Annotated in this window: 177 protein-coding genes and 4 pseudogenes (1 of these 181 only partly in view); 83 read left to right on the top strand and 98 right to left on the bottom strand. The window is 70.6% G+C overall.

Features of this window, described 5'->3' with window-relative positions:
- Positions 1-1,465, bottom strand: the beginning of a protein-coding gene (locus WMF19_RS43335) for a neuraminidase-like domain-containing protein (RefSeq protein WP_437895726.1). It extends 7,535 nt beyond the left edge of the window; the window shows 1,465 of its 9,000 coding nt (coding positions 1-1,465); the start codon lies at positions 1,463-1,465; the stop codon falls past the left edge of the window.
- A gap of 594 nt (positions 1,466-2,059) precedes the next feature.
- On the opposite strand from WMF19_RS43335, the gene WMF19_RS43330 reads away from it, so the two are divergent.
- Together WMF19_RS43330 and WMF19_RS43325 are read left to right on the top strand one after the other, a co-directional pair.
- The gene (locus WMF19_RS43330; RefSeq protein ID WP_437895725.1) at positions 2,060-2,668 is read left to right on the top strand and encodes a hypothetical protein; all 609 of its coding nucleotides are present in this window, start codon (positions 2,060-2,062) and stop codon (positions 2,666-2,668) included.
- On the top strand, positions 2,665-4,359 hold the full coding sequence (locus tag WMF19_RS43325; RefSeq protein ID WP_437895724.1) for a M23 family metallopeptidase: 1,695 nt from the start codon (positions 2,665-2,667) through the stop codon (positions 4,357-4,359). The genes WMF19_RS43330 and WMF19_RS43325 overlap by 4 nt, the downstream gene beginning before the upstream one ends.
- Here the strand turns inward: WMF19_RS43325 and WMF19_RS43320 are convergent.
- The 3 genes from WMF19_RS43320 to WMF19_RS43310 all read right to left on the bottom strand — a co-directional run bounded on the left by WMF19_RS43320 (position 4,340) and on the right by WMF19_RS43310 (position 6,385).
- Positions 4,340-5,125, bottom strand: coding sequence for a leucine-rich repeat domain-containing protein (locus WMF19_RS43320; protein ID WP_437895723.1), 786 nt, complete (start codon positions 5,123-5,125; stop codon positions 4,340-4,342). The genes WMF19_RS43325 and WMF19_RS43320 overlap by 20 nt on opposite strands.
- 60 nt (positions 5,126-5,185) lie before the next feature.
- Entirely contained in the window at positions 5,186-5,656 is a 471-nt protein-coding gene (locus WMF19_RS43315) for a ferritin-like domain-containing protein (protein ID WP_272095484.1), read from the bottom strand.
- Between the two features lie 510 nt (positions 5,657-6,166).
- Positions 6,167-6,385: a hypothetical protein gene (locus WMF19_RS43310; protein WP_272095485.1), complete on the bottom strand. Its 219-nt coding sequence runs from the start codon at positions 6,383-6,385 to the stop codon at positions 6,167-6,169.
- 409 nt (positions 6,386-6,794) lie between these two features.
- Here WMF19_RS43310 and WMF19_RS43305 point away from each other — a divergent pair, with 409 nt between their 5' ends.
- Entirely contained in the window at positions 6,795-8,138 is a 1,344-nt protein-coding gene (locus tag WMF19_RS43305) for a DUF1552 domain-containing protein (protein ID WP_437895722.1), read from the top strand.
- Between the two features lie 66 nt (positions 8,139-8,204).
- Here the strand turns inward: WMF19_RS43305 and prs are convergent, their stop codons facing one another.
- From prs to WMF19_RS43290, 3 genes are read right to left on the bottom strand one after another with little or no spacing between them, the layout of a single operon-like run.
- Positions 8,205-9,128: a ribose-phosphate diphosphokinase gene (prs, locus tag WMF19_RS43300; RefSeq protein ID WP_437895721.1), complete on the bottom strand. Its 924-nt coding sequence runs from the start codon at positions 9,126-9,128 to the stop codon at positions 8,205-8,207.
- Positions 9,125-11,248, bottom strand: a complete 2,124-nt coding sequence (locus WMF19_RS43295; RefSeq protein ID WP_437895720.1) for a class I SAM-dependent methyltransferase — start codon at positions 11,246-11,248, stop codon at positions 9,125-9,127. Before WMF19_RS43295 ends, prs begins: the two co-directional genes overlap by 4 nt.
- Positions 11,248-12,288 (bottom strand): LolA family protein, encoded by a 1,041-nt coding sequence (locus WMF19_RS43290; protein WP_437895719.1) that lies wholly within the window; start codon positions 12,286-12,288, stop codon positions 11,248-11,250. Before WMF19_RS43290 ends, WMF19_RS43295 begins: the two co-directional genes overlap by 1 nt.
- 438 nt (positions 12,289-12,726) lie before the next feature.
- Between WMF19_RS43290 and WMF19_RS43285 the strand changes: the two genes are divergently transcribed.
- The 3 genes from WMF19_RS43285 (at position 12,727) to WMF19_RS43275 (ending at position 14,914) form a co-directional block, all read left to right on the top strand.
- Complete coding sequence (locus WMF19_RS43285) at positions 12,727-14,001, top strand: SpoIIE family protein phosphatase (protein WP_437895718.1); 1,275 nt, start codon at positions 12,727-12,729, stop codon at positions 13,999-14,001.
- 107 nt (positions 14,002-14,108) lie between these two features.
- The gene (locus WMF19_RS43280) at positions 14,109-14,303 is read left to right on the top strand and encodes a hypothetical protein (protein ID WP_437895717.1); all 195 of its coding nucleotides are present in this window, start codon (positions 14,109-14,111) and stop codon (positions 14,301-14,303) included.
- 92 nt (positions 14,304-14,395) lie between these two features.
- On the top strand, positions 14,396-14,914 hold the full coding sequence (locus WMF19_RS43275; protein ID WP_437895716.1) for a nuclear transport factor 2 family protein: 519 nt from the start codon (positions 14,396-14,398) through the stop codon (positions 14,912-14,914).
- Positions 14,915-16,343: 1,429 nt separating this feature from the next.
- Here the strand turns inward: WMF19_RS43275 and WMF19_RS43270 are convergent.
- Together WMF19_RS43270 and WMF19_RS43265 are read right to left on the bottom strand one after the other, a co-directional pair.
- The gene (locus WMF19_RS43270) at positions 16,344-17,459 is read right to left on the bottom strand and encodes an aminopeptidase (protein WP_272095494.1); all 1,116 of its coding nucleotides are present in this window, start codon (positions 17,457-17,459) and stop codon (positions 16,344-16,346) included.
- Between the two features lie 102 nt (positions 17,460-17,561).
- Positions 17,562-18,908: a class I SAM-dependent methyltransferase gene (locus WMF19_RS43265; protein WP_437895715.1), complete on the bottom strand. Its 1,347-nt coding sequence runs from the start codon at positions 18,906-18,908 to the stop codon at positions 17,562-17,564.
- Positions 18,909-19,433: 525 nt separating this feature from the next.
- Here WMF19_RS43265 and WMF19_RS43260 point away from each other — a divergent pair.
- The 13 genes and pseudogenes from WMF19_RS43260 to WMF19_RS43200 all read left to right on the top strand — a co-directional run bounded on the left by WMF19_RS43260 (position 19,434) and on the right by WMF19_RS43200 (position 34,513).
- Positions 19,434-20,297, top strand: a complete 864-nt coding sequence (locus WMF19_RS43260) for an urease accessory protein UreD (protein WP_437895714.1) — start codon at positions 19,434-19,436, stop codon at positions 20,295-20,297.
- Positions 20,298-20,351: 54 nt separating this feature from the next.
- Positions 20,352-21,056 carry an urease subunit gamma gene (ureA, locus tag WMF19_RS43255; RefSeq protein WP_272095497.1) on the top strand — a complete coding sequence of 235 codons (705 nt, stop codon included), beginning with the start codon at positions 20,352-20,354 and terminating at the stop codon, positions 21,054-21,056.
- Positions 21,053-22,768 carry an urease subunit alpha gene (ureC, locus tag WMF19_RS43250; protein ID WP_437895713.1) on the top strand — a complete coding sequence of 572 codons (1,716 nt, stop codon included), beginning with the start codon at positions 21,053-21,055 and terminating at the stop codon, positions 22,766-22,768. The genes ureA and ureC overlap by 4 nt, the downstream gene beginning before the upstream one ends.
- Before the next feature lie 113 nt (positions 22,769-22,881).
- The gene (locus WMF19_RS43245; RefSeq protein ID WP_437324405.1) at positions 22,882-23,544 is read left to right on the top strand and encodes an urease accessory protein UreF; all 663 of its coding nucleotides are present in this window, start codon (positions 22,882-22,884) and stop codon (positions 23,542-23,544) included.
- A gap of 225 nt (positions 23,545-23,769) precedes the next feature.
- Positions 23,770-24,492: pseudogene (gene ureG, locus WMF19_RS43240) on the top strand (urease accessory protein UreG); the annotation flags it as partial.
- A 318-nt stretch (positions 24,493-24,810) separates the two neighbouring features.
- Entirely contained in the window at positions 24,811-25,671 is an 861-nt protein-coding gene (locus tag WMF19_RS43235) for a response regulator (protein WP_437895712.1), read from the top strand.
- Between the two features lie 138 nt (positions 25,672-25,809).
- Entirely contained in the window at positions 25,810-26,505 is a 696-nt protein-coding gene (locus WMF19_RS43230; protein WP_437895711.1) for a succinate dehydrogenase cytochrome b subunit, read from the top strand.
- Between the two features lie 19 nt (positions 26,506-26,524).
- Entirely contained in the window at positions 26,525-28,438 is a 1,914-nt protein-coding gene (locus tag WMF19_RS43225) for a fumarate reductase/succinate dehydrogenase flavoprotein subunit (protein ID WP_272095502.1), read from the top strand.
- On the top strand, positions 28,438-29,211 hold the full coding sequence (locus WMF19_RS43220; RefSeq protein WP_437324409.1) for a succinate dehydrogenase/fumarate reductase iron-sulfur subunit: 774 nt from the start codon (positions 28,438-28,440) through the stop codon (positions 29,209-29,211). Before WMF19_RS43225 ends, WMF19_RS43220 begins: the two co-directional genes overlap by 1 nt.
- Positions 29,212-30,376: 1,165 nt before the next feature.
- Positions 30,377-31,159 carry a DUF5995 family protein gene (locus tag WMF19_RS43215; RefSeq protein WP_437895710.1) on the top strand — a complete coding sequence of 261 codons (783 nt, stop codon included), beginning with the start codon at positions 30,377-30,379 and terminating at the stop codon, positions 31,157-31,159.
- A gap of 47 nt (positions 31,160-31,206) precedes the next feature.
- A complete protein-coding gene (msrP, locus tag WMF19_RS43210) occupies positions 31,207-32,238 on the top strand; it encodes a protein-methionine-sulfoxide reductase catalytic subunit MsrP (RefSeq protein ID WP_437895709.1) in 1,032 nt (343 codons plus the stop codon).
- A 2-nt stretch (positions 32,239-32,240) separates the two neighbouring features.
- Positions 32,241-32,900, top strand: a complete 660-nt coding sequence (locus WMF19_RS43205; protein ID WP_437901742.1) for a sulfite oxidase heme-binding subunit YedZ — start codon at positions 32,241-32,243, stop codon at positions 32,898-32,900.
- Between the two features lie 107 nt (positions 32,901-33,007).
- Entirely contained in the window at positions 33,008-34,513 is a 1,506-nt protein-coding gene (locus tag WMF19_RS43200) for a hypothetical protein (protein ID WP_437895708.1), read from the top strand.
- 41 nt (positions 34,514-34,554) lie between these two features.
- Here the strand turns inward: WMF19_RS43200 and WMF19_RS43195 are convergent, their stop codons facing one another.
- Both WMF19_RS43195 and gor read right to left on the bottom strand, forming a co-directional pair.
- Positions 34,555-35,145 (bottom strand): DUF420 domain-containing protein, encoded by a 591-nt coding sequence (locus WMF19_RS43195; RefSeq protein ID WP_272095510.1) that lies wholly within the window; start codon positions 35,143-35,145, stop codon positions 34,555-34,557.
- 168 nt (positions 35,146-35,313) lie between these two features.
- A complete protein-coding gene (gor, locus tag WMF19_RS43190; RefSeq protein WP_437895707.1) occupies positions 35,314-36,738 on the bottom strand; it encodes a glutathione-disulfide reductase in 1,425 nt (474 codons plus the stop codon).
- Between the two features lie 125 nt (positions 36,739-36,863).
- On the opposite strand from gor, the gene WMF19_RS43185 reads away from it, so the two are divergent.
- The 8 genes from WMF19_RS43185 to WMF19_RS43150 all read left to right on the top strand — a co-directional run bounded on the left by WMF19_RS43185 (position 36,864) and on the right by WMF19_RS43150 (position 44,114).
- The gene (locus tag WMF19_RS43185; protein WP_437895706.1) at positions 36,864-37,910 is read left to right on the top strand and encodes a lysylphosphatidylglycerol synthase domain-containing protein; all 1,047 of its coding nucleotides are present in this window, start codon (positions 36,864-36,866) and stop codon (positions 37,908-37,910) included.
- Positions 37,911-38,196: 286 nt separating this feature from the next.
- Positions 38,197-38,985 (top strand): acyltransferase, encoded by a 789-nt coding sequence (locus WMF19_RS43180; RefSeq protein WP_437895705.1) that lies wholly within the window; start codon positions 38,197-38,199, stop codon positions 38,983-38,985.
- A 14-nt stretch (positions 38,986-38,999) separates the two neighbouring features.
- Entirely contained in the window at positions 39,000-39,227 is a 228-nt protein-coding gene (locus WMF19_RS43175; protein ID WP_272095515.1) for an acyl carrier protein, read from the top strand.
- Positions 39,227-40,402, top strand: coding sequence for a hypothetical protein (locus tag WMF19_RS43170; RefSeq protein WP_437895704.1), 1,176 nt, complete (start codon positions 39,227-39,229; stop codon positions 40,400-40,402). Before WMF19_RS43175 ends, WMF19_RS43170 begins: the two co-directional genes overlap by 1 nt.
- Before the next feature lie 15 nt (positions 40,403-40,417).
- Entirely contained in the window at positions 40,418-41,377 is a 960-nt protein-coding gene (locus WMF19_RS43165) for a GNAT family N-acetyltransferase (RefSeq protein WP_437895703.1), read from the top strand.
- Positions 41,378-41,495: 118 nt separating this feature from the next.
- Positions 41,496-42,209, top strand: a complete 714-nt coding sequence (locus WMF19_RS43160; protein WP_437901741.1) for a pirin family protein — start codon at positions 41,496-41,498, stop codon at positions 42,207-42,209.
- Between the two features lie 321 nt (positions 42,210-42,530).
- Positions 42,531-43,010, top strand: coding sequence for a hemerythrin domain-containing protein (locus WMF19_RS43155; protein WP_437895702.1), 480 nt, complete (start codon positions 42,531-42,533; stop codon positions 43,008-43,010).
- 456 nt (positions 43,011-43,466) lie between these two features.
- The gene (locus tag WMF19_RS43150) at positions 43,467-44,114 is read left to right on the top strand and encodes a hypothetical protein (RefSeq protein ID WP_272095519.1); all 648 of its coding nucleotides are present in this window, start codon (positions 43,467-43,469) and stop codon (positions 44,112-44,114) included.
- A 131-nt stretch (positions 44,115-44,245) separates the two neighbouring features.
- Here the strand turns inward: WMF19_RS43150 and WMF19_RS43145 are convergent, their stop codons facing one another.
- Positions 44,246-44,836, bottom strand: a complete 591-nt coding sequence (locus WMF19_RS43145) for a hypothetical protein (RefSeq protein ID WP_437895701.1) — start codon at positions 44,834-44,836, stop codon at positions 44,246-44,248.
- A gap of 312 nt (positions 44,837-45,148) precedes the next feature.
- Between WMF19_RS43145 and WMF19_RS43140 the strand changes: the two genes are divergently transcribed.
- A complete protein-coding gene (locus WMF19_RS43140; RefSeq protein ID WP_437895700.1) occupies positions 45,149-46,741 on the top strand; it encodes a S8 family peptidase in 1,593 nt (530 codons plus the stop codon).
- A 2-nt stretch (positions 46,742-46,743) separates the two neighbouring features.
- Here the strand turns inward: WMF19_RS43140 and WMF19_RS43135 are convergent, their stop codons facing one another.
- The 7 genes from WMF19_RS43135 to WMF19_RS43105 all read right to left on the bottom strand — a co-directional run bounded on the left by WMF19_RS43135 (position 46,744) and on the right by WMF19_RS43105 (position 53,213).
- Positions 46,744-47,169, bottom strand: coding sequence for an STAS/SEC14 domain-containing protein (locus tag WMF19_RS43135; protein ID WP_437895699.1), 426 nt, complete (start codon positions 47,167-47,169; stop codon positions 46,744-46,746).
- Entirely contained in the window at positions 47,166-47,588 is a 423-nt protein-coding gene (locus tag WMF19_RS43130; RefSeq protein WP_437324424.1) for an STAS/SEC14 domain-containing protein, read from the bottom strand. The genes WMF19_RS43135 and WMF19_RS43130 overlap by 4 nt, the downstream gene beginning before the upstream one ends.
- 280 nt (positions 47,589-47,868) lie before the next feature.
- Positions 47,869-48,294, bottom strand: a complete 426-nt coding sequence (locus WMF19_RS43125; RefSeq protein WP_437895698.1) for an STAS/SEC14 domain-containing protein — start codon at positions 48,292-48,294, stop codon at positions 47,869-47,871.
- Between the two features lie 84 nt (positions 48,295-48,378).
- Positions 48,379-48,804 carry an STAS/SEC14 domain-containing protein gene (locus WMF19_RS43120; RefSeq protein ID WP_437895697.1) on the bottom strand — a complete coding sequence of 142 codons (426 nt, stop codon included), beginning with the start codon at positions 48,802-48,804 and terminating at the stop codon, positions 48,379-48,381.
- A 159-nt stretch (positions 48,805-48,963) separates the two neighbouring features.
- A complete protein-coding gene (locus WMF19_RS43115) occupies positions 48,964-50,601 on the bottom strand; it encodes an MXAN_6640 family putative metalloprotease (RefSeq protein WP_437895696.1) in 1,638 nt (545 codons plus the stop codon).
- Complete coding sequence (locus WMF19_RS43110) at positions 50,598-51,383, bottom strand: HmuY family protein (RefSeq protein ID WP_437895695.1); 786 nt, start codon at positions 51,381-51,383, stop codon at positions 50,598-50,600. The genes WMF19_RS43115 and WMF19_RS43110 overlap by 4 nt, the downstream gene beginning before the upstream one ends.
- Before the next feature lie 39 nt (positions 51,384-51,422).
- Positions 51,423-53,213: a hypothetical protein gene (locus tag WMF19_RS43105; protein WP_437895694.1), complete on the bottom strand. Its 1,791-nt coding sequence runs from the start codon at positions 53,211-53,213 to the stop codon at positions 51,423-51,425.
- A 413-nt stretch (positions 53,214-53,626) separates the two neighbouring features.
- On the opposite strand from WMF19_RS43105, the gene WMF19_RS43100 reads away from it, so the two are divergent.
- Positions 53,627-55,207, top strand: coding sequence for an ATP-binding protein (locus WMF19_RS43100; RefSeq protein ID WP_437895693.1), 1,581 nt, complete (start codon positions 53,627-53,629; stop codon positions 55,205-55,207).
- 22 nt (positions 55,208-55,229) lie between these two features.
- Here the strand turns inward: WMF19_RS43100 and WMF19_RS43095 are convergent, their stop codons facing one another.
- The gene (locus WMF19_RS43095; protein WP_437324431.1) at positions 55,230-55,991 is read right to left on the bottom strand and encodes a Uma2 family endonuclease; all 762 of its coding nucleotides are present in this window, start codon (positions 55,989-55,991) and stop codon (positions 55,230-55,232) included.
- 119 nt (positions 55,992-56,110) lie between these two features.
- Between WMF19_RS43095 and WMF19_RS43090 the strand changes: the two genes are divergently transcribed.
- From WMF19_RS43090 to WMF19_RS43080, 3 genes are all read left to right on the top strand, one after another.
- Positions 56,111-58,522 carry an ArnT family glycosyltransferase gene (locus tag WMF19_RS43090; protein WP_437895692.1) on the top strand — a complete coding sequence of 804 codons (2,412 nt, stop codon included), beginning with the start codon at positions 56,111-56,113 and terminating at the stop codon, positions 58,520-58,522.
- Positions 58,523-58,581: 59 nt separating this feature from the next.
- Positions 58,582-59,202, top strand: a complete 621-nt coding sequence (locus WMF19_RS43085) for a TonB family protein (RefSeq protein WP_437895691.1) — start codon at positions 58,582-58,584, stop codon at positions 59,200-59,202.
- A 360-nt stretch (positions 59,203-59,562) separates the two neighbouring features.
- Complete coding sequence (locus WMF19_RS43080) at positions 59,563-60,609, top strand: hypothetical protein (protein ID WP_437895690.1); 1,047 nt, start codon at positions 59,563-59,565, stop codon at positions 60,607-60,609.
- A gap of 24 nt (positions 60,610-60,633) precedes the next feature.
- Here the strand turns inward: WMF19_RS43080 and WMF19_RS43075 are convergent, their stop codons facing one another.
- Positions 60,634-61,680, bottom strand: coding sequence for a glycosyltransferase family 4 protein (locus tag WMF19_RS43075; protein ID WP_437895689.1), 1,047 nt, complete (start codon positions 61,678-61,680; stop codon positions 60,634-60,636).
- A 382-nt stretch (positions 61,681-62,062) separates the two neighbouring features.
- Between WMF19_RS43075 and WMF19_RS43070 the strand changes: the two genes are divergently transcribed.
- Complete coding sequence (locus tag WMF19_RS43070; protein ID WP_437895688.1) at positions 62,063-63,712, top strand: hypothetical protein; 1,650 nt, start codon at positions 62,063-62,065, stop codon at positions 63,710-63,712.
- Positions 63,713-63,769: 57 nt separating this feature from the next.
- Here the strand turns inward: WMF19_RS43070 and WMF19_RS43065 are convergent, their stop codons facing one another.
- Complete coding sequence (locus tag WMF19_RS43065) at positions 63,770-65,578, bottom strand: glycosyltransferase family 39 protein (protein WP_437895687.1); 1,809 nt, start codon at positions 65,576-65,578, stop codon at positions 63,770-63,772.
- Between the two features lie 362 nt (positions 65,579-65,940).
- On the opposite strand from WMF19_RS43065, the gene WMF19_RS43060 reads away from it, so the two are divergent.
- Both WMF19_RS43060 and glyA read left to right on the top strand, forming a co-directional pair.
- The gene (locus tag WMF19_RS43060) at positions 65,941-67,257 is read left to right on the top strand and encodes a dihydrolipoamide acetyltransferase family protein (protein WP_437324438.1); all 1,317 of its coding nucleotides are present in this window, start codon (positions 65,941-65,943) and stop codon (positions 67,255-67,257) included.
- Entirely contained in the window at positions 67,254-68,525 is a 1,272-nt protein-coding gene (gene glyA, locus WMF19_RS43055) for a serine hydroxymethyltransferase (protein ID WP_437324439.1), read from the top strand. Before WMF19_RS43060 ends, glyA begins: the two co-directional genes overlap by 4 nt.
- Positions 68,526-68,667: 142 nt before the next feature.
- On the opposite strand, the gene WMF19_RS43050 is transcribed toward glyA, so the two are convergent.
- Positions 68,668-69,474: a hypothetical protein gene (locus WMF19_RS43050; protein ID WP_437895686.1), complete on the bottom strand. Its 807-nt coding sequence runs from the start codon at positions 69,472-69,474 to the stop codon at positions 68,668-68,670.
- Positions 69,475-69,746: 272 nt separating this feature from the next.
- Between WMF19_RS43050 and WMF19_RS43045 the strand changes: the two genes are divergently transcribed.
- Together WMF19_RS43045 and WMF19_RS43040 are read left to right on the top strand one after the other, a co-directional pair.
- The gene (locus WMF19_RS43045; protein WP_272095542.1) at positions 69,747-70,028 is read left to right on the top strand and encodes a hypothetical protein; all 282 of its coding nucleotides are present in this window, start codon (positions 69,747-69,749) and stop codon (positions 70,026-70,028) included.
- Between the two features lie 220 nt (positions 70,029-70,248).
- On the top strand, positions 70,249-70,851 hold the full coding sequence (locus WMF19_RS43040) for a hypothetical protein (RefSeq protein WP_272095543.1): 603 nt from the start codon (positions 70,249-70,251) through the stop codon (positions 70,849-70,851).
- Between the two features lie 205 nt (positions 70,852-71,056).
- Here WMF19_RS43040 and WMF19_RS43035 read toward each other — a convergent pair whose 3' ends face one another.
- From WMF19_RS43035 to WMF19_RS43020, 4 genes are all read right to left on the bottom strand, one after another.
- Positions 71,057-71,395, bottom strand: coding sequence for an HU family DNA-binding protein (locus tag WMF19_RS43035; RefSeq protein ID WP_012239209.1), 339 nt, complete (start codon positions 71,393-71,395; stop codon positions 71,057-71,059).
- A 350-nt stretch (positions 71,396-71,745) separates the two neighbouring features.
- Positions 71,746-83,889: a tetratricopeptide repeat protein gene (locus WMF19_RS43030; protein WP_437895685.1), complete on the bottom strand. Its 12,144-nt coding sequence runs from the start codon at positions 83,887-83,889 to the stop codon at positions 71,746-71,748.
- Positions 83,890-84,376: 487 nt separating this feature from the next.
- Entirely contained in the window at positions 84,377-84,928 is a 552-nt protein-coding gene (locus WMF19_RS43025; RefSeq protein ID WP_437895684.1) for a hypothetical protein, read from the bottom strand.
- A gap of 546 nt (positions 84,929-85,474) precedes the next feature.
- Positions 85,475-87,181, bottom strand: a complete 1,707-nt coding sequence (locus WMF19_RS43020; RefSeq protein ID WP_437895683.1) for a leucine-rich repeat domain-containing protein — start codon at positions 87,179-87,181, stop codon at positions 85,475-85,477.
- A gap of 673 nt (positions 87,182-87,854) precedes the next feature.
- Between WMF19_RS43020 and WMF19_RS43015 the strand changes: the two genes are divergently transcribed.
- On the top strand, positions 87,855-88,583 hold the full coding sequence (locus WMF19_RS43015; RefSeq protein ID WP_437895682.1) for an enoyl-CoA hydratase/isomerase family protein: 729 nt from the start codon (positions 87,855-87,857) through the stop codon (positions 88,581-88,583).
- Positions 88,584-88,654: 71 nt separating this feature from the next.
- Here WMF19_RS43015 and WMF19_RS43010 read toward each other — a convergent pair whose 3' ends face one another.
- Complete coding sequence (locus WMF19_RS43010) at positions 88,655-89,611, bottom strand: LysR family transcriptional regulator (RefSeq protein WP_437895681.1); 957 nt, start codon at positions 89,609-89,611, stop codon at positions 88,655-88,657.
- A gap of 84 nt (positions 89,612-89,695) precedes the next feature.
- Between WMF19_RS43010 and WMF19_RS43005 the strand changes: the two genes are divergently transcribed.
- Positions 89,696-90,889, top strand: a complete 1,194-nt coding sequence (locus WMF19_RS43005) for an FAD-dependent monooxygenase (RefSeq protein WP_437895680.1) — start codon at positions 89,696-89,698, stop codon at positions 90,887-90,889.
- A gap of 159 nt (positions 90,890-91,048) precedes the next feature.
- Here the strand turns inward: WMF19_RS43005 and WMF19_RS43000 are convergent, their stop codons facing one another.
- Entirely contained in the window at positions 91,049-91,726 is a 678-nt protein-coding gene (locus tag WMF19_RS43000) for a DNA alkylation repair protein (RefSeq protein ID WP_437895679.1), read from the bottom strand.
- 983 nt (positions 91,727-92,709) lie between these two features.
- On the opposite strand from WMF19_RS43000, the gene WMF19_RS42995 reads away from it, so the two are divergent.
- Positions 92,710-93,873, top strand: a complete 1,164-nt coding sequence (locus WMF19_RS42995; protein WP_437895678.1) for an SBBP repeat-containing protein — start codon at positions 92,710-92,712, stop codon at positions 93,871-93,873.
- Between the two features lie 56 nt (positions 93,874-93,929).
- Here WMF19_RS42995 and WMF19_RS42990 read toward each other — a convergent pair whose 3' ends face one another.
- From WMF19_RS42990 to WMF19_RS42975, 4 genes are read right to left on the bottom strand one after another with little or no spacing between them, the layout of a single operon-like run.
- Positions 93,930-95,519: a caspase family protein gene (locus tag WMF19_RS42990; protein WP_437895677.1), complete on the bottom strand. Its 1,590-nt coding sequence runs from the start codon at positions 95,517-95,519 to the stop codon at positions 93,930-93,932.
- Complete coding sequence (locus tag WMF19_RS42985; protein ID WP_437895676.1) at positions 95,516-96,283, bottom strand: DUF4384 domain-containing protein; 768 nt, start codon at positions 96,281-96,283, stop codon at positions 95,516-95,518. The genes WMF19_RS42990 and WMF19_RS42985 overlap by 4 nt, the downstream gene beginning before the upstream one ends.
- Positions 96,280-96,789, bottom strand: coding sequence for an RNA polymerase sigma factor (locus WMF19_RS42980; protein ID WP_437895675.1), 510 nt, complete (start codon positions 96,787-96,789; stop codon positions 96,280-96,282). Before WMF19_RS42980 ends, WMF19_RS42985 begins: the two co-directional genes overlap by 4 nt.
- Before the next feature lie 19 nt (positions 96,790-96,808).
- A complete protein-coding gene (locus WMF19_RS42975; protein WP_437895673.1) occupies positions 96,809-97,504 on the bottom strand; it encodes a hypothetical protein in 696 nt (231 codons plus the stop codon).
- A 536-nt stretch (positions 97,505-98,040) separates the two neighbouring features.
- On the opposite strand from WMF19_RS42975, the gene WMF19_RS42970 reads away from it, so the two are divergent.
- The gene (locus WMF19_RS42970; RefSeq protein WP_437895672.1) at positions 98,041-98,724 is read left to right on the top strand and encodes a hypothetical protein; all 684 of its coding nucleotides are present in this window, start codon (positions 98,041-98,043) and stop codon (positions 98,722-98,724) included.
- A 487-nt stretch (positions 98,725-99,211) separates the two neighbouring features.
- The gene (locus tag WMF19_RS42965; RefSeq protein WP_437324458.1) at positions 99,212-99,742 is read left to right on the top strand and encodes a hypothetical protein; all 531 of its coding nucleotides are present in this window, start codon (positions 99,212-99,214) and stop codon (positions 99,740-99,742) included.
- A 65-nt stretch (positions 99,743-99,807) separates the two neighbouring features.
- Here WMF19_RS42965 and WMF19_RS42960 read toward each other — a convergent pair whose 3' ends face one another.
- The 5 genes from WMF19_RS42960 to WMF19_RS42940 all read right to left on the bottom strand — a co-directional run bounded on the left by WMF19_RS42960 (position 99,808) and on the right by WMF19_RS42940 (position 104,421).
- Positions 99,808-100,875: a hypothetical protein gene (locus WMF19_RS42960; RefSeq protein ID WP_437895671.1), complete on the bottom strand. Its 1,068-nt coding sequence runs from the start codon at positions 100,873-100,875 to the stop codon at positions 99,808-99,810.
- A 201-nt stretch (positions 100,876-101,076) separates the two neighbouring features.
- On the bottom strand, positions 101,077-102,507 hold the full coding sequence (locus WMF19_RS42955; protein ID WP_437895670.1) for a M56 family metallopeptidase: 1,431 nt from the start codon (positions 102,505-102,507) through the stop codon (positions 101,077-101,079).
- Positions 102,504-102,878 carry a BlaI/MecI/CopY family transcriptional regulator gene (locus WMF19_RS42950; RefSeq protein WP_437793471.1) on the bottom strand — a complete coding sequence of 125 codons (375 nt, stop codon included), beginning with the start codon at positions 102,876-102,878 and terminating at the stop codon, positions 102,504-102,506. The genes WMF19_RS42955 and WMF19_RS42950 overlap by 4 nt, the downstream gene beginning before the upstream one ends.
- 105 nt (positions 102,879-102,983) lie before the next feature.
- Entirely contained in the window at positions 102,984-103,379 is a 396-nt protein-coding gene (locus tag WMF19_RS42945) for a GFA family protein (protein ID WP_437895669.1), read from the bottom strand.
- A gap of 133 nt (positions 103,380-103,512) precedes the next feature.
- A complete protein-coding gene (locus WMF19_RS42940) occupies positions 103,513-104,421 on the bottom strand; it encodes a pirin family protein (protein ID WP_437895668.1) in 909 nt (302 codons plus the stop codon).
- Between the two features lie 699 nt (positions 104,422-105,120).
- Between WMF19_RS42940 and WMF19_RS42935 the strand changes: the two genes are divergently transcribed.
- The 3 genes and pseudogenes from WMF19_RS42935 to WMF19_RS42925 form a co-directional block, all read left to right on the top strand.
- Positions 105,121-105,375: a hypothetical protein gene (locus WMF19_RS42935; RefSeq protein WP_437895667.1), complete on the top strand. Its 255-nt coding sequence runs from the start codon at positions 105,121-105,123 to the stop codon at positions 105,373-105,375.
- 54 nt (positions 105,376-105,429) lie between these two features.
- Positions 105,430-106,152, top strand: coding sequence for a hypothetical protein (locus tag WMF19_RS42930; RefSeq protein ID WP_437895666.1), 723 nt, complete (start codon positions 105,430-105,432; stop codon positions 106,150-106,152).
- 30 nt (positions 106,153-106,182) lie between these two features.
- Positions 106,183-106,503 (top strand): annotated as a pseudogene (locus tag WMF19_RS42925) (hypothetical protein); the annotation flags it as partial.
- Between the two features lie 44 nt (positions 106,504-106,547).
- On the opposite strand, the gene WMF19_RS42920 reads toward WMF19_RS42925, so the two are convergent.
- From WMF19_RS42920 to WMF19_RS42905, 4 genes are all read right to left on the bottom strand, one after another.
- Positions 106,548-107,654, bottom strand: coding sequence for a hypothetical protein (locus WMF19_RS42920; RefSeq protein ID WP_437895665.1), 1,107 nt, complete (start codon positions 107,652-107,654; stop codon positions 106,548-106,550).
- Between the two features lie 223 nt (positions 107,655-107,877).
- Positions 107,878-108,351: a hypothetical protein gene (locus WMF19_RS42915; protein ID WP_437895664.1), complete on the bottom strand. Its 474-nt coding sequence runs from the start codon at positions 108,349-108,351 to the stop codon at positions 107,878-107,880.
- Entirely contained in the window at positions 108,348-108,758 is a 411-nt protein-coding gene (locus WMF19_RS42910; protein WP_437895663.1) for a hypothetical protein, read from the bottom strand. Before WMF19_RS42910 ends, WMF19_RS42915 begins: the two co-directional genes overlap by 4 nt.
- A gap of 812 nt (positions 108,759-109,570) precedes the next feature.
- Positions 109,571-110,776: a hypothetical protein gene (locus WMF19_RS42905; protein ID WP_437895662.1), complete on the bottom strand. Its 1,206-nt coding sequence runs from the start codon at positions 110,774-110,776 to the stop codon at positions 109,571-109,573.
- Between the two features lie 1,214 nt (positions 110,777-111,990).
- Here WMF19_RS42905 and WMF19_RS42900 point away from each other — a divergent pair.
- The 3 genes from WMF19_RS42900 to WMF19_RS42890 all read left to right on the top strand — a co-directional run bounded on the left by WMF19_RS42900 (position 111,991) and on the right by WMF19_RS42890 (position 115,437).
- The gene (locus WMF19_RS42900; protein ID WP_437895661.1) at positions 111,991-113,412 is read left to right on the top strand and encodes an RICIN domain-containing protein; all 1,422 of its coding nucleotides are present in this window, start codon (positions 111,991-111,993) and stop codon (positions 113,410-113,412) included.
- A gap of 210 nt (positions 113,413-113,622) precedes the next feature.
- The gene (locus tag WMF19_RS42895; protein ID WP_437901740.1) at positions 113,623-114,588 is read left to right on the top strand and encodes an NADP-dependent oxidoreductase; all 966 of its coding nucleotides are present in this window, start codon (positions 113,623-113,625) and stop codon (positions 114,586-114,588) included.
- Between the two features lie 321 nt (positions 114,589-114,909).
- Positions 114,910-115,437 carry a hypothetical protein gene (locus WMF19_RS42890; protein WP_437895660.1) on the top strand — a complete coding sequence of 176 codons (528 nt, stop codon included), beginning with the start codon at positions 114,910-114,912 and terminating at the stop codon, positions 115,435-115,437.
- Positions 115,438-116,711: 1,274 nt separating this feature from the next.
- Here the strand turns inward: WMF19_RS42890 and WMF19_RS42885 are convergent.
- The 6 genes from WMF19_RS42885 to WMF19_RS42860 all read right to left on the bottom strand — a co-directional run bounded on the left by WMF19_RS42885 (position 116,712) and on the right by WMF19_RS42860 (position 122,168).
- Positions 116,712-117,209, bottom strand: a complete 498-nt coding sequence (locus tag WMF19_RS42885; RefSeq protein ID WP_437895659.1) for a patatin-like phospholipase family protein — start codon at positions 117,207-117,209, stop codon at positions 116,712-116,714.
- A gap of 228 nt (positions 117,210-117,437) precedes the next feature.
- Positions 117,438-118,448: a cupin-like domain-containing protein gene (locus tag WMF19_RS42880; RefSeq protein ID WP_437895658.1), complete on the bottom strand. Its 1,011-nt coding sequence runs from the start codon at positions 118,446-118,448 to the stop codon at positions 117,438-117,440.
- Positions 118,449-118,497: 49 nt separating this feature from the next.
- The gene (locus WMF19_RS42875; protein ID WP_437895657.1) at positions 118,498-119,058 is read right to left on the bottom strand and encodes a hypothetical protein; all 561 of its coding nucleotides are present in this window, start codon (positions 119,056-119,058) and stop codon (positions 118,498-118,500) included.
- Positions 119,059-119,225: 167 nt separating this feature from the next.
- Positions 119,226-120,479 carry a hypothetical protein gene (locus WMF19_RS42870; RefSeq protein ID WP_437895656.1) on the bottom strand — a complete coding sequence of 418 codons (1,254 nt, stop codon included), beginning with the start codon at positions 120,477-120,479 and terminating at the stop codon, positions 119,226-119,228.
- Between the two features lie 97 nt (positions 120,480-120,576).
- Positions 120,577-121,584 carry an RNA polymerase sigma factor gene (locus WMF19_RS42865; protein WP_437895655.1) on the bottom strand — a complete coding sequence of 336 codons (1,008 nt, stop codon included), beginning with the start codon at positions 121,582-121,584 and terminating at the stop codon, positions 120,577-120,579.
- Positions 121,581-122,168, bottom strand: coding sequence for a dihydrofolate reductase family protein (locus WMF19_RS42860; RefSeq protein WP_437895654.1), 588 nt, complete (start codon positions 122,166-122,168; stop codon positions 121,581-121,583). Before WMF19_RS42860 ends, WMF19_RS42865 begins: the two co-directional genes overlap by 4 nt.
- Positions 122,169-122,552: 384 nt before the next feature.
- Between WMF19_RS42860 and WMF19_RS42855 the strand changes: the two genes are divergently transcribed.
- The 5 genes from WMF19_RS42855 (at position 122,553) to WMF19_RS42835 (ending at position 127,792) form a co-directional block, all read left to right on the top strand.
- Positions 122,553-122,792, top strand: a complete 240-nt coding sequence (locus WMF19_RS42855) for a hypothetical protein (RefSeq protein ID WP_437895653.1) — start codon at positions 122,553-122,555, stop codon at positions 122,790-122,792.
- A gap of 91 nt (positions 122,793-122,883) precedes the next feature.
- Positions 122,884-124,845 carry a putative Ig domain-containing protein gene (locus WMF19_RS42850; protein ID WP_437895652.1) on the top strand — a complete coding sequence of 654 codons (1,962 nt, stop codon included), beginning with the start codon at positions 122,884-122,886 and terminating at the stop codon, positions 124,843-124,845.
- A gap of 103 nt (positions 124,846-124,948) precedes the next feature.
- Positions 124,949-125,683, top strand: a complete 735-nt coding sequence (locus tag WMF19_RS42845) for an iron-containing redox enzyme family protein (protein WP_437895651.1) — start codon at positions 124,949-124,951, stop codon at positions 125,681-125,683.
- A 111-nt stretch (positions 125,684-125,794) separates the two neighbouring features.
- Positions 125,795-126,769 carry a hypothetical protein gene (locus WMF19_RS42840; protein ID WP_437895650.1) on the top strand — a complete coding sequence of 325 codons (975 nt, stop codon included), beginning with the start codon at positions 125,795-125,797 and terminating at the stop codon, positions 126,767-126,769.
- Between the two features lie 60 nt (positions 126,770-126,829).
- The gene (locus WMF19_RS42835) at positions 126,830-127,792 is read left to right on the top strand and encodes an NAD(P)-dependent alcohol dehydrogenase (RefSeq protein ID WP_437895649.1); all 963 of its coding nucleotides are present in this window, start codon (positions 126,830-126,832) and stop codon (positions 127,790-127,792) included.
- Positions 127,793-127,822: 30 nt separating this feature from the next.
- Here the strand turns inward: WMF19_RS42835 and WMF19_RS42830 are convergent, their stop codons facing one another.
- Positions 127,823-129,118, bottom strand: a complete 1,296-nt coding sequence (locus WMF19_RS42830; protein WP_437895648.1) for a serine hydrolase domain-containing protein — start codon at positions 129,116-129,118, stop codon at positions 127,823-127,825.
- A gap of 333 nt (positions 129,119-129,451) precedes the next feature.
- On the opposite strand from WMF19_RS42830, the gene WMF19_RS42825 reads away from it, so the two are divergent.
- On the top strand, positions 129,452-131,080 hold the full coding sequence (locus tag WMF19_RS42825; RefSeq protein ID WP_437895647.1) for a sigma 54-interacting transcriptional regulator: 1,629 nt from the start codon (positions 129,452-129,454) through the stop codon (positions 131,078-131,080).
- Positions 131,081-131,288: 208 nt separating this feature from the next.
- On the opposite strand, the gene WMF19_RS42820 is transcribed toward WMF19_RS42825, so the two are convergent.
- Positions 131,289-133,175: a DUF4215 domain-containing protein gene (locus tag WMF19_RS42820; RefSeq protein WP_437895646.1), complete on the bottom strand. Its 1,887-nt coding sequence runs from the start codon at positions 133,173-133,175 to the stop codon at positions 131,289-131,291.
- Positions 133,176-133,843: 668 nt separating this feature from the next.
- Between WMF19_RS42820 and WMF19_RS42815 the strand changes: the two genes are divergently transcribed.
- Entirely contained in the window at positions 133,844-135,130 is a 1,287-nt protein-coding gene (locus WMF19_RS42815) for an ABC transporter substrate-binding protein (RefSeq protein WP_437895642.1), read from the top strand.
- Positions 135,131-135,325: 195 nt separating this feature from the next.
- On the opposite strand, the gene WMF19_RS42810 is transcribed toward WMF19_RS42815, so the two are convergent.
- A complete protein-coding gene (locus WMF19_RS42810; RefSeq protein WP_437895645.1) occupies positions 135,326-135,487 on the bottom strand; it encodes a hypothetical protein in 162 nt (53 codons plus the stop codon).
- Positions 135,488-135,536: 49 nt separating this feature from the next.
- Complete coding sequence (locus tag WMF19_RS42805; protein ID WP_437895644.1) at positions 135,537-136,319, bottom strand: SDR family oxidoreductase; 783 nt, start codon at positions 136,317-136,319, stop codon at positions 135,537-135,539.
- 69 nt (positions 136,320-136,388) lie between these two features.
- On the opposite strand from WMF19_RS42805, the gene WMF19_RS42800 reads away from it, so the two are divergent.
- The 6 genes from WMF19_RS42800 (at position 136,389) to WMF19_RS42775 (ending at position 146,035) form a co-directional block, all read left to right on the top strand.
- Positions 136,389-136,679 carry a hypothetical protein gene (locus tag WMF19_RS42800; protein ID WP_437895643.1) on the top strand — a complete coding sequence of 97 codons (291 nt, stop codon included), beginning with the start codon at positions 136,389-136,391 and terminating at the stop codon, positions 136,677-136,679.
- 954 nt (positions 136,680-137,633) lie between these two features.
- A complete protein-coding gene (locus WMF19_RS42795) occupies positions 137,634-138,920 on the top strand; it encodes an ABC transporter substrate-binding protein (RefSeq protein ID WP_437895642.1) in 1,287 nt (428 codons plus the stop codon).
- Positions 138,917-139,828 (top strand): carbohydrate ABC transporter permease, encoded by a 912-nt coding sequence (locus tag WMF19_RS42790; protein ID WP_437895641.1) that lies wholly within the window; start codon positions 138,917-138,919, stop codon positions 139,826-139,828. Before WMF19_RS42795 ends, WMF19_RS42790 begins: the two co-directional genes overlap by 4 nt.
- A 116-nt stretch (positions 139,829-139,944) precedes the next feature.
- The gene (locus WMF19_RS42785; protein WP_437901739.1) at positions 139,945-140,712 is read left to right on the top strand and encodes a carbohydrate ABC transporter permease; all 768 of its coding nucleotides are present in this window, start codon (positions 139,945-139,947) and stop codon (positions 140,710-140,712) included.
- Positions 140,709-143,063, top strand: coding sequence for an alpha-xylosidase (yicI, locus tag WMF19_RS42780; protein ID WP_437895640.1), 2,355 nt, complete (start codon positions 140,709-140,711; stop codon positions 143,061-143,063). The genes WMF19_RS42785 and yicI overlap by 4 nt, the downstream gene beginning before the upstream one ends.
- A complete protein-coding gene (locus WMF19_RS42775) occupies positions 143,060-146,035 on the top strand; it encodes a glycoside hydrolase family 3 C-terminal domain-containing protein (protein ID WP_437895639.1) in 2,976 nt (991 codons plus the stop codon). Before yicI ends, WMF19_RS42775 begins: the two co-directional genes overlap by 4 nt.
- Positions 146,036-146,203: 168 nt before the next feature.
- Here the strand turns inward: WMF19_RS42775 and WMF19_RS42770 are convergent, their stop codons facing one another.
- Positions 146,204-147,793 carry a hypothetical protein gene (locus WMF19_RS42770; RefSeq protein ID WP_437895638.1) on the bottom strand — a complete coding sequence of 530 codons (1,590 nt, stop codon included), beginning with the start codon at positions 147,791-147,793 and terminating at the stop codon, positions 146,204-146,206.
- Between the two features lie 388 nt (positions 147,794-148,181).
- Positions 148,182-149,186: a hypothetical protein gene (locus WMF19_RS42765; protein ID WP_437895637.1), complete on the bottom strand. Its 1,005-nt coding sequence runs from the start codon at positions 149,184-149,186 to the stop codon at positions 148,182-148,184.
- Between the two features lie 30 nt (positions 149,187-149,216).
- Between WMF19_RS42765 and WMF19_RS42760 the strand changes: the two genes are divergently transcribed.
- On the top strand, positions 149,217-149,666 hold the full coding sequence (locus tag WMF19_RS42760; protein ID WP_437895636.1) for a LysR substrate-binding domain-containing protein: 450 nt from the start codon (positions 149,217-149,219) through the stop codon (positions 149,664-149,666).
- Positions 149,667-149,801: 135 nt separating this feature from the next.
- Here WMF19_RS42760 and WMF19_RS42755 read toward each other — a convergent pair whose 3' ends face one another.
- Entirely contained in the window at positions 149,802-150,269 is a 468-nt protein-coding gene (locus WMF19_RS42755; RefSeq protein WP_437895635.1) for a hypothetical protein, read from the bottom strand.
- A 209-nt stretch (positions 150,270-150,478) separates the two neighbouring features.
- Between WMF19_RS42755 and WMF19_RS42750 the strand changes: the two genes are divergently transcribed.
- Positions 150,479-150,895, top strand: a complete 417-nt coding sequence (locus tag WMF19_RS42750; RefSeq protein ID WP_437895634.1) for a peptidase inhibitor family I36 protein — start codon at positions 150,479-150,481, stop codon at positions 150,893-150,895.
- A gap of 374 nt (positions 150,896-151,269) precedes the next feature.
- On the opposite strand, the gene WMF19_RS42745 is transcribed toward WMF19_RS42750, so the two are convergent.
- The 3 genes from WMF19_RS42745 to WMF19_RS42735 all read right to left on the bottom strand — a co-directional run bounded on the left by WMF19_RS42745 (position 151,270) and on the right by WMF19_RS42735 (position 154,709).
- On the bottom strand, positions 151,270-153,624 hold the full coding sequence (locus WMF19_RS42745) for a family 43 glycosylhydrolase (RefSeq protein WP_437895633.1): 2,355 nt from the start codon (positions 153,622-153,624) through the stop codon (positions 151,270-151,272).
- Between the two features lie 293 nt (positions 153,625-153,917).
- Positions 153,918-154,250, bottom strand: coding sequence for a DUF2871 family protein (locus WMF19_RS42740; RefSeq protein WP_437901738.1), 333 nt, complete (start codon positions 154,248-154,250; stop codon positions 153,918-153,920).
- Between the two features lie 42 nt (positions 154,251-154,292).
- Positions 154,293-154,709, bottom strand: coding sequence for a DUF4267 domain-containing protein (locus WMF19_RS42735; protein WP_437793521.1), 417 nt, complete (start codon positions 154,707-154,709; stop codon positions 154,293-154,295).
- 108 nt (positions 154,710-154,817) lie between these two features.
- Between WMF19_RS42735 and WMF19_RS42730 the strand changes: the two genes are divergently transcribed.
- On the top strand, positions 154,818-155,753 hold the full coding sequence (locus tag WMF19_RS42730; protein WP_437895632.1) for a cupin domain-containing protein: 936 nt from the start codon (positions 154,818-154,820) through the stop codon (positions 155,751-155,753).
- Between the two features lie 399 nt (positions 155,754-156,152).
- Here the strand turns inward: WMF19_RS42730 and WMF19_RS42725 are convergent, their stop codons facing one another.
- The 4 genes from WMF19_RS42725 to WMF19_RS42710 all read right to left on the bottom strand — a co-directional run bounded on the left by WMF19_RS42725 (position 156,153) and on the right by WMF19_RS42710 (position 159,837).
- Positions 156,153-157,493: an IS4 family transposase gene (locus WMF19_RS42725; protein WP_437893055.1), complete on the bottom strand. Its 1,341-nt coding sequence runs from the start codon at positions 157,491-157,493 to the stop codon at positions 156,153-156,155.
- A 76-nt stretch (positions 157,494-157,569) separates the two neighbouring features.
- A complete protein-coding gene (locus WMF19_RS42720; RefSeq protein WP_437895631.1) occupies positions 157,570-158,313 on the bottom strand; it encodes a transposase in 744 nt (247 codons plus the stop codon).
- Positions 158,310-158,753: a helix-turn-helix domain-containing protein gene (locus WMF19_RS42715; protein WP_437895630.1), complete on the bottom strand. Its 444-nt coding sequence runs from the start codon at positions 158,751-158,753 to the stop codon at positions 158,310-158,312. The genes WMF19_RS42720 and WMF19_RS42715 overlap by 4 nt, the downstream gene beginning before the upstream one ends.
- 79 nt (positions 158,754-158,832) lie before the next feature.
- On the bottom strand, positions 158,833-159,837 hold the full coding sequence (locus WMF19_RS42710) for a hypothetical protein (RefSeq protein ID WP_437895629.1): 1,005 nt from the start codon (positions 159,835-159,837) through the stop codon (positions 158,833-158,835).
- 63 nt (positions 159,838-159,900) lie between these two features.
- Between WMF19_RS42710 and WMF19_RS42705 the strand changes: the two genes are divergently transcribed.
- Positions 159,901-160,893 (top strand): LysR family transcriptional regulator, encoded by a 993-nt coding sequence (locus WMF19_RS42705; protein WP_437895628.1) that lies wholly within the window; start codon positions 159,901-159,903, stop codon positions 160,891-160,893.
- Here WMF19_RS42705 and WMF19_RS42700 read toward each other — a convergent pair.
- From WMF19_RS42700 to WMF19_RS42685, 4 genes are all read right to left on the bottom strand, one after another.
- Entirely contained in the window at positions 160,887-162,380 is a 1,494-nt protein-coding gene (locus tag WMF19_RS42700) for an FG-GAP repeat protein (protein WP_437895627.1), read from the bottom strand. The two genes, WMF19_RS42705 and WMF19_RS42700, sit on opposite strands and share 7 nt — an antisense overlap.
- Positions 162,381-162,879: 499 nt before the next feature.
- The gene (locus WMF19_RS42695; RefSeq protein WP_437895626.1) at positions 162,880-165,714 is read right to left on the bottom strand and encodes a serine/threonine-protein kinase; all 2,835 of its coding nucleotides are present in this window, start codon (positions 165,712-165,714) and stop codon (positions 162,880-162,882) included.
- Between the two features lie 105 nt (positions 165,715-165,819).
- Positions 165,820-166,884 carry a DUF6268 family outer membrane beta-barrel protein gene (locus WMF19_RS42690; protein WP_437895625.1) on the bottom strand — a complete coding sequence of 355 codons (1,065 nt, stop codon included), beginning with the start codon at positions 166,882-166,884 and terminating at the stop codon, positions 165,820-165,822.
- On the bottom strand, positions 166,881-168,233 hold the full coding sequence (locus WMF19_RS42685) for an alpha/beta hydrolase family protein (RefSeq protein WP_437895624.1): 1,353 nt from the start codon (positions 168,231-168,233) through the stop codon (positions 166,881-166,883). Before WMF19_RS42685 ends, WMF19_RS42690 begins: the two co-directional genes overlap by 4 nt.
- 100 nt (positions 168,234-168,333) lie before the next feature.
- Here WMF19_RS42685 and WMF19_RS42680 point away from each other — a divergent pair, with 100 nt between their 5' ends.
- Positions 168,334-168,999: a TetR/AcrR family transcriptional regulator gene (locus tag WMF19_RS42680; protein ID WP_272095628.1), complete on the top strand. Its 666-nt coding sequence runs from the start codon at positions 168,334-168,336 to the stop codon at positions 168,997-168,999.
- 113 nt (positions 169,000-169,112) lie between these two features.
- Here WMF19_RS42680 and WMF19_RS42675 read toward each other — a convergent pair whose 3' ends face one another.
- From WMF19_RS42675 to WMF19_RS42660, 4 genes are read right to left on the bottom strand one after another with little or no spacing between them, the layout of a single operon-like run.
- Positions 169,113-169,535, bottom strand: coding sequence for a hypothetical protein (locus WMF19_RS42675; RefSeq protein ID WP_437895623.1), 423 nt, complete (start codon positions 169,533-169,535; stop codon positions 169,113-169,115).
- An 8-nt stretch (positions 169,536-169,543) separates the two neighbouring features.
- Positions 169,544-170,368: a hypothetical protein gene (locus WMF19_RS42670; RefSeq protein WP_437895622.1), complete on the bottom strand. Its 825-nt coding sequence runs from the start codon at positions 170,366-170,368 to the stop codon at positions 169,544-169,546.
- The gene (locus WMF19_RS42665) at positions 170,359-172,410 is read right to left on the bottom strand and encodes a hypothetical protein (RefSeq protein ID WP_437895621.1); all 2,052 of its coding nucleotides are present in this window, start codon (positions 172,408-172,410) and stop codon (positions 170,359-170,361) included. The genes WMF19_RS42670 and WMF19_RS42665 overlap by 10 nt, the downstream gene beginning before the upstream one ends.
- Positions 172,411-172,423: 13 nt before the next feature.
- Positions 172,424-173,077: a peptidoglycan-binding protein gene (locus WMF19_RS42660; RefSeq protein ID WP_437895620.1), complete on the bottom strand. Its 654-nt coding sequence runs from the start codon at positions 173,075-173,077 to the stop codon at positions 172,424-172,426.
- 246 nt (positions 173,078-173,323) lie between these two features.
- Between WMF19_RS42660 and WMF19_RS42655 the strand changes: the two genes are divergently transcribed.
- Positions 173,324-173,893, top strand: a complete 570-nt coding sequence (locus WMF19_RS42655) for a hypothetical protein (protein WP_437895619.1) — start codon at positions 173,324-173,326, stop codon at positions 173,891-173,893.
- A gap of 52 nt (positions 173,894-173,945) precedes the next feature.
- On the opposite strand, the gene WMF19_RS42650 is transcribed toward WMF19_RS42655, so the two are convergent.
- The 4 genes from WMF19_RS42650 to WMF19_RS42635 form a co-directional block, all read right to left on the bottom strand.
- Positions 173,946-174,677 (bottom strand): ferritin-like domain-containing protein, encoded by a 732-nt coding sequence (locus tag WMF19_RS42650; RefSeq protein WP_437895618.1) that lies wholly within the window; start codon positions 174,675-174,677, stop codon positions 173,946-173,948.
- On the bottom strand, positions 174,674-175,399 hold the full coding sequence (locus tag WMF19_RS42645) for a hypothetical protein (RefSeq protein WP_437895617.1): 726 nt from the start codon (positions 175,397-175,399) through the stop codon (positions 174,674-174,676). The genes WMF19_RS42650 and WMF19_RS42645 overlap by 4 nt, the downstream gene beginning before the upstream one ends.
- 192 nt (positions 175,400-175,591) lie before the next feature.
- Complete coding sequence (locus WMF19_RS42640; protein ID WP_437895616.1) at positions 175,592-178,354, bottom strand: protein kinase domain-containing protein; 2,763 nt, start codon at positions 178,352-178,354, stop codon at positions 175,592-175,594.
- 381 nt (positions 178,355-178,735) lie between these two features.
- On the bottom strand, positions 178,736-179,671 hold the full coding sequence (locus tag WMF19_RS42635; RefSeq protein WP_437895615.1) for an AraC family transcriptional regulator: 936 nt from the start codon (positions 179,669-179,671) through the stop codon (positions 178,736-178,738).
- A 92-nt stretch (positions 179,672-179,763) separates the two neighbouring features.
- Here WMF19_RS42635 and WMF19_RS42630 point away from each other — a divergent pair, with 92 nt between their 5' ends.
- Positions 179,764-180,645 (top strand): NAD-dependent epimerase/dehydratase family protein, encoded by an 882-nt coding sequence (locus WMF19_RS42630; protein ID WP_437895614.1) that lies wholly within the window; start codon positions 179,764-179,766, stop codon positions 180,643-180,645.
- A gap of 233 nt (positions 180,646-180,878) precedes the next feature.
- Here the strand turns inward: WMF19_RS42630 and WMF19_RS42625 are convergent, their stop codons facing one another.
- Genes WMF19_RS42625 through WMF19_RS42615 form a run of 3 tightly spaced genes read right to left on the bottom strand, consistent with a single transcriptional unit; the run spans position 180,879 to position 185,250 of the window.
- A complete protein-coding gene (locus tag WMF19_RS42625; RefSeq protein WP_437895613.1) occupies positions 180,879-182,987 on the bottom strand; it encodes a caspase family protein in 2,109 nt (702 codons plus the stop codon).
- Positions 182,987-183,967, bottom strand: a complete 981-nt coding sequence (locus WMF19_RS42620) for a trypsin-like serine peptidase (protein ID WP_437895612.1) — start codon at positions 183,965-183,967, stop codon at positions 182,987-182,989. Before WMF19_RS42620 ends, WMF19_RS42625 begins: the two co-directional genes overlap by 1 nt.
- Positions 183,964-185,250 carry a metallophosphoesterase family protein gene (locus tag WMF19_RS42615; protein ID WP_437895611.1) on the bottom strand — a complete coding sequence of 429 codons (1,287 nt, stop codon included), beginning with the start codon at positions 185,248-185,250 and terminating at the stop codon, positions 183,964-183,966. Before WMF19_RS42615 ends, WMF19_RS42620 begins: the two co-directional genes overlap by 4 nt.
- A gap of 207 nt (positions 185,251-185,457) precedes the next feature.
- Here WMF19_RS42615 and WMF19_RS42610 point away from each other — a divergent pair, with 207 nt between their 5' ends.
- Positions 185,458-186,381: an AAA family ATPase gene (locus WMF19_RS42610; RefSeq protein WP_437895610.1), complete on the top strand. Its 924-nt coding sequence runs from the start codon at positions 185,458-185,460 to the stop codon at positions 186,379-186,381.
- Positions 186,382-186,396: 15 nt separating this feature from the next.
- Positions 186,397-190,302, top strand: a complete 3,906-nt coding sequence (locus WMF19_RS42605; protein ID WP_437895609.1) for a hypothetical protein — start codon at positions 186,397-186,399, stop codon at positions 190,300-190,302.
- 98 nt (positions 190,303-190,400) lie between these two features.
- Here WMF19_RS42605 and WMF19_RS42600 read toward each other — a convergent pair whose 3' ends face one another.
- Complete coding sequence (locus tag WMF19_RS42600; RefSeq protein ID WP_437895608.1) at positions 190,401-190,964, bottom strand: hypothetical protein; 564 nt, start codon at positions 190,962-190,964, stop codon at positions 190,401-190,403.
- A 116-nt stretch (positions 190,965-191,080) separates the two neighbouring features.
- On the opposite strand from WMF19_RS42600, the gene WMF19_RS42595 reads away from it, so the two are divergent.
- Complete coding sequence (locus WMF19_RS42595) at positions 191,081-193,012, top strand: hypothetical protein (protein ID WP_437895607.1); 1,932 nt, start codon at positions 191,081-191,083, stop codon at positions 193,010-193,012.
- Between the two features lie 38 nt (positions 193,013-193,050).
- Here WMF19_RS42595 and WMF19_RS42590 read toward each other — a convergent pair whose 3' ends face one another.
- The 6 genes from WMF19_RS42590 to WMF19_RS42565 are packed head-to-tail and all read right to left on the bottom strand — an operon-like array spanning position 193,051 to position 198,740.
- Positions 193,051-194,319, bottom strand: coding sequence for an MFS transporter (locus WMF19_RS42590; RefSeq protein ID WP_437895606.1), 1,269 nt, complete (start codon positions 194,317-194,319; stop codon positions 193,051-193,053).
- The gene (locus WMF19_RS42585; protein ID WP_437895605.1) at positions 194,316-194,732 is read right to left on the bottom strand and encodes a hypothetical protein; all 417 of its coding nucleotides are present in this window, start codon (positions 194,730-194,732) and stop codon (positions 194,316-194,318) included. The genes WMF19_RS42590 and WMF19_RS42585 overlap by 4 nt, the downstream gene beginning before the upstream one ends.
- 2 nt (positions 194,733-194,734) lie before the next feature.
- Positions 194,735-195,361 (bottom strand): YdcF family protein, encoded by a 627-nt coding sequence (locus tag WMF19_RS42580; RefSeq protein WP_437895604.1) that lies wholly within the window; start codon positions 195,359-195,361, stop codon positions 194,735-194,737.
- 24 nt (positions 195,362-195,385) lie between these two features.
- A complete protein-coding gene (locus WMF19_RS42575) occupies positions 195,386-196,552 on the bottom strand; it encodes a DegT/DnrJ/EryC1/StrS family aminotransferase (RefSeq protein WP_437895603.1) in 1,167 nt (388 codons plus the stop codon).
- Positions 196,549-197,328 carry a WecB/TagA/CpsF family glycosyltransferase gene (locus WMF19_RS42570; protein ID WP_437895602.1) on the bottom strand — a complete coding sequence of 260 codons (780 nt, stop codon included), beginning with the start codon at positions 197,326-197,328 and terminating at the stop codon, positions 196,549-196,551. The genes WMF19_RS42575 and WMF19_RS42570 overlap by 4 nt, the downstream gene beginning before the upstream one ends.
- A complete protein-coding gene (locus tag WMF19_RS42565; protein WP_437895601.1) occupies positions 197,325-198,740 on the bottom strand; it encodes a radical SAM protein in 1,416 nt (471 codons plus the stop codon). The genes WMF19_RS42570 and WMF19_RS42565 overlap by 4 nt, the downstream gene beginning before the upstream one ends.
- Before the next feature lie 154 nt (positions 198,741-198,894).
- Here WMF19_RS42565 and WMF19_RS42560 point away from each other — a divergent pair, with 154 nt between their 5' ends.
- Entirely contained in the window at positions 198,895-200,160 is a 1,266-nt protein-coding gene (locus WMF19_RS42560) for an oligosaccharide flippase family protein (protein WP_437895600.1), read from the top strand.
- Positions 200,161-200,212: 52 nt separating this feature from the next.
- Here WMF19_RS42560 and WMF19_RS42555 read toward each other — a convergent pair whose 3' ends face one another.
- The 3 genes from WMF19_RS42555 to WMF19_RS42545 all read right to left on the bottom strand — a co-directional run bounded on the left by WMF19_RS42555 (position 200,213) and on the right by WMF19_RS42545 (position 203,004).
- A complete protein-coding gene (locus WMF19_RS42555) occupies positions 200,213-201,100 on the bottom strand; it encodes a sugar transferase (protein ID WP_437324548.1) in 888 nt (295 codons plus the stop codon).
- Positions 201,101-201,161: 61 nt separating this feature from the next.
- The gene (locus WMF19_RS42550) at positions 201,162-201,959 is read right to left on the bottom strand and encodes an SDR family NAD(P)-dependent oxidoreductase (protein WP_437895599.1); all 798 of its coding nucleotides are present in this window, start codon (positions 201,957-201,959) and stop codon (positions 201,162-201,164) included.
- Complete coding sequence (locus tag WMF19_RS42545; RefSeq protein WP_437895598.1) at positions 201,952-203,004, bottom strand: radical SAM protein; 1,053 nt, start codon at positions 203,002-203,004, stop codon at positions 201,952-201,954. Before WMF19_RS42545 ends, WMF19_RS42550 begins: the two co-directional genes overlap by 8 nt.
- A 140-nt stretch (positions 203,005-203,144) precedes the next feature.
- Here WMF19_RS42545 and WMF19_RS42540 point away from each other — a divergent pair, with 140 nt between their 5' ends.
- Complete coding sequence (locus WMF19_RS42540) at positions 203,145-204,083, top strand: UDP-glucuronic acid decarboxylase family protein (RefSeq protein WP_437895597.1); 939 nt, start codon at positions 203,145-203,147, stop codon at positions 204,081-204,083.
- Positions 204,084-204,313: 230 nt separating this feature from the next.
- Here WMF19_RS42540 and WMF19_RS42535 read toward each other — a convergent pair whose 3' ends face one another.
- Positions 204,314-205,261 carry a glycosyltransferase family 2 protein gene (locus tag WMF19_RS42535; RefSeq protein ID WP_437895596.1) on the bottom strand — a complete coding sequence of 316 codons (948 nt, stop codon included), beginning with the start codon at positions 205,259-205,261 and terminating at the stop codon, positions 204,314-204,316.
- Positions 205,262-205,574: 313 nt separating this feature from the next.
- Here WMF19_RS42535 and WMF19_RS42530 point away from each other — a divergent pair, with 313 nt between their 5' ends.
- Together WMF19_RS42530 and WMF19_RS42525 are read left to right on the top strand one after the other, a co-directional pair.
- Positions 205,575-207,212: a hypothetical protein gene (locus tag WMF19_RS42530; protein ID WP_437895595.1), complete on the top strand. Its 1,638-nt coding sequence runs from the start codon at positions 205,575-205,577 to the stop codon at positions 207,210-207,212.
- A 142-nt stretch (positions 207,213-207,354) separates the two neighbouring features.
- Positions 207,355-208,671 (top strand): winged helix DNA-binding domain-containing protein, encoded by a 1,317-nt coding sequence (locus WMF19_RS42525; protein WP_437895594.1) that lies wholly within the window; start codon positions 207,355-207,357, stop codon positions 208,669-208,671.
- Between the two features lie 66 nt (positions 208,672-208,737).
- Here WMF19_RS42525 and WMF19_RS42520 read toward each other — a convergent pair whose 3' ends face one another.
- Entirely contained in the window at positions 208,738-211,809 is a 3,072-nt protein-coding gene (locus tag WMF19_RS42520) for a kelch repeat-containing protein (RefSeq protein ID WP_437895593.1), read from the bottom strand.
- Positions 211,810-212,220: 411 nt separating this feature from the next.
- Here WMF19_RS42520 and WMF19_RS42515 point away from each other — a divergent pair, with 411 nt between their 5' ends.
- The gene (locus WMF19_RS42515) at positions 212,221-212,673 is read left to right on the top strand and encodes a hypothetical protein (protein ID WP_437895592.1); all 453 of its coding nucleotides are present in this window, start codon (positions 212,221-212,223) and stop codon (positions 212,671-212,673) included.
- On the top strand, positions 212,670-214,478 hold the full coding sequence (locus WMF19_RS42510) for an FAD-dependent monooxygenase (protein WP_437895591.1): 1,809 nt from the start codon (positions 212,670-212,672) through the stop codon (positions 214,476-214,478). Before WMF19_RS42515 ends, WMF19_RS42510 begins: the two co-directional genes overlap by 4 nt.
- Before the next feature lie 134 nt (positions 214,479-214,612).
- Here the strand turns inward: WMF19_RS42510 and WMF19_RS42505 are convergent, their stop codons facing one another.
- Positions 214,613-216,007: a hypothetical protein gene (locus tag WMF19_RS42505; RefSeq protein ID WP_437895590.1), complete on the bottom strand. Its 1,395-nt coding sequence runs from the start codon at positions 216,005-216,007 to the stop codon at positions 214,613-214,615.
- Positions 216,008-216,132: 125 nt separating this feature from the next.
- On the opposite strand from WMF19_RS42505, the gene WMF19_RS42500 reads away from it, so the two are divergent.
- From WMF19_RS42500 to WMF19_RS42490, 3 genes are all read left to right on the top strand, one after another.
- Positions 216,133-217,065 (top strand): TetR/AcrR family transcriptional regulator, encoded by a 933-nt coding sequence (locus WMF19_RS42500; RefSeq protein ID WP_437895589.1) that lies wholly within the window; start codon positions 216,133-216,135, stop codon positions 217,063-217,065.
- 412 nt (positions 217,066-217,477) lie between these two features.
- Positions 217,478-218,401 carry a transposase zinc-binding domain-containing protein gene (locus WMF19_RS42495; protein WP_437895588.1) on the top strand — a complete coding sequence of 308 codons (924 nt, stop codon included), beginning with the start codon at positions 217,478-217,480 and terminating at the stop codon, positions 218,399-218,401.
- 33 nt (positions 218,402-218,434) lie between these two features.
- The gene (locus tag WMF19_RS42490) at positions 218,435-218,569 is read left to right on the top strand and encodes a hypothetical protein (RefSeq protein WP_437895587.1); all 135 of its coding nucleotides are present in this window, start codon (positions 218,435-218,437) and stop codon (positions 218,567-218,569) included.
- A gap of 30 nt (positions 218,570-218,599) precedes the next feature.
- On the opposite strand, the gene WMF19_RS42485 is transcribed toward WMF19_RS42490, so the two are convergent.
- From WMF19_RS42485 to WMF19_RS42460, 6 genes are all read right to left on the bottom strand, one after another.
- On the bottom strand, positions 218,600-219,175 hold the full coding sequence (locus tag WMF19_RS42485) for a hypothetical protein (RefSeq protein ID WP_437895586.1): 576 nt from the start codon (positions 219,173-219,175) through the stop codon (positions 218,600-218,602).
- 1,750 nt (positions 219,176-220,925) lie between these two features.
- Positions 220,926-221,813, bottom strand: coding sequence for a putative glycoside hydrolase (locus tag WMF19_RS42480; protein WP_437895585.1), 888 nt, complete (start codon positions 221,811-221,813; stop codon positions 220,926-220,928).
- Between the two features lie 148 nt (positions 221,814-221,961).
- Positions 221,962-223,128, bottom strand: coding sequence for an ABC transporter permease (locus tag WMF19_RS42475; protein ID WP_437793594.1), 1,167 nt, complete (start codon positions 223,126-223,128; stop codon positions 221,962-221,964).
- A gap of 50 nt (positions 223,129-223,178) precedes the next feature.
- Entirely contained in the window at positions 223,179-224,345 is a 1,167-nt protein-coding gene (locus tag WMF19_RS42470) for an ABC transporter permease (protein WP_437895584.1), read from the bottom strand.
- On the bottom strand, positions 224,342-225,040 hold the full coding sequence (locus WMF19_RS42465) for an ABC transporter ATP-binding protein (protein ID WP_437710339.1): 699 nt from the start codon (positions 225,038-225,040) through the stop codon (positions 224,342-224,344). Before WMF19_RS42465 ends, WMF19_RS42470 begins: the two co-directional genes overlap by 4 nt.
- Positions 225,037-226,266, bottom strand: coding sequence for an efflux RND transporter periplasmic adaptor subunit (locus WMF19_RS42460; RefSeq protein WP_437895583.1), 1,230 nt, complete (start codon positions 226,264-226,266; stop codon positions 225,037-225,039). The genes WMF19_RS42465 and WMF19_RS42460 overlap by 4 nt, the downstream gene beginning before the upstream one ends.
- 658 nt (positions 226,267-226,924) lie before the next feature.
- On the opposite strand from WMF19_RS42460, the gene WMF19_RS42455 reads away from it, so the two are divergent.
- Positions 226,925-227,752, top strand: coding sequence for a hypothetical protein (locus WMF19_RS42455; protein WP_437895582.1), 828 nt, complete (start codon positions 226,925-226,927; stop codon positions 227,750-227,752).
- Positions 227,753-227,998: 246 nt separating this feature from the next.
- Here the strand turns inward: WMF19_RS42455 and WMF19_RS42450 are convergent.
- Positions 227,999-228,490, bottom strand: a pseudogene (locus tag WMF19_RS42450) (substrate binding domain-containing protein); the annotation flags it as partial.
- On the opposite strand from WMF19_RS42450, the pseudogene WMF19_RS42445 reads away from it, so the two are divergent.
- Positions 228,449-229,375, top strand: a pseudogene (locus WMF19_RS42445) (aldo/keto reductase); the annotation flags it as partial. The pseudogenes WMF19_RS42450 and WMF19_RS42445 overlap by 42 nt on opposite strands.
- Before the next feature lie 57 nt (positions 229,376-229,432).
- Here the strand turns inward: WMF19_RS42445 and WMF19_RS42440 are convergent.
- Positions 229,433-230,059: an SGNH/GDSL hydrolase family protein gene (locus WMF19_RS42440; protein ID WP_437901737.1), complete on the bottom strand. Its 627-nt coding sequence runs from the start codon at positions 230,057-230,059 to the stop codon at positions 229,433-229,435.
- Positions 230,060-230,180: 121 nt separating this feature from the next.
- Between WMF19_RS42440 and WMF19_RS42435 the strand changes: the two genes are divergently transcribed.
- The gene (locus tag WMF19_RS42435) at positions 230,181-230,477 is read left to right on the top strand and encodes a hypothetical protein (RefSeq protein ID WP_437895581.1); all 297 of its coding nucleotides are present in this window, start codon (positions 230,181-230,183) and stop codon (positions 230,475-230,477) included.
- Positions 230,478-230,686 lie beyond the last annotated feature (209 nt).

Genomic DNA, 230,686 nt, shown 5'->3' with positions numbered 1-230,686 from the left:
CGACCGCCTTCGACGGGAACGCCTCCTCCAGGGCCCGCCGGAGGACCTTCGCGTAGGTCGCGCGCCTCTCGGCCACCGTCGCTCCGGGCGTGTCGGCCGGGTAGTTGATGGGCGAGCCGTTGCGCTGGATGGTGAGGACCGCGATCCAGTCGGCCTCGCTGTAGGCCGCGAGGTCCTTGAGCTCGGCGAACTGGGCGTCCTGCCAGCGCTCCCACAGCTCTTCGACGAGCGGGAAGTGATAGCGCGTGAGCGCGCCCAGCTGCAGCACGAGCTGGAGCCGCGGGATGTTGAGCGAGCCCTCGCTCTGGTACTCGGGCAAGGACGCGAGGTGGGCCCAGAAGGCCTCCGGCGTGCCATCGAACGCCAGGTACTCGGCGAGGAACTGTTCCGCGTAGCCCTCCTCGGACAGCACGAGCTCGACGAGCTGACCGAGGCTGCAGGTCGCTCCCGCGGGCGGCGCCCCCATGGCGAGATCGACGGCGGCCTGGGTGAGGAGATCGACGAAGCTATCGCTGACTTCGCCGCCCACGATCTTCGCTTCCTTTGCCTCGTCGAGCGCGCGGCGCAGCGCGGGTTTGGGGTACGACAGGAGCCCGCGCCGGGTGGCCGGCAAGCCCATGCGGACGAAGGGGTAAAAAGAATCGGCGGACCCGCCGACGCCGACGGACGTCAGGAGGGAGTCGGCCGCGACGAGCGCCTCGACCTTCCCGCGATCCACCTCGGTCCCCATCGCGACGAACTCGACCTGCTCGGCCTGAAGGGTTCCGAGGACCACCCCCTGCGTATGGGCCGCGGTGCGGGACTTGAGCTGCTGCAGCTCCGAGGGGCCGCGATCTTCCTGGTTCTGGCTGGTGACCAGGTCGACGACGGCGGTCGATGGGGCGCGGACGATCAGCGCGGAGCGGCCCAGCTCCTGATTCGACCCGTTGTAGACGATCACCCGGAGATCCGGCTGTTGCTTGCCGGATGCCAGCAGGGGCGAGTACGAGATCTTGTAATGACCCGTCGAATCGGTCGTCGACGAGCCGATCTCTATCTCTGACGTCAGCCTCACGTCGTAGGCGCGCACCGTCGCGTTCGCGACCGTCGCGCCTTGATCGTTCCGCACGATGCCGCGTACGACCGATTGGGCTGGAGCGCGCCTGGTCGAGGTCAACGCGAGGTCCACCTCGATCCGCACGGTCGCAGGCGTCGGCGACACCTTCCATTGCGTGTAGCGCGTGACGTACTCCTCGGCCCCGGGCGAGAACACGCGGAGCGCGATCAGCGGCTTCCGCCCCTGGAAATGGCGATCCACGGCGGCCTGGTCGAGCGATATCTCGAAATCGCCGGTCTGGTTGGTCACGGCGACGGCGACGAGATCCGTGGTGACCTCCGCGCTGTCCCACGCCTCGACACGCACACTCCCGACGCCCCTTTCGGTCTTGGCTCGGACGACCCGACCGGAGAGTTTATACTTTTTCATGCGAGCTCCCTTCGATTCCATGGTCAAAAACCATCAGTTGGCGCAGTGTTCGGCCGCCGCGGCCGGTGCGCCTCGTCGCCGACGGTCGACAGCGGAGGAGATGACGAGGAGAGCCACCGCGGAACGATCGGCGCGACGATTCGCGCGCCGATCGCTCCGCACGAGGACGCTCTCGCGGTTCCGCGAGACATCAGTTGTTTGCTGTCGATCCCCTCTTCGACTCTACGTGCGTCAGCGGGCCACCGCGGACGCCCCTGCAGGACGTAATTTGAACTACCACGGCGCGTCTCGTTGGAAAGCTCGAAACACGTCCCCGCCATTCGACGATCTCGGGGTATGTCCACGGCTCACGCGCGGTCGATGGACGTCTGTCTCTTGCTGTCGCCGGCCGTTCGCGACCGCACGGCCACCGCCATGAGCTCACGCAGGCATGGCAAAGGCTGGTGTCCTTTGACGCGCTGCTCACGCAGCCTTCGCGCGGAACGTCACGTCGTCCCGGTCACACCCTGGCGACATCTTGCGCGTCCCCCACCGCCTCTTGGCCAGGCCTGCCGATTTTCGACTAGAATAGAGGGTCCCCTTCCGCGAGGCCTCATGCGCGGCGCGCCCACTGCTGTTGTTATCCTCCTCTCTGTTGCGGTCGCCGCGTGCGACCAGGCCGCGCCTCCCGCCGAGACGCCGCCCGATCCAGCGGCCACCCAGCCGCTGTCCGCGGCGGCAACCCCTGTGATCGCCGCCGTCACTTGGCCGCCGGCCGCCTCGGTCGACCGGACCGCGCTCGCGGCGCTCCCCAAGCCGGCGGCCCACGCCGCCAGGACCTCGCGGGTCCCGGTGCTCGTGCCGTCGCGGCGCGAGCTCCTCGCGGCGCCGGTCCTCGTCGCCAGGGAGCACTGGACCTCGTTCTGGGCAAAGACGGACGCGATCACCGTCTCGCTCACAATGACCCGCTTTTCTCGCAGATATCCGAACATTCCACCGTTCAGGGGGGCCCGCGCCGTGCGCGGGGCGCCGGCGTTCGTCACGATGAACGAGGGTATCTGGAGCGCGTCGTGGATCGAGAACGGCGTCTCGTACGCGCTCGACGTCGAGTGCGCCTCCCCGGAGGCGCCGGCCTGCGCCTCGGACGCGCTCGTCCTCGAGCTCGCCTCGGAGCTCGTCTATGTGGGCGGCGACGAGCCCAGGGCCGCCGGAGACATGCCATGATCGCGCCGCTCCGCCCGCTGCGCTCCCGCTCCGCCGCGCTGGCCTCGCTGGTCGCGACAGCCGCGCTCGCGCTCCCGACGCGCGCAGTCGCGGCCGATCCGTTCTCGTACCGCCCGGCCGGCGAGCTCCTCCCAGGCTCGGGAGAGGGGCGCGTCGACGACATGGTGTATGCCCCCTCCATGCGCTTTCCGCTCGAGGAGGGCCCGGCGTTCGCCAACTCCCAGGTCTACAGCAAAGGCGGGAGCGCGGGCCCTGCCGGTGGACAGTGCGACGCGGACAACTACGCCTATCCGTGGCGCGACAACTACTGCGAGCTGCGCTCGTGGGATATGCCTCTCTGCCCCTCCGGCACAGGGCACCAGGGGCAGGACGTGCGGCCGGCGACGTGCGAGGCGGGGAGACACTGGGTCGTCGCGGTGGTGGATGGCACCATCACGAGCGTCGGCAGCTACTCCGTCTACCTGACCGGCGAGGACGGGACCCGCTACGACTACCTGCACATGTCTGATGTCCAGGTCTCGCCCGGCCAGGACGTGTCGCGCGGAGAGCGCATCGGGCGGGTGTCCAACGTCTTCGGGGGCACGCCGACGACGATTCACCTGCACTTCAACGTGCGGCAGTCCGTGAGCGGCGTCGGCGTGGTCTTCGTGCCGCCCTACACATCGCTCGTGGCCTCGTACGAGGCGCTGCTCAACAAGCCCCCCGAGGGCGCCCTCGAGACCGCCGGATGCAGCGGTATCGCGGGGTGGGCCCGCGACCCGGACGCGGAGAGCGCGCCGGGCGACGCGCGGCTCTACTTCGACGTCCCCGCGACCGAGGCGGGCGCGGAGGGCTACAGCTTCCCCGCGGACCTGCGCCGCGACGACCTGTGCGAGCCGCTCGGCTCGTGCACGCACGGCTTCGAGGCGCCGATGCCGCTCAGCCTGATCGGGGGCGAGCACGCGGTCCACGCCTACGGGGTCGACGCGCTGAGCGGCGAGGAGGTGGAGCTCGAGGGGAGCCCGAGGGCGCTCGAGTGCCCGCTCGATCTGCCCTCCGGCGTGAGGCGACCGCTCGGCGGCGACGGCGCGCTGGGCGCCTGGGGGTTCTCGCGGTTCTGGGACGTCGCCAGCGCGCCGGACGCGGCGCTCCAGGCGCTGCCGGAGGGCGACGCGTTCCCGTCGTCGCCGCTGCTCGTGCGCGGCGACGACGGCGCGGCCTCCCTCTGGCTGATCGACGGCGCCGAGCGGCGGGCCGTGCCGGACGCCGAGGTGACCGGCGCGTGGAATCTCGAGCCGGACGGGGCCGTCGTGTGGCCGGCAGCGAGGCTCGCCGCGCTGCCGCTCGGGCCTGCGCTGCGGCCGCGCCCGTTCCTTGTGCAGGGCTCCGGACCGGCGCTCTACGTCATCGACGCGCCGCCGCTGCCGGGCGAAGCCGGCGGCGCGGGCGCCGGTGGGGCTGGCGAGGCCGGCTCCGGGGGCGCTCCGGCTGGAGACGTGGAGGAGGACGCACACGGCACGAACGTCGGCGTTCACGGGCAGCTGCGCTGCGAGTGCGGCGCAGCCGGCGCAGGCGCCGCGGGCTCTGCCGGAGCGGGCTGGCAGATCGGGCTCTTCGCGGCGGCGCTCGGCGCGGCCCGCACGCGGCGGCGCTCGGCGCGACGCGCGAGCGACCGCGTGAGGGCAGGCCGGCTCAGCCTTCGTGGATCTTGATCCCGGGGATCGACCGGAGCGGGCTCGCGTCCTCGACCCGCGAGCCCTCGAGGTAGACGTTCTTCAGGCTCTTGAGCTCCCGGAGCGGCGACACGTCGCTCACCCGCGTCCGCTTCATCTGGAGCATCTCGAGCTTCTTCAGGCCGGCGAGCGGGCTCACGTCGGTCACCTCGGTCTCATCGAACTGGAGCTCGGTGAGGCTGGTGAGGCCGGCGAGCGGCGAGAGGTCGGCGACGGGCGTGCGGCCGATGTCGAGCCGGTCGAGCTTGACAAGGCCGGAGAGCGGCGAGAGGTCCTTGACCAGGGTCGCCGAGATGCGCAGCGACTCCAGCCGCAGCAGGCCCTTGATCGGGCGGAGGTCGTCGATCTTGCCCGGCGGCAGGTAGAGCCCTTTGAGGCCCGTGAGCTCGGGGAAAATGCACGGATCGAGCTCGTCGAGCCCCTGGGCCTCGGACAGGTTCATGGTCTTGATGTTCTTGAGCTCGGCGCGCTTGATCGGCCCCTCGGGCTTCTGGAGCTGCTGCCGCACCCTGGCCTCGAGCGCCGGATGAGAGAAGGTCACCGGATCGCTCTTGGTGCACACCACGTCTTGCTTCTTCGGCGGCGCGCTGGCCGCGGCCGCGGGGCTCGCGGCAGGAGGCGCGTCGGCGGGCTTCACCGCGGAAGGCGCGGCCGAAGCCGCCCCCGCAACGGGCTTCTGGGGCTCGTCGCAGCCGAGGAGGAGAAGGGCGATGCCAAGGGATGCAAGGACGAGAGGGCGAATCATCGCCGCGATGATACACGAGACGACGCAGGAAAGCCGCGTCTTCCAAAGGGCGCTCGCGCGCTACAGCGGCAACAGCAAAAGCCCTTGTCGCGAGTCGAGCTGCTCGGAGAACCAGTCCCGGTGGCGCCGCTCCACCGCGAGCGAGTGCCGGAGGACGTCGCGCGCGCGCTCGGAGAGGCCTTCACGGGACGATATCATCCGCTCGTAAGCAGCGCAGCTGTCCTCCTCGTAATGCCTCATCGCCTCGAGGATCGCGCGATCTCCGACCATCCCGTTCGTCAGCGCCTTGCTCTTCAGCTTGGGTCGGACGGCGCTCTCCACCGGCGGCTCGCCGAGCTCGTGGGCCAGGGCGGCGAGCACCTCGAGGTGACGCTCGTGATCGTGAAGGAAGCTCGCGAGCCGGCTCTTGTCGCCTGGTCGGCTCATCCGCGAGAGCGCTGCTGCGAGCGCGTCCACCGTGGACCAATTGAGCTCGATCAGTTCGGTCAAGGACCCGATGAACGCGGCTTCGCCGCCGATCACGGACGCCATGGAATATCGCTCCTCTCTCGCGGAAGCGGACCGCCCGCGTGAAGAGGGAGGTGGGCGGGTGCTTCTCCAGGCCTTCGATGCTCGCAAGCCCGGTGCCGGGGCCCGCCTGTGCAGCCGCTATCCATCACTGCGCGTGCGTCGTCCAGGAAACCCGCGGTTCTCCACGCTTGTCGCCCGCCGCCGCGCCCGAGACGGCCCTCTCCAGGGCCTGCGCTCGAGGCGATGCGAAGACTCAGCCCAGATCGAGGCCGCGGTCTCGCGACGCCGGGTCGAGAGCGCGCCGGACCAGGACGGAGCCGTGGCGTGCCGGGGCGCAATCGGCGCGTGCTCGCGCCGCACCAGGCAACGAAGCGCGAGCACGTCCTGGACATGAGCATACCTCCGCATGAAGCGCGGAGGCGGCGTCGTCCAGGTCAGGCTCAGGAGGCGGCGTTGTCCAGGTCAGGATCAGGAGAGGAGAGGTGGACTTCGGTCGAGAGCGCCCCGGCCCCGCGCTCGACGGAGATGCCGCTACTTCTTGCCAAAAAGGCCGCCGAGCGAGCCTGCGAGGCTGCCGACGTCGAGGTTGGCGATGGCGGGGGCCGCCGCGCCGAGCGCGGTGTCGACATGGGCGGCGAGCGGCGCGGGGAGCTTCTCTTTGAGGAAATTGACCACCGTCTCCACGGCCACCCGGGCCTTGTCTTCCGAGATGCCAACCTTCTCTGCGACCTGTCGTACCAGCTCGTCCATGGCCTCGACGCTCATCCTTTCTGCGCGAGCCGCGCATCCGGGGCGAGCATCCACGCGCCGATCGGCGCCGGCAAGGGAATTCGGCGCCGCGCGCTGCGCGCTCGACGACGTGGCCCCTCGCACGCCCCTCGCACCAGCGCGGCGGCATGTGCTCTCGTGGTGAGCCGCATCGTGGTGGGCCCCGCGCGACAATCCCCCTGGCCATTTCGTAAAGGGTATTGTTGAATCACGGGACGTCAGCTCGCCCGGCGCGGGCGAGGGGCGAGGGGCGAGGGGCGAGAACGATGTCCGGGTCCGCAAGTCACGAACCTGCGCTCCTCGTCGAGCTCACCCGGACGGACGGTTTCCTCTGCATGGCTGCATGAAAGGGGCGAGGGGTATGTCGAGATTCCGCCTGAGCCGACGAGCCATGCTGCGAGGCGCCGGCGCCATCGCCATCGCGCTCCCGTGGCTGGAGATCATGGGAACCGATCGCCCGGCGCGCGCGCAGCCCGCCCCCGCCCGGCGCTTCCTCGCCGTCTACACGCCCGGCGGGACCGTGATCGACCGCTGGCGTCCGACCGGCACCGAGACGAGCTTCACCCTGGGCCCCATCCTGGCGCCGCTCGCGCCGGTGCAGGACCGGCTGCTCGTCGTCGACGGCCTCGACATGAAGAGCGCGGTCGGAGAGCAGCACCAGAGCGGGATCATCGCCTGGCTCACGGGCACGGCTCAGATGGTCACCTCGACCGGCTACGCGAAGGGGCCGTCCATCGATCAGGTGATCGCCTCCCGGATCTCCGCCGGTCAGAGGGCGAAGGCGAGCGTCCAGCTCGCGGTGCGCTGGGCGACGGGCAAGTCCCACGGCCTGATGTCGCCGATGAACATCGCCAACTTCGAGGACACCGCGCCGTACAGCCCCATCCCGCCGCGCATCGATCCGGTGGAGATCTTCACCGAGCTCTTCGGCACGCTGGACCCCGGCGCCAGCAACGACGCCGCCCTCCGCCTCGCGCGGAAGCGATCGATCCTCGACTACCTCGACCGGCGCTACGACGCCCTCTCCGCGCGGCTCGGCGCGGCCGACAAGCAGAAGATCGACCAGCACCTGACGAAGATCCGCGAGATCGAGCAGAGCCTCGGCAGCACGCCGGCCACGACGAGCGCTTGCCGGGCCCCGATGATGGTCGACACGTCCGACTACGACCCGAGCGCGGGGCTCAACTCGGACGACGCCGGCGTCATCGTGGACAGCGCGACCGACGCGGCGATCCCCAAGGTGGGCAAGCTGATGACGGACATGCTGGTGATGGCGCTCGCCTGCGACATCACCGCGGTCGGCACCCTGCAGTGGAGCGACACCGAGGCGAAGTACACGTTGCCGTGGCTGAACCTGACCGAGCACCACCATTTCTACCAGGAAATGGGCGGCTTCAGGCCGGCCGAGTGCGAGCTCATCTACACCTGGTACTCGGAGCAGCACCTCTATCTCTTGCAGGAGATGGAGAAGGTCGACATGGGCGGGCACTCGCTGCTCGACGAGAGCGTCGTCTTCTTCGGCTCCGAGATCTCGGATCCGGCGTCCCACATGAAGACGAACATGCCGTTCCTGCTGGCCGGCGGCGGCGGGGGCCTGCGCACCGGGCGCTGGGTCCGGTACCCGAGCCTCCCGCACAACAACCTGCTCGTCTCGATCTTGAACCTGTTCGGCGACCCCCGGACCACGTTCGGCTTGCGGCAGTACTGCACCGGGCCGCTCACGAACCTCACGTAGGCGTCTCCCGCGATGCCTGGCTGAAGGCCAGGTTCGCCGCCTGAAGCGCCTCTCGCCGGAGGTGCCTTATATCTCCCGCTCGAGGGCGCGCACGAGGAGCGGCGCCACCGAGCGCAGGGCGCCGGGCGCATCGACGAGCTGCTGGCTGCCAGGGTGCGAGTCGGTCCCGAGCAGCGTCGTGAACACGGAAGCCTTCCTGATCTTCTCGAGCGAGTCGCCCGGCAAGACGAGGTGGCTCGCGACGGCGTGGACCTTGGATGCGCCGGCGGCGAGGTAGGCGCGCCCCGCCTGGACGAGCGATGAGCCGGTGCGGACCATGTCATCGTAGATGACGACCTCGCGGCCGGAGACATCGGCGTTGATGCCGGTCACGCCGACGCCGTCGCCTCTCCGCTCCTTGTACACGAACGCCGGCTCGACGCCGAGGCCGCGGGCGAGGCTCTGCACCCACTTGGCCCGACCGGCGTCCGTCGCCGCCAGCACGTACGGGCGATCGCCCATCAGCTCGCGGACCGCCTGCGTGATGAGCGGAGCGCCGTAGAGGTGGCGCGTCACGTGCGAGTCGCTGAAGTAGAACTCGATGCCGTCGGTGTGCAGATCGAAGAGGAAGATACGCGTGCCCGCGTCGCACGAGGGGATCGCCGAGATGAGCCGCGCCCGCGTCTTCGCGGTCACCACCTCGCCCGGCTTCACGGCCCGCTCCATCGTCGCGTAGCCGAAATAAGGCATCACGATGGAGAGCGACCGCGCGCCTGCGCGCGAGATGGCGCAGCCGAGATCGTAGATCTCCAGCCAGTCGAGGTCCCGGGGGGCGCCGCCGAGCAGGACCACGTCGCGCCCCCAGCAGTCGACCGCGACGCGCAGGTAGCGCTCGCCGTCGGGGAAGCTCTTGCGCTCGACGAGGCCGCGCTCGAAGTCGCCCGCGGCGAGGAAGGCAGGCTCGAGGTAGCTGTACGAGCTGATCGTGATGAGCAGGCGCCGCTGGCTCATCGCGCACCTCGGCGGGTCGTCCGGGCCGGAGCGGCGGGCCCTCGGCGCGCGCCCCGGGCAGCAGTGGCCTTCGCCGCCCTCGCGAACGGCACAGGCTTCCCTGTCTTCGCGGACGGCGCAGCCTTCTCTGCCCTCGCGAACGGCGCGGCCTTCCCTGCCTTCGCGGACGGCGCGGCCTTCCCTGCATTCGCGGACGGCGCAGCCTTCCCTGCCTTCGCGGACGGCGCAGCCTTCCCTGCATTCGCGGACGGCGCAGCCTTCCCTGCCTTCGCGGACGGCGCAGCCTTCCCTGCATTCGCGGACGGCGCGCCCACGCTGGCAAGGACGCTCTTCAGGTGGGACTCCGCGCCTGGTTCACTGGGAAAATCGACGGGATCGGGGAGATCTTTCATCTGCACGACGTCGCATCCTGCTTCACGCGCGGCCTCGTGCAAATGACGCCGGAACCTGGCGCGCGCGATGCCGCGGTGGTTGGTGCAGGCGAGCAGCCTGCCGCCCGGGGCGAGCACGCGGAAGGCGAGCGCTGCGAGCGCGCCGAAATCGCTCGCCGCGCTGAAGCGGCTCTTCTTCGTGGTCGCGAAGCTCGGCGGATCGAGCACGACCAGGTCGAAGCGCCGGCCCGACTGGGCGGCGGCCTTCAGCCACGGGAACACGTCGGCCTCGACCACGACGTGCGCCGCCGGGTCCGCGCCGATCGCGGCGAGGTTGTCGCGCGCCCAGGCGACCACGCCCCGGGACACGTCGACCGTCACGCTCTCGCGCGCGCCGCCCGCCACGGCCGCAACGGTGAACGCCCCCGTGTAGGCGAACAGGTTCAGCACCCGGGCCCCCCGGGCCAGCTCCCGCACCCGCCGCCGGTTCTCGCGCTGGTCGAGGAAGATGCCGGTGGAGAGCCCGTCGCCGAGCCGCACCTTGAACGGCAAGCCGTGCTCGAGGACGGTGAACTCCTCCGGGGCGTCCTCCCCCCGGCTGGCGTGCCGCGGCGCGAACTCCTCGCGCCGCGCGTCGACGATGACGCTCGCGTGCTTCGGGCGCGCCTTGAGGTAGACGCCCTTCGCCCCGAGCCGGTGGGCCGCGTCGAGCACGAGGTCCCGCGGCGGCGCGCCCGGCTCGCCCTCGCCCGCGCCGAACAGCGACACGACGAGGTGCTCGCCGTACAGGTCGACGGAGACGGAGGGGAGGCCGTCGCCCGCGCCGTGGACGAGCCGGAGCGCCGTTGTGTCGCCGGCGCGCGCGATCCCGTACCGCCGCTCGGCGGCCTCGCGCATGGCGCGCTCGACGGCCGCGACGCCGCCTGCGTACGGATCCGCCGGCGCGGCCGCGAGCCACGCCTCGAAGGCCGCGGGCACCTGCGAGCGGAAGCTCACGGCCGCGCCCGTAACCGGGTGATCGAGGCGGAGCTCGGCGGCGTGCAGGAGCAGCCGCGGGGCCTCGGGGCCGCCGTAGAGCGGATCGCCGGCGATCGGGAGGCCGATCGCCGCGAGCTGCACCCGGAGCTGATGGGTGCGGCCGGTCTCGGGCTGGAGCTCGAGCAGGGCGCGGTCGCCGCGGCGCTCGAGGAGGCGGTAGCGGGTGATCGCCAGCACGCCGCTCGCGGCCCGATCCTCCCGCCCCGCGGCCCGATCCTCCCGCTTCGCGGTCCGATCCTCCCGCCCCGCGGCCCGATCCTCCCGCCTCGCGGCCCGATCCTCTCGCGCCCCGCCGGTCTCGGCGAGCGCGCGCATCGCACCTCCCGGCGCCGGGACGAGGCGGTGCCGGAGGGTGCCGCGCGGCGGGCGATCGCCGAAGCCGAAGACCGCGGCGACGTACGTCTTCTGCACCGTGCGCCCCTCGAACTGGCGCGCGATGGCCGCGTTCGCCTCGCGCCGCCGCGTGAACAGGAGGACGCCCGACGTGTCGCGATCGAGCCGCTGGTGGATCCCGAGGTACGCCTCCGCGTCGCCCCGGTCGCGGAGGAAGGCGCGGAGGCGCGTCACCATGTCGTCGATCCGCTCCGCCTCCGGCGCGTGCGTCGACAGGCCAGCCGGCTTGTCGACCACGATGAGATCGCCGTCCTCGGCGAGGATCCACTCCGGATGGATGTCGGGAAAGAGCTCCGAGAGCGAGAGGCGCGGGGTCATCAGTTCTGCTTGACGTCGGTGCCGGGCGGCGCCGTGAACTGGAACTCCGCCGGATCGATCGACGCGGGCTGCGACGCGTTCTCGAAGTCGAACCGGTTCCGGTTGCCCTGCGCGTCGACGATGAGGACGCGGCGCACGACGCCCGGGTCCTTCTTCGCGAGGAGCGCCTTGTCGATATAGAACATCACGAATTCATAGTGGGGAGTCGGCGCCCGCGGCTTGCCGACGAGCACGGGGCCGCCCTCGAACTTCGCCTTCTCGTTGAAGGTGAACGTGAACGACGGCCGGAGCCCGTGGCCCATGAGGAACGAGAGGGCGCCCGGATACTCCGAGTTCTGCACCGGCGTGACGAACATCTGCCGGTCCTCGGCGACGTAGATCTTGAGCGACACGCCGTCGGACACGATGCGGTTCTGGTTCGGCGGATCGTAGCGAAACGAGATCCTGTCCGGCTTCTGGACCGACAGCGTGCCGCTCTGCTTCTTGACGGCCCCCGAGACCTTCTGCGTGTGCTCCTGCTTGAAGCGGGCAGAGTACGTCTTCTTGCCCACGAAGATCGCGTCGACCTCGGCCGCCACGGCGTCCGCGGATCCCGCCGCGGCGGGCGGCACCGAGGGCGGCTCCGACGCGCCGGGCGCGGGCGCGGAGGTCGCCGCCGTCGCCTCGGCGCGCCCGCCGCCCGCGTCGCGCTCTGCCGCGTCGCCGGCGAGCGGCCCCGCGTCGCGGGCGGCGGGCGCGGCGCCCGCGTCCTCGCGCTTCCGGCCCGCGTCCTCCGCCGGTGCGCCCGCGTCGGCCGACGCACGACCGCCCGCCGCGTCCGTCGTCGCCGGAGCGCCCGCGCCGTCAGCCGCCGTGGGGGCGCTCGCCTGAGGCGGCGCGTCGGCCGGCTGCGGCGGCGCGTCGGCCGACTGCGGCAGGGCCGGCGCGGCGGCGGAGGGCGAGGCGTCGGGCGCCGCGCCGACGGGAGCGGGCGGCGCGTCGCAGGCCGCCACGACCAGGGCAGCGGCCGGGACGAGGGCGACGAGGCGGAGGCGGTTCATCGAAGAGCTCGCTTTCAAGGAGAGTGCGTCGCGTGTTCTAGGACAGGTAGGGCCGAGGTGGTAGCGCCGACCTCCACCGCCCCGGGCCCCGGGCCGACCGCATCGACCGCGCTCTCGCATCGTCGCGGGGGGCGGCTCGCGGCCGTCGTCGCTTGAAAAATGAGCCACGCCGAGGGCAGGGACGCCGACGTTCGCCGCAGCGCGCCGAGGGACGCCGGAGATCCCCAGGGCGGCGGAACGACGGCGCGACGGCGATGGGCGCGATGGGCGCGATGGGCGCGATGGGTCAGCGGAGCGGCGGAACCCTGCCGGAACGGCGGAACGGCGGAACGGCGGAACGGCGGGGTGGACACGCGCTGGCGACGAGGTCGTCATGAGCACCCGGGGCGAGACCATGTCTTGACCCCTATTTCCACGTAGCCCAAACTCTCCGGCCGCATGCGCGCCGGCACTCCCTCCCTGATCGATGCGTCGTCGCTCATCCTGATCCTGGACGTCTCGCGCAAGCTCGCGGCGCCGTGCGATCTCACCGAGCTGCTCGAGCTCATCATCAAGACGGGGCGGGAGGTGATAGGCGCCGACCGCGGGAGCGTCTTCCTCTACGACGAGGAGGCCAAGGAGCTTTACTCCCGTGTCGCCACGGGCGAGGCCCAGATCCGCGTCAGCATCGACAAGGGCATCGCCGGGGAGTGCGCGCGCAAGCGCCAGACGATCCTCGTCGACGACTGCTATTCCGACCCGCGGTTCAATCAGGAGATCGACCGCCGGACGGGGTATCACACGAAATCCCTCATCACGGTGCCGCTCATCGGGCTCGACGACAAGCTCGTCGGCGTGCTCCAGATGCTGAATTCGAAGGCGGACCACTTCGGCCCCGACGAGCGCGACGTCGCCGAGCTGCTCGCGGCGCAGGCGGCCGTCGCCGTGCAGCGCACGCTCCTGCTCGAGGAGCGCATGATCAAGCTGAAGCTCGAGCACGACCTCACCATCGCGCGCGACATCCAGCAGAACATCCTCCTGCGGCGGCTGCCGCGCTGCCCCGGATACTCGCTGTCGGCGTTCAGCAAGCCGGCGGACGACACCGGCGGCGACATCTACGATGTCATCCGGCTCGAGGAGCGCGCGGACATGTCGCCGATTCTCCTGCTGCTCGCCGACGCGGCCGGCCACGGCATCGGCCCCGCCCTCAGCGTGACCCAGTTCCGCGCGATGCTCCGCATCGGCCTGCGCCTCTCGGCCGACATGGACGCGCTCATGCACCATGTGAACCAGCAGCTCATCGAGGACTTGCCGAACGACCGCTTCATCACGGCGTTCCTCGGGATCCTCGACCCGACGACGCACCAGCTCCGCTTCCACGCGGCCGGGCAGGGGCCGCTGCTCCACTACCGGGCGGCCGAGGGCCAGGTCGTGTGGCGCGATCCATCGACCGTCCCGCTCGGCATGTTCAAGGATCTCGACCTGCCCCCGACGCCGCCCCTCGTGATGGCGCCGGGCGATCTCCTCGTGCTGCTGACCGACGGCTTCTACGAGTACCAGGACGCCGCCGGGCAGGTGTTCGGCAAGGAGCGCGTCGGCGACCTCATCCACCGCCTGCACGCGCGCCCCACGTCCGACATCCTCGGCGCGCTCCTCGCCGAGGTGCGCCGCTTCGCCGGCTCGGCCAAGCAGATCGACGACCTGACAGCGCTGCTCGTCAAGCGGGACGCCTAGAGCTCGGCTCGGGTCTGGCCGCGTCGTCCGCGCCGGACGCGCCGGACGGCGTCGCGCGCGAGCCGCTCGCCGAGGCGCTGTTCGGCGAGGCGCCGAGCCGGATCATCGTGAGCGTCCGGCCCGAGGACGCGGCCGAGGTCGCGCGGCAGGCCAAGGCGGCGGGCGTGCCCTGCACCGAGCTCGGCACGACCGGCGGCGACCGGCTCACCATCGACGCGGGCGGCGGCGAAGGGTTCGACGTCGAGCTCCGCGCCCTGCGCGAGGCGCGTGATCGGTGCCTCGAGCCGATCGTGGGGCGATAGCTCACCGGAAGCGCCGGCGGGCGTTCGGTTCCGCGGTTCCGTGGTTCCGTGGTTCCGCGCGCCCGCGCGGCGCCTTCGCCTATACTTGGAGCATGAAGCGCTGGCTCGCGCTCGGGCTCATCGCCGCCGGCGCCGTCCTCGGCGCGGCGGCGCTGCTGCTGTCGCCCTCCGAGGAAGAGCGGATCCGCGAGCGGCTCGCCCAGCTCGAGGACGCGGTGCGCATCGACGAGGGCGAGCGGAATCCGCTGGTGCGCCACGGCCGCATTCGCGGTGAGTTCGCCGAGATCTTCGCGAAGGAGGCGAGCGCCCGCATCGCGGAGATCGGCGACAGCCTCCGCGGCCGCGACGAGCTCGCGAACGCGGCGACCCAGGCAGCGGTCGTCTATCAGACCGCGGATGTGAGCCTGGGTGGCACGGAGATCCAGATCGACCCGGCCGGCATGACGGCGGAGGTGACCGCCACCGCGACGGTCACGGGCGCCCGGCATGGGCAAGAGGTCCGGCGCGACGAGCTGCCCGTAGCGTTACGGCTCGAGAAGATCGACGGCGAGTGGAAGATCGTCTCTGCCACCGTCCACCCCAGGCAAGCCCCTGGCGACGAGGGCCGCTGATAACCGCGCTCGGACTCGAGACGCGACGGGCCACGAACTTCGCGGCCTCTGGCTAAGGCATCTCCTTAGATTCTTCGGAGAGTTCACACGGCGACGGGGAGACGGGGAGGAGATCTTCGAATACTCCCTATCTCCTCGCCTCTCTGTTCAATTTTCCGTTGAAAATGGCTGTAGCCAAGGGAGCTCCTTAGGGCGTCGAGGGCACGCCAGGAGAGCGCTCGTGCGCACCAAAAAAGAAAGGCCGGTCGGGAAGACCCCGCCGGCCTGAGGCCCGTTTTCGCGGCCCCACCGGGACCGCACAGGAGCGCCGGTGGAGGGAAATCCACCGGAGTCCTGGGAAGGCCCACGATCAGAAGAAACAAGTCAGGAAAGCAATACGAAGCGCAATCAAGTAAAGAGCGAAGACAAAGCGAAGACGGGCGGGAGGCTAAGACAAATCAAGAAACCAGTCAAACCGAAAGAAGAAGCTGAAGCAAAGAACGAAGCGCAATCTGGAATCGAACGGGCAAGATCAAGCGAAGCAGGGGAGAAGCTGAAGCGAAGCGCGAAGCAGCGTCAACATCGAGAGCGGCACAACAGATAAGAAAAGCTCCAACCGAAATCTGACAAGCTGATCAGGATGAGCCAACGCAACGGGCGACGCGGGTCGCGCGTACTTCGGCCATCCCTCCTCAATCGCCTCGTAAGGCGTCTGTCGTCACGTGAACCGAAGCTCTCCGCCGGCACCGGCGACAAGTCAATCAAGGAGCCCGATACCGCAAGGGCCATGGCATTCGGGTGACGGCGGGGTCGCGATCGCTCGGCTTGCGCCGCCGCTCTCCTCGCTCGGCGTCCCCCCGAAGACTGAGGCTTGTACTGCGAAGGTCATGCCAGGGGTCATCCCCTTCGAGTCCGCATGAAACAGGACGACGAGCAGGGGCGACATCTGGTGGATACATAGAGCAACCGGCGGGCCAACGGCGGAGGCGCCGCGGTCCTGGCGCCCAGCAGCCAAAATTGCCGCTGAAACCCACCCTCCGATGCGCGCGCGCGGGCTCGGAGGCCAGCACCGGTCATACATTTCCGCAGGGACTGGTCCGATCCAGGGATGGGTTCAGATCCAGAACGCAGATATTACCTGGACGTGAATATGTTCATCCTCGAGCAGCTGGACGCCTTGCGCTGCACTGTGGAAGTGTAGAAGTGCAACAGGGCAGGACGACTCCGATCGACGCTTTGCGTCGTATCTCGACGACGTGCTCCCCGCCAAAGGCGCAGCGCGCTACGCAGCGCAGCCCGCGATACGCAGCGCGGCGCGCAGCTCACCGCACATGGGGCGCAGCGCACGGCACACGGCGCAGCTCGCTGCACATCCGGCAGAGCTCGCGGCATACAGCGCAGCTCGCTGCACATCCGGCAGAGCTCGCGGCGCACAGCGCAGCTCGCAGGGCTACTTGCAGCCGGCCTGAATCAACGGCTCGACCACCCCGGCGATGTTCTCTTGGGGCGCGGAGAACCTGTGGCGCTCGAGCTTCCGCAATGCGCCCAGGAACCTCGGCCAGCTGCCACCGCAGGTCGCGAGCAGCGCCCGGAGCTCCGGAGTCCCCGAGTTGTAGACACGGAACTGCACGAGCGACGCGTTGTTGATCGGACGGCGCGCGCCGATGTCGGCCTTGAGCCGCGCCAGCACCGCGTCCTTCTCCGCCCGCTTCTCGGCGTCGGGCGCAGCGGACGCATACAGCCGATTGAGGTGGACGTAGGCCGCGTGCAGCGCGCGCGTCCGCACCTCGCTCCTCTCCAGCTCCCTCATGTAGGCCGTCTTCTCCGCGGAGAAGGGGCCCACCCGCTCGTCCAGGTAGAGCTTGGTGAGCTCGTCCCCGACGAAGCTCGCAAGGCTCTCGTTCAACCTCGTCTGCCCCTTCACGTACAGCGTCGCGTGCAGCGACTCGTGGAGCACCACGTTGGCGAGGTCGCCGAGCGCCTCGTCCCCGTCCGAGATCATCGTGGACAGGACCGGATCCTCGAGCCAGCCGAGCGTCGAGTAGGCGCCCGCCGGACGCACGTCGACGTCCCAGCCGGCCGCCTTGAGCGGCGCCGCGAACGCCTTGGCATCCTGGAGATGGAACCACCCCATGTAGGGGACGGTACCCACGATAGGAAAACTCCATGTCTTCGAGCGGAACCGGAGCGGCTCACACGCGCTCACCACCCAGACCGCGGCTGGGCGATCGAGCTCGACATACGTCCTGTAATTGCCGGTCGGGGTCAGCCCGTGGCGCTCACCGAAGCGCTTGATGTGCGGGACCTCGCGCAGCAGCGCGCGCGTCCGCCACGGCTTGCGGGCGTCGAAGGCGGCGTCCTCGAGCGACTCGGCGCGCCAGGCCATCGAGAGCTGGCCGGCGCCCGCCTGCGCGATGTAGCGGGCCTGTGTACACGATGCGAGCAGGAGACAGAGCGCGACGAGCCCCGCGGCGGCGCAGACCATGCGCGCCGCGGAGCGAGGGCGCGACACGGACCACGAGGGCGCGGCGCCGCGACGGGCGCTGGCCGCAAGCCTTTCGCTCATCCTCTAGCTGATAGCTGGCCGCGCGTGCTTAACAAGCTCTTCCGCGCAGAGGACGCGCGTCCCGCGCGTGCCGGTGGGGCGCGCGGGGGCGCGCCCGACCGATCAGGACGGCAGCGCCGCCCCCCACGAACTGAGCTGCACGGCCGGGACGATCGGCGCGCGTTCCCGCAGAGAGGGCTCCTCCGTGGCATAGAGGGGCTCGCGTGCGAGCGGGTAGTCGCGCGGCGCCCCGTTCGACAGCACCATCTGGATGGCGCCCAGGTGCCCGCTGCGGAACGCGGCGGCCGCGCACGCGAGATAGAACTCCCACGTCCTCATGAAGGCGCCGTCGAAGCCGGTGATCCGCTCGATCTTCTCCCTGTTCTCCAGGAAGTTACGGCGCCAGCAGCGCGCCGTGAGCGCGGAGTGGCGCCGCAGGTTCTCCGCGTCGAGCACGTCGAGGCCGCGCGTCGAGGCGCGCGTCGCCATCCCGTGGAGCGAAGGAGGCCAGTACCCCGGGAAGATGTGCTTTTGCAGGAATGGGTCAGTCCGCGACGACTCCTGCTCTCTCGTGACGCTCTCGAGCACGCACACGCCGCCCGGGGCGAGCAGCGCCTTCACCCTGTCATAGAACACCTCGATACGTCGCTCGCCGGCATGGCACATCGAGCCCAGGGAGACGAGCCGGTCCCACCGCGGCTCGTCCTCGAGCTCGTCGCAGCTCATCACGCGGACCTCGACAGGGAGCCGCCGCGCCGCCGCCTGCTCGCGGATGTACCTCGCCTGGTTCTCGCAAAGGGTGATGCCGAGGCACTGCACCCCGTACGCCTCCGCTGCGTGGAACATGAGGTGCCCCCACCCGCAGCCGAGATCCACGAGCCGGTGCCCGCGCCGGAGCGCGAGCTTCCGCGCGACGAGGGAGATCTTGTGCGCCTGCGCGTCGTCGAGCGTCTCGCCCGGAGAGCTGAAGTAACCGCACGACGTCTGGAGGCGCCTGTCCAGGTAAAGAGGGTAAAAGTCGTTGCCTAGCCCATAGTGACGCTCGACGGCCAGCCTCTCGCGCTTCGCCGCCCCGGAGAGCAGCCCGAGCCGGAGCGCGTCGAGCACGCCCGAGAGGCCGCGGTCGAACGACGACGACGCGGGCACGAGGCGCGGCAGGCGCGCCTCCACTGACCGAGCGAGCTGGAACAGGCCGGCGAGCGAGTCCTCGAGATCTCCCTCGAACGTGACCTCGCGCCGGACATACGCCTCACCGAGGCCGAGCGTGCCCCGGAACGCCGTCTCGCAGAGCGACCGACGCGTCCTGAACGTCACGGCGAACTCGGGCGAGCCCGCGCCGAAGCGCAGCCGCTCGCCGCCCCAGAAGCGCAGCTCGAACGGGGTCCCGCCGTGGCGCTCCAGCAGGCGCGACGCCGCTTCCTTGAACAGACGAGACCACGGCGGCATTTCGCCCTTCCTGACGATGAACATCGGACCCCCTCCGCGGCCCCCCGGCCGCCCGACGAGCTGACCCGAGCTGCGCTTTCCCGTCAAGCGACATGTCATCCATGCAAAAGCCATCACAACGAGTCACAGAACGCCCACAGCGGCCGGCGGACACCCCGGACACGCGGTGTCGTCAGGGACAGGAGGAACGCAGTGGCTGGCTCGCTCTTAGCACCGTAGTGCTGTTCGGGAGAGTCCCGACAACATGCTCGCGTGTCCGGGATGTTTCATGTTCCAGACGAAGGAGGGAAATCGGGAAGATGATTCGAATTTCTCCCTACCTTCCTGGTCGTGTTCCTGGTCGCGTGACGTACCCATCCGCTGTGCGCGCTGCACCCCCTCGCGCCCGGTGCGCGCCTGTGCTCCATCCCACCCGGGGAGCGCTCCGCTCCGTCGCGGCCGGGCGCGCAGCACGGCCTCGCGCCGCTCGCGCCGCTCGCGCCGCTCGCGCCGGATGCGCGCTGCGCTCCCTCGCGGCCGGGGCGCGGTCCGTGGTACGCAGGCCGGCCCGTGAACACGCCCAGCGATCCTCCCGCCGCCCCGCGAGACCCGCCGCCGCCCGCGCGGCGCGCAGGGAAGGCCGGCAGCGGTGAGCTCGTGTTCGCGCGAGTCGGAGCGCGCACCGTGCTCGAGAAGGCGCTCGCCAGGAGCCCGCTCAGGCTGCTCGCTCCGAAGAACCACGGGCAGGCAGCGTGGGTGTTCGTCGCGAGCTTCGGCGGCGGGCTCGTCGGCGGCGACGAGCTCCACCTCCACGCGCGCGTCGGGCACGGGGCCGCCGCGCTGCTCAGCACGCAGGCCTCGACCAAGGTCTACCGCTCGCCCCTCGGCAGCCGCCAGCGCTTCGAGGCCGAGGTCCAGGGAGGCGGGCTCCTCGTCGCGATCCCCGATCCGGTCGTCTGCTTCGCGGGCTCGCGGTACGAACAGGACATCGACGTCGCGCTCGCCGACGACGCGTCGCTCGTGCTCGTCGACGCGCTGTCCTCGGGCCGGAGCGCGCGGGGCGAGCGCTGGGCGTTCGACAGGTACGCGTCGCGCATCCGGGTGAGCCGCGGCGGGCGGGCCGCGCTGCTCGACGCGACGCTGCTCGACCCGGCGCACGGCGCGCTCCCCGAGCGCATGGGGCGCTTCGACGCCCTCGCGACGCTCGTCGCGCTCGGCCCGCGCGCGGCCAGCGCGGCGGAGGCGCTGCTCGCGCCGCGGCCGCCGCCCGAGCGGCGCGCCGAGCTCGTCGCGTCGGCGAGCCCGCTCCGGGGCGGCGGCGCCGTCGTGCGCGTCGCGGGCACGAGCGTCGAGCGCGTCGCCGGCTTCCTCCGCGGCGCGCTCGGCTTCCTCGCGGGTGAGCTCGGTGATGATCCGTTCGCACGAAAGTGGTAGCTTCGCGCCGCGCCGGCGACGCCGCGGCGTCACCGCGCCGGAGAGAGGGCGAACATGCACCTTGCGCCTCGTGATCTCGACAAGCTCGTGCTGCACGGCGCGGGCTTCCTCGCCCAGAAGCGCCTCGCGCGCGGGGTCAGGCTCAACTACCCCGAGGCCGTCGCGCTCATCGCGACGCAGATCCTCGAGCTGATCCGCGACGGCCGCAGCGTCGCCGAGCTCATGGACGTCGGCCGCCGCCTTCTCGGGCGAGCGCAGGTGATGGCCGGCGTCCCCGAGATGATCGCCGAGGTCCAGGTGGAGGGGACCTTCCCCGACGGGACGAAGCTCGTCACCGTCCACCACCCGATCGCGCTCGAGCACGGCGATCTGGCGCTCGCGCTCTACGGCAGCTTCCTCCCCGTGCCCGACCTGTCGCTCTTCCAGCAGGCAGGCCAGGGCGAGGCGACTGCCGAGCCGGCGCCCGGCGAGGTGCTCGTGAAGCCCGGCGAGATCGAGCTCTCGCCCGGCCGGCGGCGGCTCTCCCTCCCCGTGAAGAACCTGGGCGACCGGCCGATCCAGGTGGGCAGCCACTACCCGTTCTCGGAGACGAACCGCGCGCTCGAGTTCGACCGGGCGGCGGCGGCGGGGATGCGGCTCGACATCCCCGCGGGCACCGCGGTCCGCTTCGAGCCGGGAGACGAGAAGACGATCACGCTGGTGCAGGTCGGCCCGCACGGCGGGGCGGCGCACGCCGCGCCGGAGGAGCAGCAGGCATGAGCCACAAGATGCAGCGGCGGCACTATGTCGATATCTACGGGCCGACGGTCGGCGACCGGGTGCGGCTCGGCGACACCGGCCTCATCGCCGAGGTCGAGCGGGATCACACGTCCTACGGCGACGAGTGCAAGTTCGGCGGCGGCAAGGTGCTGCGCGATCGCATGGGGCAGATGCCCGGCGCCTCGAACGACGAGGCGCTCGACTGCGTCATCACGAACGCGCTCATCGTCGACTGGACCGGCGTCTACAAGGCCGACATCGGCATCAAGCGCGGCCGCATCGCGGCGATCGGCAAGGCCGGCAACCCGAAGGTGATGGTCGGCGTCACGCCGGGCATGATCGTCGGCGTGACGACGGAGGTCATCGCCGGCGAGGGCCACATCGTCACGGCGGGGGGCGTCGACGCGCACATCCATTTCATCTGCCCGCAGCAGGGGTACGAGGCGCTCGCGGCGGGCGTCACCACGTTCGTCGGCGGCGGCACGGGCCCGGCGACGGGCACGAACGCGACCACGTGCACCCCGGGCGCCCGCCACATCTCGCTGATGCTGCAGGCGACGGACGTCCTGCCGCTCAACATCGGCCTCACGGGCAAGGGCAACACCTCGTCGCCCGAGGGGCTGCTCGAGCAGGTGCGCGCCGGCGCCGTCGGGCTGAAGCTGCACGAGGACTGGGGCACGACCCCGCCCGCCATCGACTGCTGCCTCAGCTTCGCCGAGCACGAGGACATCCAGGTCACGCTCCACACCGACACGCTGAACGAGTCGGGCTACGTCGACGACTCCATCGCGGCGTTCAAGGGCAGGACGATCCACTCCTACCACTCCGAGGGCGCGGGCGGCGGGCACGCGCCCGACATCCTGCGCATCTGCGGCGAGCCGAACGTGATCCCGAGCTCGACGAACCCGACGCGCCCGTACACCGTCAACACGCTCGACGAGCACCTCGACATGCTCATGGTCTGCCACCACCTCGACCGGAACATCCCGGAGGACGTGGCGTTCGCCGAGAGCCGCATCCGCGGCGAGACCATCGCGGCCGAGGACATCCTCCACGACCTCGGCGCGATCAGCATCATCTCGAGCGACAGCCAGGCGATGGGCCGCGTCGGCGAGGTGATCACGAGGACGTGGCAGACGGCGCACAAGATGCGGGATCAGCGCGGCCGGCTGCCCGAGGAGCAGGGCGACAACGACAACTTCCGGATCCGCCGTTACGTGGCCAAGTACACGATCAACCCGGCCATCGCGCACGGCATGTCCCACGAGATCGGGTCGGTCGAGCCGGGCAAGCTCGCGGATCTCGTGCTGTGGCGGCCCCAGATGTTCGGCGTGCGCCCGGAGCTCGTGATCAAGGGCGGCCTCATCGCCTGGGCGCAGATGGGCGATCCGAACGCGTCGATCCCGACGCCTCAGCCGTACTACATGCGCCCGATGTTCGGTTCGCTCGGCGCGGCGGTCGGCGAGACGAGCATCGCGTTCGTGTCGAGCCGCGCCATGGACGAGGGGAGCATCCGCCGGCTCGACCTGAAGAAGCGCCTCTCGGCGGTCCGTCGGTGCCGCCGGATCGGCAAGGCCGACATGCGGCTCAACAGCACGCTCCTGCCGATCACGGTCGATCCCGAGACGTACGAGGTGAGGGCCGGCGGCGAGCTGCTCCGCTGCGACCCCGCGAAGATCCTGCCCCTCGCCCAGAGGTACAGCCTCTTCTGAGGCGGGGAGCTCGCTCTCGGCCGCTCCTCGCCCGCGGGTTCACGCTTCTCTCCGTCTGCTTCCGTCTGTCTCCGTCTGTCTCCGTCTGATTCCGTCCGCTTCCATCCGCGCGCATGAACAGGTGGCTCCTCCTCCAGCTCTCCGACTCCGCGTTCCCGGTCGGAGGGTTCGCGCACTCCGCGGGCCTGGAGGCGGCGGTGCAGCTCGGCGAGGTGGGGCCCGGGAGCGCGCTCTCGTCGTTCGTCGCGAGCGCGCTCTGGCAGGTGGGCCTCGGCGCGCTGCCGCTCGTGCGGGCCGCGCACGAGCGCCCGCTCGACATCGCGACCGTCGACGACGCGTGCGACGCCTTCCTCGTGAACCACGTCGCGAACCGGGCGAGCCGGACGCAGGGCCGCGCGTTCCTCGCGACGAGCGCGCGCGTCTTCCCCTCCGCCGAGATCCGTCGCCTCGACGCCGCCGTGCGGGCGCGGGAGGCGCTGGGCCACCACGCGCCGGCGTTCGGCGCGACCCTCGCGGCGCTCGGCGTCCCGCGCCAGGACGCGCAGGCCGTCTACCTGCACGCCTCGCTCCGCGGCGTCGTCTCGGCGGCAGTGCGCCTCGGGCTCGTCGGGCCCCTGGAGGCACAGCGACTGCAACTCGAGAGCGCGCCGATCCTCGACGCGGTGCTCCATGAGTGCGGAGATCACGGTATCGACGAGCTCGCGCAGCCGGCGCCGCTCCTCGATCTCTTCGGGGCCACGCAGGATCGGCTCTACTCGCGTCTCTTTCAATCGTGAGGTGACAGCATGCACGACCCTGGCGATCACGGGCATGGGCACAACGGCCACGGCCACGTTCATGGCCACGACCACGACCACGTTCACGACCACGGCCACGACCACGTTCACGACCACGGCCACGACCACGTTCACGGCCACGACCACGTTCACGACCACGACCACGACCACGACCACGTTCACGACCACGACCACGACCACGACCACGACCACGTTCACGGGGGTGGCCACGGGCATGCGCACGAGCACGGGCACACGCACGAGCACTGGGCGCATCCGGGGCTCTTCAGCGAGCGGGATGCGCCGAAGGACCGCGATTTCTCGGCGCGGGCGTTCACGGTCGGGATCGGAGGGCCCGTCGGCAGCGGCAAGACGGCGCTCGTGCTCGCGCTCTGCCGCGCGCTTCGCGACAGGATGCCGCTCGGCGTCGTCACGAACGACATCTTCACCCAGGAGGACGCCGAGTTCCTGCACCGCAACAAGGCGCTGCCGCCGGAGCGCATCCGCGCGGTGGAGACCGGGGGCTGCCCGCACGCGGCGATCCGCGAGGACATCAGCCACAACCTCGTCGCGCTCGACGACCTCATGGATCACGTCGCGCCCGCGCTCCTCATCGTCGAGAGCGGCGGAGACAACCTCGCCGCCCAGTACAGCCGGGAGCTCGTCGACTACACGATCTATGTGATCGACGTCGCCGGCGGCGACAAGGTGCCGCGCAAGGGCGGACCGGGGATCACGCAGTCGGACCTGCTCGTCATCAACAAAACCGATCTCGCTCCGCACGTCGGCGCCGACCTCGGTGTCATGGAGCGGGACGCCCGGAGGATGCGGGGAGACGGGCCGTTCCTGTTCGCGCAGTGCAACCGGAGCCAAGGAGTCCCCGAGATCATTGACCACATCCTCTCCGCCATGCGCCGCGCAACCACCACGGCGCCTCCCGCGAAATAGGCCTCTATCGCGCGCCTCCCGCTGCGAGAGGCGCTCACGCTCCACAGGAGTCGGCATACCGGAGCACATCTGCGCCGGGCGCGCGGCGCTGTCCCCTGTCAAAGGAGGACAGCGGCAACGCCGCTTCGACTTCCGTTTCGCTGGAATACCGGTTCTATTGGACGGTAGGCGGACTTCGGACGGGTGGTAGAGGGCGGGGAGGGCTCCGCCGGGCGGAGCGACTTCCACCACGACCGCCGCGGTCGCCACGCGATCACGGCAGCGCCGGATGGCGAGGCGGCGCGGCGCACCCCTTGTAGACCAGAGGAGGAGGCATCAGTGAGCCAGGCCCGACCCCATGTGCTGGTGGTAGACGCCGAGAAGAGGGTCCTCGACAGGCTCGCGCTCGAGCTCAACCAGGGCGGCTTCGACGTCACCTGCGCCGAGAGCGGGCTCGCCGCGATCGAGCTCGTCAAGGCGCGCCGCTTCGACCTCGTGGTCGCCGATGTGGGGGCGCTCGGCACGGAGGGCGCCGGGACCATCGCCGCGCTCAAGGCGCTCGGCCCGGACCTCGAGATCATCGTCGGCGCCCCGTGCTCGAGCGCGAAAGACGCGGTGGAGTGCATCGAGCGCGGCGCGTACGACCTGCTGGAGAAGCCCTACGACATCGAGGACCTGAAGCGGCTGCTCGAGGCGGCGATGCTGCGCACCCACCTCGACGCCGTGGCGGCCGTCCACCAGGCGAGCGCCGCCCTCGTCGCGTCCCTCTCGCGGGACGACTTCCCCGAGCGCGCCGTGGATCTCGCTGCGAAGGTCGTCTATACGACCTGCGCGGCGCTCTCCCTCGCGCTCGATCAAGGGGCCGCGCTGTACCAGGCGGCCTCCGGCGCCGAGGTGCCCGCGGCGTTCATCGCTCGGCTCGCCGGGCGCATCGAGGGCGCGCTCGCGCCCGTCCGCCTGTCCGCCGACGACGCGCCCGATCTGCTCTGTACCGCAGAGGGCGATCGCTTCGGCGCCGCCATCGTCGCGCCGCTCCGCCTTGGCGAGAGCTCGTTTGGCGGTCTCGTGGTGCTCCGCGACGAGCGCCTGCCGGCGTTCACGAGCCAGGAGGAGCAGGCCATCGGCATCTTCGCAATTGAGCTCGCGCTCGCCTTTTACGGCCACAAGGTACGGCGCTCGGTCGGCCCCTGCGCCGCCTGACGCCGCGCGCGGCGTGGACACGCGCGCGGCGCGCTCACCCGGGCCGAGATCTGCGGCTGGCGCCCGCAAATTCTTCGGCAATCGAGCTCAAGATTCCCTCTGGCGAACGCGTTCGCACCCCACTAAAGGAGGGGAGCGATGAGCCCCACCGCTGCACCATCGACTCTCCCCGCCAGGGCCCAGCGCGCCGCGACCTTCTACCGGGATCTCGTCGGGAAGAAGATCGCGATGGCGCTGAGCGGCGTCATCTTCTTCGGCTTCGTGATCGGCCACCTGGCCGGCAACCTCCAGGTCTTCCTCGGCCGGCAGAAGTTCAACGACTATGCCGCCTTCCTCCACGGGACGCCCTCCCTTCTGTGGGGGACGCGGATCGTCCTCCTCGCCTCCCTCATCGTCCACGTCTACACGGGCGTGACGCTCGCGCAGCACAGCCGCGCTGCCCGGCCGGTCCCCTACCAGGTGAAGGGACAGCGGCGCCCGAACGTCGCCGCGCGCACGATGCTGCTGAGCGGCGGCGTCCTCGGCGCCTTCATCGTCTATCACCTGCTCCACCTGACGACGGGCACCGTGCACCCCGACTTCGTGGCGCTCGACGCCTACGACAACGTCGTGAAGGCCTTCAGCCCGGGCCCCGCGGCGATTGCCTACGTCGTGGCGATGGGGCTGCTCGCCCTGCACCTCTACCACGGCGCGTGGAGCATGTTCCAGTCGGTGGGCTTCAACCACCCGCGCTACTCGCCGGGGCTCAAGAAGTTCGCCGCCGCGTCGTCGATCCTGCTCTTCGCCGGCTTCTCGTCCATCCCGCTGGCCGTCCTGTTCGGCATCGTCCGCTGAGCCCGGAGCGTCCGTCATCATGCAGCTGAATGCGAAGATCCCTGAAGGTCCCATCGAGAAGAAGTGGGACCAGCACCGCTTCAACCTGAAGCTCGTCAACCCGGCGAACAAGCGGAAGTACACCGTCCTCGTCGTCGGCACCGGCCTCGCCGGGGGCGCGGCGAGCGCGACGCTGGCCGAGCTCGGCTACAACGTGAAGAGCTTCTGTTTCCAGGACTCTCCGCGCCGCGCCCACAGCATCGCCGCGCAGGGCGGCATCAACGCCGCGAAGAACTACCAGAACGACGGCGATAGCATCTACCGCCTCTTCTACGACACCGTGAAGGGCGGCGACTACCGCGCGCGCGAGGCCAACGTGTACCGGCTCGCGCAGATCAGCGTGAACATCATCGACCAGTGCGCCGCGCAGGGCGTGCCGTTCGCGCGGGAGTACGGCGGCGTGCTCGCGAACCGCTCCTTCGGCGGGGCGCAGGTGTCGCGCACGTTCTACGCGCGCGGCCAGACGGGGCAGCAGCTCCTCCTCGGCGCCTACCAGGCCCTCGAGCGGCAGATCGGCCTCGGCAAGGTGAAGATGTACCCGCGCACCGAGATGCTCGACCTCATCGTCATCGACGGCAAGGCGCGCGGGCTCATCACCCGCAACCTGATCACCGGCGCGCTCGAGACGCACCTCGGCGACGCGGTCGTCCTCGCGTCGGGCGGCTACGGCAACGTCTTCTTCCTCTCGACGAACGCGAAGGGGTCGAACACCACGGCCATCTGGCGGGCGCACAAGCGCGGCGCGCTCTTCGGAAACCCCTGCTTCACCCAGATCCACCCGACGTGCATCCCGGTCTCGGGCGACTACCAGTCGAAGCTGACGCTCATGAGCGAGTCGCTCCGCAACGACGGCCGCATCTGGGTGCCCACGAACGCGGGCGACACGCGCCCGCCGGAGCTCATCCCCGACGGCGAGCGCGACTATTACCTCGAGCGCCGCTATCCGAGCTTCGGCAACCTCGTGCCGCGCGACGTCGCGTCGCGCGCGGCGAAGGCGGTCTGCGACGAGGGCCGCGGCGTGGGGCCGACGCGGCTCGGCGTGTACCTCGACTTCTCGGACGCCATCCGGCGCCTCGGCAAGCCGGCCATCGCCGAGCGCTATGGCAACCTCTTCGACATGTACGAGCGCATCACCGGCGACGACCCGTACAGCGTCCCGATGCGCATCTATCCGGCCATCCACTACACGATGGGCGGGCTCTGGGTCGACTACAACCTGATGAGCACGATCCCCGGACTGTACGTGCTCGGCGAGGCGAACTTCTCCGACCACGGCGCGAACCGGCTCGGGGCGAGCGCGCTGATGCAGGGCCTGGCGGACGGGTACTTCATCATCCCCTACACCATCGGCGATTACCTCGCGTCGACGAAGCTCGAGCGGGTCGACGACCTCCACCCCGCCGTGAGGGACGCCGAGCGCGACGCGAGCGCGCGGCTGAACAAGCTGCTCGGCGCGAACGGCTCGCGAACGGCCGACTCGTTCCATCGCGAGCTCGGCAAGATCATGTGGGAGCAGTGCGGGATGGCCCGCAACGCGGCCGGGCTCAAGGGCGCGCTCGCGCGGATCCCGGAGCTCCGCGAGCAGTTCCACCGTGACGTCCGCGTCTCGGGGACAGGCACCGGCCTGAACCAGGAGCTCGAGAAGGCGGCGCGCGTCGCCGACTTCTTCGAGCTGGCGGAGCTCATGTGTCGTGACGCGCTCGACAGGGAGGAGTCGTGCGGCGGGCACTTCCGCGAGGAGCACCAGACGCCCGAGGGCGAGGCGAAGCGCGACGACGAGCGCTTCTCTTATGTCGCCGCCTGGGCATGGCGAGGCGAAGGTCAGGCCCAGGAGCTCCACAAGGAGCCGCTCCAGTTCAACGAGGTTCACCCCACGCAGCGGAGTTACAAATAATGCGCCTCACCCTCCATGTCTGGCGGCAGAAGGGCAAGTACGAAGCGGGCCGGTTCGTCACGTACGAGGTGCCCGACGTCAGCGAGCACATGTCCTTCCTCGAGATGCTCGACGTGCTCAATCAGCGGCTCATCCTCAAGGGTGAGGAGCCAATCGCGTTCGATCACGACTGTCGCGAGGGCATCTGCGGCATGTGCGGCTTCATGATCAACGGCCAGGCGCACGGCCCCCTCCGTGGGACGACCGTGTGTCAGCTGCACATGCGTCACTACAAGGACGGCGACGTGTTGTGGCTCGAGCCGTGGCGGGCCCAGGCGTTCCCGGTGGTAAGCGACCTCGCGGTGGACCGCAGCGCGTTCGACCGGATCATCGCGGCGGGCGGCTTCGTCTCGGTGTCGACGGGCAGCGCGCCGGACGCGAACGCGATCCCGGTGCCGAAGGTGGTCGCCGAGCGCGCCATGGACGCGGCGGCGTGCATCGGCTGCGGCGCCTGTGTCGCATCTTGTCCGAACGCGTCCGCCTCGCTCTTCACCGCGGCGAAGCTCACGCACCTGAACCTCCTGCCGCAGGGCGAGCCGGAGCGCGATCAGCGGAGCCTCAACATGGTCGCCCAGATGCGCGTCGAGGGCTTCGGCCACTGCACGAACGTCGGCGAGTGCGAGGCGGTCTGCCCGAAGGAGATCCCCCTCGACATGATCGCGAAGATGAACCGCGACTACCTGCGCGCGACGCTGGTCCACCGCGACGTGCAGGCCAAGGGCGGCACCGGCTGAGGCGCCGCACCGCCGGCCTCGCTCGAGGCCGGCGGCGCCTCCCCTCCCTCCCCTCTCGTCGACAGCGAACGCCCTCCTCCCGCACGCCATGAACGGCGGCGCTCCGTCGCCGCCACCCCGCCGCCAAGGCGGGTGCGCCCCTGATTGACACCGGCTCGCCGCCCGGACGCGCTGCGCCAAAGGTATGCCTGTGGCCCACGGGGTCAGGCTGGCCCTTCGGCCCATCACCGCCCGTACGGCCGGCCCCCGGTGCCTGCAGGCGCAGGCTGCAGCGCCTCGGCACGAGGCTCACCCGAGCACGGCCCCGCGGCATGACAGGCGAGCCCTGGTGCCGCGGGTGCGCCAGCACGATCCCGACGGCCGCCGCAGGTGTGGCACGAGGCCGCCCTCACCTTCCGTTTTCGTACAATTTTTCACCAAAAACACAAGGATTTGCAGGCCCCCTGTGGAAAACAAACCAGGAGTTTCCTGATCACCGACTCAGGGACTTCCTAAACCGTCTTCACATTGAGAGCCCCAACCGTACAGTCAACGTGGGATAAGCACTCGGCATGTTTCGAGAACATCTCGCCGCGACTCGCGCCTATGCCAGTGGGGGCTTTCCGAGCGTGACGAGCCGTCGCTCCAGTAGCAGCGCAACCGCGAAGATGCCGTGGCGCTCTCCCGCGCCGCAATGAAACGTGTCAGGGTCAACAGGCACTTGTTCGAGGTCACGAGTTGGAATAACCTCGAAATTGTCCTGAACGGGATCAGTCGTCATAAGACAATTGTGGTCACCCCACACCATGTCGTAGACTAGGTCGAACTTAGAGCGCCGCAGCGAGGGGGGGCATCCCGCGGCGAGCGCGTCGAGGATCGCATCGAGTATCGCTCTTCTGCGGAAGCCGGTTCGAGGGGAGGGCCGGCAGGAGGAGAAGCCAGAGGCAACGGCCGCGGCGACCTTTCTCCCGGCGGGTCAGGAGATCCGCTTTCCACACGGGAACGACGCGCACCGGGACCGCAAACCAGACCGACCGGGGCCGGGCAGATCGCCTGACGGCGCCCTGCTGCACTGTTCGTGCTGCGCGTCGCATACGCGCGCCGGGGTCTGCGAGGCTGATCGGATGCGGGAGTTCGAACATCAGACAGGTCTCTTGGACGAGCGAAGAAGTAGGAGGGGAACTTCATGAGGTGCTGCATCGACGGCCTTAATCTGCATCCGACGAGCGTCCACGATGCTGCCGTTGTTCTCGACACCGTGACGGATCGGCTCCTCGCCGCGGGTGATCGGCGAGCGGCCTTCACCGACGTCTACGGTATCGTCACGCGCGCGGTCGCGGCGCAGGTCGGGCGACGCGATGGCATGTTCCTCGAGCCGGCGTGGATCTCGCGGCTCGCGGGCCGGTTCTGCGAGCGGTACCTCCAGACGCTCGGCTGGTACGATCGGGGCGCGGCGCAGGACTGCGGCGCCTGGCACATCGCGTACTCGAGCACGGCGTCGCGGTTCACGCCCCCCGTGCAGAACGCGCTGCTCGGCTTCAGCGCCCACATCAACTACGACCTGATCTTCGGGATCCACGCGACGATCGTCGAGTTCGGGCACGGCGCCGACCGGGCGATGCTCGCGCGGCTCAAGCACGATCACGATCAGATCAATACGCTGCTCCGCGCCTCGGTCATCGAGGCGCTCGCGCGCCTCACCGCGCGGCACGGCTGCCCCCTCAGCGCGTTCTTCCTGGACAACGCGCCGGAGGTCGCGATCTGGGTGTCCATGGAGATGCTCTCGCGGTGGCGCGAGCGGGTCTGGGACGACGTCCTGGCGCTCCTCGCCGCGCGCGACGGGAGCGAGCGGGCGGCGCTCTCCCGCGGGATCGAGCGGCGCTCGACGCGCATCGCCCAGATGCTCGCGCTGCCCTCGCTCCACCAGGCGCCGCATACGGCGCTCCGCCTCCTGTCAAGGGCCGCGTGATCGCGGCCGACCGCAACCGGAGCCCCGCCCGATCGTAGAATGGGGGCATGAGCAAGCTGCCCAAGGAACCGCCCGCCGGCGAGATCACCCCTCCAGCGCTCTACCTGCGGCGGCGCGAGCTCCTCAAGAGCGCGGCGCTCTTCGCCGGCACCGCGTCGGCCATCGGCGGCGGCCTCGTCTGGCTCACGGGCGGCGCGGCGCGCCCCTCGGCGGCGGGCGCCCCCGGCGGTGAGGCCACGCCGCTCGGCGCGGGCGCGCCGCCGGGGCCGCCCGCCGCCGGCGCGTCGTCCTCCGGGACGAGATCGAGAGACCCGTTCGTTACCGACGAAGCGCGGACCTCCTACGAGGACATCGTTTCGTACAACAACTTCTACGAGCTCGGCCTGAGCAAGTCCGAGCCGGCAAGGAACGCCGGCCGGCTCAGGCTCCGCCCCTGGGCCATCGCGTGCGAGGGAGAGGTGAAGAAGCCCGAGGTCGTCGACCTCGACACCCTCCTCCGGTGGTTTCCCCTGGAGGAGCGCGTCTATCGAATGCGCTGCGTCGAGGCGTGGTCGATGGTGATCCCCTGGCTCGGGTTCCCGCTGGGCGCGCTGCTCAGGCGCCTCGAGCCGACCTCTCGCGCCCGGTACGTCCAGTTCACCACGCTGCTCGATCGAGAGCAGCTGCCCGGCCAGCGGAGCGACGTGCTCGAGTGGCCTTACGTCGAGGGGCTGCGGATCGACGAGGCGATGCACCCTCTCACGATGCTGGCCGTGGGCCTCTACGGCAAAACGCTGCTCGGCCAGAACGGAGCGCCCATTCGCCTGGTGGTGCCGTGGAAATACGGGTTCAAGGGGTGCAAATCGATCGTCAGCATCAAGCTCACCGAGCGCCAGCCGGCGACGAGCTGGAGCCGCGCCGCGCCGGACGAGTATGGGTTCTATGCGAACGTGAACCCCGCGGTGGATCACCCGCGCTGGAGCCAGGCGACGGAACGGAGGATCGGTGAGCTGCGTCGCCGTCCCACGCTGCCATTCAACGGCTATGCGGAGGAGGTCGCCGGCCTCTACAGCGGGATGGACCTGCGGGAGAGCTTCTGATGATGCGCGCGCCAGCGAGGACGATGTCGCCGCCGCGCGCTGCCGCCGCCGGCGTGCCGGCTGGCCGGAAGCTGGCCTGGCTCCCGCCCGCGGTCGTCGCCGGCGGGCTGATCCCGCTGGCCGTGCTCGGCCTGCGCGCCGGGGCCGGGGCGCTCGGCCCGGACCCCGTCGCCGAGGCGCTGAACCAGCTCGGCCTGCTCGCGCTCGTGCTGCTCGTCGCCTCGCTGGCGGCGACGCCGCTCAAGCTCGTGTCGGGCTGGACCTTTCCGCTGCGTATCCGCAAGGCGCTCGGGCTGCTCGCCTTCTTCTACGCGTGCGCCCACTTCCTGACGTACGCGATCGTCGATCAGGGCCTCGAGGTGCGCGCGATCGTCGAGGACATCACGCAGCGCCCCTTCATCCTCGCCGGCTTCGTCGCGCTCCTCGCGCTCGTCCCGCTCGCGGCGACGTCGACCGCGCGCATGCTGAAGCGCCTCGGCGCCGCGCGCTGGAAGCGCCTGCACCGGCTCGCCTACGTCGCCGCCGTCCTCGGGATCGTGCACTTCTTCCTCCGCGTGAAGAAGGACACGACGGAGCCGATGATCTACGGGGCGCTGCTCGCGCTGCTCTTCGCCGTGCGCATCGCGAGCGCCGTCCTGCGCAGACGCGCGGCGCCGCGCTGAGCGCCGGCGTCGCGCCGTCACGTCGTCGCCGCGCGGCGAACCTGCCGCGCCGCGCCGCGCGTTCGGATACCATGTGGCTTCGACGTGGAACGCGTGAGGACGGCGTCATGAAGCTCTTCACCATCGGGGACAGCATCTCTCAAGGCTTCATGTCGCTCGGCGCGGCGCGCACCCAGCTCGCCTACTCCACGTGGATCGCGCGCGCGCTCGGCGTCGACGTCGGCGACGCGCTGTCGAGCCCGGCGTACCGCGTGCCCGACTACCCGGCCCACGGGCTGCTGCTCGATCTCGAGGTGGTGCTCCGCCGCCTCCAGCTCGCGTTCGGCGCCACGATCGACAGGCTCGAGTGGGCCGCCGTCCTGCTGGAGATCAACCGGGTGCTCGACGTGGCCGAGGACTACTACGAGCGCGGCGAGGGGGCCGGCCCTTACCGCGGCGGGAGCGTCCCCTGGTTCCACAACGTCTCGGTGTACGGCTTCGACGTGGCCGACGCGTGGCTCGTGACCCCGAGGCTCTGCAGGGAGCGGATCGCGGCGGCGCCCGGCGCCATGGACGGCTTCCTCCAGGGGCCCAACGCGGCGTTCTACCGGACCGCGCTCCGCGTCCTCAACCCGTCGCGGGACGAGCGCCTCGACGGGTACAGCCAGCTCGACTGGCTCGGCCACCACGCGCGCGGCGAGGGCGTCGAGAACCTCCTGCTCTGGCTCGGCCCCAACAACGCAGTCGGCTCGGCGATCCTCCTCAGCGTCGCGGCGACCGAGGACAGGCCCGAGCGGCGGCCGGTCTCGCTCAGCTTCGACGAGCGGACCCGGGCGCAGTGGAACCTCTGGATGCCCGACGATTTCGTCGCCGAGTACGGCGAGCTGCTGGACCGGGTCGACACCCTGATGCGGCGCAACGAGAGCCCGGGCTGGCGGGTGTTCGTGGCCAACGTGCCTCACGTGACGATCGTGCCGATCGCCACGGGCGTCGGCGACCCCCTCCCTGGCTCGCCGCGCTACTTCCCCTATTACACCTATCCCCCGTTCGCTCGCGGCCCCCGCCTGATCGAGGCGGGCGCGCCGCACCTCACCGCGGCGGAAGCGCGGCGCATCGACGCGACCGTCGACGCCTGCAACGCGCAGCTGCTCCGGCTCATCGAGGAGAAGAACGCCCGCCACCGCACGCCCCGGTATCACCTCGTCGACGTCTCCGGCGGCCTGGACCGGCTCGCGTACCGGCGCACCAGCGGCGAGCCGTCGTACGAGTTCCCCGCGTACTTCGCGGCCAACGTCGCGCCGCCGATGGACACCCGCTTCTACCACGTCGATCGCGCCGGGCGCCGCAGGGCCGGCGGCATCGTCAGCCTCGACGGGGTTCACCCGAGCGTCATCGGCCAGGGCCTCCTCGCCCACGAGTTCCTCAAGGTCATGAAGGAGGCCGGCGTCCCCGGCGCCGACCCGGACCGCCTGCCGTGGCCCAGGATCGTGGCGAGCGACACGCTCTATCAGGACCCGATCCCGCTGATGGAGGAGATCTACCGGTACGAGGAGCTGTCGTACGCCGTGCTCTCGGCTTACCGGTACCTCTTCGGAGGGTTCCAGGGCCGGCGCGGCAGCATCAAGGACTTCTAGAGCGGTTCCCCCCCCGCCCCTGGAGCGTCGCAGAGCGGCGGTCACGGCACTGCCGGGGTGCTCCCACGCAGCATGAAATAGATGAGCACCCCCGTGACGGAGACGTAGAGCCAGAGGGGCAGCGTCACCCGAGCGATCTTGGCGTGCTTCGCGAAGTTCGCCTTGTAGGCGAAGTAGAACGACGTCAGCGCGAGCGGCACGATGCCCGCCGAGAGCACGATGTGAGAGATGAGGACGGCGAAGTAGACGGCGCGGAGCGGCCCGGTGCCCTGGTACTTCGTGTCGCCGTGGACGAAGTGATAGGCGAGGTAGCCGACGAGGAACAACGACGAGGCGGCGAACGCCGAGACCATCAGGTACTTGTGCACGACCATCGCGCGGCGCTTGATCGCGAACCAGCCCGCGACGAGGAGCGTGGCGGCCGTCGCGTTCAAGGCGGCGTTCAGCGGGGGCATGAAGCGGAGATCCGCGCCGCCCGCGCCCCGCCGGATGATCAGGATGTAGGCGAGGAACGCCAGCGCGGCCGCGGAGAGCACGGCATTGAAGGCGTAGAACGATCGGTCGCTTGTGCGGGCGAGCAGGCCGACGGGCTTCAAGTGGCTCGAGGCGTGGGACGACATCGCGCGGTCCATACCAGAGGAGCGCGCCGAGCGCGAACGCGAGCGGGCGACCTCGGATCAGCGAGCGGGAGCGGACGGAAGCGGACACGAGCCGGCGGGAGCGGACGGAGACGAACGCCAGCGCTCGCAGGCCGACCGAAGCGGACGGGCGCGGACGGAGCCGCCCCGAGCGACGGCGGGCTAGGCGGAGCTCGGCGCGATCCCCATCGGGGGGCTGCGCTCGAGGTTCCGCAGCGGCTCGCGCATGGTCACGAACTCCTCGGCCGCGGTCGGGTGGATGCCGATCGTGGCGTCGAACTGCGCCTTGGTCGCGCCGCACTTCAGCGCGACGGCGAACCCCTGGATGATCTCGCCGGCGTCCGGCCCGACCATGTGGACGCCGAGCACCCGGTCGGTCGTGCGATCGACGACGAGCTTCATCATCGTCTTCTCCTCGCGCCCGGAGAGGGTGTGCTTGAGCGCGCGGAAGGTAGAGAGGTAAATGGCGACGTCGTGGTGCTCCCGCGCCTGCGCCTCGGACAGGCCGACGGTGCCGACGTTCGGCTGGCTGAAGACGGCGGTCGGGATGCCGGCGTAGTCCACGCGCGCGCGCTCGCCGCGGAAGAGCGTCTTCACCAGCGCCATCGCCTCGGCGATGGCCACCGGGGTGAGCTGCACGCGCGAGATCACGTCGCCGAGCGCATAGATGGACGGGACCGACGTCTGGAACGCGTCGTCCACAACGACCGCGCCGTCCTCGTCGAGCTTCACCCCGACCTCCTCGAGGCCGAGCCCCCTGGTCTTCGGCAGGCGCCCCGTCGCGTACAGCACGCAGTCGGCCGCGAGCTCGGTGCCGTCGGCGAGCATCGCGCAGAGCGCGTCGCCCCGCCGCTCGAGGCTCTCGATGGTCGCGCCCAGGCGGAGGTCCAGCCCCTTCTTCTGGATCTCGGCGGCAAGGAACGTCCGGATGTCGTCGTCGAAGCCGCGCAGGAGGTGCAAGCCGCGGTGGATCAGCGACACCTCGGCCCCGAGGCCGTGCAGGATGCCGGCGAGCTCGACCGCGATGTAGCCGCCCCCGACGATGACCGCCCGCCGCGGCATCGTCGGGAAGTGGAACAGGTCGTCGGAGCTGACGGCGAGCTCGCGCCCGGGGAGATCGGGGATCCAGGGATAGCTGCCGGTCGCGATGAGGATCCGCTCGGCGGTGATCCTGGCGCCGTCGATCTCGACGGCGTGGGGATCGACGATCCGGGCGTGCCCCCGGCGGATGTCGGCGCCCGAGTTCTTCAGGAGCCGCTCGTAGACGCCGTTCAGGCGCTCGATCTCCTTGTCCTTGTTGCGGAGGAGCGTCGACCAGTCGAACGACGGGCCGGCATGCCCGTTCCCGCTGGCGCCGTGGCCGGGCACCGTCCAGCCGTAGCCGGCGGCGTCCTCGAAGTCCTCGGCGTAGTGCGAGGCGTAGACGAGGAGCTTCTTCGGGATGCACCCCAGGTTGACGCAGGTGCCGCCGAGGTGGCGCGACTCGGCGACGGCGACCCGCGCGCCGTAGGAAGCGGCCATGCGGGCTGCGCGCACGCCGCCGGAGCCGGCGCCGATGACGAACAGATCGTAATCGTACTTGGACATGGCGGACGACTATGCCCCATGCGGGGCGCGGTCGCCGCGCGCCGTGCGGTCGCCGCGCCCCCGGCCTCCGCTCCCTTCGGCTTCGGCTCGGCCACCGGCGCGGGGTTTCTGCTACGGTCCCGCCGTTGCGCTCCTCGACCCACACTGGAACCTTCGCCGACGCTCCGTCACCGCGCCCGCGCGACGGCGACCTGCAGGAGCGTCCCGCGCCGCGCCTCGCGGGGCGCGCGCGCCGCGCCCTGCCCTTCGCGCTGGCGGCCGCGCTCGTCGCGTTCGTCCTCGGCCGGCTCGACTTCGACGCCTTCCTCGCCGCCCTGTCGCACGTCGATGCGCCGCTCTTCGTCGCCTTCGCCGCCCTCTTCGTCCTCGCGCTCCTCGGCGCCGACACGTTCGCGACCGTCCTCGTCTACCGCCGCCTGATCGCGCCCGTCGCCTTCCGCGATTTCCTCGTGCTCCGCGGCGCCTCCTACCTCCCGTCGCTGCTCAACCACCACGTCGGTCAGGCCTTCATCACGGTCTTCCTCGCGCGCGTGCACGCCGTGCCGCTCGCGCGCGTCGCCGGCGCGACGCTCGTCGTGTACGCGTCGTGGCTCGGCTGCCTGCTCCTCCTCGGCGCCGTCGCCGTGCCCGCGAACGGCGGGTCGCTCGTCGGGTCCGCCCTGCTCCTCGCGGCGGGCGCGCTCTACCTTGCGATCCTCGCGCTCCGCCCCGCCCGGCTCGCCCGCACGAAGCTCCTCGCCCCGCTCTTCGAGGCGGGCGTGCGCGGCCACCTCGTCGCCCTCGCCGCGCGTATCCCGCACCTCCTCGTCCTGTTCGCCGGCACCTGGCTCCCCTTCTGGTTCTTCGACGTGCGCATTCCCCTTGGAGCCGCCCTCACGTACATCCCGATCCTGATGGTGGCGGTGACGCTCCCCATCACGCCGCAAGGCTTCGGCACGCGCGACGTGCTCGCCGCCGCGCTCTTCGAGGGCTTCGCGGCCGGCGCGACGCGCGACGCACGCCTGGCCGCCATCGCCGCCTCGACGACGACGTGGGCCGTGGCGCTCACCCTCGTCGAGGCCGCGCTGGGCCTGGCCCTGCTCCGGGGCGTTTTGCCCCATATGGAGGCAAAGCGCCCCACCGACGCTGCTGCCTCCGATGCTGCCCCCTCCGCCAGGCGCGAACCGACATGACGCGGCTTAACGCGGCTCGCCATCGCGGAATTGTCACGGTATTTGCAAATATTGCAACTACGCTGTGGGTTATGGGCCATTGGCTCATGGTTTGCCATAGCGTGGAAGAGGTCAAAGAAGTCGAAGGGGCCAAAGCGGCCAAAGAGAGATAGGTCGGCTGGGAGAACGTTCGGCGCGACGAGTTTCGGGTTATAGTCTCCGACCCCCTGGCGTTGCTTTCGTCCTTCTGGCGGGCGCGTCCCGCCGAACATCGCAGACTGGACCAGTCCGCGCCGAGCGACCCTCTATGAAGAACCTGGTTCGTTTCCTCGCCTCCTCCGATCACGACGTCGCCCGCGCCGTTCGGCACGTGCGCCGGCAGGTCCGCGGCTTCACCCTGCCCGCGCCGCGGCCGATCGTGGTCCCGATGCGCATGGCGTTCGAGGCGGCGCGCGAGGCGTACTACTTCGGCGCTCGCGTGCTCGTCTGCGAGCCGCACTTCAAGTCGCACTGCGCGCAGTACGGCAAGGGTGTCCGGACGGGGAACTTCATCCACTACATCCAGGGGCAGGGCGACATCCTCCTTGGCGACAACGTGGTGCTCGACGGCAAGATCAACTTCGTCTTCGCCCGGCGGTTCTGCGACCGCCCCACGCTGCGGATCGGCGACAACACAGGGATCGGGCACGGCTGCCGGATCATCGTCGGCAAGTCGATCACCATCGGCAAGCACTGCCGCATCGCGGGGAGCGTCTTCATCCTCGATTCGAGCGGTCACCCGAGCGATCCGGAGGCCCGGAAGCAGGGCCTGCCGCCCTCGGACGCCGAGGTGCGGCCGGTCGTCATCGAGGACAACGTATGGCTCGGGGCCCGGTCGATGATCTTCCCGGGGGTCACGGTGGGCGAGGGCAGCGTGGTTGCGGCGGGCGCCATCGTGATGGCCGATGTCCCTCCGTACACCGTCGTCGCTGGCAATCCGGCCCGACGGGTGGCATCACTGCGGACCGAGCCGGCGCCCGAGGCGAACCGCGCCGACGCGAAGAAGCACGGCGCGGACGACGCGGGGAGGCGCTCGGTCTCCGACAGCGCATCGTAACCCTGGAGCTTCTCATGGCGATCGAGTTGGATCAGGTGACCGAGATCATCGTCACGCTCAGCAAGGTTCCCGGCATCGGGCCTGATGACGACATCTTCGACGCAGGGGTCACCTCCATTCTTGCGGTTTCACTCATCCCCGAGCTGGAGGAGCGGTTCAACGTGACCATCCCCGACGACGGCAGGTTCCTTGCGGCCCGCACGCCGCGCGCGCTGACCGCGATGCTGCGGGAGCTCGAGTGATGAGAAGGACGGTCACGGTCGAGCTCGCGACGCCTGCGACCGAGATGGCGCAGGAGGAGATCCCGAAGCAGATCGCCTTCCTCTCGAAGGACATCTCGAACATCCGCTTCGTCCGCGAGGGCGCGGCGATCGAGTTCGAGGCCCCCGAGGAGGGCGCGGGAGAGCTCGCGCGCGCGGCCGAGCGCCTCGCGCGCTCCATGCAGCGCAGCCTGCGCCAGATCGCGCGCAAGCTCGTGTACCGCAGCCCGGCGTGCGATCGGGCGGAGTTCCGCGGCGGCGCGCTCCCCGCCGGGATCACGCAGATGGGCCAGGGCCAGGTCGCCCTCGAGGGCATGCCGCTGCGGCTCTACCGCTACTTCGATCGCACGCTGGAGGCGCTCGGCGCGCCGTTCTCGCCGAGCCCGATCCTGGTGCCGACGTTGATCCCGGCAACGACGCTGGCGAAGTGCGACTATTTCCGCTCGTTTCCCCACATCGTCACGTTCACGTGCCACCTGCCGGAGGACATGCCGCGCATCGAGGATTTCCGGGCGAGGCACCAGGACCGGGACACCCTCGACGAGCGCGCGCTGAGCGACATGGCGCAGCCGGAAGTGTGCCTCTCGCCGGCGGTCTGTTACCACGTGTACGCGGCGAACCGGGACCGGGTGCTGCCGGCGGGCGGCGCGCGCTACGCCCTCGCGGGCCGCTGCTTCCGCTACGAGTCGAGCAAGATGGTCGACCTGCGGCGGCTCTGGGAGTTCACGATGCGGGAGATCGTCTTCCTCGGGTCGCGGGAGGAGGTCCTCGCGCTGCGCGAGCAGGGGAACGAGCTCGTGGCGCGCTACCTCGACGAGCACCGGCTCGCCGGCGAGATCCGGACGGCGAGCGACCCGTTCTTCATCGCGCCGGACGCGGCCGCCAAGACGTACTTCCAGATCAGCAGCGAGACGAAGTACGAGATCTCGCTGATGCTCCCGGAGGGCGAGCGCGTGGCGGCCGGCTCGCTGAACTACCACACCGACTTCTTCGGCCGCGCGTTCAGCTGCAATGTCGAGGGCGCGGGCCCGATGCACAGCGTGTGCATCGCGTTCGGCCTGGAGCGGTGGGTCTACGCGTTTCTGGCCCAGCACGGCGACGATCCGACAGGCTGGCCCGAGCTCGTGCGGCGGTCTCCCGAGATGGCCAGTCTGTAGAGAGGCTTCGCTGCCATGCAGGTCGAGCGCGTCGATCCGGTCGCGGCGGCGGACGAGGCCAGCTTCGTCCTGCGCGAGGCGTGGCCGCTGCCGGTCCTCCACTACACGGCCGACTACCTGAGGTGGCAGTTCGGTTCCCCCGGACCGGCGCCGCAGGCGGTGCTCGCGCGCGAGGGCGGCGAGCCGGCCGGCTTCATCGGCGTCGCCCCGCGCCGCTTCCGCTTCCGGGGCGTCACGTCGGAGGGATATGTCCTCTCGTTCGTGAGCGTGCGGCCGAAGTTCCAGGGGCAAGGGCTGGCGAGCCGGCTGTACACGGAGCTCCTCGCCGGCCTCCGGGCGACCGGCCTGCCGATCGCGGTGTTCGTGGAGGCGCGGTCCGCGCCCGCGCAGCGCGTGCTCTTCAAGGCGGTGGCGGCGGTGGGCCTCGAGCTGAAGCAGCTCACCGCGTGCCGGAACCATGGCTTCCTCCCCCGGGCCGGCGCCGCGCCGCCGCGGGCCGTGGCCGCGCCGGCAGGGGCCTTGGAAGACGCGCTCGCCGTGATGGGGGCGTGCGGCGACGAGCGCGTGCTGTGGTCGGCGCCCGACGCGGCCCAGCTCGAGCACGGCCTGCGCGATCCGCGTCCGCGCCGGCTGCTGCTCGTCGAGGAGGCAGGCCAGGCCGTCGGCGCCGCCGCGGTGTTCCTGTCGGAGATCGCGACCGCTCGTGGGATCGACCGGGTGGCGACGGTCGACACGCTCTTCCTGCCGGAGCCGACCGCCGATCGGCTCGCGGCGGTGATGCGCGCGGCGTCGGAGGTGTTCGCCGGAGAGGCGACCGCGCCGGTGGTGAGCGCGCCGAACCTGGCGATCGTCCCCCAGGACCAGCTGAGGCCAGCCGGCGTGCGCGCGACGGCCGCGACCTTCGACGCGTTCGTGCTCCACCCGAAGCGCGGGCCATGGCTGGACGCCGAGACGACCAACCTCGAGGTCGTCTGACCCGAAGGTGCCCCGGGGGCATTCATCTATTTTATAGATGATCCATATGAGAACAATGCCGATTCACAAGATGGATCGGCGGGCGCATGCTGAGGTCATGACCAACAACACTTCTTCGATGGTGATCCGGCGCTCTGGCGAGCGCGGCTATGCCGACCATGGGTGGCTGCAGTCGTTCCACACGTTCTCGTTCGCCGACTACCAGGATCCGGAGCACATGGGCTTCCGTGCGCTGCGGGTCATCAACGACGACCGCGTCGCCCCGTCGCGGGGGTTCGGGATGCACCCGCACCAGAACATGGAGATCGTCACCTATGTCCTGGAGGGGGAGCTCGCGCACAAGGACAGCATGGGGAACGGGTCGATCATCCGCCCAGGCGAGGTCCAGCGCATGTCGGCGGGGACGGGCGTGTACCACAGCGAGCACAACACCTCGAAGGCGGGCGCGACCCACCTGCTGCAGATCTGGATCGTGCCGGATCGGCGCGGGTATACGCCGAGCTACGAGCAGAAGGCGTTCTCGAAGGAAGAGCGCCAGGGCAAGCTGCGGCTCGTCGCCTCGCAGGACGGGCGCGAGGGCTCGGTCACGGTCCACCAGGACGTGAGCCTGTTCGCGGGGCTCTTCGGGCAAGGCGAAGAGACGCGCTACGAGCTCCCGGCCGGTCGAAACGCCTGGGTCCACGTCGCGCGCGGCAGCGTCGAGCTGAACGGGACGCTGCTCGAGGCCGGAGATGCGGCGGCCATCGGCGCAGCCGGCGCGGGAGGAGCAGGTCAGTCGCTCCACCTCGTCGGGAAGGGCGCGGGCGAGGTGCTGCTGTTCGACCTCGCCTGAGGGCGGCTCTCGCGCCCTCCGCTCGGCGGCGGCTCAAAGAGACAGATGAGACAGCGCGAGATCGCGCCCATGATCCACGGCGTCAGGAGAAGCCTGCCGCCTGCAAGGGAGCTCCCTGGGGCAAACAGGCACCTTGCGGGCGACGGCTCGACACACCGCCATGATCATCGTCCCCCTCGCTCGACCCCCGCAGAGGCGCGATGTCGCCGCCGCGCTGCGGGTCCGACGCCAGGAGGCAGCTGAATCCGTGCGTCTCGATCTGGCAGGCTTTGCGCGCCTCTCCCGCTTGCTCGTCGGCGGCATCCGCTCCATAGAGATCTCATGGATGCCATCGAACTCCTCGTAAGCCACCACCGCGAGCTCGAGCAGCGATTCTCCGAGCTGAAGGAGGCCTCTTCCGTCACCGCAGCGCAGTTCACCGCTGCCGCCGACCTCCTCGCCACCCACATCACGATCGAAGAGCAGGACTTCTACCCGGCGGTCCGGGCTCGCCGCACCGAGGATATCCTCCTCGAGTCGCTGGAGGAGCACCTGTCCATCAAGCGCGTGCTGGCCGATCTCGTGGCCCTCGACGCCGCGGACGAGACGTTCGGGGCCAAGGTCCATGTGCTCGCCGAGCAGCTCGAGCACCACCACAAGGAGGAGGAAGAGCACCTGTTCCCCAAGGTCAGGAAGCTCCTTGACGACGGCGCGCGCGAAGCGCTCGGGCAGCAGATGCACGCGAGGATGCGCGCGCTGCAGCAGGGGGAGCCCCGCAGGCTCGTCCTGGGCCAGACCGACGCCGCAGCGCCCCTCCCCTGAACCCATGTCCCTCCAGCCCCCTCTCCTCGGTGGCCCCCGGCGCCGTGAGCGCCCGGACGCGGCGCCCGCACACGCAGGCCCACGCAAGCCCGCGCAACCAAGCGACGGCTGTTAGAAAAGATACCCTCACGCAACACGCGCGAACCAGAGCCGGACGTAAAAACCTGAGCCGCATGCAGGCGCCGGCGCCACCCTACAGTTCAGCGAAACCTGAGAAATTCGTCGGAGCGAATGCGATTTTTCTAGTAGGAATTTCCCCACGGTCGTTATTCTAGACTGCTGCGAGTCTCGTGGCGGTGGTCCGGAATGGCCGCGGGGAGAGAGCATGGTGCGAAGAAGCCGATGGGCAGGGCCTGATGCCGTACGCCAGCTGCTCGGCGCAGCGGGCGCCGTCTGGCGCGCGAGCGAGCGATGCCCGACGCTCACCGGGGATCTTCGACGGAGGTAGGAGGTAGGATGACGGCTCGACCTGTACTCTCGATTGACACATCCTTCGACCCGGACAGCGCGTGGTTCGCGGCCGGACGCACGCAGCTCTACGGGCGTATGGGCGAGCAGTTCTCCATCGTACCGTTCGGACGTGCCAGCGCGGAGCGGCGGAGGATACTCCGCCAGATCGCGCGCGCCGAAAGCACCGGCAATCCATTCCGGGCGATCGTGGTGTCGTCCCACGGCAAGACGAGCTGCGTTGTGGACGACGAGTCGCCCGACGGCATCCTGCTCTCGCACGAGAGCCCTGCGCAGGAGATCGAGCTCTGGGCGCGCGGTCGCGTGCTCTATTTCTGCTGTGGCGAGACCGCGAACGGCCCGCTGTTCGACAGGCTCCTCGACGCGGGAGCGCGGGCGGTGGTCGGCTTCACGGGGAGGCTCGGCGCCACGACCGTCGACGGCAAGTTCTTCTGGCGGCTGCTCGATCACGAGCTGGTGACCTGCGCGCTGCACGACCAGCAGGTGCCGGGCTTCGAGAGGGCGAGGCAGCAGTTCCTGGAGCGCGTCACGCTGCGTCTGACGTCGCTCCCCGACGACGGAGCGGTGCGGGACGAGCTCTCGAAGATGAGGGACCAGCTCGTGTCGATGGTGATCCGGGGCCCGGGGAAGGGGTAGCAGCGCGCCGCCCAGGGTCGTCCTGCGCGGGAGGTCTTGCCGAGGCGCCCGGCCCCCGGGAGGGGGTCGTCGCGCGGCGCGGAATCAGGGACGACGTTGCGGGAGCCCCGCTGGGACTCCCTCGAAGCGGGTCAGTACAGGAAACATATCCCCGGCTTCTCCTCGCATCTCCCGAGCACGCAGAAGCCCTCGCAATCGGCGTCACTCGAGCACGCCGTGCGGGCGCACGCGCCGGTCGTATCGCACACGTGGTCCTTCGGACAGTCCGCTTCGGCGGCGCACGACCTCGCCCGACACCGATGATCCGGCGCGCACGCCAGCGTCGAAGGGCATTCGGCGTCCGTCTCGCAGCCGCGGACGCAGGTGTTCCGCAGCTGCAGCTGGATAGCCAGGGGGCACGTGAAATGCGGCGGCTCGCAGATGATCGGCGCGCCTGCGCCGCCGCCTCCGGCTCCCCCGCCTCCCGCTCCCCCGCCGCCGCTTTCGCCGTCGATGCCGGCGCAGTCCTCGTCGGATCCACACCAGGCGCCTCGTACCTCATAACAGACGGCATCGCTGAGCCGGTTGCACGTGTTGTTGTTGCAATCCGCCCCGACCCGACACTCGAACTCGCCGAGCGGCGCGCCGCCGCTATCTCCAGCGGGCTCGCCGTTGCCCCCGCCGCATCCGAGCGAGACGCCGAGCACCGTACCGAACATCAATCGATGAAGCCTGATCCGCATAAAGTCATACCTATCAGGCGGCCGCTGTTCCGAAGAAGACTGCGGCACGTTCGCGACGACCGGAGCGACCCCGTACGCGCTGCGGACCTGAATGAGGGATCGAGCCCCTGGCGCTCGAAGCGAGAAACTGCCGAGGCGGCAAGGACGCCAAGAGATCCGAAAACATCTCTCTTTTTGGCGTCTTCTGGCGTCTTGGCGGTCTGTATCCTCCGTGCCCGAGCACCGGTTGACGGTCTGCATCTTTCTCGCCCGAGCGCCGCTCCAGGGCGGCCCTGGTAGGACGCCGCGCGGTCCGGTAGATCCAGGAGAGCGATGCGACACAAGCCCTCGGTCGTGCTCTGCTCGGCGGCGCTCCTCCTGGCCGCCATGGCGGGCGACGGCCTCGCCAGCCCGCGCGCGGCCGTGCGCGAGCAGGCGAGCGACGCGTGGTTCATGGACGGCGGGCGCCGCGTCGACGTCGAGCGGCTCGGTCCGGCCGCGCTGGGCGCGTCCTCGACGCCGCGCGCGCTCGCGCCGGTGCGGCTCCGCTATCCAGGCGGCCGGACCGTTCAGGCGAGCGTCGGCGCAACCGCGATCGTGGAGGTCGAGCCGGGCGCCGAGGGCGCGCTCGGCGCCGCAGGCGTGGAGGTGGTGAGGCCGCTGATGCCCTCGATCGGGCTGTGGCTCGTCAGGGACACCGGCGGCGGCGATGGCCTCGACCTCGCCCAGCGCCTCCAGGGCGCGGCGCGCCCGGCCTTCGTTCGCGAGGCGATCCCGGACCTCCACGTGCGCCTCAAGGCGCACGGCGCGCCGTTCGCGCCGGACGACCCGCGCCTGCCCGACCAGTGGTACTTCGACGACCTCCGGATGCAGGAGGCCTGGGGGCGCACGCAGGGGGACGCGGCCACCTCCATCGTCGTCATCGACACCGGCTGCGACCTCGATCACCCGGACCTCGCCGCGAAGATGGATCCAGGCCTGGACGTCATCGACGGCGACGACGACCCCACCTACCAGCCGGGCGGGCAGAGCGTGAACCACGGGACGGCCTGCGCGGGCCTGATCGCCGCCGACACCGACAACGGCGTGGGCATCGCGGGCGGCTGCCCCGCCTGCAGGCTGCGGTGCGTGCGGCTGCTCGACGACGAGCCGCGGCCGATCTCCGCCTCGGTCGACGCCTTCGAGTTCGCGCTGCAGGTGAACGCCGCCGTCGTGTCGAACAGCTGGGGGTACGCCGATCCGATGCCCGTCCCCAGGGTGGTCGAGGCCGCGATCAACCGCCTCTTCGACGCCGGGCGCAACGGGAAGGGGGCGCTCGTCCTGTTCGCCGCCGGCAACGACGACCGGGAGATCCTCGACGACGAGCTCCAGGCCGTGCGGGGCGTCCTTACCGTGGGCGCCGTCAACCACCTGGAAGACGCGACGCCGTTCACGAACCGCGGGAGATCCCTTGATCTCGTCGCGCCCACGGGGACGCTGAGCACCGATATCGCCGGGAGCGAGGGGGACGACGCGAGCGACTACACCTCTCGGTTCGGCGGCACCTCGTCGGCGTGCCCTGTCGCCGCCGGCGTCGCGGGGCTGCTCGTGAGCGCCGCGCCCGAGCGGACCGCGGGCGAGCTCTACGACGTCATGATCCGGACGGCGCGGCTGGCGCCCTACGCGGTCCCCGACGAGAGCGGGCACGATCCCATCTTCGGGCACGGGATCATCGACCCTGTCGCGGCGCTCACGGAGGTGCTCGGGGACGAGCCGCCGCCGCTGGCAGGAGGCGGCGAGGGCGCCGACGACCAGCACGCCGGCTGCGCTTGCGCCTCGGCCGGCGCGGGCTCTGGCGAGCGGCGAGGGCTCGCGGCGGCGGCGCTCCTCGGCCTGGCCGCGGCGGCGCGCCGGCGCGGCGTGTCCCGCGCGCGCCGCGGAGGGTGACCTCAGGCTCCGGGCTGCCGCCCGGCCCGGAGCGCGTCCCGCTGCGCGAGGAGCCACGCGCGCGCCTCGCCTTCCGTGTCGAAGAACGCGATGGAGTGCGAGCGCTGCGCGAGGAGGTTCATGCTCTTGAAGATGAGCGTCCCGATGACGCGGAGGGAGAAGCTCGCTCCGAAGAGCGCGACCGCATCGAGGCGCGCCGAGCTCAGCCCTTCCGCGAACGCCTTGCGCGCCTGAGGTGAGATCGCCCCGTTGCCGCGCGCATCGGAGAGCACCAGGACGTCGCGGCCGCTGTCCCTCAGGCGCTGGCACGCCGCGGTGATCGTGCGCGCCATCTGCTCCGAAATATCGCCCACGACCGTGATGAACAAGACGCCGTCGGGCTCTTCGCGGAGGTCGAGGCGCGCGCCCTCCGGTCGGGGATCGCTCATGCGCCCCGCCGCGCGGCCCGGAGCGCATCCCGCTGGGCGAGCAGCCATGCGCGCGCCTCGCCTTCGGTCTCGAAGAACTCGACCGGATAGGATTGCCTCGACAGGATCTGCACGCTCTTCGCGGCGAGCGTCGAGACGACGCGCACGGCGAAGCTCGCGCCGAACAGCGCGATCGCGTCGAAGCGCACGCCGCGGAGCTCCTCCGCCATCACCTTGCGCGCCGACGCCGAGATGGTCCCGAGGCGGCGCGCATCGGAGAGCACGAGGACCGCGCGGCCGCCCTCCGACAGGCGCCTGCACGCGGCGGAGATCGCGCGCGCCGTGTCGTCCGAGATGTCGCCCTCGATGGCGGTGCACAGGATCCCGTCGGCGTCCTCGCGGAGGGCCTGGCTTGCGTCGTCGATGCGGGGGTCGCTCATGGCGTTCCACGGTAGCTCGTTTGCGCGGCGGTACGACGTTCGCGCGATCACGGACGCCACCCGCGCGACGACGGGCGAAGCGGCCGATCGAGCGCGTGGGTCGCCGTTCAGGGCCCGCGCATGCGCCGGATCATCCGCGCGCCGCGCGAGCGCGTCCGTCACGGCCCGCGCGCCCGCCGGGGAGACGCTGGCGCGCCGCGGCGACGCGTGGAACATCGGACATGGCCCCTGCGAAGAAGACGCACATCCTACCCCCGCGGGCGCGCCGCGGAGGGTGACGTCACGCCTGGGTTCGCCGCCCGGCCCGGTGCGCTCCCCGCTGCGCGAGGAGCCACGCGCGCGCTTCGGCTTCCGTCTCGAAGAACACGAGCAGAGGGAACCGCTTCGTGAGGAGGTTGATGCTCTTCATGATGAGCGTCGCCATGACGCGGATGGAGAAGCTCGCCCCGAAGACCGCGATCCCATCGAGGCGCGCCGAGCGCATCCCATCCAGGTACACCTTGCGCGCCGCCGGCGTGACCGCCCCGCAGCGGCGCGCGTCGGCGAGCACCAGGACGTCGCGGCCGCTGTCCGTCAGGCGCCGGAAGGCGTCCACGAGCGCGCGCGCGTTGTCCTCCAGGACATCGCCGTCGGTCGCGATGACCAGGAGGCCATCGGGCTCTTCGCGGAGCTCGAAGCGCGCGCCCGCCGGACGGGGATCGCTCATGTCGGGCATGGTAGCCCATCCCCACGACGCGCGCCCCGCGCGCCGGCGCTGCGCCGACGGCGCGCGCCCCGGAGGGCGGCGGCGTTATGCGCCCTGCCGCTGCGTGGCCCGGAGCGCGTCTCGCTGGGCGAGCAGCCACGCGCGCGCCTCGTCCTCCGTGTCGAAGAACGCCAGCGGATAGACCTCGCCCGTGAAGAATTGCACGCTCCTCGAGGCGAGCGTGGTCACGACGCGCAGGGAGAAGCTCGCCCCGAAGACCGCGACCCCGCTGAAGCGCACGCCGCGCAGCTCTTCCGCCAGCGCGCTGCGCGCCGCCGCCGTCAGGGTCCCGACGCGGCGGGAGTCGGAGAGCACGAAGACCTCGCGGCCGCTGTCCGCCACGCGCCTGAACACGGCGCAGAGAGAGCGCGCGATCTCCTCCGAGATATCGCCCTCGATGGCGAAACAAAGAATGCCGTCGGCGTCCTCGCGGAGGAGAGGGCATGCGTCCTCGGAACGGGGCTCGCTCATCTCCCGCAGGCTAGCGCATTCGGCTCACCGCAAGACGAGCGCTCGCGGGGCCAGCGCGGGAGAGCGCTCGCCGGGTGACGCGCCTCACAGAGCACCGCTCCGCGCGCCGCCACTCCGCGCGTCGCCACTCCGCGCGTCGCCCGGCGCGTAAGCCCCCGCTCAGCGCCTGCGCCGGCGCGCGGCCGCCGCGAGCAGCGAGGCGCCCAGCGCGCAGCCGAAGGCCGCGGAGCTCGAGGGCGCGGCGGCCGGCGCCACGACGCGGCAGCCGCACCCGCCGTCGTCGACGCCCGCTGCCCCCTCGGCAGACGCCTCGCCGCCGGCGCCGCCGCCACCGCCATCGCCGCCGGTGGCCTCCGCATCGGCCCGGCACGCGGCGACCTCGTCCGGCGTGCCGATGCACAGCGTCGGCTTGCGCGATTCGCCTTCTTGAAGGCCGTTCACCACGATCACGGCGAGGTCATCGGCGCCCGCCGTGTCGACCACCACCTCGCCGGAGGTGACGTCGCCGGCGCGCAGCACCTCGCCGTACACGCGGCCGCGCCGCGCCGCCAGCAGCAGCGCGAGGCCGGAGAGCTGCGCCGGATCGTCCGTGGGCGCCGCGAGCGCGGCCGTCATGGTCGCGCGCCCGCCGGGGGGGACGCTGAAGTACTGCGCCGACGCATGGAAGACGCGCAGCCCGTCCGCGTAGGGCGCCGCGACCTCCTCCGGGGCGAGCCCGCGGTAGCCGGACCCGGCGGCGTAGGAGCGCCCGGGATCCGCGGCGGATCCGGTGAGCAGGTTCCAGGCGGCGAACTCCACGAACGCCTCGGCGAACGTCGTCTGCGCCTGCGACGAGAGCAAGGGATCGAGCTGCTCGAACCACACCGGATCCGCCTCGCCGTTCGCGCCGTCCTCGAGGCGCTCCCAGAGCGCGCGGACCGTGCCGTCTCCGAAGCGCTCCTCGAGGAACTGGAAGAAGAGCGCGCTCCCGTAGCTGAAGGGGTCCACAGGGCCGGTGAAGGGCACGTCGAGCGACCGATCCGTGTTCGCGAGGTAGCCGTCGACGAAGCCCTCGAAGTCCTTCAGCGAGGGGTCGAACGACTCGGTCGCCCAGACCGCGGTCCCCTCCGTGATCAGCGTGTCCTGGCCGTGGTCGTAGGCCGCCTGCACCGCGTGGAAGAGCTCGTGGCTCCCGAGGATCCGGTTCGCCGTCAGCGTCGATGGATAGCCGTAGCCGCTGTAGTCGTTCTCCTGGGTCATGAAGCCGGCGCAGCGGTCCCCGGCGTCCTCGGCGCAGGCGTCGACGCGGAACACGCCGTCGCCGACGCCGGCGAAGTCGACGAGGTAGACGTCGAAGCGGCCGTCGCCGCCGTTGTCGGGCAGGTCCTCGTCGCTCCTCGGCGGCCGGAAGCCGAGGACGTCTCGGTAGTGGGCGATCACCTCGTCGTAGACGGCGGCGACCTCCTCGACGAAATCGGGGACGCCCGTCGCGTCGTCGTCGGCGGCGGGCACCGCGCAGCGCCCCTCGCGCGCGAAATGGACGAGGAAGCTCCCGGACGCCGACGCGAAGGTCTCGACGACGTCGTCCGGATCGAACCGGAACTGGAGGCCCGTGCCGCGCGAGTCGGGACGATCGAGCGGCGCCGCGGCGGGCCCGTCGAGCGGCCGCGCGGCCGTGTCGTCCGCGCCGCAGCCCGCGAGCGACGGCGCGAGCCACGCCGCGAGCACGGCCGCGGCGCGGCCTCGGCGGCGCCACGGGGCCGCGCCGCGGGCCAGGCCGCTGCGCCACGCGGGCTCAGCGCCGGCGGTCCGCGTCACGGCAGGAACGCCCACCGGACCTGGAAGTTGGCGGAGCCGGTGTTCTCCATCGGGACCATCCCGGTCTCCTGGCACTGCGCCTGCGTCTGCTCGTTGTAGAAGTGCGTGACGGTCAGCTTGAGGCTCCGGCCGTCGGCGAGCCGGAGCACGTAGACGAGGCCGGTCATCTTCACGCACCCGGGGTAGGTCCAGTAGCCGGAGAGCGCCGTCGCCGGGGAGTCCAGCCCGGAGCCGTCGGGGATGAGCTCGCAGCTCTCGGTGAAATACTCGTCGCTGCGGAGCCTCAGCTCGCCGGGCGCCTCGGTGATCCCATCGTAGTCCGGGGTGCCCGGGAGCCGCGCCGCCGTGACGCAGGACGGCCCGGAGTGGCCGCTGTTGATGCGCACGATGTAGCGCCGGAAGGCGATGTCCCAGTCCATGGACTGGAGCGACGCCTCGTCGGAGATCTCGACCTTCTCGAGGCCGGCGTCCGTGAACCGGGCATAGACGTAGGCGTCGGGATCGGAAGCGAAGGGGCCGCCCGCGGTGGCGTCGACGAGGGAGCGGATGCCGGCGCCGTCCTGCTCGTTGAGGATCTCCCCTGCTGCCACGGTGTCCTGGAGGTTCATCTGCTGGAAGACCTCGTCCTCGCAGGGCACCGGCGTGGGCTCCGAGCAGACGGGCCCGGCGGGACCGCTGCCCCCCTCGCCGCCAGGGCCGATCGGGTCGTCGGAGCCGCACGCGCACAGGGCAAGGACGGCGAGGCTGGCGGCGACGAGGGGAGACGCAGTCGAGGAGCCCATTGGCGACATGGTAACCCAAAGTCGGAGCCGGCGTGCCCGCTAGAGCGCTCGGCTGCGATGGTAGAGCCACCAGTCTCCGACGTGGTCGACGGCGACGATGCTCGGGTCGTTCGCGAAGAGGTGGTTCGCCCCCGCGCGCCGGCGGACGAGGAACCAGTCGAAGAAGGCGCCGTGGCGGCGGACGTCGAATATCGAAGGCGTCCACTCCCACCGGAGCGGCGTGGGCGGCGGGACGACGGCGTCCGGCTCCTCGCGGTGCCTGTAGGCGACGGGCGAGGCGTCCCAGACGGCGAAGTGGAAGCTGAGCCAGCCGCCTCGCGTGGCCTGCACCCAGGCGGGGAGATGGATGAACGGCGTCGTCGTCCGGGTCGAGCCGCCGTGATCGAAGACGAGGTAGAGCAGCCTCGGCGCCTGCGGGATGCGGGCGATGATGGCGTCGAAGTCCCGCGTGCTCCGGTCGAATCGGCGGTAGTTGTCGCGGACCACGGCGCCGAGGGAGAGCGCGGCGGCCGAGAGCGCGAGCACGGCCGGCACCTTGAGCCAGGGCGATCGCGGCAGGTCCGGGAAGGCGCCGAGGGCCAGGAACAGCGCGGCGACGATCTCGCGCGGGTAGACGTACCACCAGAGGCCGATCTGGAGCGGCAGGGTCAGGAACAGGCCCAGGAACACGGCCGCGCAGGCGACCGGAACGAGGGCGGCGAGGCGCGCGAAGGACCGCTGCCGCGCGTCCGTCGCGGGTGAGGGCGCCGCGTCGGCGCCGGCGCCGGCGGTTGCGGGCGCCGCGTCGGCGCTGGCGCTGGCGCCTGCGGGTGAGCGCGCCGCGCCGGCGCCGGCGAGCCGCGCGGCGGCGCCGGCGGCGCATACGAGCAGCGCGGCGAGCACGAAGCGCGCTGCCCGGCCGGCGGCCGCCGCCTCGGCGGGATCGGTGAAGCTCGTGAAGAGGAGCGATGGTACCTCGCGGAGCCGCTCCCAGTGGAGCGCGGGCGCGATGGGCGCCGCGTGCAGCGTGTCGGTCCGGACCGCGAGCCACGCCGCGAAGAGGGCCAGCGAGGGCGCGAGCGGGAGCGCGATGGGGCGGAGCCGCCGCGTCGCCGGGAAGACGACGATCGCCGTGCCGACGACGGCGGCGAGCGCGAACGGGAAGCGGAAGATGTGCGTGAAGAACAGGGCGACGAGCGCGAGCGCGAGCGCGATCTGCCGGCCGCGCGAGGGGCGATCGAGGAGCAGGAGCGTCAGGCCGACGACCATCGCGAAGAGGCCGAGCGCGCCCATGTGATTGAGGAAGCCCCAGTGGGTGAGGTTGCACCAGACGAGGAGCAGGCCGAGGACGCCGAGGAGCGGGCTCCGCTTCAGGCCGTGAAAGAGGACGGCGAGGCCCGCGGGCAGGAGCGCGAGCATCGCCGCCGCCGCGACCTTCACCGCGGCCACGGGAGGGAGGACGAGCATCAGCAGGGCGCCGAGCGCGTACATGGACATGTACGGGACGGCGAGCGGCTGGAGCGTGAACTGCTCGCGGAAGTGCCACGCCGGGTCGAGGTAGTGCCTGAACGCCGCCGTCTCGGCCGCGTGGAACGGGAGATCGGTCATCGGCGGATAGCGGACGACCGCGAGCGGGACGGCGATCACATAGACGGACGCGGCGACGACGACGAGGGCGAGCGCCGCGCTGAGCGGCGCGCGGTCGACACGCAGTCGACACGCGCCGCGGCGGAGCAGGCCGGAGAGCGCTCGGACCGCGGAGCTCGCGCCGCGGCGGAGCAGGCCGGAGGGCGCGCGGCGCTCGGGAGCGGGCGCCGCCAGAGGCTCCGCCGGAGGGGACGGGGTACCCAAGGTGGCGGGAAGCTATCATCTCGGAACCGAACCGAGGCCCCGGGAGGCCCTCCTGGAGAGGTCGCGATGTGCCGGCTCCCCCTCCCGAGGGGGGGTTCGGTCGATCTGCAACCGACAATGGGGCCTCGGATGCCCGCCGCGAGAAGTCGCGATGTGCTGGCTCCCCCTCCGAGGGGGGTTCGGTCGATCTGCAACCGAACGTGGGGCCTCGGGTGCCCACCTGGAGAGGTCGCGATGTGCTGGCTCCCCCTCCCCGAGGGGGTTCGGTCGATCAGGAACCGGTCGGAGGGCCTCGGATGCCTGCGCGCAGAGGTGGCGATATGCCGGCTCCACCTCGGCGACGCCAGCGCCGTCACGCCAACCCCGCCGCGCGGCCCTTGCGGCCACCCGGCTCCGGGACGCAAGCTGCGCGCATGGCACGCCGCTTCAACACGGCCGGCCCCTGCCGCCCCGATTTGCACTACATGATCCCGGCCGAGCGGCGCCTGCCCGAGGCGCCCGGCCTGGTGGAGCAAGGCGCCTATTTCGTGGTCCACGCGCCACGGCAGACGGGGAAAACCACGGCGCTCCGCGCGCTCGCCGATCAGCTCACCGCCTCCGGCCGCTGGGCGGCGCTGCACTTCTCCTGCGAGGCGGGCGAGGCGGCAGGCGACGACTACGGCGCGGCCGAGCGCATCCTGCTCAGCTCGATCCGGGCGCGCGCCGAGCTCACCCTTCCCCCGGCGCTGCATCCGCCTGCCTTCCCCGACGCCCCGGAGGGCAACCGCGTCGAGATCGCGCTGCGTGCCTGGGCCCGCGCCTGCCCGCGGCCGCTGGCGCTGCTCTTCGACGAGATCGACGCCCTGCGAGGCCAGAGCCTCCTCAGCGTGCTGCGCCAGCTGCGCGCCGGCTTTCCCGATCGCCCCGCCGACTTTCCCGCCGCGGTGGCGCTCTGCGGGCTGCGCGACGTGCGCGAGTACAAGGCGGCGAGCGGCGGCGACCCGAGCCGCCTCGGCACGGCCAGCTCGTTCAACGTCAAGCTCGAGTCCCTCAAGCTCGGCGATTTCGACCCTGACGAGGTGCGCGAGCTCTACGCCCAACACACCGCCGACACCAGCCAGGTCTTTGCTGAAGAAGCGGTCGAGCGGGCCATCGCGCTCACGGCCGGGCAGCCGTGGCTCGTCAACGCGCTCGCCCGCGAGATCGTGGAGGAGCTCGCGGTGCCCGCGAGCGAGCCGATCACCACGGCGCACGTCGAAGCGGCCAAGGAGCGCCTCATCCTGGCGCGCGCCACCCACCTCGACTCGCTCGTCGCCCGCCTGCACGAGCCGCGCGTCCGTCGCGTGCTCGAGCCCATCCTCTCGGGCACGCTCGCGATCGTCGGCGACGCCTACCAGGACGATCTCCAGTACGCCCGCGATCTCGGGCTGATCGCGCCGGGCAACCCCGCGCGCATCGCGAACCCGATCTACCGCGAGGTCATCGCCCGCGTGCTCGCCGGCGACGTGGAGCCCGTCATCCTGGCCGAGCCGAGGAGCTTCGTGCTGCCCGACGGCCAGCTCGACGTCGCGCGCCTGCTCCGGGAGTTCGCAGCCTTCTGGAGGGAGCACGGCGAGGCGCTCTCCGGCAACCTCGGCTACCACGAGGTCGCGCCGCAGCTCGTGCTGATGGCCTTCCTGCAGCGGGTGGTGAACGGCGGCGGGCTGATCGAGCGGGAGTACGGCCTCGGCCGGGGGAGGATCGACCTCCTGGTCCGGTGGCCCTACCGCGCGCCGGACGGGTCACGCGCCGTGCAGCGCGCGGCGCTGGAGCTCAAGGTCTGGCGCGAGGGAGAGAAGGATCCCACGCCGAAGGGGCTCGCGCAGCTCGACGGCTACCTCGCCCAGCTCGGCCTCGACGAGGGCGTGCTCGTGCTGTTCGACCGCCGCGCCGCGGCGGGCGACGTTGAAGCGCGGACGCGGCTCGAGGAGGCCCGGACGCCGTCGGGCCGGCAGGTGACGCTGCTCCGGGCCTGAACGGCCGCGGGCAGCGCGAAGCTCACGGCGCCCCGGGTCCCTTGCCCCTCGCCCCCGCGGCGCTCGCGATCTGGGCCTCGAGCGCCGCCACGCGCTCCAGCGCAGCCTCCTTCGCCGCGCGCTCCGCCTCCTTCGCCGCGCGCTCCGCCTCCGCGGCGGTCGGGAAGAGCTCCTCGCCCTCGGGCCCCGTGGCCAGCCGGAGGCGCGCCTCCTCGCCGGCGCCGATCACCCGCAGCCAGCAGCCGAGCACGCGCGCGTGGATCCGGTCGACGTTCGTCGTCTCCACCCGGACGAAGCCGCGCGTCTTCAGCCTCCGGTAGCGCTGCCACCGCACCCGATCGCGGCCCCGCTCCCAGTCGGGATCGAAGATCACGAGCTCCTTCACCCCGAGCTCCCGGTAGCGCTCGGGCGCGTCCACGTAGTCCTTGTAGGGCTCGTCGGACGAGACGACCTCGAGCGCGAAGCTCGGGGCGATGCCCGTCTCCCACACCTTCCAGCTCCGCACGCGCCGGCCCGGCGGCACGCCAGGCAGCACGTACACGTCAGGGGCCACGACCTTGGAAGGATCGAACTGCCGATAATAGATGAACTGGTCCGCCCCCACGAACCTCGGCCGACCGAGCGCCTCGTACCAGCGCTCGATGAGAGGACGGAGGAGCTCCACGATCCACGTCTGAAGGGAGTCCTCCCCCATCTTCTTCTCCACGGGATAGAACGTCGGATCACGCTCCTTGCCGTCACGGTGCGCCCGCCGATGGACCTGCCTGTGCGCCTCGGTCGACATGCCCCATCCTACCCGACCGGGGCGCGCGCATCGACCCGCGCCGCTGCGGCGCGCGGGGCCCGCGCCTCGGCGCTGCACCTGCCCGCGCGGCGCCGCCGACGCGATAGGCTGCGCCCACGTTGCTGCCCCCGCGCCTCGCCCCCCATCCGACCGACCTGCGCGGCCTCCCCGCCGCGTCCCGCCGCGAGGCCCGCGCGGCGCTCGCCGTCACCGCGCTCGCCACGGCGTGGTTCGCGCTCGCGGCGGCGTGGGAGATGTTCGGCCCCGTCCTCGCCGGACATTACGCGTCGTCGGCGAGCGTCGGGATCATCGCGGAGAACATGCTCCGCTGGAAGATCCCCGGACCCGTCTGGGAGTACACAGCGAGCCGGCCGGCGCCCGGGATGTACTACTGCCACCACCCGTGGGGGATCTTCTGGACGACGGCCGCGTTCATGAAGGTCCTCGGGCGGCACGACGTCGTCTGCCGCCTGCCCGCCGTCCTGCTGAGCGCCGCGACGCCGCCCCTGCTCTACGCCCTCGGCCGGAGCATCTACCGCCCCGCCGCAGGGGCCGCCGCTGCGGCGGCGTTCGTCGTCCTGCCGATCACGCTGTCGTTCGCGAACTTCAACGCGCTCGAGGTCCCGGTCATGGCCTGGACGCTGCTCGGGCTCTTCGGCTACGTCCGCCTGTTACAGACGTCCAGGCGCCGCTACCTCGCGGTGAGCGCGCTCGGGCTCGCGCTCGGGATGCACGCCGACTGGCCCGCGTTCGTGCTCACGGGCGGGCTGCTCGCGTTCGGCGCGATCCGGGCCTACCTGCTCCCGAGGCGCGTCTTCGGCCCGCTCCCCGAGCGGGGCTACGCCGCGTGGTGGGTGCTCACCGCCTCGATCGCCGCGCTGACGGCCGCGCTCTACCTGGCCCTCTTCCAGCACGCCGGCAAGCTCGGCGACCTCCTGACGAGCTACGGGCTCCGCTCCTCGGGGAACGCCGAGCCGCTCAGCAAGGTGCTCGAGAGCCGGCGGTACTGGCTCGAGCTCTCGTTCACGCCGATCGCCATCGCCGCCGGAAAGCTCGCCGCGATCGTCTGCGCGGCGCGGCTCGCCCTGCTCCGGCGCGAGCACGACGCGCTGCCGCTGCTCTACCTCGCGACCGCGACGGTGCAGTACGTCGTCTTCCGGCAAGGCGCCGACATCCACATCTTCTGGCCGCACTACTTCGCGGCCTACTTCGCCCTCGCCGCCGCCGCCCTCGTCGACACGGGCGCGTTGCTCCTGGAGCGCGCCGCCGCCGCGCGGCGAGCCGCCCGGATCGCGACGCCGTCTGGCGGGCCGGCGCTCGACGCGCCGCCAGGCGGGCCGGCGCTCGACGCGCCGCCAGGCGGGCCGGCGCTCGACGCGCCGCCAGGCGGGCCGGCGCTCGACGCGCCGCCAGGGGGGCCGGCGCTCGACGCGCCGCCAGGGGGGCCGGCGCTCGCCGCGCTCGCGCTGTGGCTCGTGCCGCTCGCCGCCATCCTGCGCGACGGGGTCCCGGCGCTGCGCTATGCGCGCGAGACAGGCGGGCGCTTCAACGAGCGGGGGCACCTCATCGACTCCGACGGGGCGAAGACGGCGTTCCTGCGATGGCTCGCGCCGAGGCTGCCCGGGACACCGACCGACGCGCCCGTCGCGATGCACGAGAGCATGAAGGCCACCTGGGCCCAGGTCTGGGCGCTCGGCGGGCGCGTCGTGGCGCCCAACCGACCCCCGCCGAAGGAAGCACCGCCGCGCGGCGCCTACCTCGTGGACGCGAGGTTCATGCTCGATCGGGATCAGGCGAGCCTCGCGCAGCGCTTCGACGTGACGGCGGTGGGCCCGTTCTGGGCGCTCGGCGCGGGCGACGGGGCGCGCACCTCCCCGGCGAGCGGCATCGAGGCGTTCTCGTTCCGCGAGCGAGAGCCGGGGCTCCTCGCCTGGTACCTCGTCTCGGGCACCGAGCCCGAGCGCGAGATCGTGCCGGATCCGTTCCTCACGTGGGAGCTCCGCACGCACTTCGGACAGCCGGCGGAGCCGCCGGCCGCGCCGCCGGAGACGCTGGAGCAGAAGCGGATCGCGCACAACATGGCGCTGGCCGCAGGCGACAGCGCGCGCGCGGCGGCGATTTTCGGGGAGATCAGCGCCGCGCTCGCGCCGATCGGGGCGCGGTTCGACGACGGCACGGAGCTGCTCGGGACGACGTTCCACGAGGGCGCCCGCTCGCTCCTCACGATCTTCGTGCGCGCGGGGGGCCCGGCGGCGAGCGACGTGGTGCTCGCGGTGCGCTCCCGGGTCGTCGAGAGCGCCCCGCTGTCCACGACGATGGCGGACCCGGTCGTCCGCGAGGTCGGACTGCCGACGGCGATCTCGCCGCAGCGCTGGAGGGCAGGCTTCCTCTATGCCGATCCGGTGCCGATCCGGAAGCGGCCAGGGACGGAGGTGTTCTGGGCGTCCCTGACGGCGCGCGAGCGCGGCCGCGCGCCGAGGCTCGTGGATCGTGGCGGCGCGTCGGAGGTCGAGGTCCTGCGGCTGCGATGAGCGGGCACGCGCCGCCATCCCCATGGACAAGGCCCCGCGTTCCGGTTTTACCTTCGGGCATGAGCTCTCGCCGAACAGGGTTGGTTCTGATCCTCGCGCTCGCCGCGGGCTGCGGCGCGCCAGCGCCAGCCGCCCAGTCGCCGGCGCAGCCCGCGTCGCCGGCGCAGCCCGCGTCGGAAGAGCCGACCGGCTCGACGTCCCCGGAGCCGGAGACCTCGACGTCCCCGGAGCCGAAGCCCGCGGCGCCCCCGCCGGACGCTCAGGCCCCCGCGGCGGCCACGCCGGTCGAGGCGGCCCCGCCGCCGCCGGCCACCGCGAGACGGGACGGCAACGTGAGGCCCGGCCAGGCCACCGCGACCGGCACGCTGGGGGGCAACATCTCCGAAGCGCAGGTCCGCGACGTCGTGGAGAAGCACGGCGAGATGTTCGACGAGTGCTACAAGATCGGCGTCAAGAGCTCGCCGAAGTTCACGGGGAAGGTGACCGTCAAGGCGACCATCGGCCCGACCGGCAAGGTGAACAAGGCTGACGTGGTGAGGTCGACCGCGAAGAATCAGCAGGTCGATCGCTGCGTGGCCGATACGTTCGAGAAGATGCAGTTCCCCTCGCCCCAGGGCGGGGTCACGACCGTCATCACCTTTCCCATCGAGTTCAGCGGCGTCGAGCTCGTGCAACCCTGAGGGGAGCCCTGGCCGCGCGAGGCCAGGGACTTCCGGTCGGGCGTGAGGTCTCGCTGAACTGCCCGGCCCCCTGGGAGGGGGCCCGCCGGAGACGCGCGACCATGAATGGACTTGGACGACGAGGTCCTGGGCGCGAGCCCTCTCGAAGGCCGCGTCGGGGTTGAAATTTACAATGCTTCACGGTGCGACGTCACACCGAGAGGCCATGGCACACACTGCCGACCAAAGTGTCTGTCATGAGAACCGCTATTTCGCGTTGCGCAAAGCCCCGCCGGGAAGACACTATGAAGCCTCGCTCTGGTGCTTTCGGCGGCTCGCCAGGGCCCGCCGCCATCAACGCTTGACCTCTTGGAGAGAGCCATGAAATCGAGATCTCGCCTGTCGTCCTTCGGTCGGGTTCCGGTCGGACATCTGCTGCGCGTCGCGTGCATCGGCGCGGCGCTGCAAGCGGCCGCGTGCTCCAGCGACGATGGCCCCAGCAGCGCCGGGGACAGCGGCGGCACGACAGGGAGCTCGGGGAGCACGGGCAGCGCGGGCAGCGCGGGCAGCGGCGGACACGACGTCGGCGGCGCGGCCGCGGGCACCGGCGGAGACGACTTCGGCGGCTTGACCACGGGCGCCGGCAGCGGCACCAGCAGCTCGGGGAGCGGCACGCCCAGCACCGAGGACACCTGCGATGGCCTGGACAACGACGGCAATGGCATCGTCGACGACGTCGACGTCGGCGGCGACGGCGTCTGCGACTGCCTCCGCATCGCCACGCTGGGCAAACCGGGCCGGTGGGGCGACGGCGACGTCTTCGAGTCCTGGCTGAACCAGCGCAGCATCAACGGTGCCGTCGGCCTGAACGACGCCGAGCTCACCGCGGAGGAGCTCGCGAAGCACCAGGTCATCGTCATCCAGGACGTGAGCGACATCGGGCGCACGTACTCGGACGCCGAGGTCGAGGCGCTCCGCGACTGGCTCTCGAAGGGCGGCGGCCTCATGACGTTGATCGGGTACGGCCAGACCAGGGAGCGCGCGAACGTCAACACGCTGCTCGCTCCGCTCGGCGTCAGCTACGACGAAGAGCAGATCCTCCCGAGGCGAGGCGGCGCCACGGTCCCCATCACGGAGTGGAGCGGAGGGCATCCGGTGCTCGACGGGATCGAGGCTGTCGGCGTGGACACCGGCTACCCGGTGGTCGGCGAGGGCACCACGCTGGCGACCGGCGAGGGCTACGACGTGCTGAAGGCGCTGGAGATCGGCAATGGCCATGTCCTGGTCTGGGGCGACGAGTGGATCACCTACAACAGCGAGTGGGTCGATCATCCCGAGTATCAGGTCGAGCGCTTCTGGCTGAACGCCATCAAATGGATGACGCCGGCCAACGAGTGCCAGGTGGCCATCCCACCCCAGGTCAACTGAGCCCCTCGATCTCCCGGGCATCGATCACGCGGCCCGGGAGCCCTCGGCGCGCCGCGGGCCGGTCACGGTCCGGTAGAGCTCTTCGTATTTGCCCACCATCACGGCGCTGCTGAAGCGCTCGCGCGCGCGGCGCGCGCAGGCGGCGCGATCGAAGCGGGCCAGGCCCGCGGCGAGCGCGGCGAGGCGCGACAGGTCGCCCGGCGGCGCCAGGTAGCCGGTGACGCCCTCGTCGACGATCTCGGGAAAGGAACCGCGGCGAAAGCCGAGCACCGGGGTGCCGCAGAGCATGGCCTCGATGGCGATCAGCCCGAACGGCTCCTCCCACTGGAGCGGGCAGAGGACGGCGCGGGCCCCGCGCAGGAGCGCGACCTTGCGGTCGTGGCCCATCTCCCCGAGATCCGATACCCCGCTCTCCCGGAGGCGCGGGACGACCTCCTGGAGATAATAGATCTGGTCCTTGGGGTGCGCGCGGCCCGCGAGCTTGATCGGCAGGCCCGCGGCCCTCGCGATGTCGAGCGCCAGGTGGGTCCCCTTCTCCTCGGCGTAACGGCCCAGGTGCGCGAGGTAGCCCTCGTCGCTCAGGCTCGGCGGATAACGCGCCGGCGTGACGCCGTGATGGATGACGCACGAGCGCGGCAGCGGGATCTCCAGGGCGCGCTGCCGCGCGCTGATCGCCACGTACGCGACCTCCGGGTGGCGCGCGTAGATGCGCGAGCTCTCGCCGCAGGGCGCGTGGTGCAGGGTGTGCACCGCCGGGACGCGGACGAAGCGGGTGAACGGGACGGCGATCGGGCTGTTCACGTGGATCACGTCGAACCCGTCCTCGCGCGCGATCTCCGCGAAGGCCCAGGCGACGTGGTTGACCTCGTCTTCCGGCATCGGAGGCCAGATCGGGCTCCCGTAGAGGGACCGGCGACGGCAGGTGACCACCGAATCTCCCGTCGCGAAGAGCGTGACCTCGTGTCCATGCGCCGACAGCCCCTCGACCAGCTCGTGACAGAACAGCTCGGTCCCGCCGTACCCGGAGGGAGGCACCCGGATGAACGGGGTGGAGACGATCGCGATCCGCATGCTCTTTGCTCCTCGGTCGCCGCGCCGCGACCGGGGCGCCATGCTCGCCCCCGCTCGCAGCGGAGCGCATACCCGCAACCGGGACCCATCAACGAGCATGCCAGCGGGCTGCTCTCCACCTGCCCGGCCGAGGGAGCGCGCGAGGACAGCTGCTGCGCAGCAGACGCAGCGCAGCGCGGCGCCCGCCAAGCCAGCGCGATCCGAACCAACGAGCGGCGGTGCGGCGCTTTCTTCAGGCGTCCCGTGCGTCTAGGATGCGCCGTCCCGCTCGCTCCTGCGCGCGGGGCAGCGCGGGGACCGTCGAGAGCCCGAGCGCCCCAGCCAATCTGCACACAGGTGGTCAATGACTTCGAGATCGAATCGTTACGGATCCGCGCTCGCGTTGAGCATATCGCTGGTGGCCACCGCGGGCTGCCAGATGGCGACGATGCCCGATCGCGGCCTCATCAATGAGGACACGGGAGGGGGCGGCGGACAGGGAGGCACGGCCGGAGGGGGCGGCATCGGTGGCTCCGGCGGCAATGACGGCGGCGGGAGCAGCGACGGCGGCGGTGGCTCCGGCGGTGGCGACGGTGGCTCCGGCGGTGGCGATGGTGGCTCCGGCGGTGGCAACGGCGGAAGCGACGGTGGCGCCGGCGGAGTCGATGGCAACGGTGGCAATGGCGGCGACGCAGGAGCCGGCGGCGGCGGAGCAGGCGGCAGCGAGGGACCCGGCGGGGGCGGCGGAGCGGGCGGCAGCGGCGGAGCAGGCGGCAGCGGCGGGGGCGGCGTCCCGTGCACCGCCGACACCGATTGCCCCGCGCCCGACAGCGAGTGCGCGATCGCGAGGTGCGCCGACGGTGGATGCACGACCGAGCCCGTGGCCTCGGGGACGTCCGTGAAGGTGCAGGTGGCCGGCGACTGCCGCGAACGCGTCTGCGACGGTGACGGCGCGGTCACGGAGGTCGACGACGACGGCGACGTGCGCGACGACCACAGCGAGTGCACGGTCGACTCCTGCCGCGGCGGCTCGCCGATCAACGCCCCGGTCGAGACCGGCACCTGGTGCTCCCGGGCCGACGGCGGGCTGTGCAACCCCGCCGGGGTCTGCGTGCAGTGCCTCGTCAACTCGGACTGCCCGACCGCGGTGTGCATCAACTACGTCTGCCAGGCCGCCTCGTGCGAGGACGGCCTGCGCAACGGCGACGAGGGCGGCATCGACTGCGGCGGCAGCTCCTGCCCTGCGTGCGGAGCGCCGGCCAGGGTGACGTCCGTCGACTATCCGGTCATCGCGGTCGGCGGCGCGCTCGTGCTCACCGGCTCCGGCTTCACCGGAGCGACGGGGGTGACCGTTGGCTTCGCGCCGCAGCCCTTCACGATCGACTCCGACACGCAGATCACGATCCCCGCGCTCTCGAACGAGACGCCGATCGGCCCGGGGGACATCGTCGTGAACCGGCCGGGGGCGCGGTGGACGTCGTTCCCGGTGACGGTGATCCAGCTCCAGATCAACGAGATCGACGCCGACACGGCGGACAGCAGTGACGTGCTCGAGTTCATCGAGATCAGCACGGGCTGGCGGTACGTGAACCTCGCCGGTTACACGCTCGTGCTCTACAACGGGGCCACCGACGGCTCCTACCGCGCGATCGAGCTCAACGCGACGACGGACGTGGGCGGCCTCCTGCTCGTCGGCAACAGCGGCGTCGTACCGACCCCCGCCCTCGTCTTCCCGAGCAACACCCTGCAGAACGGCCCGGACGCTGTCGCCTTGTACCAGGCGCTGCCCGCGGAGTTCCCCACGTCCACACCGGCCACGGCGGCGCGCCTCATCGACGCGGTGGTCTACGGACCGGCGGCCGAGGAGGACACGCAGCTCTTGAACGCGCTGATCTCCAGCGCTCCGGGGCGCGTTCAGGTCAGCGAGGGCGCGACCTCCGCGCTGTCGCAGACGCAGTCGATCCAGCGCTGCGCCGACGGCCTCCGCGACGGCCGCCGCTTCGGGGCGGCGGCGCCGACCCCTCGCAGGCCCAACACCCTCCCCTGCCCCTGAAGGCGCGGCGCCACCGGCGTGCCGCGCCGCGCCGCCGCCCGGCGCTGGCTCCGGAGCTCAGCGCTCGAGGTGGATGTCGAAATCCTCGATGCTCACGGCGAGCTCGTAGCGCTCCTCGATGAGCCCCGCGAGCTCGGGGAACCCGTTCAGCGTGTCGCGCGAATCGATCGCGTCGCCGGTCACCGAGGGGAAGACGTCGTGGCGCTCGACCACGATCGCGGCCGGCGGGCTCGCGGCGAGGTCGCGCATCAGCGCGTCGCGCGCCTCCTGCCGGGCCCACGCCGCGCGCTGCGGGACGTTGTAGAGGTAGCGCGTCGCCGGCGGGCGATCGGCGAGATCGTAGATCACCGGCTCGAAGCCCCACACAAACACGGGGCGCCCCGGCGCGACGCGCTCGCGCAGCCACGCGGCGACCTCCCGGTTCGCCGCGGCGTTGACGTCGGCGACCGACGCGAGGCGATCGAGGCGCGCCTGGTCCCTCGCGCCCGTGGCGAGCACCGCGAGCCGCTTGGCGCAGCGCTCGATGTAGTCGTCGGCCACGTCCTTGGTCGCGGAGCGAGCGAAGGCGGTCGCGACGAGCGCCGCGACAAGCGCCGCCGCGGCCGCCTTCACGCCGGACCGCGTGCACCGCTGCCACGCCTTCCAGAGGCCGAGCGCGGCGAGCATCGCGGTGAGCGGCCACGTCGCGCCGTAATGGTAGGGGAAGAACTTCGCCTGCATCACGACGCCGACGAGGTGCATGGCGATCACGCCCGCGAGCAGCGCCACGCCCGCCCGCTCGTGGCGTTCGGGGTGCAGCGCGACCAGGCAGGCGAGGCCGAACGCGAGCGGGCCGGAGTAGTGGACGAGCCACTCGCAGACGCCGTACCACGCCATGCCGAGCACGCTCGCTCCGCGCCACCCGAGCGCGGTGTAGTGCGGCGTGAAGACGAAGAGGACCTCCCGCAGATCGCCGAGCGCGCCCCTCAGGGCGAACCAGGCGGCGCAGGCGAGCACGGGGAGCACGCCGCCGAGCGCGATGAGCAAGGCGGGCCGGAGCGCCGCCCAGAGGAGCGCGGCCGCCGTCGATCGGACCGGCCCGGACGCAGGCGCCGCAGAGCGCGCCGGCTCGCCCTGGATCGCGGTCGGACCCGCGTCGCTCCGGCGCCGGACGGCGGCCCGCTCCGAGCCGCGCCGCGCGAGCTCGGCGAGGGCGGGCGCGGCCAGCGCGACGGCGAGCACGACGCCGCCCCCGGCGAGGGGCGGCTTGAGGAGGCCGGCGGCGCCGAAGAGCGCGCCCGACACGACCAGCGCGGCGCCGCGCGGCGCGGCTCGGGGCGCGCCGTCGCGGCCGCGCGGCGTGGCGACGAGCAGCGCGGCGATGGTGAGCATGCCGCCGAACGACTCGGGCTGCGCCGTGTGCCAGAAATCGAGCTGGGCGTGCACCAGCACGGCGAGCGCGGCGGCGACGACCCCGATCCTCCGGTCGCCGAAGAGGCGAGCGGCGAGCGACGCCATCGCGAGGCACATGCCGGCGAGGCCGAGGACCTCGATGACGCGGATGCCCCACTGAGCGGGCCCGAAGAGGGCGCGGGCGAGCGCGTAAATGAGGAAGATGCCGGGCGGCTTGAAGTCGAACGCGTCCCTGTAAGGCATGCCGCCGTCGAGCACCGCGCGCGCGACCATGGCGTAGATGCCCTGATCGCGGCCGTAGCCGTAGGTCAGCACCTGCAGCAGCAGGAACGCGATGACGCCGAGCGACGCCGCCCGGATCGCCCGCGCCCCCGCGACGCGCGGCGGCCCGGCGGCGAGGCGCTCGCGCGCGCTCTCGCTCGAGGGGGCCAGGGGGGCGGGGGCTGCGGTCGCATCCGGCGCGGCGTCACGCACGGGGCCCTTGTACCGGCTGGGGCCTGCCAGCGTCTACGTGCGTCGACATCCGATTCCAGCCGCCCTGCGCCGGGCGCCTGGGTGGAGGCGTGCCTCGGTGGAGGCGGCTCGCCGTGGGCGAGACCGACGCAACCGACGCAGCCGGCGCAGCCGACGCAACCGACACAACCGGCGCGACCGGCGCGCCCCACATGGCCCACGCGCACGCGACCTTCACAAAGGATACACACCGGACGAACACTGTGTCGTTGCTCTCGAAGGGCGGGCGGCGTATACGACCCTGCCGCCTTGCCCGGAGAGGAGAAAACGGGCGCTCACGGCGGCGCGCGTTGGAGGCGCGGGAAGCGATGGTCGAAGTTCGCATGCCACAGCTCGGCGAGAGCGTGGTCGAAGGAACCGTCTCGAGGTGGCTCGTGCGCGAGGGCGATTTCGTCAAGCGCGAGCAGCCGCTGCTCGAGGTTGCGACCGACAAGGCAGACACGGAGATCCCGGCGCCTATCGCGGGTCGTGTCTCGCAGATCGCGGTGGCCGAGGGTACCGTCGTCGCCAAGGAAGGTCTGCTCTGTCGGATCGACGAGACGGCGCAGGGCGAGGCCCAGGCGACGGCCCAGCGCGCGAGCGCGCCGCCGGCGCCGGCGCCGTCCGAAGCGCGGCCTGCCGCGCCGGCGCCCGGCAGCAACGGGCACGACGAGAGCGCCCGCCCCCTGACGAGCCCGTCGACGAAGAAGCTCGCGCGCGAGTCGGGCGTCGACCTGCGCGACGTGCACGGGACAGGCGATCACGGCCGGATCACGCGCGACGACGTGATGCGCGCGGCGCACGGCGCGTCGGCCGAGCCGGCGCCTCAGCCGAGCGCGGCGGCCCAGCCGGCGAGCGCGGCCGCGGAGCTGTCGCAGCTCATCCAGGCGAGCGGCGGGTTCGTGCCGCCGGTGCCCGGCGTCGGGTACGGCGCGTACAAGGTGCCGCCCTACTCCCCGAAGCCCGGCGACAAGGTGGTGCCCTTCAGCCGGCGCCGCCGCATCACCGCCGACCACATGGTCTATTCCAAGGTGACGTCGCCGCACGTGGTGACGGTCGCCGAGGTCGACCTGCACGAGACGTCGAAGCTGCGCGACCTCCACAAGGACGAGTTCAAGAAGGCGGGCGTGTCGCTCACGTTCCTGTCCTTCATCTGCGCCGCGGCCGTCCGCGCGCTGCGCGAGCACCCGGAGTTCAACGCTCGAGTGCTCGAGAACTCGTACGTGGTGCTGCGCGACGTCAACCTCGGCGTGGCGGTGGACACGCCCGGCGGCCTCATCGTCCCGAGCATCAAGCACGCGGACGAGCTGTCGCTGCGCGGCATCGCGAGGAGCATCGACGAGCTGGCCGGGCGCGCGAAGTCCGGCAAGATCACGGCCGACGATCTCGCGAACACGACCTTCACGGTCTCGAACCCCGGCCTCAAGGGGAACCTCTTCGGCGGCGCGATCATCTCGCAGCCGAACGTGGGCATCCTCCGGATGGGGGAGATCAAGAAGCGCGTCGTGGTGGTCACGAAGGACAAGGAGGACTCGATCGCGATCCATCCGGTCATGTTCCTCGCGCTCTCGTACGACCACCGCATCATCGACGGCGTGCTGGCGAACTCGTTCCTCTGGCGCGTCACCGACATCCTCACACGCGGGGAGTTCGAGGTATGAGCGCGACAAGCGAAATTCAGGGCCTGCGGGCGCTCGGCGAGGTCGATCCGGAGATCGCCGAGCTGATCCGCCTGGAAGAGCGGCGGGAAGCGGACACGCTCCGGCTCATCGCGAGCGAGAACTACGTGTCTCGGGCGGTGCTCGAGGCGACGGGCTCGGTGCTGACGAACAAGTACTCCGAGGGGTACCCGCAGAAGCGGTATTACGAGGGTCAGCAGCAGGTCGACGTGGTCGAGGAGCTCGCGCGGACGCGGGTGGCCAAGCTGTTCGGGGCCGACCACGTGAACGTGCAGCCCTACTCCGGCAGCCCGGCCAACCTGGCCGTCTACCTGGCGTTCGCCCAGGCGAACGACACGATCATGGGCCTCGGCCTGCCCGCGGGCGGGCACCTGACCCACGGCTGGTCGGTGAGCATCACCGGGAAGTACTTCAAGAGCATCCCGTACGGGGTTCGCGAGAGCGATCACCGCATCGACATGGATCAGGTCCGCGACCTGGCGCGCGCCAACCGGCCGAAGCTCATCTGGTGCGGGACGACGGCGTACCCGCGCACGCTCGACTTCGCCGCGTTCCGGTCGATCGCCGACGAGGTAGGGGCGATCCTGGCGGCGGACATCGCGCACATCGCGGGGCTCGTGGCCGCGGGGGTGCACCCGTCGCCGGTGGGCATCGCCGACGTGGTGACGTCGACGACGCACAAGACCTTCCGGGGCCCGCGCGGCGCGATGATCCTCTGCAAGAAGGAGCACGCGAGCGCGATCGACAAGGCGGTGTTCCCGGGCCTCCAGGGCGGTCCGCACAACCACACGACCGCGGCCATCGCGGTCGCGGCGAAGGAGGCCTCGGAGGAAGGTTTCCGGGCCTACGCGAAGCAGATCGTGGTGAACGCGCAGGCGCTCGGGCGCGCGCTGGAGTCGCGCGGCTTCCGGCTCATCACCGGCGGGACCGACAACCACCTGCTCCTGATCGACATGACGCCGAAGGGGATCGCGGGCAAGCCGTACGCGCAGGCGCTCGATCGCGCGGGCATCGTGGCGAACTACAACTCGATCCCGTTCGATCCGCGCAAGCCGTTCGACCCGTCGGGGCTCCGCATCGGCACGCCGGCGGTGACGTCGCGCGGGATGGGCGTCGCCGAGATGGAGCGCCTCGCGGCATGGATGGATGAGGTGGCGCAGAACGTGAACGACGAGGCGCGCATCGCGCGCATCGCCGCCGAGGTCGCGGAGCTCTGCCGCGGCTTCCCGGCGCCCGGCATCCGGCTCTAGCTGGCCGGCGCTGCGGCGAGCCACGGCGCCGCAACCGAGGACGCCATGGAGAGCGATCTCCTGGCGTCCTCGGCGTTTTTGTGGCCGAGCCCGAGGACGCTACGGAGCGCGATCTCCTGGCGTCCTCGGCGCCCTGTCAGCGTCACTTCACGTAGAGCTGCGCGGCGGCGACGCCCGAACCGGCGGTGGCCTTCACGATGAACTTGGCGTTGATGCCGACGGGGAGCGACCAGCGGTAGCAGTTGCCTCGACCGCCGAGCACGGCGTTCGAGCCGCTCGAGTTGTCCTGCGCCAGCACCGAGGAGCCCATCGGGATCGGGGTCAGCGCGACGAGGCTGATGTCGAGCTCGGTGATCCCCGCGCCGACGCCGACGATCGTGTAGCACTTGCCGGGCATCAGCTGGACCTGCTGCTCGAGGGTCTGTCCGGCGCTGAACTGCCCCGCGATCGGCCCTCCCTCCTTCGTCATGCCGGGCGCCTCGGTCGAAGCGAGGTTGTTCAGCGGGATCGTCGCGGCGGAGGCGAGGTTCGGATCGATCGCCGACGCGCTACCGGAGCTGCTCCCGCCGCTCGGGGCCGGCTGCTGCCCGCCGGTCTGCTGGCCAGGGATCGGGAACGGCCAGGGAAAGCCGCCAGGCTGCGCCGTCGGGGCAGGCTGCGTCGTCGGGGCAGGCTGCGTCGGGGCGGGCTGTGTGGGGGCAGGCTGCGTCGGGGCGGGCTGCTGGTACCCGGGCTGCTGATACCCAGGCTGCTGGTACCCGGGCTGCTGATATCCTGGCTGCTGGTACCCGGGCTGCTGATACCCGGGCTGCTGGTACCCGGGCTGCTGGTAGTAGCCGGGCGGGGGCTGGTTCGCGTAGCTCGGCGGCGTGGACTCCCGCTGTTGACAACCAGCAGCGAGGGCGACGGTGAGGACCAGGGCGGGCAGGACGCCAATCGTACGGAGCAAAAGAACCTCCTCGAATTTCCGGCAGAACGCCGCGTTCAATCTCACTGACGGGCTCGCGACGCAACGGGTGGCTCGCGGGGAGCTCCCCGGCGCGCCCCCCGAAGCCCGCTCAACCGAGCTCCAGGTCCGTCCGCCGGATGTCGCTTTGGACGTGGCACGCCCTCGCTTTCATCGCGCCCATCCGACGGATTGATGCTGTTTCTGCCATGATTTCCCGGGTTATTGCGGCCAGGCGCGGCTGGCCGGGGCCAAAAAGTGAGGTAGCCTACGGCATGACCGACCACGGCTCCCGAGCGAAGCTCGATCGTCCCGGAGAGTTTGCTCAGTGGTTCCTGGAACGAGAGATGCTGGCGAGCGCCGGCATGGGGATCGCGGCCGACAGGGCGCGGCTGCACCTCGGACGCGCGGTCACGTTCCTGGAGCAGGGGATGCTGCGCGAGTCGCTGGTGGAGGCGAACTCGGCCGCGTACCTCGATCAGGCGATCCGACCCGAGGCGCTGCTCATTGCGCGCATGTGCATCCTGCGGGAGTTCGTGGGCGAGCCCGGCGGCTGAGCGGCGCGGCGGCGCGAGGGGGCGAACGCCCGCGCCGGCTTGCCTGCGGGCTTGCGCCGCCGGCGCAGCCGCGCAAGACGCCTCGCACATAGCCCCCGCCCTCTGGCGGGTGTATGAGCGCCGCGAGCACAGCTGTCCCAACGAGGGGCCGCGGCGTGCGGCAGGGCTGTGCGCGAGGAGGCCGCAGATGACGGTGACGGGTAGGTCGTTGGGTTCAGCAGTGCTCCTGGCTCTCTGGGCGGCAGCGCTGGGCTGCGGCGGCAGCAGCAAGGAGTCGGAGTTCGCGGACGACGCCCCGGACGCGGGGACGCCGCCGCCCCCGCAGCCGACAGCGTCCGTGCCGCCCCCGGACGCCGGCCTGCCCCCGGTCGCGGCGCCCACGGTGGCGCCCTGCGATGGAGTCCAGTCGCTCGCGATGACCACCATGTTCCAGGGCCGCGCCGCCGGCGAGGCGCCGAAGATGCAGCCGGAAGGGGCGCCCGTCTGCAGCGTGGTGCCCGAGGGACAGACGGCCTCGGGGCAGACCTTCATGCTCCAGCCCGGCTATTGCTATACGTTCCTGGCGCAGGCGCTCCCCACCGTCACCGAGGTGGACATCCAGCTGGAGCTCGATCTGAACGCCGGAGGGCAGCCAGGGCTCGCTGCGTTCAACCTGAAACCGGTGCTCGCCGTCGACTCGGACACCGGCCCGACAGCCGCCATCGGAGCCAAGCAGAGCTGCTACCAATGGCCGTTCCCCATCGCGGCGACGGCCAAGCTGGTTGTCAAGGCGCGCACCGGCTCGGGACCGGTGGCGGCGCAGGCCTACAGCCGCAAGAAGTGAGCTGACCTCGCCGCGGGGGCGGCGGCGGCATCGAGCCGCCCGGCCCCCCGGCGGCGGCGCGCGTTTGCCGGCACGCGACGCGGGCCGCCCCGCTGCGCGCGCTGGACGCCCTTCCGCCGCCACGGCGATGGTGCGCCGAGGCCATGGAGCAAGAACGGCCACGTCGCCGTGGCCGCCCTGCGCTCCGCTGGGAGATCCCGTAAGACTACAGGAGCGCGTCCTTGATGGCCTTGATCGGCCGAGCGCGGACCGACTTGCTCGCCGGCTTCGCGGCAAAGGTCATCGGCTGCTTGGTAAACGGGTTGATCCCCTGGCGCGCCTTCGTCGCAGGGCGCTTGACCACCCGGAACTTCGCGAAGCCGGGCAGCGTGAACACGCCCGACTTCTTCAGCTCGCGATGACCGATCGTGATGAGGGACTCGAGAACGTTCTTCACCTGCTTGCGGCTCAGCTCATCACCGGCAGCTTCGGTGATGGCCTGGATCAGGCCGCTCTTGCTCAACGTCTTCTTCGCGCCGCCCCCGGCCGTCTTCTTACTTGCCATGGCACTCTCCTCGGACATGAGCTCGCGCGCGACACCTCGCCGCGCACAGCCTCAGTGAACCTTACACACGACACAGGACAAAAAAAGACAAAAATGCGGGGAGAAATAGCGATTTCTGAGACGGGGCATCGCGCGGACCCCTGAAAGACCGCGCCGGAGCGGTGCGCCAGAGGGGGAACCAGCCGCCGGGAAGGGCGGCGGCGCGGCGCCGTCGCGGGCCGGAGAGCGTCAAAAAACGCCTGGAATGGCGCGGTTTTGCACGCTTCACGTCATGCGCGCGCCGCCTGGGGCGGCCGCGCAGGCGGCCGCCGCGACCTGGGCATACCCGCGGAGACGCGCGGAACAGGCCCTCAGCCGGCGCGCAGCTCGTCGAGGAGCGCCCGGGCTGCCTCGAGCGAGCCGTCCTCCGAGACGGACTTGTCGAGCATCAGGCGCGCTTTCCTGCGGTCGCCGGCCGCGAGCGCCATCGCCCCGAGGTGATAATAGGCGAGCGCCCGCGCGGCGGGCGTCGTGCCTCCCTCGCCGGGCTCGGGGGAAATCTTCATCAGGGTGACCGCGCGGTAAGCGCGCGCGGCGATGTCCTCTTCCCCCAGCCCGAGCGCGCTCTCGCCGAGCTCCATGGCGAGCTCGCCGTTCTGAGGATCGTTCTCGAGCGCCCTCGTGAGCGCCGTGAGCGACTCGTGCAGATTCCCCTCGGCGTCCTCGATGCGCGCGACGCGGTGGTAGACGGCGCCGAGGTGCCGCGAGCGGCGCCCCTTGGCAGCCACGATGAGCTCGGCGGTGACCGCGCGCGCCTCCCTCGAGTCACCCGCGGCGATGAGCGCGTCGACGAGCAGCAGGGCGACCTCGTTATCTTCCGGGCGCAGGGAGCGCGCCTCCCGGAGCGCCGCGGCCGCCTGCGCGGCGTCGCCGACGTCGAGCAGCAGGCGGCCGGAGGCGACGAGGAGCGTGAAGCGGCCGGCCACGTCGGGGGCCGCGGCGGCGTCCTCGAGCGTGATGGCGGCGAGCTCGCGGTTCGCGCCGATCTCGGCGTAGAGCGCGCGCAGGCGGTCGCGGATCTCGGCGTTGCCCGGCGCGGCGCGGAGCGCGCGCTCGAGCCCGCCGCGGGCGTCGCCCAGGTGGCCCGCGCGCGCGCAGGCGCCGGCCAGAAGGAGCGCCGTGGCGACGAGGGCGTCGCCCTCCTCGAGCGCGATGAGCCTGCGGTAGACGGCGCTCGCGGCGTCCCACCGCGCGGCGGACTCCTCGAGGCCGGCGAGCCCCTTGAGCGCGGCGCGGTCCTTGGAGTCGGCGTGGAGCAGATCGCCGAGGTGGGCGCGCGCGCGCTCGACGTCGCCCGAGCGCGCGAGGATCTCGGCGAGGCGCAGCCGGAGCGCGCGCGGCGAGGCGGCGCCCGCCCCCTCCGCCGCGGCCTCGCTGGGCGCGCCCGCGGCCTCGGCCTCGGCGGACCGCGCGCCCGCGTGGTCCGCGCGCGCGAGCGCCCGCTCGAGCTCGGCGACGAGCTCGGCGGCGTACTCGGCGCCGCCGAGCGCGTAGGCGCGCTCGAGATCGGCGAGGGCGCGATCGCCCTGGCCGAGCGCGCCGTGGACCTCGGCCCGCGCGCGGTAGAGCCACGGGTCGTCCGGGCTCGCCTCGAGCGTCGCCGTGAGCGCGCGGGCCGCGCGGGCGTGGTCGGAGACCGCGCCGCACGCGTCGATGAGCGCGATCAAGACGTCGCGATCCCCGGGCGCGACCCGGAGGGCGCGCTCGAGGAGCTCGGCCGCCGCCGCGGCGTCGCCCGCGCGATCGCGGAGGATCTCGGCGGCGCGGCAGAGCGACTCGACGCGCGCCTCGTCGGCGTCGGCGACGTGCGCCGTGAGCACGTGGAGCTCGGCGAGGGCGTGCCAGGCCTCGCGGGCCGCGTAGCGCGACGCGAGCTCCTCGCGGAGCCGGTCGTTCGTCGGGCAGACGGCGTACCCGGCCTTGAGGGCGGCCTCCGCCGCGGCGTCGTCGCCGCGCGCGCCGTGCAGCTCGGAGAGCTCCAGGGCGAGCTGGGCCGCCTCGCCGCCCTGCTCGGTGCGCAGGAGCTTCTCGAGCGCGTCGGTAAGGTCGTCCGCGTTGTCGCGCTTCCGGCTGAGGCGCACGAGCGCGCGGAGCACGTCGCGGTTCGCGCCGTCCCAGTCCGCGGCCCCGAGGTAGACGTCGCGCGCGCCGCGATCGTCGCCGCGCTGCTCGAGGAGGGCGCCGAGGCGCATCGAGAGCGACGCGATCGAGGCGACGTCCGCGCGATCCTTGGCGGCGTCGAGCTGCAGCGCGAAGAGCTCGCCGAGCTCGTCGGTGCGGCCGGCCTCCTCGAGCATCGTGGCGAGGAGGATGGCGGCCTCCACCTGGGTCGGATCCTCGTCGAGAATGTCGCGGAGCAGGGCCGCCGCCTTCTCGGGCGACCCCTGCGCGAGGAGGCGCGCGCGCTCGAGGCGCAGCGCGCAGCGCTCGGAGAGATCGTCGACCAGGGGCGCCGTCTCCTCGAGCAGCGCGGCGAGGCGCGCGGCGTCGCCGCTCCGCCGGTACACGCCGGCGAGGGGCGTCCAGATCTCGCGCTCGGCGGGCTCGCGGGCGCGGAGCTCCTCGTAGAGGCGCGCCGCGCGGACGAGGTCGGCGAGCGGGCCGGCGGCGAGCTCCGCGGCGTGCAGGAGCAGCGCGCGCTCCTCCTCGGGCGCCGAGGCGCGCGCGGCGCGCTCGGAGAGCCACGCGGCGGCCGCGAGATCGCCGGCCTCCTCGCGGAGCTCCGCCAGCGCGACGAGCGCCCACGCGGAGCTGGACGGATCGGACGAATCGGACGAATCGGACGAAGACCGCGCGCCCGAGCCGACGATGCGCTGCAGGATCGACTCGGCCAGCTCGCGATCGCCGAGCGCGCGCGCGGTGCGGACGGCCTCCTCGAGGACCCCGGGGCCCTCGACCTCGGCGAGGAGCAGCAGCGCGTCCACGAGGGCGCGCGGCCGCCCGCTCTGCCGGGCGAGGCGCTCGAAGAGGCGGATCGCCCGCGGGTTCCTCGGATCGGTGCGGAGCGCGTCGCGCAGGATCGCCTCGGCCCGGTCCGGATCGGCGTGGAGCTCGAGCGCCTCTTCGAGGAGCGAGATCGCCTGATCGACGTCCGCCGCGTCCGCCGCGAGCAGCGCGGCCAGGCGGTACCGCGGCCCGGCGCGATCCGCGCTGGCCGCGGCGGCGGCCGGCGCGTCGGCGAGGCCGATGCGCTTGCGGAGGACGTCCGCCTGCGCGGCGCGGTCGCCGAGGCGCTCGTAGATGGCCTCCAGCGAGCGCCACAGCTGCTCGATGTCGTCGCTCGCGTCGCGACCCGCGCGGTCGTGGAAGGGCGCGACGGCCGCGATCTTCGCCTCCGCGCGGCGGTAGACGGCCGCGGCGCGCTCCTGATCGGCCGGCGAGAGCTCGAGGGCGCGGCCGAAGCGGAGCAGGAGCGCGACCTCGTACGGCTCGGAGGCCGCCCGGGCGACGAGCCGCTCGACGACGTCGACGTACCGCTGCGTCTGGCCCGAGCGGCGCGCGAGATCGAGGGCGGCGTCGTGCGCGGCGCCCGCGCCCGGCGTGAGATCGAGGACGCGCAGGCGGGCCGAGAGCGCGAGCTCCGGGCGATCGAGCGGGCCTTCGTAGAGCGACGCGAGCTCGCCGAGCGCCGCGGCGGCGTCCTCGGCGGGCTCGAGCGCAGGGCCGGCGAGCCGCGCCTCGAGGGCGCGCGCGAGCAGGTCGTGGCGCCCGCGGGCGCGCAGCGCGGCGAGGAGCTTCTCGTGCTCCGCGTCGCTCTCGCGCGCCGCCTCGAAGGCGGACTCGACGTACTCCGCCTCGCGGTCGGGCGCCCCCTGCCGGCGCGCGATCTCGCCGAGCGCGAGCAGGACCTCGGCCCGGCTGAACGAGGTGGCCGACGGGAGGCCCACGCTGGAGCGCGTCGGCGGCATCGTGCTGCGCCGCGCGCCGACGAGCCCCTCGCCCTCGTCGCGGGGCCGGCGCGCGACGAGCAGCAGCGCGCGGTAGGCGCGGTGCGCGCGCTCGAGCTGGCCGTCCTCGAGGGCGAGGCCGGCGAGGCCGTGGAGCGCGTCGGGGTGCGCGGGGTCGACGCGCAGCGCGAGGTCGAACTCCGCCATCGCGCGGGCGCGATCGCCCGTGGCGAGGGCGACACGGGCGAGCTCGTAGTGGACGAGCGCGCGCTCCTTGGGGCGGCGGGCGCCGAAGTCGGCGATGATCCCGCGCAGGGCCGCGGTCGCGTCGTCGGTCCGGCCGGCGGCGGAGAGGGCGCGGCTCCGCGCGAGGCGCAGCGAGAGGTCGTCCGGCGCGAGCGCGATGGCCTCGTCGAACAGCGGGATCGCGGCGGCGGGCGAGCCGCCGCGCGTGAGGTAGAGGTCCGCGGCCTCGCGGAGGAGCGAGAGCCGGGCCGGCGCCTCGTCGGCGCGCGCGGCGTCGCCCGCGATGAGCGCGGCCAGGGCGCTCCACGCGCCCGACGCGCGGTAGAGGTACGCGAGCCGCTCGCGCAGCGGCGCGGGCTGCGCGGCGCGGGGCAGCGCTCGCTCCAGGGCGGCGCGGGCGCGATCGGGCTCGCCGGCGGCCAGGTACGCGTCCGCGAGGCGGAGCGCCGCCTGGTGCAGCTCCTCGGGCCCTGCGCCGGCGCAGAGCCGCTCGAGCGCCTCGGCGGCGGCCGCGTGCTCGCCGCGGCGCGCGAGCAGCCGGGCGAGGGCGTCGAGCGCCTCGACGGACCCGATGTCCGCGGCGCGGCGGTAGCTCGCGATCGCGCGCTCGGGCTCGTTGAGCTCGTGCTCGGCGAGGGACGCCGCCTGGAGCCATAGCTCTGCGGCCGCCCCGCCGGCGGCCGCCGGCCCGCGCGCGGCCGCCTGCTCCTCGCGGAGCAGCATGAGCTCGCGGTGCAGCCCGCCCGCCTCGAGGAGCGAGGCGAGCCTGTCGACCGACGGGCCGTGCCCCGGGCTCTCGGCGAGGTTCTGGCGGAGCAGCGCGATCGCCTCGGACGCGCGCGTGGCGTCCGCGAGGAGCTCCGCGGCGTCGTAGCGGAGCGCGACGCGGCGCTCGAGATCGCCAGAGACCTCGATCTGCAACTCGCGCAGGCGCACGAGCTCCTCGCGACGACCGGCCGCGCGGAGCAGCGCGGCGAGGCTCTCGCCGATCGGCTCGTCCGTCGGATCGTCCGCGACCAGCCCGCCGTAGAGGGCGATCGCCTCGCCGGGCTCCGCCGCCTCGGCGGCGACGCGCAGCAGCCGGCGCCGCTCGCTCGGCGCGAACGGGAGCGCGGCGCCGCGCCGGCACAGCGCGACGATCTGCGGCCCGTCGCCCGCGCCCGCGAGCATGCCGACGAGCGCGTCGATCGCCCAGAGGGCGGCGCGCGAGGCCGGCCACGCGCCGGGCCCAGGGGGCTGCCCCTCCTCGTCGCCGAGGCGCTGCACGGCGATCTCGAGCAGCTCCGCCGCGATCTCGCGGGCACGCGCCGCGTCGCCCGCGTCGCGCGCCGCCTCCACGGCCTCGCGGTAGAGGGCGAGGTCGTGCCCTGTCGCCGCGGCGAGCCGGAGCAGCGTCGGGACGAGCGATGGCCCGCGCCGTCGCCGCAGGAGCTCCGCGAGATCGAGCAGGATCGCGCGGTCGGCCGGGTCGTGGAGGAGCGCGCGCTCGAACGCGCGCTCGGCGGCGTCCTCGTCGGCGCGCGCGTCGCGGTGCCAGCGGCCCACGCGGGCCGTGAGGTCGCGGAGCGTGGCGGCAGGGACGTCGCCGCGGCGCTCGAGCTCGGGCAGCGCGTCGGCGATCGTGTGCCAGCGGCCCGCGAGGTCCGTGAGCCGCAGGAGGCCCTCGGGCGGCTCGGCGCCGGGCGACAGGAGGAACGCGCGGAAGGCGAGATCGAAGGCGCCCTCCCGGTCGTCGCCTCGCTCCTCGAGGAGCGCCGCGGAGGCCTTCAGGATGGCGACCCGCTCGGCGTCCGTCCCGGCCGCGGCGAGCCGCGGTTCGAGCAGCGCGATCTGGCCGCGCCAGTCGTCCGCGTCGGCGCAGATCTCGAGCAACGCGCCGACGGCGGCGACCAGCGCGCCGCGGTGCTCGGCCGACGCCGGGTCGATGCGGCCGAGCAGCTCCTCGAGCCCCGCGCGCGGCGTGGGCGAGCGCGCGGCGCGCTCGTCGCCGCCGTCGGCCGCACCGCCGCCGCCCTCGCCGCCCGCGCGGCGCGCGTCGCGCTCGGCCTCGTGCGCGCGGCGGTAGCCCTTCACGGCGAGCTCCCACGCGAGCGTGCGATCGCGGTGCGTGTCGCCGAGGCGCTGGAAGAGCTCCACGCTGCGCGCCGCGCCCGCCCCGCCGGGGAGCGCGCCGGCCGCGGACGCCTCGACCTCGAGCAGCGCGACGAGGTCGCCCCAGCGCTCCGCGCGCGTGTAGAGCGCGGCCAGCGCGTCCCCGCTCTCCGGGTCGGGCGCGAGCTCCTCGCGGATGCGGCGCCAGGTGGCGATGGCCTCGTCGGCGTCGCCGAGCTCGCGCTCGAAGAGCCGCGCGACGCGCCCGAGATCGCGCCGGCCGCCCGCGCCGCCGCGCACGGCCGCGCGGCGCTCCAGCACAGCCGCGAGCTCGCGGTACCTCCCGCCCTCCTCGAGGAGCGCCGCGAGGCCGTCGAGCGCCGCGAGATCCTGGCGGTCGTCGACGAGGCGCGCCGAGTACGCCGCGATCGCCCGCGCCTCGTCGCCGAGCCGCGAGGAGGCGAGCCGCGCGAGCTCGCCGAGCGCCTCGCGCCGCGCCGCCGGGTCCGTCTCGATCGCGGCGAGCGTGTCGAGCACGTCGCACCGCTCGGCGACGCGGTCGCCCTCCGCGAAGAGCCGATCGAGCGCGCGGGCGGCGTCCCGCGCGGCCTCCGCGTCGCCGCTCGCCTCGGCGAGCGAGAAGAGCCGGCGGAAGAGCGCGATCGCCCCGTCGGCGTCGCCGAGCCGGTCGCGGCGCAGGAGCGCGGCGTCGCGCACGAGCGAGAGCGCCTGCCGCGCGTCGCCGGCGCGCGGCTCGGCCGCGGCGAGGACCTCGGCGAGGCGGTCGTGCCGGCCGAGGCGCTCGGCGAGCTCGGCGAGCTCGGCGCGATCGCCGGCCTCCGACGGCGTGAGCTCGACGAGCTCGGCGAGCCGCGCGAACGCGCCCGGCTCGTCGCCGAGGGCGTCGCGGCGGAGCCGCACGATCTCGCGCAGCAGCGCCGGGCGATCGCCGACGTCGGCGCCCTCGAGCTGGATCTCGAGCACGCGCACGAGGTCCGTGGGCCTCGCCTCCTCGCGGTAGTGCTTCGCGAGCAGCGCGGCCGATCGCTGCCGCGCGCCGGCCTCGCGGGGCGCCTGCTCGGGCGGCAGCGCCCCGAGGACCCGCTCGAGCAGCGCGAAGGCGTCGACGGAGCGCGGCGCCGCGCGGACGGCGCGCGGCGCCGGGGGCGCGTCGAGGAGCTCCTCGACCACGGGGAGCGCCGACGCGGCGTCGCCGACCCCCTCGATCCAGAGGAGCGCGACGCGCTCGCGGAGCCGATCCGCCGCGTCACCGGAGAGCCTCGGCAGCTCGGCCGACAGGAGATCGATGAGCGGGCGGTGCCTGCCGTGCCGCTCGTAGAGCCGCTCGAGCGCGGCGCGGGTGCGCGCGTCGTCCTGGAGCGGGAGGAGCTGCTCGAGGTAGCGCATCGTTCGCTCGCCGTCGCCGGCGAGGTCGCGCGCGACGGCCGCGGCGTCCTCCAGGAGGAAGACGCGCTCGTCGGCCGCCGAGGTGCGATCGAGCATCGCGTCGTAGAGCGCGAACAGGTCCTCCCAGCGCTCGGCCGCGTTGTAGGCGAGCTTCAGCCGCTCGAAGCCCCAGAGCGAGCCAGGCACGAGCTCGACGAGCCGGCGGAGCAGCGCGAGGGCGGCCTCCGGCGCGTCGAACCACTCCTCGTGGTGCTCGACGGCCCGCCGGCCGATCTCCTCGACGATGTCGGGCGGGAGCGCGGCGCCCGCGTCGAGCGCCGCGGCGTGCGCGGCCGCGACGCGCTCGGGCTGCTTCGCCCGGCGGCCGAGCTCCTCGAGCCGATCCCAGAGGTCGAGCTCGCCCGGCAGCTCGGAGACCGCGCGCAGGGCGACATCGAGGCCGCGCGGCGCGTCGTGGTCGTGGTGCTCGAGCAGCCGCTCGAACCAGCCGCGGCGGACGGCGGCGCGCTGCGCGGCCGCGAGGCTGCCCGCGTCGAGCGCGGCGCCCGGCGCGGCGTCCGCCGGCGAGCTCGCGAGGAGCGCCTCCAGCAGCGCCACGCGCGCCTCGGGGTCGTCGACCGCGTCGCACGCGCGCTCGAGGAGGAGCGCCGCGCGCGCCTGCGTCTCGGGGCGCCCGAGCGCGCGCTGCACGATCTCGAGCACCGCGGGCTCGATCGTCCCGGCCTCGATCGCGGGCGCGACCGCGTCGAGCGCGTCCGCCGGCCGATCCAGCCGATCGAAGAGGAGCGTCGCGAGCTCGACGTCGAGCGCGACCCGCGCGCCGCCCTCGCTCCGGTCGCGGCGCACCGCGAGCACCTCCGCCGCGCCCTCGTGATCGCCCACCTCGGCGAGGAGGCGCCCCCGCGCCGCCAGCGCGTCGTCGTTCTCGGGATCCGCCTCGAGCAGCCGGGCGTAGAGCGCCGCGGCCGCCGCGCGGTTGCCGATCTCCTCTTCCCACGCGGCCCACGCGGAGAGCGCCCGAGGGCGCTCGCCCTCGTGCCCGCGCTCCACGAGGAGCGTGAAGAGCCAGCGCCGGTCCACGCGGCGCGCGAGCGTATCGGGGCTCTGCGCGAGGAACGCGCGGAACGCCTCGAGCGCGGCGGGGTCGAGCGCGCCCCGCGCGGCGTCGCCGTCGTCCTGCGGCGAGAGCAGGCGCCGGTAGACGGACGCGGCGTCGTCCTGCCGCTCGGGATCGGCGGCGAGCACGCGCGCGAGCGCCGCCTCGATCGCCCGGACCCGCGCCGCCGCCTTGCCGGCGGGCGCGCTCCCCTCCCCCTCGGCCCTCATGCGATCGCGGAGATCGAGCGCGGCGTCGACGAAGCGCGGCGTCGCGCGCGCCCGGATCGCCGCGTCTTCGAGCGCGGCGAGCGCGGCGAGCGCCTCGTCGTCGGACGCCGCCGTCTCGATCAGGACCTCGCAGACGGCCGCGAGCCGGGCCCAGGCCCCCTGCCCGCGGTAGAGCGCCGCGAGGCGGGCGGCGGCGTCGCGGTGCTTCGGCGCGACGGAGAGCACGCGCTCGTAGAGCTTCTGCGCCCGCTCCGGATCCGCGAGCGGCCCCTCCGCGAGCCCGGCGGCGCGCTGCCAGGCCGTCACCGCGGCGTCGAGGTCGCCCGGAGCGGCCTGCGCCGCCGGGGCGTCGGGCGCGTCGGACGCGTCGGACGCGCGGATGCCGAACGCCGCGAGCTCGCCGAGGCGCTCCAGCCAGAGCGCCTCGTCCTGCGGATCGCCCGCGGCGGCGACGCGCCGCTCGAGCACCTCGCGGAGCAGCGCCGCGTCGCCGGCGGACAGCGCGAGCGCCTCCATCGCGGAGAGCGCGGCGCCCTCGATCGCCGCGCCGCTCGCGAGGATCGCGCGGTAGTGCGCGACCGCGATCGGGACCTCCCCGCCCCTCGCCGCCGCGTCCGCCATGCGCAGCTCGTGGGCGACGCGCGCGTCGGGCGCCACGCCCGGGAGCCGCTCGGCCAGCGCGCCGTAGAGCGCGCCCCACGCGCCGCCCGCCGCGTACGTCTCGAGCAGCGCCTCGTACGCCGCGTCGTCGCCCGGGTCGTCCTCGATGGCCGCGCGGTACGTCGCGGCCGCCCCGGCGAGGTCGCCGACGTCGCGGCGCTGGATGGTGCCGATCGCGTGCAAGAGCTCCCGCCGCCGCGCGGGCGCGCACGGCTGCGCGAGCGCCTCGCGGTAGAGCGCGAGCCGCTCCTCGGGGCTGCCCTGCTCGCGCAGGAGCGCGTCGACGCGCGCGATGAGCTCGAGCGACGAGGGCTCGAACGCGAGCGCGCGGCGGTAGAGGGCGAGCGCCTGCGTCACATCGCCGCTCGCGAGCAGCGCCTCGCCCGCGCGCCGCGCGAGGTGCGACAGCGCCGGGCTGTCCACCGCGCGATCCCCGAGCGCCCCCGCGAGCGCCGGCGCGCGGCGCGCGGACTCGCTGCCGTGCTCCGTCAGCCGCTCGACCTCGGCGACCCACCGCGCGAGCCTCTCCGGCGCGTACGCGGTCGCGAGCGAGAGCCCGCGCGCCGACAGATCGAGCGCCTTCTTCGGGTCCCTGAGCTCGCGCTCGGCCACGGCGGCCGCCTCCTCGAGCGCCGCGAGCCTGCCCGACACGTCGGCCGGCGTCGGCGCGGACGCGCCGGGGGCCCACGCGACGGGCCCGAGCTCCGCCTTCGTCTCGAGCACGCGCACGAGCAGCGGCGCCGCCTTCTCCGCGCGCGCGATCGGCTCCAGCACCGCGCAGGCCGCGAGCCGCTGATCGTCGGTCAGCAGGAGGTGGGAGCTCTGCCGCGACGACTCCGCGCCGGCGGCGCCGTTGCCCGGGGGCGCGCCCAGCATCTTCTCGACCGCGAGCCGGCTCGATCGGTCGGCCGGATCGAGCGCGAGCGCCTGGCGGTACGCGGCGATCGCGCCGGCCGGATCGTCGAGCCGCGCCATGCGGATCGCGCCGATCCGGGCGAGCACCGAGGCGCGCTCCTGCCCGGCCGCGAGCTCGGCCTCGGCCTCGAGGAGCGCCTCGAGCTCGGCCCAGCGCCGCTCCTGCTCGAGCAGCGGGATGAGCCGCGCGTGCGCCTCGCGCGACGCCCCGAACGCCGCGAGGTAGCGGCGCCAGGCGGCGACGGCGGCGGGCAGATCCGCGAGCCGGGTGCGCAGCTCGGCCGCGCGGAAGGCGAGCTCCCGCGCCGCGCGGCGATCCGGCTCCGCCTCGGCGCGCCGCTCGAGCACCCACGCGAGGCCCTCGTGCGCCGAGGTGGCCTCGTACAGCCGCTCGAGCGCGGCGAGCGCGCCCGGCTCGCGCGAGGAGCCCGACTCCGCGAGCCTGCGGTAGGCCGCGATCGCGCCCGCGGCGTCGCCGAGCTCCTCCTCGTAGAGCCGCGCGAGCCGCTCCGCCGCGGCCTCGCGCGGCTCGGCCTCCGGCTCGGCCCCGGCGAGCCGCTCGAGCGCGCCCGCGAGCCCGCGCGCGTCGCGCTCGCGCTCGCAGAGCTTCGCGAGCCCGCGGGCGGCGCGCCGCACGGCCGCGTCGTCGGGCTCGCCGTCGAGCGCCTGCTGGAAGGACGTGCGCGCCTTCCTCCCGTCCCCGAGGCCCTCGTACAGCTCGCCGAGCTCGGCGGCGATGCGCGCCTTGAGCGGCTTCTCCTTGGCGCCGGACGACGCGCGCACGAGCACGCGCGCCGCGTCGGCCTGGCGGTCGAGCGCCGACGCGAGCGCCACGAAGCGCTCGCGCACCGCCTCGTCGGACGGGTCGACCGCGAGGATCTGCTCCGACAGCGAGAACGCCGACGCGAGATCGCCGAGCCGCTGGAACTGCAGCTCGACGAGCCGCTTCTGCACCTCGACGCGGCGCGGCCCGCGCAGGTTCTCGATCTGGAGGGCCATCATCCGCGCCGCCTCCTGGGCGTCCCCGCGGCGCGCGTGGGCCGCCTCGAGCGCCGCGGCCGCGCGCACGAGGACGGTCTTGCGCGCGAGCAGGGCCTCACCGGCGCGGAGGGCGGCCTCGTGGTCCGGGTTCTGCGCGAGCACCTCCTCGACGTGCGGCAGCGCCCGCTCGATCTCCTTGAGCGGGCCGCTGTAGAGGTCGATGAGCCGCGCGCGGATCTCGAGCGCGTCGGGCGGCGGCGCCTCCGCGGTGAGCGCCTGCTCGAGCATCCTCGCGATCTCCTGGTGCCGCCCGGCGCGCGCGTAGCGCGCCTCGAGCTCCCAGCGCGCCGAGGAGTCGCCCGGGTCGACCTTGAGGATCTGCTGGAGCAGCTTGATCGCGCGCTCCTCGTCGCTCGCGCCGTTTCCGCTGACGTCGACGAGCTCGAACGCGCGGCGGAGCAGCGACAGCTGCTCGGCGCGGTCCGCGCGGTGGCCCGCGGCGAGGGCGTAGAGGTCCGCGAGCTTCGCCGGCTCGTTCGCCTCCTGGAGGATGCGCTCGAGCCGGAAGAAGGCCTCCTGATGCGAGGGCAGCACCGAGAGCGCCCGCTCGAGGTAGGGGCGAGCGCCGCCGGGGTCGCCGAAGGAGTCGGCGAGGAACTCGGCGGCGCGCACGAGGACCTCGGCCTGGGCGGCCTGCGGGAGCATCCCGAACCGCCGCTCGCCGACGAGGCGCTCGTAGGCGAACGCGAGCTCGGAGAACCGGTCGTGGCGGGCGGAGGCCTCGTGGAGCTTCGTCCAGAGCTCGGGGTGCAGGCTCCCCTTGGCCGCCGCGGCCACGAGCACGTCGAGCGCGGCCGCCTCGTTGTCGATCCCCTGCTCGAGCGCGGCTTCGAGGTTGTCGATACGGAACGAGACGCGCGCGCTCTTCGTGTCCTGCTGCATGTGGATCCGGACCTCGGCTGGCGGTGGTGCAAGGGGCCGGCGTGCCGGCCCTGCCGTCGAACCTGCGCCCGCAGTGCGCTGCGGAGCGCTGCCCAAGGTAACAGGAGCGTTTCCCAAATGGGTAAATGGGCTCGTGGACGGGGCCCTGGCTCGGGCGGGAGGCCCGATCGTCGCGGGCGGCGGCCCTGCGCGGCGCGGGAAGCGCGTGAGCGTGAGGGAGGGTGGAGTCGAGCACTGGCGGAGCAGAAGAGAGGAGGAGATGCGACAGCGGTGGCACGCGCGTTCGTCCTGGTGGCGGACCGCGGCGGGCTGCACGGCGGCGCTGCGGCGCCTGTTGCGGGAGGGACGGGCTCACGGAGCTGCTGGGCTCGGCTGTACGGTTCGGTTGCAGGGCACGCGCGCGCACACCGCCTCGATGGCTGCGGCGCGAGGGGCAACCGGCCCGGCAGGCGTCCTACGCGTCACGCGCGCCCCGCGTCGCCGCCGCTCAATCCATGAAGATGTCGAATTGCTCGTGATAGCCCAGCGGATCCCTGCCACGGTAATCCCAATCGAACCATAGCTCGTCGAACTGAGGTTCGATCGTCCCCAGCACATCTCTCTCGCTCGCGTCATCGAAGACCCTGACCTCCCCATCGACGTGGAAGAGGTTGAAGAGCCTCGGGCGCCCTCCCCTGGACCTGGCGACGACCAGGCCCCGATGATGGTCCGCCCGCTCCAGGACATGGCTGATCGCCTGCGCCAACGACCGCACACGCACCAGGCTGCGCCTGAACCTCCGGTACTCGCTCAGATAGTACTCCACCGAATTGCCGGAGCCGATCCCGTATACCAGCCCGTCCGTCCGATCGACAATCACCGGCGCGTTCCCGAAGAAGGTCTCACCGTCTTCCGCGTCACAGATGAAGAAGACCCAGCCAGACTCGAACGCCAGCGGCTCGCCCAGCATGGCCACCTTGCCTTTGCCATAGCGCGCGTCCAGACACTCCTGGGCCAGAGCCTGTGCCGTCGTCACATCGACAGAATGCGTCCCTTGCATCGTGTTCTTGTCCCCCTGTGAGCCAGCTCGAGAGCCTCGGTGAAACGCCACTTCCTCGCCAGCGACAGCGTTACTTGGCCGCTTCGAAGCTGAGCCCGAGGCGGGCGCGGCGCGAGGCAGCGCCGGCGAGGTGGATTCTCTCGACGATGCGGCTCACGCCGGTCGGTGTCCGTGTAGACCTTCACGAGCGAACAGCACGCGTTCACCGAGCCGCTCGCGCACGCTCGACGCGGGCTCGGCGGGCGCCGGGCTCACCACCGGAGCAGGCGCCGCGTCGCTCGCACCAGGGGGCGCCTGCGCGGGCGGGGCGGCCGCGGGCGGAGCCGATGCACCGCAGGCGAGGACCGAAGCCGCCGCGCAGGACGGGAGGAGAACGGCAGCGAGGCGCATTTTCACGCGCGTCACCGTACAACCATTCGGACTCGGCAGGACGGAAAAACAGGATCGCTGGACGCCAATGCCGTCGCAGCGCAATGCCGCTTCGAGCGCCCGGGCGTGGCGCGCGCGACGGCGTCGTTCACGCGCGGCGGCCGGCTCCCCGCCGGCTCAGGGCGAGCAGGTCCCGGTGCCGTTGTTCTCCTCGCGCACGCTCTCGGGCGGCCAGTCGAGGCGCTCCACGAGCGCCTCGACCTCGCAGCTCGGCAAGCTCTCGTTGCCCATGATCTCGATCCAACCACCGATCGTCCGGGCGCCCAGGCCGCGGAGCGTCGCGAGCGAGCGGTTCTCCTCGACGATGAGGCTATCGAGCTCGGCCAGGCCCTCGAGCCCGGTCAGCCCGAGCAGCGCGTCGTTGTCCTGGATGACGAGCTGGCTCACGCGGACCAGGCCACGCAGAGCGTCGATGTCCACGAGCGATCCGTTGCCTTCGAGCCTCACGACCTCGGTCACGCCGTCCCCCGCGCTGAACGAACCGAGCCCGTCGAGGCTGGTGAGCGCGGGGGTACCGACGATCTCGATCCCGTTTCGGACGTTCCGGACGCCGCTCAGGTGCCCGAGATCCGTGAGCCCGGGATTGTTCGCGATCGACAGCAGAAAGAGGTCCGAGATCTGATCCACCCCAGTGAGGCTCACGAGCCCGGCGTTCTGGGCCACGGAGAGCACCGACAGCTCGGTCACGCCGGCGAGGTCGGACAGGTCCGCCAGAGAGCCACAATCGGTGATGAACAGCTCTCGCAGGCGCGTCAGGCCGCCGAGATCGATCCTGGTGAGCTTGGGGTTGGAGGTGAGATAGAGCGACGGCGCGTCGCCCGAGTCCGAGCGAATGTACGCGAGAGCGTCGGCGATCACCAGCTCGGGATTCGATTCGATAACGGCATACACGACACCACGGAGCGAGAACATGCCCGTGAGCGTGCCCATCGATGAATTGCCGGTGATGATGAGACCGTCGACGGTCTCGAGCCCCCCGAGCCCGACCAGGTGCCGGAGACGCTCGTTCCGCGCGATGGAGATGGATCCCGCGTGACGGAGCTGGTCGAGGCCGTACAGCGAGGTCAGCTGCGGGTTCTCCGCCAACACGAGATTCTGGACGGTCGAGAGCCGCGAGACACCGTTCAGCTCGCGGAGCCCGTCGTTCCCGGAGATGTCGAGCACATCGAGCTCCTCGACGGCCTCGAGGCCGTCGAGGCTGATCAGCGCATCGTTCTCGAGCACGCTGATCTGCCCGCGGCGCAGGCTCGCCAGCCCGCGAAGCGACGAAAGCCCGTCGTTGCCCTCGATCCAGAGCTCCCCCTCCTCGAAATTCTCGACGCCTGGCAAGAACAGGAGCGCATCGTTGTCGATCAAGCGGAGCGTCCCCCGGCGGAGGCCCTGCAGCCCGTCCAGCGACACGAGGTGGTCATTGCCCTGGATCAAGAGCACCCCTTCCTCGAACCTTTCGAAGCCTGACAAGGAATCGAGTTCATCGTTGTCGATCACGTGCACCTCATGTGCGTTCAGCCCGACGCCGGCGACGCTCTCGAGGATCGGGTTCTCACGGATCTCGATGAGTCCTTTGACCTGTTGCAGGTTCGGAAGCTTGCCGAGGCGGAGCAGCGACGCGTTCCGCGCGACCTCCAGCCGCGCCCCGACGACGGAAAGGGAGTCGAGACCGTCGAGGCTCGACAACAGCGTGGTGTCGCTGATCACGAGGCGGCCCGTGATGGTCGTCAGACATGCGAGCGGGGACAGGTCGGAGACCTCGCCGCCGATGTTGAGCCTGCCATTGAGCCGAGTGACGCCGCGCAGCTTCTCGAGATCCCCCTGGCGATTCACATTCCAGGTGCCGCTTTCCACGCGGGTCGGGTCGCACCCCTGCTCGGCGCCCCCCGCGCCACCGGCGCCTGCGCCCCCGGCACCTGCGCCGCCGACACCTGCGCCGCCGGCGCCCGCGCCGCCGACGCCCGCGCCGCCGACGCCCGGCCCGGCACCCGAGGATTGACCGCCTGAACTGGCACTCGCGCCAATCGCCGGGTCGCCCGAGCTGGATGACGTGGCGCCGGCACCGCCAGCCCCTGCCATCGATCCGACCTCGCCTCCCTCCGCCGGCGGTCCTTCAACGTCGAGGTCATCCCGGGCCCCACAAGCCGGAACGAGCGCAATCGCCGCAAACACGCCCACCCACCACGGGTTCCGCATGCCGCGAGGTTGGGCTCACAGCGATCCCGCGTCAAGAACGACCGGGTGCTGGAACTGTGCGGTTACAGCACGGAAATTTTGCAGGCGACGCGGAGCGCGCCATGCCCGTCTCGCTCGTCTGGGACCTCTGACAGGTCCGCTCAGGGTGGCTTTGGCGTCAATGCTGTTCGTTCGGCGCATGGATCATCTGTTGATAGAGCGCCGCGTCTGAAGAAGGGATCCTGCGATCTCGCACACGCAGCCTGATCACGACCCGGGAGCCACGGCGCGCGAGCTTGCGCCGAGCTCGTCTCTGCGCGATCTTCTCGCCATGCAATTCGTCGAGGTGATCACCAGAGACGGCATCGCCGAGGTCACGCTGAGCCGACCGAAGGTCAATGCCATGAACCAGGCGGTGCTCCGCCAGCTGGCCGACGTCCTCCAGCGGCTGGCGGAGGACGACGCCGCGCGCGGCGTGCTCGTCCGGGGCGCCGGCAACTGCCTGTCTGCGGGTCTCGATCTCCGCGAGGTCGCGTCGCTCGATCGAGAGGGGCTTACAAGCTTCCTCGACGACTTCGACGCCGCGTTCGGCGCCGCTTTCCGTTTTCCGAAGCCGTTCGCCGCCGCCGTTCACGGCCACGCGATCGCGGGCGGGCTCCTGCTCGCGATGTGCGCTGACTTCCTCGCCCTGGGCGCCGGCGACTACAAGGTCGGTCTCCCCGAGCTCGCCGTCGGCATCGCCTTCCCGCGCGTCGCCTTCGAGATCGCCCGCGCCGCCTCTCCCCCCCGCGCGCTCCGGAGGCTCGTCTTCGGCGCGGAGCTCCATTCCCCCGCGAGCCTCTTCGACATGGGCGTCGGCGACGCGCTCTCCGCCGAGCCGCTCGAGGACGCGCGGCGCTTCCTCGCCACGGCGTGCGGCCGCCCCGCCGCGGCGTTCCGCCTCGCCAAGGCGAGCCTCCGCAGGGAGGCGTGGGAGCGGGCCGCGGCGCAGCCGTCCGCGGAGCGGGAGGCCCTGATGGACGCGCTCCTCTCCTCGAAGCAGGCCTTTCTGCCGGCATGAACGCGCGACGCGCGGCGCGCGAGGGCCGTCGCTCGCGCTCCTGAGCGCGGAGGGGACACGTCGCTCGAGCTTCAGCGCTTCTTGCGTCGCCCTGGGTTCGACGGGCCGGACGCCACGTGGGCCGCATCGTGTCGCGCGGGAAGCCGAACCTCTCGTGCGCTCTCGATCAGCGCTCGCACGACGGGCGCGCGTGAATCCTCGGCGCGCCACGTGACGAACTCGCTCAGGTTGAGGTGGAGGCCTTCGATGGGGCGCCACACCATCGAGGCCTGCGAAGCCATGTCCGAGATCTTCTCCCCGGCGAAGGTGACCGCGTCGCCGATCGCGACAAGCGCCATGAGCGCCTCGAGATCGATCACCTCCGCCGTCACGTGCAAGGTCACGCCCTGGGCGCGCGCCGCCGTGATGAGGTCCGCGTGGAGCCGCGGATAGAGCTGACGTGGCTGGAGGAGCACGCGCTCGCCCTCGAGATCGCGAAGTCGAACCTTCTTGAGGCGCGCGAGCCGGTGGTCAGGCGAGAGGAGCAGGCCGAGTCGGTCGCGGGTCATCTCCAGGTGGCCGAGGGCGTCGTCGCTGGGCGCGTAGGCGCCGTAGCCGAAGGCGATCGTCCCTTGCCGCAGCGCCGTCCACTGCTCGACGCTGCTCATGGGGACGAGCTGCAGCCCGACGCGGGGCGTTCGCCTTCGGAAGGCCGCAACGAGGGACAAGAGCGCCCCCATGAAGGTCGTCCCCGATTCGAAGCCGATGACCACGGTGCCGAGCCTTCCTTCGGCGACCCCCTTGGCTTCATCGACGGCCGCGTCGACGCTCGCCAAGATGCTCCGGGCCCTCTCGGCAAAGGACTTCCCGGCGGCGGTGAGCTTGATGCCACGTCCCTCGGGCTCGAAGAGCTCGACGCCCATCTCCTCCTCGAGGTCCTGCATCTGCCGGCTCAGCGGCGACTGCGAGACGTGGAGCCTCTCGGCGGCCCGCCGGAAGCTCTGCTCCTCGGCGATGATCACGAAGTAGCGCAGGTGTCGGAGTTCCATGGGTTCGACCGTTGCCTTGGAGGTATCATACAAGCACAATCAATGTCTTGGACGGCTCGATATCGGAAGCGTACGTAAGCTCCCATGAGCACAACGAGTCCAAAGTCCCCCCGCGTGCTGGTGTCCGGCGCCAGCATCTCCGGTCTCACCACCTCCTACTGGCTCGCCCGCTATGGCTTCGAGGTCACCGTGGTTGAGCGCGCGCCGCATCTGCGGCCGGGCGGTCACGCGCTCGACGTGCGCGGTCCGGCCATCGAGGTCGCGGAGCGGATGGGCATCCTCCCCACGATTCGCGATCGCAGCACGAGGCTGAAGGGCATCGCCGTGGTCGACGCGGACGGCAACGAGCTCTTCCGCAGCACCGAGAGCACGTTGACGGGCGGCCGGCTCGACAGCCCTGATGTCGAGATCCTGCGGGACGACCTCTGTCAGGTGCTTCACGAAGCCGTGGGGAGCCGGGTCGAGTACGTCTTCGGCGACTCCATCGCGTCGCTGACCCAGGACGAGTCGGGCATCGACGTCACGTTCGCCGCCACCGCGCCCCGCCGCTTCGACCTCGTGATTGGCGCCGATGGACTGTATTCGGGGGTGCGGCGGGTTGCCTTTGGCCCCGACGAGCAGTTCCTCCGTACGGTCGGCGACCTGTACGTCGCCACCTTCGGCATGCCGAACTTCCTCGGCCTCGAGCGCTGGCAGGTGATGTACCGGCAGCCTGACTCCGTGGGCGCGCTCGTCATGGGGTTGCGGAGGGATGTCGACGCGAGGACCTATCTCGGCTTTAACGCCCCGGAGGGGCTCGCCTACGACGTTCGCGACATCGCCGCGCAGAAGCGGATGCTGGCCGAGCGCGTCGCGGGCGCTGGATGGGTGATCCCGCAGATCGTCGAGCACATGATGCGCGCGCCCGACTTCCACTTCTACTCGCTGAACCAGGTCCGCACGAGCACCTGGTCGCGCGGGCGCATCGTGTTGGTCGGCGATGCTGGCTACGCCGTCTCTCTGGGCACGGGTCAAGCCACGTCGGTCGCGATGGTCGGCTCCTACGTCCTGGCGGGTGAGCTCGCCGCACACAGGGGTGATCTTGTGAGTGGCATCGCCTCGTACGAGGACGACCTGCGCGCCTACGTGACTCGCAATCAGGACATCGCGCTCGAGCAGGACGCCAGGCAAGACGGACCGCCCACCGAGGACGCCGCCATGGTCGGCTTACCAGATTTCGGAGCGCTGACGCTGCCGTTCACGCTCAAGCCCTATGAGGGTCTGGCGAGGCGCTCATGAAAGCCGTGAACGCACAGTAGGCCGAGCGTCGCGCTGGCCGGACACTGGCCGGCTTCGGCCGGCCGGAGCGACGCTCTCATGGCTGGTGCGTACCCCCGGAAATCGCGCAAAGCCGCTGTACGACTCCCCGCGACTCACCGTCCAGATCGAGCCGCCCCCTCACTTGCCCCGCGTCTTCGCCGCCTTCTGCCGCCGCACCATCTCCGCGATCCAGACAGGCGCGAACGGCGGCGTGCAGCCAGGCGACGCCGGGTAGTCCTTGAGCACCTCGAGCCGCTCGCCGATGGCCACCGCGCGGGCGCGCAACCCGGGGTTGTGGATGCCGATCTCGGCAAGACAGTGGTTCATCGACCACTGCTTCGGGCCCGGCGCCGCCTTCATCTCCGCCTCGATCTGGTCGAGCAGCGCGGAGAGATCGAGGCCGGCTGGGCTCTTCACGACGCGATCCGTCGTCAGGCTCCAGCCGGCACGCCCGACCAGCTCGCTCGCGGAGTCCTTCCAGCGGACACGCAGCTCCTCGACGTGGCGCGACGCCTTGACCACGTTGACGAGGAACCAGTCGAGGAGCTTGGGATAGCCGATCTCCCGGACCATCGCGTCCAGCTCGTCCGCCGACAAGGCCTTTGGCTTGAACACGAGCGTCGCCAGGAGGCGGGCGTCGGGGTCCCCGGTGCGCCACAGCTCGCCGGCCAGGGCGTGGTCCGTCTTCAGCTGCTTCGCGAGCGCGCGGAGCTGGGTGAGGTTCACGCCGTGGGCGTCTCCCGCGCGGGCGTTGACCTCGCGCATCTTGTCATTGCTCAGCGCGGCGAGGTCCCGCATGACGTTGGTGAGGTCCATGGCCTCGAGCTAGCCGTATCCGCGGGCGCCGTCCAGCGGCGCGGCGTCGCCTCGGGTCGCGACGCGGACTGGTCGTTGAACCAGCGTCGTTGTTCCAGGAGGGCCGGCATGCCCCCGCGAGGACGACTACAGCGGGGAGCAGGGTTCGTGTGATACGGGCTCAGCCGCTAGGCAGGCGCGTGAGGCGTACGAAAGTACGCCGCAGGGGGCGCTCGCATCGCGGCGCCGGCACATCGCCGCGAGCAGCGATGCCACAATCTATCATTCACACCAAAAGCGCGGGCCAGCTCGAGGAACCAACCGACTTCCTCAGCAGCGTGGCGTACGATACTTCAGCACCCGCGCTGCGCGGGGGCAGTGGGGTCAGCATGCATTCAAACCACGATCGCCAGCGGCCAGCGCACCGCCAGGTCAGCGGCTTCCTCATCGGCGGAATCGTCCTTCTCGGCTGCGGAAGCACGGTCCGCGAGGAGGATACCCGGCCTTCTTCCGGAGGCACAGGTCACGCGGAAGGCACCGGAGCGACAGGCGGCGGAACATCGAGCGGAGGAACGGGCGCGAGCGGCGGCCTTGGGAGCGACGCTGGGAACACGACCGCCGCCGCGGGCAACTCGGGCGGCAGCGGAGGGGCGTCGGGCGGAGCAACCGGCGAAGGCGGAGGGACCTCAGGCGGAGCAACGGGCGAAGGAACCACGCCGGCCGAATGTGAGGCCTGCAACGCCGGCGATCCCTGCGCCGGCGGGCTCACCCCCCAGGTGCGTTGCGACAACGGCACCTGGGATCACGACGGTGATCCTGCCACGTGCTGCTCCCCGTGGGCCACGTGTGCTGCCGGCACGTACGTCTCGCGCGCAGGCAGCGCGGCCACGGATCGAGAGTGCACGAGCTGCCCGTCTGGCAGCTTCAGCCAGTCCTCCAACATGGACGAGTGTTCGCCGTGGACGGGTTGCGCGCCGGCTTCGAGCTCATGGCCACAGGGCGGCGTGGCGACCCCCGGAACAGCGACCGCCGATGCCGTATGCGCCGACCCTTATTTTAAATTCGGTTCGGAGGGCCTGTACGTGGCCTTTGCCGTGGCGGTCGACGGCGGCGGCAACGTTTACGTCGCGGGAAACACCTACGGCGCGTTCGGATCGGACGGCGGTGAATCGGACGTCTTCGTCCGCAAGCTCGACGCGCATGGATCCGTTGTGTGGACTCAGCGGTTTGGGACATCGAGCGACGACCACGCCAAGGGCGTGGCGGTCGACGGCAGCGGCAACGTCTACGTGGCTGGTACCACGGGGGGCGCGCTCGAGGGTGCCAACGGAGGCTTTGGCGACGCGTTCGTGCGGAAGCTCGACGCGAGCGGCGCGACGCTGTGGACACGGCAGCTTGCCACGTGGCGTTCGGAGTCGGCGAACGCCTTGGCTGTCGATGGCCAAGGAAATGCTTATGTTGCCGGAACCAGCTACGGGGGCCCCCAGGAAACCGGGGAGGCGTTCGTGACCAAGATCGACACGAACGGCGCGCCAGCGTGGACTCAGCTGTTTGGTGGGCCAGACGAGGACGAAGCCATGGCCGTAGCGGTCGACGGCAGCGGCAACACCTACGTCGGCGGATATACCTCCGGTGGCGTCGTCGCAGACTCGGACCGAGGACAGCGGGACGCCTTCGTTCGCAAGCTCGACTCGAGCGGCACGACGTCGTGGACTCGGCAGTTCGGCTCCACGGAGAACGACTTCGTCTTCGCAGCGCGCGTGGACGGCAACGGGGACCTCTATGTTGCGGGGAGCACCGCCGGCGAGGTCGGCGGCCCGAGCGAGGGATCCCCAGAAGCCTTCGTGCGCAAGTTCGACGCAGGCGGCGCGACGTCATGGACTCACCACGCCGGCAATGCGTCCTACGACTACAGCTTTGCGCTGGCCATCGACGGCAACGACGACGTCTACCTCGTGGGATCCACGAGCGGCGGCGAAGAGGACGTCTACGTGCGCAAGCTCGACGCGAGCGGCGCAGCGCTATGGACCAAGGAGATCGGGACGCCGCGCAGCGACACGGCGCTCGCCGCGGCCTCAGGCGCCGACGGCAATCTGTACGTCGCCGGGTACACCGGCGAGTTCTTTAACACGTCGGACGCATTCGTCCTGCACGTGCCCACCGAATGACCCTGGGCCATCCGCCCGACGGGCCGCCGGGAATACGCCGAGCGCCTCTGGCGGCGTCAAAGGCTCATGCCCACGCCCACGCGGAGCCGCATGGCCACCGCGGCGCCGACCTCGCCCTCGTCGCTTCCCGCCCGTTGCTGCTTGAAGACGTACGTCTGCGCCGCCGCCTCGACGCCGAGGTAGAAGCCCCCCGCCAGATCGATGTTCACCCCTGTATCGACGCCGAACGCCCCTGCCAGTCCATGGCGGTCGGGCGCGCGCCCGGCGGTCTCGAACCGCTGCCTCATGACGGCCAGGCCGACGTCCACGCCGACGCCGAGGCTGATCACGGGCAGATCCCAGGAGCGGGACAGGCGCACGTCCAGGCCCAGCTCATCGTCGCTCGCCTTGAGGTGCTCGTTCTGGAAGGCGCTGCGGCACGCGCTGAGCCGGGGCGCGACGCCGAGGTGCTGGAGCTCGATCCCGTATCCGACGAAGCCGCCGTGACAGAGCGAATCCCCCGGGACAAGGGGCGTCCTGAGCTGATAGCCCGCCACCGGCCCGTGCGCGACCTCGCGGACGCCGCCGCCCTTGCGCACGAGCCGAGCGAACATGACGCGGCTCAATCGCTCGTCGCCGACATCCATCGTTTGCCCGGCCCCGGCATCGACGCTCCCCTCCAGGAGAAAGTCGGGGCCTCGCCCCCGCACGAAGTAACGGCCAGGGCGCAGGCTGACGGTCCGCGTCGCGTCGCTCGCCCCCACCTCGGCCACCACCGCGCCCTCGCTGGAGTCCCGCATCACGAGGTAGGCCCTGCCGGCAGGAAATCGGAGCATGCCCCGGAGCGACGCATGGACAGGCAGCTCGGTCAGGACGAGCTTGCCCTGGCCGCGGAGGTCGTAACGGAAGGTGGGGTGTTGCGCCCCGGCCCACGTGCGGCTCGTGGCGCGCAGCGTGCTCTCGTACGCATGGCGGTACGCCTCCTCGAGGGAGACGGCGCCGTCTCGATCCGCGTCGGCCGTCCCGAGCAGCCCCGAGACGAGCGCATGGGTGAAGAACGACCCTTTGAGCTCATCGGACTCCTGAGCGTCCTCGTTCCCGGAGCTCGACGTGAGCGTCACCATCCCTTGCCCGGCGAGCCGCTGATCGAGCTTGATGACGAAGGGCGGCGCGCTCGTGCCGCCCTTGACCCGCGTCAGCGCCCCGGAGCGGCACGAGTCGACGATCAAGAGCCGCGCCGAGGCCGCCGAGCCGCGGACGAGCTGCTCGAACTCCGTCAGCGAGAGCGGCGTCGGCCCGAGGTGAAGCGCGTTCGCGTCGGCGTGGCCGGAGTAATAGACGAGGTAGAGGACATCGGTGTCCGGGCTCGATATCGCCGCGCGGACACGGTCGTTCATCGTGATGAGCGTGCGCCGGACCGTCTCTACGCCCTCGCTCCGCAGGAGCACCAGGTTCGCCGGGGGAAAGCCGCCGAGGTCCTTGAGCACATCGTACATCTTCGCCGCGTCGTCCTCCGCGTACCGGAGCTCGACCTCGCCCTTCTCTCCGGCGTTGTTGCCGATGAGCACAGCGAAGCGCTCGATACGCGCCTCGGCCGGGGCCGCCGAGGCGGCGGCGGCCAGACCGCACGCCGCGGCGGCGAGCGCCGCTCTGGGACGGCCGATCACGGCGACGCCGCGACCTTCTCCGCCGTGAGCGCGTCGACCTCGCAGCCCGGCGGGGCGGGCGGCGCGTCGGGGTGAGCCGCGAGCGCGGCCCGGAGCGGCTCGACCGCGATCGCCTCCGAGCAGAACAGCCCGAAGATCCGCTCGGTGCCGAGCGTGTCGTCGAGCACCGTGCTCTGGGGGAGGAGGACCTCCCGGCCCGGCTCGATCCGCGCCGCGACAGGACCGCTCGGGTAATAGACGCTCGCCTGGGAGGCCCCGTCGACGCTCAGGATCGCGAGATATCGCGCCTCCGTGCTGGAGTACGTGAACTGGATCGCGTCGCCGGGCTGGAGCCGCTCGCCGGCGCCGCCGGGCAGGACGCTCCCGCCGCGCTTGACGTAGAAGCCGATGCGCTCCGCTCCCTTGATGCGCTCTCCCGGGATCTCCGCGTCTCGTCCCTCCGGCCCGGCGTGGAAGCGGAAGAAGAAGAGCGCCGCCGCCGCCGCGGCGAGCGCGCTCGCCGCCGCGGGCGCAAGCCACCGGCGCGGCGGGCGGACCTTCTCCGCGGCGCGAGGCGCCGGGGCGCCGCGGGCGAGCCGCAGGGGCGGCGCCGACGCCGCGAACGAGGCGCGCGCCGCCTCCATCTCGGAGCGCCGCGCCGAGCACCGCGAACAGCCAGCCACGTGCGCGCTCGCCTCCTGCGCCGCGGCCGCGTCGAGCTGCCCCGCCATGAGCTCGTCGAGCGTCAGATCCGAGAGGCACCCTTCGGGTCGCGCTGGCGTCATGGACTCGAACTCCCTTCTCTCATCCGGTCGGAGAGCGTGGTTTTCAGCCGCTCCAGCAGATTGCCGACGTGCCGACGGGAGCAGCCCATCACGCGCGCGATCTCCTCGTGGGTCATCTCATCGGAGTAATAGTGGACGGCGACCTGCGCGAGGTCGCCCGGGAGCTGCGCGAGGAGCTCCCGCGTGAGGAGGGCGTTTTCGGCGGACGCCGCCGCGCTCTCCTGCTGCAGGGGTGCAACGTGGGTGTCGAGGAGCCGCAGCCGGTTCTTGTGATCGCGGATGCGGTTCAGGCACGCGTGCGTGGTGGCGCCGTAGAGCCAGCCCACCATCGGGCCCTTGCCGTCGAGCTGCCCGGGCTCGCCGAGCAGGGAGGCGAAGACATCCTGGAGGATCTCCCGCGCCTCCTGCTCGTTCCCGAGGAGCCGCCGCGCCCGGCGCAGCACGATGTGCCCATGCTGCCGGTAGGCCGCCTCGATCAGCGACACCAGCGCCTCGCGATCCTCCACGTCCGAGCGTGTACCACGATCAGTGCCAGTCGGGGTACGTCAAATCCTCGGCAGGCGCCATCCGGACGGTGAGCGACGCGCTCGACCCGCCGGCCGAGGGACGGATCTTGATCTTCACGTCATAGCCGGCGCAGGCGTTGTGCTCCGCCTCCGTCGTCGCCGCGGCGTCGCAGGCGTCGAAGGCCGCTTGCAGCTCTGCGTCCACGTCGCCTTCGCGGCTGAACACATCCATGACATGGAATCCCGGGGACAGCGGTCCTCCGAAGAGATTCGACCAGAAGCTGTCTTCCGCCATCTCGCTCTCGACGTACACGATCACATGGTCCTCATCGACGCCGAGCGAGGTGCCCTCCCCGGCCGAGGCCTCGTCGAGCGCCGCTTCGACGGTGGCGATGCCGACCCGGGTGTCCACGACGCCGAACTCGCTGAAATCGTTGAGCGCGCTCTCCGGCGGGGGCGCATGGATCGACAGCGTGAAGCTCGCGGGGAAGCTCCCGGTCACCGCCGTCTGGACGGGGAAGTTCTCGACATCGCCCTGGGTGTTCCAGACCAGCACGGCGTCCACCGGCCCCGTCGGCGCGACGTCGAGCTCATTGACGATCGTGCCCTCGACCGTCAGGAGCGCCTCGCCCGGATAGTCCGAGCCGACCTGGGGGTCGCCGCACGCGGCGAGCAGGAGCGGGAGCGCAAAAGAGACAATCGAACGATGCTTCATGACATCTCTCCTTGAGAAAAGAACAACGAGCCCTGGTGAACGAGCAAACCAGCCATCCGCGAGAGGACGCCGCGCGCAGCGCGCGCTGTCGCCGCCGTGGTGCGGTCGCGCCGCCGACGGAGCTCTCCTGGATGCGCGGCGGGACGCCTGCCGTTCGGTGCAGCGCGGCGCCCCAGAGGGGACCCGCCTTCGCTGGCCCCTTCGACATGGAGAGACCGCAGGGGTCCCGGTTTGGGCACGGCTCGATGTCGATTGTTCATCTTCCAGTGCTGTTGTACTTTTGCCTCCCCATCACCCAGCCGAGCGACGCCCGGAAGCAAGCGCTCGCGCCGGTCGCCTCGAGCGCGAAGGGACGACGCACACCCACGCCTGAGCCCCTCGCTCGACCCAGGACGGGGGATTGGAGAACCGCTGTTACGAAGTCGCGCGGCGGGCCGAGGTCGCTCACAGGCGTGCCGCCCGCCGGCCGTCGAGGCGGGTCGCCGGGCGCCGAGTTGTGATACTGCTCGTCTCCCCGGGGGGAGAAGGAAAGCACCATGTCGGAGTCGAAGCTCGCCGCGCCGCAGATGGTCATCGACAGCCGTATGCTCTATTCGAGCTGGGTCCCAGCGGATCCGGCCGCCGCCGCGGCGCTCCTGCCGGACGGCATCAGGCCGGCGGAGAACAAGGCCATCTACATGAACCAGTACGTGGTCGACAAACCGGAGCAGACCTCCGGCTTCGGCGCCTATTCGCTCACCTACCTGGGGCTGGATCTCGCGGATCACACGACGCCCGACGGCGGGAGCCCGGCCCGGTTCTTCACGCACTACTTCAACTCCTCCGAGACGGTGCGCCAGTACGTGCGCGAGCGCGGCGTGCCGGCGTCGCCCGGGGCGACGACGCTCGAGCTGCACGGCAGAGAGCTCGTGGCGACCACCTCGGTCGACGGCGTGCCCATCATCCGGACCAGGGCGCTCGTCGGCAACAAGATCGGCGTCGTCGCGCGCGGCCACCTCGCCTACGTGACGAAGGTCGACGGGCGGCTCGTCGCCGGCAACTACCCCTATATCGCGGACATGGCCGACCCGTACGAGCTCCTCGCCGTCGAGTTCCTCGCGAAGGATCACCCGGTGTACGCGCTCCGGCCCGGGAGCCCGATCCAGGTGGTGAAGACCGCCTCATGGCACTCGCCCCGCAGCTCCTTCGTGTATCCGGGCGGAGAGCGGGACCTCTTCTGACGGCCCCGCGCCCGGCCGCCCTTCGCTCCGGCGCGGCGCTCACCGCGGCCGGCGCGGCAGCGCTTGTCGGGAGTTCACCGGGACGCCAAGGCCGCCAAGAGAGCCAGGATTTTCTCTCCCTGGCGTCCTTGCGCCGGATGGTTCGTATTCACTTCATCCGAGCACCAGAGCGCCCTCCCCTGTGAGCCCGTCGCCGCCATGGCGGGGCGAGCGGCCCTGTACCGATCCTGCCCGCGCCGGCGAGCGCGCGCGCACATACACCGAAGGACAGGCCGCCAGGGTGGATTGGATGGGATCCCGCCAGAGCGCGCGATCGCGAAGGGAGAGAAGCCTGGAAGACCCGTGAGCGCCTGGTCCTCGATCGTCGCGCCGCGGGCGGCGACAGAGACCCGCGCGGCCCCGTCGTGCACAACGCGGCCCCGGGTACGTCGGTTGCTCCGAGCCCGTCCGCGGCCGGAGCCGGCCGCTCGTACAAGGGAGAGAACGAATGAATCGACTGATTCGACTCGGAGCACTCTCGGCCTTCCTGTCGCTCGTCCTCTGGGGCGGCAAGGACGTGGCGGCCGCTCCGATCCCCGCCGCGCTGAGCAGCAAGCAGCTCAAGGACCTGACGACCGCGGACGAAGACACCACGTGCCAGTCGCTCACGCCGAGCCTCGTGCTCACCAGGGAGGACACCTGCGAGTTCGTCGGACTCCTGTGGTCCACGGTCGGGCAGGAGTGCACCGTCGTGAGGGACAAGTGCCTGGCCGAGGGCCAGCAGCCGCCGGCGCGAGCGGACGATACGGCCACGGCGAGCTGTCTGCCGCCGGCCGAGTCGCGCGTCGGCTGCACCGCGACGGTGGCCGAATACGAGGCGTGCATGCTTGCGAACGCCGAGAAGGTCCGAGCGCTCAGCTGCGACTCCGCGACGAGCGCGCTCGAGGCCCCCGTCGCGGCGTGCGACCTCATCGCGCAGAAATGCCCCGATCTCGGCAACACCGACGATGACCAAGGCGAGGGCGAAGCGCAGCCCTGACGCCACCGCAAGGCGCGCCCCGCAGGCCCCCGCCCGCCCCGGGCCGGCCGCGAGGCGCGCCGCGGCTACAGCGCTGCGCTCCCGATCTGCTGGATCGTCGCCTCCACCTGCAGCCGCTCTCGTTGCTCCGGAGTCGACTGGATGAGCTCGTTCAGCTTGCTGTAGATGACATAGAGCTTTCCATCCCGGAGCACGCCGGTCGTCGGATAGACGTCGCCGAGCCGCTGGACCGCGCGCAACCTCGCGGTGCTCCAGCCGTCCTCGCTCGACAGCGAGAACGCCGCGTTTGACGCGACGCCCGCGGCCTGGTTCGCGACGACCACGAGATCCTTCTTCCCTACCAGGGTCAGCCCGTCTCCGCCCACGAACCGCTCGGCGACATCGACCCTGGAGAACCGCGAGGGGTTCGCGAGGGGCACCTTGAACAAGCTGCCATCGCTCTTCTTGACGACCAGCAAATAGCCGTCGGGGTGGACGACCACGCCGTTGAGGTTGATCCCATCGCCGCTGAATCGCTCGTCCCGCAGGAAGACGGCCGCATTTCCCTGCGAATCGACCTTGTAGATGGTCGGCGAGAAGCTGTCGGTGACATAGGCATTGCCGGCCGAGTCGAGGGCGATGCCGTTCACGAGGTGAGCGCCGGGGGACAGCGGCGCGAGATCCACGTAGTGGATGGCCTTGCCCGTGGAGAGATCGTAGACGCCCACGGCGGCCACGTTCTTCGGCCCCGCGGCAGACGGCTTGACGCTCGCGCCGAGATCGGAGCTCACCGCCCAGAGGCGCCCCCGCTCGACGTCCACGGCGATGCCGAGCACCGAGCAGAGCCGTGGGTCGTCGACGACACGGGAGACGCCGCCGTCGCCGTCCACCGCGTAGATCGCCCCCTCCCTGAACGAGCTCACAAGGAATTTGCCTCTGCTGCTGTCGAATTCGATCGTCTCCGGATACAGCGCCGGCCTGTGGACGGTGATGGGCTGTCCCGTGCGCTCCAGGGTGACGACCTGGGTGCGAGCGCAGCCGGCGGCCGTCAGCCCGATCGTCGCAACCGCGCACAGCGCCCGGGCGGTCAACCCCGCACGCGCCGAGCGCGCAGCCGTGCGCCGCGCGCTCGGCGTCCTGTTCATGATCGACATGTCAGCTCCTGTTCTGCTGAGGTATCCCCTCAGTTTCTTCGGAAATTCAGAGGGAGACGGGAGACGGGGAGACAGGGAGGGAAGTCTTCAAATACTCCCTATTTCCCCGCCTCCCTGTTCAATTTCCCCGCTGAAAATGGCTGCAAAACGAGGGGGATTCTCGGCCTGTTCTGGACAGGCTCGTGCGGTGTGCGGGGCGCGCTATCGAGGCGCGCTGCCGGACGCCCGCGGGCGCCTCTCCCACGTCGTCCATTCGTCGACGAATCGCTCCTCGATCCAGGCCTTCGCGGCGCGCGCGTGCCTCAGCTCCTGGCGCAGCTCGAGCACCAGAACGGCAGCCTGGGTGTCCTCGCGCTGCGCGTCGGGGAGGAGCAGCGCCTCCTCGATCCGCGCCTCGATCTCCTGCTCGCGGCGCGCGAGCTCGACCATCTGCTCGCTCGCCGCGGCCGCGTCGGGCGGCGATGCCGTCGCGTCGAGGGCAGCGCCGCGATCCCGCGCGAGCGCGTCGCCCGCGCCTGCCGCGAGCAGCGGGGGCCGCGCGCGCGCGACCTGGACGCTCAGGCCCGCAGCCATCACGCCGGCCGCGGCGAGGCCGGCGATGGCCCGCCGCCGGCCCCGAGGGCTCGGCGTGGATCGCGCGCGGCTCCCCGCATGCAGGAGGCGCCTGACGCGCGGAAGGAGCGCGCCCGCCGAGCGCGCCATGGCCGGGACCAGCGCGCGCCGCGGGGCGAGCGACGCGCCCGACGCGACCTGGACCAGCGCGCGCGCCAGACCGAGGGGATCCCCCGTGAGCTCGACGGCGCGATCGTCACAGGCCAGCTCCGCTGTCTGGCGGAATCGGGACGACGCCCAGTGCACGAGAGGATTCGCCCACAGGACCGACTGCACGAGGCCCGCGGCCGGAAACCACAGCCCGTCGCGGCGCTCGATGTGCGCCAGCTCGTGCGCGAACACGGCGTCGACCTCGGCGTCGGTGAGGGCTGCGAGCCTCGCCAGCGGTATGCAGATCTCGGAGGCTCCGATCACGAGCGGGCTTCCGATGCCGGCGCTCTCCGTCAGCGCGACCCGGCGCATTCCGATCCGGGCGCGCAGCCGCTCCAGCCGCTGGAGCAGCCGCGCGTCTTGCACCGCCCTGCGCCCGCGGAGGCCACGCCACAGCAGCAGCGCCGACGTGGCGAACCGCAGCAGCCCCAGCGCGGCCGCTCCGGCCGTGCACGCAGCGAGCAGGCTCCACCCCGGCCTTCCCCCCGCACGCCGCGCCGGCGATTCCGCGTCGGCGCTCTCCCTGGTCGAAGCGCCCATCTCCGGCGCGGCATCGAGGACCGCCGGCGCGGGAGCGTCCTCGAGCGACAGGACAGCGATCTCTCCAGCAGGTGCGGTGTCCCCGGGCGCGCGCTCGAAGCCCCATGACATCGCCGCCGCGAGCAGCAGCGTCGCGAGCGGGCCGAACAGCGCCATCTTCCAGAGCAGGTGCCGCGTGGAGGACGACAGGGATCTGCGGCGAGCCAGGAGCGCCGCCGCCCCGGTCCACACCGCGGCGTGGGCCGAACAGGTGAGCAGCAGCGCCAGCCAGAGGGCCGCCATGCCGGACCAGGCGCCCGGCCCTGCGAGCAGGTGGAGCGCCAGGATCACGCGCCTTTCTCCTTGATCAGCCGCTGCATCTCCTCGAGCTCTTCAGGGCTGAGCTGCTCCGACTCCAGGAGCTGCGCGGTGAGGGCCGAGGCCCTGCCGCCGAAGAACGAGCGGAGCACGCGGTGGAGCACGCCCCTCGCCGCCTCTTTCTGGTCGACCGACGCGCGGTACACGAACTGCCTGCCAGACCGCTTGCGCTCCACCCACCCCTGCTGGCTGAGCCGCTGCAGCAAGGTCGCCACCGTCGTGGGAGCGAGCTCCCGCCCGTCCTCCGCCATCGCCGAGACGACCTCCCCGACGGAGCCTTCCCCGACGGCCCAGAGGGCCTTCATCACGGCGAGCTGCAGATCGGTCAGCGCTTCGGTTCCCACGACGACAAGTGTCGTTCATGGGCGACCGTTCGTCAACTACAAATGTAGTCGACCGAGTTCCGGGGGGACGGCCGCCGGGATCCCGGGCCCGGGTCGAGCCGCGCGCTACGTCGGCAGCTCCTCGAACTGGGGGAAGGCGTCCGTGATCTGGTGCCACGGCGCCTTCGAGCCGACGTAGATGTGGTGATCGGGCCCCTTCGTCGGCGCGCCGTCGAGCGTGCCGAGCTGCACGTGAGCGAACCGCTGCTCGCGGACGACGTCGTACACGGGCGAGAAGCACTGCTTGCAGAGGCAGCGGTACCCGTCCTCGGACTCGCCGACCCGGAGCAGGTGCTCCCGCCCTGCGGTGATGCGGAGCCTGTCGATCTCGATCCCGCCGACGGCGGCGCAGGCGGCGCCGGTGCGCCTCCGGCACCTCGAGCAATGGCAGTAGAAGGCGTAGCCGAACGCGTCGTCGACCTCGAAGCGCACGGCACCGCAATAACAAGCTCCGTTCAACATGGCCCGTCTACCTCTCTCGAACGCGGCGCTGGAGAGCGCCGCTCTGGCTCCCTCGAACGCGGCGCCTGGGAGCGCCGCTCTGGCTCCCTCGAACGCGGCGCCTGGGAGCGCCGCTCTGGCTTTCGCGCCTCCCTCACCCGTCGGGGAACGGGATGAACTCGATGTCGTCGCCCGGCACCCTGGGGAAGCGCCCAGCCTTCCAGTCCTGCTTCGCCCGCTCGATGCGCTCCGGCGAGCTCGAGACGAAGTTCCACAGGATGTGGCGGTCGCCGTCGAGCGGGCCGCCGCCGAGGAGCATCACGCGGCTCTGCGAGAGCGCGCGGAGCGCCGGCTGCGCTCCGGCGCGGAACACGAGCATCGTCCCCTCCCCGAAGCGCTGGCCCTCGCAGCCGACCGACCCGTCGATCACGTAGGCCGCGCGCGCCGCGTGCTCCTCGGGCAGCGGGAGCGTCGCGCCCGCGTCGAGCTTCGCGTGGACGTAGAGCGTCGGCGACAGGACGCCGACCGGCGAGCGCGCGCCGTAGGCCTCCCCCGCGATCACGCGCAGCACGGCGCCGTCCCGGGTGACGACGGGGATCGTCGCCGCCGGGTGGTGCTCGAAGCGGGGAGCGTCCTCCTCGTGCTCCATCGGCAGCGCGAGCCAGCACTGGACGCCGTGGAGGTGCGTCTCGTGCGCCAGGTCGCCGCGCTCGGAGTGGACGATGCCGCGCCCGGCGACCATCCAGTTGACGTCGCCCGGCCGGATCGGCTGCGCCGTGCCGAGGCTGTCGCGGTGGAGGATCTCCCCCTTGAACAGGTACGTCAGCGTCGCGAGCCCGATGTGCGGGTGCGGGCGCACCGAGATGCCCTGTCCCACGGCGAAGCGCGCAGGGCCCATGTGGTCGAAGAAGACGAACGGGCCGACGAGCCGGCGGCGGACCGACGGCAGCACGCGCCGCACCGAGAAGCCGCCCAGATCGCGGGAGCGCGCGTCGATGACGAGCTCGATGGCGTCGGTGGGCGAGTCCACGCAGGCGGGTTCATGGTCGGCGTAACGGCTCATCGGGGGCTCCTTCGCAGCGCTGGGCGGGGGTGCGCGGGGCGTCGCCTCGGTCCAGCGATCGCTACCCTAGCCCAGGAGGAGCTCCGGATGTCGAGCGCCTCATGGCCCAGGTGTTTGCCTGGCTGCGTGTTAGGTGGTGCCGAGCCGCCCGGCTCCCGGGGAGGGTGCCCGTCGCGCGGGGCAGCGACGGGCAGAACATGGAATGGTCCGGGCCTGTACGAGCTCGACTGGGGGCCGGGGGCTCTGCGTGTTCGCGAGGACGCGCTCCCGCAGCGCTGCGGGGACTCTTCTGTGCGCGCTTCGGGAACGAGACGCTGTCGTGTGCCCCCACGTTCGGGCGCACGAGCGATGTCGTGCAACTCGGAGCGCGACCGCCGGCGCGCCGTCAACCGCGGCGGCGGCCCGCCCAGGGCGTCGCGGCGGGTCGCGCTCGCTCGTGGCGCTGGCACGCGGGCCACCTCGTGCAGCCCAGGCGCACCGCCGTCCGTGCGCTCTCACGGCCACGTGGACAGACCGCCAGTGACAGCAGGCTGACGAAGACGGGCACCGCAGACAGCTGCGCAGTGGCCCACGCTCTGGACGGCACGACCCATGTGCATTGGGATGCCCTCCTCTAGATTGCGTTTGACGCTCAATCCTGTCATCAGAAGAATTGGTTGCATCGCCACGTTCTCCGGGCGATGCCAAAGGAAACTATAGATGAACTCAAGAACGAGTCTGCTTCTCGGCAAAGCCACCGTTAGCCTGAAGGCCAAGCGATGGACCGAGATTCATCCAGAGTTCTGGGAATGTCCACAAATGACATTCGGGATGCCACTGCGAAACAAATCTCAGGGGCAGATTCCAGCGAACGAGGCCGCGCGCATCAGTGCCGACGTGGCGACCAAAGCTTCGCGCAATAATGAGGGCAACCCCCACCATTCCGCGAGGGATCTACTGCACCATGCTAAATGATGTGATGGACATCAGCCTCCGCAAGCGCGTGGATGGGTCCAGAGTCATACAGCCATGAAGCACGGGGTCGAGGAGTTGTTCAACGTCGCATATCGCTACTATCCTCGTCGAGTTCCGTACGAGGATCTTGGTCGCGCGCGAACAGAAGAGAATCGACGGCTGGTGGAGGCCCGTCGCCTAGCCGGCGCCAATTGCAAACGGTGGCTTGGCATGTTGCGGCGCCTGCGTGAACAGTTCCCCGAGAACGAGGTCGACAATTTCTCAGCTCATCTCGCGATGGGAAGTCACGACGGCTGCTATTCCGGCTCTCTCTATCTTCCGAAGACCACCGAGGAACACCGACATGCAATCGAATTGAGGGTGAGCTTCCTGGTCCCTTATTACATCGTCTACAGCTCGCGCCTCGTTGATGATTTCGAGGGGATCGAGAGGAAGAAATCGCTCCGCGCGACGCCACCTCGCGCCGTCACGATCTTCGTCCATGATACGGCCTACATCCTGCCCGCCTGGGTTGGCAAGCTGATCAAGCTGGACAAGCCCGAGCTTGTTGAACCACCTTCGATGGAAGATAAACCCACGCGGCAGGTCATCTCCTTTGAGCTATCGCCCGATGAGCAGCCGTACGCTGCAGGGATCGCCCAAGAGATCGAAGCGACATGGGGATACGAGCGCATGCCGCCGGAGGTCGGCAACGTGGTCGTGCCGGACGTGGCGACCAATCTACGACATTTGGGAGAGGCCAGGCTATACGATTGCCTTTTTTCAGACGCATGGTAAGCCGGTGATGCTCTCAACCTCAACACTCACGGCGGCAGCGGTGGCGACGGCGGGGAACCCCAGCGAGGCGGCCGAGGCGGGCGAGGCGTACGGGGCGGAGCGCTGGGGGATGGGTTTTACTCCTGTCTCGGCGGCCGTGGAGGCGACGGTGGGCCCGGCGGCCACGGCGGCCCAGGGCGCGGCGGCGACTCCATCGGCGTCGCCTACCTCGACGAGGACCAGCTCACGCTCGAGGGCCTGACCATCGAGACCGGACAGCCGGGCAAGGGCGGCATGAGCTGGAACCACGATGGCAGCACGACGGTCGGAGAGAGCGGCGAGGCCCACCCGACGCTTCGCTTTCCCGAATAGCCGAAGTCATGTCCTGGCGAGGACGGCGCAGAGCTCCACGACGGCTACGAGGGAGCTTCGGAATCCGAGTCCACAAGCGAGCTATCCAGGAAGCTGGAGGCCCAAGCAACAACGGAGGCCGGCGGCTCGCCTTCACCGTCCCACGAAGCGACCAGCGCTTCGAGCTCACGCTTGGCAGCCATGGCGCGGAGAGTCTCCGGCGATTCGTCGTGCGGGCGCATGCGCGCAAGCTCCTCCAGCATCTTGTCCTTGTGCAGAAAACCATCCGTCGACGCTGACAAAAAAACCGCTGCCGACTGTCGTTCTGACTCCGGCAATCTTCGAACCATCGCAGGCCACCTGAGAGTCCATCCAATCTGGTGATGCGCCCGGAGCACAGTAAGCACCGCAACGAACCGATCCGTTAGGCTGCTCTCATCGACCTTTGCACGGGGTGTCGGCACTTCGGACGGCGATGGCTTCACCCATGTGTGTTGATCCGAAAACAGGCAGTCGTAGAGCCTGACTTCCCCCGGAATCCGCAGATTCGTCGCCACAGCCGGCACGAGTACGGTTCCGACCTCTGGCGGCATGCGCTCGCAACCGAAGGTTGCTTCGATCTCGTGGGCGATCCAGTCCGCGTACGGCTGCTCGTCAGGCGACAGATCGAAGGTGACGTATTGCCGCGTTATGGTGACGGTCCTTGGGCGTTCATGGTCCGGGTTTGCGATGAGCTTCGGATCGAGCGGGCTTCGAGACACGATGAACAGCATGCCCCGGAAGGAGAGTGAAAAAGCATCCCTCAGATCCTTCACTATTTCGACCGTGCGAGGGCTGTGGATGATGTAGTAAGGAGCGAGAAAGCTCACTTCAAACCAGAGCGTTCGGCCGGAAGACTGTGGCATATTGATCGTAAAGGAATAACAACCATCGCAGCCACCGCCGTGGAGATGTAGCGACTGGTCCGTGAGCATGCCGGGAAAGCGTTCTCCGATGCGACGCCGCATGGCGTGCCAGCGCTCGTCCTTTGCAGCCTGGATCCGCGCGGCCACTAGCCGGGCGTGCTCTTCGGTTTTGTTGCGGAGCTGTTCGTCGACATCATGGGTTATCCCAACCCCGCGTGGATAGTATCTGTAGACAAGATCTAGCAGCTCACCCAGGTCGTGTTTCATGGACTCATTACCCTAGCACCGAGACCATCGTATCTTTTCGCAAACCGTATTCTCATCTCGCTTCTGAGTCGATCGCAGAATATGCCAGGCGGAAGATCCTCGCCCCCTTGGCTCTCGTACAATTCTCTCGCTGACGCATTCGTCACATCAGCGCTGATGGATGCTGCCCTGTCCGGTGAGATCTTGCCCCAGATCTCACTTCGGATAGGCATCCCGATGCGAATCACACACGCGTCGTCGCCCTCTTGATTGTGACCAAAAAAAAAAAAAACAGATTTGCCTTTGCCTCCTGCCACCCGCTCACGGTCCCGTCGTCGGCGACGATCGTAACAAAATTGAACGCCCGCGGGTCAATCGGTTTAGTACCGGTGCACCCCATGCTCGGAGCGCCGCTCTGCTGGCAGGGATCTGCCGGCTTCTCCGGGCTCGGAGTCGGGCGCGCTTCTTCCTCCTCCTCTTCTTCGTCCTCAGTTTTGTTGCACTGGATCTTGCGCTCGCCGCCTTCCGGCGGCTCCGCCCCGAAGTCCCCCGACGCGACGGAGGTGAAGACAGGAACGGGCGGCCCGACTGGTCCACCTGCACCTTCACCCTTCACCCAGTCCTCGCGGGGATAGCAGTCTCCTACCGTCCAGTTGCATGCCGCCAGGATGCAGATGGCAAAACCCACAATTATCAGGGGAATTCTCTTTGCGTTCATCTTATGATCCATCGAAGCACAGGACCGACGACGACAAGCACGGACACGTAGCCTGGGAGCACAAGGCTGCTCCCGCCGACCCAATCCACATTGACGCTCGCCGACACGCCGAGCGGTCCTGCAACGTACGCGTTGGTTTGCGCATGCGCGCCTACCGCCATCCCGGCGACGTGCCCACACAATGAGCTTCCGCAGGCCGGCATGAAGTAGATCGCGACGGATGGGCCAGCGCTGAAATCGCCATTCTTCCAACCATATCCGAGAGCGGCGATGGTGCTATTGTAGACACCGGCCCCACCTATCTGGATTGGAGGCACGACGCTGAGCAGATCGTGAACATTGAATAGGATGTTGCCGTTGATGCGCCACGATATTCCCGCGTGCGGACTCACCGCCAGGTGCGTCACGGTGCCAGCCTGGATCCCCCCGAAGCTAATTCCGGCACTCAGCTCGGATGCGTCTGCCTGCGTCGGAACGACACTGAGCAGGAGAGCGAACACTGCCGACGATGCGCTCTGCCGGCCTGTCGTCCTCATCGTCTCCCTCACCGTCTTCGGAAACGCGGGAGCAAAGTGGCGATGCGGGCCATTCTTCTGAAAACAGGATTGGGCGTCAAACCGAATCTAGACGAGGGCACCACCATGGACGTGGGTCGTACCGTCCAGAGCGTGCGCCAGTGCGCAGCTGCCTGCGTAGCTCCAGTGCTCGTCAACCTGCCGGCACGGGTCGTGAGAGCGCGCTAGCCGCCGCGCGGCCCGGGCTGCACGACGTGACCCGCGAGCGCGACCCGATGCGCGCCGCAGGCGCGCCGTGCCTTGGCACGGTGACGCGAGCACGGCGCTCGCCACCAGGATGGACCAGAGCCCGACCAGCAGACGAGCGTGCAGCGGCGCTCGCCTCGCCCCCCGCACCCTCGCATCGCCGACGCTGAATCCCACCACGGCGTGCCGGACCGAGGGCGAAGCCAACCGGCGGCTGAGGTGCTCGCCGAGCGCGCCGGGCGCCTGGAGGCCGCCCGAGCTCGCGTACCCCGGTAGTTCGTGTCGAACTACCGGGAGCGCAGAACTACCGTTTCGCGCACCTTCCGGCGGCATCGGTCACGGTTGCGAACGAACCCAACGAACAGGTGTTTGCGGGGCTGCGCCCGATCGGCAGCGGCGGCGAGGTCCCGGCGCAGTCCCGCAAACCCCGCCGGGTCACCGCCCCGGCGCCGCCGGCCTCAGGGGCGAGCTGCGGGTCGGGACCCGGAGCTGGAGGTGGTGAGCGCCGTCCCCCCGTCGGTGGCGGCGCCCCCGCCCGTGAACGGCGTTGTGCAGAACAGCGCCTCGACATTCGCCTCCTGGCAGTGGCCATAGGCGCCGGGGGTGCGGTCGCAGCTGAGGGACCGGCACTCCGCAACGTCGAAGCAGATGGCGCCTTCGGACTTGCTGCCGGGGGCGACGTCGTTCAGGCCGTCGTGACAGACGCCCTGATCGCAGTAACCGCTGTAGTTGTCGACGCTGACCAGACCGTCGAACGCGTCGGTGTTCTGGCTGTAGCAGTCCTGGTGGCTGCGGCAGGCGGTGCAGGTGGCGGCCAGGCTGGCCTGGGAGGTGATCTTCATGAGGCCGCTTTCGCAGTCGCCAGGGTCCAGGGCCTGCTCGCCGTTCTTGTGGAGGGGCTGGCAGGTGTGCTCCTCGGGATAGTCCCCGCCGGAGAAGTAGGCGCGTAGGGCGGCCGTGGTCGGCATGCAGCGGAGCCCGGGCGCGCACAGGTCGTCAGAGGTGCCGTCGCAGGAGCTCCCCTCGGCTGGCAAGGGCGGAGCGGGGCGGCAACGGTCGCCATCCGTCTCGCTGGTGCAGACCAGACCGGCGGCGCAGAACAGGTCGGGGCAGAGCTCACCCTCGGCGGGTAGCACCAGGCAAGTCCCGGCGGTCGACTCGGCGCTGGCCGGTTTGCAGATGGTCCCCTTGCAGGGGTTCCCGCCCAGCGCGGCGGCGCCGGCCAGGTCGCAGGCGCTGCCCGGCTCCAGGGCCGGCTTCAGCAGGCCGGTGATCTCCAGGGCGCCGTCGGGCTCGCGGCAGCCGTCGCCGGACCGGCGCAGGCGGGCGATGAGGTCGCCGCCGGCCTGTTCGTCGTAGATGAACTGGGGGTTGCCGAGGGCGGGCAGCATCGTCGCCTCGCACAGGGCGGTCTCGCCGGCGGCGCAGGCGGCGTCGTCGGCGTACTTGCCGGTCGTCTGGGTGCAGCAGCGCTGCACCCCGGCGCAGCGGGCGGCGGACCATTCGGCGCAGAACGCGGTCAGGGGCACGGGATCGGCGGGCGCCGGCGAGTTGCCGCCCGAGTCGCCGCCCGACGAGCAGCCGGCCAGGATCAGGGCGGCGGCGAGGGCCAGGGCGGTGCGTCGCAGCGACGGGGCGGTAGAGCGGAAGCAAGTCGATGTCATGAGCGCGGCTTCTATCATGTCGGGTAGTGGAGTTGACGGGCGGTGGAGCCCGAGCAATCAGCCGATCGCGTCGTGGACGACACGAGCCGCGGCGTGATCCCCGAGCGCGACGGCGCGGCTGAGGGCGCTGGCCAGCGAGGCGACAACGGCGGCGCGAGCGCACTGGCTGGGTGAAATTGTGAATGTTCACAGCAGCGCGCACCTCGCTAGCCGAGCGGCAGGCTGGTCGATCGAAGTTGACACCGGACATGTGAACGCTCACACTGTCGGCCGGTCGTCTTGCTTTTGCTTCGCTCCGGATGGGCCCTCATGCGCATCCAGGAGACGGTCATGAAGTAGCGCTCGGTCATGCCGCTCGCGCCTGGGATCGCGGTCCTGGCCAGTGGGACCGTGGCTGCAGCAACGATCCCAGCGGAGGGAACCCCGGAAGCGACCCGACGTCCCCCGCCCAGCAGCAGGCCTCTCCGGGGGGCTGCACCATGAACATTCTGGTTGTGTTGTACGGCAACGCCAGCTGCTCGATGATCGGGTGGCTACTGCTCGTGCGCTTCATTGTCCTGTCGGAGCCTGCAGGCTGTGGCGTGAAGGGGGCCTATCGATGCATAAATAATTTTGATACAGCATCATTTTTCCAGGAGTGAGGCGGACCGAATAAGGTTCGATATGCCGATCGACGTGCAGCATGGCTGTACGATGGGACGGCCGCTGCGAGGGGCTTGATTTCCGCGTTTGGATCTCCTGGCCCCCGGCATCTCATCCATTCTCACTCCAGCTTTTCGAGCGCGCTCGCATGCCGAGCTCGGCCGGCGAGGTCCGCTGGTCGCAGGCGATCTCAACGAGACTCGCACGAGATTCGCGCGCCTGGCGAGCGCGCCCGTGGAGGGCTCGACCCCATGTCGGCGTCAAGTCACCATCGTAAATCTATATCTGAGCTTATCGCACCTTCATGAGGATCAGGCCCGTTCGCGATGCACAATCGGCTTGACGGGCCTGCCAGCCCGGAACAATAGATTCCCTCTTCGTGCTGCCTGGCGCGCAAGAAATGAACTTATCCACTCTGCGCGCATCTTGACAACCATCCGCAGCGGCAATGGCCGGCGCGGCGGTCCGCTCGGGAGCCTTGAGGGCGCGGCGAGCGACCCCGACCTGCGCAAGGGCAGCGTTGAGCCGGGAAGACTCCAGTTTTACTTACTTAATATGACGAGGAGGACAAGATGAGATTCGGAACCAAGCAGAGCTTGCTTGCGGCGGCGACGGGCATCCTCGCCGTGTCGTGCGTCATCGGCCCCGAGGGGGCGTATGACGCCGAGCTCGAGGAGGCAGGCTCGCTCGAGGGCGCCATCACGATCGATACGAGCGCGGTCTACACGATCGTCGGCGTCCAGAGTGGAAAATGCGTGCAGGTGGCTGGAGGCAGCACCGCTGATGGAGCGGCCATGCAGATCGCCAGCTGCAACGGCTCGACGCGGCAACAGTTCCGCATGGAATCGGCAGGCGGCGGCTACTATCGCATCCGCAACGTCAACAGCAACCGTTGCATGGACGTCACGGGCGCCTCCACCAGCGACGGCGCCGCCATCCAGCAATATTCCTGCTGGACCGGGACAAACCAGCAGTGGTCGTTCACGGACGTCGCCAGCGGCGTCGTGCGCCTCACCGCGCGCCACAGCGGCAAGTCGCTGGACGTCTACGGCCGCGGCACCGCGGACGGCACCGCCGTGATTCAATGGGCGTCGAACGGCGGCACCAATCAGCAATTCCGACTCACGCCCGTGGCCTCGGGAACCGGCGGCACGGGCGGCTCCGGCGGCTCCGGCGTCACCAGCGGCTCCGGCGGCTCCGGCGGCTCCGGCGGCTCCGGCGGCTCCGGCGGCTCCGGCGGCTCCGGTGGTGGCGGCGGCTCTGCCGGCACGCGCAGCGCCGGCTGCGGAATTCCCACCTCTCTGACCAGCGGTAACCGCACCATCAACGTCAACGGCACCACGCGCCAGTACGTGCTCGACATTCCGGCGAACTACGACCCGAACAGGGCGTATCGGCTGGTGTTCGGCTGGCACTGGCGCGGAGGATCGGCCAACGACGTCGTGAACAACGGGTACTATGGGCTCAAGGCGCTGGCGAACGGCAGCACCATCTTCGTCTCGCCGAACGGCATCGACAACGGCTGGGCCAACACGGGCGGGCGCGACGTCGCCTTCGCCCGCGCCATGGTCGACTCCCTCAAAGCCAACCTGTGCGTCGACACGAGCCGCGTCTTCGCGACCGGGTGGAGCTTCGGGGGGATGATGTCGAACGCGCTCGGCTGTGATATGCCCGACGTCTTCCGGGCCATCGCGCCGATGTCCGGCGCCCTCTACAGCGGCTGCAACCAATCCAACACCCAGCCCGTCGCCGTCTGGATGTCGCACGGCCTGTCCGACAGCGTCGTCCCCATCTCGGCCGGAAGAGCCGCGCTCGACGTCTTCGTGCGCAAGAACGGCTGCAGCACCGAGACGAGCCCCGTGGGCTCCAACTCGTGCGTCGCCTATCAAGGATGCCGGGAGGGATACCCGGTGCACCGCTGCGAGTTTCCCGGTGACCACCAGACACCGAGCTTCGCGAGCTCGGCCATCTGGAGCTTCTTCACGCAATTCTGACCTCGCGCCCCGCCGACGCGGCGGCTCGGGCAGCGGCAGACACGCCCGCCCGATCCGCCGCCAGGGAAGAGGGAACCGTAGCCGCCCAGCATGGCCTTGAGGCCCGCGCCGAAGCCGGGGCGTTCGAGCGGCGCGGGCCCCGCGGGCGGGCTCTGCGCGGGCGCGTTGGTTCTGCCGGCGCGCCCCCTCGACGCTCACGAGGGCCACACCATGTTCACCACGATGCTTCCCAGCTCGACCGACGCCGCCCGAGTCCACCGGTTCGGCGGCCCCGAGGTCATCGTCATGGAAGAGGTGCCGGTCCCGCTGCCGGGCCCGGGCGAGGTGCTGGTCCGCGTCGCGGCGGCCGGGGTCGGGCCGTGGGACGCCTGGATTCGTGCCGGCAAGAGCGTGCTGCCCCAGCCGTTGCCGCTGACGCTCGGTTCGGACCTCGCTGGTGCCGTGGTCGCGGTCGGCCCCGAGGTGACCGGCCTCGCGCCGGGCGCAGCGGTCTTTGGCGTCGCCAACAGGCGCTTCACCGGCGCACAGGCGGGCTATGCATTGGCGCAGGCATGCATGGTGACGCGCAAGCCTCTCCGGTTCGACGACGTGCAGGCCGCCTCCGTGCCGGTCATCGCCGTCACGGCGTGGCAGGCGCTGTTCGATGAGGCCCAGCTCGAGGCCGGACAGACCGTGCTGGTGCACGGCGCGGCCGGCAGCGTCGGCGCGTACGCGGTGCAGCTCGCGCGCCGGGCCCGCGCCCGTGTGATCGCGACGGCCTCGGCCAAGGATCGCGACTTTGTCCGCAGCCTCGGCGCGGACGTCGTCGTGGACTACCGGAGCGAGCGCTTCGAGGATGCCGCCAAGGCCGTCGATGCCGTCATCGACCTCGTCGGTGGCGACACGCAGGCGCGGTCCTTCGCCGTGCTCAGGCCACGTGGCACCCTGGTTTCGGCGGTGTCGACCCCTGATCAGGAGGAGGCCGCTCGCCGCGGCGTGCGGGCAAGCTTCTTCCTCGTCGACGTCACGACGGCGCACCTCGACCGCATCGCCGCCCTGCTCGACGCGGGCGAGCTCTCGGTCGACATCGGCGCCGTGCTGCCGCTCGCGGAGGTCCGCGGCGCGCACGAGATGCTCGACGGCGCTCGCCCCCGCCCGCGTGGCAAGATCGTCCTGGCGATGGCGCCTGCTCGCTGAGGTCCCGCTCGGCGCCCACGTCGGCGAGGGCGGCAGTGCCGCCCCGGGCCAGCGCCTGGCAGGGCGCGCCGCGCGGAGCCTCGCGCGCCCATCTCGGCCGCGGTCGCGCGGCGATCGGCGCGCGGTGAGGCCGCTTCACGGCGGCGTGGCGATACCCTAGCCTGGCCGTGGATCTCCGCCGCGCCGCTCGCCGAGATGTTCGTGATACCGGAGTCCGATCGGCCGCAGTTCATGAGATGGTCGACGGACCTCCTGAAGCTCGCAGGCGGCGGGGTCAGCTCGGAGGAGCAGAAGCGGGCGGTGAAGCAGAGCTGCTGCGACATGGTCGACTACATGATGCGGCTCGTCGAGGAGCGCCGGAAGGCGCCGGGCGAAGACGTCGCGAGCAGGTTCATCGAGGCAGAAGACGGAGACACCGAGCGTGCGGGCGAGGCGGCCATGCAATGCTTCCAGATGGTCGCCGCGGGATTCGTGACCTCCGTGAACCAGATCGCGAACACCGTGCTCGCGCTCCTCGACCACCCTGCCGAGCTCGCGAAGCTCCGGGAGGCGCCAGGCCTCGTCCGCGGCGCGGTCGAGGAGAGCCTGCGCTTCGGTCGCGACAATGTGCAACCCGCTGCGCTCAGCTCGAGCTCTGCTTCGGACCGGGGCGAATTTGACAAACCGCAGCCGCAGGGACGCAATCCATGCCCTGAATCACGGTTGACGCCGCCCCTCCGCACACGCATCTGGAAAAACTCGGAGGAGGAGCATGCGCCACTGGCTGAAATTGAAGGCGATCCCTGTTCTGATTCCTCTCGGTCTCACGGTGTGGGCATGCAACTACGACGTGGGCGAGTGCTATCTTAGGGGGACGGAAGGCACAGGGGCCGGAGGACCCTACCCACCGGGGTCAGCAGCTACGGGGGACTGGTACGGAAACGGTGACGACGTGGGAAGCGGCGCCACTGAGCAGATGGCAGGGTGCACGCCCGACAAGACATGCACAGACATGTTCGTCGATTGCCAAGACATCGGCGGCAAGTGCATCACGGGATATCCAGGCTGCGACAAATGGCGCCACACATCGTGCAGGAGTTGCTTTGAAGCCTGCCAATCGGGCACACCATACCCACCAGCGTGCCAATGCAGATCATGCGGATTCAGATGATGAATAATCCGATACAGGGCGCAGTCTACGTTGCCATGGGCAGGGTCGCCGGAGCGGCTCTAGCCAAGGTGGCATCCCCCGTCGTGGTCGACGATGACGAGCTCCTGCTGGGGCCATCAAGAATCGATCCGAAACGTCATCGTGCTGCGCGCGTTAGATACTTGGGTGGAGAGCCGTCTACCGATCTCAATGAAGAGCTTGCGCGTTCTGATGGGCCGCCGGTCTGCGTGGCGCTTCCGCCGACACCAGGCGGCCTGATGAGCCTCTGTCGGATCTGCGCTTCCGTAGTCGAGCGAGGGCGCGCGCTGTTCGTCGTTGATCTCAGCCCAGACGCCGCCGGAGCATTTCCGCAAGGGCCCGGCCCAGGCAGGGCCATCGTCCTCAATGTCGCCGATGCTCTGCTACGCAAGCCGCCTGTGGTCCAATGGTCGAAGCTCGAGACCACTCTCGCGGCTACGCTCTGGAAATTGTGGTGCCGCCGCTCGCCCGTCGCCTTTTCTAGGTTCTGTGCATCTGGGAGCATGTTCCACCCGCAGTTGGCCAACCTTGGCCGTTACCATGCCGGACTCTTTCCCCGACGGGCAGGCCATGGGCTCTTACTATCGCGCTTTGACGAGCTCCTCCTACGACAGCTATCGCAAGAGTGGCTCTCACCGGTTAAAGCTTTTGCCAATGCAATCAACGCTAAATCTGAGCTCGATGCATGGTTTTCACACACGGGGGATCTGTACGTAGCCAAACGGCTCAATGATTGGTACCACCACACGCGAGGCCGCATCATCGAACGTCGGAACGCGCATCACCCGAGGCCTTCCGAGATGACGAGATGGTCCTTTCGATGGCGTGCGGGGAGCGAGGAGATCCTCGACGCGCTGCCGAGTGTGCAAGCGGCCCCGCCTGTATCTATTGGAGGTGCTACCGCGTATGACCCTGGCCACGTATGGGTATGCCAATTTGATGCACGAGGCACACCTTACCTAAGCCGATTTGACACCGCATCATCAGGCGACAGGCTGGAATAGGGCGAGGTGAGGTCGGGCTGGGCGCGCCCCGTGAGGACCCCGGTGAGCTCGGCGATCTGGGCGCGGAGCCAGGTCTCGAACGCCTTGCCCGGATGGATGCCATAGCCGTTGAAGAGCCGGACCGTGTCGCCGACGACCCAGCCGCCGCCGTCCATGAACGAGGTGAAGTCGGTCGAGCGCAGGATCCGCCCCACCTGCTCCGCGCCGGCGCCGACGGCGAGGAGCGCCGCCGTGATCGCGCCGGCCGAGGTGCCCGCGACGCTGGTCACGGCGGCCAGCGCGTTCCGCTTCTCGAGCTCGTCGATGGCCCCCACGTACGCCATCCCCTTCACCCCGCCGCCCTGAAACACGAGGTTTCTGATGGTCAAGACGCAGCCTCCCGCGAGCCATCGTATGCCGAAGACGGCGCGCTCGTGCAGGTTCATGGGCCCGAGGCGGGGAGAGAGCATGCCAGCCGAGGCGCCTCCTGGCGGCGCGGGCAGGGCGTCCGACCCGCTCCCACCCCGCCATAGGCGTTAAGCGTTCTCCTACATCCGAACGTTTACGTAGTCGTAGTCGTAATCGTGGTCGTGGTCGTGGTCGTGGTCGTTCACGGCCTACCGTTGACGACGACGACCACGACCACGACCACGACTACGTAAACGTTCACGTTGGTGAACGACGGCCGAGTTGTTTGGCTAACCGATGTTGCTCGGCCGGTACCAGTCGAAGTTGTTCTGGAACGGAAAGCTGTTGATCCCCAGGCTGATGCTCGCGTCGAGCGCGCGGACGTGGTGCCACCAGCCCACCGGGATGAAGAGCGCCTCCCCCGGCTCGAGCACGACGTCCTTCACGAGCACCGGGGCCATCGAGCCTTGCTCCGGATCCCGATCGGCGTACATCGCGCGTGCGCCGTCGAACAGCGATGTCTCGAACGGCGCGATCATGCGGTAACGCTTCCTGCCGTACACCTGCCCGAACAGGATGTTGGACGTGTCGTAGTGCAGCGGCGTGACGGTCCCGGCAGGGCCGAGCCAGAGCGCCGAGGCGCCCAGCAGCCGCTGAACGGCGCAGTACCCGTCCGGGAGCACCACGTCGTCCAGCAGCGCGCCGAGCTTCGTCCGCTCGAGGACGCGGTTGTTGGCGACCATGTAGAAGTCGTTCGTCTCCTCGCGCGCGGCGCCGACGATGCGCGCGACGAAGTCGCGCAGCGGCGTGCTCGCCGTGTGCCGCGCCGCGTGCATGTCGTAGTCGGGATCGCTCTGGCGTCCTGTCGTGACGTCGACCACGACATCGCCGAAGCGCTCGGAGAGGTAGTCCGGCGTCCACCGGCCGAAGGCGGGCCAGCGGGTCACGACGTCGGTCAGGATGACCGGGATGTTGCCAGCGACATAGACGTCGCGGAGCTCCTCGCCAGACACGCCGGAGCGCCGCGGAACTCCCGTCGGATCGCAGGCGGTCGACGCCATTCTCTGCTGGAGCCGCGCCAGCATCTCGTGCCGCCGCGCCGACCTGGCGAAGGGCCGAGCGGCGACGAAGATGGGCGAACAGACGATGGCCGAGAGCAGCTGTTTGACCTGTGCGCCGCTGACGCCGGCCGCCTGGAGCCGCTCCGAGATCACCCCCTCGGGCACGCCGCGCAGCAGGTTCTCCGTGGCCCAGCGCCACCACTCGGGCGCAACTTCCAGCTCGCATTCCTGTTCGCCCATCTTCGACCTCACGATGTTGGGGAGCGCAACGGTGCGATGATCGAGCGCCTCACTTGCACGGGGGAGGAGGCGGCGGCATCGGCGGAATGATCTCCCCCTCTTCCCCATCGGGAGGAGGCGGCGGCATCGGCGGGATGATCTCCCCATCTTCTCCGTCCGGCGGCGGCGGCGGCATCGGCGGGATGATCTCCCCATCTTCTCCGTCCGGCGGCGGCGGCGGCATCGGCGGGATGATCTCCCCATCTTCTCCGTCCGGCGGCGGCGGCGGCATCGGCGGGATGATCTCCCCACCCTCGCAATCCGGCGGCGGCGGCATCGGCGGGATGATCTCCCCATCTTCTCCGTCCGGCGGCGGCGGCGGCATCGGCGGGACGATCTCGCCATCCTCCCCGTCCGGCGGCGGCGCCATCGGCGGGATGATCTCCTCGTCCGGAGGCGGCGGCGGCATCGGCGGGATGATTTCGCCTTGATCGCCCGGGTCGTGTCCCTCGTCGACGCCCGCAGGACCACAGGCGACCACGAAGACGGCAGCAGCCGCTGCGGCCGCTCGAGACACCCGCTGCACCAGGGCCGCCGTCCGAGGCGGCGGCGTGGGCAGCGGTGACAACAAGGCTGCATCTTCCGGAAGAAAGCTACGCGACATGAACACCTCCGCTGACGGCACCGTGCAGGGCATGTGCCATCTCGCCAACGCCCGATATCTCCGAGCTCTCGCCTTCTGCAGCGCCGCCCGATCCCCCGTCGCGGGTGGCCCAGAGTGGCTCAGCGGGGCGCGGCTCACCGCAGGGCGCTCGAGAGCGCCGCGTCATCGACCTCCTCCTCGGCGGCGCTCTCGAGCGCAGCGCGCAACGCATCGTCGGCCGTGCCCTCGGCGGCGATGCGGATGTGCTCCTGCGCCTCGGGGTAGCCGGCGACGCGCAGGAGCAAGGCAGCGCCCACCCGGCGATCCCGCGGGGCGTTGGCGTCGTCGAGCGTGTGGAGCGCGTCCTCGGGGGTCAGGCCCATGGCGCGGTAGCCGTCGCCGGCGAGCAGCTTGCGGAGGTCCTCGCGCCAGAGCGCGAGATCGCGGCCGCGCCGCTCCAGCGCGTCGGCGCCGCGCGGCGCTGCGCCGCCGGCGACGCCCTCGTGCGCATCGCGGATGCGCTGCGCCAGCGTCTCTGTCAGGGCTTCCCCCGTCCGGAGCACGACCGGACCGTCACCGCCCCGGCGATAGAGGAGGAGCCCATCGTCGCGCCTCTCGACCGAGTCGAGCTCGGCGTAAGGGATCCAGGCGGTCGAGAAGGACCGCTCGACGCGCACGCCGTCGGTGCCCACCACGACCTGGGTGCGGCGCACGGCGCGGCGGAGGAGCCAGGTCGACAGCACGGTGAGGGCAAACCACGCCACGACCGGTCCGGAGCCGCCGGTGAGCGGCTCGAAGAGCGCCATGATCACGACGAGCCAGAGGATCATGAAGGCCGGCAGAGCGAAGCAGCCGGCCGCGAGCTCGCGGTGGACGCTGCCGAGCGAGACCGCGACGCGCCGCTCCGTTGGGCCGAGCCCGAGGGCCGCGAGCAGGCGCGCGCCCTCTTCCTCCCGCGCGATGTGCACCTCGAGCACCCGCCCGCGGCGCAGGCGGAGCTCGACGCGGACGCGCAGGTCCGACAGGACGAGGCCGGAGCGGATCTCGGCGAGCGGGATCGAGCGCTCCGCGGCGCCGGAGTCGAAACGCAGCCCGGCCGCGTCGGCGGCCACGCGCACCGGCCCCTTCCAGCCGACGGCGGTGGTGGTGAGCAGGGCGCTCACGAACGAGAGGCCCAGGCCGACGACCACACCGGGCGCGGTGAGCGTCAGGGCGTGGAACGCGAACCCGCGGACGCTCGGATCGTCGCCCAGCACGTGCGCGAGGACCAGGGCGATCACGCTGACCAGAAAAGGCCCTCCCCCGCTCGCCAGCAGCGCGAGGCCTCCGAAGACGCGGCCGATGCCCTCGTAGCGCCGCCCGACGCGGTGGCTCGTCAGCTCGAAGGCAGGTCGGGAGGTCGCCCGCATCGCCGGGGCCATTCTGCGCCCGTTGTCGTGGAGATCTCCAGCACGTACTTCTCGGCTCGCCCCTTGGCGTTGTTCGCCGTGCTCACCCTTGCGTCCGCTAACCGTGGATCCAGTAGCGGTAGCCGTTGGTGCGGAAGGGCACGGCGAGCTCGCGGCATATCTCGGCGATCACATCGGGGGTGAAGAAGTAGTTGCGAATGCGGGCGATGTGCTCGCCGTCGGTCTCGACGGTCCAGACGGTGCGCACCGCGGGTCCGGTGTCGTGATCGAACCAGAAGAGCAGCAAGAGCTGGCCGCGATGCTCGCGCACCTCGCAGCGCGGCGGGCCGCCGAGGTATCCCACCAGGTGACGGGCATCGACCCCGCCGGCGTCGGTGGTCGTGATCGGCGAGAGGCTCCCGACGAACGACCCGGTGCGCGGATCGGCCGGGGGCTCGCGCCCGTACTCGGTCACCACACCGACGATCTCGGTGATCGAGCTGTCGAGGAGCAGCGATGTCAGGGCCTGCAGGTCGCCGGCGTTGAAGGCGGCGCAGAAGGCGTCGAGCACGCCCGGCGCGGGCGCCCGCGGCTCATCGGCCTCGGGCGCCACGAGCTTGCCGCGGCCGCGGTGCAGCGCCGCCTTGACCGCGCCGACCGAGGTCGAGAGCGACGCGGCGACCTCCTCGAGCGAGAGATCGAACACGTCCTTGAGCACGACCGCCGCGCGCTCCTGGGGCGACAGGTGCGCGACCAGGGTGCCAGCGGCCTCGCGCGACGCCCGCTCGTCGGGCGCGTGCCCTGGCGCCGGAGCCGCTGCCGCGGGCTCACCGATCGCGTCGCGCTCGAGCCGCTGCCGCCGGGCGCGGTCGATCCAGAGGTTCGACGCCACCCGGAACAGCCAGGCGCGCGGGTTGGGCAGCTCGTGGAACAGGGTGCCGAGCGTGACGAAGCCGCGGGCCATGGTGTCCTGCACCAGGTCCTCGGCGTCCCACGGGCTCCGGGTCAGGTAGCGGCAATAGCGGTACAGCTCGGGCCGGAGCGGCTCGAACACGTCGAGGAACCGCTGCCATGACGCCTTCACGTCATTGCTCAGCTCGCCGAGGTCGCGCGGCTCGTCGCTCATGACCAGACCGGCTCGTAGCACAGGACCGACAGCCCGCCGCCCAGGTTCTGGGTCCGGATCTGCCGCAGCGAGAGGCGCTGATCGCGGCGCGCGAACAGCGGCGTGCCTCCCCCGAGCACCACCGGGTGCACCACCAGGCGGAGTTCGTCGACCAGGCGGTGCTCGATCAGCGTCGACACAAGGGCGGCGCCGGCCCAGGCGACGATCGGCTTGCCGGGCTGCCGCTTGAGCGCGGCGATCTCCTCGGGGTCACGGGCCACGCGGGTGTTGGCCCACGCGGCGTGCGTCAGGGTCCGGGACAGCACCACCTTGGGCAGGGCGTTCATCTTGCGCGCGAACGCGAGGTCCTGCGGCGAGCGCGGGCGCGCCTCGGCGTCGGGCCAGTACTGGAGCATCAGCTCGTAGGAGGTGCGCCCGTACACGGCCAGGCCGACAGAGTCGATCATCTCGCCGCAGTACCGCTCGAACTGCGGGTTGCCGTCCTGGAACCAGTCCAGCTCGCGGCCCGGGCCCTCGATGTAGCCGTCGAGGGAGGTGATCATGGAGACGTAGAGGCGTCGTTCGGTCGGGGGTGTCGTCGTCATGGCCCACCGACGAACGGCGCGGCCGGAAGGATACGGGGGGCGAGAATTTTTTCGGAAGGAGAGAGAAGGGTCCCCACCTCTCCACCTTGGCCTGTATCTATCTCTCTCCTCCCCGTCTCCCTGCGTACTCTCTCTTTCTCTGCCTCCCGCCATCCCCGCGGCGCGAGAGCGTACTGATTCACAAAATGTGAACGCTCACAATAACGCGGGCTTCGCTGTTCGAGCCGCGCCTGGAGACCGTGGTGCTCCTGCGCAGGACCAGCGCGGCGCCTCACGCCCGCTCCTCGTGATCGACGCCGCGCTCCGGAGGAGCCCCGCCAGCCGTGTCCTCCCTCGGGCTGGACGATGCCTCCGGGCCGGTCGATTCGAATTGACGCGGACAATGTGAACGTTCACAATCAGCCTGAACCGCATCTGTTTGCTTCGCCCTGGATGGGTCGTCATGCGCGCCGAGGCGTTCGTCATCCGATCGCTCTCGGCGCTGATTCCGTTCGCTCGGCCGTCTCCGATGCGATCACGGATGAGCTCTTGATGGGCTGCCGCTACGCCGTCTTCGACCACGCGACCCAGGCGCTCGGTGAGCCCACCACCGTCCAGGGCTTCGACGCGCCCCGTAAAAGCTAGCTGCCGCAACCGCTCACGGCGCGACGCACGGGCATCGATGCTCGTGCGCCGAACGCCATCCTGACATGCATCCAAGAGCTCAGAGGAGATCATGAAACGACCTCGCGCCTTCCTTCTTCTGGCTGGGGCCACGCTCGCGACGACCAGCGCCCTGAGCGGCGCCGCACATGCGCAGTCGAGCATCGACATCTCGATGACGGAGGCGCCCGCCACGCCGCGCCTGCAAGGCCCGTTCGTGTACGGTGCCTCGCCCTCGTCGCCGTTCTTGTTCGCCATCCCCGCCACCGGCCGGGCGCCGCTCGAGTTTTCTGTCTCGGGGCTGCCCGCGGGGCTCACGCTCACGTCGTCCACGGGGATCATCTCGGGGACGACGCCGGCCGCCGGCTCCTATCCGGTCCAGGTCACCGTCACCAACGCCGCCGGCACGGCGAGCGCCACGTACACGCTGCAGTCCGGCAGCACGCTCGCCCTCACGCCTCCGATGGGCTGGAACAGCTACGACTCGTTCGGCGCGAGCGTCACCGAGCAGGACATGATCGAGCAGGCGCAAGCCGTGAGGACGTACCTCCAGCCGTACGGCTGGAACACCGTGGTCATCGACTATCGATGGTACGAGCCCGGGCAGCCGATCGACGCGAACGGCCGCTATGTGCCGGCCACGGGCAAGTACCCATCGGCGACGGGCAGCAACGGTTTCAAGACCCTCGCGGACGGCATCCACGCGATGGGCCTGGGCTTCGGCATCCACATCATGCGCGGCGTGCCGCGCAAATCGTACAACGCGAATCTCCCCATCGCGGGGTCGAGCTACACCACGCGCGACGCGGGCAACCCCGACGATCCCTGTCCCTGGGATGAGCACATGTGGGGCGTTCGCGGCGACACGCCGGCGGGACAGGCCTGGTACGACGCGCTCTTCCAGCAGTACGCGTCCTGGGGCGTCGATTTCGTGAAGATCGACGACATGCTCAACAACTCGACGCGCAGGTACCACCAGGCCGAGGCCGATGCGATCCACAGGGCCGTGGAGAAGACCGGGCGCTCGATCATGCTGAGCTTCTCGCCGGGTCCCAACGATCCCTCGTGGCTGATCGCCTCGTCCGGCCACCTGAACAGCAACGCCAACATGTGGCGCGTCGTGAACGACTTCTGGGATTACAACGCGCTCACCGATCTTCCCGGCGTGCTCCGCGCCGCGAGCACCTGGCAGGGCGTGAGCGACCTCACCCCGGGCCACTGGCCCGACCTCGACATGTTGCCGCTCGGCTACCTCGGCCCGCGCAACGAATGGCACGCGTCGGGTCAGACGAGGTTCACCCAAAACGAGCAGGTCACGATCATGTCGCTCTGGACCATGCTGCCGTCGCCGCTCATGTTCGGCGGCAACCCCGCGCGGCTCGGCTCGGACGCGTGGACGCTCGCGCTGCTCACCAACGAGGAGGTGCTCGCCGTGAACCAGGACGCGCTCGGCGCGCGCGGCCGCCGCACGACGGTGGACGGCGGCGAGATCTGGGTCCGTGACCTGAGCGGCGACCGCAAGGCCGTGGCGTTCTTCAATCATGGAGACCGGGACATGACGATGTCCGCGTCGTTCTCGCAGCTGGGCGTCACGGGAACGCCGGTGATCCGGGATCTGTGGCGTCGCGCCGACGTGAGCGGCATGAGCGACGCCCTGTCCGCCGACGTTCCCGCCGGCGCGGCGCTCATGTACACGCTGTCGCCGCCGGGCGGGACGGGCGAGGCCTCGAGCGCGGCCGCCACGAGCGGATCGAGCGGAGGCGGAAGCACGAGTGAAGGCGGCGCCGGAGGAGGTGGAGGCGACACCGGAGGAGGTGGAGGCGCCGGGACGGCGGGCGTGGGCGCCGGCGGAGCCGGCAGCGGGGGAGAGGCCGGCGCTGCGGGCAGCACCGGCGAGCCGAGCGGCTGCGGCTGCACGGTGCCCGGCCACCGTCGCGCGCCCGCGGCGCTGCTCCTGCTCCTCGCGACGACGGCGCTCGGCGCGCTCCGTCGGAGAGCAGCCAGACGCAACGACGCGAACGTCGTCTGCCGCTGATCCTGGCGGCGCGCCGCCCTCCGCGCAAGCTGCGACGACGGCGCTGGGCAGACGCCTTCGGTGCTGTACAACGAAGGCTCCCCCCTTGCCGAGGAGCTGCCGCATGACGCGTCGTCTTCAGGAACGCCTGCTCGCGATCATGGACCGCAAGAACCACTGGGCCTGGGCGCACCTCACCGGCCCCGGCCTCACGCGAGACCAGCTCGCGGTCCACTTCAGGCACGAATACCGGGTCTACGTGCGCGACTTCCCGGTGCTGCTCGCGCGCGTGCTCGGCCAGTCGCCGCCGGCCGCGGTGCGCAGCGCCCTCGCCGAGAACCTCTTCGAAGAGCAGACGGGCAAGCTCTCGCTGGGCGTGTCGCACCCGGCGCTCTTCCTGGAGATGATCGACGGCCTGGGCATCCCGCGCGCGGCCATCGAGGACGAGTCGATCCCGCTCGAGCCCGAGGCCCACGCCTACAGGGCGCTGCTCGACCGCGTGAGCGCGGCGCCGCCGTGGGTCGTGGGCGCGGCGGTGCTGACGATCTTCGTGGAGGGCAGCGTGCACGAGCGCGCAGAGCTCCTCGGGCAGCGCGAGGCGCCGCCGATCGAGGAGGCGCTGCGCGCGCACCCGATGGTGCGGCACTACGGGTGTCCGCCCGAGCGCATGCGCCTGGCGAGGGCGCACCGGGCTGTCGAAGGGGGGCACCGGCGGGACGCGTGGGAGATGGTGCTGGGGCACGCGCCGGACGAGGGCCCGATGGCGGACGCGATCGCGTCCGCGGTCGCCGCAGCGCACGCGGCCTGGCTGGCATACCGGGATGGAGTCGCGCGCGCGATGGGGCTCCGTCAGGCCTGAGCTGGCCCCGGCGCACTCCTCCGGTTCTGCCTGACACGCGCAGCGTTCACTGGTAGTATCGCGCGCATCGCTTGGGCCGTTCTGCGCCCGTTCTTGAGGAGATCTCCCAGTATGTCCTTCTCGGCTCGTTCCTTTGCCTTCTTTGCCATGTTCACGCTCGGGTCCGTGGCCGCGTGCGGCGGCGAATCCAGCTCCGGGGCCGGCGGCGCCGGCGGGTCGGGCGACGACGCTGCGGGCCCGGGCCCCGGGAGCACCTCCTCCGGCCCCGGCGCGACCAGCGGCGGCGCCACGAGCGGCAGCGCCACCAGCGGCAGCGCCACGACGAGCAGCGGCTCAGGCGACGTCGCCGCGAGCGCCACGAGCAGCGGCTCAGGCGACGTCACCGCGAGCGCCGCGAGCACCGGAGCCGGCGACACAACGACCAGCACGGCGGCGACCGGCGGCACGGACCCCGGCGGCTGCAGCATCTTCTGCTCCGACTTCGAGGGTGGCTCGCTGCCTTCCGAGGTCCAGTTCTTCCCGGAGTACCTGCGCGCGAGGATGGGCGAGTTCGTGACGCTGGACAGCACAGGTCACAGCGGCACCCACTCCGTCAAGGTCTCGGGCACGGACTTCAGCCAGATGCTCGGCGTGGCCGTGCCGAGCAACTTCTGGGGCAGGATCTACCTCAAGAGCGCCACCGACATCCAGATGGGCCACAACACGTATGTCGCGGCCGTGGAAGGCAACGGGGATCCCAACAACGGGGAGCAGATCCGCATCGGCGAGCACCAGTGTCAGCTCGAGCTGAACCGCAAGAGCGACGACAAAGAGAAGCTCTCGAACGGCGGAACGTACATGTGCAGCGGCGGCGTGAAGCTCGTCGCGAACACCTGGTACTGCCTCGAGTTCCACTACAACGGGCCGGGCCGCTCGGTGAACGTGTTCGTGGACGGCACCGAGGTCACCGCGATGGGCGTCACGGACTGGGGCCCGTACGACTACAAGCTCTTCAAGTTCGGGTTCGAGAAGTACCACGGCGGGGCCAAGACGATGTGGTACGACGACCTCGCGCTCAACTCGGAGCGCGTCGGCTGCGGCAAGTGAGGCCGCGCCGCCCGGCGCTGGAGGGAGCCTGAGCGGCCGCGGGAGCGCCGCGGAGACGAGATGAAGGCGATTGTCTACGACCGATACGGCTCCCCCGACGTCCTGAGGCTCGCGGAGATCCCGAGGCCCGACGTCGGCGACGACGACGTCCTGGTGAGGGTCCACGCGGCCTCCGTGAACTCGTGGGACTGGGATCTCGTGACCGGAACGCCGGTGCTGTTTCGCTTCTGGGGGCTGCTCAGGCCCAAGCACAAGGTCCCGGGAGCCGACATCGCAGGCCGGGTCGAGGCGGTTGGCAAGAACGTGACCCGCTTCCGGCCCGGTGACGAGGTGTTCGGAGATCTGTGCCAGTGCGGCTGGGGCGGATTCGCCGAGTACGCGCGCGCCCGCGAGAGCGCGCTGACGCCCAAGCCGGCCGGGATGACGTTCGAGCAAGCCGCGGCCCTCCCTCAGGCAGGCGCGATGGCCCTTCAGGGGCTCCGCGACGAGGGAGGGCTCAGGCCCGCACAGAAGGTCTTGATCAACGGCGCAGGCGGCGGCGTCGGCACCTTCGCCATCCAGATCGCCACGTCGCTCGGAGCCGAGGTCACCGGCGTGGACCGGACGGAGAAGCTGGAGACGATGCGGTCGGCCGGCGCAGCCGAGGTCATCGACTACACAAGAGAGGACTTCACGGCCAGCGGGAAGACCTACGATCTGATCCTCGACGCCGCGGCCCACCGCTCGATGTTCGACTACGCGCGCGCGCTGAACCGAGGGGGGACCTACGTGATGCTCGGGGGCTCCATCGGTCGAATCTTTCAGCTCTTGCTCATCGGGCCGTGGATATCGAGGAGCGAGCAAAAGAAGATGCGCCTTTTGGCAGCGAAGGCGAACCACGACCTCGCCGCCCTGGGGGAGCTGTTCCAGGCGGGCAAGCTGAGCCCCGTCATCGATCGCTGTTTTCCGCTCGCCGAGGTCCCCGACGCGTTCCGCTACTTCGGCGAGGGGAGAGCGCGCGGGAAGATCGTCATCACCGTGTGACGGCGCCCCCTCCACCGACCGACGCCGGGCTCACTCGTCGATGACGGCGTTGACGATCCCGTCGAAGAACTCCGCGTTCCCGACCGCGTCGAGCATCCGGTTCCAGCCGATCTCATCGAACGGCGTGGGCAAGCCGTGGTTCGTCAGGATGACCCCGATCAGCTCGCGGCGGCGATCGATCCACAGGAAGCACCCGGTGCCGCCCGCCTTGCCGTACGAGCCGCTCGAGAGGCGCGACCCGCCGTTGGAGAAGCGGTGGGTCGCGAGCTCCCAGCCATACCCCTTGGGCGTCATCAGGAGATTCGTTAGCGGCGACACGTCGGTCTCCGACGCCCTCACCTCGGGCGTCTGGTTGCTCACCATCGCGGCGGCGACCTGGCGGCTCAGGACGCGGACGCCGCCGTACCTGCCGCCGTTCAGGATCATCTGGCAGAACACCGCGATGTCCCGCGCCGTCGAGAAGACACCGTCACAGCCGGCGATCCCGCCGAGCGCGTGATCCTGCTCGTCCTGCACCTCGCCGCGCACCACCCTCCCCCGGATCTCGGAGTAGCCCGTGGCCGCGGTCCGCGAGATGAGCGCCCCCGACGGGTTGAAGGTCGTGTCGCTCATGCCGAGCGGGCCCCAGATGCGCGCCTTCGCGAAGGCGTCGAGATCCATGCCCGAAGCGACCTCGATCACCCGCCCGAGGAGGCGGTAGGTGAGATCGCTGTAGAGCACCTGCGTGCCAGGCACGTACTCGAGCGGCGACTCCGCCATGCGCTGCCAGACGCGCTCGCAGTCCGGATCGTCCAGGAACTGGCTGTCCAGCGGCAAGCCTGCCGTGTACCGGAGCATGTCGCGCACCTTGATGGCCTGCTTGCCGTTGGCCGCGAACTCCGGGATGAAGTCGGCCACCCGATCGTTCAGCCGAAGCACACCGTCCTGCGCGAGGATCATCGCCGACGTCGCCGTCGCGAGGACCTTGGTGATGGAGAGCAGGTCGAACAGCGTGTCGAGCGTCATCGGCTCGTTCGCGCCGCGGACCCGGGAGCCGAACGCCCGGTGCCCGACGATCCTCCCCCGCCGCGCGATCAGGGCCACCGCGCCCGGGAACAGGCCGTCGGTCACCCGGCGCTGGATGCGCGCGAAGACGTCCTCGATGCGCTCCGAGCACAGACCGACGCCCTCGGGCCGCCCAGGGACGAGGTGCTCGTACGTCGGCTGCGCGTACGCCTCAGCCACCTTGGTCGACAGGAACGCCGGTGCGAACGCGGCCACCGCCGCCGTACGGCCCAGCCCCTGGAGAAGGCGCCTGCGATTGAAAGATCCATGCTCGGTGCACATGCTCGCTCCTGATCCGTGATCCGTAGGGGGCGGGTCGTGCCGCTGCAGAGCCCGCTCGGGCGCGCCTTCGCGCGCCGTCGCTGAGGTCGCCATCGACGCTCGCGATCGCCCGAATTCCTGGACAGCAGGAGGCGTGCCGAGCAGCGTCCCCGACGGTTCGCGGCGCCGCCGCGCGAGGGCTCCGGCGGACGGTGCGCCGATCGTGCACCCGACTGCACGATCGGCCGCGCGATCGCCTGCGCGGCCGCATCGCTCTGCACGGTTTTGCATGATTCGTGCAAACCAACGCCAAACCAACGCACGGCGGCGCGCGGCGCCGCGTAGGATGTGCTCGTGGACGAAGGCTTTCCCGGCGGCGATGTGCGGGGCTCCTGCACGACGACGCTCCGGCTCGCGATCGTGGCCGGCAGCACGGTCACCTTCGCCCCGCTGCCGCCCCACGGCCGCGTCGTCCTCGGCCGCGACGAGGGGTGCGACGTGCGGATCGACGATCGCTCGGTGTCGCGCCGGCACGCGGCGCTCCACGTCGGCCCGCCGCTCCGGATCGAGGACCTCGGGAGCGCCAACGGCACCTTCGTCGGCGAGCCGCAGGCCCGCGCGCTGACGGCGCGCACGCACCGCCTGCGGCGCCTCTCGCGGGAGAGCGCGGAGGTCGGCGTCGGCGAGCGCTTCAACCTCGGCGCGACCACCGTCGTCGTCGGCCGCGCGCCCGCGGGGGCGGCCGAGGAGCCCGACCGCGGCAAGCCGCCCGTGGACATCGTGCTGCTGGCCCCGGTGATGGTGGCGCTCTACGAGCAGGCCGCCCGCGCCGCGCGGAGCCCCATCAGCGTGCTCATCCTGGGCGAGACGGGGGTGGGCAAGGAGGTGCTCGCCCGGACCCTCCACGCGCGCTCGCCGCGGTCGAGCGGGCCCTATGTCGAGCTGAACTGCGCCGCGCTGCCGCCGTCGCTCCTCGAGGGCGAGCTCTTCGGCCACGAGAAGAGCGCCTTCACGGGCGCCAGCCACGCGCGCCCCGGCCTCCTCGAGGCGGCCCACGGCGGCACGCTGTTCCTCGACGAGATCGGCGAGCTGCCCCTCGCCTTCCAGGCGAAGCTGCTCCGCGTCCTCGAGGACCGGAAGGTGCTCCGCATCGGGGGCCGCACCCCTCGCCGGCTCGACCTCCGCTTCGTGGCGGCGACCAACCGCGATCTCGAGGCGGAGATCGCGCGCGGCGCCTTCCGCCAGGACCTCTACTTCCGGCTGAACGGCATCTCCCTCGTCGTCCCGCCGCTCCGCGAGCGGATCGCCGAGATCGGCCCGCTCGCAGGCAGGTTCCTCGAGGAGGCGTGCCGGCAGCTCGACCAGCGCGGCGCGCCCCGCATCTCGCCCGAGGCGCTCGCCGCCCTCGAGGCGTACGCCTGGCCGGGGAACGTTCGCGAGCTCCGCAACGTGATCGAGCGCGCGGCGGTCCTGTGCGCAGGGGAGTCGGTCCTGCCCGCCGATCTGCCGCCGCACCTGACGAACGGCGCCACGCCCCCGTCGAGCCGCGCCGCGTCGCGGCCCAGCGGCACCATCCCCCCGCCGCCGCCCTTGCCGCCGAGCGGCGCCGCGCTGCCGCCCGGCGGCGCCGCGCCCCTGCCCAGCGGCGCCGCGCTGCCGCCCAGCGCCGCCGCGCCCCCGCCCGGCGGCGCCGCGCCCCCGTCGAGCGGCGACGCACCTCCGTCGGGCCGCGTCGCGCTGCCGCCGCCTCCGCCCAGCGGCGCCGGGTTGCCGCCGGCCGACGCACCGCCGCCGAGCGGCGACGCCCTGGCGAGGCTCCGGCTCGAGATGAAGGCCGCCGACCGACAGCGCGTCGTCGAGGCCCTCGAGCGGTCCGCGGGCAACCAGACGCGCGCCGCCAAGCTCCTCGGCGTCTCGCTGCGCACGCTGATCAACCGCATCGACGAGTACGGCATCCCGCGGCCGCGGAAGCGGTCGCCCTGAGCGCTCACGAGCGCGACGAGAGCGCCGCGCCCCCGGCGCCCAGCGCGCGGGACGCCCCCTCCCGGATCGGCGTTGCTACGCTGATACAGCGTCACTATCAACTCGACGCTGGCAACCGACAGGTGGTCAAGAGGGAAAGTGTCGAAAGGCAGCCTGAACTCCTGCCAATCGGGTCCCACGGTGAGCGCCCGCGACGGCAGCGTCGACCTCAGGGAGCGGGGGTGAAGGCGACGGTGAGCGTGTAGGGGCCGCTGTTGATCGACGTGTAGGTGTCGACGATGACGAACAGGGGCTCGCCGCCGGTGACATCGATCACGAGCGTCTCGTCATGGCCGCGGCCTTCGTCGTCGACGCACGCGAGCTCGGAGCCGAAGTCCGCGCAGCTCTCGCGCAGGTAGATGCCCAGGTCGGTCTCGGCGGACAGCGTCAGCGTGAGCGCGCCGTCGCTCGGCGGCGTGAACCTGTGGATCGTCTCCGGCGCGTCCCATCCGAGGCAGCTGCCCTCGAACACCGAGGGGCCGGTCGCCGTGTTGCCCGTGTTCTCGCCGATCACGAGCTCGACCGCGTTCTCGCACAGCACGTCGGGCTCGTAGGCGCACGTGGCGGAGCAGCCATCGCCGCTCGTGGTGTTGCCGTCGTCGCATTGCTCGGCCGAGCCGACGGTCCCGTCGCCGCAGACGACCGGCGTGAAGCTGACGTTCAGGGTGTAGGGACCGGCCTCCCGCGGCTCATAGGAGTCGACGACGATCGGCACGGTCTGGCCGTCGCTCACGTGAATCTCGATCCGCTCTTCGTCGGGCAAACCATCGTGGGGGTAGTTCTCGTCGGAGCAGTCGATCTCGGAGAGCATGTCCGCGCACGAGCTACGGGCATAGACGCTATGCTCGGTCGGCGACTCGAGCTCGACCACGAGCGTGCCCGACTGCCCGGCGGGCGGCGTGAACAGGTGGATCTCCTCCGGTCCGTGCCCCGTGTTGCCGAGGTAGCAGGTCCCTTCCAGCCCGCTCGTGCCCCCCGACGTGTCGCCGTGGATCGTCGTCGAGACGATCGGTGTCGCGCTCGCGCAGGCGGCCTCGGCGATCGGGGTGCAGGTCGCGGCGCAGTCGGTGTCCGCGCAGTCGTAGGACCCGTCCCCGTCGTCGTCCTCGTGGTTCGCGCAGTCCGTCTCGCCTGGCGTGCAGACGCCGCTCAGGGTGTCGCACACGCCGAGCGAGGGGCACTGCGCGTTCGAGGTGCACCTCGGGACGCAGGCCCGGATGCCACCGCCGATGTCCTCGCAGGCATAACCGTCGCGGCACTCCGACGACGCGCTGCAGAGCGCCAGGCACGCGCCCACGCCATCGAAGATATCAAGACAGACCCCGCCGTCGCACTCTCCGCCCGGCGTTGGCTCGGCCGCGGGCTCACACAGGTCCGAGCAGAGCCCGGACGGGTATCCAAGTTCCTCCTCGGAGAGGCAGATGTCCCCGGTGCACTCATCATCCATCGCGCAGGCCTCGTACAGCGCGCCCGCCGGCCCGCTTCCGCCGCTACCGGTGCCGGTTGGCTCGGCGCCGCCGCCGCCTCCGCCGGTGGGCTCGGCGCCGCCGCCGCCGCCGGTGCCGGTTGGCTCGGCGCCGCCTCCGCCGCCGGTGCCGGTTGGCTCGGCGCCGCCGCCGCCTCCGCCGGTGGGCTCGGCGCCGCCAGCACCGCCACCGCCGGTTGGCTCGGCGGCGCCGCCGCCACCGGTGCCGGTTGGCTCGGCACCGCCGCCTCCGCCGCCACCGGTGCCTGTTGGCTCGGCACCGCCGCCTCCGCCGGTGGGCTCGGCGCCGCCAGCACCGCCACCGCCGGTGGGCTCGGCGCCGCCAGCACCGCCACCGCCGGTGGGCTCGGCGCCGCCAGCACCGCCACCGCCGGTGGGCTCGGCGCCGCCGCCGCCGCCGCCGCCACCGCCGGTGCCAGTTCCGGTGCTCGTGGCGTCGACGCCGCCGCCACCGCCAGCGCCGCCGGAGCCGCCATTGCCGCCGGCGCCGACCTGGCCGTCATCGTCTCCGCAGCCCGCGGCAGCCGACAGCGCCAGCACGAAAAGACCTGCAACGAGTCGTACGTTCATCCACCTGCTCCAACGCAAGAGAGAGCTGTCGTGACGCGACGTGGGCCTCACCCCACGGCGCAGCGTGATGCCATCTTCGGCACAACCGATCCGCCTAGCAAACCCCCTTTCATGAAGGCCGCCTGCCTCCGCCGCGCGCCAGTGCGCGCGGCCGCCGGATCCGGGCGTGGCTGCGCATCGCACGGAGAATCGCGCGCGCAGCGCACAATGCGCCTGGATCGTCTGCTGAGAGGGCTGCTCTTCTTTCATCAAACGCTCCGGACTCGCCCTCCGGCAGTACGCGCATTGAGGGTCGGTGTTTCAGGCACATTGGCACGGAGGGCTCCGCAGCCAGCGGAGTGACCTCCTGGGGTAGCTGGTGTTGATCAGGAACCTCGTATCGGAAAAACCTGCCGCGAATACCTGGGCAAGAGCAGGATCGGGATCCGAGTGAAGCGGCCAGGCGCGGGGCCCTATGCGCTGTCGAGCATGATGGACGCGAGCTTCATGGCCGCTGCCTCCAGGTGCGCCTGGCGGCGACGTCGCCCACACTCTCCCAGGTGAACGCGTGACCAGCATTTTGCTTGGTTTCCTTGTTGTGTGAACGTTCACATGTCGTTTATCATCTCGGCACTCGAAGCGCTTCGAAAAGGAGGGCCGATGTCCGTTTCTCACCCCGGAGGAAATTTATGATCACAAGAGTCACGGGCGCAGCGCTGCTCGCCGCGCTCGCCGCAGGGTCCCTGACGCTGGCCGCGTGCGGTCGCAGCGACGACGGCGAGTCCGGCGGCAAGGAGCTGCGGGTCTGGCACTACGAGGCTCCCGAGAGCGGCATGGGCGTGGCCTGGAACGAGGCCATCAAGGAGTTCGAAGCCACCCATCCGGGCGTGAAGGTCAAGCTCGAGCAGAAGGGCTTCGAGCAGATCCAGAAGACCGCGCCCATGATCGTGAACTCCAACAGCGCCCCCGACGTCATGGAGTACAACAAGGGCAACGCGACCGCCGGGCTGCTCTCCAGGCAGGGCCTGCTCGAGGAGATCACCCCCGAGGTCAAAAAGCGCGGCTGGGACAAGCTGATCAGCCCGAGCGTGCAGGTCGTCGCCAAGTACGACGACAAGGGCATCATGGGCGGCGACAAGTGGTATGGGGTGCCCACCTACGCCGAGTACACGCAGGTCTACTACAACAAGGACCTGTTCAAGAAACACGACGTCAGCGTCCCGACCACGTTCGACGAGTTCACCAAGGTGATGGACGCGTTCGTCGCCAAGGGCGTCACGCCGCTGGCCAACGGCGGCGCCGAGTACATGGCGCAGCAGTACGTCTACCAGCTCGCGCTGGACAAGGCCGACGAGCCGTGGGTGAACGCGTTCCAGCGCTACACCGGCAAGACCGACTTCACCGACCCGGCATGGACGTACGCGGCGACCACGTTCGCCGACTGGGTGACGAAGGGCTACATCGCCAAGAGCTCGGTCAGCACCAAGGGCGAGGACGCCGGGGTGGCGTTCATGAGCGGCAAGTTCCCGATGATGTTCTCCGGGAACTGGTGGTTCGGGCGCGTGGCCAAGGAGGCCAAATTCGACTGGGATATCTTCGTGTGGCCCGGCGCCAAGATGACCCTCGGATCGGGCGGCAACCTGTGGGTCGTCCCGAAGGGATCGAAGAACAAGCAGCTCGCCTACGACTTCATCGACATCACGCTGAAGAAGAAGATCCAGAACATTCTCGGCAACGCGGGCGGCGTCCCGGTGGCGGCCGACAGCTCGGCCATCACCGAACCCAGGGCCAAGAAGCTCATCGACGGCTTCAACACCCTCGCCCAGTCGAACGGCCTGGCGTACTACCCGGACTGGCCGGCCCCGGGCTTCTACGATCAGTGGGTCTCGCAGACCCAGAAGCTCATGAACGGCGATTCACCGCAGTCGGTGCTCAGCGGCCTCCAGAAGACCTACGACAGCGGCCTGCCCAAGTGACAGCACGCAGCTTGACAGGGCACGACCGGCTCGCCCCGATGAAGGACTGATGGACGCGCCGCGGCGCCTGCCTCTCCGAGGAGTACGACCCCGGGAGCGGGGGCTGCTCGGGAACTTCCCCCAGGCGTTCAGCCACTTGCGCTGGTCGGCACCGCGTTCAACCTGGCCCCGGACGGCTCCGGTCCCGGGGCTGCCTCATCGCTGGGCGACGCGGAAGTAGCCCTTCTCGGCGCCTCGGATCACCATTGACACGAGCATGTCCATCATCTTTGAGAGGTCTTCCCGGACCGCGCCGTCGGGGAACGCCGCGAGTCGCGTCGCGACGCGCTCCAGGAACTGCTGTCTCGCCGTAACCACCCGACCAACGCCATCGTGACCACCCCGTCAATTGCTATGACGCATTAAATTAAAGCAGTGCACGATCGAGGTGCACATATCCTCCATCCACATAAATGAGCTGTCCGGTGATGTGCGAGGATTTTTGTGAAAGCAAAAAAACTGCCATCGCGGCAATTTCTTCCTTTGTAGTCATTCGTTTTCCCAATGGAATTCTTTCGTTTATTAGTTTCAACTTTTCTTCCGGGTCAGGAAAGGTTTTGATCCAGGTGTCATATGACGGGGTATAACATTCCGCAACAATTACAGAGTTTACCCGGACCTCGTAGGGCAGAAGCTCCACCGCCCATTCGCGCGTGAGCGCGTTCCGCCCTCCGTTGGCGGCCGCATATGCGGAGGTATTGCCTTGCCCTGTTTCGGCTGTCTTCGATCCGATATTGACAATTGAACCTTTGTTACGGATCAGCTCCGACAATGAATAGTGCGCCATCAAATAATAATGAATCAGGTTTTTGTGAAGCGAGCCGATGAATTTTTCATAGTTTCCCGAGGCCAGGCCCACGCCATCATTTACACCCGCATTGTTAACAAGCGCATCGATCCTTTCGAATTTTGACATTGTTTCTTCAACGGCCCATCTACATGCGTCATTTGACGTAAGATCGGCAGTTACGTATCCGCATTTAGACCCTTGCGAAACGATCGATTGATATAGCTTCAGATTGTCGCCCTCATCCCGTCCAATGATTACCGGAATGGCTTTCTCGTCTGCAAGCGCTCGTACAATGCCTGCTCCGATACCTCTAGCGCCCCCGGTGACTATGACGACTTTGTTCTCTAATCCCAGATCCATATTATTCTGTTGTGAGGTTATGGATTTTTGCTACGGTATCCAAAAGATACAATCCAATTTCATTGCCGTGTGAAACATTTCGGCGCTGGTCCTCGCCTGCTCCGGTCCTGTGCCACCTCGGCCGCCATCCCCGACAGCGCCGGCAAGGCCAAGACGGTGCTGTCGCTGCCGCCGCCGGACCCCTGCCGGATCGCCGCGGAGCTGCGGAAGCTCGTCCCCGCGCTGCTGGACAAGGGCACGCTCGATCGGACGGTGCGGTTCATCGACAAGGCGAACTGGCTCTGTCCTGCGACGGCCGCGGAGAACCGAGTCGTCTCGACGAAGCTGATCACGTCGGATTCTCCTTTGCCTGTCCGGTAGCTCGGGCACGACGACCTTCATCGCCATCGCAACGGCTTTCTCTGCCTCGCCCAGGGCGTTGGCGTTCGAGGGAGCCCCGTCGCTCCTCGCCACGCCCCCCGCGCCAGCCTGGAGATCCACGAGGGACGCAAGAACCTGGGTGTGTCGCGCAGAGCTTGCGCCGCTCCGACCTCGTCCGGCGCGGCTCGACCGCGGAGCTCGCCGCCAGCGCTGCCCGACACGCGCGGCGCCGGCCTCCAGTTCCGGTTCGATCCGGACGACGTCGTCGAGACGTTCGCGTCGGCCTCGGGGATCGACCCTCACGATCGCGGTCGCGCCCACGCTCGCCTGGACCGTGCGGCCGCCGGGGCAGTGGAGCCGCACCGGCGAGAGCGCGCCGCCCGACGCGCCCAGCGCTGTGCCGGCCCGAGCCGCTCGACGGCGACGCGGCGCCCGCCGTCCATGAACGGCGGCGTCCTCGCCGGTCCGCTCGCGGCCGGGCGCGGGTTGGCGAGGGCGCCGCCGGTCCCGGCGGCCGCGAGGAGGAGCGCCGCCGAGGAGAGCACGATCGATGGCTTGCGTCGCATCGCTCTCCTGGATCTACCGGACCGCGCGGCGTCGTACCCGCGCCGCCCCTGGTGCGGCGCTCGGATGGGAGAGCTACAGGCGGCCAATCGGTGCTCGGACGAGGACGAGAGAACTACAAACCGCCGAGGCGCAGAGGACGCCGCGAGTAGCGATATCCCTGTGTTCTCTCGGTGCCTTGGCGGTTTCACTCTTCCCACGATCTTCATGGGTGCTGCCTCCCGGTGCGCCTGGCGGCGACGGTCGCCCACATTCTCCCAGGTGAACACGTGACAAGCGTTTTGTCCGGCTTCCTTGTTGTGTGAACGTTCACATATGGTTTATCATCCCTGCACTCGGAGCGCTTCGAAAAGGAGGGCCGATGTCCGTTTCTCACCCCGGAGGAAATTTATGATCACAAGAGTCACGGGCGCAGCGCTGCTCGCCGCGCTCGCCGCAGGGTCCCTGACGCTGGCCGCGTGCGGTCGCAGCGACGACGGCGAGTCCGGCGGCAAGGAGCTGCGGGTCTGGCACTACGAGGCTCCCGAGAGCGGCATGGGCGTGGCCTGGAACGAGGCCATCAAGGAGTTCGAAGCCACCCATCCGGGCGTGAAGGTCAAGCTCGAGCAGAAGGGCTTCGAGCAGATCCAGAAGACCGCGCCCATGATCGTGAACTCCAACAGCGCCCCCGACGTCATGGAGTACAACAAGGGCAACGCGACCGCCGGGCTGCTCTCCAGGCAGGGCCTGCTCGAGGAGATCACCCCCGAGGTCAAAAAGCGCGGCTGGGACAAGCTGATCAGCCCGAGCGTGCAGGTCGTCGCCAAGTACGACGACAAGGGCATCATGGGCGGCGACAAGTGGTATGGGGTGCCCACCTACGCCGAGTACACGCAGGTCTACTACAACAAGGACCTGTTCAAGAAACACGACGTCAGCGTCCCGACCACGTTCGACGAGTTCACCAAGGTGATGGACGCGTTCGTCGCCAAGGGCGTCACGCCGCTGGCCAACGGCGGCGCCGAGTACATGGCGCAGCAGTACGTCTACCAGCTCGCGCTGGACAAGGCCGACGAGCCGTGGGTGAACGCGTTCCAGCGCTACACCGGCAAGACCGACTTCACCGACCCGGCATGGACGTACGCGGCGACCACGTTCGCCGACTGGGTGACGAAGGGCTACATCGCCAAGAGCTCGGTCAGCACCAAGGGCGAGGACGCCGGGGTGGCGTTCATGAGCGGCAAGTTCCCGATGATGTTCTCCGGGAACTGGTGGTTCGGGCGCGTGGCCAAGGAGGCCAAATTCGACTGGGATATCTTCGTGTGGCCCGGCGCCAAGATGACCCTCGGATCGGGCGGCAACCTGTGGGTCGTCCCGAAGGGATCGAAGAACAAGCAGCTCGCCTACGACTTCATCGACATCACGCTGAAGAAGAAGATCCAGAACATTCTCGGCAACGCGGGCGGCGTCCCGGTGGCGGCCGACAGCTCGGCCATCACCGAGCCCAGGGCCAAGAAGCTCATCGACGGCTTCAACACCCTCGCCCAGTCGAACGGCCTGGCGTACTACCCGGACTGGCCGGCCCCGGGCTTCTACGATCAGTGGGTCTCGCAGACCCAGAAGCTCATGAACGGCGATTCGCCGCAGTCGGTGCTCAGCGGCCTCCAGAAGACCTACGACAGCGGCCTGCCCAAGTGACAGCACGCAGCTTGACAGGGCGCGACCGGCTCGCCTACCTGCCCTACCTGATCCCCGGGCTGCTGCTGTTCACCGGGGTCATCGGGGTGCCGTTCCTGATGAACATCGGAACCAGCTTCACCGAGTGGGCCGGCGTCGGCACCCCGACGTGGGTGGGGCTGGATAACTACCGGGAGTTGGCGACGGACGGCGAGTTCTGGGCGTCGTTCCGGCACAACGCGCTGGTCATCGTCGGGATGGCGATCCTCCCGACGATGATCGGGCTCGTGCTGGCCTCCGCCCTGACCGACCTGATCGACAGGCACTTCGGCCCGCGCACCGCCAGCGCCCTGCGCGCCTGCATCTACCTGCCGCAGGTCCTGCCGATCGTCATCGCGGGCATCGTATGGAGCTGGCTGCTGGCCCCCGAGAACGGCGCGGTGAACGTCCTGCTGGGCGCGATCGGGCTCGGCTCGCTCGCGCACGACTGGCTCGGCGATCCCGCCACCGCGCTGTGGAGCGTCATGGGGGTCATGGTCTGGATCCAGATCGGATTCCCCCTCGTGATCTTCATGTCCGGGCTGCAGCGCGTGGACCCCTCGCTGTACGAGGCGGCCGAGATCGACGGGGCCTCGTGGGCGCAGCGCTTCTGGCACGTCACGATCCCGCAGATCAGGCCCGAGATCTTCGTGGTGCTGCTGTGGACGACGATCGCCGCGCTCAAGGCATTCCCGCACATCTTCGTGCTCACCAGGGGCGGCCCGGGAGGCGCGACCAACGTGCCGTCCTACTACTCCTACGTCCATTTCTTCGAGAAGACCGACGTCGGCTACGGCTCGGCGATCGCAACCGTGCTGACGCTGATCGTCATCGCGCTCACCATCGTCTTCCTGCGGCTGCAGGGCCGTGAGCTGGGGGAGGAGCGGTGACCACGACGCTGGCCAAAAGCCCGGTGAGCGCACCCGCGCGGAACCGGTCGCGGCGGCGCCGCCGGGGTCCGTCGGTCTACGCGGTGCTGGCGGCGCTGGCCGCGCTGGCCGGGATCATGCTGATCCCCTTCGCCGTGGTGGTCTTCAACGCGCTGAAGACGCCGGCGGAGTACACAGCCAACGGCCCGCTTGCCCCGCCGGAGGGAGTCCATCTCGAGGGGATCAGGGGCTTCTGGGAGCGCGTCGGCTTTGGCCACGTCCTGCTCAACAGCCTGCTCATCAGCGGCTCGGTGGCCGTGCTGGCGGTCCTTTTGTCGGTGCTGAACGCCTACGCGCTGGGCATCGGCCGGATCAAGGGCCGGATGTGGGTGCTGGTCCTGCTGCTGATGGCCAACACGCTGCCGCAGGAGTCGCTTGTCTACCCGCTGTACTACCTGGCCAACCAACTCGGGCTCTACGACACCCGGGTCAGCGTCATCATCGTGTTCACCGTCATCCAGAGCGCGTTCGGCACTTACCTGCTGTCGTCGGTGATGTCGGCGTTCCCCCGGCCGCTGCTGGATGCGGCGCGGATAGACGGCGCCAACCGGTGGCAGATCCTGTGGCGGGTGGTCGTGCCGGTCGTGCGGCCCACGCTGGCGGTGATGCTCGTCTTCTTCTTCATCTGGACCTGGAACGAGTTCCTGATCCCCCTCATCTTCCTCATCTCCAACGACAACCAGACGGTCTCGGTCGCGCTCGGCGTCCTGCAGGGGCAGCGGCTGATGGACGCCACCATGTCCAGCGCCGCCGCGCTGCTCGGCCTGCTGCCGACCGTTGTCTTCTACCTCATCTTCCAGCGCACGCTATCGCGCGGACTCACAGCAGGAGCGATCAAAGAATGAAGTTCACTGACGGTTACTGGGAGATGTGCAAGGGTGTGCACGCGGTCTACCCGATGGACGTCCTCGACATCGACGCCGGGCCGGCGTCGTTCGTCGTGCACGCGCCCATCCAGCGGATCCGGCACCGCGGCGACCTGCTCAAGGGACCGGTGGTGACCGTCACCTGCGCGTCCCCGATGCCGGACGTCATCGGCGTCACCATCACGCACTTCGCGGGCGAGCGGCCACGCGGCCCGGCGTTCGAGCTGGCCACCGACCCGACCGGGGAGGTGACGGTGGACGAGGAAGCGGCCACGCTGACCTCCGGCGCGCTGTCGGTGCGGGTCGGGCGCCGCGAGGGGTGGAGGCTGGACTTCCTGGCCGGGGGCCGCCGCCTCACCGGCAGCGCGCGGAAGGCGATGGCGATCATCGACACAGACGACGGCCGCCACTACGTGCGCGAGCAACTCCACCTCGGCGTGGACCAGTTCGTGTACGGCCTCGGCGAGCGGTTCGGGCCGCTGGTCAAGAACGGCCAGGTCGTGGACATCTGGAACAACGACGGCGGCACGTCCAGCGAGCACGCGTACAAGAACGCGCCGTTCTTCCTCACCAACGCGGGCTACGGCGTGTTCGTCGACCATCCCGGGCGCGTGTCGTTCGAGGTGGCCTCCGAGGCGGTGTCGCGGACGCAGTTCAGCGTCGAGGGCCAGTCGATGCGCTACTTCCTCATCTACGGGCCGACGCCGAGGGAGATCCTGCGCAAGTACACAGCGCTCACCGGGCGGCCCGCGCGAGTGCCGGGCTGGTCGTACGGGCTGTGGCTGTCCACCTCGTTCATCACCAATTACGACGAGGCGACCGTCACCTCGTTCATCGACGGGATGGCCGAGCGGGGCCTGCCGCTCAGCGTGTTCCACTTCGACTGCTTCTGGATGCGCGAGTTCCGGTGGTGCGATTTCGAGTGGGACCCGCGCGTGTTCCCCGACCCGCCCGGGATGCTGCGCCGGCTCAGGGAGCGCGGCCTGCGCATCTGCGTCTGGATCAACCCCTACATCGGGCAGCGCTCGCCGCTGTTCGAAGAGGGCAGGGCGCGCGGCTACCTGCTGCGGCGCCCGAACGGCGACGTGTGGCAGTGGGACCTGTGGCAGCCGGGCATGGCCATTGTCGACTTCACCAACCCCGAGGCCCGCGCGTGGTACGCCGCCAAGCTCGACGCGCTGCTCGACATGGGCGTGGACTGCTTCAAGACCGACTTCGGCGAGCGCATCCCCACCGACGTCGTCTACCACGACGGGTCCGACCCCGAACGCGCGCACAACTACTATACCCACCTCTACAACCAGACGGTGTTCGAGCTCTTGCGCAAGCGGCGCGGCGAGGGCGAGGCGGTCGTGTTCGCCCGCTCGGCCACGGCGGGCGGGCAGCAGTTCCCGGTGCACTGGGGCGGAGACTGCGAGTCGACGTTCGAGGGGATGGGGGAGAGCCTGCGGGGCGGCCTGTCGCTGGGCATGACGGGCTTCGGCTTCTGGAGCCACGACATCGGCGGGTTCGAGGGCACCCCCGATCCGGCGGTGTTCAAACGATGGATCGCGTTCGGGCTCTTGTCGTCGCACAGCCGGCTGCACGGAAGCGGCTCCTACCGGGTGCCATGGCTGTTCGACGAGGAGTCGGTGGAGGTGCTGCGGCGCTTCACCCGGCTGAAGATGCGGCTGATGCCCTACCTGGCCGGGGCCGCGCGGCAGGCGTACGGTGAGGGCCTGCCGATGGTGCGCGCGATGGTCGTCGAGTTCCCGGACGACCCGGCCTGCACGCATCTGGAGCGGCAGTACATGCTGGGCGACGACCTGCTCGTGGCGCCCGTCTTCTCCGCCGACGGGGAGCTCTCCTACTATGTGCCGCGCGGCGTGTGGACGCACTATCTCACCGGGAAGCGCGTCGAGGGCGGCCGCTGGGTGCGCGAGCGCCACGGGTTCGACAGCGTGCCGCTGCTCGTCCGGCCGGGGGCGGTGATCCCCGAGGGCGCGGTGGAGGACCGTCCCGATTACGACCACGCGGATGGTGTAACGCTGCGCGTGTACGAGCCGGCGGACGGCGCCCGCGTCACCACCGTGATCCCGGGCGCGGACGGGGACGCGGTCACGACGTTCACCACGTCCCGGGACGGCCCGGTGGTGCGGGTGGAGGCCGCGGGCGCCCCAGGTGCCTGGAACGTTCTCCTCGTCAACCGCCGCGTCGCGGCCGTTGAAGGCGGGGAGAGCGCGGAGCACCCGCGGGGAGCGCTGGTCAGGGCGACCGGCGGCGAGCTGGTCATCACGCTGGAAGAGAAGGGCTCAACCACGGCGCCCGGTCCCAAAGGAGACGACCGATGAAGAGATTTCGCTCAATCGCTGCTTCCGTTCCGTTCGTCCTCGCGCTTTCGTTTCACCCCTCGGACTCGAGCGCGAGTGACATGCTGCCGTTCCAGGATCCCGGTCTGGGGATCGAGATCCGCGTCCGCGACCTCCTCGGCCGGCTCACGCTCGACGAGAAGATCTCGCTCCTGCATCAGTTTCAGCCTGCCATTCCGCGGCTCGGCATTCCGGACTTCAAGGCCGGCACCGAGGCGCTGCACGGAGTGGCCTGGTCCACCGATCGCGACAACGGCGGCGCCGTCGTGACGGCTACCGGCACGGTGTTCCCGCAGGCGATCGGCCTGGCGACGACCTGGAACACGGATCTCATCCGGCAGGTCGGCGAGGCTGTCGGAGCCGAAGCTCGCGGCCATCACGCGCTCGCCCCTCGCGTCTGGGGTCTGCAGGTGTGGGCGCCCGTGGTCAACCTCCTGCGCGACCCGCGCTGGGGGCGCAACGAGGAGGGCTATTCCGAGGACCCGCTCCTCTCCGGCGCGATCGCCACCGCATACGGGCGCGGCCTCGAAGGGGACGACCCGCTCTACCTGAAGACCGCGCCGGTCATCAAGCACTATCTCGCCAACAACAACGAGATTCATCGTGACACCACGTCGTCGAATCTGCGCCCCCGCGTGAAGCACGAGTATGACGAGCTGGCCTTCAAGATACCCATCGCCGCCGACGCCGTGACCGGCGTCATGACATCTTACAACCTGGTCAACGGCAGGCCGTGCACCGTCAACCCGGATGTCGGCGAGGTCGTGCGGAGCTGGACGGAGAAGACGCTCTACAACGTGTCCGACGCCTGGGCCCCCAACAACTTGAGCGCCTCGCAGAAGTACTTCGCCACGAGCGAGGAGGCCTTCGCGGCCACGCTCCTGGCCGGAGTGGACAGCTTCACCGTCGACGACGCCAACAGCGCGCGCACCATCGAGATTCTCCACTCGGCGCTCGCGCAAGGGCTTCTCACCGAGGAGGACATCGACGCCTCCGTCGAGCACGTCCTTTCCGTCCGCCTCCGGCTCGGCGATTTCGACCCGGACGGGGGCCCCTACGCCGGCATCGGGCCCGAGGTCATCGACAGCCCGGAGCACCGCCAGCTGGCCCGCCGGGCCGCCGACGAGGCCATGGTGCTGCTCGCGAACAGGCGTCGCCTCCTGCCGCTGGACCCGTCGGCCACGCGGCGGATCGCGGTCGTCGGGCCTCTCTCGGACACGCTCTACACGGACTGGTACTCCGGGGCGCTGCCGTACCGGGTCACGCCCCTGGACGGCATCCGCGAGCGGCTCAGCGGCGCCACTGTCCTCTCCAGCGAGGGCGTGGACCGGATCGTGCTGCGCGACGTCGCGAGCGGCCGCTACGTGACCGCCGGCGCGGACGAGGACGGGGACATCCTGCGCGTCGGCGCGGCCAGCGCGGGTCCCACCGAGGAGTTCGACGTGTTCGACTGGGGGCAGGGCATCGTCACGTTGCGCAGCGCGGCCAACGGCAAGGTGGTCGACCGCTTCAACTTCGGCCCCAACTTCGCGAACCGCGCCGCCCAGCCGTACGGCTGGTTCGTCCAGCAGCAGTTCGTCCTCGAGCCGCAGAGCGACGGCACGCACGTCATCCGCTACGCCGGATACGAGAAGGCATTCGACTGGGCCGGACCCGAGGTCTACCTGACCATCGCCGAGGACGGCGCGCTCGCCCTGACCGCGACCGAGGCGGCCAACGCGGCTCACTTCGCGGTCGACGTGGTCCGGAGCGGCGTCGATGAGGCCGTGCGCGCGGCGACAGGCGCCGACGCCGCCGTGGTCGTCGTCGGCAGCATGCCGTTCATCAACGGGCGGGAGGATCACGACCGCACGTCGATGGCGCTGGCCGAGCGGCAGTCCGCCCTGGTACGGGCGGTGCTCGCCGCCAATCCGCGCACCATCCTCGTGATGGAGAACAGCTATCCGGTGACCATCCCGTGGGAGAAGCTCCACGTCCCCGCCATCCTGTGGACCACCCATGCGGGCCAGGAAACCGGCCATGCCATCTCCGACGTCCTTTTCGGCGACCACAACCCTGCCGGGCGACTGACCCAGACCTGGTACCGCTCGGCGGACGACCTGCCGGACGTCCTCGAGTACGACATCATCAAGGCCCGGCGGACCTATCTCTACTTCGACGGTGACCCGCTCTATCCGTTCGGGTACGGGCTGTCGTATTCGACCTTTGGGTACGACAACCTCCAGCTGAGCGCCCGGTCGGTCCAGGCCGGCGACCAGATCTCGGTGCGCGTCGACGTCACGAACACGAGCCTGCGGGCCGGCGACGAGGTCGTTCAGCTCTACAGCCGCCAGCCATCGTCGCGCGATCCGCAGCCCGCCAAGCAGCTGCGGGCGTTTCGGCGGATCCATCTCGCGCCGGGCGAGAAGCGGACGGTCGAGCTCGCTTTCGCCGCCTCCGACCTCGCCCACTGGGACGTGACCCGGAGCCGCTGGGTCCTCGAGGCGGCTGGCGTCGAGCTGATGGTCGGCTCCTCCTCGGCCGACATCCGCCGGAGCGCGGTCGTGCGCGTGCGCGGCGAGCGCATCCCGGCGCGCGACCTTGCCCGCGAGACGCGAGCGCTCGACTTCGACGACTACGCCGGCATCGAGCTGGTCGACGAGAGCATGGAGTGGGGCGATGCCGTGGGCGCCACCGCGGGCGACTGGCTCCGCTTCTCCGATGTGGAGCTGGGCAGCGGTGCCAGCCACTTCAGCGGCGGGTTCGCCCGCGCCGAGGCGGGCGACGCGCTCGTCGAGATCCGGCTCGACGATCCGGTCCGCGGCAAGGTGGTTGGGACCGCCGTCGTGCCGAGCACGGGCGACGTGTACGCCTACGCCACCGCGACCGCCGAGCTCGACGGCGCTTACGGGCGACACGACGTCTACCTCGTCTTCCGTGGAGCCGCCCGCCTGTCGACGTTCGCGATCGACTGAGGGGCCCTTCGACGTAGGTTTCCGCATACCCGTCTCCGTGCCGGTTTATCCCGGCGCACGGGAAAGTGGGTGGGATCACGTCACGCCCGGGTCATCCCCGACGGGTGACGGGCTCTTCGGTGGGCAGGAGGGGCGTGGCGGCGCGGGGGCGCGGCGCCACGGCCGCGCTCAGTACATCAGGTTGCCCTGGCCGAGCACGAAGGTGATGTTCTGACCGAACTGGGCCCGGGCGGTCGTCACGCGCGCGGTCGCGTTCACGATGCGATTGCGGCGCTCGACCGCCGAGCTCGCCGCGAGGCCCTGGGCGATCTCGCCGCGCGCGAGGTCGAGCTGCTGCGCCGCGGCGGGATACAGCGTCATCGGGGCCATCACCTCGATGGCGTCGTCGATCTCGACGCGGGCGAGCTCCATCAGCTTCTGCTGCACGTCGGCGCGCGTGTTCGCGAACTGGTCGACGAGCACCCGCGCGGCGTCCAGCCGCTGCTTCGCGATGTCGGCGTTGAAGGCGGCGTTCAGCGCGCGCAGGAAGCGAGCGATGGCGTTCGCGTCGAGCGGCACGAGGTTGAGCGGCGTCCCGAAGCGCTGCTCGAGCTCCTGGGCGGCCGGAGAGAAGAGGAAGGGCGTCGAGGCGTAGAACGTGACGGCGTCGGTGATGCCCGGAGCCGCCTTGTCGTTGATCTGCAGGTTGTTGTGGAAGAAGGGCGGCGTGTCCGCGGCCTCGATGAGGGGCGGCGGGTTGAAGGTGCCGTTGCCGAACGAGTTGGGGAAGCCGATGCCCGTGGCGTCGAAGTTGGGCGCCGGCAGGTCTCGCCCGCCGAAGCCGCCGTCCGCGAGGAACTCGCCCCCGAAGCTGCCCCCGTTGAGCGGCGACCCCTTGGTGCGCGTGCCGGTGTCGAAGTTGCGGTTGTTGCCGGTGTCCTGGAAGTTCGCGCCGGCGTTGTGGTGGCACAAGTTGCAGCGGCCGCGGTTCGGGTCCATGAACGCTTGCCGGCCGTCCTCCGCCTCCGCGTCGAACAGGCGAACGCTCGCCAGATCGAGCTCGTTCAGCCGGCCCAGGCTGAGCTGGAAGGCCAGGGTCACGTCCTCTTCTTCCGGTGTCGGCAACCGGAAATCGACGCCCGGCTCGCGGGCGAGGCGCTTGGGAAAGTGCTGGGTGATCGCGTCCTTGAGGAAGCCGCGCAGCGTGCCGTCGCTCGATCCGTCCCCGCCCCAGCCGGTCCGCTCCGTGGGGGGATTGGTGGTGCCGTCCCCCGAATCCGCCCGGATGCTCGTGCTGAGCGAGAGGACGTGGTTCACCCCGCGCGAGACGAACCGGTGCGTCGGATCGGCGAAGCCGTCCACGTTCTCGAGGATGGCCGCGTCGTCCAGCAGATCCGATGTCTCGAGCTCGGCGAGCTCCGGCACCTGCCGGAACACGAAGAGCGGGTCATTGGGGTTGGTTTGGTCGAGGGCCTGGATGAACGGCACGTCGAGCGTCGTGTTGTTGGCCACGGGGTGGCAGGTGCCGCAGGTGCGGCCGTTGCCGTCGAACGTCTCGTGGAAGAAGACACCCGCGCCCGCGCAGATGTCCTGCGAGACGAGCCCGGCGACCACGCGCGGATCCTGCGCGCATTCGGCGAGCCGATCCGCCAGGGCGAGCGATTGCGAAGCTTCATCGAGGGGCTCCGGAATCTCGTCCTCTGCCTCCGAGCACCCCCCGGCGAACAGCGCCATTCCGACCCCGCACGCGAGCAGCAGCCCCATCTTCGAGCGTCCCATCGAGCTTTCTCCGTTAGAGGCGCAGCGCCCGGCCGTGGCGAGCGGCCACGAGCAGGAAAGCGGCGCGTTTCATCCACTCTTCAGCTGTGGTCGCGGAGTTATCCGAGCCGCCCGGCGGTGCGGCGTGGGCCTCGTGAGCCACGCCCCGGCGGGGAAACCGCCGGAGAGGCAGCCCTCGCCGCCCGGCGCGCGAGGCCGCGCGCCGGGGGCGTCAGGCGGTGCTAGGAGCGACCTCAGACGAGCGATGATGTAGCTGAACAAGAACGATGTTCAACGTTCGGCGCGGCCCGGAGCTCCATTTTTAAATATTCTTTACAAACAGGCCCGGGATGCGCTGAGCACCGAAAACGCCCAGCTGAGCCCGTATCCGAAGCGGGTGACCGCCGCTCTAGAGGTTGCGGATCCAGGCGCGGAGGACGTCCAGCCCGGCCTCGTCCACGATCTCGGTCCCGAGGGGCGGCATCGAAGGCCAGTCCGGATCGCGCCTCCGGGCGCGCTCCACCACATCACTGCCGTCGGGATCACCCGGGTCGATCACCTGGTCGACGGCGGTGCGGTAGGTGGCCGTCGACTCGACGGACGCGAGCTCGCCGACCCGGAGCGTGAAATCGAACCTGCGCTCCGGGTCATAGCAGCGCGCGCCGTCGCTCTTCGGGCGGCTCCGGTTGTGGCAGTGGCTGCAGTTCGCGTGCAGCCAGCCGAGGGCGTCGCGCGTCACGGCGTCTCCGGGCAGCTGGATCGGCTGGCGCGGAGGATCCGACAGCATCCCGCGGGCGATGACCTCGTCGAGGTCGACCTCGCCCCGGCTCGTGGCGAGCTGGATCGCGGAGAAGCCGAGCACGCGGCTCCTGGTCCCGCCGTGGCAGCCCATGCACTCGGCCGCCGCGGGCACGTCGTGCGGCGTCCCGCGCGCGTCCGCGGCGCCGCCGGGCGTCGCGAGCGCGTCGGTCCCGTCGGCGTTCCAGACGTAGGCGACCGAGGCCCAGTCCTCGGGGGCGGGGCCCACCTTGGCGAGCAGGCGGGTCTCGACGAGCGCCCCATCCCTCCGGAACTCCTTCCACAGGCGGGTCCCATCGGGGAACTGCCATGCATCCTGATCGCCGGTGTCGATCTGCGCGCCGGGCGGCAGCCGGATGAACCGCTGCTTCTCGGCGCCGTCGCTCCAGAGCTCGAACCCGGGCTTGTAGGCCACCACGTCGCTCGCCACCGCGCGCGCGGCGATGTCAGCGTAGAGGCCGGTCTCCGACAGCGCCGCGGGCAGCTCGGCCTGGCGCTCTGGATCGGGCGGATCGCACTCGTGGAAGTCGTCGCAGCCGGCGGCGGCGAGGCCGGCGGCGGCGAGCCGGAGCAGGACGGAACCAGCGCGGGTCGGGCGCCTCTCGCGGGTGGACATGGCCGTATCGTCCGCCACGATCACCCCATCGTGGGCCAGCGTCTGACGCGGGGCTCCTTCCCGCGGCTCGGCTTCATCGACGTGCACATCCCGCTCGGCCGTCCGGGTCGTGGTCACGCCATGGTCGAGCAGGCCCTCCGCGCGCAGGGCCTGGTCCGCCGGATCGCCCTGGTGGTCCCTGGCTTCGCGGCCGCGACGATGGCGGCAGCGGCCAGCGACCTGGTGGCGTTCATGCCTCGCCGCGTCGCCGTGGCGCTCGGGTCGCACCTCCCTGTCCGGATCGTCGAGCTGCCCGTGAAGGACCTCGGCCACGAGATCTCGCTCGCGTGGCATGAGCGGACGCACAAGGACCCGGCGGCCGCCTGCTTGCGGAAGGTCATCGTGGAGACCCTGCGTGCGGCTGGCGGCGGCTGCAACGAGACCCCGCAGAGGAAGCGGCAGCAGCGCCGCCACGATGGCGGGGGACCAGGCGATCATTGACCGAAGCCATCGTCCTTCTCGGCGATGTCGTTCACGTCGTCGTTGCCCTGGTAGATCGACTGCGCGGCTGAAAAATGCTGCTGGGTGTCGCCGCGGACCGTCGCGAGCGTCCGGGGTCGTGAGGCCCGGCTGGCCTCAAGAGGGGGCGGTGACCTCGAAGTTCCAGATCGTGTAAGGACCGACAGCATCTTCGCTGGCAGCCTTGAAGAACACCTCGCTCGAGTAATCCATGAACAGCGTGTGGATCGTGTTTGCCGCCAGGGATTCATAGACGAACCACTGCCCGTCGCTGATCCTGCGGTACCAGAGCTGAATGGGCATGTCCCCCACGGTGATGGTCGACATCCTGAACGGCTGCGGAAATCTCTCGTTGGTCCCGTTCCAGACCTTGATCCACTGGTTCGCGACGTGGGACTGGAGCTTGCGCGGCTCCGCCGGCCAGTTCGGTATTCCGCACGCACCGCCGATCAGCTTGGCGGTCCCCGGCCCTTGGCCGTCGCCGGGGTCGACGAAGCCACACCCCGTGAAGCCCGGGTTGGTGAAGGACAGGTGGTAGTGACCGTACCCCGATGCGTCCTCCAGTGTGCCTCGCGTGCCGCTCATGCAACGAGTTCGAGGCAGGCGCCACAAGAACTTCCATGTCGATGAAGCCGCCATCCGGGATGGATGAAAGATTCCAGGCACATGCGAGCCCGCGTGGTTCTTATGCTAAATCATGTTAACAACAGTCGAAGATGGGGATGCGTGAATCGCCTCCGGTGCTAGGTCCCTCCGCAGTACCTGCCCCTGGGTGGGCAGGAGGAGGAAACCACATGCACTTGCTCCAGCACGTTCAGAACCTCCGTCGTTTCACTCCGTCCCGCTCCCTGAGCTTGCGTGTCCTGGTGGGCGCCGGCCTCCTCGCGGGGGCAGGCCTGCTGCTTCCCGAGATAGCCTCGGCGCAGGAGGACCCCGTCCCCTGCCCGTTCGACAGCGTCCTCTGCCTCTTCGAGGAGGAGGACTACGGCGGGGAAATCTTCAACGTCCGGGCGCTGAACCCGCAGGTGGGCACGTGCGTCAACCTTCCGGAGCACGGCTGGGAGGGAAGGGCACACTCTGCCTACAACACCAACGGCGTCGGCGCCGCGATGTTCCAGAACGAGGACTGCATCGGCTACCCGTACCCCATCTACGCGGAGAGCGGCCTGAGCCCGCTGCCGTTCATCCCCAAGAGCGTCTACGTCTACTGACGCCATGATCGGGCGAAAGGCGATGGGCGTCGCGGCCATCGCCTGACGCGCCCGGGGGGCGGAGGATAGCCCGCGCAAAGCCGTTCCGACCTGTCACGAATTTCCCGCCAACGACGGGCAGTCGACATAACGTACAAAAGTACGACCCACTGATCCGCCTACAAAAACCAACGGATCCAACGAGTTCACTCGGCTGCGGTATGTTGCCTTCATTACGCTGGAGTTCACGACGGCGTTTGCGCGGCTGCGGCGTTCGCGGAGAAGATCGATAGCCGCCCTCTGGCAGCGGCCGGCTGGACAGCGGGCGTGTGATCCGGGACGATCTCGAGCCGATCGTCGTCTTCGAGCGCCACCCGGTCTACATTACGCTGAGCTCATCCGTTCTTCCCAGGCACGAAGCGGAGGGACGCGAGGCGCAGCAGCTCACCAGAGCCGCCCTTTGCCCTCAGGTAGACCTCGTGGGAGCCGACGGCGCTCACCTTGCATGTCACGGTCGTCCAGGTCTCCCAGCCGCCGGTGGCGGGGACATCGCAGGTCGCGACGCGGCGGCCGCCCGCCAGCGGGTCGAGCCATACCTCGACGGCGCCGCCTTTCGCGCTGGAGGCCTGCAGCTCGATCTCGACCGACGCCACGCCGCCGCTGCCCAGATCGACGCTGCCGTACATGGCCCAGTCGCCGTTCTCCAGGCCGCCCAGCACCGGCCCTGCCGACTGGCTCGACACAACCTCGGTGCCGGACTCCTGGTCCGGCTCCGCGGCCGCGATCGCGGTGAAGCCGTCGCGGTACGTGAACAGGTCGAAGTCAGCGCTCGCGTTGCTGGCAAAGACGCCGGCCTGGCTGCCGACCCAGCCCATGTTGACTGTATCGTAGTCCTCGAGCGCGCTGATGTCGATCGGCTCGCCCACCTGGGTCCAGATCAGGCGGTCCGTGCTGAACCAGCCGGTGGCCTCGTGGTCCTTGCCGTGCACCAGCTTCAGCCAGAGGGTGCGCTCGGCCGGCGCCGGGGCATCGAAGCTGATCTCGGTCGCGTCCACCGCTTCATGGGCGCTCTCGTCGGCGTTGAGGACGGGGACGACCGACCGGAACGAGAAGCGGATCCGGTCTTCTGCGTCCGCCCGGACGCGCGCCACCGACACCTCCTGGCTGATGGGGTGCACCCACGTCGGGAACGCCGTGAGATCCTGCTCCGGGACGGCGTTGCCCAGGCGAACGCCAGCCGCGTCGCCCTCCGCTTCGGGGGCGAAGTCCATCCTCACGATCATCGCCTTGGCGTGCAGCGCGTCCTTCTGGATCACCCACCGCGTCTCGTCCTCCGCCGGCTTGAGCCGGAGCCACCCGGCGCGGTCGGTGACCGAGTAGCGATCGGACGGCATGTTGCCGTAGAAAGTCCAGGCCGGTGCGAGCTTGTCCCCGGTGAACTCGTCGTTGACGGGCAGCAGGAACGGGATGTCGCTGGGCGGCAGCGCCGGCGCCGGCGCCGGCTCGCCCAGGCGACCGTTCACGACCGGGACCCCGGCGCCGCTCTCGTCGTCGATCCAGGTCACCTGGCTGAGCAACCCCTGCCGGCCCAGGCCACGCCAGTTGCTTTCGCACTCGTACGAGTGGGAGAAGACCCACCACGTGCCGTCGGCGATCTGGAACGGCGCGGTGCTGTGCTGCGCGCCGCTGAACGGGGCCTCTCCCTTGAGGACGCTGCCCAGCGGCGTCCAGTCCTCGGGGTTGCTGCTCAGCGTGGCCGAGCGCCACCCGTACTGCTCGCCGCCGCACCCCGTGTGGGTCGAGTCGAAGTAATAGTAGAAGCCGTTTCGCTTCGTCATGGTGGGCCCCTCGGCCCAATTGGCCTCGACCGCGCTGTCGGGGTTGGCCGCGGGATCACCGCACCCCCCGTTCTCCACGTCCCAGTTGACGAAGCTGAGATCGATCGACTCGCCGCTGAGCTGCCCGGTCTCGGGATCGAGCTTCTGGAGCAGGTTGACGCCGAAGTTGTTCTCCTCGCCGCCCGTCCCTCCATTCCATTTGCACTGCCCCGCCTTCACGACGAGGTACGTGGTCCCGTCGTCGTCGACGAACACCGAGTCGTCATAGCCGGTCCCGCGGTCGAACGATACGAGCTCCGGGTCCTCTCCGGGCGGCGTGTAGGGGCCCACAGGCTCCACGTGGACGGGCTCTCCCCAGGGCCCTGCCAGGCTTTCGGCCTCCGCGAAGTACTGGTTGAAGTTGACGGCGAAGTAGACCCTGTAGCCGGCGGCGACCTTGACGATGAAGCCGCCCCACGTCCCGCCCCCCGCCGAGGTCGAGGCCTCCAGGCCGGACCACGCCGGATCGACGACGCGCGACACGCGCTCCCAGCGGATGAGGTCCCGCGAGTGCAGGATCTCGACGTTGGGTGAGATGTTGAAGCTGGAGCCGGTGATGTAGAAATCGTCCCCCTCGATGTAGATGTTCATGTCCGGGTGATCGCCGGGCAGGATCGGGTTCAGGTAGGTGGACTGGGGCTCGCCCGGCCAGCTCGCTGTCTCGAAGGCGGCGGTCAGCGTCTTGTTCCCGTCCACCGTGACCTCCACGACGTCGTCCGCCTCGCTCGCGGCCCCGCTCCATCCCGTGAAGTCGGCGCTCGGCGCGGGTCTGGCGGTCACGGTCACCACTGTGCCGGCCCTGCGCAGGTAGGTTCCAGGCGGAGGATCAGTCGTCCCGTCCCCCTTCGCCTCGATGGTCAGGGGATATTCCACGGGCGTTACCTGCTCGTCCACTCCGCAGGACATGGGCAGGGACCCGATCAGGATCATCGCCGTTATGCAAGCGCTGTGTTTTCTCATGGTCATGTCCTGAGTCGTTCTGGCCGCCAATCCCGGCTACAAGGATCTCTGGCGGGTGCGCATGACGGCCCGTGCAGTCTTCGGATCGAAAGGATGAGCGCGGGCCCACTGTGAACGCTCACACGACGGGTGTCAATTTCCCTCGCGACGGGCGCGAGGTCGACCGGCTGGCCGGTGCGGCGGAGCGGCCTCTGCTCGATAAGTGGTTACCGAAATCGCTGCCGCCCGGCCAGTGCTCCACCCCCTCCACGCCCGACGGTCTCCTCGAGCCGGATTGGCCCCGACCAGCGCTGATGTGGGCGAGCGCGGTGACGCACGGAATCCGGGATGAAGGGCAGCGCAGCTCGCGGTGCGACCAGGAGTGGGCCGAAGCGGCATCGCGCGTCCGGCTTCACGGGCTCGGTGAGGCGCTTGCCGAGCAGGACGAACAGCAGGATGAGCCCGACCGTGAGCAGGATGCGGCCCACCCCCGCGGTCCACGGCACGGCCTCCGGCACGTGGTAGCCGAGCACGGTCGCGATGCCGTGGACGCCCATCATGCTCACAGTGATCGATGGGACTCCTTCAATCGCTTGGTAGGGTCACGCACGGCGGCGGAGCTGCAGCACGCCGAGCGCGATGCAAAACACGGCGGTGCCCCAGTGGATCGCGAGGTAGCCCGGGTGAGCGCCGCGCCACGCGAGCACGATGGCTCCGTCGACGACGGGGATCACGGAGCCGAGGAGCAGCGTGAGCGCCGCGGCGCGCCGCTCGCCAAGGAGCGCGAAGGCGATGAGCAAGGCGCCGACGGAGAGGTCGCGCACTCCCTTGGCGACAGCGTACGCGGCGAGGCCAGCGAGCGGCACGCCGAAGGCCGCGGCCGCGGTGCCGGGGACAACCAGGAAACGCGCGCCGATGAAGCACAGCGTGAGGCCGGTGAGCAGCGTGGCGATGCCCGCCCCGCCGAGGCGGCGCAACGGAAGGGACGAGGCGGAGGAAGCGATAGTGGCGTTGTTCATGGGCTGGATGTAGCCCTCAGCGGGCGCGCCCGCGATGGCCGGCGCGCGCAACGAATGTCCCTGAACGCTCACGTTGCGAGCGCTATGGATCATCGCTAGGCTCGCGCCATGTACCAGGATGACCCGCTATCGAGCCGGTTTTTCATGGCAAAACTCTCGTCCGAGCTTGTCTGCCGGACCGCAGCGCGAGGGGCTTGGGCGCTCGAGCTTCCGGCGCGTCCGATCCTCGTGCTCCACCACGTGACCGAGGGGAGCTGCGTGCTGCGCGCCGGGCGAGAGGCTGTCTCGCTCTACCAGGGCGACGTGGCGCTGGTGCGACCGAACGTGGGGCACCGCGTCGACCACGGCGACGCGAGGGCGAAGCCCGTGCTCCTCGACCGGTGGCTCGAGGTCTCGCGAGAGGAGGACGGCGAGCGCGTGCTCGGCCGCGGCGCCACCACGGCGCGCGCGCTGTGCGGCGTGTTCCGGTTCGAGCACGACGCGCTTGCCCCCTTGCTGCAGGTCCTGCCGACGGTGATCCACGCCGGCGCGCGGGCCATCGAGGCGCGGCCCTCGTTTGCCGACGCGCTGGCGCGCCTCCGGAGCGAGCTGCACGAGACGCGCCCGGGGGCGGGGCTGGCTCGCCGTCGCTGGCTCGAGCTCATCCTCATCGAGCTCGTGCGGCTGCTCGCCGACCGCGAGCCCGCGAAGCTCGCCGCGCTCGGCGCCACGCAGGACCTCGTCGTCGCCCGCGCGATCGCCGAGCTCGTGCACGACCCGGCGCGCGCGTGGGACGTCGACACCCTGGCGCGAACGGTGGGCGTCTCGCGCGCCACGCTCGCCCGGCGGTTCCTCGAGGCCACGGGCGCGCCGCCCATGGCGTACCGGGCGACGCTGCGCACCGAGCACGCGCGCCGCCTGCTCCGCGAGACGACGCTGTCGAACCAGCAGATCGCCCACGCGGTCGGGTTCGCCACGGTGCAGGCGTTTCAGCGCGCGTTTCGGCGCGAGACCGGGGCGACGCCGTCGGCTGTCCGCGCGCAGCTGCGCGCCGCGCACGGCTAAATCTCCGCGCAGGAACGTCGATCAGCTCGTGACGTAGATCGAAATAAGCCGACGTCTCGTTCGCTTGGGAATCGCCAAACCCTCAACGAGAGATGGTTGCTCGGAAGGTCATGCCGTCGGTGGCGGATAGGCGGTGCATGGGCGTGTCTACTCGCAGCGGGAGATCGGAGAATTTAACGCCAAGGCGCCAAGGCGCAAAAAAGCAAGAGAGAGAGAGAGAGAGAGAGAGGAAGGTCATTCTTGCAATCGATTGACGACGCGATGGATGCCCTGCTTCAGAGGCTACAGCGGTTTCCGCCCACCTCTGCTACGCGAAGAGCAGAGCGGCGGTCTCCCGCACAGGAGACGGGCCCAGATCGGCGTTTTCGGCGCGCAAGCGCACTCCGGTCTCAGGATTGATCATAATTTCCCCACCTCCCTCGCGGCGCTCCAGCCCTGGACGAGGGTGAGGAGCTGCTCGTAGCCACGGCCCAAGGTCTGCCAGCCGGGCTCGCCGTTTCGCCGGAGGTGTCCGCCGAGCCCGGCGATGGCCAGGAAGGCATCGCGGGCCGTGGCGTTCTCGGGCAGGGGCTTGCGCGCGAAGACCCGCAGCACCGCGAGCTGGGTGGGCGTGAGCACGGCGGTCGCGGGCTGCTCCGGAGCGCGCCGAGCCTCGCTGCGCAGCAGCAATAGCTGCCAGGCGATGGGCGCGAAGAGCGCCAGCACGTTGCGCAAGCCGTGCAGGTCCTCAATCTGGCGCTTCTCGTAGGCGCATCCGGTCTTCAGGGCCTTGAAGAACTCCTCCACCATCCACCGCGCCCGGTACCAGTCAACCAGCTGCGTCAACTGCTCGACGGACTCGACCGGCTCGCTCGTGAGCAGCACCCACTCGACCGGCGCTTCGCCCGGCGGCGGCTCGAGCTCCCAGACACGCACGACCTGAAGCGAGAGCGTCGCCGGCAGCTCGCGCGGCTGGGATCTCGGTCGCCGCAGGGTCACGCGCGTGCTTCCAAGGGCGAGCTTGGCCAAGCGTCCTGCGCGCGGAGGATGCAGCCGTTTCTGTTGAGGGCTGCGATTGGCTGCCGGCCGCGGCGAAAGCTCTACCTCGCGTACGGCCACCGCTTGAACATGCGCGAGCGCCTGCTCGAGCTTGGCCTGCTCTCCGAGGGCGTCGGCCTCGACGAGGCGATTGTGCGCGAGCCGAATCACGAACCGATGCCCTGCGCTCAACAGCTGCGCGAACAGGCCGTAGTCGTCGCCTTCGCGGTCCATGACATGCACCACGTCGTGCGGAGCTGCGCCCAAGGCCGCGACGCGCTCCACCTGCTCTCCCCAGCGGTCGTGCTCGTTGTCCATCGTGCCGTCGTCGCGCACGTGCGTGCTCAGATCGAGCACGCCGAGCGGGCGGCGCGTTCCATCGCCGCTGACCGCCAGCGTGAAGTGGGCGAAGAACGTCTGCCCCGAGGAGCGCAGCCGTCCGAGCCCCTGCCGCTGGCCGTCCGAGCGGAAGGAGAGGGTCGTGGTGTCATGGATGGCGAGCACCACCGGCTCGGCCTCCATGCGCGCGAGGGTGGCGTGCACATGCGGAGCCAGGATCGCCGCGGGCGTGACGGCGTCGTTGCCGAAAAAACGGTACGCCGCCTCCAGCTCGCTGTCGGACAGCAGCGAGGGGAAGCTCTTGTCCGGCGCCTGCGCCAGCTTCTGCACCAGCTTGGTCTGGCGCTTCGAAAGCCGCGCATCGCCGAAGTGCGCGTCGCTCATCTCCTCGGCGAGTGCCGCTGCGTGCTCTGCTGCAGGTGAACCCATCCGCAGCTTTGATCACGTCGCCCAACACACATCAAGCGAGATCTGTAGGATCCTGAGACTCCGGTGCGCTGAGCACCGAAAACGTCGAGGTGGGCCCGTATCCGAAGCGGGTGACCGCCGCTCTAGAGCGGTTCGCGATTGGCTTTGGTACAGACCGCGCCCCTCGGGCGGGGCGTGGCGGATCCCGAGCGCGACGCTTGCGAGGCGTGCGAATCCGCGGCGCACGCCTCCGAGGCGTGCCCCTGCGCTGCGGTCTGGGACGAGGGGGTCGGTCGAGGTAGCCCGCATGGCGGAACCAGCCTTCGGCGTCCTTCGGCGTCACCTGGTGGAGGGCCCTGTCCATCGCGTCGAGCACGCCCACCACGGTCCGCTGCCCAGCGGTGCGGAGGGTCTGCTTGATCTTGCTGCCGCACTCTTCCACCGGCGAGAAATCAGGCGAGTAAGGCGGCAGCGGGTGGTAGTCGGCACCCGTCGCCTCGATGGCCGCGCGGACCTCGGGGTATAGATGTGGCTTGAGTCGATCCACGAGCACGATGTCGCCAGGCCGCAGCACCGGAGCCAGATATTCCTGGGCGTACGTCTCAAATCGAGGACGATTCATGGCGCCTTCGAAGACCACCGGCGCCACCACCCCCTGCAGCCCCAGCCCGAGCACCAGCGTGAGGTTCGGGTCCGCGTTCGCCGGCGCCTTGCCGTAGGCCCGCTGCCCGCTGGGGGCGTAGCCATAGAGCCGGGTCATGCCCAGGTTGGCACCGAACTCGTCGACGAAGATCAAGCGGCGCGCATCTGCGGTCCCCGCCCAATCTTGAAAACTCGCGCGGGCCTGTTGAACGTCCGGGCGGTCTTGCTCGCTGGCACCCAACGTCCTTTTTTTCGGGTGATCCCCATCCGGTGCAGTGTGCGGCTCATCGTCGAGACGCTGACGTGCACATGGTGACGCTGCTCCATCTGCTCGATCAGTTCTGCCAACGTCCGGTCGTTCTTCTCTTCCAGCAGCGCGATCAGTGCCCGCTCGTCTGTGTCGTCGAGCTTCCGTGGCATGCCGCCGCCGTGCGGGCTCGGCGCGAGGTCGCCCGTGGCGCGCAGCTGCGTGAGATAGTTCTGCACCGTGTTCGGGGCGACCTCGAACCGCTCGGCCAGCTCCCGGATACTTCCTTCACGGTTCTGGTAGGCGTCGATGATCCGCTGCCGCAGGTCGATGCTGTACGGGCCCATGCGGTAGGCAACAGCATCAGCGATGCCACCGTCCCGCCCGACCGTGCTCAGCTTGTACCAAGCTCAACCGCAAATCGCTCTAGAGGCTGCGGATCCAGGTGCGGAGGACGTCCAGCCCGGCCTCGTCCACGATCTCGGTCCCGAGGGGCGGCATCGAAGGCCAGTCCGGATCGCGCTTCCGGGCGCGCTCCATCACATCGCTGCCGTCGGGATCGCCCGGGTCGATCACCTGGCCGATGGCGGTGCGGTAGGTGGCCGTCGACTCGACGGACGCGAGCTCGCCGACCCGGAGCGTGAAATCGAACCTGCGCTCCGGGTCATAGCAGCGCGCGCCGTCGCTCTTCGGGCGGCTCCGGTTGTGGCAGTGGCTGCAGTTCGCGTGCAGCCAGCCGAGGGCGTCGCGCGTCACGGCGTCTCCGGGCAGCTGGATCGGCTGGCGCGGAGGATCCGACAGCATCCCGCGGGCGATGACCTCGTCGAGGTCGACCTCGCCCCGGCTCGTGGCGAGCTGGATCGCGGAGAAGCCGAGCACGCGGCTCCTGGTCCCGCCGTGGCAGCCCATGCACTCGGCCGCCGCGGGCACGTCGTGCGGCGTCCCGCGCGCGTCCGCGGCGCCGCCGGGCGTCGCGAGCGCGTCGGACCCGTCGGCGTTCCAGACGTAGGCGACCGAGGCCCAGTCCTCGGGGGCGGGGCCCACCTTGGCGAGCAGGCGGGTCTCGACGAGCGCCCCATCCCTCCGGAACTCCTTCCACAGGCGGGTCCCGTCGGGGAACTGCCATGCATCCTGATCGCCTGTGTCGATCTGCGCGCCGGGCGGCAGCCGGATGAACCGCTGCTTCTCGGCGCCGTCGCTCCAGAGCTCGAACCCGGGCTCGTAGGCCACCACGTCGCTCGCCACCGCGCGCGCGGCGATGTCAGCGTAGAGGCCAGTCTCCGACAGCGCCGCGGGCAGCTCGGCCTGGCGCTCCGGATCGGGCGGATCGCACTCGTGGAAGTCGTCGCAGCCGGCGGCGGCGAGGCCGGCGGCGGCGAGCCAGAGCAGGGCGGAACCAGCGCGGGTCGGGCGCCTCTCGCGGGTGGACATGGCCGTATCTAGACAGAGGCCATGTGCCATCTCCAGTGATGGTTCGTGATACAGAATATCACCATGGTGAATCTATCGACCATCGACCTCAACCTGCTCCACGTCCTCGCGGTCACGCTCGAGGAGCGCAGCGCGACGCGCGCCGCGCGCCGGCTGGGCGTCACGCAGTCGGCGGTCTCGAACGCGCTCGCCAGGGCCCGCGAGCTGCTCGGCGATCCGCTGCTCGTCCGCGATGGCCGCGGCATGGCGCCGACGCCGGCGGCGGACGAGCTGCTGCCGGAGCTCGCGGCGGCGATGGGCCAGCTGCGGTCGATGATCGAGCACCGGCGGGTCTTCGACCCGCGCTCGTCGACCCGGGAGCTCACGCTCGCCTGCGCCGACAACTCGCAGATCGCGGACGTGCCGCCCGTCGCGGCGGCGCTCGCGCGGGAGATGCCGCTCGCGCGGCTTCGCGTGGTGAGCGTCGATTACCTGGTGGCGTCGGGGGGCATGTCCGCGGGCGGGCTCGACGCGGCGATCGGGGTGCACAAGCGCGACCCTGCGCTGCGCGTCGCGCCGCTCTACCGGGATCCGACCGTGGGAGTCGTCCGCCACGATCACCCGATCGTGGGCCAGCGTCTGACGCGGGGCTCCTTCCCGCGGCTCGGCTTCATCGACGTGCACATCCCGCTCGGCCGTCCGGGTCGTGGTCACGCCATGGTCGAGCAGGCCCTCCGCGCGCAGGGCCTGGTCCGCCGGATCGCCCTGGTGGTCCCTGGTTTCGCGGCCGCGACGATGGCGGCAGCGGCCAGCGACCTGGTGGCGTTCATGCCTCGCCGCGTCGCCGTGGCGCTCGGGTCGCACCTCCCTGTCCGGATCGTCGAGCTGCCCGTGAAGGACCTCGGCCACGAGATCTCGCTCGCGTGGCATGAGCGGACGCACAAGGACCCGGCGGCCGCCTGTCTGCGGAAGGTCATCATGGAGACCTTGCGTGCGGCTGGCGGCGGCTGCGACGAGACCCCGCAGAGGAAGCGGCAGCAGCGCCGCGACGATGGCGGGGGATCAGGCGGTCATTGACCGAAGCCATCGTCCTTCTCGGCGATGTCGTTCACGTCGTCGTTGCCCTGGTAGATCGACTGCGCGGCTGAAAAATGCTGCTGGGTGTCGCCGCGGACCGTCGCGCGTCTGGTGGTGAGCACGAAGACCATGCCTTCATGCCACTCTTTGGCCGTGTGGCTCTTTCCCGGCGCCGAGACCGCCAGATCGCCCAGATCATCGTTGTTGTAGTCGCCCGCTTGAAGGACGCGCCCGAAATGGTCCCCGTCACCATGAAACTCGCTGCATATTGGATAGGAGGACAAGCCGTACCCGACGAGGCTCTCCTGGCTCCAGCGCTTGCTGGACGCGGCGGATAGCCCGCCTGGCAGGCTGTACATGGTGTACACGGCGCCGGCGGAGCCATCGCCCGTTCCGCGGTCATAGGGCGCGCCGATCATCAGATCGTCGCCGTGTTGCCCGTCGAGGTTGCCGGTCGCGAGCGCCCAACCGAACCCTGCCCCGTTGACATCGCCGCCTCCCAGCAGCCACGGATAGAAGAGCTGGTTGCCAGCGGTCGACAGTCCTGCGCTCGTGCCATAAACCACGTTCACCGAGCCCTGACGCCGAATGTTGACGGGGGTGCCGTCGGGCGGCACGACGTCATCGGGCACGCCGACGGCCAGGTCCGCGAACCCGTCGCTGTCGAAGTCTCCGGCTGCGAGGGCTTCGCCGAATCCTTCGACAAAGGCATTCCCCCGCAGGCCGTCGTACCCGCGTCTGAGCGTGTTCGTCCCCCTGGCTGTGAAGCCGCTCGATGTGCCGTAGATGAGCGAGATCATGCCATAGCCGAACCAATCGGTGGTGATCGCCAGATCATCGTAGCCATCACCGTCGAAATCGCCGGCCGCGAGCGCGGTCCCTGCCAAGTAGATGTCTCCGCAGCTCCGCTCGAGCGACAAGCAGCGCTGCGTGCTGCCGAACTTACCGTGACCGAGCCCTTCCGGCGCGTCCGAGCCGTAGATGATGCTGACGCCGCCCGTGGGATAGTCCTCCCCCGGCGCGCCCACGGCCAGGTCGTCGATGCCGTCACCGTTGAAGTCGCCCGACGCGAGCGAGGTGCCGAACCGGTCGTCCTGCTCCGGGGTCCCGGCCACGCCCGGGGAATCCTGGGTGATGAGCTGTGCTCTTGCGTTACCAGCCTGGCCGCCCGGCTGGAGCCCCGCGAGGACCTGTCCTTGCGCAGGCAGGCCATAGATGATGGCGACGGCTCCGGCTGCGGCCGCTCCTACCTGGTCCCGCTCGGGGATGCCGACCGCGAGGTCGGTCCAGCCGTCGTTGTTGAAGTCACCCCACGCGACGGACGTCCCGAAGCGGTCGCCTGCCTCGGAGCCGACGCCCCTCATACCGAGGCTGTCCATCGTGAAGGTCTGATCGGTGCGCCCCGTGCCGCCCGCGCCGGTGGCCGACACTCCTTGGCTCGATCCGTAGATCACGTGAACCATGCCGGTATCCTTCTTGAGGAGCACTCCGGGGAGGGTCGTATCTTCGGATCTGACGGACACGACGAGATCGGCGTAGCCATCGTGGTTGAAGTCGGGCTCCGCCGCCCACGCCGACGCGCTCGATCCGAGCACACCTGCTGTCACGAGGAGCATCGCCGCGCCGCGCCGCAGGGTCGTAAGGGCATGGGCGCCCGGCAGCGCAGGCGCTGACATCATAGCAGGGGGCAGAGAGAATATCGGCCTGATCATGGTGAGCTCTCCGGGCGAGTCGCGGCGCGCGTCTCGCCTTCGCGTGATTCGTTGGCTGGCAAGCCGGAGAGCAAGCGCCGAACCAAGTTGGTTTTCGCGGGGCGATCAGGGAGAAAGGCGGGCTCCGCGCGCCATCCTGGAGGAGGCAGCCTCCAGTTGCTGGAGGCTGCAGCCTCGAGTCAATCCAGGCCCATCGTAGCTCCTCGGCGCGTGGCTCTCGCCTCCGATCGGAAGTGACGGCACCCGCGGCCTCGGAAGCGGCCTCCCTGAGCGCTCACGAGCGCGACGGGAGCGCGGCGCGCTCGTCCGCCACGCCCAGCGCGCGGGACGCCCCCTCCCGGATCCCGCGGAGCACCGCCTCGACGTCCCGCTCCGCGCCGAGGGCGAGCCCCCGGTCCGCGAGCGCGCGCGCGGCGGCCGGGTCGCTCCCGGCGAGCGCCTGCTCCGCCGCGTGCAGGTAGAACTCCACCGCGAGCCGCGGCTCGCCGCCCCGCTCGAAGTGCTCGGCGAGCACCTTGGCGTCGTGCTCTCCCGCCTGCAGGAGCCACTCGGCGGCGAGCCGGTGCCCGAGCGCGCGATCGTGGTCCGGCAGCATCGCGTAGCAGCCGTCGCGGATGAGCGCGTGCCGGAACGCGTACTCCTCCTCGTCCGAGAAGCGGCTCTGCTCGCGGCGCTCGAGCAGCTCGCGCTGGAGCATCCAGGGCAGCCAGTCCACCGCGAGCGTCGACCCGCCGGCGTCGCCGAGCAGGGCGAGCGCCCCGGTCTTCCAGAACGCCTCGCCGAAGATGCTCGCCGCCCGCAGCAGCCGCCGCGCCTCCGCGGGGATGGCCTCGAGCCGCGCCTCGACCATGCCCAGGATCGTCTCCGGCAGCCTGTCCGCGCGCCCCTCGGCGACCGCCCGGATGAGCTCCTCCAGGTAGAAGGCGTTGCCGCTCGCGCGCTCGACGAGGCGCGCGACCTCGGAGGGCGGGAGCCCGTCGCCGAGGATCTGCCGCACGAGCTCCTCGGCCGCGCGGCGCGGCAGCGCGCCGAGCGTGATCTCGTGGACCTCGCTGCCCTCCCAGAGGACGGGGAAGACCTTCCGCACCTCGACGCGCGCCAAGTAGAGCACCGCGAAGGGCCGGTCGCGGAGCTCCCGGAGGACCCGCGCGATGAGCTTGAGCGACGCCGCGTCGCCCCACTGGATGTCCTCGAGCACGAGCAGGTAGGGCCCCGCCGCGCACGCCGCCTCCATGAAGTCGAGGTAGGCGAGCGGGATCTGATCCGCCATCAAGGCCGGGCTCTGCCGCGCCGCGAGGAACCTCGGATCGGCCTCGCCCGGGAACGGCGTGCCGACGATCTCGCCGAGGAACGCGGCGATCCGCGTCCTCTCGCCCTGCGTCAGCGCCTGGGCGCGGGCGACGAGCGAGAGCAGCCGCTCGCGCTGCGCCGGGGCGGGCTCGCCGCCGGTGATCCCGGCCGCGCCCCGGAGCGCGGAGCCGAGGAGCGAGAACGGCGAGCCCGCGCTCAGCGAGTCGCCGCGGCCGACCGCGACGGTGAGCTCGGGGTGCCGCTCCCGCAGGATCTCGATGAGCTCGTACCGCAGGCGGGATTTGCCGATCCCGGGCGGCCCGGTGATCAGGATGGCGCGGGGCTCGGGCCCGCCGAAGCTGTCTTCCAGGAGCTCGCGCAGGTTCCGGAGCTCCCTGTCGCGGCCGACGTAGGGGCTCGGCTTCCCGAGCAGCGTCCGCGCCGACCGGCCGACCTCGCGCTCCTGCAGCAGGAAGAACGTGCCGGAGCGCGCCGGCTCGATCTCGAACCGCGCGTCGAGCAGCGCCCGCGTCACGTCGTCGATCCACACGGGCGCGGGCCTCCGCTCCGGGCGCGCGTCGCGCTCCGCGAGGGCGAGGAGCGCGGCCGCGCGGTCCATGACCGGCCCGACAGGGAGGCTGCCTGTGTGCTCGGCGCGGCCGGTCGTGAGCACGACGGAGGCCTCCGGCACGAGCTCGCCGAGCTTCAGAGCGCACCGCGCCGCGCGCGCGGCCTGCAGCGCGGCGTCGCCGACGCCGGCGATCGAGAGCACGATCGTCCCGTCGGCGAGCGCGTCCACGCGGGCCCCGAACGGCTGCGCGCTCGTGTAGAGCTTCCTCGTGAGGTCGCTCGGCTCCGCGGCGACGAGCGTGCTGGCCGCGCTGTCGCAGGGCGCAAAGCGCGGCTCCCTCGCGGCCACCAGCGAGAGCAGCCGGAGCTCGCACGCCGTGATCGCCTCGTACAGGACGGGGGGCGCGGCCAGGCCGCTCGTCGGATCGCGCTCGAGGGCGTCGAGCGCCTCGATGACGGCCGAGCCGTCGCGCGGCCGCTGCTCCGGGTCCTTGGCGAGCATGCGGGCGACGAACTCGTCGAGCTCCTGCGGCAGCTCGGGCCGGAGGTTCCGCACGCGCGGCGGGTCTTCCATGAGGAGCTTCGCGAGGAGGGCCATCACGTGCTGGCCCTGGAACGCGGGCCTGCCCGTGAGGCACTCGAAGAGCACGGCGCCGAGCGAGAAGATGTCGGCCCGCGCGTCGAGGCGGTCGCGCTCGCCGGTGGCCTGCTCCGGGGCCATGTAGCCCGGGGTCCCCATCACGGAGCCGGTCTGCGTGAGCGCGCCGATGGTGCGCTTCATCCGGGCGATGCCGAAGTCGAGCACCTTGAGGCCGGCGACCTCGCCGCCGACGAGCAGCAGGTTGCTCGGCTTGACGTCGCGGTGGACGACGCCCCGCGCGTGCGCCGCCCCGAGCGCCTCGGCGGCCGCGCGGAGCAGGGCGAGGCTCTCCTCGAGATCGAGCTTCTGCCGGGCGAGGCGCTGCGCGAGGCTCTCCCCTTCGAGCCATTCCATGGCGAGGTAGGGCACCCCGTCGGGGGTGATGCCGTGGGCCACGTGCCGGACGATCCGCGGGTGATCGAGCTCGGCGAGGATCCGCGCCTCGTGCTCGAAGCGGTGCGCGGCGCTCCGGTCGGGCTGGCCGAGGAGCTTGAGCGCGACCTGCGCCCCCGTGGCCCGGTCGACGGCGCGGTAGACCGTCCCCATCCCACCGGCGGCCGCGACGCGCTCGAGCTGGAAGCGGCTGTCGATGACCTCTCCCGGGCGCATAAGGCGGAGGATGCACCGGCGTCGAGCCGTCTTCAACGGTCCGGCAAGCGGCGGCCATCCGGTGTGCAGCTATACGCTCGCGCGTGCGCGGCAGTGAGTCGCGCTTCAGCTCTTCGGGATGCGCCATGTCACGCCGGCGCGGAAGAAGAGCACGTTCGGGATGCTCTGCCCGCCTCCGGGGATGCCGTCGTCCTCGTCGTTCATCGGCTCGTAGCGACGGAACAGGCTGTGTCCCGCCTGCGCGTTCAGCCACACCGACGCGAACGCGCGCACGCCGAGGGTCACGCCGGCGGTCGCGACCGAGTAGGCGATGTGATCCATGCACTCCTCGGGCCGCGCCGCCCGCTCGTCCTGCTCGGTCGCCGGGTCGTCGGCCGGCTGGGCAGCGCACGGCCACGCGCCCCTGACGCGCGGGTCGCGCACGGCGTAGGCGTTCCCCGCCAGGTCCGCGCGCAGGCCGACCTCGACGCGATCCGCGAACAGGAGCTTCACGGCCGCGAAGCCCGGCAGGAAGGCCTCGACGCGGAAGAGGGGGCTCGGCGTCCAGTCGACGTACGCGGCCGGCAGCGGGAGGAACGAGCCGAAGCTGTACGACGCGAGCGCGCCGCCGCCGAGGACGAGCTTGTCCGAGAGCGTGTGGGTCACGAGCCCGAGCGCGCTGACGCGGACGAGCCCGCCGTCGACGGCCTCGAAGTCGCCCGCGAGCCCCGGCGCGACGCGCAGCGAGAGCGACCAGTCGTGGGGGAGCAGCTGGACGAACAGCACAGGGACATCGACGGCGTGGAAGGCCCGGAGCTCGTCGAAGCCGGGCGAGGTGCCGGCGTACGAGACCGCCTCGACGTGGTACGTCGCCCCCGGGATCAGGAACGTCCTCTCCCCGAGGGGGATCGGCGCGTTGGCGTTGACCTCGTACGACGAGACCTGCGCCCGCACGGGGCGCGGGTCCTCGATCGCCGCGCCCGGCATGTACTGCGCGCTCAGGTCCACGAGATCGGGGAGCTGGGCCCACGCAGCGCCCGGCGCGAGGAGCGACGCCAGGGCGAGGAGCGACGCCAGGGCGAGGAGCGGCGCCAGGGCGCGGAGCCGCGGGGGGCGCGTGCCCCGGCGGGAGGGGCCCCTGCCTCGACGCTCGTCCGTGGCGCGCGCGGCGGCGCGATCGGCCGGCCTCATCGCGCCACCCGCTCGTCGAGCCAGTCGAACAGCCGCGCCTGGGCGAGGAGCTGGTTGCCGCCCTGGCAGTGGACCTGCGACGCCGTGCCCGCGTCGAACACCATCATGTGCTTCGGGCACGTGAGCGCGCCGTAGAGGCGCTCCGACTCGCCTGGAGACGCGTCCTCCGCGCTGCCCTCCATGATCAGCGTCTCGCAGCGGATGCTCGCGACGCCATCGGAGTTGTCGTACTTGCGGAGCTCGTCGATCACCTCGTGCGGCGTCGAGACGCCGTGCTTCCATGCCACGTCGTCGAAGTACCAGCGCGCGTCGGGCATCACAACCGAGGCGGCGTCGATGGCGCGGTCGAAGGCCGCGGGGCCGCGGCTGTGCAGCTCGAGAAGGCCGGGCATCGACGCGAAGTGGCGCAGCATCGCGTCGCGCCAGCTGACGACGCCCGGGTTGGCGACGAGGGCGCGCAGGCGGCGCTCGCGCGAGGCCGCCCGCGGCGCGAGGTAGCCGCCGAACGAGAGGCCCATCAGGACGAACCTGCCGGCGTCGAGCCGCTCGTCGCGCTCGGCGAAGTCGAGCACGCGGCCCACGGGGACCTCCCAGTCGGGCCGGAAGGGGTGCCCGTGGAGGCGCAGCGAGGCGCCCTGCCCCGGGCCGTGGAACGAGAGGACGTGGTAGCCCCGCTGGAGCGCGCCGTCGATGACCCACATGGTGTCCTCGGGCCACGCGTGGAGCCCCTGCTGCAGCACGATCGCGGGCGCGCGCGCCACCCCGGGCGCGTAATGGACGCGGCCGTGGAGCACGCCGTTCTCGTAGGGGATATCGACCTGCCGGGAGTCGTAGCCCCGCATGCGGAGCGCCCGCCCGTGCAGGTCGAGCCCGGTGATCGTCGCCTCGACCAGGCGCGGGTCGGAGCGGTCCGCGTAGCGCATGAGCCCGGCCCGGTAGTACGCGCCCGCGCGCAGGAAGTGCGACGCGGCGCTCCGCGTATGGCCGCGGGCCTCCGCCTCGTCGCCGTAGCCCTGCACCCGCTTCGCGGTGGCCAGCCACTGGTCGAACCACGAGCGCTCGTCGCCCGGGAGGATGCGGGTCGCTGTGTCGAGCACCTCGCCGACGTCGGTCAGCCCCATCGACGCGAGGCCAAGCCAGAACACGATCTGCGCGTCCATCACCGGCTGGCCGATGAACTTGAACCGGTGCCAGACGGGCGCCGCCTGGCCCCGCCCGAGCGTGTCGTCGCCGTGGAACCGCGCGGACGCGACCTCCTGATCGACCCCGCGGCGGCCCGACGCGAACCCGAGCGCCGCCGCGCCCCCCGCGACCGCCGTGTGGGTGAGAAACCTCCGCCGATCGACCATCGGTGCACCTCCGGCGCCTGACGAAACCAACGTTTGAAACATGTGTTTCAACAATTGACGCCCGCCGGGAGCATCGTCAAGGTATGTTTCAAACAATTGTATGAACGACCGTGACCCCCTCGCCCCTGCGGACGATCTCGATCCTCGGCAGCGGCTCGTGGTCGCCGCGATCGATCAGATCGAGAAGCACGGCATCGGGCAGCTGACGGTGCGGAAGCTCGCGGCGGCGGCCGGCGTCAACATCGCCGCGGTGAACTACTATTTCCGGTCGAAGGAGGCGCTCGTCGCGGCGGCGCTCGAGGGGTCGATCCGGAACATGCTGTCGGACAGCGAGGATTTCCTCGCCCGGATGCCCGGTGATCCCCTGGAGGCGCTGAGCGGGCTGCTCGGCTACTACCTCGAGGGCGGGATGCGGTACCCGAACGTGGGCAGGGCGCTCCTGCACGACGCGTTTCACGCGGACGACTACAGCGGTCCTTTCCCGAAGCTCTTCGCGCCGGTGATGGAGCGCCTGCGCGATCTCGTCCGCGCGGCGGTGCCCGGGCTCGAGGAGCGGGCGGCGGCGCGCCGGGTGGTGGCGGCGCTCTCGGCGGTCTTCTTCCCGACGTTCTTCGCGGGGCTTTACGAGGGGCTGAGCGCGCTCGGCTCGCCGGCCGATCGCCTCGCCTACGCGCGAGAGCTGGCGCGGCAGACGCTGGCGCCCGCCGCGGTCCCGGAGCCGGCGGCGCCCGCGCCGCCCCGCGGCAGGCCGCAGAAGCGCGGGTGATCCGCGGGGGGGATCGTGAGTACCCGCCAGAGCGGCGGTGAGCCTTCAGGTGCTTCCACGACAGCTCGATTGCCGTGTGCCCTGGAGCTCCTGCCCCCGTGTCCCGAGCTCCTTCACTCGCACTGGGGCGGCGACGGTGCGAAACACTCTCCCGCGGCGTTGCAATACGTCCTGCCGCACTTGAGCTTCGGCTTCGCATCGGGCGACGGGCCGCGCGCGCCCGGCGAGGGCTTCCTGATCCCCGCGGCGCCCATGGACGGCGCAGCGCTCGCGGGCTGCGCGGACGGCGCAGCGCTCGCGGGCTGCGCGGGAGCGGGTGCAGCGCCCGGCGGCGCGGCGGTCCCGGGCGCGGTCGCCACCTCGGGCGCCTCCGTGACGGCCCCGGGCGCCGTCGCGGAGGCCCCGGGCGCCGCCGCGACGCCGGACACATCCGGCGCCGCTCGGTCGGGCGCCGGCGCCTGGGAGCGACCGCAACCGGAGCTCGAAAACGCCGCGAACCCCAGGGCCACGGCACCGACCCACGCTCGAGGGCTCATCCTGTTCATCACCGATGGCTCCGCGCCCACGCGATCTCGCTCTGCCCGGCCGCGATCGCGTCCATCCACGCCGCAAGCCCCGGATACGCCGCCTTCACCTGCTGTGCGTACCCGGCGAACGCCCCGGGATCTCGCGCGGCCTGGAGCTCCGCGGCGAGCCCGCACGCCTCGGGCGCGAACACGCCGCCGAGCACGCGGAGCCGCGCCGGGTCGACCGCGGCGAGCTCCTCCGGGCCGTGAATCAGGTACTTCATGAGCCTCAGGTACCGCAGCGGATCGCCCGGATCGGCGGGCGGCGCGAGCCGGGTCGGATCGGACGGCGGCCGGCGGAGCCAGCGCCCGAACGAGCCGGCCGCCTCGACCTCTGGCCGGAGCTCGTCGAGCAAAGCGCGCTCCGCAGCCGTGGGCTCCCGGAAGCGAAGCCGTCCGCGGCCGCTCGCGGCGACGTGCGGCGGGGCTCCGTAGAGCAGCACGCCGTCAACCTCCCCCGCCGCCAGATCGTCCGGCAGGAGCTCGGCGATCTCCACGAGGAGCCGGCGGACCTCGCCGGCCCGCAGGCGGAAGCTCGGCGCCGAGAGATCGGGATCCACCACGGCCGTAGGCGCCTCCTCGAAGAACGGCTCCGCCTCGCCCGGCCGCCATAGCCTGATGCCTACCGCGCCCCGCAGCGCCGCGGGCGACGGCAGCGGCAGCCGCATGAGCGACGCGCCCGGAGGCACGCTGCCGATCGTGATGCCCACGAACATCGGAAAGCCGAGCACGTACTCCGGCTCGACATCGATGCCTACGAGGGCCGGGCCCGGAGGTGTGATGTCCGGCGCGCTCACTTCCACGCGAGCCCCTTGTTGTCCTCGAGGTGGACCCGCCTCACCTCCTTGAGGTGCCTGCCGCAGACGTCGCTGCCGGTCTTCCCGGACGTCCCCCGGATGAGGTTGCGCTTGTCGTCCAGCATCCAGTTGGGCCTGTAGTTCATGCAGCACGTCTTGTCCCGCGGCGCGCGGAAGTCGAAGTACCCGCACTTGTGCGGCATACCGAACGCGTGGACGAGCTCATGAACGATGGTCCCGACGATGCGGCCGCGGTACGTCGGCTTTGGCAGGCCGGTGCCCGCGTCGCGGTAGGCGCTGTGGTGCGTGAACATGATGGTCCGGCCGGCGAAGTACTCCTTGCCCTTGGCCGTCACGGTGGGGCTGATACCGGCGGTGTAGAAGGCGCCCGGGTTGAACAGCTTGGCCTTCACGTTCGCGGCCATCCCGTAGCCGCCGGGGGTCACGGCGCCGCCCTTCTTCCGGAACCTGGGCGAGTAGTTGAACCGCACCTTGTACGCATGGGCGATCGACCCGTCGCCCGCCGTGAAGTCCGGCTGAGCGTCGTGCTCCACGATCCAGCAGCGCGTGATCGGGCCGGCCGCCGTCGTCTCGGTCTGTACGCTGAACAGGTTGAAGCCGACCGTCTCCGAGCCGGAGGTCAGCTCGGCGAAATCCACATCGGGGAACGTCCCTGGAACCTCGAAGAACTCGGAGAGGTTGGCGCCGGCGCCTGCGCTCTTCAGCTCGACGTCCCCCTCGAAGACCTTGTCGCCCTTCTTGATCGGCAGAGGGTGCGGCTCCATCGCGGAGATGACGCAGAACCAGCCAGGGTTCGACTTGTTCGAGAACACCTTGTTCACGTAGGCCACGCACTCGGTCTCGAGGTCGTCGTCCTTGGGCGCCATGTGCGGCTGGTCCGGCACCTCTTTCTCCGGCTCGCAGTCGAGCTGGACGCAGCACGGCTCGAACGGCACGGGCACCTCGTCCATGGGCAGGACGAACGCGCTCTTCATGCGGATGGACTCGACCCGGATCCGGTGCCACATCGTCATGATGCCGGTCTCGGCGCCGAACCCCTCCACGTGCGTTGCAGCGTCGATGTCCGCCCGGAGGAGGAAGTTGTCCCCGGCCGTGTCCGGGCAGTGGAAGACGACCTTGCTCTCGTCGCCGACGATCGTCGTCTTCGCCTCTGTCGCGGCCGCGGACGCGAGCGCGAAGCCGGCGACCGCCTCCCAGGGCGGGCTCTTCGCTGGCTTGCCCTCGTTGTCGGCCGCGCGCGAGCCCTGGTGGTTGCCGGCGGCGTCATAGTCCTTCTTGTCGACGTACGCCCCCCACGCGGCGTGAAAGCCGGGATCGTCGTTGGTCGGGTCGTCCGGCTCGACGACCGTCCACCGGATCTTCGCGTCCGCGGGGAGCTTCCCCCGCTGGATCGTCACCTTGGCGGTGAGCTGGATGAGCTGTTTGTCCTTGGTCCAGCTCCCGGCGAGGTCGCTGTTGAGGTACACCCGGCCGAGGTGGTCCTGGCTCGTGTACCCGGGCCTCGCCTCGGCGCGCTTCACCCCCGGCGCGCCCGGCGAGACGGGCGCATGAAGCCCCAGGATCTCCGTGATGGAGACGAGCACGGTGTTCGGCACCCGCAGCGTCGCGCGCGTCTTCTCCCCCTCGGCGACGCGGGGCACGGGCGCTGCGCCCGGCGCTCCGGGCACCTCGCGCGTGAGCACGTCGCAGCGCAGGAGCGGACCTCCGCCGAGCTCGTGGACCCGGGTCGGGTAGGGGCTGCTCAGGCTGCCCGTCACGGCGCCGAGGCGCTTCGGCCCGGCGTCGCCCAGATCGTCCCAGATCTCGACGGCGACCGGGATCGCCCCGTTCGCGGCGACCTCGCGCTTCCACGGGACCGCCTCCGCCGTCAGATCGACCTCCTTGGCGCCAGCCGGGATCGGCTTGCTGCGCCCGAAGCGCCGCCCGGCGATGAAGCCCAGCGCATACGGCTTCTTCGCGCCGGCGATCAGCCCGTCGACGCCGAGGACCTTCTGGAGGGTGATCGTGACCGCGGCCGTCTGTGCCATTCGTTCCTTCTCGTCACGCGCCGTCGTGGCGTTTCAGGAGCTTCGCGCGCGTCGCGTCGTCGAGGACCCCGGTCGGCGCCAGCCCCGACGCCGACTGGTACCACGCGACCGCATTGGCCAGCTCGGGCCCGTCCTTGCCGTCCACCTCGCGCGAGAAATAGCCGAGGTTCTTGAGGCGCCCCTGGACCCCGCTCGGGACCTCGATGGGATCGAGGTGCCCGAGCTTCAGCGCCCAGGTCACCCCGCCGGCGCGCGCCGTCTCGTTGCCCGGCGTGTCCGGCCAGGCCGCGAGTTCGGCGTCCTCCAGGTCGGCGGGGATGGGGTGCTCGATGGGGCTCTTGCCGTCCGTCGTCCCGGCGATGACGACGTCGCGGTACGTCAGCTCGTACGCGAACGGCTCCTCGACCTCGAGCAGGAGGCGGAGCATCGTCTTCGGGACCTTGACCGTGAAGACGTGCTTCCCGCCCGTCGGGACCTCGACCTCCTTGGGCGCCGCGTCCGGGATGACGAGCACGTCGCCCGGATAGATGAGGTTCGGGTTGGGGCGCTTCTTCTTGAACTCGGCGTTGTCAGGATGGTTGTAGATGAGCCGCCAGTCGGAGAAGCCGTACTTCGGGGCGATGCTCGAGAGGCACTCTCCCTGTCGGACAACATGCTGGTGGGGCATCGGTCATCCCATCATCCCGGAGCGAGCATCCGCGAGCAAGCGATGCGACGAGCACCGTAGCTCGCCCGAGCGGCGCCCTCAAGCGCCGCGAACGGGCCGGCGCGCACGGCCGCGAGGAGCGGGGGCGACCGGGAGGCGCGACGGCCAAGGCCACGCGCATCAAGGCCCTGATCCGCTCCTGACTCGCGCTTGACTCTCCCCCGCGCGGCGTGATGCCATGGAGGCCAGGGGCGAATCGAGAACGCCATGCACGACCGCTGGGGTTTCGGCTACTTCCCTGACAAGGTGTGGATCGCGCGGCGGTATGGTGCGCCGTTGCCGGACGGGGCCAAGGCCCTTCCTGCGCTGGAAGCGACGTCACGGCTGGAGGCGTGGCTCGCCGACGCCGTCCACGGCAGGGTGCTCCTCGCCGAGATCGGCGAGGCGCTCGGCTTTCCGGTGTCGACGGGGCCTTCGTTCGATCCGAGGGCGCTCGGAGCGCGGCTGCGGGAGGCGCTGCTCGACGGCCGCCTCCACGCCTACCGGATGCCGTACGTCGCTTCCGGCGCGCCCTTCGCGCCGCCTGAGCTGCTCGAGCCCGACGACCCAGAGCCTGCGGCCAGGGAGGACAAGACATGGGTCGAGATTCAGCTCATGGACGATGGGGACCCGCCGCAACCCGTCCCGTTCAAGAGATACCGTATCGAGCTGCCGGACCGCTCCGTTCGCGAGGGACTGCTCGATCAAAACGGGCAGGCCCTGATCGTCGGCATCGATGCCGGGACATGCAAGATATCGTTCCCTCAGCTCCACGCGGACGACTGGCGGCCCGCCTAGGCGCACGTCGCCCTCCGGGCTGGTCTGGCCCGGCATGCTCTTGCGGCGACGATCAGCAATCGAAGAAGCGGCGAAGCCCGGGGCGGATGACCTCCTCGATGGTGTCATCGAGCAACACCCGGGCTTTCAGGCCGCTGCACAGCCCGAGCTGCTCCCCGTCCGGCGGGGCGTCGTGGGCCGGTAAGTGCGCGTGCTCGTGCTCCACGAGGTGCCGGAACGCGACGGGCAGGTAGCGCTCGATCGCTTGCCGCTCCGCCGAGGAGAGCTCCGGCGCGACCTGCTCGAGCAGGCGCCAGCCGAAGCGGGCGTGCCCGACCTCGTCGGCATAGATGCGCGTCAGCAGATCGAGCAGCGGCCCGGGCGGCATCTCCAGCCGCTCCGCGCCGATGAGGGCCACGGCCACCGTCTCGCTCATGCAGCAGATGTGTATCACGTTGCGGAGCGCGGCGGCGCGGGGGGGCGCGTCGCGGTGCAGGGGGAACTCCGGGCGTTCCGGGACGCTCGCGGTCGCCGTCCCGCCGAGTGCCTCCACCACGGCGCCGCAAAGGATCCCGTGATGGCGCTCCTCGTCGGCGAAGCCCCGGCATGTGTCGGCGAGCTCCGGCGGGAAGCCCGCCCCGGCGAGCTGGCATGCGAGCGCCTCGAACACGGCCGACGACCCGTGCTCGTTCACCATCCGCGCGTGCCAGGTGCCGATCGCCGACGGGAACAGCGCCGCGGGATACCCGCTCACGAAGGCACGCGCGCGCGCCTCGCCGCGGAGATCGAGCGTCGCGGCGTTCATGCGACCTCCGACGGGGCATCGTAGGCGTCGAGCGCCGGCGGGACCGGGGGGCCCCAGGGCGTGCAGTACTTCTCGTTGTAGAGCTCCGCCTCGGGAGCGACAACGTCACCGAAACAGCAGACTTGCCGGACGGGCTCTGCCTCTCTGTAGGAGATCGCGTCGGCGCCAACACCCACGATCAGCGCCGTGCAGCAGTTCACGAAGGAGGCGTCGCCAGCGAGGGCCGCCCGCTGCTCCTCGGAGAACCCCGTTCCGGGGGCAGGCACGCGCTGCGCGGTGTAGTCAAGGCAGCAATCGAGCTCCGCGCGAGGGCGAGCCTCCGTGTCGTCGAGGTTCACCTGCTCGGCGCACGCGAGCCCGGTTGGAGCGGGCGGGGAGCCACCCGCTCCGCCCGCGCCACCCTCATCGGGTGTCGGAACGAGCCCACTCCCCGTCGAAGCTTCCCCACCGCCGCCGGTCGTCGCACCGACTCCGGTCGTCGCACCGACTCCGGTCGTCGCACCGACTCCGGTCGTCGCACCGACTCCGGTCGTCGCACCGCCGCCGGCGGGCGGCGGGGCGTCCGGCACTTCCGCCGGGATCTCCTCGTCGGGATCCAGCGGTGACGACTGCCCACCAGAGACGTAACGTCCGTTGCAGCCCGCCAGGGCGCCACAGGCCAGCGCTCCCAGCGCGACCCTTGCTGCTGCACGCAATGCTGCCCGCCTCGTCTCCTCACGCATAAGTTCTCCTCCAGTAAATAGGTCGTTTGCCGCAGGGCGCGGCGCGAGCCGAGCTCTCGGCCCATGTGCACCAGTGTAGGCGCGCAGCACAGCGAAGAGAATCTGCATTTTCGGCACATCATTGAACTGAAATTCAGAACAATGGCGCCGCCGGTTCCCATGGCCGGACCCCGGCACGAAGAGCGGGAGCGGTCACTCGACCGGTCCGCAGGCGATCGCCTTCATCCTCGCCCGCGTCTGCTCGGCGGTCACCGAGCGCGGGCTGGCGTTCCCCCAGCGCTCGATCACGCTCGCGTAGGCCTCGCATGCGCCGGAGATCTCGCCCATCTGCTCGAGGGCCTGACCGAGAAACCAGAACGAGCGGACGTACCTTACCGGCCAGCCCAGCATATCGCACGTCGTGACCGCCTTGCGAAGCGTGGGGATCGCATGGCGAGGCATGCCCGCGAGGTAAAAGACCGCGCCGACATCCGCCTGGACCTCTTGCCCGACTTGATTGCTCATCAGCGTGGTCAGCGGCAGCACGGGGACGGCCTCCGCCGCCTCCTCGGGGTGCTCGATCCACCGCGCGTAGGCCTGCACCACGGCGGAGCGCGCAGGATCCGCCGCACCCTGCACGCGGGACCGCGACAGGAGCTCGGCCACCTTCTCCTGGAACTCGGCCCTGGCGATGAGGCCGGCATGCAGCATGACGCGCAAGAGGTCCGGCGAGCCGCCGGCGCAGGCGCTATAATTATCAAGACACGTCTTGGCGATGTCCGCTGCCTCGCGCCTGCGATCGGTCTCGAGGCAGACATCGATGAGCGCGCGGACGACATCGGCGTGCCCCGTAGAATCCGCGCTGATGTACATGCGCGCCTGCCGTAGCTGGTCCTCGGCCTGCGAGAAATTGCCCAGGATCGCGTTCAGGTTCGACTCGTCGAGCAGCGCGGTAAAGCGCCGCTCCTTGTGCGGCAGCGAGACCCGGCTCTGCCGCATCGCCTCGCGGACCGCGTCGAGAGAGCGCCCCTGCGCATAGCTCGACCACGCAAGCCTGCGAAAGATCAGCCGGCTCCTTCCGCTCGTCATGGGCCGCGTGAGCCACAGGTCCTCCTCGACGTCCGCGCAGCGGCCGAGCGCGCTGTGGTGCTCGCTCCGGATCTCGTAACAGCTGGCCGCCGTGGGCGAGATCGCGAGGCACCGGTCGATGGCGGCAGCGGAGTCGTTGAAGCTCCCGAGCTGCCACAACGACCTCGCCAGCGCGGCCCATCCCTGCGCGTACTGGGGGTCGATCCCGATGGCCCGCCTCGCCGCAGCGACGCTGGTATGGACGTCCGATCGCAGCGCGCAACGCGCGAGGAGGGCCAACAGCTCCGCGTCGCGATCATACGGGTGCTGCGCCGTGAGCGCGGTCAGCCGCTCCGCGCAGCGCGCCGTATCCGCGGGGTCGCGGCCGAGCGCGGGATCCATGGCCGCAAGGAGCGCTCGATCGCGGGGGTCGAGCGCGGCGCTCAGCTCCTCTGCGCGCTGATAGTGCTCCCGAGCTTCGGTGAGCTCCGGCGCGTAGATCGCGAGGCGAAGGTGCGCATCGGCAAAGGAGTCATCGATGGAGATCGCCTGCCGCAGGCCGTCCACCGCCTTGCCCTCGTTGGCATCGCGAGCGGCCTGGAGCGCGGCGCTGTACAGGGCGAGCGCCGAAGTAGAGCTGGAGCGCGGCCCGGGAACGGTGGTCGCCGCGACCGGACGAGGCCCTCCGCGCAGCGCGAGCGCCCCAGCGATGACGGCCGCGAGCGCCATCGCGAGGCCGATCTTCCAGGCCGCCGCCCGCAGGCCGAGGCGTCTTCCGGTCGAGCGGAGTTCATCGCGGCGCGCCGCGGCGCCGAGGCGCTCGGTCGCGGCCAGGGGGTCCACCACGTCTCCATCCGCCGCCTCGCCGCCCGGCGCCCTGGGCGGCTCGGAGAGGCGCAATGCGGGCGGCTCCGGCGCGCTGAAGCTCGGCGCCGCGCCCTGCGCGAACGGCGCGAGCGCGCGAGCGACCTCGCCCAGGTCGGAAAGCCGAGCCTGGCGGTCCGTCGACAGCAACCGGCCAACCACCCTGGCGAGCTCCCGGGGCACGTCGGGCGCGACCTTTTCCAGCGGGGGAATCGCGCCTGTCACGATGATCTTGAACACCTGGCCGACGTTGTCGGCCCGGGTCGGGAGCACGCCCGAGAGGCATTCGTAAAGAATGAGGCCGAGCGACCAGTTGTCGGTACGGTGATCGATCTGTCGGTCTCCGAACGTCTGCTCCGGCGACATGTAGCAGGGCGTGCCAAGCCTCGTCCCGCTCTCGGTGAGCCCCGTCGTCTGGGCGTCCTGTCCGCTCGTGGCCGTCAGCTTCGCGATGCCGAAGTCGAGGACCTTGACCCGCTCGCTCGATCCGTCGACAAGGAAGATGTTCTCCGGCTTCAGGTCGCGGTGGACGATGCCCAGCGCGTGCGCCGTCCCGACCGCCGAGATGACCGGCAGGAAGATGGAGGCTACCTCGCCGAGGGGCAGCCTCGGCTCGCGACGCAGCCTGCTTGCGAGCGACTCGCCGGACAGGAGCTCCATGACCATCACGGGCGCCCCGCTCTCGATCTCGACGTCGTGAACCTCGACGACGTTGGGGTGGCGGACGCTGCTCGCGAGCTTCGCCTCGCGCAGCAGGCGCATGCCCACCGCGCCGCGCATGGCCCCGCCCTTCACGAACTTGAGCGCGAACGGCTTGCCAGTCAGCGTGTGGCTCGCGGCCCAGATCACGCCCATGCCCCCTTCACCGAGCAGCCGATCGAGCCGGTACCGGCCGGCGACGACGGCGGCTGGACGCCACGTATGCCGTGCGCGCTCGTCGCCTTCGCCGCGCTCGTCGCCCTCACCCGGCGGAGAGTCTTTTCCCGGAGCGGGTTGGGTCGCCTCGAGGCCCTGCGTCAGGTCCGCTCTCGATGCGATACGCACGGCAGCCTACGCTACCCGACCGGCCCCCCCTGTCCAGATCGGAAACGAACGCGCCCGACGTGCTGTCAGCCCAACAGGAAGGCGGTAAAGCGAGGACACGTTTGCAAGTGCAAGGATCTTCCCGCATCCCTGCAAATATCTTTGGGCAGCGAACAGCACCACAATGCACCCGACGGCCAATCGCCCCCGTCCTTCTTGCTCAATTTGCCCGCTGAAAAGGGCTGCAAGTAAGGGAATTTCTCAGTCTCGCCACAGCTCATCGCGTATGCGTCCCGATCCATCCGCTCGCTCGACGGGTGCCGAGCCATAACGCCGTGGCTCCAAGGACATCGTCTCACCAGATAGCGCGGTCGAGCAAAGAGACGCAGCGCTCTCTGAAGCTCAGTATCCTGGCTCGCGGTCCCTGGATCGGTACGCCCCAGGCGGGACCCCGACCTCCCGGCGAAACGCGACGTTGAAGGCCGCCTCGTCCTGGTAACCTACGGACGACGCCACCTCGGCGAGCGCGAGCCCGGGGCGCTCTCGCAGCGTCTCCTTCGCCAGCTCCATGCGCCAGCGCGTCAGGTGGCGGAGCGGGCCCTCTCCTACGTGCTCGCGGAAGGCGAGGGCGAAGCCCGAGCGGCTCATGCCGGCCTCCCGCGCGAGCGAGGCCACGGTCCACGCGCGGGCCGGGCCTTGGTAGAGCGCGTCCAGGGCGCGGGCGACGCGCTCGTCCGCGAGCGCCGCGCGAAAGGACCCAGGCGGCGCGGGGCGCTCGAGCTCCGCGCGGATGGCCTGCAGGAGGAGCAGCTCCGCGAAGCGAGCGGCCATGACCGGCGCGCCCGGCCGCCGGCCGCGCACCTCGTCGCGGATGCCGTCCAGGAGCCGGCCGAGGCCGGGCACCGGCTCACCCTCCCCGCCGTCGAGGAGGACCACGGAGGGCAGCGCGCGGAGCAGCAGCGACCGCCCGGCGCCCGTGACGTGCATGGCAGCGCAGAGCACCACCGTCCTCGCGCCGTCGCCGCCCAGCCGGCGCCGCACCGCCTGCACGCCCGGCCGAGGCGGCGAGAGCCAGCGCTCCTCGTCGACGACGGCTGCCCCCGGCCGGTGCCTCAGGCAATGGGGGACGCCGTGCGGCAAGAGCAGCAGATCGCCCTGGCCGACGCGGATCTCTCGGCCGTCCAGCTCCAGCCACATCTCGCCTTCGAGGAGGTGGTGGAGCAGGACGATCTCCCGGCGGCCGATACGAGCACCCCACGGCGCGCCGAGCTCGACGCGGCCGAAGAGGCTGGTCTCGATGCGCACGTGGCGGAGCAGCGCTGTCAGGACATCGGGCATTGGACGATCACAAAAGAGCGCTGGACTCTATCACATGGAGGGTCCCCCGGCCCGTCGCCATGGTTCAGCCACCGATTCACGAGGAGGCAACCATGGACGTTTTCATCACCGGCGCGAGCGGCTTCATCGGATCTGCGGTCGCCCGCGCCCTTGTCGCGCGCGGGCACCGGGTGCGCGGGCTCGCGCGCAGCGACGCGTCGGCAGCGAAGGTGCGGGCCGCCGGCGCGGAGCCGATCCTGGGGAATCTGTCGCAGGTCGATGTGCTCGCGCGCGCGGCGGCGGCCGGCGACGGGGTGGTGCACACCGCGGCGACGACAGGAGAGGATCGCCCGGCCACGGACGAGGCGGCGGTCACGGCGATGCTCTCGGCCATGAGCGGCGGCGTCTTCATCACGACGACCGGGGCGCCCCGCGCGCGCTCCTCGCGGGTGCCCGTGCCGGAGGAGGAGAGCGTCAACCCCGGCGGAGCGCTCGAGTGGCTCGTTGCGGCCGAGTCGCGCGTGCTCGGCGCGGCGGGCGTCCGCGGCCTGGTCGTGCGGCCGCCCATCGTCTATGGCGACGGCGGAGGTCCGGTGGCGGGCCTGGTGCACGGCGCGCGCGCCGCGGGGGTGGCGCGTACTATCGACGATGGCGAGAACCGCTGGTCCACCGTCCACGTGCGGGATCTGGCGGTGGCCTACGCGATGCTGCTGGAGTCGGACGCGAGGGGCGTATTCCACGCCGCCGAGGCGTCGCCCGAGCCCATGGCGGCGCTCTTCGCGGCGATAGCCGACGCCGCCGGGGTCCCCGTGGGCTCGTGGAGCCTCGCGGAAGCCCTCGCAGCGCACGGCCCCCTCGCCGGCTTCCTGGCCATGGACGCCGCCCTCGATGCGACGAGGCTGCGCGGCCTGGGCTGGTCGCCGGAGGTCGGAGAGGCGCTCGGAGGCGTCTGCGGCGCCCTGCGCGACCCAGGGCAGGGATATCGCGCGCCATGAGAAGCGCCGCAGGGCCGCGGGCGCGCTCCGCCTAGCCGACAGGAGAACGCGCTGCGGCGGGCATTCGAGGAGACCTTGCTGCCACAGGACACAACTACCCGGATACGCGCACCTCCCCTCCGCAGCCCGTAGGACGGATCGCCCGCCGGGGTGTACAAGGGCGCGCTGCGCTGGCTGCGCGCCCAAATCGGAGCGCTTTGCGCGCATCCTCCTCGGAGGGCGCGCCCACCGCGTCATGGCTGCCAGGCCGCGCTGGGCAGCGCCGGCGCTCGCCACAAAGCCCAGGGGCCGGTCAGGGACAGGACCATCCCGAGCTCCTTGAAGACTCCGCTCGGGCGCATTGCCAGCGCGCCCTCCAGCCAGAAGGGGTAGACCGGCACGGGGGGGCAAGGGCGGCTCGTGTCGAGGAGGCATTGCAGGCCGAAGACGTCCGGAAGCTCCGGATACCGCGACGCCAGCGCGCCGCAGAGCTGCCGCGCCTCGTCGAGGCGCGCGTCGGCGATGAGCGCATGGCACGCGGCGGGCCCGACGACGGCATCCACCAGCGTGTCGAGCGACTTTCTCTCGAATGTCGCGGTGCCGTCGACGATCGCGTCCTCGATGCGCGCCAACCGGAGGACATTCTCCAGCTGCGATATCGAGTCTCCTGGCCCAGCACTGTGCCTGTTCGGGATGGCGAGGCAGAACAGACGCGGGCTCGCCCCAGGTCGGCTCTCTACCACGAGCAAGGTCATGTGCTCGGGCAGGAGCGGCGGTGCGGCCGCCAGCAGCTGTCTACCTGGCAACGAGACCGTCACGAGCAACGGCTCGGTCGAGACCCGACCCGCTGCCCAGACCGCGTGCGTGAAGCGCATCTCCTGGGCAAGCGCGAAGCGCGGCGGCTCGCCTGCGCGCTCGAGCGATATGGACGGTCGATCGTCGCCCACGACGAGCACCAGCACGCCCTGGCTGCCCGGGAGCATCCCGCACTCCAGATCAGGAGCGAAGCGCCTTAGAACGGAGCTGGTCGGGTCTGTGCGCAAGGAGATCCACTGCGTCGCCGCGAGCGCCAGCAAGACCGGCACGCCATCCGCGAGGTCGAGCCGCCGGTACACGGGCACGCCAGCGAGGATCAGCGTCCCGAGGAGCTCTTCGGCGAGGCCATGGGGGCTCGGACCGCTCCTGAGCGGCCGCAACGTGGCGCTCTTCCGCCCAAGAAAACGTGACTCCAGCTCACGCATCGAGGGAGAAAGCATCTTCTCGAGCATGTCCGGCATGTCGAAGTCGAGCGGCACTCCCAGAACCAGCGGCTCGGCATCACGCCGGCGCAGGGCGACGCGAACCTCCATGTCCTCGAAGACGCCGACGGGGCCGGCAGGCTCGACGGTCGCGGTGAAGTCCGTGGAGTGAACGTCGAACCGGTAGACGCCGGTCTTCAGCTCGATCTGCATCGGATTGCTGATGACCTCGATCTCACGCCCGGCGCTCTCGTCCGCATCCGGCCGGGTGATCCGCAGGCTCAGGGCGGTTCCCGCCTCGTAGCCGACGACGAACGTCACCGTGCAGGTGTACACCGGGACGGGGCGCACCTCCCGGATCACGGGGTCACCCTTGCCGGTCGGCTCCACCTCCTGCGGCTTGAGGCGCTCGTTCATGTACTCCGCGAGCGAGCTGAAGGTGACGACGAGGTTGGAAGACCGCCAGATCTTCGAGCTGCCCACCGCGTTCAGCCCGTCGAGCAGCGCGGAAGCATAGGGGCTGCCCAGGGGACCGCCGCTCGCCGCAGCGGCGCCGCTCGTGGTCGACTGCAAGACGAACTGATCGGGCCTGCCGGTGACCGACGGCCTGAGGTCGTTGATGTTCAGATCTCCGCCAAAGATCATGAGCTCCGCTTCGTTGCGGCACGCGTCGATGAACATGAAGTGGCGGCCCTTCCCTCCCAGGTTGCACAGCACCCGGCAGAGCACGTCGACGCGCAGGGCGGGATCCGTGTCCTCGAGGTGCTGAAACTCGGATGTCGTGATGAGATCGACGGAGGACTGGGGCCCGTCCTTGAACGAAAAGCCGTGGCCAGAGTAGTAGAAGTAGAGCCGCTCGGTCGCGTCTTTCCAATGCTTCCCGATCGCCAGGAGGCTCTTCCGGATCGCGTCCCGCGTCGCCGGCAGCGTGCCTGCGGGCTGTGGTTCCCCCTCGACGCCGAGGTGGAAGACGACGTTCTCCGGCGGGACGCCGCCCGTCGTCGTGACCCAGTCGCGGAACACGAGCGCGCCCTTGTCGGCGTTCTTGAACGACCCCGAGAGGCCGACGATGTTCGGGTAATCGCGGATCGCGATGAGGATCGCGCGCCAGCTCGGGTTCGGCATCAGTCGGCCCAGCGCTCGATCTTGTCCTTGAGGTCGGGCCTCCTGGCGAGGCTGTCGGCCGACACGGCCACGTTGTACCAGCCGTTCAGACCGTAGACGTGTACGCCGAGCACGTTCCCGGTCGCCACCTCCAGCATCGGGGAACCCGAGTTGCCGCCCAGCGTGCAGCAGTCGTGGCGGAACTCCCCGGACAGGAGCTTGATGATCTCGCCGGGCGCGACCCGCTTCACGTCGAACGGCTCCCCGAAGATGGCCACGCCGATCCCGAGGTTGCGGCTCGCGTCCTTGCGCGGGTAGCCGACCGCCGCGACCTCGGCGTGGAGCGCCGACGGCCGGCTGGAGAGGACGAGCGGCGCGACGCTGTCAGGGGTCCTGTCGATCTTCAGGAGCGCGATGTCGAGCTCCACGTCCAGGAACATCACCGAGACCACGTCGATGGGGGGGTTCGGATCGAGGGTGTTGCGCTCCTGCCCGAAGCGCACGGTCGCCTGGCCGCGCATCAGGCGCCCCACGCCGAGCGAGATCTCCATCACCACGTGCCCGGCCGTCATGACGAGCTCGGGTCCGACCAGGAAGGCCGTTCCCTCGGGCGCCCCTTCCGCGCGGTCGACCCGGCAGACGGCGCGCAGCCACACCGCGGAGCGCTGCATGAAGGCGCCCCACTGTCCGGGGCGCCAGCGAGGCTCGGCGTCGGGCAGCGCCGGCGCGGGATCGACGATCGCGCCCTGGGTGACGAAGAGCGGCGTGCGCAGGAGCCGCAGGCACTGCGCGAGCGACGCGAGCTGCGCCGGGTTCGGCAGCTCGCCGGCCTGCAGGAGATCGACCGCCATCTGCGCGCTCGCATCGTCGATGCCTGCGCTTGGCGGCACGAGGCCACGCGGATTGTTGATCGCCTCCTTGACGCGCTGGCCCTGCAGCGTTCGCTCCGCGGCGCGCCGCCACATCGCCACCTGCTCGGCGAGGTCCTTGTGCTCGCTCATGGCGTGAGCTGCTTCGCGTAGATGATCTCGCCCGTCGGCCTGTGCAAGTGCTCGACGAGCGACGGCCCGTCGAAGACGAGCGACGCATACCCGTGCGCGCCATACTCCTCGGGCTTGGCCTTGGGCGCGACATAGGGGTTCGGGTCGTCGAGCAGGCGCCCTCCAGGCGATCTCGCGCTCGGCTTGAAGATGCGCCAGTGCGATGAGCCCAGCTCGCTCTGGTGCTTCAGCCCGGTGTTGCCCTTGTACCTGAAGTAAGGAAAGCCGCCGTGCCCGATGCAGCGGCCGTGGAGCTTCCAGGCCGGGTGCTCGTCGTAGATGAACGCGCAATGCTCGTGGCCCCAGTACCAGGCGAAGATCTTGTGCGCTTCGAGGAGCGGCTTGAGCGCCTGGACGAGCTTCGGGCCACCTCTCTCGAGCTCGCTGAAGGGCTGGTGGTGCGACAGGAGGATGACCCGGCGCGCGCCCGCGGCGGCGACGTTCTGCCGGATCCAGTCGACCTGCTGCGCGTCGAGGTCGTGCTCGTCGTACCCCGTGTCGAGCGCGAGGATGAGCCAGTCGGCGTTGCGCAGGGCGAAGTAGCTGGACTCCTGCTTGAGCGCCGGGAGGGCCTTGTTGAAGTAGCCGTGACCGCCGGAGTACATCTCGTGGTTCGAGTTGAGCGCCCGGCCGATGACGCCTTCGCCGTGGGGCCAGTACGGCAGGAAGCGCGTCTCGATCTCGTGCTCGGTCCCGGCGTAGTAGACGTCGCCGAGGTGGATCGCGTACGCGTAGCCGGGGGCGCCGAGCTGGGCGCCCACCCGGGGCGCTCCGTAGAGGCCAGAGCCCCAGTCGCCGGCGATGCCGATCCGGCACTTCGGGGATAGCTCCTCGGGGCCGCCGGTGGGGCGCTTCTGGGCCACCTTGTCGAGCTTTCCCAGCCAGCTGAGCAGGCTGAGGCCCCAGCGCAGATCGCGCTCGTCGAACTGGATCTCCCTCGACGCCAGCGCTGCCTGCTTGGCGTCGCGCTCCTCGGCTTTCTCGGCGAGCCACGATTGCAGCCGCGCTCCGAGCGCGGCGTCCGGGGAGCTCATGATGCCTGGACCGAGATCCGCGTTCGCGATCTGGGCCCGCGCGGCGCTGAGCTTCACGAAGAGCTCCTGGCGCTGCTTCTCGGTCAACGCTTCGGCGGGATCGGCGGCGTCTGGCATGCCTTCGGGCGTGGCCGACTCCGCGAACAGACGCTTCACGACGTCTGCGGACACGACGGCCTTCGGACTGCCGTGCGGCTTGTGCTGGTCCATGGTCCCTCCTTGGGAAAGGGGCGCGATTTTCGAAGCAATCATAGAAGCATGCCCCGCGCAAGGCCAGAGCAGGTGAGCGCGCAGCGCCTCGGCCGCCCGGACAGCCGCGTGGTCGACGCGTGCGCCTCGCGGTGACCGCCGGCGGCGCCCGCAGGGAGCCCCCTCGGGCGCGCTCCATGGTACAACCGGCCTCCGGAGGATTGCACCGTGCCCGATGCGTTCCGGATCCTCGACCCCAGGCGCCGCGACGCCTCGCAGCGCAAGGCCTTCGATGCGCAGGAGATCCCGCAGGCGATCGGTAGCCACAGGGTCGCGGCGGAGCACTTCCAGCCGCACGAGGAGCTCGTCCTGGCGATCAACGCCGCCCTCGCAGTCGGCGCGCCGCTGCTCGTCACGGGCGAGCCCGGGACAGGCAAGACCCAGGTCGCCTTCTGGGTCGCCTGGCACTTCGGCATCGAGGATCGCCTGTTCCCCTTCTACGTCCGCTCGACCTCGGTGGCGAGCGATCTGCTCTACCGCTTCGATACGGTAGGCTACTTCCACGCGGCGCAGGATCCGAACCTCAAGGGCCAGCCGATCAATAAAGGCAAGTTCGTCCAGGAGGGGGTGCTCTGGAGGGCGTTCCTCGCCGAGGGGCGCGCGGTCGTGCTGATCGATGAGATCGACAAGGCCCCTCGGGATTTTCCCAACGATCTGCTCAACGTGCTCGAGCAGCACAGATTCACGGTGCTCGAGACCGGCGAGGAGGTCGGCCGCCGCGGAGGGGGGCCGCCGCCGCTCGTGGTGATCACCAGCAACAGCGAGCGGCGCCTGCCCGAGCCGTTCCTGCGCCGGTGCATCTTCCACCACATCGAGTTCACCCCGGAGCTCGTGCGCCGGGCAGTGGACGCGCGGATGGGCGACTTCCCGCGCCTCGACGAGACCACGCGAGAGGTGGCGATCAAGCGCTTCTTGGAGCTGCGCGACCGCGATCTGCGCAAGAAGCCGGCGACGTCCGAGCTGCTCGTATGGCTCACGCTGCTGAGCGCGCGCGGCAGCGTCTCCGCCGCCGAGCTGCAGCGCATGCCGCTCCGATCGCTGCCGGCGCTCTCGGCGCTGATCAAGGACCGGGACGATCTGGCCCAGCTCTGAGCGGCCGGCGGCGCGATGAGCTCGGATCTGGGGCTTGAGGCGCTGTTTCAGGCGCTGCGGCAGGCGGGGATCACGGTCGGCGTGACCGAGACGGTGCGGCTGCACCGGGTGCTCTCGCTCGACGCCGACATCGACCTGCCGACGCTCCGCGGGCTCGTGGCCGCGGTGATGGTCAAGTCGCTTGCGGACCGGGCACGGTTCGAGCGCGTGTTCGACGCGTGGGCGGCCGGCGCGGAGGCCGCGCTCGCGCTGCGGGAGCGGGCCCGCCCTGCTTCGCGGCTCCCGCTGCTGGAACCCGAGCCCGATCGGGCCGGGAAGAACCTGCGGAGGTTGCGGAAGCTCACGGTGCTCGTCGCTGTGCTCGGAGGGCTCGTTGCGCCGGTCGCCGCCATGCTCACGGCCGTGGATTGGTCTGCGCACATCCCGGAGGCGAAGAGCGGCGTCAATGCGGACACCGGCGCGCGTGTCGAGGTGGATGCCGGCGCCGACGTCGATGCCCCCGCCGAGGTCAATGCCTCCAACACGAGCGCTGCTCCCGAGGTGCTCGATGCTGCCGCCGGAACCGATGCCGGCGCCGACGTCGATGCCCCCGCCGAGGTCAATGTCTCCAACACGAGCGCTGCTCCCGATGAGCTCGATGCTGCCGCCGGGGCCCATGCTGCCGCCAGAACCGATGCGGCCGCCGGGGCTTATGCTGCCGCTGGGGCCGATGCTGCCGCCAGAGCCGATGCTGCCGCCAGAGCCGATGCTGCCGCCAGAGCCGATGCTGCCGCCAGAGCCGATGCTGCCGCCGAGGCCGATGCTGCCGCCGAGGCCGATGCTGCCGCCGAAGTAACGCCCGACACACGGACGTTCGAGGCACTCGCCCCTGAGTTTCGAGAGGTTTCCCGGCTCGACGGCCGGCTCGGCCTCGCCCTCACCCTCTTCGCCTGTGGTACCGCTGCCGGCCTCTGGATCGGGATGCGCCGCCGCTTCTACCTTCCGAAGCCCGCGCCTGCGCCCTCTCGCCCAGGCCCTCCCGAGGTCTCGCTGTCGAGCCCTCCGCGCCGCGGTCTCGAGCTCCTCGATGCGCGCTCCGAGGACGCGCTCGTCTGGGGCATCGGTCGCTTGATGACGGAAGAGGTATCGGACGCGCTCGACGCGGATCGTTCGGTAGAGGCCACCGCGCGCGCCTTCGGCTTCCCCACCCTGCATCTGCAGCGGCAGGGCCGGCACCACACCGTGTGGCTCTGGGTGGACGAGTCCTCGCCCGATCCCACGATCGGCCGGCTCGCCCGCGAGATCGTCACCGCCTTACGCCGGGTCGGCCTCCCGGTCGAGCAGGCCGCGTTCTGGGCCGTGCCGGACTGGCTGGCGACGCCCGATGGGATGAGGTTCACGCCGGCCGATCTCGAGGAGCAGCAGAGCGACGCGATCGTCGCTGTCCTCACCGACGGACAGGCATTCTCCATCCGCCACGCGGGCGTCGATCGGCAGCCCCGCCTCACCCGGCTCCTGCGCACCCTCGCCCGCTTTCCACGGCTCGCCTTCATCGACTTCGGGCAAGGGCGCTCGGGCCTCTCCGGCATCGCCGGCGCCCACCGCATCCCGGTTCTCGAGCCCGAGGACGCCGCGCTCTTTCTGGCCGGTGGCCGGCTCCCGCCGAGACGCGAGCCCGTCCGCCGCCGGCTCGACGGCGATGCCCGCGCCTGGGCCGCCGCGTGCGCGCTCAGCCCGCGGCCGGTCGACGAGGAGACAGCCTTCGCCCTCCGGCGCGCGCTCGGCCTGCGCGTCTCGCCATGGTTCATCCAGGCGCTCCACCGCGAGGCCACGGAACCAGGCGGGCTGCTCGACTGGTCGTTCCCGGTCCGGGTGGCGCTCTGCGACTGGCTGCGCCGAGCGGAGCAGGGACGGGGGAGCTTGCTCGAGCGCGCGATCCGCTTCTGGCGGATACGCTACGCGACGGAGGCGAAAGCGCGACGGCAGGCGGATGCGACGGTGCCGTGGATCGGAACGCCCGCCGAGCGGGCGTTCCGGATCGAGCGAGCGCTGATCGATATCTGGGACCGGCCGGACCAGGCGGCCCGCGAGCTCTTCTCCCATATGGGCACGGATCTCGAGGAGGCGGTGAAGCGCCGCTCGGCCGCGCTCGCGCCGCGCGAGGCAGAGGGAACGAGGACCGCGATCGTGCTGCCCTGGTCTCTGCGAGACCGGCCTGACGAGGTGCGGGTGATGCTGCAGGCGATCGGCTTCGGCGTAGCGGCCGGCGTCTCTGGCGCGGAGACGATCCGCGGACGACCTGGGCGCTTCTGGCTTGCCGTGGGGCTCGCCGGTGGCCTCGGGTTTGGCGCGGCGGCGAATCTGCTCGGTCGAGATGTCGACATCTGCGCGGTGGACGATACGGGCGCGTGGTGTCAGGTGGCGATGCAGGCGAATGGAGATCTCCTCGTCACCGGGGGGCGGGGAGCGCTCTGGACATCGACGACAATCCAGCCGTCTGCGCGTATCGCGCTGACTTTTCACGAAGAGTCTAGGCCTTGCGAGGAGGCTCTGCCAGAAGGGATCATCGTGCAGCGGTGCGGCACGAGCCTCCCGGCTTTCCGAGACCGCGGGCCACAGCCAAGGCGCCGCATTACGGTGATCGAGGTGAGGCCGCGCGATCGTCTCGGTGAAATTATCGCCGATCGCCTGCTCGATTCGCACATCGCGGACATCGTGATCCGCGCGAAGGCACCCCTGGATCTCGACGCCGTGGATGCAGCGCTTAGCCGGAGCTCGTGGGATGGGGGAGATCAGGTGGTGATCCTCCACGCGCTGCGCGAACCGGACGAGTCATCGGATGGAGACACCCGAAAGGTGGGGACGGCTGAGCTCGGCAGACGTTTCGGTCGCGACGTGCTCGAGATCGCACGGAGCTCTGGCACAGGCGTTGTTGAAATCTTCACGCTTCAGGGGCACGAGAGAACAGTGAGATCAATGGCATGGAATCGGGACGGCAAACGCATCGTCAGCGCCTCCTCGGACGGTACGGCGTGGGTGTGGAACGCCGATGGCTCCGGCCGGCCCATCGTCCTAAAAGGGCACGAGGGCTCGGTCTATTCCGCCGCCTTTAGCCCCGATGATCAGCGGATCGTCACCGCCTCCTTCGATAAAACCGCGCGGGTGTGGAACGCCGATGGCTCCGGCCGGCCCATCGTCCTAAAAGGGCACGAGGGCTCGGTCTATTCCGCTGCCTTTAGCCCCGATGGTCAACGCGTCGTCACCACCTCCTTCGACGAGAGCGCGCGGGTGTGGAACGCCGATGGCTCCGGCCAGCCCATCGTCCTGAAAGGGCACGCGGGGTGGGTCAACTCCGCCGCTTTCAGCCCCGATGGTCAGCGGATCGTTACCGCCTCCGTCGACAATACCGCGCGGGTGTGGAACGCCGATGGCTCCGGCCGGCCCATCGTCCTGAAAGGGCACGAGAGCTCGGTCTATTCCGCCGCCTTCAGCCCCGATGGCCAGCGGATCGTCACCGCCTCTTCGGACGGCACCGCGCGGGTATGGGGCGCCGATGGCTCCGGTGAGCCGATCGTCCTGAAAGGGCACGTTGCCCGGGTCGCTTCCGCTGCCTTCAGCCCCGATGGTCAGCGGATCGTCACCGCCTCGGACGACAGAACGGCGCGGGTGTGGAACGCCGATCGCTCTGGCGAGCCCATCGTCCTAAAAGGGCACGCAGGCTTTGTCCATTTCGCGGCATTCAGCCCGGATGGACTGCGTGTGCTCACCACCTCGCCCAATGACGAGACCGCCCGGAGCTGGGACCTCATATCGTCCAGCGCATGGTATGCCCGCACCGGCGCATGCCTCACCGCCGCCGATCGCATCCGCTACCTCGGCGAGCTCTCTATCGATGCGCAGCGGGCTTCTAAAGCATGCCAGCCGCTCCCCCACGCTCCCTAGCCCAGCCGCAAGCCCACACGCCCTGGCACCCGACGCGCATGGCGCTCGCCGAGCGCTTCCTTCCCCCTGGGCGTCACCGCTTGCTCGCCGACGCTTGATCAGGGCTCAGCGCCGGCCCTTGGCGGGGGCTGCGGCGTGGTGGCTTTGGGCTCGCGCGGGCTCGATGAAGGAGGGGAGATGGGGAACTTTGCCGTCCCCGTCGCCGACGACGCTGGAGCAGGGATGCGGGGCTCCGTTGGCGCGCCTGCGCGGTCGTGAACCGTCGCCGTTGCGGTCTCCGGCGGCGCTGGCATGAGCGGGATGTCCGGCGCCGAGCGCGCTCGCAATTCGCGCCAGACCACGACCCCCAGAAGCCCCGCCAGGACCAGCGCCGGCAGCGCCGCCCCGCTGTTCAGCGCGGCTTTCAATCGACCGCCCAGGGTTGGACGCGCCCCTTCGCCCGCAGGGCCCTGCGCCGGCACCGCGATCGGTCTGGCCGAGATCGCGAGCGGCACCGCGGCGGCGACGAGCGCGACGAACCCCGCGATCCCTGCCGCGCTCGGCTCTCGAAGGCACACGAACCCGAGCGCCGCGCCGGCCCCGAGCCCTGCGGCGAGCGCGGGCCCCGCCGGGATCCGGTCGAGCTTCCGGAGCGCTCGCCGAAGGCCGAGATCGCGGACCATGGATCGCATCTTCCACGGGGCGCGCAGGACCCGCAAGCACGCGCAAGGGGACGCCGCGCCGAGCGCAGCTCGGGTACAATCCCCCTGGAGGCTGCATGCCGCGTCAAGACGAGCGCTTGACACTCACCATCGATCTCGCCCGGAAAGGTCGTGACCTGGTCCGCACCTACGTCGTCCCCGCCCAGGGCGAGGTCGCGACCCACGCGAGCCCCTTCGCCGCCATCGGCGATTCCTATCGCGCCGGCGACGCGCGCGGCCTCGCCGCCCTGCACGGCGTGCTCGCCCGCGGCGACAGAGCCGAGCTCGACGCGAGCCTCACCGGCAGACAGCTCGATCAGGCCGGCGCGGCCCTGTTCGAGGCGCTCTTCGGCGCGGAGGAGCAGTGGGTACCGGTGCTCCGCGCGGCCTTCCGGCAGCCCGAGCCGAAGCCGAGGCCCGACCCCTGCCGCTTCCCGCTGCGCGTACGGATCTGCAGCCGTGATCCGTTGCTGCAAGGGCTGCCCTGGCGCGCGGCGATGTGGACCGGCCGCCTGCTGCTCGACGAGGGGTGGACCTTCGAGGTGTGCTTCGAGCTCGACTCGGAGCCCGCCGTCCACTTCCAGGCCCCGGGCTCGATCCTGGTCATCGCCCCGGAGATCGCCGGCACAGCTCCCATCGGCACCGCCGCGCACCTCCGGGATCTCGGCCTGCTGTTCGAGAGCCTCTCGCCCGGGCACGCGGCGTCGCCGCGCTTCCTCGTGGTGAAGACGCCGGCGCAGATCGAGCGCGCGCTGCGAGGGATGCGGCCGGACGTGGTTTACTTCTACGGCCACGGCGCCGTCGCCGACGGCCAGCTCGCGCTCCAGCTCGGCGAGGGCCACCCCGAGCCGACGCTCATGCGCGATCTCGCGCGGCTCATCCGCGCGAGCCCGCCGCGCGTGGTCTTCTTGAACGGCTGCCAGACCGGGCAGGCGGGCTGGCACTCGGCCGGGGCGCAGCTCCTGCCCGACGTGCCCGTCGTGATCGCCAACGCGACGACCGCGTGGTCCGAGATCGCTTCGCGCTTCGCGGTGCAGTGGCTCGGGGCGTGGCTGCGCGAGGGGCTCGATCCGGTCGCCGCCCTGCACCAGCTCGGGGGGCGAGCGTCCACCGAGGGATTTGCCTGGATCACCCCCGTGGTCCACACGCATTACAGCGCCTTCACGACGCTCCGGTCCTCGGCGGCGGATCGGCTGCCCTACTTCCCCCCAGAATGGCTCGACAGGGAGGAGCAGCGCAGCCGGGTATTTGGCTATATCTCCGATCTGGCCCGCGACCCGCGGCGGCGGGTGATCGCGGCGCTCGCCTATGGGTCGCCGGGCAACTCGCTGGAGCGGCTGCCGGGCCAGATCATCGCCCGCGTCGAGAGCGACGCCGGCGAGCGGATGCACATCCGGCACATCGCGCTGAGGTTCCCTGAGCAGCGAACGCCCCGGGATCTCGCCACGAACCTCGCGCACGGGCTCAGGCTCCAGCTCCGCCACGAGGCCACCGCCCCGCTCCAGCACGTGCTCCGCGCCCACGCGCCGCGGCGCATCGGCGGTGCCGTTCCCATCCTCTGGCTCGACTGGGGCGTGTTCGGTGCGCCCCCGCTGCGTCAGCCTGAGCTCAGCCCCGAGCACGTCACGGAGTGGCTCAAGTTCGTCCGCAATGAGATCGCCTCAATCTGTCCGGATGAGCTGCGGGTCATCGCCACCGTGGCGCTCGAGATTGAGTCCTCGAAGATCCCTCGGCTCGGCAGCAAGCTCTCGGCGTTCGAGGCAGATTCCAACTTCCGGAACGCGAAGTTCCGCGTCCGGACGATCCCTCCGCTCAAGGACGTCGAGCTCGGCGATATCCTCGATTACCTTGAGCACGTCGACTGCCCGGCGGACCTGACGCACGAGCTTGCGGGGCTCATCCACCGCACCACGAAGGGGCGCTACGAGGAGACGGTGAACCTCCTGAAGAAGGGCCCACCAGCCTGGTATCCGCTCCGCGATGAGCTTCAGGGCGGAGAGCCCGCGCAAGAGGCTCCCGGAAGCTGGTAGACCGGAGAAGACCCCTGCAGCAGGCCGCGGCAGCCGCCTCACGGCGGAGCGCCGTCGCGCGCGGCGCTCGCCGCGGGCGCCTCCCCTGCTCGCTTGCTGTCGAGGGCGAGCAGACAGAGATAAGAAAAGGCACAAACAACGAGGCTGCCGAACACGAGCATCGGCAGCGAGTAGGCCAGCCTCTCCAGGCCCACCCCCTCGATCAGCTTTCCGGTGAGGGCCGGGAGGACCATGCCGCCTAGGCTGTCGCCGACCAGCACGAGCCCGGTCACGAACGCCGTCATGGGCACGATCTGCCCCGCGAGCGTGAAGCCGCTGGGCCAGAGCGGCGCCATGAAGAGCCCGAGCCCGAGCGCGACACCCCACAGGAGCGCGCTCGAGGGCGGCAGGAGCAGCATCATCGCGGACAGCACCAGACAGCCGCCCAGCCCCACGGGGATGACCTGGCGCGGCGTGAAGCGGATCGCCACCGGGATCGAGAGCAGCCTCCCGATCGTGAACGAGAGCCAGAACCCCGAGGTCAGGTACGCGGCCCCGGTCGCCGAGACGACGCCCAGCGTGAGGGAATAGGTGTAGATCCAGCTCCCGAACGAGATCTCCCCGCCGACGTAGGCGAACAGGTACAGCACCGCGACGAGCACCGGGAGGAGGTGCAGCGAGCGATCCGCGCCCTTCGCCGCGGCGTCCTTCCCGCCCTTTTCCCGGGGCTCGGGGCAGTGCCGCATCGAGAGCACGCCCAGGGCGACGAGGGCCGAGAAGGCGGCCACGGCCCAGTACGCCGCGTGGTAACCGCCCCAGGCCCCCGGGACGCGCGCGACGAGGAGCGGCGACACGAACGCGCCCAGCCCGAAGCAGAAGTGAAGCCCGTTCATGAAGGGGCTGACCTTCTCCCCGTGCGTCCAGAGGAGCAGCGCGTTCGCGCCCGTGTTGACAAACCCCTCCGCGAGACCCCGGCAGAACGCCAGGACCACGAGCAGCCATAACCACGGGACGGCCGGGATGATAGCGAGGCACGCTGCAGCGACCAGGTGCGCTCCCCCGAGCAGGGTGTGCCCGTGCACGCGATCGAACAGCTTGCCTCCCCAGAGCGTACCGAGCGTGTAACCAACCCCCCCGCCGAGGAACAGCGAGCCCATGTCCCCTACGCTCGATCCCGTCTGCCGCGCCAGATCCGGCAGGGTCGGCCCGGTGATCGCCGTGATGAGGCCCAGACAGATGAAGAGCCCGTAGTAGCCGGCCGTCTGGCGCAGCGCCCTGTCGCTCCACCGGCTCGAGACCGGACGCTCCTCCACGGCTGCAGTGCTCATCGCTTCACTCCTTTTGCCCCATGCGGGGGATCGTGTGCCGGCCCCGGCGCGGCCGGGCATCCGGGGGGATCGTCGGCGCGCGAGGCGCCGGCCGTGCGCTCGCGCTCGTGCTCGTGCTCGGTGCGCCACGACTCGAAGGCGAGCGCCTGGAGCGCGGAGAGGACGAGGACGGAGACGTCGGTGTTGACGTAAAGCCAGATGAACCCGAGCCCCAGGCCGCGCACGAGCAGGGCCACCGCCGCCCCGACGGCGACGTTGCCGCCCCAGAACAGGAGGCACACGCCCACGCAGCGGATCGCGCGCCGGAGCGCGGGCGGGAGGAGCCCGGCGCGCATGCCCCGGCGGCGCCCCGCCGCATAGACCACGCAGGACGTGGCCGCGACGACGCCAAGGATGTAGAGCGCGTCCGACACCGCTACACCTCCCCGCGGAGCCGCGACAGCGCGCGCGCCGCGAGCTCCTGGAGCAGCCGGCCGATCGCCGAGAGGCGCTCCCCCGGGATGTTCGACGCCGGCGACCCCTCCGGGACGGGCGCGGCGAGGACCTCGAAGCCCGCGCGCTCGAAGAGCCGGCGCGCGCGCACGATGCGGTGCGCGCCGGTGACGAGCAGGATCCTCCTTGCGCCCCTGGGCAGCAGGAGCTCCGCGCTGCGCTGGGCTTCCACCGCGGTCGTCAGCCCGCGCGGCTCCGTGAGCAGGGCCGGCGCGGGGACGCCGAGGCCCTGCGCGAGGCGCGCGCGCGACTCGGCCTCGCTGGCCGGCCCGTTGCGGCTGCCGAGCATCAGAACGAGCGGCGCTCGCCCCCCGCGGTACAGCGCGACGCCCTCGACGGCGCGCCGGAGGGAATCCTCGGGGAGCCGCCCGTCCGGATCGACGTCCGCGCCGAGGACGACCACGGCGTCGGCCTGCCCGGCGTCGGGCGCCGACGCCATCCAGCGATCGAGCGGCGCGGCCGCCGGGGTGAACGCAGCGACGGCGAAGGCCATGAGCCCGATCACGCCGGCCGCGGTGCTCAGGCGGTCCCACGCTCCTTCCATGCGCATGGCGTCGGATCCCTGGAGCCGCCCCTACGTCGCGCCCAGGAGGGCGGGCATCGAGGAGCGCGCGAGCAGCCGCCGCGCCTCCAGCTCCTCCGCGACGCCGTGGATGGCGGCCTCGACGCGCTCGAGCGTCTCCTCGCTCATCCGGCCGTGCAGGGGCAGGCAGACCTGGCCCGCGCAGAGCCGGTCCGTGTTCGGGAGGGCGACGCCCGCGGGGAAGCAGTCCAGCGCGTGCAGAGGCGGGTAGAAGTACCGGCGCGCCTCGACGCCGCGCCGCGCGAAGGCCGCGATGGCGTCGTCGATCGGGGCGTCGATCAACCCGACCCCGAGGTTCTGCCCGTTGGGGTTCACGCCCGGCGGGATGCGCTGGGCGCGGTACACCTGCGGGTGCCGGGACAGGGCCGCGCGCAGCCGGTCGAGGTACGTCCGCCTGCGGGCCAGCGCCTCCGGGAGCCGGCGGAGCGACGCGAGCGCCAGGGCGGCGCGCAGCTCGTCCAGCTTGGCGTTCATCCCCGGGACCGACGCCGAGAGCGGCTGCGTGAGCCCGTGGTTGCGCAGCCGGCGCATCGCCGCGCTGACCTCCCGGTCCGGGGAGACGACCACGCCGCCCTCCGCGGCCACGAGGACCTTGGTGGCGTGCAGCGAGTAGGTCGTCGCGGTGAGGAGCGCCTCGGCCTCCCGGCTCGCCGTCTCGGTGCCCATGCCGTGCGCGTTGTCGTAGATCACGGCCGCGCCCGCGCCGCGGGCCTCGCGCGCGATGGCGGCCAGATCGGGCGGGACGCCGAACACGTTGACCGGGAGGACCAGCGTGGCGCCGTGCTCCGCGAGCAGGCGGCGCAGGTGCCCCGGATCCAGCGTCCAGGTCTCCGGGTCGACGTCGCAGAAGACCGGCTCGAAGCCCGCGTGCACCGCGGCGTTGAGCGTCGCGATGAAGGTGAAGGCCGGGAGGATCGCCTTGCCCCGCCGCACCGCCGCGGCCTCGATGGCGAGGCTGATCGCGACGGCGCCGTTCGATACGGCCACGGCCTCCTCGACGCCGAGGAACGCCGCGATCGCCCGCTCGAAGCCCTCCGCGAGCGGGCCGCCGTTGCTCAGCCGCCCCGAGCGAAGGACGTCGGCGATCTGCGCCGCGATCGCGTCCGGCTCGTCCACCTGCGGCAAGACCATGGGGATGAAGGGTCGCTGGTCGCTCATGCTTGTCTCTCCGGACGAAGGCGCTGGTGTACGACGCGGCCGATGAACTCCGGGATGCCGAGCAGGTACCGCCGCCAGAGCCGCCGCGGCTCGACCGCCAGGCGGTAGAGCCACTGGACGTGGTTCCGGCGCACCCACTCGGGCGGGTACGCGACGGCGCCCGCCACCTGATCCAGAAGCCCTCCCATACACCAGGTGGCGCGCACCTGGAGCGCCCCGAGGTGCTGGCTCACCCAGAGCTCCTGCTTAGGCGGGCCGAGGCCGACGATGAGCAAGGCGGCGCCCGAGCCGTTGATCTCCCGGACCACCGCCGCCTCTTCCTCGGGGGCGAAGTACCCGTGGTGAACGCCGGCGATCCGGAGCCCCGGGCGCTCCGCGGCCAGGCGGCGCGCGACATCGTCGGCGATCCCGGGCGCGCCGCCGAGCAGGAAGACCGAGGCCCCGCGCTCGGCGCAGAGGTCCGCGATCCGGCCCAGCTCGACCGGGCCCACGTTGATCCGCTCCGGGCACGGCCCGCCCAGCAGCCGCGCCGCCCAGACCACCCCGATGCCGTCGGCGTACACGACGTCGGCCTGGGACACCGAGGCGCGGTACGGCGACTCGCGCGCCGCCAGCGTGGCGCAGTACGCGTTGACGTAGGTGTAGTAGTCGGGCCTGGCGCGCTCCGCCTGCAGCGCCTCGTCCAGGCGGCGCAGCAGCTGCTCGAAGGAGAGCCGCGTGACGGGGACGCCGAGGACGTCGACCCGGGGCGCGCTCGAGGGCGCAGCGACGGTCATGCCTCGCCCCTGGCCGGCGCCACCTTGTCCTGCGCGCTGATGAACGCGCGAGGATCGGTGACCGGCTCGCGATCGAGGACGGGCCGCGCCTCGTCGGTGCCGAACATCGCGACGTAGTCGCCGTGGAACCCGTCGCAGATGTCGCGCAGCGCGCACCGCTGGCACCCCGCGCCCTTCTGGTAGCCGTTGTGCTCGACGCGGTTCAGCGCGTCGTGGCGGTAGGCCTCATCGCGATCCCCGCGGCGGCGGAGGAGCCTGTAGGACAGCCCTTCCAGCTTCCTCATCACGGGGCCGAGCCGCGGGTTCGTGTCGGCGCGGAGCATCCGGCCCCGGAGGTCGATCGCGTCCGCCAGGCGGAGGAGCGGCTGCCGGAGCCGGCCGAGGCGCGGCCGCGCGCCGAGCGGGACGGGCGGCGACACGGCGCCGGCCCGCATCCGCTGCGGGCCCTTGTTGGTCCACGTCCAGCTCGCGAAATCCCACTCGTGCGGGTCGTACGAGAGCTGCTGGTAGTTGTACACCGACGGCCAGTGGCGCTCGGGGACGATGCAGTGGGGCAGGTACCGGACGTTCGCCTCCACGCCGGCCTGCGCGAGCACGTCCAGGGCCTCGTCGAGCGGGCCCCGCAGATCGCCATAACGAGGCACGTTCTCCGCGGTGCGTGCGCCCTCCTTGCGCTGATCCGCGAAGGGGTTGAAGGCGAGGAAGTTGACGGCGCGCGCCCCCAGCTCCACCGACAGCTTCGCGATCGCCGGCAGCTGCGGCACCGCGAGCTTGGACATCACGCAGTTCACGCGGAACGGCACGTCGAGCGCGATGAGGTGGTTCAGCGCGCGCATCTGGCGCACGTGCGCGCCGCTCACGCCCACGGCCGCGTCGTGCGCCTTCCCGAGCCCCTGGACGCTGACAAGGAAGTCGGCGACGCCGGAGTCCTTGAACTGCTGCGCCTTGTCGCGCTTGTCGAGCACCAGCGCGTTCGTGATGAGCGTCGGCGCGAGGCCGATCCCGGCGCAGTACCGGATCAGCGCATGGATGTCGCGCCAGATGGTCGGCTCGCCGCCCTGGATGTCGATCGCGTCGTTCCCGTAGAACTCGACGAGGGTCCGGCAGATCTCCTGCGCCTTCTCCAGCGACATGAACGGGTGCTCGGGGTGCTCCTTGTCCTCGATCCGATCGAGGAAGTAGCAGAAGTGGCAGCGCAGGTTGCACGTCTGCCCGAGCCACAGCACGCCGCGGCGCGTGAGCGCTCGCGTCTGGCCGTGGGGCCGCGGCGCGGCGGCCGGGCGCGCGGCCGGCACGGCCAGGGCGAGGGCTCGCTCGAGCAGGATCTCCGGCGGCTCGATGTCCGCCGAGACCAGCGACTCCTTTCGCCTGAGCTGCACCAACGAAACGTTGCCATCCGTGCTTGTCTTCACGTGGTCCTCTCCTGGATTCGATCCTTCACGCACGGCGCGCGGCGCCCTGCCGCTTCACGTGACTGCTGCCGGGAAGTTGAACCGCACCGCGATCGGGGCGATAGGGGAGCGGCATGCGCGCGCGGCGACCTCCGGTGAGGGATCTCCTCGATCCATGACGTCGTCGGCGCCCCGCGAGGACGCCCCGCCGCCGGCGAGGCGAAGCGTCTCGGGCAGCATGGCGCTGAAGACCGCGAGCGATCTCGTCTCGCGCGGCGTCCGCATGCTCCTCGCCGTGGTCGCCGCGCGGCACCTGGGGCCGGCGGGCTTCGGCGACTACAGCTACGCCTTCGCCGTGGGCTTCCTGCTCGGCGAGCTCTCGGACCTCGGCCTTCACCTGTTCATCGCGCGGGAGGTGGCCCGCGATCCCGGCGCTCCCATCGGCCCGCTCGTGCGCCTCAAGCTCGCCGTGACGCTGGCCGCCGGCGCCGTCGGCCTCGTGGTCGGCCTCCTCGCGGGCGCGGCCTCGCCGCGCCGGACGCTCGTGTGGCTGCTGACGGCCGCGTGGCTGATGGCCTCGTTCGTCGAGATGCTCAACCAGGTGTTCCGCGGGCACCAGCGGATGGAGCGCGAGGTGATGGTGGCGGTCACCATGGCGGTCACGTCCTTCGGGCTGGGGACGGGGGCGCTGCTCTCCGGGCTCGGCGCGCTCGGCCTGGCGTGGAGCCTCGTCGCGGGCCACCTGGTCGCCCTCACGCTGGCCCTGGCCCTCGCCGCCCAGCTGCTCGAGCGCCGGCAGTGGTCCAGCGAGGGCGCGGCGCTGCCGCAGGGCTTCCTCCGCGAGGCCGGGCCGCTCGCTGTGGTGATGCTCGCCAGCCCCCTCTACTTCCAGCTCGATCTCCTGATGCTGGGCTGGATGAGCACCCCCCACGCGGTCGGCGACATGAGCGCGGTCCAGCGCATGATCGGCGGCGCCATGATGCTGCCGGGCGTCGTGCGCGCGGCGGTCTTCCCCGCCTTCGTCGCCAGCCGCTCCGCGAGCGCCCGCAGGCGCCTCGCCACGCTCACCTTCGTCGGGCTCATGGCCGCGGGCGCGCTCATGAGCGCCGTCGTGTGGTGGATGGGCGGCCCGCTCGTCCGGATCGTGTTCGGCCCCGACTACGCGAGCGCCGTGCTGCCGCTGCAGCTCCTGACCACGGCGCTCGTGTGGATGGTGCCGGAGCTCGCCATCGGCCCGATGCTGTTCGCCGCGGGCCAGCAGCGCCCGTACGCGGCCCTCTGGACGGCGACCGTGCTCCTCATCGCCGCCGGGGACCTGTGGGCGGTGCCCGCGCACGGCGCCGCCGGCGCGGCCGCGGTGAAGCTCGTGGTCACGCTCGGCCTCGTGGCCGGCGAGGTGATCGTCCTCTTTCGCGTCAGGGACCACCTCGGGGCCGCCTGAGCGGCCGAGGAGCGGGCCTCTCGCGGCGTCGTCGATCGCCCGGCGCACCACGTCAGTAGCTCCCCACGCCGAAGAGCATGCGCAGCGGCGTGATCGCCATGATCTTCAGGTCGCCCCAGAAGCTGGCGTTGGCCAGGTAGTAGATGTCGAGGATGACGCTCTGGTCGAAGGTCACCTGGTTGCGCGCCACGACCTGCCACAGGCCCGTGATCCCGGGGCGGCCGTCGGTGCGGAGGCGGTGCCACGCCTTGAGCGCGTCGTACTCCGCCATCGGATAGGGCCTCGGCCCCACCAGGGCCATGTCGCCTTTGAGGACGTGGAGGAGCTGGGGGATCTCGTCGAGGCACAGCCAGCGCAGGACGCCGCCCAGCCGCGTGATGCGCGGATCCCTCGGGTGCTTGGGGATGACGACCCCATCGTCGCGCACGAAGCCGGGGATCTCGCCGCGGATGACCGAGAGCCGCGCGGCGTCGCTCCTGTCCTCGCCGTCCCGGCGCCGCGTCCGCATCGTCCGGTACTTGAAGAACAGGAACGGCTTCCCGCGCAGCCCTGCGCGCGGAGCGACGTGGAACGCCCCGCCCGGGGACTCGAGGCGGATCAGCAGCGCGATCGTCAGCCACAGCGGCGCGCCTCCGAGCAGCACCGACAGGGCCACGAGCACCTCGACGGCCCGGGTGGCCGCGGCGTCGAGGCCGCCCCGCTCGCCCGAGCCGAACCGGACCACCGGGAGCCCCTCCGCCGTCCGCTCGGACAGGCCGAGGCGCTCCGCGAGCCACTCGAGGTCCCGCGAGGCGATCGCGACGGCCTGCGCCCGCTCGCGCGCCCGCTGCAGCACGTCCCCCACCGCGTCGAGGCCCTCGACGACGACGGGGGCGCCCGGATCCGCCGGAGGAGGCGGCGCGGTTGCACGTTGAGCGAAGGACGTCGTTGCAACGGTCAAGAAAACCTCCTGGTGGTCTCCGGTCCGGCGTCGCGGCGGTCCCCCGCCCTGCCGTCTCGCCTCAGCCCTCTCTCAGCTGCTCCCCGAACGCCCGGCGCGTCCGCCACCGCGCCCACGCCGGAAAGAGCTCTCCCACCACGCTGCGGAGGCGGAGCCGCAGCGGAGCGCCGCCCTGCGCCCGCGGCTCGCGCCAGAGCGCGGCCACGGTCTCGGCGACCCGGTCCACCGGGACGCCGCCGTCGTGCGGCCGGGACACCGAGCCCCGGCGCCGCCGCTCGTCCTCGTGCAGGCCCGTGTCCACCCAGCCGGGGTGCACCTGGGAGACCCGGATCCCCCGGGGCGCGAGCTCGAGATCGAGCGCGTCGCTGAGGCCGCGGACGGCGAACTTCGTGGCGCAGTAGACGCTCTTCATGGGCACGGCGCGGAACGAGACCTCGGAGCCGACGTTGATGATGTGGCCGCCGCCCCCCATCGCCTGCGCCGCGTGCCGGCAGCCGAGGATGACGCCGAGGAGGTTGGTGCGGACGATCGCCTCCACGTCCTCGAGCGCCATCTCGTCGAGGCGCCCATAGCCCTCCCGGGCGGCGTTGTTGACGACGACGTCGATCCCCCCGAGAAAAGCGCGAGCCGCGCCGAAGAAGGCGCGCTGGGAAGCGTCGTCGCCGACGTCCACCGCGCCCGTGCCGAGCCGGCGGCCCGCGCCCTCGGGCGCTGCGCTCTGCTGCAATGCGACGAGCGCCCGCTCGTCCCGCGCGCCGGCGAACACCCGGTGCCCCTCCGCGAGCGCGCGCGCGACGATGGCCCGCCCGATCCCGCGGGAGCCGCCGAGCACGACGATGGCGAGCGTCCGCTCAGGCACGCGCGACCCGCGCCAGCAGATCTCGCCCCAGGCTGCGCGCGAGGAGCTTCTCGCTGCTCACGAGGTGCTGCTGGTTGAGCCACGGCGCCGCGCAGGCGAAGCAGCCGTGATCGCGCAGGTGCTCCCACGCGGCCCGGACGCCGACCTCGAGCACGCTCCTGGCGGGGAAGTCCGCGAGCCGCTGGTTGCACGGGTACATGCGGCCGTCGCCGTCGATGAAGGCGTAGTACCTGCCCGCGCTGCACGGGAGGTACGGGAACCGCTCTCGCCGCTCCTCCCGGGTGACGCGATCCGCGTCGTGTTGTTGCCACCAGCGCGCCATGTTCTCCCAGACGAGCTCGCGAAAGACCATCGGCGCCCCCCGGCGCTTCTGCTCGAGCAGCGCGTCGGCCAGGGCCTGCCGCTCGCCCGCGTCGAGGGAGTTGTCGCCGTGCACGCGCAGCTGCCGATCGGACTGCGGCGCGTAGCTCATGACGACCTCGAGCCGCGCGCCGAAGCGGCCCGCCAGATCGAGGAGCCAGGGCACCTGGTCCTTGTTCCGGCGGTTCAGCACCGCCTTCACGATGCGCGGAATGCCGCGCGCCTGGCACGCCTCGAGCGCCGTCATGGCCACGGCGAAGGTCCCCTGACCGCGGTTCAGATCGTTAATCGGCTCCGGACCGTCGACGCTCACGACGATCGAGCTCAGGTTCGCGAGCTCATCCACGCGCTCCTTGACGCGGAATCCGCTGGTGACCATTCCGACCGAGATCCCTCGGCTCACCGCCCGCTCGATGATGCGGCCAATGGATTTGTGCAGCATCGGCTCGCCGCCCGTGAGCGTCAGGACCGCCGTCCCCAGCGCCGCCGCCTCGTCCACGATCGCGCACAGCTGCTCGACCTTGAGCTGTCCGATGTCGTCCTGCCGGTGGTGGTAGTCGCCGTAGCAGTACTCGCAGCTCAGATGACATCGATTGGTAACACACACATCCACCCAGATCGGACGCGCTTCGCGGGCGAGCTTTGCGCGGACGAGCGAACCCAGGTAGCGAGGCGAGCGGTGCACGCTCGGCATATTAAGGAACTCGCCTCCAGATGTCATCCGGTCTTTGTAATTACTATTTCCTATGGTAGAGGTCCTTCGACCGATCACGGTGCCACGGCCCCGAGCTTTACCGAACAGCGCGTCAAGGAGGTATTTTTCCGATGAGTGCGAGCAAGCGAATCCTGGTCACGGGTGGGGCTGGTTTCCTCGGGTCGCACCTCTGCGCACGGCTTCTGGCCGACGGGCACCACGTGATCTGCGTCGACAGCATGGTGACGGGGCGTGACGAGAACCTCGCGCCGCTGCTGAAGAACCCGCGGTTCGAGCTGCACCGCTGTGACGTCAGCCAGCCGTTCCGCTTCGAGGTCGAGCAGATCTACAACATGGCCTGCGCGGCGTCGCCCGTGAAGTACCGGGCTGATCCGGTGCACACGCTCAACACGAACGTGTTCGGCGCGATCAACGTCCTCCGCCTGGCGCAGGACCTGGGGGCCCGGGTCCTGCAGGCCTCCACCTCCGAGGTCTATGGCGACGCGCTCGTCCACCCGCAGCACGAGGACTACTGGGGGAACGTCAACCCCATCGGGCCGCGGGCCTGCTACGACGAGAGCAAGCGGGTCGCGGAGACGTACTTCTGGGAGTACCGCCAGACCCGAAACGTCGATACCGTCATCGTGCGCATTTTCAATACCTATGGCCCGAACATGGACCGGAACGACGGCCGGGTCATCGCCAACTTCGTTGTGAAGGCGCTCCGCGGCGAGGCGCTGGAGCTGTACGGCGGAGGCCACCGCACGCGCTCGTTCTGCTTCGTCAGCGACCTGATCGAGGGGCTGGTCCGCGTGATGAACGCCAAGGACCTGACCGGGCCGGTCAACCTCGGGAATCCTGCCGAGACGAGGATGCAGGACCTCGCCGAGCTCATCATCCGCAAGACCGGCGGGCGCGCGAAGCTGACGATGAGCGATGGCCTCATCGACGATCCCCAGCGGCGCAGGCCCGACATCTCCCGGGCGACGGAGCTGCTCGGCTGGCGCCCTGTGGTGGATCTCGACTCGGGCCTCGATCGCACGATCGACTGGTTCCGCCCGCGCGTCTGACGTCCGGTGTTGAGCGCGGGGAGCAGGCTCGCGGGATACGAGCTCAGCCGCACGAACGCCGTTCACGTCGAGCGAACGTGAAATGAGACGCCAAGGCGCCAAGGACGCCAAGAGCAGAAAATATTCTGGCGTCTTGGCGTCCTTGGTGCGCTTGGCGGTTCGAAACTCTGCTCTTTTCTGGTGGGTTTAACCCGCCTGCCGCGCTAGAGGCGCCCAGCCGGGGCAGGCGCTCAGCCGCCCTTCGACGGGAGGCGGCCGGAGGTGGCCATGACGCGCCCGCCGCGGCCGGCGCTGACGTCCGCCAGGATGCGATCGCGCTGCGCCCGGATCCGCTGTCCGAGCACGCGGTGGATCGCGGCCCTGAGGGCCATTCCCCCGAGCCCGCGCGTGACCGCGCCGGGCCCCGGCGCCGATCTCAGCCGGTCCAGGAGGATCTTCGCCGCCGTCTGCGCCGAGAGCAGGCGGGCGCCGTCGCGGCGGTAGAGCTCCGGGTAGCTCGAGCGGAGCTGCTCTCTCGCGGCGGCGTTGCGCGCCAGCGCGCGGACCACGTCGGCCATGCTGTCCACCTCGAAGTGGATGGGCGCCTCGGGGACCACGACCAGCGCGTCGCCGGCGACGAGCGCCGTGAGCCACGAGTCCTCGGTCACGAGGTCGACGGGCAGCCGAGGGAGCGTCCCGGCGGGCAGGAGCCCACGATCGGCCATCACCGCGCCCAGCCGATCGCGATCGATGGCATAGAGGCGACCGGAGATGTAGTCCTGACCGAGGCTGGTCGTCAGCAGGCGGAGGACGGTGCCGAGCGGCGGGGGCGGCGCCCCGCGCGGCTGCTCGAAGGCCGCGGCGACGGCGGCGTGCGGAGAGCGCTCCAGGGCGCGCAGCAGGGCCGAGATGGAGCCCTCGGCCGGGCGCACGTCCGCGTCCGTGAACACGAGGCGACGGTTGCGCGCCCGGGCCACGAGGGCGTTCCATGCGTTGTTCTTTCCGAGCTCGCTCTCGATGACGGCGAGCCGCGGCTCCCGCTCCCGGAACGCCTCGACGACACGCTCGGTGCCGTCCGTGCACCCGTTGAGACAGACGAGGATCTCGTCCACCTCGGGGCCGAGCCGCGACAGCTCGGTGAGGGTCGCCTCGATGGTGCGGACTTCGTTGTACGCAGGCAGGCAGATGCTGGCAGCCATCGACTCCGACGCATACCACCACGCCGGCTCGGGTGTCACGCGGCGCGCGCCACGCGGGATGGCCACCCAGGAACTGACGATGACGACGATGGCGACGATCGCGACGACGCCGGCCGCGCCGGCGATGTCGACGCGTCCGCACCCATTGCACGAATTTTGGGCTTGGGTAAGCCTCCTGATTATGTTAGCGTAAGAACAACCCCGCGTGACTACAAAGTCCGCCGGAGGTTCGCGCCGTCGCGCTGGTCTCGCGCCTGACGTCATCGTGATCCTTGGGTGTGCCGGTCCAGGTGCGGCGCTGAAGGGAGAGCTTATGCACAGGCTTTTTGCGTTCGTGCTCGCTGGCACGGTGCTCCTGGCAGCCTCGCCGCCCGCGCATGCGAAGCGGCCGATCCTCGCCGAGGGGTCGCCGATGCACGGCACCAATGGGATGAATGTGGGGCCGGATGGTCGGCTGTACGTCGCGAGCTTCCTTGGCAATGAGATCGCCATCGTGAACCGCAACAGCGGAGCCATCGTGGATCGGCTCGACGCGTCGGACGGGATCGATGGCCCGGACGACCTCACGTTCGGCCCGGATGGCTCGCTCTACTGGACCTCGCTCATCCCTGGCAATGTCGTGAGGCACGCGCCGTCGGGCGCGATCACCGAGCAGTTCGTCGCGCCGGGGGTCAACCCCATCACGTTCTCCGATACGGGGCGGCTCTTCGTGGCGCTCGACTTCTTCGGTGACGGGCTCTACGAGGTCGATCCGGAGCTGTCGGCTCCGCCGCGCCACATCGCGAGCAACCTCGGCTTCCTGAACGGCATGGACTGGGGGCCCGACGGCAGGTTGTACGGGCCGATCTGGACGCAAGGCAGGGTGATCAGCATCGATGTGGACTCCTGCACTGGCGCTGTCGACCCGGACGTGGAGTGCGACCTCCAGACGGTCGCTGACGGCTTCTTCATCCCTGCGGCGGCCAAGTTCGACGGGCTCGGCCGGCTCCACGTGGTCGATCAGAACGGCGAGGTGGTGCGGGTCGACATCGAGACGGGCGAGAAGGAGGTCATCGCGGAGCTCACGCCGGGGCTCGACAACCTCGCCTTCGACCCGCAGGGCAATCTCTACGTGTCGAGCGCCAGCGACGGCTTCATCGTCCGGATCAAGCCGAACGGCCAGACGCGCACGATCATGCAGGGCGGCATGATCATGCCCGGCGGCGTGGCCGTGACGACCGAAGGATGCGCCGAATCGGTCTATGTGGCCGATCTGTCGTCGCTGCGGAAGTTCGATGGGGACACGGGCGCTCCGCTGGGCGTCGAGCGGTCGTTCCTCGGTCAATCGGAGTTTCACGCGCCTGCCACGGTGTCTGCGGACGGCTCGAATTTGATCTTGACCGCGTGGTTCAGCAGCGTGGTCCAGACCTACGACCCGGCGACGGCGACGGTCCTCGAGACGTACAGCAACTTCGTCTCGCCGCTCAACGCGGTCCGGTTCCAGGGAGATCTCGTGGTGGCCGAGCTCGGCGCGGGGCCGGGCGCGGCGCGCGTCGCCCGCCAGACGGCAGGCGGCCCCGTGACGCTCGCGCCGATGACCGTGCCCTCGGGCCTCGCGGTGTCGGGAGGCGACCTCTGGGCCGCAGACTGGGCCACGGGCCAGGTCCTCCAGGTGGCGGCGGGGGGCGTGACGCTCTCTCCGCCGCTCGTGGTGGCCGACGGCCTGGATCAGCCGGAGGGCATGGCCGTCGATCTGGACGGCACCCTGCTCGTCGTGGAGGTCGGGAAGCGCCGCCTGCTGCGCGTGGACCCGTCGACGGGGCACACCTGGGTCGTGAAAAAGCACCTCGAGGTGGGGCTCGAGCCGGTCACGGGGACGGTGCCGACCTACGCGTTGAGCAGCGTCGCCGTGGGCCCGTCAGGGACGATCTATGTCTCTGGCGACAAGGGCAACGTGCTCTATCGATTCTGACCCAATCGAGACGAGGAGGCGCTGTTCTCGTTCGTCCTCGCCCCCTGAATCCAGACGTGAGGCTCGCGACCTGCTGCTCTGGCCAGGAGCTGCAGGCGACCCATAGAGGATGAGCCCCGTTTCGCGTAAGCTCGCGGGCTGCATGACCGTCCCGACGCTGACACGAAGAGACCTCAACCGGGCCACGCTCGCGCGGCAGATGCTGCTCGCGCGGGAGCAAACCACGGTCGTCCACGGGATCGAGCGGCTGATCGCCCTCCAGGCCCAGCTGGCGCGGCCGCCTTTCATCGGGCTCTGGTCCCGGCTCGCGGCGTTCCGGCGCGAGCAGCTCGTCCAGCTCGTCGTGCGCCGAGAGGTCGTCCGGGCGCCGTTCCTGCGCGGCACGCTGCACCTCGTGAGCGCAAGGGACTACCTGGATCTGCACCCGATCATCGCGCCGGTGCTCCACGCCGGGATGCGGTCTGTCCTCCGCGAGCGCGCGGACGCCCTCGACATCGCTCGGCTGGTCGCCCTGGCGCGCGCGTACTTCGACGCGGAGCCGCGGACCATGGACGAGCTGCGCGATCACCTGGCCGAGCTCCACGCCGACGGCGACGTGCGGGCCATGGCCCTCGCGGTTCGCATGCACCTGCCGGTCGTCCAGGTGCCGGCCGAGACCCCGTGGGGATACCCGGGAACGGCGGACTTCGCCCCGGCGGCGTCCTGGCTCGGCAAACCGCTCCGCGACGGCGGCGCGCCGCAGGCGCTCGTGCTGCGTTATCTCGCGTCGTTCGGCCCGGCGACAGCGACCGACGTGCAAACGTGGTCCGGCCTGACCCGCGTCAAGGAGGTGCTCCACGCCATGCGAGAGCAGCTCTGCGTGTTCCGCGACGAGCGAGGCCGGGAGCTCTTCGACCTGCCCGACGCGCCGCGGCCGCCCGCGGACACCGCCGCGCCGGCCCGGTTTCTCCCCGATTACGACAACCTCCTTCTCGCGCACGACGACCGCACGCGGGTCATCGCGGACGAGCATCGCCCGCGGATCGTCATGTCCGCCAACCTGCGGATCCTGCCGACGTTCCTCGTGGACGGGTTCGTGGCCGGCACATGGACGATCGAGCGGAAGAGGGCCACGGCGGCGCTCGTGCTCGATCCGTTCGAGGCCCTTGGCAAGGCGGCGCGCGAGCAGCTCGCCGAGGAAGGGGAGGCGCTCCTCCGATTCATGGAGGAGGACGCCGGCGCGTTCGAGGTGCGCTTCGGGAAGAATGGATCCCCGAAGGCGCCTGCGGCGCGGGCGAAGAGCGGCGGAGCCGCCAAGGCGCCTGCGGCGGCGGTAAAGGCGAAGAGCGGCGGAGCCGCGAAGGCGCCTGCGGCGCGGGCTAAAGGCGGGGGTGCAGCGAAGGCGCCTGCGGCGCGGGCGAAGGCGAAGAGCGGCGGAGCCGCGAAGGCGCCTGCGGCGCGGACGAAGGCCACGAGATGAGGCCGCCGGCTGCCCCCCTCATTTCAGTGGCATTGTGGCGAGAGAATTAGAAAGCAGGGAGACGGACTACCGAGGACGAGCGCGGCTGGAGCGGCCGCCGACCCGCGACCGCGAGAGTCGACGCTGAAGCGCGGCTCCGGCGACGGCGAGATAGAAGGCCATGGTTCCGCCACCTGACGCCGCTGGCCCCATGGTGCAGCCGTGGTCCCTCGGCGATCCCTCTCCGGGGCCGGTCGATGAGCTCGATGACCCCGTGTTTTCATCGGGTCCGGCCCCCGCAGCGCTGCTCGATACGGTGGCTGCCCCTGGGCCGCCGGAGCCTCCTGCACCGTTCCCGCCGTCTCCGCCGGCTGTGCCCGTCGAGGTTCCGCCCGCCGAGCCAACGGACGAGCTCATTTCGCCGCCGCCGGCGCCGCCCACGCCACCAGCGCCGCCCACGGCGCTGTCGCCGCCGCCAGAGCCGCCAGCACCGCCAGCGCCACCCGCGTCGCCGGCGCCACCAGCACCGCCCACACCGCCAGCGCCACCCGCGTCGCCAGCGCCACCCGCATCGCCGGCGCCACCCGCGTCGCCAGCGCCACCGGCGGTGCCAGCACCGCCCACACCGCCGGCGCCACCCGCGTCGCCAACGCCGCCAGCGCCACCGGCGGTGCCAGCACCGCCCACACCGCCAGCGCCATCCGCGTCGCCAGCACCGCCAATTCCACCAGCGGCGCCAACGCCACCAGTCTCACCAGCGCCGCCCACGCCACCAGCAGCGCCCACGCCGCCGCTTCCGCTGCCAGCGCCGCCCGCACCGCCGTCTCCGCCGTCTCCGCCGCCAGCGCCGCCTCCGCCGCCAGCGCCGCTGTCTCCACCCGGGCCGCAGCCATTGTCCCCGGCGCTCCGCGGATGGGGATCGTACAGCTCCGCATCCTTCTTCCCGTCCACGATGAGGGCCTGGTCGCCCGGAAGCAACGCGGTCACATGAGCGAGGTGGGACATCACGGTGGATGGAGCGGGTGTCCAGGAGTTCGTCGAAGGACGATAGATCTGCGCGACCGTCCCGCCGATGGCGAGCACCTCGCCCGTCGACAACAGCAGGGCCGAGTTGTTCACGCCCGACCCGATCAACATCGGCGCCGTGGGTGTCCAGACGTTCGTCGCCGGGTCGTAGACCTCCGCCGTCGTGTCGACGACGAGCACGCGGCCGTCCAGGAGCCGCGTCGCCGCAGGGTGGCTCCGAGGCGTCCCCATGGGTGCCGCCAGCGACCAGGTATGGGTCGCTGGATCGTAGATCTCGGCGCTGGCGAGCGCTACCGCGGTCGAGAGGCCCGTGCTGTCTTCGAGTCCATTGCGCCCGCCGACGACCAGCACCCTGCCGTCTTGCAGCAGCGTCGCCGCGTGCTCCGCGCGCCCGACGTTCATCCGCGCCACAGGGACCCAGGTGTCGTCGGCCGGCCGGTACAGCGCGGCCGATCGGATCCTGTCGATGGTGTACGGGTCGAGGGGGTCGAAAAACATCTCACCTCCCGCGATGAGCACCTCGCCGCTCCCGAGCAAGGTCGCCGTGTGCTTGGATCGCCACACGCTGTCCGGCGCGGCCAGCGTCCAGACATTCGCCGCCGGATCGTAGATCTCGTTGTTCAACTCCAGCGCCGGAGAGTCGTTCGGGATACCGCCGCTGATGAGCACCCTGCCGTCGGCGAGGCGTGTCAGATCGGGAGAAGACCGCGCGAAGTTCAAGGGAGCCGCCGTGGAGAGCGTCATGCTCGAGGGGTCGTAAAGCTCGTTGACCGCAATCGGGCCGATGCCGCCCGCGATCAGGATCTTTCCGTCCGGGAGCTCCACTGCCTTTGCGAAGTTCCGCGGCGTGTTCACCGGTCCGATCGGCGTCCCTGCGGGGGCGGCCGAGGGATCATAGATCTCGGCCCCGGGATGGCGCAGGCCGCCGACGAAAAGGACCTTGCCATCCGGAAGCAGGGTCGCGGTACCTGCGCGGCGGGCCCCGTCGTTCACGGGACCTGACGAGAACGTTCGCGTGCTCGGATCGTAGACCTCGACCGGGTAGGCAATGTGGAGGTTCGATCCCATGCCCGAGACGACGACCCGCCCATCGCACAGCCGCGTCGCCGTGTGCCTGTCGCGCGGCACGCTCAGCGGGCCGGCGGGCGTCCATTCATTGGTGTCGGGATCGTAGACCTCGGTCGCGACCCCCCAGCTGGACACCACAAGCACGTCGCCGTCTTCCAGCAAGGTCGCCGTATGCCCGGATCTGGCTTGAAGCATGCTCGGCCCCGGGGTCCATGCGCCGGTGGTGGGGTCGTATATCTCGACGCTGGAGGAGGTGTTGCTCGCCGCGGTCCTGCCTCCCGCGACCAGCACGCGGCCGTCCAGCAAACGCGTCGCCGTGTGGTCATTGCGCGCGATGGCCATCGCGGGCGTCGGCGACCAGCCGCCCGTCGTGGGATCGTAGATCTCGGCGGTGGCCGCCGCGAGGCCCCCGGCGACGAGCACCCGCCCGTCGTCGAGCACCGTCGCGGTATGCGCCCCCCGCGCCCAGGTCATGGGCGCGGTGAAGGTCCACGTGTCGGTCGTGGGATCATAGAGCTCCGCCGTGCCGAGCGCCCCGCCGCCACCCGTGACGAGCACCCTGCCGTCGGCGAGCAGGGTCGCCTGGTGGGCCCCCCGCGGCTCGTTCATCGGAGCAGCAGGCACCCAGGCGTCGAGCACGGGATCGTAGATAGCCGCGGTGGCGACCGGGAACAGCGTGAAGTCAGTATCCTGCTTGTATCCGCCCGCGATGAGCACCCTGCCGTCCGCGAGCGAGGTCGCCGTGTGCACCTCGCGGAGCGTCGCCTCGGGTGCGGCCGTGACGGTCCACGCCGGGTCGACGAGGAGCGGCATGCCTGTCTCCTCGATCCAGAGCGAGATCACATCGCCTTGCACGTCCAGCCGGGTCGCGATGCGTCCGAGCGGCGAAGCATAGGCCTCGGGAGCCGACACGATGATCCTCGCCTCCCCTGCCGCGTCGAGGACCTCCACGTTGGCGCCGCGGCGCTGGAGGCGCGCTCCTTCGACCTGCCACGAGGCGAGCGCGTCACCCGCAGGCGCCGCACATCCGAACCCGCACGGCAGGCCGACGAGCAAGAACAGCACCCCCCATCGCGCAAAACACCATGCAGCAAGACGCCACGCATGGCCATGAATCGCCTTTGTGCCCATATCCTTCCTTTCCCTGGTGCTCGCGCTCGTACCGGCCGGCCAGATCACCGGGCCCTCCCCTCCGAGGCAGCTCATCGAGCGAGACGTCGGCATGAGCCGTGCGACCTCCCCGAAGCGAGACGCCAGGCGGCCTCCTGGCTGCCGACGCTCGCTCGGTCTCCGCTTGGATGCGACCAGCGGCGACCCCATTCACCGCGCCACGCACGACCGGAGCCCCCAGGGCCGAAGCGGCGGCACGGACAGCGCTACCTCCGCGGGCACGGGCGGCATGCGTGGCCATTTCCGGCCACCGCATGGCCACTCATGGTCATTGTGCACGTGATTCCCGCGCTTTATCCCTCTGTCATGAGCTCCGAACACGCGCCATCTTCCACGACGTGGGCCGCGGGCAAGGCCCTCTGCATCCTGGCGGCCGTCGCTTACGGCCTGTTGACCGGGCTGATCGACATCCTCGATCCGCATCACCTCCGGAACCCCGACTGGCCCGGACACGCGAGGTTCCACCTTCTCTGGCAGATCAGCGCGGGGGCCCTCGGCGCGCTCGCTTCGATCTACCTCTTCTGGACGGCCACGCCGCGCACCGTGGAGCGTGTCCGGACAGGCGCCTTCCTGGGCGCCCTCCACATCGGCGGGTTCATCCTGGCCGCCGTCTTCAAGAGCGCCGCCGGCGCCGAGTTCGACGCCGGTGGCCGGGTCCTCCTCGGCTTCCTCCCGCCGAACATGCTGCACCTCGGCACGTCCGCGGCGCTGCTCTTCGCCGGCGTCTCCCTGTGTCACAAGCAAGGGGCCGCCACATGAGCGATCGCACCGTCTCTGCTCCCGTCCTCATCATCGGCGCTGGCCCCTCGGGGATGGTGAGCGCGCTGTGCCTCGCCAGGCGCGGCGTCGACTGTGTGCTCATCGAGCGCCGGCCGGGCCTGGAGAATCACCCCAAGGCCCACGAGCTCTCGGCGCGCTCGATCGAGATCCTCCACGAGCTGGGGCTCGCTTATCGCGAGCTGTCCGCGGAGGCGTCGCCGGAGGAGGACGCCGCCAAGATCCTGTTCTGCGGCACGATCGGTGAGGAGTTCGGCTGCATCGATCTGCGAGCCAACGGCATCGGGCGCAAGTACCGCGAGCACCTCGAGGCGCCCATGCCCTACCTCAACATCTCGCAGGTCGAGCTGGAGAAGCTCCTCCGCGAGCGCGTCTCGGCCTCGCCGCGGATCCAGGCGCTCCATCACCACCAGTGGGAGTCCTTCGAGCAGGACGCGGAGGGCGTCACGAGCCGGATCACGAACAGGACGACGGGTGAGACCTTCGCGGTCCGGAGCCAGTACGTCATCTGCTCCGACGGCGCCGGGAGCCGGAGCCGCAAGGCCCTCGGGATCGAGATGAAGGGCCCGGACAAGCTGCTCGACGTCGTCAACGCCTATTTTCAGGCGGATCTGCGCCGCGTGGTCCGCACCCGGGGCAAGCTCTACTTCATCTTCTCCCCCAAGGCGCCGGGCAGCGTGTTCATCGCCCACCACGTCGAGAAGCGCTGGGTCTTTCACCTCCCCGTGGCGACGCCGCACGAGAAGATCGAGCAGTACACGCCCGAGGTGATGCAGAAGAAGATCAAGGCGGCGCTCGGGCGGGACGACGTGGATATCGAGATCACGTCGATGAGCCACTGGCGCATGACGGCGCAGGTGGCGGAGCGCTTCCGCAGCGGGCGCGTCTTCCTGGTCGGCGACGCCGCCCATCGCTTCCCGCCCACGGGCGGGCTCGGCATGAACTCCGGCATCGGCGACGCGCACAACCTGGCCTGGAAGCTCGCGATGGTGATCGAGCGGCGGGCGGCGCCCGGCCTGCTCGACAGCTACGAGGCCGAGCGCCGCCCTGTCATCGAGACGAACTGCGACGAGAGCCGGCTCAACTTCGAGAGGATGAGCGAGGTCGCGGAGGCCTTCGGGATCGAGGTCGAGGAAGCTCAGTGGGTCAACGAGAAGCTGGCGAGCTCCACGATGCGCGCGCTGCCTGCCCCGCTCCGCGCCTGGACCGAGCGGCAGGTGCATCAGTACGGAGAGAGCATCCTCTCACGGTACCACCGCGATCCCTCGGTGAGAGAGCGTGTCCTCGCGGCCATCGCGCAGCAGAGGTCGCATTTCGACCGGATAGGGCTCGACCTTGGCTACACGTATGAAGAGGGCGCGCTGCTCGGCGACGGCACGAGGCCGCCGGAGGTCGACGACCGGGTGTCCTCGTACATCCCGTCGACCCGGCCGGGCGCGCGATTCCCGCATTTCTGGCTGGACGGCAACAGGAGACAGCGCGGCAGCCGCTCCATGATCGACTACGGCGCTTCCATCCTGCTGCTCGGCGCGGCCGTCGAGGCGCTGCCCGCGGACCTCGAGGCGCTCGAGAATGTCGAGGCGGGCCACGGCGTCCGGCTGTTCAGGCTCGGCTCGGCCGACATCCCTGCCTGCCACCGGGCCGCGGTGCACGCGCTCGCGCAGATCGAGCAGGACGGCGCGCTCCTGATCCGACCGGACGGGCATGTCGCGTGGCGCCAGCAGCGCGGCGTGACGCTGTCCGTGGAGCTGATCGCGTCGATCGTGGAGCAAGTCTACGGGGTCTAGTTCCACCCACCAGGAGTCCTGCCAGGGATCCGGAGAGAGATTTCAACGCAAGGACGCAAAGCCGCAGAAAGGAAACGGGCCTCGTGGCGCCCTGCGCTCCTCCGGGAGACCGCGGGCGAGGGGCGGTCGCGACGTCACTGTGTCATCGGCAGCGCGATTAGGAGGTTCAGGTTGCACATCTCGTTCTGCGTGCCCCACCCCGGCAGCACCGGGGCCTCGGCGTCGCGCGTGTCGAAGGTGCATGTCACCTCGAGCGAGGAGCTCGGGTCGAGCAGCGGCGGCATGCGATACCAATAGACGCCCTGCCAGTGGACGTCCCAGTCGTCCACGCGCGCGATGCAGCTTTCCTGCGTCCCCGACCCAACGCGCACGTCGAAGGTGCGCCCGCGCTCGTGCATGTGCGGCATCACGCCGAGAACCTCGATCGAGGGCAGCGCCGGGTCGAGCGCGAGCTCCGCCCGCGTCCTGCGCCATGTGTAGGCGGCGTCCTGCTGGCCGGGCGGCAGCGTGTCCGGGCCGTCCGGCTCGAAGAGGGTCGTCATGAAGCCGTCGTCCCCGACGAACACGGCGCGCCGCTCCACGGTGTCCTCGTAGCGGAGCCGGAGGCGCGTCGAGTCCTCGGCGGAGGCGCCCGCGTGGTCGTCATGGATGTTGTAATGCACCTGGACGACGAAGACGTCCTTCGCGGAGACCGGCGCCCCGGTGCCGCCGGGGAACTCGACGACATCCTGCCCGGGCGCCCAGGCGAACAGCGGCTGGAACGGCAGCTCGTCGGCCGGTCCGCCGAAGCACTCCCAGCCGGGCCGGTCCGGCGAGGCCTCGTCGAGCTCCGTCATCACGTCCTGGTTCGTCTTGCCCTCCGCCAGCGACGCCTCCGAGGGGGTCACCCGATAGACCGTGACGTGATGAACGATGGACCGGACCCCGGGCGTCACCTGATATCCGGTGATGAAGCGGTCCGCGTCGAGGCCCGGGTCCACGGGGAAACACCTCCACTCGTCGTGGGCCGCGAGGGGATCGGCGGGGTCGACAACGGGGGTGATCGGCGGCGTCATGTAGTCAACCCCGCCCTCGAGCGTGGGCACGGGCGGGGTGGGCGGCGCGCCCGCGCGATCGCCCTCGGCGCGCGCCCCGGTCGCCCAGCGATGGATGACGTCGAGCTCCTCGGCGGTGAGCGTCTCGTCGTCCTTGAAGTCGCCGCACGAGCCGTCGTGCTTCACAAGGAAAGGGGGCATATGGCCGCCCCGCACCGCGTCGTCGATCGCGCCGGCGCGCGCCTTCGCCGAGATGTAGTCGTCGAGGCGGAAGGGCGCGAGCCCGCCCTCCTGATGACACGCGGTGCACTTGGACGCCGTTATCGGCGCGACGTCCTGCCAGAACGTCGGCTCCTGCGCCGTCTCCGCCTCCTGCGCCGCGCATCCGAGGGAAAGCGCGAGGAGCGGCACGGAGGCCGCGAGGCCGCGCGCGTGGAGGAGCAGGGTCGTCGTTCGCGTCGTTCGCCTCGATGGCCTCTCGTCGTGCTGTTTCAAGCGGACCTCCAGCAACTGTTTACGCCGTACACTGTACTGTGTGTGGTATACGCAGTTGAAGGATGGCTGTCAAACCAAAGAGACGGCGAAAAACTGCGACGGAGTACAGCGGAGGCGGCGACGCCGTGCGCAGCCTCGAGCTCCTCTGGGGGGTCAGGAAGCGGCCGAGCCGGGGGCCCAGGCCCGGCCTGAGCCTCGATCAGATCGTGCGGGCCGCGATCGAGCTCGCCGACGGCGAGGGGCTCTCGGCGCTGTCGATGGAGCGGGTCGCCGGGAAGCTCGGGTTCACCACGATGTCGCTGTACAGGTACGTGCCGGGCAAGGCCGAGCTCCTGGATCTCATGCTGGACACCGCGGCGGGGGAGCTGCCCCTCGTGGACAGCGTCCCCGGGGGGTGGCGGGCTAAGCTCGAGGCGGCGGCGCTCGCCGACTGGGCGCTCTACCACCGCCACCCGTGGTTCTTGCTCGTGACGCCGGTGCGCCCCGTGATGGGGCCGAACGGGATGGCGGCGTACGACGCGGAGCTCCGCGCGGCCTGCGGGATCGGCCTCACCCCCCGCGAGGTGCTCGCCGCCGTCCACCTCGTCGACGGGTACGTCCGAGGCGCGGCGAGGCTCTCGGTGGACGCTGTCGAGGCCGAGCAGGAGACCGGCGTCACCGACGAGCAGTGGTGGTCCGAGCGCGCGTACTTCTGGGACAAGCTCTTCGACCCGGCGCGCCACCCGACGATGGCGAAGCTGATGCGCTCGGGCGCGTTCGACGACCACCCGTTCACGGAGGACGTGTTCCTGTTCGGCCTCCAGCGCGTGCTCGACGGCATCGAGGCGCTCGTCCGGTCGCGCTCCGGTCAGTGTGACGAAAGTCCCGAAACGTCACGACCCCCGGCGCGCGTTGGTGACGAAACTCCCGGCGACGCCCCCCGGCGTGACGAGGGGCCGACGTGCGCGCAGTGCGGCCGCGAGATCGCCCAGCCTGCCACGGGGCGGCCGCGGGCTTACTGCTCGCGGGCGTGCCAGCAGCGCGCTTACCGGGCGCGCAACGCGTCCGACGGGCGGTGATCGCGGCCCCTGTGCGCCTGCCGCCGGAGCGTGGCGCTGGCACGGAGGCAGCACGCGCACGATGCGCCTCGGCGCCAGCGAGCGCAGATTCAAGCACGTGCCTGGCACGCTGCTCATCGATGGTCCCAAGGAGAGGCATGACCATCACCTGCTCGGTGATCGGGATCATCGCGTGGACAGCTCCGCTAGCCGGCTCTGCTGCACCCGGATGCTCTCGTCCTGCAACGCTGCGCGCTCGCGCTCTACGTTCTCGCGCGCCGACATATCGAGCGCGAGCCGGGGGCTCGGCGAGCGCCTCCGCCGCCGCGGCAGCGAGCGTCGCGGCCCGCCGGCCCCCGGCCCGCCATGGCGCCGCCATGGGCGATAGCCCGGCGGGTTGTCGAAATTCGCGGCGAAAACGCGCCCTCACCGCGTGGCGTGCGGCGTGCGGTGTCGGCGCCGTGTGGCCAGCGCGGCTCGCACCACGGGCGTCGTCTACGAGCGCCGTCGTCCCGAGAAGACGACGCTCTACGAGATCGTGCGCGACAACGTGGAGACGCTGTACGGGGCCATCGACGACGGCGCCATCGCCGTCCGGATACCCAAGCACGCGAAGAAGGAGCTCGAAGCCTACCTCGACTGCGGGCTGCTCTGCCGCGGGTTCGCGCGGCTCCGGTGCGAGCGCTGCGAAGAGAGTCGGCTGGTGGCCTTCAGCTGTAAAGGACGCGGTTTCTGCCCGTCGTGTCTGGGCGGACGCATGTGTGCCACGGCGGCGAACCTGATCGAGGACGTCCTGCCCGAGGTGGCGCTCCGGCAGTGGGTGTTGACGTTTCCGGTGCGCCTGCTGAGCAATGCCCTCATCTCGAGCCATGGTCAGCTGCTCTGCGCGGCCGGCGAGGCGCGTGCCGTGCGAAACGGAATGTATGCCGCCGTCGAGCTTGGCGGTTTGGGCACGCTCACCTGCAGCGGCGAGGTCGTACCGGGCGAGCTCCGCTACTGCCACGATCGCCGTCTGGGCAAGTATGCCATCACCGGCACGCTCGAAGGCGAGCCCGTCGTCGAGGTGACCGGTGATCACGCTCGAACCGGCGACACGCTCTACCTGAGAGTCGGCTGGGGCGTCCTCATCGCCAAGTTCGCCCAGCAGGACACCACCGAAACCCTCGTCGCCGGCGCCTACCTCAGCCGCGGCGGCGAGCTCTACTGCTTCGACGCCGCGAGCGGCGACGCCCACGACATCGCCACCGCCGACATCACCTTCACCGGCTTCCGCCGCGCCGACCCCTGCCGCGCCGACGACCCCGACACCTTCGCCCGCGCCTGCGTCCCACAGTTCGAAGCCGGAAGCGACTGGTAGCGCTCAGAAGCCCTGCTGCTGAGCGCGCGTGGGTTGCTCGTTCACGAGTCGCGATCAGGCCCCTACACCGCCGTTTCGGCGGGCGGCTATCCCACGTGCGCCGTCAAAACGAACGGCGGCATCGTGTGCTGGGGCGACAACGGTTCGGGTGCCCTACAGGCGCCGTGACGCAGTTTCGCCTTGGAGCGGGGGACCGCATCATTTCGCAGGTTCACCCGTGAAGCGCGAACGGTTCGCGAGGATCCAACCTGCGAACATCAGCGCAAGCGTCATGATGCCGCCTGCGATTCCGAACTGGAGCTTGTAGTGCCAGCGTTGGCTCGCCGGAGTTTCACCGACTCGAACCACGCGCGCGTCGCTCATCTTGGCGCGCTCCGCGAACTGATTGACGGCCATCGAACTGTAATCCTCGGCCGTGTACATGCGACCGTCGAACTCGGTTCCTTTCAAGAGCGCAATGGTGCGCTCCCGGTCATTCGCCCCTTCGGCGCTGAACACGACCGAAGGGTACCCCGCGACGCGGAACAGCACGTTGTTGTCCGTCGTGGTTTCGACGCCGCCCTCGGCCCTCCCGCGCACCTGGACGAAGCTCGGCAGATCCGAGAGCTCGGCAACCTTGGACGGACTGAGCTCGACCACCTGTTCTCGGGAACGGAGCCAATAGTTCGTCCCCACGACGCTCAAACAACCCGCAGGCAGCAGGGGCAAGCCGAGTGCGATGAGCAGGGCGGCGCGGAGGTTGCCGCTCGACGGTTTGGGCTGGGATTCGGTCATGGTCGAGCCCGCTACCGCAGGTGCTTAGGACAATCAAGTCAGAAATTTCGCCTCCAGCGGCCCTGCGCTGCCTGGCGTCATTCTCCGCGACCTGGGTCCTCTGCCACGTTCAACTCCCGCGCATCATCGCTCGTGAATCGTCTGGCGCTCGTCTGGCGCTCGTCTGGCGCTCGTCTGGCGCTCGTCTGGCGCTCGTCTGGCGCTCTTTGTGTCGATTTTTCTTGACGACAAGCCGCTGTGCGTCGCTCTCGATGGCTTCACCTTGCACGCAGCGACGCGCGCCGGTGCGCACCATGCCGCGGCGAGGGAGGTGGTCCTGCCCGCGCAAGCGGGGAGGACCAGGGCCAGACCAACGCCCGGACGGACACGTGTGCCCACGGCACGCCGATGCGCCCCGCAGCGCGCGCGGCGCAGCCCGGACCACGCTCTTTCGACCCAGGACCGAGCCATCACGACGCTCGCGGTCCCACCCTTTCGGGTTGCTGCGCTACACTTCTTCGCGCTGCGATCCGGCTTCTTTTACCTACGCGCGGCGCTCTTCATCCCGAGGAGCTGCGACCCACTCGTGAAGTTTGGGTCGACGCAGGCGAGAAATCTGCGGCATTTCCGCCCCGCGAAACTGTCATGCCGATCAGAGGGAGATGGAGCATCCGGACGCCGCCGAAGCGCACGTGAACACGCCCGAACCTTGATGGTCCACGCACGCGCCATTCGCGCATTGGTCGCCCGTGGTGCATGTCGCGCCGTTCGGCCTCTTCGGCGCACAGACGGGTGGGTCGCTCGAGGTGTCGCAGTTGCCCTCTTTGCACTGACTGTCATTGGCGCACGGCTGCCCGTTGGCCTCGGGGTCGCTGCAGATGGTCTCACCACCTGAGTCGTTGCAGTAGCCGCTCAGGCACGCGCGGTTGCTCGCACATGCCTGGCCGTTGGGCTTCGCCGCGACGCAAGAGCCACGTTTGCTCGAGTCAAGCTCGCACACAAGGCCATCGCCACATTCGCGCGTGCATGGATCGCCGGACCCCGGCTTCACCACGCACGTACCGAGGTGCGCAAAGATCGCGACCTCGCAGTAGGCGTCCGCGTCTGCGCATTCCGCGGACAACGCGCAGTCGCCCCCCGTCGCGACCTTCGCGACGAAGGCGCCGTCGCACGCGAGCGCCCCGGAGGCTCCCATTGCCTCGAAGTCGGGGCACGACAGCGCTTGCATATGATCGATGCAAGAGTGCGCCGGACCCTCGCGGAACTCGAGCCGCCCTGCCGCGACAGCTTCCGCCTGGAGCTCGGGGTACGCGCCCATCGAGGATCGGAGCTGGTCCACGCACGCGTCTGCAGGAACCGTCACGCCGCAGCATGCGGTGAGGTCCGCACAGAGCGCGCCAAGCATGGCGTCATAGAAGTCGTTGACGGAGAAGTCGTGGACGGGTGAACTGGTGCAACCGATCACTGTCACGAGCGGGAGGAGCATGATGCCTGCGATCCCATGGCGAACGCGCCTCGTCGGGTCGCCATCGCGGATCTGCCGTCGAAACTCCTTGGCGTTGCGAGTGAGCTCGGCGAGGTTCCTGTAGGGGTCGTCACGTCGGGCCTTAGAGGCGTCGTCGTCATAGGGGTAGAGCACAGTCCGCTTCGACGCGTTGCGGGGCAAAAAGTTTGATTTCACAGGCAGCGCGGCGTGGCAAGCGCGCTCGCCGCGGCAAAGCCGCCGGATAGCCCCGCTGCGGGCGTGGCGAGAGCGGTCGCGGCCGCGCTCTCACACCGTGTCCCGCGGCGCGCCGACGAACGCGCTCTCGTCGTAGTGGCTGCGGGGGTTCCACGCCGCGTAGCCCGCGCAGCCGGCGTCGTCGATCGCTCGGATCTGCTCCCGGATGTGCCACGGCGTGTACTCGTAGCGCTGCATGGGGCGCGAGCTGTCCAGATCGAACGCCTGGATCCAGCTGCGCAGCACCCCGATGCGCCCGGGCAGCGCCGCCACCCTGCGCCAGCCGGCCGAGAGCGACGCGTGCACGATCTCGTAGGGGTGATGCGCAGGGTTCGCGAACCCGAAGCTGCCAGGGCCCCAGTGCGAGGGGTACGGCATCGGCATCACGTAGTCGAAGAGCTCCACGGCGTCCTCCAGCCGCTGGCCTATCCCGTCCTGTGGCCCGAGCAGCGTGAACCCGAAGACATCCGCGGAGATCGGGCGAGACGCCGCATTGCCGACCTCCGCGCGGAGAAACTCGAAGAAAGCGCGGATCGTCGGCGCCCTCTCCTCGATCGGCGTCCGCGACCGCGGCTCACGCGCCGCGCCGTAGCGCACGTAATCGTAGTTCACCTCGTCGAAGCCGACGTCGTACGCGCGGAGCGAGATCTCCGCGATCTCCCGCCATCGCGGCTGCGATCCGGGGTCGTACCAGCCCCGCGGGCCGCCCTTGAACGCGACGAGCCGGGCGATGAGGTAGATGCCGGCGTCGCGGAGGGCGCCCAGCTGGACCCTTGTCACCTCGTCCCGCTCGAAGAGGAGCGCGCCCTCCTCCGATCGGATATCGATCACCAGGGAGTTCAGCTCTGTCCGCTGGACCAGGGAGGAGAGCCGATTCAGCCGGTCCACGCTCCTCCCCGCCGCGAAGCTCACGTAAACCGCCTTGGTGATCGTGGGCATGCTGTTCCCCCCGCCGAGGGGAGAGCACGTCCCCGGCCAAGGGAGCGCCGTGCGCGCCGGAACACCGCGCAGGCCCTACGCGACTTCCCGGCTCTGCGCCTCCACGCTGGAATTCCCGCGAGCTACCCCGCCGCCCCCCTCACCCGGGTCACCCCCGCATCGCCTGGATCGGGCTGATCCGCGCAGCCCGGAGCGCCGGGAAAAACCCGCCGAGCAGGCCCATCACCGCCGCGATCGCCACCGACGTCACCAGGATCCCGGGCGTCGGCTCGAACGTGAACACGACCTCCGACCAGCTCGCGAAATTGACGGTCGAGAAGCGCACGAACCTCATGCCGAGCGCGGCGAGCACGCCGAGCGCCCCGCCCGCCAGCGCGAGGAGGACCGACTCGATGAGGAACGACAGGAGGATGCTGAACCGCGAGAAGCCGAGCGCCCGCAGCGTGCCTATCTCGCGCTGCCGGTTGGCGATCGACGAGTGCATCGTGATCATCGCGCCGATCATGGCGCCGATCGAGAAGAACACAGCGATGAGCACGCCCATCACCTTGATGAAGATGCTCGTCCCCTCGGACTGCTTCTCGTAATAGACGCTCTCGCGCATCACCTCGAGCCCTAGGTTCCGGTTCTGCTCGATCGACGCCTCGAACGCGTCGAACTTGCTGGCCGAGGCGAGCCGCGCCCGCACCGCGGAGACGCTCCCCTCGCGGCCGAACGCCGAGCGCGTCGTGTGCAGATCGGCCCAGACCTCGGACTCCGACGAGGAGCCGCCGTCCTCGAACACCCCAACGACCTTCACCGGCCGGTTCTTTCGCAGTTCGAACGACTCGCCGATCGACAGGCCCTTGAAGCGGCCGTTGATCGCCTTGCCCACGATCACCTCGTCCGTGCCCGGCTGCGCCGGCCGGCCCTCGATGATCTTCACCTGCGAGCGGAACGCGAGCACGTCGTCGGGCACCCCGCGCACCTGGACGTTGGAGATGCCGTCCGTGCCGAGCTTCTCGAGGAGGATGACCGCGATCACCTCCCCCACCCCGTCCGGCTTTCCGTCCTGCCGCTTCGCGACCTCGGCGCTCGCGAGGATCACGCCGATCTGCTGCTCCTCGATGCTGCTCACCATCTCGGCGTCGGAGCCCTTCCGCATCACGATCGCGACGTCGTCCCGCGCGGTGCGCCCCAGGGTGCGCTCCACGCTGTTCGCGAGCATCAGCACCGACGCGAACACGAACACCACGAGGCCGAGCCCGGACGCCGTCGCGAGGGTCGTCGTCTTGCGCACCACCAGATTTCGAACGTTGTAGGCGACGGGGATCATGAGCGCTCTCTCCCGCTTTCAGGGTCTCGAAGACAGGCTGCGTGGATCGCTCACGCCACGCGCCGGAGCGCGTCGGTGACCGAGAGTTTCGAGGCGTTGTGCGCCGGGATGAGCGACGCGGCGAGCGACAGCCCCATCGAGAGCAGCACCGCCATGACCATCGTCGCAGGCTCGATCCGGAAATAAGGGAACATGGAGCCCATGTTCTCCTCCAGCCATCGGCCCAGCCCGAGCTCGACGATCGGATACGAGATGACGAGCCCGATGAACCCCGCGAGAAGCCCGATGGTCGCGGCCTCGCCGATGATGAAGATCCTCACGTGCTTCGGCTCGAACCCGAGCGCGCGCAGCACGCCGTACTCCCGCGACCGCTCCCGGACGCCCATGGCGATCGTGTTGCCGAGGATCATCATCATGATGAGAAGGATGATGACGGACACGACGTTGAGCGCCGTCAGCACGGCCGACATCATCGCCATGAACGAGAGGTTCATCGCCCGCTCGCTCATCGTCGCCGTCTGGACGTCCTTCTCGTCGAAGATCTTGTCGATCGCCGCGCTGATGTCCGCGCTCCGCGACGGATCGTCGATCCGGGCGGTCATCCAGCCGATCTGGTCGCGCTGCCGCTCGGGGAGCGACTCGTTCAGGTAGTCGTAGTGAAAGATGAACTGCGACCTGTCGATCGACTTGCGCGTGGCCGTGTAGATCCCCGAGACGTTGAACTGCCAGTTTCCCGGGTAGATCGTCCCCTCCAGCGTCACCGTGTCGCCCGGCTTCACCTTGAGCCGGGTCGCGAGGACGTCGCCGACGATGGCGCCCTTCCTGTCGCCCAGCCACCGCTCCATGTCCTCGGGCGAGACGACCATCTCGTCGTAGACCTTGAAGAAGGTCTTCGACTCGACGGCCATCGAGGCGAAGAAATTGTTGGCGTCGCGCGGGTCCTTGGCGCCGAACCAGCTCATGAAGGACCCCTCCGTCACGCCGGGGACCTCGCGGACGGTGTCCATGTAGCGCTTCGGCAACGGGAGGATGAACGAGATCTTGTGCCGCGTCGCGATCCGGTCCTTCGCGGCGTAGTCGGCGGCGACGTTCCACGCCGAGAGCACCGTCCGGAGGAGCACGAACGCGAGCACCGCCACCGCCGCGCCGATCACGGTCAGCAGCGTCCTGAACTTGTTGCGAAGGACGTTCCTGGCGGCGACGGAGACGAGGTTCATGACAGGTTCCCCTTGTCGAGCCGGCGCGTCACCGTGGCGCGCTCGGCGGCCTGCGGGTCGTGCGTGACCATCAGGATGGTCTTCTTGAACTCCTTGTTGAGCTTCTCCAGGAGGGCCAGGATCTCGTCGGCGCTCTTGCGATCGAGATCGCCGGTCGGCTCGTCCGCCACGATGATCGTCGGGTCGTTCACGATCGCCCGCGCGATCGCGACCCGCTGCTCCTGGCCGCCGGAGAGCTGCCGGGGATAGTGGCCCATCCGCTCCTCGAGCCCGACGACGCGCAGCGCCGTCTGCGCGCGCTTCCGCCGCTCGGAGGCCGACAGGTTCGTGAGCAGGAGCGGCAGCTCGACGTTCTCGACCGCGGTGAGCACCGGCATCAGGTTGTAGGCCTGGAAGATGAAGCCCATCGTCCTGGAGCGAAAGCGCGCCAGCTCGCCGTCGCTCATCCGCGTGAGGTCCTGCCCCGCCACGCGCGCCGAGCCGCGCGTCGGGCGATCGAGCCCGGCGATCAGGTTCAGCAGCGTCGACTTGCCCGAGCCCGAGGGCCCCATCAGCGCCTCGTACGACCCCTCCGGGACGTCGAGCGTGATGTTGTCGAGCACCACGATCGGCTCCTTGTCGCGGAAATAGCTCTTGCCGACCCCCTGCAGCTCGACAATGGGCTTCGGCTTCCCGTCGCGATACCCCTCGGTCATTCGCTCCCCTTTTCCTTCTCTTTGATCTTCTGACCGTCCGCGAGGTCGGCCGCCGGCCTCGCCACGAGGCGCGCCCCCGGGGCCGGGCCGTCGAGCAGCTCGAGCCCGCCGGGCGCGGGGCCGCCCACCTTGATGGGCACCATCTTCGCCTGGCCCTCGTTGACAACGAACACCACCTTGGCGCCGAGCCGCTCGACCACCGCGGACTCGGGGACGACGCGCTTCGGCGGCTCCTTCATCGCCTCCTCGGACAGCGCCTCCGCGAGAAAGCTGACCCGCGCGCTCATCTCCGGGAGGGCCTCCTTCGGCTCTCCGACGAACTTTACCTTCACCGGGATGGTCGCCTTGGCGCGGTTCACCCGCTTGCCGATCTCGAGCGTCGTACAGCGGTGGCGCTTCGACGGATACGCGTCGAGGACGACCTCGCACGGCTTGCCGGGCTCGACGAGGTAGAGGCGCGTCTCCGGGACATCGGTCTCGACGACGAGCGACGAGAAGTCGGCGATCTCGACGAAGTGCGGCAGCTCGAGGCCGACGACCTCCCCGACCTCGGGCGGCTTCGACATGATCGTGCCGTTGATCGGCGCGATGATCCTCCGGTCGACCAGCGTGACCCGGAGGCTCTCGACGTCGGCCGCCGCGGCCTTGACCTCGGCGTCGGCCGCCGCCGCCGACTGGGTGAGCGAGTGCATGCGCGCGGTCAGGTCCTCCATCGACGCGCGGCCGGTCACCTGGCGCTCGACGAGCAGCCGCTCCCGCGCGACCTGCTGCTCCACCTCGAGGATGCTCGCGCGGGAGGCCGCGGCGCGCGCCCGCGCCGCCGCGACCTTGGCCTGGGCCGCGGCCACGAGGCTCTTCTGGTCGGCGTCTTCGAGCTCCACGAGCAGGTCGCCCTGCTTCACCACGTCGCCTTCCTTGACGTGCACCCGCGCGATGCGGCCGGGGATCTTGGCCCCGACCTTGGACACGACCTGCGGGACCACGTACCCGGTCGACGTCACGGAGATCGACGCCTGCGCCGGCGAGACCAGCGCGACCTCGGTGGTGGTGACCTCGGCCTTGAAGATCGCGCTCTGCGCCCTGGGCAGGGCGAACGCGGCGGCGCCGGCGACGGCCGCGAGCACGACCGCGGCGACGAGGGCGGTGCGGAGCGGGCTCCGCCGATCGGGATCGACGTCCCGCTGGATCCGGAGCGATGCGAGATCCGAGCTGAGCTGGTCGGACACGGCGTCTCCCTTAACACGCTTCCGGCGTCGCGTTGAACTTCTATCGTTCCTTTTTGACGCGCGGCGCCAGCCACGCCCGACGCGCAGGACGCGGCCTCGCGCCCGACCCTGGAGCGGCGCTTGCGTCATAGCGAAATCGCGTCCCGCCGTGACAATTCGCCCGTCCAGACCGCAATGCACCGGGCGGCTGTGCCCGCCGCGCCTCACCTGTGGATGCGCGCTCCCTGGCGCGCAGCGGCGCTCGGGCCTTCGCGCGAAGCGCACGGCGGGCCTCACGACCGTTCGCTGGCGCACCAGCGCACCGCTCCAGCGATGGAGCAGGAGCGGAACGTGAGGAGGGGGATCGCTGTAAGCAATCGAAACTACGAGCATTTGTCGAACCAAGATCACGAACGACCGATCGCGAACGACAGGGCCGCAAAACGGCCGGAGTGCCAATCGACGAGAGCCACGCGGCGGAGCAGGCGGGAGGTGCACTGCGCGCCACACACGAGGTGGGATTGACGCCGGCGGCGCTGTGCGCGCCGACGCCGGCCGCGGCGCGCCGCGGTGATCGGTGCGTGCGCCTGTGGTGCGAGACAGGCGCCATGCTCTCCCGGCGCTCCCGAGACCAACACCGCGTCTCGACGCCCCGACGCCGCACGTCTACGCTGTGACGATGGGTTTCGTCGCGAGCCTTTTCATCGTCTACGGGGTCGCCGGGGTGGTGCTGGGCGTCGCGGTCGCCATCGCGATCGGGCGCTGCCTCCACCACCGGCGGCGCTCGCAGATCGCCGCGTATGCGCGGAGCCCTTCGGCATCACCCGGCGCGATACGCGAGGGGTTTGCGCTCCTGCGCGGCGAGGTGAGCGCGGAGGACGCCGCGCCGGGCGACGCGGTGATCGCGGTCGAGATCCCGTGCGGCGGCCAGGCCGGCGCCGCGCCGAGCGCGTGGCAGACGCGGGCGCGCGCGTTCTCGCTCCGGCTCCCCTCGGGCGCCGCGGTGCGGGTCGAGCCGACGAGCGGCAGGCTGAGCCTCGACACCACCTTCGTCCCGACGAGGCGCGGCGGCGCGCCCGCCTACGTGTCCGAGGTCCGCCCCGGCGACACGATCTACATCGCGGGCTCCGTGCGCCGCGAGATCGACGCGAGCGCCGCCGGCACGGGGTACCGCGACGCCGCGCGGGCCTGGGTGCTCCGGGCGCCCGCGCACGGCAGCCTCTGCGTCGCCTCGGAGACGGTCATCGCCCACCATGCCCAGCGCGCGCGGTTCCACCGGGCCTGGGCGATCGCGCTCGGCGGGGCGCTCGCGGCGCTCCACCTCGGCCCGTTCCGCGCGTTCCACGCGAGCGTGCTCGGCACCGTCGAGTCGGCCGGGAGCATCGACATCGGCCCGGCCGCGCTCGCGCTCTTCTTCGTCGGCGCCGCGGCGCTCACCTACCGCACGCTGGCCGAGCAGACCTCTCCCTGGATCGAGCTCCGCGTGGATCGCTCGAGGGCGGCCTAGCGCACCGATCGCGCTGGAGTCCCGAGGAAATCAACAGAAGGGAAGAGAAACCGCAAGGGGCGCGAGGGACGCAAGGGACGAGCAAGAGAAGTTCTCGTCTCTGGTCCCTTGCGCCCCTTGCGGTTCCTCTCTTTTCCGCATTCCTTGCCCTTGGACCTTGCTTCCCGGCAGATGGGCCGGGCCTCGCAACCCATTGATTCGCTTGTTCACGTCATCGAAGGGGCCGCGGCGCCGGCGATCGTGACGTTATGCGCGCGTCAGCGCGACGACGAACTCCAGGAAGGCGCGGATCTTGGCCGACACGAGCTGTGCGGCATGATGGTACGCGTAGAGGGGATACGTCTCCTCGGCCCACTCCGGCAGCACCTGAACGAGCCGTCCGTCGGCCAGTAGCTCGCGCGTGTAGAGCTCGAGCACCTGCGCGATCCCCTGTACCGCGACGCACGCCGCGAGGAGCGGACCGACCCCGTTCACCATCAGCTGTCCAGCGGCGCTCACGCGGACGACCTTCTTCCCGCGCACGAACTCCCATGCGAAAGGGCTCCCCGTGGAGGGATCTCGCATCAGGACACACGGGTGCTTCTCGATGTCGCTCGGGCGGCGTGGCGCCCCGTGGCGCGCGAGGTACGCCGGCGATGCGCAGGTGACGATGCGCGTGCGCAGGAGAAGGCGAGACTTCAACGCCGACGGCTCCGGCTGACCGAACCGGACGGCGACGTCGAAGCCATCGCGGATCAGGAGAGCATCGCGACCATCCACGAGGCGCTCGAGCGCGGCGTGAACGTCCTCGACACCGGCGACTTCTACGGCATGGGCAAGAACGAGCTCCTCGTCGGCAAGGCGCTGCGAGGTCGCCGCGACAAGGCGCTCCTCAGCGTCAAGTTCGGAGCGCTCCGCGGGCCGAACGGCGAGATCCTCGGGCACGACGCGCGTCCGGCCACGACGAAGAACGCCCTGGCGCACAGCCTGTCGCGCCTCGGGGTCGATCACATCGACATCTACAGGCCGTCGCGCCTCGATCCCAATGTTCCGATCGAGGAGACGGTGGGCGCCATCGCCGACATGGTGAAGGCGGGCTACGTCCGCTACATCGGCCTGTCCGAGGTCGGCGCGGAGACGATCCGGCGCGCGGCGGCGGTGCATCCGATCTGCGATCTGCAGATCGAATATGCGCTGGTGAGCCGCGGCGCGGAGGTCGGCGTCATCCCGGCCCTGCGCGAGCTCGGGATCGCGATGACAGCGTACGGCGTCCTGTCCCGCGGGCTGCTCACGGGCGCAAAGCCGTCGGGCGAGGGCGACTACCGCGCGCACATGCCCCGCTTCTCCGCGGGCAACGCCGAGAGGAACCAACCCCTCGTCGATGCGCTCGCGCGCCTCGCGACGGAAAAGGGCGTGTCCCCGGCGCAGCTCGCCATCGCGTGGGTCCGCGCGAAGGGCGCGGCTCAGGGCGTGACGATCGTCCCGACCCTGGGGTCCCGCACGCGCAAACAGCTCGTGGAGGCGCTGTCGAGCCTCGATGTCTCGCTCGACGCGTCGGAGGTCGCTGAGCTCGAGGCCGCGGTGCCCGCGAGCGAAGTCGCCGGCGCGCGCTACCCGGAAGCCCACATGGCGATGCTCGACAGTCTCGAACGGCGTGCGCCGCGAATCTGCTCGAGCGTTGGTGGCGTTCGCCTTTCGATTTCAGCGGAGGTACGGGCTCAACGCCTGGAACCAAACATCGGCCATGCGGTTATACCCTGCCTGGTTCGGGTGGAGATTGTCGGCGAAGAGGGACTGCTTGTAGTTCGGGTCGTTGGTGAACGCTGTGTACATGTCCACCAGCACGATGTGCTGCCCCTTGCTGACGCGCGTCGAAACCAGGTCGGGCATGGCCGCGTTGTAGGCCTTGACGTTGTTGTTCGTGCCGTCGTTTCTCGTCGGCACGATCTGCGCGAGCACCACGAGGATGTTCGGATCACGCATGAAAATCGAGTCGAGCAGCTTGCCCAGGCGATTCGGTGCGTCCGCAAGGTTGATGTTACCGTTGATGTCGTTCGTTCCGATCATCAACGTAATGATGTTGGGCTTGTAATTCGGAATGCTGGTGCCCACGAGCTGCGCGATGCCGTTGTTGCCCTCGATCGTCCAGCCGCCGTGACCCTCGTGGTTCCTCGGGAACGTCACTCCGTCCACCATGGGCACGCTGTAATCACTGGCGGAACCGACGAAGGTGATGTCGCGGTTCGCTTCGAGCGCGAGGTGGAACAGCGGGGCGCGGTAGCCGCCGGCGACGTTGAATCCCTGCGTGATTGAATCGCCGAAGGGCATGATCTTACAGGGGCCGCTCGCCGGGCAGGGCTGGAATGCCGGGCCGCCGCCCGCGCCAGCGCTGCCCCCTGCGCCACCTCCCTCGCCCGCGGTACCTCCGACACCGTCGGATCCGCCGCCCATGCCACCCGAGCCCGCTCCGCCGGCGCCCCCGGTGCCGCCGCCGGCCGTGCCTCCCCCACCGGCGTTCGCCGCGCCCCCGCTGGTCGCGCTCGAGCCGGAACTGCCGGGCGAGCCGCCACCCGCCGCTGTCCCGCTGCCGCTCGTGGTCTCGGAGCTGGCCGAGCTCGCGGTTCCGCCCGTCGTCGTGCCCGTCGAGTCGGCGTCATCACTGCACGCTGCGACGAGCAGCACCACACACGCGAGGACGGCGGAAGAAGAGAATTTCAGGCGGTGTACGAGCATCTCCTACGCATAGCACGATCGCGTGCTCCGCCGCGATTGTGAAGCGCAGCTTATCGAAGTTGCCGTCGTCGTTGAACTATTTTATCGCGAGGGGAAGTGCGTCTGGACGGCGGCGCTCTTCGCGGCCACGCGGCGCCCGAGCGCGAACGGCGGTTACACCTCTCCAGCTACCCCATGGCCGCCACCCTCTGCAAGGCCAGCGGAGATTCCGTGCCGTGTCAG

The sequence above is a fragment of the Sorangium sp. So ce124 genome, assembly GCF_051525235.1.
Classification (GTDB): domain Bacteria; phylum Myxococcota_A; class Polyangia; order Polyangiales; family Polyangiaceae; genus Sorangium; species Sorangium atrum.
This window is presented reverse-complemented; position numbering and strand designations above follow the sequence as displayed.

Excerpts from the sequence above, each read along its gene's own strand:
- WMF19_RS43205 (WP_437901742.1), top strand. The coding sequence starts at position 32,241 with ATGCGCGCGCCAGCGAGGACGATGTCGCCGCCGCGCGCTGCCGCCGCC.
- WMF19_RS42655 (WP_437895619.1), top strand. The coding sequence starts at position 173,324 with ATGCACGACCGCTGGGGTTTCGGCTACTTCCCTGACAAGGTGTGGATC.
- WMF19_RS43175 (WP_272095515.1), top strand. The coding sequence starts at position 39,000 with ATGGCGATCGAGTTGGATCAGGTGACCGAGATCATCGTCACGCTCAGC.
- WMF19_RS42865 (WP_437895655.1), bottom strand. The coding sequence starts at position 121,584 with ATGAGCGACGAGCCGCGCGACCTCGGCGAGCTGAGCAATGACGTGAAG.
- WMF19_RS42835 (WP_437895649.1), top strand. The coding sequence starts at position 126,830 with ATGAAGGCGATTGTCTACGACCGATACGGCTCCCCCGACGTCCTGAGG.
- WMF19_RS43130 (WP_437324424.1), bottom strand. The coding sequence starts at position 47,588 with ATGAGCGACCCCCGCATCGACGACGCAAGCCAGGCCCTCCGCGAGGAC.
- WMF19_RS43150 (WP_272095519.1), top strand. The coding sequence starts at position 43,467 with ATGACGGCTCGACCTGTACTCTCGATTGACACATCCTTCGACCCGGAC.
- WMF19_RS43330 (WP_437895725.1), top strand. The coding sequence starts at position 2,060 with ATGCGCGGCGCGCCCACTGCTGTTGTTATCCTCCTCTCTGTTGCGGTC.
- WMF19_RS42870 (WP_437895656.1), bottom strand. The coding sequence starts at position 120,479 with ATGCGGGCGACCTCCCGACCTGCCTTCGAGCTGACGAGCCACCGCGTC.
- WMF19_RS43100 (WP_437895693.1), top strand. The coding sequence starts at position 53,627 with ATGGCACGCCGCTTCAACACGGCCGGCCCCTGCCGCCCCGATTTGCAC.
- WMF19_RS43135 (WP_437895699.1), bottom strand. The coding sequence starts at position 47,169 with ATGAGCGATCCCCGACCGGAGGGCGCGCGCCTCGACCTCCGCGAAGAG.
- WMF19_RS43225 (WP_272095502.1), top strand. The coding sequence starts at position 26,525 with ATGCAGCTGAATGCGAAGATCCCTGAAGGTCCCATCGAGAAGAAGTGG.
- WMF19_RS42770 (WP_437895638.1), bottom strand. The coding sequence starts at position 147,793 with ATGGGACGCTCGAAGATGGGGCTGCTGCTCGCGTGCGGGGTCGGAATG.
- WMF19_RS42880 (WP_437895658.1), bottom strand. The coding sequence starts at position 118,448 with ATGGGCGAACAGGAATGCGAGCTGGAAGTTGCGCCCGAGTGGTGGCGC.
- WMF19_RS42455 (WP_437895582.1), top strand. The coding sequence starts at position 226,925 with ATGGGTTTCGTCGCGAGCCTTTTCATCGTCTACGGGGTCGCCGGGGTG.
- WMF19_RS42570 (WP_437895602.1), bottom strand. The coding sequence starts at position 197,328 with ATGACCGTCGCTGCGCCCTCGAGCGCGCCCCGGGTCGACGTCCTCGGC.
- WMF19_RS42440 (WP_437901737.1), bottom strand. The coding sequence starts at position 230,059 with ATGCCCTTCGGCGATTCAATCACGCAGGGATTCAACGTCGCCGGCGGC.
- WMF19_RS42940 (WP_437895668.1), bottom strand. The coding sequence starts at position 104,421 with ATGAGCCGTTACGCCGACCATGAACCCGCCTGCGTGGACTCGCCCACC.
- WMF19_RS42830 (WP_437895648.1), bottom strand. The coding sequence starts at position 129,118 with ATGTGCACCGAGCATGGATCTTTCAATCGCAGGCGCCTTCTCCAGGGG.
- WMF19_RS43140 (WP_437895700.1), top strand. The coding sequence starts at position 45,149 with ATGCGACACAAGCCCTCGGTCGTGCTCTGCTCGGCGGCGCTCCTCCTG.
- WMF19_RS43025 (WP_437895684.1), bottom strand. The coding sequence starts at position 84,928 with ATGCAAGGGACGCATTCTGTCGATGTGACGACGGCACAGGCTCTGGCC.
- WMF19_RS42485 (WP_437895586.1), bottom strand. The coding sequence starts at position 219,175 with ATGACCGAATCCCAGCCCAAACCGTCGAGCGGCAACCTCCGCGCCGCC.
- WMF19_RS42820 (WP_437895646.1), bottom strand. The coding sequence starts at position 133,175 with ATGAACGTACGACTCGTTGCAGGTCTTTTCGTGCTGGCGCTGTCGGCT.
- WMF19_RS43295 (WP_437895720.1), bottom strand. The coding sequence starts at position 11,248 with ATGACCCCGCGCCTCTCGCTCTCGGAGCTCTTTCCCGACATCCATCCG.
- WMF19_RS43195 (WP_272095510.1), bottom strand. The coding sequence starts at position 35,145 with ATGGACCGCGCGATGTCGTCCCACGCCTCGAGCCACTTGAAGCCCGTC.
- WMF19_RS43215 (WP_437895710.1), top strand. The coding sequence starts at position 30,377 with ATGAGGTGCTGCATCGACGGCCTTAATCTGCATCCGACGAGCGTCCAC.
- msrP (WP_437895709.1), top strand. The coding sequence starts at position 31,207 with ATGAGCAAGCTGCCCAAGGAACCGCCCGCCGGCGAGATCACCCCTCCA.
- WMF19_RS43120 (WP_437895697.1), bottom strand. The coding sequence starts at position 48,804 with ATGAGCGAGCCCCGTTCCGAGGACGCATGCCCTCTCCTCCGCGAGGAC.
- WMF19_RS43290 (WP_437895719.1), bottom strand. The coding sequence starts at position 12,288 with ATGAACCGCCTCCGCCTCGTCGCCCTCGTCCCGGCCGCTGCCCTGGTC.
- WMF19_RS42960 (WP_437895671.1), bottom strand. The coding sequence starts at position 100,875 with ATGTCGATCATGAACAGGACGCCGAGCGCGCGGCGCACGGCTGCGCGC.
- WMF19_RS42625 (WP_437895613.1), bottom strand. The coding sequence starts at position 182,987 with ATGCCGAACCCGAGCTGGCGCGCGATCCTCATCGCGATCCGCGATTAC.
- WMF19_RS42985 (WP_437895676.1), bottom strand. The coding sequence starts at position 96,283 with ATGACGCCAGCGCGACCCGAAGGGTGCCTCTCGGATCTGACGCTCGAC.
- WMF19_RS42665 (WP_437895621.1), bottom strand. The coding sequence starts at position 172,410 with ATGGCACAGACGGCCGCGGTCACGATCACCCTCCAGAAGGTCCTCGGC.
- WMF19_RS42775 (WP_437895639.1), top strand. The coding sequence starts at position 143,060 with ATGAAGAGATTTCGCTCAATCGCTGCTTCCGTTCCGTTCGTCCTCGCG.
- WMF19_RS42480 (WP_437895585.1), bottom strand. The coding sequence starts at position 221,813 with ATGCCCACGATCACCAAGGCGGTTTACGTGAGCTTCGCGGCGGGGAGG.
- WMF19_RS42915 (WP_437895664.1), bottom strand. The coding sequence starts at position 108,351 with ATGAACGCAAAGAGAATTCCCCTGATAATTGTGGGTTTTGCCATCTGC.
- WMF19_RS42710 (WP_437895629.1), bottom strand. The coding sequence starts at position 159,837 with ATGTCCACCCGCGAGAGGCGCCCGACCCGCGCTGGTTCCGCCCTGCTC.
- WMF19_RS43275 (WP_437895716.1), top strand. The coding sequence starts at position 14,396 with ATGAAGCGCTGGCTCGCGCTCGGGCTCATCGCCGCCGGCGCCGTCCTC.
- WMF19_RS42605 (WP_437895609.1), top strand. The coding sequence starts at position 186,397 with ATGAGCTCGGATCTGGGGCTTGAGGCGCTGTTTCAGGCGCTGCGGCAG.
- WMF19_RS43320 (WP_437895723.1), bottom strand. The coding sequence starts at position 5,125 with ATGATTCGCCCTCTCGTCCTTGCATCCCTTGGCATCGCCCTTCTCCTC.
- WMF19_RS43075 (WP_437895689.1), bottom strand. The coding sequence starts at position 61,680 with ATGCGGATCGCGATCGTCTCCACCCCGTTCATCCGGGTGCCTCCCTCC.
- WMF19_RS42900 (WP_437895661.1), top strand. The coding sequence starts at position 111,991 with ATGAGATTCGGAACCAAGCAGAGCTTGCTTGCGGCGGCGACGGGCATC.
- WMF19_RS42840 (WP_437895650.1), top strand. The coding sequence starts at position 125,795 with ATGTCCTTCTCGGCTCGTTCCTTTGCCTTCTTTGCCATGTTCACGCTC.
- WMF19_RS43155 (WP_437895702.1), top strand. The coding sequence starts at position 42,531 with ATGGATGCCATCGAACTCCTCGTAAGCCACCACCGCGAGCTCGAGCAG.
- WMF19_RS42795 (WP_437895642.1), top strand. The coding sequence starts at position 137,634 with ATGATCACAAGAGTCACGGGCGCAGCGCTGCTCGCCGCGCTCGCCGCA.
- WMF19_RS43245 (WP_437324405.1), top strand. The coding sequence starts at position 22,882 with ATGAACAGGTGGCTCCTCCTCCAGCTCTCCGACTCCGCGTTCCCGGTC.
- WMF19_RS42645 (WP_437895617.1), bottom strand. The coding sequence starts at position 175,399 with ATGCGTGAGGAGACGAGGCGGGCAGCATTGCGTGCAGCAGCAAGGGTC.
- WMF19_RS42765 (WP_437895637.1), bottom strand. The coding sequence starts at position 149,186 with ATGTCCACCCGCGAGAGGCGCCCGACCCGCGCTGGTTCCGTCCTGCTC.
- WMF19_RS43005 (WP_437895680.1), top strand. The coding sequence starts at position 89,696 with ATGAGCACAACGAGTCCAAAGTCCCCCCGCGTGCTGGTGTCCGGCGCC.
- WMF19_RS42695 (WP_437895626.1), bottom strand. The coding sequence starts at position 165,714 with ATGCGCCCGGGAGAGGTCATCGACAGCCGCTTCCAGCTCGAGCGCGTC.
- WMF19_RS42630 (WP_437895614.1), top strand. The coding sequence starts at position 179,764 with ATGGACGTTTTCATCACCGGCGCGAGCGGCTTCATCGGATCTGCGGTC.
- WMF19_RS42575 (WP_437895603.1), bottom strand. The coding sequence starts at position 196,552 with ATGAGCGACCAGCGACCCTTCATCCCCATGGTCTTGCCGCAGGTGGAC.
- WMF19_RS42930 (WP_437895666.1), top strand. The coding sequence starts at position 105,430 with ATGAAGCACGGGGTCGAGGAGTTGTTCAACGTCGCATATCGCTACTAT.
- WMF19_RS42965 (WP_437324458.1), top strand. The coding sequence starts at position 99,212 with ATGAATCGACTGATTCGACTCGGAGCACTCTCGGCCTTCCTGTCGCTC.
- WMF19_RS42510 (WP_437895591.1), top strand. The coding sequence starts at position 212,670 with ATGAGCGATCGCACCGTCTCTGCTCCCGTCCTCATCATCGGCGCTGGC.
- WMF19_RS42755 (WP_437895635.1), bottom strand. The coding sequence starts at position 150,269 with ATGAGCGGCACGCGAGGCACACTGGAGGACGCATCGGGGTACGGTCAC.
- glyA (WP_437324439.1), top strand. The coding sequence starts at position 67,254 with ATGAGCGCGACAAGCGAAATTCAGGGCCTGCGGGCGCTCGGCGAGGTC.
- WMF19_RS42975 (WP_437895673.1), bottom strand. The coding sequence starts at position 97,504 with ATGAAGCATCGTTCGATTGTCTCTTTTGCGCTCCCGCTCCTGCTCGCC.
- WMF19_RS42735 (WP_437793521.1), bottom strand. The coding sequence starts at position 154,709 with ATGAACAACGCCACTATCGCTTCCTCCGCCTCGTCCCTTCCGTTGCGC.
- WMF19_RS43030 (WP_437895685.1), bottom strand. The coding sequence starts at position 83,889 with ATGCAGCAGGACACGAAGAGCGCGCGCGTCTCGTTCCGTATCGACAAC.
- WMF19_RS42750 (WP_437895634.1), top strand. The coding sequence starts at position 150,479 with ATGCACTTGCTCCAGCACGTTCAGAACCTCCGTCGTTTCACTCCGTCC.
- WMF19_RS42620 (WP_437895612.1), bottom strand. The coding sequence starts at position 183,967 with ATGAGCGAGCACAAGGACCTCGCCGAGCAGGTGGCGATGTGGCGGCGC.
- WMF19_RS42730 (WP_437895632.1), top strand. The coding sequence starts at position 154,818 with ATGTACCAGGATGACCCGCTATCGAGCCGGTTTTTCATGGCAAAACTC.
- WMF19_RS43000 (WP_437895679.1), bottom strand. The coding sequence starts at position 91,726 with ATGGACCTCACCAACGTCATGCGGGACCTCGCCGCGCTGAGCAATGAC.
- WMF19_RS42890 (WP_437895660.1), top strand. The coding sequence starts at position 114,910 with ATGGTCGACTACATGATGCGGCTCGTCGAGGAGCGCCGGAAGGCGCCG.
- WMF19_RS43230 (WP_437895711.1), top strand. The coding sequence starts at position 25,810 with ATGAGCCCCACCGCTGCACCATCGACTCTCCCCGCCAGGGCCCAGCGC.
- ureA (WP_272095497.1), top strand. The coding sequence starts at position 20,352 with ATGCACCTTGCGCCTCGTGATCTCGACAAGCTCGTGCTGCACGGCGCG.
- WMF19_RS43325 (WP_437895724.1), top strand. The coding sequence starts at position 2,665 with ATGATCGCGCCGCTCCGCCCGCTGCGCTCCCGCTCCGCCGCGCTGGCC.
- WMF19_RS42850 (WP_437895652.1), top strand. The coding sequence starts at position 122,884 with ATGAAACGACCTCGCGCCTTCCTTCTTCTGGCTGGGGCCACGCTCGCG.
- WMF19_RS42525 (WP_437895594.1), top strand. The coding sequence starts at position 207,355 with ATGACCGTCCCGACGCTGACACGAAGAGACCTCAACCGGGCCACGCTC.
- WMF19_RS42725 (WP_437893055.1), bottom strand. The coding sequence starts at position 157,493 with ATGAGCGACGCGCACTTCGGCGATGCGCGGCTTTCGAAGCGCCAGACC.
- WMF19_RS42615 (WP_437895611.1), bottom strand. The coding sequence starts at position 185,250 with ATGGACCAGCACAAGCCGCACGGCAGTCCGAAGGCCGTCGTGTCCGCA.
- WMF19_RS42740 (WP_437901738.1), bottom strand. The coding sequence starts at position 154,250 with ATGATGGGCGTCCACGGCATCGCGACCGTGCTCGGCTACCACGTGCCG.
- WMF19_RS43310 (WP_272095485.1), bottom strand. The coding sequence starts at position 6,385 with ATGGACGAGCTGGTACGACAGGTCGCAGAGAAGGTTGGCATCTCGGAA.
- WMF19_RS42680 (WP_272095628.1), top strand. The coding sequence starts at position 168,334 with ATGAACGACCGTGACCCCCTCGCCCCTGCGGACGATCTCGATCCTCGG.
- WMF19_RS42515 (WP_437895592.1), top strand. The coding sequence starts at position 212,221 with ATGAGCTCCGAACACGCGCCATCTTCCACGACGTGGGCCGCGGGCAAG.
- ureC (WP_437895713.1), top strand. The coding sequence starts at position 21,053 with ATGAGCCACAAGATGCAGCGGCGGCACTATGTCGATATCTACGGGCCG.
- WMF19_RS43165 (WP_437895703.1), top strand. The coding sequence starts at position 40,418 with ATGCAGGTCGAGCGCGTCGATCCGGTCGCGGCGGCGGACGAGGCCAGC.
- WMF19_RS42685 (WP_437895624.1), bottom strand. The coding sequence starts at position 168,233 with ATGGTCGATCGGCGGAGGTTTCTCACCCACACGGCGGTCGCGGGGGGC.
- WMF19_RS42580 (WP_437895604.1), bottom strand. The coding sequence starts at position 195,361 with ATGCGCATGGAAGGAGCGTGGGACCGCCTGAGCACCGCGGCCGGCGTG.
- WMF19_RS42895 (WP_437901740.1), top strand. The coding sequence starts at position 113,623 with ATGTTCACCACGATGCTTCCCAGCTCGACCGACGCCGCCCGAGTCCAC.
- WMF19_RS42785 (WP_437901739.1), top strand. The coding sequence starts at position 139,945 with ATGCTGATCCCCTTCGCCGTGGTGGTCTTCAACGCGCTGAAGACGCCG.
- WMF19_RS42650 (WP_437895618.1), bottom strand. The coding sequence starts at position 174,677 with ATGAACGCCGCGACGCTCGATCTCCGCGGCGAGGCGCGCGCGCGTGCC.
- WMF19_RS42970 (WP_437895672.1), top strand. The coding sequence starts at position 98,041 with ATGTCGGAGTCGAAGCTCGCCGCGCCGCAGATGGTCATCGACAGCCGT.
- WMF19_RS42935 (WP_437895667.1), top strand. The coding sequence starts at position 105,121 with ATGAACTCAAGAACGAGTCTGCTTCTCGGCAAAGCCACCGTTAGCCTG.
- WMF19_RS42715 (WP_437895630.1), bottom strand. The coding sequence starts at position 158,753 with ATGGGCCCGTACAGCATCGACCTGCGGCAGCGGATCATCGACGCCTAC.
- WMF19_RS42885 (WP_437895659.1), bottom strand. The coding sequence starts at position 117,209 with ATGCTCTCTCCCCGCCTCGGGCCCATGAACCTGCACGAGCGCGCCGTC.
- WMF19_RS42540 (WP_437895597.1), top strand. The coding sequence starts at position 203,145 with ATGAGTGCGAGCAAGCGAATCCTGGTCACGGGTGGGGCTGGTTTCCTC.
- WMF19_RS43085 (WP_437895691.1), top strand. The coding sequence starts at position 58,582 with ATGAGCTCTCGCCGAACAGGGTTGGTTCTGATCCTCGCGCTCGCCGCG.
- WMF19_RS42660 (WP_437895620.1), bottom strand. The coding sequence starts at position 173,077 with ATGCCCCACCAGCATGTTGTCCGACAGGGAGAGTGCCTCTCGAGCATC.
- yicI (WP_437895640.1), top strand. The coding sequence starts at position 140,709 with ATGAAGTTCACTGACGGTTACTGGGAGATGTGCAAGGGTGTGCACGCG.
- WMF19_RS43305 (WP_437895722.1), top strand. The coding sequence starts at position 6,795 with ATGCTGCGAGGCGCCGGCGCCATCGCCATCGCGCTCCCGTGGCTGGAG.
- WMF19_RS42905 (WP_437895662.1), bottom strand. The coding sequence starts at position 110,776 with ATGACATCGACTTGCTTCCGCTCTACCGCCCCGTCGCTGCGACGCACC.
- WMF19_RS42465 (WP_437710339.1), bottom strand. The coding sequence starts at position 225,040 with ATGACCGAGGGGTATCGCGACGGGAAGCCGAAGCCCATTGTCGAGCTG.
- WMF19_RS42860 (WP_437895654.1), bottom strand. The coding sequence starts at position 122,168 with ATGACGACGACACCCCCGACCGAACGACGCCTCTACGTCTCCATGATC.
- WMF19_RS43315 (WP_272095484.1), bottom strand. The coding sequence starts at position 5,656 with ATGGCGTCCGTGATCGGCGGCGAAGCCGCGTTCATCGGGTCCTTGACC.
- WMF19_RS42635 (WP_437895615.1), bottom strand. The coding sequence starts at position 179,671 with ATGCCCGATGTCCTGACAGCGCTGCTCCGCCACGTGCGCATCGAGACC.
- WMF19_RS43160 (WP_437901741.1), top strand. The coding sequence starts at position 41,496 with ATGGTGATCCGGCGCTCTGGCGAGCGCGGCTATGCCGACCATGGGTGG.
- WMF19_RS43015 (WP_437895682.1), top strand. The coding sequence starts at position 87,855 with ATGCAATTCGTCGAGGTGATCACCAGAGACGGCATCGCCGAGGTCACG.
- WMF19_RS42600 (WP_437895608.1), bottom strand. The coding sequence starts at position 190,964 with ATGGTCCGCGATCTCGGCCTTCGGCGAGCGCTCCGGAAGCTCGACCGG.
- WMF19_RS43180 (WP_437895705.1), top strand. The coding sequence starts at position 38,197 with ATGAAGAACCTGGTTCGTTTCCTCGCCTCCTCCGATCACGACGTCGCC.
- WMF19_RS42690 (WP_437895625.1), bottom strand. The coding sequence starts at position 166,884 with ATGAGGCCGGCCGATCGCGCCGCCGCGCGCGCCACGGACGAGCGTCGA.
- WMF19_RS42590 (WP_437895606.1), bottom strand. The coding sequence starts at position 194,319 with ATGAGCACTGCAGCCGTGGAGGAGCGTCCGGTCTCGAGCCGGTGGAGC.
- WMF19_RS43125 (WP_437895698.1), bottom strand. The coding sequence starts at position 48,294 with ATGAGCGATCCCCGTCCGGCGGGCGCGCGCTTCGAGCTCCGCGAAGAG.
- WMF19_RS42530 (WP_437895595.1), top strand. The coding sequence starts at position 205,575 with ATGCACAGGCTTTTTGCGTTCGTGCTCGCTGGCACGGTGCTCCTGGCA.
- WMF19_RS42705 (WP_437895628.1), top strand. The coding sequence starts at position 159,901 with ATGGTGAATCTATCGACCATCGACCTCAACCTGCTCCACGTCCTCGCG.
- WMF19_RS43110 (WP_437895695.1), bottom strand. The coding sequence starts at position 51,383 with ATGGGCTCCTCGACTGCGTCTCCCCTCGTCGCCGCCAGCCTCGCCGTC.
- WMF19_RS43220 (WP_437324409.1), top strand. The coding sequence starts at position 28,438 with ATGCGCCTCACCCTCCATGTCTGGCGGCAGAAGGGCAAGTACGAAGCG.
- WMF19_RS42470 (WP_437895584.1), bottom strand. The coding sequence starts at position 224,345 with ATGAACCTCGTCTCCGTCGCCGCCAGGAACGTCCTTCGCAACAAGTTC.
- WMF19_RS43080 (WP_437895690.1), top strand. The coding sequence starts at position 59,563 with ATGAAATCGAGATCTCGCCTGTCGTCCTTCGGTCGGGTTCCGGTCGGA.
- WMF19_RS42435 (WP_437895581.1), top strand. The coding sequence starts at position 230,181 with ATGCCACCCGAGCCCGCTCCGCCGGCGCCCCCGGTGCCGCCGCCGGCC.
- WMF19_RS42560 (WP_437895600.1), top strand. The coding sequence starts at position 198,895 with ATGACGTCGTCGGCGCCCCGCGAGGACGCCCCGCCGCCGGCGAGGCGA.
- WMF19_RS43060 (WP_437324438.1), top strand. The coding sequence starts at position 65,941 with ATGCCACAGCTCGGCGAGAGCGTGGTCGAAGGAACCGTCTCGAGGTGG.
- WMF19_RS43265 (WP_437895715.1), bottom strand. The coding sequence starts at position 18,908 with ATGTTCATCGTCAGGAAGGGCGAAATGCCGCCGTGGTCTCGTCTGTTC.
- WMF19_RS43010 (WP_437895681.1), bottom strand. The coding sequence starts at position 89,611 with ATGGAACTCCGACACCTGCGCTACTTCGTGATCATCGCCGAGGAGCAG.
- WMF19_RS42815 (WP_437895642.1), top strand. The coding sequence starts at position 133,844 with ATGATCACAAGAGTCACGGGCGCAGCGCTGCTCGCCGCGCTCGCCGCA.
- gor (WP_437895707.1), bottom strand. The coding sequence starts at position 36,738 with ATGTCCAAGTACGATTACGATCTGTTCGTCATCGGCGCCGGCTCCGGC.
- WMF19_RS42945 (WP_437895669.1), bottom strand. The coding sequence starts at position 103,379 with ATGTTGAACGGAGCTTGTTATTGCGGTGCCGTGCGCTTCGAGGTCGAC.
- WMF19_RS42535 (WP_437895596.1), bottom strand. The coding sequence starts at position 205,261 with ATGGCTGCCAGCATCTGCCTGCCTGCGTACAACGAAGTCCGCACCATC.
- WMF19_RS43270 (WP_272095494.1), bottom strand. The coding sequence starts at position 17,459 with ATGAGCGAAAGGCTTGCGGCCAGCGCCCGTCGCGGCGCCGCGCCCTCG.
- WMF19_RS42805 (WP_437895644.1), bottom strand. The coding sequence starts at position 136,319 with ATGGATCTGGGATTAGAGAACAAAGTCGTCATAGTCACCGGGGGCGCT.
- WMF19_RS42675 (WP_437895623.1), bottom strand. The coding sequence starts at position 169,535 with ATGAGCCCTCGAGCGTGGGTCGGTGCCGTGGCCCTGGGGTTCGCGGCG.
- WMF19_RS43095 (WP_437324431.1), bottom strand. The coding sequence starts at position 55,991 with ATGTCGACCGAGGCGCACAGGCAGGTCCATCGGCGGGCGCACCGTGAC.
- WMF19_RS43045 (WP_272095542.1), top strand. The coding sequence starts at position 69,747 with ATGACCGACCACGGCTCCCGAGCGAAGCTCGATCGTCCCGGAGAGTTT.
- WMF19_RS42920 (WP_437895665.1), bottom strand. The coding sequence starts at position 107,654 with ATGAAACACGACCTGGGTGAGCTGCTAGATCTTGTCTACAGATACTAT.
- WMF19_RS42475 (WP_437793594.1), bottom strand. The coding sequence starts at position 223,128 with ATGATCCCCGTCGCCTACAACGTTCGAAATCTGGTGGTGCGCAAGACG.
- prs (WP_437895721.1), bottom strand. The coding sequence starts at position 9,128 with ATGAGCCAGCGGCGCCTGCTCATCACGATCAGCTCGTACAGCTACCTC.
- WMF19_RS43145 (WP_437895701.1), bottom strand. The coding sequence starts at position 44,836 with ATGCGGATCAGGCTTCATCGATTGATGTTCGGTACGGTGCTCGGCGTC.
- WMF19_RS43200 (WP_437895708.1), top strand. The coding sequence starts at position 33,008 with ATGAAGCTCTTCACCATCGGGGACAGCATCTCTCAAGGCTTCATGTCG.
- WMF19_RS43170 (WP_437895704.1), top strand. The coding sequence starts at position 39,227 with ATGAGAAGGACGGTCACGGTCGAGCTCGCGACGCCTGCGACCGAGATG.
- WMF19_RS43285 (WP_437895718.1), top strand. The coding sequence starts at position 12,727 with ATGCGCGCCGGCACTCCCTCCCTGATCGATGCGTCGTCGCTCATCCTG.
- WMF19_RS42845 (WP_437895651.1), top strand. The coding sequence starts at position 124,949 with ATGACGCGTCGTCTTCAGGAACGCCTGCTCGCGATCATGGACCGCAAG.
- WMF19_RS43035 (WP_012239209.1), bottom strand. The coding sequence starts at position 71,395 with ATGGCAAGTAAGAAGACGGCCGGGGGCGGCGCGAAGAAGACGTTGAGC.